Origin of the sequence: Bradyrhizobium ottawaense (genome assembly GCF_900099825.1) — a bacterium.
GTDB classification, from domain to species: Bacteria; Pseudomonadota; Alphaproteobacteria; order Rhizobiales; family Xanthobacteraceae; genus Bradyrhizobium; species Bradyrhizobium ottawaense_A.
In genome coordinates, this window is the sequence record NZ_LT629693.1 from 5,317,615 (window position 1) to 5,540,925 (window position 223,311).

Consider the following 223,311-nt stretch of genomic DNA (forward strand, 5'->3'; position numbering starts at 1 on the left):
CTCCGGATCTCTGACGGGGACGGCGAGCGCGCTCTCGGCCAGTCAGACTTTCACGAGTTCGCCGGCTACGGGCGCGGCCGGTAACGGCACCTCCCCGATGACGGCGACCGGTGTGTGGGCCTACGCGCCCGACAACAACAGCGTGGTAAACCCGCTCAATACCGGCGGCACGCTGGCCAACATGATCATCGCTGGACTTGGTGCGGACCTGCTCAAAGGCGGCAACGGGAGCGACACTGCCGTTCATTCGCCCGTAGCTGTTACCGATGCGGCCCAGTTCGACACCATCACGGATTTCGTATCGGGGTCCGACAAGATCGATCTGACGGCTTTTGGCTCACTCGCCTCCGCCATCCTGGCTTTGACCTCCGCAAGCACGTCCGTGCCGGCGCACACCATCGCCTGGCTCTCCGACAGCAAGGCGAACCAAGCGCTTGTGTATGTCAATCCGACCGACCATACGCTCAGCATTGGCGATTCCGGCCTGGTGGCAATTCATTTGCCGGGTGTGGCGGATGTGCACTTGTCGGATTTCGTGCTCACGACGACGACAGCGACGATCGTGGCCCCAGCCAGCGACCCGATCGATCACGCCGCCACACCCCAAGACGACGCGACGATCGTTGCAACGACCACCGCCGCCGATGCGTCCGACACGAAGGTCAGTAACGACGCGCTCTTCGCCGACGGGGATGGGACGGCGCAAACAACCAGAATCCACCACAGCTTCGATACCATCAGGGACAATATTGACGCGATCGACGATGCCAAATCTGCCGGCTTCGCCGTAGGCTGGATGCCCCCGACTGAAAACAGCGTCGACGGCCCGGCGATAGCTCAGCCCAGCGGACTATCAATCCAACTGACACACGTTGCTATGGTGGCACTGATGCAACCGAGCTTCGCGTTTGACCAGAAGCCGGTATTCGACAATGCCAAACCGATGGCGATCGACCAGGGAGCCGCGATGGCACCAGCAAGCGGTGACTATGGCGCTGCAAAGCCCAACGATATTCCGGCGTCGACCGACCCTCACGAAGACGCCGCCGTGACTCACGGATTACTGGCGATTTCAAAGGGCGCAGAAAGTCCTGATACGCCCGGGGACTCCTTTCATTTCAAGAACGATATTTCCAGTCCGAAGGGTTCAGGTCTGATTGGCGTTGCAGAGCTCGGCCAAATCCCAGCGTCGATTGTGCATCACGAAGACGGTGCTGTAACTCAGCTATCGCCGGCGATTTCAGTCGGAGCGCCGGCGATAGAGCTGCCCTCGCCGGGGCAACATCCGGATCACCATCTCGTTCCAGACCATGCGCCACGCGCTTTCGTTGCCCATCTGCCGCACGATCTGATCGTATAACGCCATGAGTCGCGGCGGGAGTCTGCTATGGATCTGTTGGCCGCTTTTGCGATAAAGCCGCCGAATCTACGATCGAGGGGAGAGACCGTAGTCAGATCGAATGCGGAGCGGTAGTTTGCGGACTGCTGGATTAGGGCAACGAGTAACGGAGCGAGGCGTCTCTGGTGCGATGGCCCAAAGGGCGGCGAAATGAAAACCTGATACGCCTCTCAGGTCGTTTCTGGTGCGAAACTGGTGCGGTTCATCTGGAGGCCGATTACCCGAGGTTCCGTGTTTAAGAATTCCGCTTCCGGCTCAACGCGGACAATCCTTGGTTCATCGAGGTCGGCCCTGGGCCCAAAAGCAGACATCAAGTGCGGATGATGCGCGTGCACTTTGAATGCGAAGCCGGCGTTCGCTTTGGCGGTACTTCCAATGCGACGCACAACCCCGCTGGCCGGTATCGAGGACGTCAGTCTCAAACGCGGACGGCAAGCCCCGTCGGCTAAGCGGGCCGCGGAGGCAGCGAGGTCATCGCTTCCAGTTGCGCTGTTCGCGTTGCTAACACAGCGAGCAAGCTCTTGTGCAGGCGATCCTCGGGTTCGAAATTTTGCGCGAGCCTTCGGACGGTCTCGACAAATCGCAAGCGATACGTCGCTGCCCTGTCGACGTCTCCGTACTTCGCGAAGATCTCGGCGGCCGTGCGGTACACCCGCCAGGAAGCGATCGGGAAGTCAGCATTGTCGACGATCTCCAGCGCGCGGGACAGGTGCAACTGGGCCTCCGCTGAATCACCTAAGCCAAGCGCCGTACGTGCGAGCAGTCCGTGGGCCTGGGCCAGGTGATTGAGATCTGGAGCCGATGCCACATAGTCGTGGAGCTGGCGTGCACAGCTCTGAGCCTGCGCAAAGTCGTCAACCTGCAAGTAATATTCGCCAAGGCAATGATACACCTGCGTCGCGGCGGTAAATTCGATGTCGATGCCTTCTTCATGCCTGCGGCGCTCAATATCGTCAAATTGCCTGCGAGCTCCCGACGGATCGTTCAGGCCGACATAGGCCTTCGCAAGGACGGCCCGCTTGTGGAAATACGTCGACTGATCGCCGACCAGCAGACTATCGTCGACGCTTTCGCAGAGTTCCCGGGCTCCATCAAAATCCATCGCTTCGACGTGCAACCACGCAAGCGTCAGCCGGCACAATGCGCTGCTGGGGCCGTTCGCGTTCCTGACGGCCAGTTCGAGGCCGGCCGTGATTTCACGTCGCAATTCGCGCCATTCGCCCAGATGAATGAGCGCGATTGATTCAAGAACGTTGAACAGAACAAAAGTGTAAACGTCGCCAGCCAGACGCGCCAATCGCTTTCCTTCCGTGCCGGCGCGGCGGCAATCCTGGTACCGCGACCTCCAGCAATCAACGATACCGGATATTCCATTGCGTCTGATCAGGATGCCATAGTTCGTGGCACTCGCACTCAGCTCGATCGCCCTGTCGCAGAGCGTGGCGTCCTGTTTGCGCCAGCCGTTGAGGAACAGGTTGACGCTCGCGCTGCTGCCCTGGACCAGGGCCTTGAACGTGTCGTCTGCAAGCGCCTGACTTCGCGACAGTACGTCTTCAGCGGCCTCAAGGCAGGCGTGGCGATCCACGCGCAAGCAGAGACTGCTCACAGCCGTGAGGCCGTTGAGCTGTTGCTTGATCTCGCCCGCCTGTTCGGCGCAGGCAATCATGTCTCGCAGATCACGGATGGAGCCGACGAGGTCGCCGCACGAGCGAAGAGCCCAGCTTCGCTGCCGCAGAAGAGCGACGCGGGCTGAGAATTCGTCGGCAGCATCGAAACGATCAAGTATGCCAAGCGCGCGGGTGAGATAGCTTGCGGCCTCCGCATGGCCGAGGCGTTTCGTCGAGCTCTCTGCCGCTTCCCGGAGGTAGCGCAACGCGCTCGGAAATTCGCGACCCTGCTCAAAGTGAAGTGCGAGCACGGGCGCTATTTCAGGGGAGCGGCCGGCATGGGCCTCCTCCAGCCTCTTGCCCAAGCGCTTGTGCGTTTGTGCGCGGTGTCCTGGCGGCAGATTCTGGTAAATGATATTCTGATAGAGAATGTGACGGAAAGCGTAGGAGCCCGAATATGTTCCATCGGGCCACTCGGAAACCCCCGAACGAACGAGGACATGATCCTTCCGGACCAAGGCTTCGATGTCCCTTTCAACGTCGATCGCATCATCGGACAGGCCGGCTGCAACGAGAGCCGCGGAAAAATCTTCGCCGGCAACGCTGGCGACATCGAGCAGACGTCGTTCGTTGTCGGTGAGGCGGTCGAGCTCATGGCCGATCATGTTCAAGAGGCTGTCCGGAATGCGATCTTGAGCAAATGCCGCCTGCGAAGACAGGCGCCATCGGCCGTCCGTTTCGACGATCGACTCCTGGTCGATGAGGTGTTTGAGCAGCGAGGCAACGAACAGAGGGTGCCCCAGCGTCCGCTCGAATACCGGCTTTGACAGGCTCGAGGCCAATTCCGCGTCGTCGAAGCGCAATGCGAGATAGCGCTCGACCTCCGAGTGCGACAATCGATCGAGGCGCAATTCGCTGCAACATCCATGAATCTCGAGATCACGATGCAGGCGACGGATCGGATGCCCGTCCACGGCGCTGTCGGCTGGACGATAGGAGCAAAGGGCCAGCACGCGCGCGTTGCCGTTCCCGCGCGCGAAGCGAGACACCACGTCAAGCGTCGCGAAGTCGCTCCAATGCAGATCTTCGAGAACGAGGACCCACGGGCGGCCGGCGCTCAGCGCTTCCAGAAGATCGCAAAACTCCCGCAGCATCCGCTCGCGCGTCGCACCGAACACTTCATCCTGGAAAGCCGCGCGTTCCGATGCGTCGATGACACCTGGCAATTGCAATATCCAGGTGGGCGCGTGCGCGCGAACGGCCGAAATCAGTTCCGGGCCGTTCGCCCGATAACGGTTCACCAGCGCATCGATGAGTGGCAGGAAGACTTCGTCCGTTCCAAACCGTTCGGTGCAGCGCCCATAGAGCAGGTCGAAGCCCTGTTCCGTCAATCGCTCGATCGCCTTGGCGATGAAGGCCGTCTTGCCGATCCCGGCTTCTCCCGTGACAAAGGCCATTTGCCGTTGACCGGACAATGCGTGCCGCGTCATCCGGTCGATCGTCTCGAAGGGGGCTGTCCGGCCGACCACCAGGCTGGATATCTCGACCTTCGGAGGTGCGACCGCGCTCTCGACCTCCCTGGCTGCTTCGCGCACCGTGCCGATAAAGCGCACGCCTTTGCGCGGCAAGGTCTTGATTAGTCGCTGCGCCTCGCCGGAATCGCCTATTCCCGTGCGAGCTGCGTTGATGCGGGTGGTAAGCGCTGACTCCGAGACGATGCGACCGCCCCAAATTGCACCGATCAGATCGTCCTTGGTCACCACCCGGGCTCGGTGGCGGATCAGATACTCGAGGAGGTCGAAAACCTGAGGCTGCAACGGAATCGGAGATCCGTCACGGCGCAATTCCCGCTGGTCGGTGTCGAGGACGAAATCGTCAAATAAATACAGCAAAACAATGCCTTCGCAGGAGCGGCGAGGTGGATATTCAACCGGCTCGCGGGCCCGAAATCAAGGACACCCTTCAAAAATCAAGGAAACGATAAGGACAAGTTAAGCTCGCGTTAAAGCGCGGCCCGACGCCCCGTTCGATACTTCCAGCGGCATCCCGTCACTCACATAAGGTGTTCGTGTCATGCGCATGGAAGAAAAGGCACGGCGCCTCACTCGCGTGTTCTATGGGTTGTTGTTTCACAAGATGTTTCAGTCGATCGCGGCATCCTTCGTACCATTGTTTGACAGCAGAGCTTCAACCAGGAGTGATGCGTCATTTTCAGCGAATTCGGTTGTCGCCTCCGAGAGTTCTTCTCGAAAGGAAGGCTCGTTTGGGCGCCTCCTTCAAGCGCTGCACTATTCGCGACGGCTGCAGGCAGAGCGCACCCTTCGACAGTATCGTCGCCTGATCGACAATAGGTGGCACCAGTTTGACTCTCGATCAGATGTTGGAGGAGGTGACAATGTCGCTCTGTGAAAAGTCGTCCGAACGCAAACTTCAGATTGCGGCACCGGGCGAGAATAGGCTGCTGGTAACGATCGCCATCTGCTTTGTCATTCTGCACATCCTTGCGGCCACGATATTGACCTCCGCCCGCCAGAGCGACGCCAGGGTAGCGGCCGAGCCGCCCAGACTGTCGTCCGGGGACTAATCGCCAAGCCGTTATTCGGGGATCTTATCCACCGGGAGGGTTCGCTCATGGGCGACATTGCGTCGTTCTGCCTGCTCAGTATCGCCGTGTTTTGCGGCGCCTTCGTCTCGGGCCTCGCGGGCTTCGCCTTTTCGGCGGTGGCCGGCGCGATTCTCCTTCACGTTCTCCCACCACTGGAGGCGGTCCCGCTGATGATGGCCTGCAGCATCACCGTGCAGGCCGCGAATCTTTGGGCGTTGAGAAAAAGTATCCGCTGGAAGCAGAGCTCGGTATTGGTCGTGGGCGGATTGCTTGGCGTTCCGATCGCCGTCTGGTTGCTGCAAGCTGCAGACGCGCGGATCTTCAGAGAGAGCTTTGGTCTCGCCATCGCCTGTTATGCAGCCTACACGTTATTCCGGCCGGTGCTTTCTCGTCGCCTGCAGATGAATGTGGGGCGCAATGTATTAATCGGCTTCGGCGGCGGCTTTGTCGGCGGGTTGACGGCAATGCCGGGTGCAATACCGACCATATGGTGTGACATCCACGGCGTGCCAAAAACTGAGCAGCGCGGGCTGGTTCAGCCTTTCATTGCTGCCATGCAGATTTTCGCGCTCGTGCTGATGCTGTTGCAAAATGATTTGTCTTCGAAGGTCTTGGTTGAGTTCGTCGCCAGTATTCCGGCACTGTTTGCCGGCGCGGCGCTAGGGATTTTCGCTTTCCGCTGTGTCAATGAAGCGTCGTTCCGGCGGATCATCCTCACCATGTTGCTATTTTCTGGATTGCTGCTGGTCTTGTAGTTACGCCAGTCGCGCCTCTGGTTACAATGGCAGCCATTCGAGTACGTGCGGGCTCGCTTTACGTCGGCATCGGGGTCAAACGGTGACCCGCTTTGATAGGGGCTTCAGCGAACGCCGAGGTGGTGGCCAGTAAGAGATGCCGCTGCGATCACGCAACGCGCGAGCCGGTGCAACTTCAATTGTGGGCTAAGGATTTTGCCTGCGATCGCGCCGAAGAGCCCATTGTCGGGCAGGGCCATGGGCGTTACCAATAGCGCGATGATGGAATAGTGCCGCTGATTTGCCCGACGTGTCAAAATGTTTGTGCTGGATCGCTCAAAACATCGATGCCAGCGACCACCGGCTACTTTGCATGGGGTTGTTTTCGATATTTTGGTTGGGGGCGGCACTGCTGCCGGGAAGCATGGCTTGCCGAGCCGTAGCTCGCGGGCAGCGCCCGCCTACGCCCAAGAGGGCTTCGGCGCGGCAGCCTTCACTCGCTTCGCGAGCGAAGGAGGGTGGCTTGCCTAGCCGTAGGTAGCTCGCGGCAGCGCCCGCCTACGCCCAAGAGGGCTTCGGCGCGGCAGCCTTCACTCGCTTCGCGAGCGAAGGCTGGTGGGCCCGGCAGGACTCGAACCTGCAACCAGACCGTTATGAGCGGCCGGCTCTAACCATTGAGCTACAGGCCCCGCCGCAAGCGGCCGCGGGGGAGCGGCCGGCAACGGTGCCGGCATCGTTTACAGGCCGGATGGCGATCCGGCAATGCCGGGCTTAATCGACCGAAACCCCGGCGAATTCCACCACCTTGCGCCATTTTTCCGTCTCGTCGGCGACCAGTTTGCCGAACTCGGCGGGGGTCATCGGCTTCGGGATGCCACCGACCTCGGCGAGCCGGGCTACCAGCTTCGGGTCCTTCAGCGCCTCGGCGATCGCCTTGTTGAGGACGCCGATGATCTCGGGTGGCGTGTCCTTGGGCGCCGAGATGCCGTAGAAGCCGACCGATTCGAATCCGGGCACGGTCTCGGCGATGGCGGGCACGTCCGGTACGCTGGGCCAGCGCTTCGGCGAGGTGACGCCGAGCGCGCGCACCGAACCGCCTTTGGCCTGTTCCAGCGCCGAGGGCAGGTTGTCGAAGATCAACTGCACCTTGTTGGAGATGATGTCGGGAAAGGCGATCGCAGATCCCCGATAGGGCACATGCACCATGTCGCACTTGGTCATCGCCTTGAACAGCTCCGCCGACATGTGCACCGAGGTGCCGTTGCCCGACGACGCGTAGGAGATCTTGCCGGGGTTCGACTTGCAATAGTCGATGAACTCCTGAACGGTTTTCACCGGCATCGCGTTCGACACCACGAGCATGTTGGTGAGCTGCATGATGCTCGCCACCGGCGTGGTGTCGCGGATGAAGTCATACGGCAGCTTCTTGTACAGCGAGGTCGAGATCGCGTTGTTGGGAGCGACGAACAGCAGCGTGTAGCCGTCCGGCGGCGAGTTGATCGCCGCGGCGGCGGCGATGTTGCCGCCGGAGCCGGCGCGGTTCTCGACCACGAACTGCTGGCCGAAATGGTCCGACAGCCACTGGCTCATGATGCGCGCCACGATATCGACCGGGCCGCCGGCGGCGAAACCGATCAGCCATTTCACCGGGCGGTCGGGGTAGCCGGCGGCGGAGGCGGGCGTTGTACCGGCCGAGAGGCCGCCAATGAGAGTTAAAATGCAAACCAGCAATGCTTTGCGCAAATATTCGATCATTAGGCTTCCCGTCATTTTCTTGTTACGCTTGCGGACATGCTTCCATAAATCCCCGCGCTTGCCTACAACCTCGGCTGCGGTCATTCAGCACGCAACGCTTGAGGCCAACCATGAAACTCGCTCATATTGCCTGGGCCGGCATGCTTCTGCTGGCAAGCGGCGCAGCGGCACAAGATGGAGACAAGGCCATTACCAAGACCACGATCAGTTTGGGAACGGCGACGCCCGGCGGCGGTTTCCCGCTCTATGGCAACGCCTTTGCCGAAGTCATGAACGCCGCCGATCCGACACTGTCGATCGAGCCGCGCAACACCAAAGGCTCCAACGAGAACATTCCGCTGCTCGAATCGGGCCAGCTCGATATCGGGCTGGTGGCGGGCGAGCCTTCCTACGAAGCCTTCATGGGCATCGGGCGGCCGGCCACCAAACTGAAAATTCTCACCGCGATGTATTCCAGCCCCGGCATGTTCGTGGTGCGCGCCGACAGCCCCTTCAAAACCATCCGTGACCTCGTCGGCCAACCGGTCGCGTTCGGCGCCAAGGGTTCGGGCTTGCCGATCCTGTCGCGCTATATGCTCGACGGCATCGGGTTGAAGCAGGATGAGGATTTCAAGTCGATCTATCTCGACCGCGCCGGCGATGGCCCTGCAATGGTGCAGGACGGCCGCGCCGCCGCGCTGTGGGGCGCCGGCATCGGCTGGCCCGGGTTTGAGGCGATGGCGAAAGCGCCCGGCGGCGCGCGATTCATCGTGCCGGACGCCGGCGAGATCGCGCGCATCCGCGCCAAACACACGTTTCTCAAGCCGTTGACTGTTCCCGCGAACAGCTACCCGAACCAAACCGCCGCGATCGATTCCTTGGGTTCGTGGAGCTTCATCCTGGTGCGCGAAAACCTGCCGGATGACACAGCCTACCAGCTGGCCAAGACGCTGCACGGGATCGAAGCCGCGCTGTGCAGGAAGCTGCCGCAGGCCTGCGAGACCACGGCCGCGAACACCGTCGCCGCCGCGCCGAACGTCGGACTGATCCATCCCGGCGTAATCAAGTATTTGAGAGAGATCGGGGTGGCGAAATAGGGCGAATAGCGAATGGCGAGTAGCGAATGGATTGCTCCACTCGCTATTCGCCACTTACCATTCGCGCACTTATTTTTTCGCCATCGCGCAGGCCGGATCGATTGGGCCGAACGCTTCCTCGCCCGAGATCTTGGCGAGGATCCTGTAGTAGTCCCATGGATATTTGGACTCTTCCGGCGTCTTGACCTGCACCAGCATCAGGTCGTGGACCATCAGATTGTCCTCGCGCAGCTTGCCGTTGCGGGAAAAGAAATCCTCGATCGGCTTTTCGCGCATCTTGGCCGCCACCTTGAGCGGTTCGTCGGTGCCGGCGTCCTTGACGGCGTTAAGGTAGGTCGTCACGGAAGAATAGACGCCGGCCTGCCACATCGTCGGCATCCGGTTCATCTTGGCGAAGTAGCGCTTCGACCATTCGCGGGTCTTGTCGTCCATGTCCCAATAGAACGACGTGGTCAGCAATAGGCCCTGCGCAGCCGGCAGCCCGAGCGAATGAATGTCGGTGATCAGCGCCAGCAGCGCGGCCATTTGCTGCCCACCCTTGAACACGCCGAATTCGGAGCCGGTCTTGATCTCGTTCATGTTGTTTGGCGGGCCGGCGGCGATGCCGATGATCTTGGCCTTGGAAGCCTGCGCCTGCAGCACGAAGGACGACAGGTCAGGGGTGGCGAGCGGCGGCTTCACCGAGCCCAGCACCTTGCCGCCATTGGCGGTGATCACGGTCGAGGCGTCGCGCTCGAGCGAATGACCGAACGCATAATCGTCGGTGATGAAGAACCAGCTGTCGCCGCCGCGCTTCACCACGGCCTGCGCGGTGCCGACCGCGAGCGCGCGGGTGTCGAACACCCACTGCATCGCGTAAGGTGAACAGTACTTGCCGTGGAAGTCCGCGGTGCCGGTGGAGTGGGTGATGAACAGCTTCTTCTTTTCGTTGGCAACGTTCTGCACGGCAAGGCCGACCGCCGACACCGGCACGTCCACGATCAGGTCGACCTGATCGACGTCGTACCAGCGCCGTGCAATGGCGCCGCCGATATCCGGCTTCAACTGATGGTCGCCGACGATCACGCTGATCGGCTTGCCCAACACCCTGCCGCCGAAATCGTCGACCGCCATTTGCGCCGCCGTCACCGAGCCCTGGCCGGTCGGCGTCGATGCCGGGCCGTTCATGTCGGTGAGCACGCCGATCTTGACCAGATCGTCCGAAACTTGCGCGAAGGCCGCCGTCGATGCCAGCATCGCGACCGCAAGCGCACCAAGCCTTGATAGATTCCTGGAGTGGTTCCCGGCGAACATCCTGTCTTCTCCCTGAGCACGGCACATTGGCCGCGAGTACTTGTTTCGGCGGCTCAAAAGGCGCCGATTGGTCCCATTTGCAACTATTCGAAAGCCCGCGTCAACTTGGCCGGATGTATGAGACGGCGGCGGCCGGGTGCCCGGTTCTATTTATTTCCGGTTCGATTCAGGGCATAGGCGGGCGATGACCCCGAACCAGCGCCTGCCAGCTTCGCTTACTCCGCTCGATGCGGCGCTGACTGCGTTGCTGGACGGGCTCGGACCGGTGCCGCCGATCGAGCTTTCGCCCCATGAAGCGCTGCGCTGCATTGCGGCCGAAATGCCGCCGATCGCCGCGCACCCGCCGCACGACATTGCGGCCACCGACGGCTTTGCATTGCGCGCCCGCGATCTCGTCGGCGCGTCCTCCTATTCGCCGGTGCCATTGGCCGCGGTGCCGGTCTGGGTCGAGGCCGGCGAGGCCATCCCTGGCGGTTGCGACTGCGTGCTGGATTCCGATTCCGTCGATGTCTCGGGGCCGATCCCACAGGTGGTGGCGGAAGCGATTCCGGGGCAGGGGGTGCGTCGCGCCGGCGAAGATATTGCCGCGGGAAGCCATGTCGTCGAGGCCGGGCGCCGCGTCGTCGTGCGTGACCTGCTGGTGGCCCGCGCCGCGGGGATCGAGCGGCTAATGGTACGGCGTCCGCGCGTCCACATCGTCAATGTGCCCGGCGGTACGGTGACGGCCGATTGGATTACCGAAAGCGCGCGGACCGCGGGCGCCGACGTTGTGACTCTCACAGCGACGGCGCGCGATGCCGGATCGATCGCTGCTATGATCGACACCAGCGCCTGCGACTTGCTGCTCGTTGTCGGCGGCTCCGGCGTCGGCAGCGCCGACGCGACCGTGACGGCGTTGGCCGGGCGTGGCGAGGTGTTCGCGCATGGCATCGCGCTGCAGCCCGGCCGCACCTCGGCGGTCGGCCGCATCGATACCACGCCGGTGGTCGTGCTGCCGGGCGCGCCGGATCAGGCGTTCGCGGCGTGGTGGACGCTGGCGATGCCCGCGCTCGATCGCCTGTCAGGCCGCCGGCCGCGCAAGACACTGAATCTGCCGCTGGCGCGCAAGATCGCCTCCGGCGTCGGCATCGCCGAGATCGTGCTGCTCGAACGCGAGCAGGGCGCCTGGCTCACGCTGGCGGCCGGCGAATTGTCGCTCGATGCGATCGCCCGTGCTGAAGCCTGGCTCGTGGTACCCAGCGGCTCGGAGGGCTTTGCGGCGGGCGCTGATGTCGATGCCTATATGTTGCGGGAGTGATAGGAACTTTCGCATGAGCAAGACGCCGTTGACGAAAAATCCCGCGAAAAATCCTGACAGTGCCGATCAGGACCAGTTCCTGACCATTCTGTCGCGTGAAGAAGCGCTGGCGCGGTTCGAAGCCGCGCTGTTTCCGCGCGCCGTGCCGCATGAGAGCCGGCTGCTTGCGGAAGCGCTTGGCTGTGCGCTCGCCGAAGACGTGGTGGCACCGATCGACGTGCCGCCGTTCGATCGTTCCAATGTCGACGGCTTTGCGGTGCGTTCCGCCGATCTGGCGTCGGCCGGAGAGGCCTCGCCGGTGCGGATGATGCTGAACGACGAGGTCATCGCCTGCGGCGTTGCGCCAATGCGACCGGTGCTGTCGGGGACGGCGACTTCCATTGCCACCGGCGGCCCGGTGCCGCGCGGGGCCGATGCCGTCGTGATGGTCGAACACACCCAGCCGGCGGGTGCCCGCGCCATCGAGATCCGCCGCGCGGCCTCGCCCGGGCAGTTCGTGTCCTATGCCGGCTCCGACATCGCACGCGGCGAGGCGCTGCTGCGCGCCGGCACGATCATAGGCTCGCGCGAGATCGGCATGCTGGCCGCCTGCGGGATCGCGCAGGTCGCCGTCGCGCGCCGGCCGCGTGTCGCCATCCTCTCCACCGGCGACGAACTGGTGCAGCCCGGCCATCCCTTGAGACCGGCCGCGATCTACGACACCAATGGCGCGATCGTCACGGCCGCGATCACCGAGAACGGCGGCGAGGCCGAGTTTCTCGGCGCGATCGCCGATGACGAAGCGCTGCTCGAAGCCGCGATGCGCAAGGCGCTCGATGCCTGCGACATGCTGGTGCTCTCGGGTGGTACTTCGAAAGGCGCGGGTGATGTCTCCCATCGCATCATCGGCCGGCTTGGCCAACCCGGCATCATCGCGCATGGCGTCGCGCTGAAGCCCGGCAAGCCACTGTGTCTCGCGGTCTGCGACGGCAAGCCGGTGATTATCCTGCCGGGATTTCCGACCTCGGCGATGTTTACCTTTCACGACATGATCGTGCCGGTGCTGCGGCGGATGGCGGGCCTGCCGCCGCGTTCCGATGCCAAGGTCAGCGCCAAAATCCCGGTGCGGATCGCGTCCGAACTCGGCCGCGCCGAATTCGTCATGGTGTCGCTGGTCGAGGGCGCCGACGGGCTGATCGCCTATCCCACCGGCAAGGGCTCCGGCGCCATCACGTCGTTTGCGCAGGCCGATGGCTTCCTGCGCATCGATGCGCTGGCCGAGCAGTTGCCGGCAGGCGCGCAGGCCGAGGTGACACTGTTCACGCCGCATGTGCGGGTGCCGGATCTGGTGATTGTCGGCAGCCACTGCACCGGGCTCGATCTCGTGACGGCGCCTTTGGCGCGTGCCGGGCTCGTCGTGCGTTCGATCTCAGTCGGCAGTCTCGGGGGCCTCGCGGCGGCCAAGCGCGGTGAATGCGATTTCGCGCCGATCCATCTGTTCGACGAGAACACCGAAACCTACAACACGCCGTATCTCGCGGACGGGCTTGAACTCGTCTCCGGCTGGCGGCGGATGCAGGGCATCGTGTTCCGCCAGGGCGACCGGCGATTTGAAGGCTTGAGCGCGGAGGACGCGGTGCGCGCCGCACTCGCGGATCCCGCCTGCATCATGGTGAACCGCAACCAGGGCGCCGGCACGCGCATCCTGATCGACCGCCTGCTCGGCGGTGCGACGCCCGACGGCTACTGGAATCAGCCGCGCTCGCATAATGCGGTGGCGGCTGCCGTGGCGCAGCACCGCGCCGACTGGGGCATGACCATTGCGCCGGTGGCGCATGCGTCAAACCTGGGTTTCATTCCCTTTGCCGAAGAGCATTATGATTTTGCGCTGGTAAAGGCGCGCAAGCAGCGGCCGGCCGTGCAGGCCTTTCTCGACGCGCTGGCGTCGAACGAAGGCCGCGCAGCGCTGGAGCAGGCGGGATTTCGGCCGGCCTAAAAAAAAGATTGCGCGGGGGATGGGAATGGCGAGACCTCTGTCGATTGCGATTGTCGGCGCCGGCATGGGCGGGCTTGCCGCCGCCGCGGCGTTCAGGCGCGTGGGCATCGACGTCACCGTCTACGAGCAGGCGGCGCAATTCGCGCGGCTCGGCGCCGGCATCCAGATCGGCTGCAACGCCATGCAAGTGTTGCGCGGGCTGGGATTGGAACAAAGACTTCGCGGACAGTCGTTCTATCCGCGCTCCTGGAACAACCGCGACTGGCGCACCGGTGAAATCAAGTTCGACATGATTTTTGGCGAGAGCGCCGAACAGAAGTACGGCGCGCCCTATCTGCTGGCGCATCGCGGCGACCTGCATGCGGCGCTGGCGAGCGCCGTGCCCGACGAATGCGTCAAGCTCAGCCACAGACTGGCCGGGCTGGATGAGACCGGCGATGGTGTGCGGCTGACATTCGCCAATGGCGTAACCGCGACCGCTGACGCTGTGATCGGCGCGGACGGCGTTCATTCGATCGTGCGTGACATTCTGTTCGGCGCCACGCCGGTGAGCTTTACCGGGCGCATCGCCTACCGCACGACGTACCCCGCATCCCTGCTTGGCGGCGAGAAAATCGACGACTGCACCAAATGGTGGGGCGAGGACCGCCATATCGTCATCTACTACGTCAAGCCGGACCGCAGCGAGATCTACCTCGTCACCAGCCAGCCGGAGCCGGAGTTTCGCATCGAGTCGTGGTCGGCGAAGGGCGACGTCAGGGAATTGCGCAAGGCGTTCGAAGGTTTCGACCGCCAGGTGGAGCAGGTGCTAGCCGCGTGTCCGGATGTGCACAAATGGGCGATCGTCGATCGCGAGTCGCTGGCGCACTGGTCGGACCGCAACGTGACGCTGCTCGGCGACGCCTGCCATCCGATGACGCCCTATATGGCGCAGGGCGCGGCGATGGCGATCGAGGATGCCGCGGTACTGTCGCGTTGCCTCGACGGCGTAAAGCGCGACGGCGTCGCGAACGCATTCCGCCGCTTTGAGGCCACGCGGAAGGAGCGGACGGAACTGGTCCAGCAGACTTCGCGCGCCAATAAATGGCTCAGCGGAAAAACCAATGCCGATTGGGTCTATGGCTACGATGCCTGGAACGTTCCGCTGGCGGCGTGAGGTACGAAGCTATTTGCAGGACGGGCTGACATATTTGTCGATGAAGGCCGCGCCGTCGTGGCGGCGCGCATCGGCTTCCGCAAGTGCACGTTGCGCCGCAGCTGGCAGAACCTTTGGCTCCGGCGGCACCTCGACGATCGCATCGCTGCCGGTGAACAGCCGGGCAAGCCGCTGCATTCGCGAGGCAGTTACCACGATATCCAGGACGAAATTGATCGCCCGGAAGGTGAAGACCACAACGTCCCACAGAAAGTCGATCATTTGGAATTCTCGATTTCCGCCCGGCGACCCCGGAGCGGCGTCCAGTAGTCGTCGCCGGCGGCGACCGGGTTCAACGGCGCCGCCGGCAGATTGCCGGTATGGATGCAGGAAGATTGAGAAGGATTGCTGCAATTTTGCAGGCGGCCGCCGGATGTGATAGTCGGTTGCGATGGATTGGGACGACCTGCGCATCATTGCCGCGATCCGGGACAGCGGCACTTTCGCCGGTGCCGGCATTCGGCTCGGCATGGACGAAACCACGATTTCGCGGCGGCTGGCGCGTCTGCAAAAGACATTGGGCGTGACCCTGTTTGCAGCGACCGATGGCGTGCGGCGGCCGACGGCGCATTGCGAATCGATTCTCGACCATGTTCAGGAAATCGCCCGGCACGTGGCCGAGATCGGCGCACTCGGAAATGCGGCGCGTGGCGTTGCCGGACGCATTCGCCTTGCCACCACCAATTCGCTGGCCGAGGAAATTCTGGCGCCGAAGTCGGCGGAGTTTCTGGTCCGCAATCCCGGTCTGACGCTGCAGTTCCTGACCTCCGGACAGAACGTCAATTTTGCGCGCTGGGAGGCCGACCTGGCCGTGCGGTTGCGCAAGCCGGAGAAGGGCAATTTCACGATTACGAAGCTCGCGGACGTCCGCCTCTACCTGTTCGAGCCACGCGAGACGATTGACGCCGGCGAGGAACCGGTTATTTGCGGATACCCTGATGAATTCGACAACACGGCGGAGACGGCTTTTCTGAAGGCCCAGGGCCTCAAGGCGCGAAGCCGATGCATCACGGACAATGTTCGCGTGATACGCAAACTGGTCCAGTCGCATCAGGCGGTCGGGATACTGCCCGAGCATGTTTGCGGCGCGTTGCTGGCCGACCGAAGTCTTCGCGCGACGTTGCTGCCGCGGCGGCTCGAGGTGTGGCTTCTCGTGCAAAATCATCTCAAGCGCAACCCCGCGTCGCGCGTCGTGATCGACTGGATGCGCGGGCTGTTCGACGAAATGGCCGCGAATTGAATTGGGTTTGCGGCCCCTGCGTTCTGGAACGCTGAAGAAATCGAAGCCCGTCTCAGCCGCCGTCCAGCGCTGCCAGCCGTTCGGCTTCGGCGATGTCGTCCATGGTGTTGGCGTTGAAGAACGGGTCGAGCGGCGTCACGGGCCAGGTCACGGTGGCGAGCCGGTAGCGCGCGGTCCAGCGGTCGATCTTTCTGACGTCCTCGACCACCAGCGCGTGGCGGAGTTGTTCGCGTAAACCGACGCTCCACAGTCCGATCACCGGATGCGACTGTCCGTCGGACGCGGCAACCGCGAGTTCGGCGTTCTCCGACGTCAGCGCGCCATGGAGGCGCGACACCAGATCGCGCGGCAGGAACGGACAATCGCCGGCGGCGCTCAGCACCAGCGACACGTCAGGGCGATTGGCCGCGGCCCAGTCGAGCGCTGCCAGAATGCCGGCGAGGGGTCCCGGGAAATCGGCGACGCCATCGGGGATCACGGGCAGGCCAAACGCCGCAAACCGGGCGGGATCGCCATTGGCGTTGAGAATGAGACCATCGCATTGCGGTTCGAGCCGCGCGATGACGCGTTCCAGAATGGTGCGGCCGCCGATCGTGCGCATCGGCTTGTCGCCACCGCCCATCCGCCGCGCCAGCCCGCCGGCGAGCAGGACGCCCAGAATTTCAGTCGTCACGGTCTTCGCCCTTGCGCTTGTGCCGCGCCGATTCCTCTTCGACAAAGGCAAGGTTCTGGTCGAACACGATGCGCTCCTGGCCGGACAGTGCGATGAAACGCTTGCCTTTGGTGCGTCCGACCAAGGTCAGCCCGACCTGTCGCGCCAGCTCGACGCCCCAGGCGGTAAAGCCCGAGCGCGAGACCAGAATCGGAATCCCCATTCGCACCGTCTTGATGATCATCTCGGAGGTGAGACGCCCGGTGGTGTAGAGAATCTTGTCTCCGGGATCGACGCCGTGGCGATAGATCCAGCCCGCGATCTTGTCGACCGCGTTATGGCGGCCGACATCCTCGGTGTAGCAGACCGGCGTGCCCTCCTTGCACAGCACGCAGCCGTGAATCGCACCGGCCTCCAGATAGAGCGAGGGCATGGTGTTGATCGCATGCGTCATCTGGTAGAGCCATGAAGTGCGCAGCTCGGCTTTCGGGAGCGCGACGCTCTCGACGGCCTCCAGGAGATCGCCGAACGCGGTGCCCTGCGCGCAGCCGGAAGTCTGCGTGCGCTTTTTCAGTTTCGCTTCGAAGTTGGTGTGGTGTTCGGTGCGCACCACCACCACCTGCAGATCGTCGTCGTATTCGACCTCGGTGACGACGTCGTCATATTTCAGCATGTTCTGGTTCAGGAGGTAGCCGAGCGCGAGATATTCCGGATAGTCGCCGATCGTCATCATAGTGACGATCTCCTGCGCGTTCAGATACAGCGTCAGCGGCCGTTCCACCGGCACCCGGATCTCGACCGCAGCGCCGGTCTGGTCGGTTCCGGTGACGCGCTCGGTCAGCCGCGGATCATCCGGGTTGGGTACGATCAGGGGGACGGGGGCCTTGTCGATTTTCATCATGTCGGCAGGTTAGCATGACAATGGCTGTCAGCCGATATAAAGCATTTGAGAGATCGAGCGAATACGCCTGTCCTGTCCTGTCCTTGCGAGCGAAGCGAAGCAATCCATCTAACCGCGCAAAGAAAGAATGGATTGCGTCGTCGCGGAGTTTATCATCGGGCCGGCCAAAGGCCGGACCCGTTGGCTCCTCGCAATGACGGGAAGGGAATGCCGGAGAATGCGATGAAAGTCATAGGCCTCGCGGGATGGAGCGGCGCCGGCAAGACCACCTTGCTGACGCGGGTGATCCCGCTTTTGCTGCAGAAGGGCCTGCGCGTTTCCGTCATCAAGCACGCCCATCATGCCTTCGATGTCGACGTGCCGGGCAAGGATTCCTGGCGGCACCGCGAGTCCGGCGCGACCGAAGTTCTGGTGTCGTCGACCCGGCGCTGGGCCCTGATGCATGAGCTGCGCGGCGCCGGCGAGCCGAGGCTGCCGGAGCTATTGGCGAAAATGTCGCGGGTCGACCTTGTCGTCATTGAGGGCTTCAAGCGCGAGCCGCACCGCAAGATCGAGGTGCATCGCGCCGCCAACGCCAAACCGCTGCTGTTCCCCGACGACCCCGGCGTGGTCGGCATCGCAACCGACACGGCGGTTGAAACCACGCTTCCGACGGCCCATCTCGATGATATCGAGGCCATTGCGGCCATGATGCTGCGGTCGGCGATGCCGGTCGATGATCTCCTGGCCAACGATCTGCTGGCCAAGAGCGAAGCTGAGGGCTGATCACGCACATGGCGCAATTGTCCGACGATTGCTTTGCCTTCGGCGGCCCGATGATGTCGGTTGACGAGGCCGTCGGCCTCATCGCCGCGCGCGTCACGCCGGTGCCGGATGTCGAGACCGTTGCGCTCGCGCGGGGCGACGGCCGGATTCTCGCGCGCGACATTGCCGCGCCACTGCCGCTGCCGCCCTTCACCAATTCCGCGGTCGACGGTTACGCGGTGGCGAGCCGCGACCTGCCGCGTCGGGACGCGCAGGCATTTCCGGTCGCCGGGCGCGTTCAGGCGGGCGGCGCCGCACCGGCGCCGGTCGAACCGGGACAGGCAATGCGCATCTTCACCGGTGCGCCGATGCCGGATGGCGCCGATACCGTGTTCATGCAGGAAGACGTCCGCCTCGAAGACGGCCAGGTCGTGCTGCCGGCAGGGCTGAAGCCGGGCGCCAATGTACGGCCTGCCGGCGAGGACATTCCCGCAGGTCTCGCCGCGTTGAAGGCCGGCCGTCGGTTACGGCCGCAGGATATCGCGCTCGCCGCGGCGTTCGGCCTGACCGAGCTCAGCGTCGTCAGGCGCATCCGCGTCGCGGTGTTCTCGACCGGCAATGAGCTGGTTTCGCCCGGTGAAGCGCGCGGTGCGGCGCAACTGTTCGACTCCAACCGCTTCATGCTGATGGCGATGCTGGCCCGGCTCGGCTGCGACGTCAGCGATCTCGGCATCCTCAGGGACGACCGCGCCTCGCTCGCTCGTGCCTTGCAACAGGTGGCAGGCAGCCACGACCTGATCCTCACCACGGGCGGCGTTTCGACCGGCGAGGAGGACCACGTCAAGGCGGCCGTCGAAAGCGTCGGCAGACTGGTGCTCTGGCGGATGGCGATCAAGCCGGGACGCCCCGTCGCGATGGGGATCATCGACGGCACGCCGTTCATCGGCCTGCCGGGCAATCCGGTGGCGAGCTTTGTTACTTTCGTTCACGTGGTGCGGCCGACCATCCTGGCGCTGTCAGGCGCCGCGCCCGAGGTGCTGGCGCCAATGCCGGTCCGTGCGGGCTTTGCCTACAAAAAGAAAATCGCGCGCCGCGAATATGTCCGCGTCAGCCTGCGCAAGGCCGCCGACGGCGCGGTCGAAGCGGTAAAATTTCCGCGGGAGGGCGCGGGGCTGTTGTCCTCGCTGGTCGACACCGACGGCCTGGTCGAACTCGGCGAAGACGTCACCCAGGTCGAGCCCGGCCAGACGGTCGGGTTCCTGTCCTACGCAGGCCTGCTGTAAGACTCATTTTGATGCATTTTCTTGACGAACCGGTAGTCACTTCGTTCGAAAGAAGCGCTATTTGACCGTTAGCGCCTGCTTCGCCATGTTCGTGACATGACCAAGACAACCCTCGATCTCACCGGCCTCAAGTGCCCGCTGCCGGCGCTGAAGACACGCAAGGCGCTGAAGGCGGTTGCGCCCGGCGACTTCCTCGAAGTTCATTGCACCGATCCGTTGTCAGTGATCGATATTCCCAACCTGATCCGGGAAACCGGCGACAAGGTCGAAATCTCGGAACGCGGCGAGGCCCGCATTGTTTTCCTGATCGAGAAATCGAATGGCTCGATAGGGAAATCCAATGATGCGCCACCTGTCATCGGGTAGTCGCGTCGGTTGAGTGATACCTACCTTTTGCCTATCGACACCGATCCTTGCTTCTGTCCCAATTAGATTTCTCCGTGGGCTTGCGGAGGTACGTCGCGTTTTTGTGCAGGACACAAAACGGTTCCGGGACAGGCCAAATTTCGCCGAAGTTGGTTGGCACCGCATTTGGCATAGTGGGTGGTGTCTGGGGTTTATAGTTCTCGAATGCGCTTATCGATCCCGGCGCATCCTGGAATTGTGCGGGGCAGCAATGTGGGAATTGCTCCGCGGCGGCGCCGAGGACAACGGGATCGTGCACGGCAGAAGCGCCCGTCAAGGGCGGCTGCAGGGGGAGACATCAATGACGACGATCAGCAGTGCCGGAACGGTGTCCGGCGCCGGAGCGGGGTTTCTCGACAAGGAACGGACGATTGCGACCGCCGGCTTTAATCGCTGGCTGGTGCCGCCGGCCGCGCTTTGCATTCATCTGTGCATCGGCATGGCCTACGGCTTCAGCGTGTTCTGGCTGCCGCTGTCGCGCGCGATCGGTCTGACCGCGCCCAAGGCCTGCCCCGACATGTCGCTGATGCAGGAGCTGTTCACCACCACCTGCGACTGGAAGGTCGCCAGCATGGGGTGGATGTACACGCTGTTCTTCGTTCTGCTCGGCATCGCTGCCGCGGTGTGGGGCGGCTGGCTGGAGCGCGTCGGACCGCGTAAGGCGGGCTTCGTCTCGGCGCTGTGCTGGTGCGGCGGGCTCTTCCTCGGTGCCATCGGCGTCTACACGCACCAGCTCTGGTTGCTGTGGCTCGGCTCCGGCGTGATCGGCGGCATCGGTCTTGGCCTCGGCTACATCTCGCCGGTGTCGACGCTGGTGAAATGGTTCCCCGACCGCCGCGGCATGGCGACCGGCATGGCGATCATGGGCTTCGGTGGCGGCGCCATGATCGGTGCGCCGCTGGCGAACCTGCTGATGAACTATTTCAAGTCGCCGACCTCGGTCGGTGTCTGGGAAACCTTCGTTGCGATGGGCGTGATCTATTTCGTATTCATGATGATCGGTGCCTTCCGTTATCGCATTCCGCCGGCGGGCTGGCGTCCCGAAGGCTGGACCGCACCGGCCAAAGCCAATGCGATGATTTCGACCAACAACGTTCACCTCAAGGATGCGCACAAGACGCCGCAGTTCTGGCTGATCTGGTGGGTGCTCTGCCTCAACGTCTCGGCAGGCATCGGTGTGATCGGCATGGCGTCGCCGATGTTGCAGGAAATCTTCGCCGGCAAGCTGATCGGGTTGCCTGATGTCGGCTTCAACGCGCTCGACGCCACGCAGAAGGCGACGATCGCCGGCATCGCGGCCGGCTTCGCCGGGCTGCTCTCGCTGTTCAACATCGGCGGCCGCTTCTTCTGGGCGTCGCTATCGGACAAGATCGGCCGCAAGAACACCTATTATACGTTCTTCATCCTCGGCATCGCGCTCTACGCGCTGGCGCCGACCTTTGCCGCGATGGGCTCGAAGCTTCTGTTCGTGCTCGGCTTCGGCATCATCCTGTCGATGTATGGCGGCGGCTTCGCCACGGTGCCGGCCTATCTCGCCGACATGTTCGGCACCCAGTTCGTGGGCGCCATTCATGGCCGTCTGCTGACGGCGTGGTCGACGGCCGGCATCATCGGCCCGGTCGTGGTCAACTACATCCGCGAGTTCCAGCTTGCGGCCGGCGTTCCGCGCGACCAGCTGTACAACACCACGATGTACATCCTGTGCGCGATGCTGATTGCCGGGTTGATCTGCAACTACCTGATCAAGCCGGTCGACCATAAGTGGCACATGAGCGAGGCCGATGTAGCCAAGCTGCAGGCAGCAACAGCCACTGCGGGCGCGTCCGGGCCATCCGGTTCCTACGGCATCGGGTTCGGCGGACTCGACGGCAGGGCCGCATTGTTCTGGGCCTTCGTCGGCATCCCGCTGGCCTGGGGCGTCTGGAAGACGCTGGAAAGCGCCGTCAAGATCTTCTGATCGCGGGTCGCATCGCGGGACGCAATTCTGCTCCCGCGATGTCTCGCTATCCCATCAAGACCAATCAACAGATCAGAGGAATCCTTCCATGCTCCGTACCGGAATTTGTCTCGCCGCCGTGCTGCTTGTCGCCGGCATGCTCAACACGGCTTCGGCCCAAACCTCCACCGCTCCGACCGCCGCGCCGGCGGCCACCACGCCGACTCCGGCGGCAAAGCCATCAAGAATGAAGCTTACCGCCGCGAAGCTGAAGGACATGAAGGCCAAATGGAGCGCCAACAAGTCCAAGCTCAAGGCCTGCCGCGGCGAGGTCAAGCAGAAGGGGTTGGCGGGCGACGACCGCTGGTTCTACATCGAAGACTGCATGGGTAAGACTTGAGGCCTTCGAGACTTGAGGCGTTCAAGACCTGAGAACTGCCTGTCCCGAACAGCGTTGATTTGAGGGGCATGCAGCGCGGCTGCATGCCCCTTAAATGCTTATTGGACCGCAATAATTCTCGTAATTATTCTCTTGGCATCTGGCATGCCACGGTCTAGAATTGATCCAAATTGGACAAGGTCGATACGCGATGGTCCACGACGCACAAAAAGTCCGCCAATTCGAGCACCCGGGCGCAGGGCGGAAACGAGCCAAGTCGACGCCGAAGGGCCGGCAGGTCGACCCGACGGCTGCCCATGAAATCGAGCTTCTGCTCGGCGACCGGCCGCGGCGCCGCGACCTCCTGATCGAGCATCTGCACCTGATCCAGGACAAGTACCGCCAGATCACGGCGGCGCATCTCGCAGCGCTCGCCGACGAGATGAAGCTGTCGTTTGCCGAAGTGTTCGAGACCGCCACCTTCTACGCGCATTTCGACGTGGTGAAGGAAGGCGAGCCCGATATCGCGCCGCTCACCATTCGCGTCTGCGACTCGCTCACCTGCGCCATGCTGGGCGCGGAAGCGCTGCTGGATCAACTGCAGGACAAGGCCGGCCCGCGCATCCGCGTGGTGCGCGCGCCCTGCGTCGGCCGCTGCGATACCGCGCCTGCGGCCGAAGTCGGGCATCACTTCGTCGATCATGCGACCGTGGCCAATGTGCTTGCCGCGGCCAAGGCCGGCGAGACCCATGCGCATCTGCCCAACTATGTGGGCTACGACGCCTATGTTGCCGGCGGCGGTTATGCGCTGCTGAACAGGCTGCGCTCCGGTGCGCTGTCGAAGGAAGATCTGCTGAAGGCGCTCGACGATGCGTCGCTACGCGGGCTCGGTGGCGCCGGATTTCCCACCGGCCGCAAATGGCGTTCGGTGATCGGCGAACCCGGTCCGCGGCTGATGGCGGTCAACGGCGACGAGGGCGAGCCCGGCACCTTCAAGGACCGCTATTACCTCGAATCCGATCCGCATCGCTTTCTCGAGGGCATGCTGATCGGCGCGCATGTGGTCGAGGCGACCGACGTCTACATCTATCTGCGCGACGAATATCCGGCTTCGCGCGAAATCCTCGAACGCGAAATTGCCAAGCTTCCTCCTGATGGCCCGGTGCTGCACATGCGTCGCGGCGCCGGCGCCTATATCTGCGGCGAGGAATCCTCGCTCCTGGAAAGCATCGAGGGCAAGCGCGGCCTGCCGCGGCACAAGCCGCCTTATCCGTTCCAGGTCGGGCTGTTCGGGCTGCCGACGCTGATCAACAATATCGAGACGCTGTGGTGGGTGCGCGACATCGTCGAGAAGGGCGCCGACTGGTGGAAGGGCCATGGCCGCAACGACCGTCATGGTCTGCGCAGCTATTCGGTCTCGGGCCGCGTCAAGAATCCCGGCATGAAGCTGGCGCCGGCCGGCATCACCGTGCGGGAGCTGATCGACGAGTTCTGCGGCGGCATGGCGGATGGACACAAATTCCACGCCTATCTGCCGGGCGGCGCGTCGGGCGGCATCCTGCCGGCGGCGATGGACAACATTCCGCTCGATTTCGGCACGCTGGAAAAATACGGCTGCTTCATCGGCTCGGCCGCGGTCATCATCCTGTCCGACCGGGACAGCGTGAGGGGTGCGGCGCTGAACCTGATGCGCTTTTTCGAGGATGAGAGCTGCGGCCAGTGCACGCCGTGCCGGGTCGGTACCCAGAAGGCGGCGATCCTGATGGAAAAGCCGGTGTGGAACCGCGAATTGCTGGACCAGTTGAGCCAGGCGATGCGCGATGCGTCGATCTGCGGCCTCGGGCAGGCGGCCTCGAATCCGCTAACATCCGTGATCAAATACTTCCCCGACGAGTTCAAGGAAGCGGCGGAATGACCAAAATCCAGTTCGAACTCGACGGCAAGCAGGTCGAAGCCAATGCCGGCGAGACCATCTGGCAAGTTGCAAAGCGCCAAGGCCGCGAGATCCCGCATCTCTGCTATTCGCCCGAGCCCGACTACCGGCCCGACGGCAACTGCCGCGCCTGCATGGTCGAGATCGAGGGCGAGCGCGTGCTGGCGGCGTCCTGCAAGCGGACGCCGAGCGTTGGCATGAAGGTGAAGACCGAGAGCGCGCGTGCGGTCTCGGCGCAGAAGATGGTGATGGAGCTGCTGGTCGCCGACCAGCCGGCGCGTGCGACCTCGCACGATCCCGATTCGAAATTCTGGCACTGGGCCGAGAAGGTCGAGGTGACCGAGAGCCGCTTTCCGGCGGCCGAGCGCTGGCATGGCGACAACAGCCATCCGGCGATGAGCGTCAATCTCGACGCCTGCATCCAGTGTGGGCTGTGCGTGCGCGCCTGCCGCGAGGTCCAGGTCAACGACGTCATCGGCATGGCGTATCGCAGCCACGGGTCGAAAATCGTGTTCGACTTCGACGATCCGATGGGTGAGTCCACCTGCGTGGCCTGCGGCGAGTGCGTGCAGGTCTGTCCGACCGGCGCGCTGATGCCGTCGGTGATGCTCGACGAGAACCAGACCCGCGTCACCTACGCGGACAGGAAAGTGGATTCGCTGTGCCCGTTCTGCGGCGTCGGCTGCCAGGTCACCTATCAGGTCAAGGACGAGAAGGTCATCTACGCCGAAGGCCGCGACGGTCCGGCCAATCACAACCGGCTCTGCGTCAAGGGACGCTTCGGCTTCGACTACATCCACCACCCGCATCGCCTGACCAAACCGCTGGTGCGGCTGCCGAACGCGAAGAAGGATTCCAACGACCAGGTCGATCCGGCCAATCCGTTCACGCATTTCCGCGAAGCGTCGTGGGAAGAGGCGCTGGATGTCGCGGCGAAAGGCCTCGTCAGGATCCGCGACGAGAAGGGCGTCAAGGCGCTGGCCGGTTTCGGTTCGGCCAAGGGCTCCAACGAGGAGGCCTATCTGTTCCAGAAGCTGGTGCGCACCGGGTTCGGCTCCAACAATGTCGATCACTGCACCCGGCTGTGCCACGCCTCGTCGGTGGCGGCGCTGATGGAAGGCCTCAATTCCGGCGCGGTGTCGGCGCCGTTCGCCGCCGCCATGGATGCCGAAGTCATCATCGTGATCGGCGCCAATCCGACCGTCAACCATCCGGTCGCGGCGACCTACATCAAGAACGCGGCCCAGCGCGGCGCCAAGCTGATCGTGATAGACCCGCGCAAGCAGTCGCTGTCGCGCCATGCCCATCAGCATCTGCAGTTCAAGGCCGGCAGCGACGTCGCGATGCTGAACGCGATGCTGCATACCATCATCACCGAAGGGCTGACCGACCAGCAATATATCGCGGGCTATACCGAGGGCTTCGACGAACTCGCCGAGCGCATCAAGGATTTCCCGCCGGAAAAGATGGAAGCCATCTGCGGTATCCCGGCCGAAACCCTGAAGGAAGTGGCGCGGATGTATGCGCGGTCGCGCGCGTCGCTGATTTTCTGGGGCATGGGCATCAGCCAGCACATCCACGGCACCGACAATGCGCGCTGCCTGATCGCGCTGGCGCTGATCACCGGCCAGATCGGCCGTCCCGGCACCGGCCTGCATCCGCTGCGCGGCCAGAACAACGTGCAGGGCGCCTCCGACGCCGGCCTGATTCCGATGTTCCTGCCGGACTACCAGCCGGTCGGCCGCACCGATCTGCGCGAACCCTTCGAAAAGCTCTGGCATCAGGACCTCGATCCGGTTCGTGGCTTGACGGTGGTCGAGATCATGAACGCGATCCATGCCGGCGAGATCACCGGCATGTATATCGAGGGCGAAAACCCCGCGATGTCGGACCCCGACCTGCAGCATGCGCGCGAGGCGCTGGCGAAACTCGATCATCTGGTGGTGCAGGATCTGTTCGTCACCGAAACGGCATTCCATGCCGACGTGATCCTGCCGGCCTCGGCGTTCGCGGAGAAATCCGGCTCCTTCACCAACACCGACCGCCGCGTGCAATTGGCGCGCGAGGTGATCAAGCCGCCCGGTGATGCGCGGCAGGATCTCTGGATCATCCAGGAAATCGCCAAGCGCATGGGCCTGCCCTGGAACTACGACGGTCCGGGTGAGGTGTTCACCGAGATGACGCAGGTGATGCCGTCGCTGCAGAACATCACCTGGGATCGCCTGGTGCGCGAGGGGGCGGTGACCTATCCGGTCGACGCCTCCGATCAGCCCGGCAACGAGATCATTTTCACCACCGGTTTCCCGACCGAGAGCGGTCGCGGCAAGATCGTGCCGGCCAAGGTGATCGCGCCGGACGAGGTGCCCGACGACGAATATCCGATGGTGCTGTCGACGGGACGCGTGCTCGAGCACTGGCACACCGGCTCGATGACCCGCCGCGCCAGCGTGCTCGACCAGATCGAGCCGGAGGCGGTGGCCTTCATGTCGCCAAAGGACATGCGGCGGCTCAGCGTGTGGCCCGGCGATTTCATCCGGCTGGAAACCCGCCGCGGCGCGGTCGAGGTCAAGGTGCGCTCCGACCGCGACGTGCCGGAGAACATGGTGTTCATGCCGTTCTGCTACGCGGAGGCGGCGGCAAATCTCCTGACCAATCCGGCGCTCGATCCGTTCGGCAAGATTCCCGAATTCAAGTTCTGCGCCGTGCGCGCCGAAAAGGCCGAGATCCGCAGCGCGGCGGAGTAAGCCTAGAGCCTTACCGGTTCTGATTGAACCGGGCTCTACTCTCTTGTTTTGACGCGTTTTCTTTACGCGAACCGGCGTCCACTTCGCTCGAAAACGCTCTAGCGGAAGCGGCGATGCTCAGTTGGTGCGGGCCGCCGCGGCGGCCCGCTCCGCGGCCTTGTTCTCCGCCACAATGGTTTCGAGCCGCGCGATGTTTTCCAGCAGGCGCTGGCTGGTCAGGACCAGAAAATAATACCCGAATTGCGGGTTCTGAAAGTAGATCTCGAGCAGCTTCTCGTAGGTGATGGTCAGCACCTGACCGTCTTCGGTGCATTCGATCGTCGCCGTGCGCCGGTTATCCGGCGACAGGAAGCCGAGTTCGCCCATCAGGCGTCCCGGCGGTACCGCGACGCCGATCTCCTTGACCAGAAATTGGCCGGTGACCGTCAGCAGCATGTCCTGTGCCGGGTCGTCCTTCTTGAACAGAATCTCGCCCTTGCGATATTTGCGCGTGGTCATGAACGGCTTCAGCCATTCCATCGACATGTCGCCCGCCGTGGCGGCACGCGCCTTCCTGACCAGGTTGAGCATCTGATGAAGGCGAAGCCCGTTGATGGGCAGCAGCAGCAGATACAACAGAAAGGTCTTGATGTCGCCGGAGAGCGCGCCGAAGGCGGCGAAACAGGTGCAGCCGACCATGTTGGCGACGCGCAACGGCACCATCGTGTGCGTCAGCAGCGTGGCGACAAAGAACACCGCGCCCACCAAAGCAAACATGTTGGCGAGCGTGATGTTCGCCAGCAGGATTTCCAGAAGACGATTGAACAGGGCGTCGTAGGTGATGTTGTTGGGATCGAGACCCAGCTGAACCAGGATCTTTGCGAACCGCAGGTTGTCGGCTGCCGTGTTGAGAATGCGATCCAGGATTCCGGAAAGGTTCGCGCTGGTAGAGTTCATGGTTGCGTCAATAACAGAGGGCGTGACGGAAAGACCCTGGCCTTTGGCGCAATGATCCGGGCAACGGCGCTCGCTGCCGGTGGCATCGTAAGGGTGAACGGACGGCAGGTAAAGGCTTCGTCGCTTCGGGATACCATCCGCCCAAGTCAAGAATTCAGTCAATAATTCAGGCGGGACAGGAATATTCCGGTCTTCAGCGCGATCGTACCGGCAAGGACAGCCATCATTAGCGAAACGTAGATGGCGGCACTGACGCTTCGTAACATTCGTGTGACTTCCGTGTGGGCCAGCAGCGGATTGCCTTGGTTTTCCAGGTCGAGCTCAATGTTGTCGGCCGGGAATATCGTCGCGCATCGTGCCGGCCACGCGCTTCGCGTGGCAAAGCGAATGGCGGCCTGCTTGCGCCAGAACAGCCCGCCGGATTTTCCGTCGGCGCCCCGCGCGACCCAGTGGCCGTCCTTGTTGCGGCCGATGAAAAACACCGGAATGGCCTCGCTGAGGTCTTCGGGGCCGGGACGCAGAAATGGCGTGTCTGCGGCGTGCTGCGGCTCATTGTGAACAGGCGATGCGCGCGTTGCGATCGATTGTTCTTGTCCAGTTCTGCTTCCGAGAAGGTCGTCGCTGCAGGTCATCGTGCTCATCGAAAATGCCGTCCCAAAGCCAGTGCGGGCCACCGGTGGCGCCCGAATGCATGTAGGTCCGTGCGCCATATGAATTCGAGACGGCCGAACGGCACGTCGTATAGGGACGGCATAGTGGATTGCGGCCTCGTCATGAGGCGCTGCAGTCGAATGCCGTGCTTATGTCGTTCCTATGGGAAAGCGGGAATGCTGCTCTCGAATTCAAATGCCGTCCGACTCATCTTTCCAGCAGGCGGCACAGGGCCGCGTTGGAGACGGAAGATGATACACTCAGCGCGCGTCGACTATCGTTTCGGAAGAATGGCTGCAAAGCCCGTTCGCGCCACAACTGGCCGAAGCGCTCGCGGGGTGAGGCGCTTCTTCGGTGCCATGCTCAGGATCATTGCCGAGGCCAAGCTGCGGCGGCTTGCCCGTGAGCTGAGCATCCGCGGGGTTCGCTATCCATCGGTCAGGCTGGAGGGCGATCGATTTGTCGCCGATCAAGACCGTTCGCCTTCCAGATAACGTGAGTAAGAGCCTATGACGTCGATTTTCTGGACTACGATCGCTACTTTTGGCTCGACGCTGCGGAAGGCGGCGCTCGCGCTCTTCGGATTCGTGGCCGGTCATGTCGCAGGGCCACTGCGATATCGACCAGAAGCCCATTACATGCGCGGACCCGGGCCGAAATGGCGAGAAAAATACCTGCAGGATCATCCTGCACGCTGGTAGCGCGGCAATAGGTCTGCCGGCTCAGCTCATCGCGAGCCGGCGGGGACTGGCATCCGCGGACACCTTATCTTCACAGAGCGCCGTCATCGCCAATGCGACTGCCTTTCGTGCGTCATCTCCGAGCTCGACAAGCGGCAGCCGCACAGCGGGCTTCACCAACCCCAAACAGCTTAGGCCGTATTTCAGGGCGGCGACCTCTGAATCTGCCGAAAGCGCGGTCACCAACGCAGCAATGCGAGCCGATAATCCTTCCGAGACCGGGATGTGACTTTTCATGCAGCCTTCGTAAATTCCGTGGCAGAGTTCCGGAAAAAGGTTGGCAACCATCGAAATGCAACCGTTCCCGCCGCTTGCCAGATAGGCCGGCGTGGTCGCGTCATCTCCGGACAGAAATCGAAACATCGGCGGCAGCGTCGGCTTCAGGCGCATCAGCCGCGCGACGCTTCCCGTTGCGTCCTTCAGGCCGATGAACTGCCTCGATTCCGATAGCCGGACGATGGTCTCGTCGGAGATTTCCCGCATGGTGCGTGAGGGGACATCGTGCAGAATGACCGGAAGGCCGGTCACGCCCACAATGGCCTGGAAATGAGCCAGGATACCCGCCTGCATCGGCTTGTTGTAGTACGGCACGACGGACAGTATCGCGTCGGCGCCGGCGGCCTCGGCCATCGTCGTCAGTTCCATCGCCTGGCCGGTCGCGTTCGAACCGGCGCCGGCGATGACGGCTACCCGGCCGCGGGCGATATCGACCGCCGCGGCAACGATTTCTTCGTGCTCGTCGCGGCCGAGTGTCGAGTCCTCGCCCATGGTCTCGCCGACGACGATTGCCGTCGCGCCAGATCCGATCTGGCGCTCACACAACGTCTCGAACGCAGGCCAGTCGACTCGGTCGCCATCGTCGAACGGTGTCGGAAGGTCGGCAATAAAGCCGCCAAGCCAATGCATGGGCTGATGGAGGGTCATGGAACGCCTAGGCGGCCCTGGTCTGGCGAGAGCTCTCGTCAGCCTCAACCGTCAAAGGAGAGGGCTGCGCCTTGCGATGCATGTCGAGCTCGACAATGTTGCTTGTCAGAACGATGGTTGCGGGATGATCGCCGTTCTCGAACAGCGCATATTTCATCGCTTGCGCGCGGTTGACGAAAAGGCCACCGAACAGTCCGTTCTGCTCCTGGGCAACCCAGTCACCCTGGCTGTTGCGGCCGATGATCACAAGGTGCGCGTTGCAGGATGGCGGCTCATCGAGTTTCTTCACGACACTTCTCCAGGTTTGTTGCGCTGAGGCTATCGTCTTACGTTTGCGCAACAACTCAGATATCAGACGAGGTCTCATATGAATGCGAGCGTGCGGCGGCGTCGATTTCATAGGAGAGATGTAGGGAATCGGAACGTACGAGGCCCGCACTATCCGGTGTTCAGGACCACGCCTGGTTGATCGTGGCGGTCAAGGCGTAGAGCAGAGCATAGGCGGCGGCCTCGTCCCAATGCGTCAGCGTGCGGGCGAACATGCTTTCATGTCGCTTGATTCCGGTAACGACGCAGAGAACAACGCTCAGAAGCAGAAGCGCCGCAAAACTTCGACCGAAGTCCGGATTTCCGAACGCGGCGAAGCTCACGAGAATCAGTATTCGCAGGACAAATCGTGCCGCGACCTGAACAGACTTGACGTTGGTAGTCATCGGATACCATCAGGCCGTTTGGTGCCGCCACGAGATCGCGCTCAACCGAGGTTGTCGCAGAGCACCGGCTCGTACATCGGGTTGGCATCCTGCGGCACGGCCGGCACGCTGGTCTGGATTGTCGGAGCGGCTATCCGGCGGGCTTCGACAAACGCGCTCAGCAGGGCGAGCGCAAGATCGGCATGGCGGGCTTCGATCGCTGAATCGAGCCAGTCGGGAAGCTCGCGCTGGCGTGACAGCGCGCAATGCCATTCGCCCTCGTCATAGGCGATCCGGCGCAATTGCCATTGCGGGAGCTCCAGGTCGATCAGAGCGAGGGCCGCATCGGTCCAGGCACCCGATTCGAGCAGCCGTTCGAGGCGAAAGGACTTTTCGCTTTGCCCGAGCGAGGGAAAGCGCCGGCATGTCTCGCGGATGACGTCGGAGATGATGTCGGCGGTGACAGCATCGGCGTTATGAAGCCGCTCGACGAGTTCGGCGGGGTTTTGATGTTGGGAAGGGAGCAGCATGGCGATATCTCACGTGAAGCGCGGCTGAAACTGCAGCCACGCTGCCAAAGTGGCGAAAACGCCATTTGAAAACGAGAGGAGGCGAGGGGCGGAGATATAGGGATTTCATAAAGATGGCTCCTGTCGTCCCTGCCTAGTGCGCAATTGCGCACGGGGCGCAGGGACCCATAGCCACCGATGCCTATTTTGCGAATGCCGTTGCGGCTCAGCCCTATCGCGGGAGCCACGCGGTATGGGTCCCTGCGTTCGCAGGGACGACACCCATGGAGGTCGTTGCCTTTATGAGATTCCTATAACGTCCCGTCCCCTCCCGCCTCGAAAACCTATGCGCAGAGTGGCACTTCACCACCATCAAAGCGCGGCCGTTGGTTTGGCCCGCGGTTTACGTCGCACAGGAACATCCCATGCTGGACATTGTCATGCTGGCGCTAGGCCTCGGCTTCTTCGTGGTGGGCATAGGTTACGCCTATGCCTGCGAACGGCTGTGAGAAGGAGAGCACCATGACCTTCGATTATTCGCTCGCTGCCCTCGTTTCGGTGGGCCTGCTGTTCTACCTCACCTACGCCCTGCTGCGGCCCGAGCGGTTCTGATCGCGCCATGCTCGCGCTGGTCCAGATCGTGCTCGCGTTTGTTGTGACTTCGGCGCTGCTGATTGCGCTTCTGCGCATGCTGCTGCGTGCCAGACTTTCCTGAAGGACTCCGACTATGACATTCATTGGCTGGACTCAGATCGTTCTCTATTGCGCTGTTGTCGTCGCGCTGGTCAAACCGCTCGGCTGGTACATGACGCGCGTCTTCAGCGGCGAGCGCACATTCCTCTCACCGGTCCTGCGTCCGGTCGAACGCGGGCTGTACTGGATCGGCGGCGTCGACGAGAGGCGCGAGCAGCATTGGCTGACCTATGCGGTCGCGATGCTGCTGTTCCATGTCGGCGGCTTCCTGATCATCTACGGCCTGATGCGGCTGCAGGCGTTGCTGCCGTTCAATCCGGCCGAACAATCCGCGGTCGCTGAGGACTTGTCCTTCAACACCGCGATCTCCTTCATCACCAACACCAACTGGCAGAACTACGGCGGCGAAAGCACGCTGTCCTATCTGGTGCAGATGCTGGGGCTGACGCACCAGAATTTTCTGTCGGCGGCGACCGGCATCGCGCTTGCGGTCGCCCTGATCCGCGGCTTCTCGCGCTCCTCGATGCGAACCATCGGTAACTTCTGGGTCGACGTCACGCGCTGCACGCTCTATGTGCTGCTGCCGATCTGCGTCGTCTACACGCTGTTCCTGGTTTGGCAGGGCATGCCGCAGACGCTGGGCGCCTATGTCGACGCCACCACGCTGGAAGGCGCCAAGCAGACCATCGCGGTCGGCCCCGTTGCCTCGCAGGTCGCCATCAAGATGCTGGGCACCAATGGCGGCGGTTTCTTCAACGCCAACGCCGCGCATCCCTTTGAAAACCCCACCGCGCTGTCGAATTTCGTGCAGATGATCTCGATCTTCGCGCTCGGCGCGGCGCTGACCAACGTGTTCGGCCGCATGGTCGGCAACCAGCGCCAGGGCTGGGCCATCCTCGCCGTGATGGGCGTCCTGTTCCTGGCCGGGGTCACCGTCACCTACTGGGCAGAAGCCAATGGTACCTCGGCGCTGAGCGCGCTCGGGCTCTCCGGCGGCAACATGGAAGGCAAGGAGGTCCGCTTCGGCATCGTCGCCTCCAGCTTGTTTGCGGTCGTCACCACGGCGGCGTCCTGCGGTGCGGTCAATGCCATGCATGACAGCTTCACCGCGCTCGGTGGCATGATCCCGCTGATCAACATGCAGCTCGGCGAAATCATCGTCGGCGGCGTCGGCGCCGGGCTCTACGGCATGCTGCTGTTCGTGGTGCTGGCGATCTTCGTCGCCGGACTGATGGTCGGCCGCACGCCGGAATATGTCGGCAAGAAGATCGAGGCGCGCGAGGTCAAGATGGCGATGCTCGCGATCCTGGTGCTGCCCTTGATGTATCTCGGCTGGACCGCGGTCGCCGTCGTGCTGCCGTCGGCAGTGGCGTCGATGGCGAATTCCGGCCCGCACGGGTTTACCGAGGTTCTCTATGCCTATACCTCGGCGACCGGCAATAACGGTTCGGCCTTCGCAGGTCTGACCGGCAACACCTTCTTCTACAACCTGACACTCGCCAGTTCGATGTTCGTCGGCCGGTTCTTCATGATCATTCCGGCAATGGCGCTGGCGGGTTCGCTGGCCGGGAAGAAATCGCATCCCGCCTCGGCGGGTACGTTCCCGACCACCGGCGGCCTGTTCGTGGGGCTCGTTGTCGGCGTCATCCTGATCATCGGCGGTCTCACCTTCTTCCCGGCGCTCGCGCTCGGGCCGATCGTCGAGCATCTCGCGATGAACGCCAACACCCTGTTCTGATCGAACTCATTTCGGAGCTACGTCCATGGAAGTCGTCAAAACGAATAAGCGCATGCCGGTATCGACCATGCTCGATCCGAAGATTGTGATGCCTGCCATTGGTTCGGCCTTCACCAAGCTCGATCCACGGTTGATGATCAAGAACCCCGTGATGTTCGTGGTCGAGATCGTGGCTGCGCTGACCACGGTCATCTTCCTGCGCAATTTGGTGATGGGCGACGGCGGAAGCCTCGGCTTTACGTTCCAGATCATCCTGTGGCTGTGGTTCACGGTGCTGTTCGCCAATTTCGCCGAGGCCGTTGCCGAGGGCCGTGGTAAGGCGCAGGCGGAGTCGCTGAAGAAAACCCGCACCGAGAGCCAGGCCAAGCTGCTGGAGGGTTCCGGCAAGAGCTATAAGCTGGTGTCCGGCACCAGCCTCAAGGTCGGCGACATCGTCCTGGTCGAGGCCGGCGACAACATTCCGTCCGACGGCGAAGTGATCGAAGGCGTGGCTTCGGTCAATGAGGCCGCGATCACTGGTGAATCCGCGCCCGTGATCCGCGAATCCGGCGGCGACCGTTCGGCGGTCACCGGCGGCACCCAGGTGCTGTCCGACTGGATCCGCGTCCGCATCACGGCCGCCCAGGGCTCGACCTTCATCGACCGCATGATCAAGCTGGTGGAAGGCGCCGAGCGGCAGAAGACGCCGAACGAGATCGCGCTCAACATCCTGCTCGCGGGCCTGACCATCATCTTCGTGTTCGCGACCGTGACGATCCCGAGCTATGCGGCCTATGCCGGCGGCTCGATTTCGGTGGTGGTGCTGGTGGCGTTGTTCGTGACGCTGATCCCGACCACCATCGGCGCGCTGCTGTCGGCAATCGGCATTGCCGGCATGGACCGGCTGGTGCGCTTCAATGTGCTGGCGATGTCCGGCCGCGCGGTGGAAGCCGCCGGCGACGTCGATACCTTGCTGCTCGACAAGACCGGCACCATCACCCTCGGCAACCGCCAGGCCACGGAGTTTCGCCCCGTGCTCGGCGTCACCGAGCAGGAACTGGCGGATGCCGCGCAACTTGCCTCGCTCGCCGACGAAACGCCGGAAGGCCGCTCGATCGTGGTGCTGGCCAAGGAGAAATACGGCATTCGCGGCCGTGACATGAAGGAGCTGGCTGCGACCTTCATTCCCTTTACCGCGCAGACCCGGATGAGCGGCATCGACGCCGGTGCGTCCTCGGTCCGCAAGGGCGCGGTGGATGCGATCCTGAGCTATGTCGACGGTGGCGGTGAGTATCGTGCGGTGGCGTCCGGCAACACGGCGCGCGCCATGCAGACCGGTGTCGTCTCCGCGGCGGCGCGCGAAATCCAGGCGATTTCGGATGAGATCGCCAAGGCCGGCGGCACGCCGCTCGCCGTCGCCAAGGATGGCAAGTTGCTCGGCGTCGTTCACCTCAAGGACATCGTCAAGGGCGGCATCCGCGAGCGCTTTGCCGAACTGCGCCGCATGGGCATCCGCACCGTGATGATCACCGGCGACAACCCGATGACGGCAGCCGCAATCGCTGCCGAAGCCGGCGTCGACGATTTCCTGGCTCAGGCGACACCGGAAGACAAGCTGAAGCTGATCCGCGACGAGCAGGCCAAGGGCAAACTGGTGGCGATGTGCGGCGACGGCACCAATGACGCTCCGGCGCTTGCCCAGGCCGATGTCGGCGTCGCCATGAACACCGGCACGCAGGCCGCCCGCGAAGCCGGCAACATGGTCGACCTCGATTCCAACCCGACCAAGCTGATCGAGGTGGTCGAGATCGGGAAGCAGTTGTTGATGACGCGCGGTGCACTGACGACGTTCTCGATTGCCAACGACGTCGCGAAATACTTTGCCATCATCCCGGCGATGTTCCTGACGTTCTACCCGCAACTCGCGGTGCTCAATGTCATGCATCTGGCGAGCCCGCAAAGCGCAATCCTGTCGGCGATCATCTTCAACGCATTGATCATCATCGCGTTGATCCCGTTGGCATTGAAAGGCGTGGCCTATCGCGCCGTCGGCGCCGGTGCGCTGCTCCGCCGTAACCTTTTGATCTACGGGCTCGGCGGCATCATCATTCCCTTCATCGGCATCAAGGCCATCGACCTCGTCGTCGCGGCCTTGGGCCTGGCTTAACCGCATCCGTCATTGCGAGCGAAGCGAAGCAATCCATAGCGCCGCAAAGAAAGAATGGATTGCTTCGTCGCTTCGCTCCTCGCAATGACGAAATAATGGAGACTTGTTATGTTAAGAGAAATCCGCCCCGCCATTCTCATCCTGATCCTGCTGACGCTGATCACGGGCCTTGCCTATCCCCTCGCCATGACCGCCATCGCCGGCGTCATCTTTCCGAAGCAGGCGCAAGGCAGCCTGATCGAGAAGGACGGCAAGGTGATCGGCTCCAGCCTGATCGGGCAGGAATTCAAGGACGACAAATATTTCCACGGCCGTCCTTCCGCGACCTCGGCGCCGGACCCGGCCGATTCCACCAAGACCGTGCCGGCGCCCTATAACGCCGCCAATTCCGGCGGCTCCAATCTGGGGCCGACCAGCAAGGCGCTGAACGACAGGATCAAGGACGACGTCGAGAAATTGAAGGCGGAGAATCCGACGGCCAGTGTCCCGGTCGATCTGGTCACGACATCGGGTAGCGGGCTCGATCCCGATATTTCGCCCGAGGCGGCGCTATTCCAGGTGCCGCGGGTGGCGAAAGCCCGCAACATGCCGGAAGATCAGGTCCGCCAATTGGTCACGGCCAACAGCCAGGGCCGGCTTGGTGGCCTGCTCGGCGAACCCAGAGTTAACGTTTTGGCGCTGAATTTGGCGCTGGATCGGGTAGCTGCCAAATGAGGCCATCTAGGCCGGGCGGCGGGTGAGGACTATATAGGCGTATGGTCCAAGCCCGCCGCGATTCCGAACAACGTCCTTCTCCGGAAGCCTTGCTGGAAGCGGCCCGGCGCGAGGAAAGCCGCGCCGGCAAGCTCAAGATCTTCGTCGGCGCCGCCCCCGGCGTCGGCAAGACCTACGAGATGCTGCAGAGCGCGCATGCGCGGATGAAGGCGGGCGCCGATGTCGTGGTCGGCGTGGTCGAGACCCACGGCCGGGCCGAGACCGAAGCGCTGCTCGCGGGACTCGAGGTGCTGCCGCGCAAGCGGCTCACCTACAAGGAGCAGACGCTCGAGGAGATGGACCTCGATGCCCTGATCGCGCGGCGGCCGCAGATCGCGCTGGTCGACGAACTCGCTCACACCAACGCGCCGGGCAGCCGCCATCCCAAGCGCTATCTTGATGTCGAAGAGCTGCTCTCCCATGGCATCGACGTCTATACCGCGGTCAACATCCAGCACATCGAAAGCCTCAATGATGTGGTGGCCCAGATCACCCATGTTCGGGTCCGCGAGACCGTGCCGGACAAGGTGTTCGACCGCGCCGACGCCATCGAGCTGATCGACCTCACGCCCGACGACCTGATCCAGCGGTTGAAGGAAGGCAAGGTCTATGTCCCCAAACAGGCCGAGCGGGCGCTCGAGCATTATTTCTCGCCGGGCAATCTGACCGCGCTGCGCGAACTGGCGTTGCGGCGGACCGCCGAGCGGGTCGACGAGCAGTTGCTGACCCATATGCAGGCCAACGCCATCGCCGGGCCCTGGGCCGCGGGCGAACGCATTCTGGTTTGCCTGAGTGAGGATCCGCGCGCGGCCGGCCTCGTGCGCTACACCAAGCGGCTGGCGGACCGGCTGCATGCGCCTTGGACCGCGATCTCGATCGAGACTCGGCGCAGCCTGCAATTGACCGATGAACAGCGCGACCGGCTCGCCGATACCATGCGTCTGGCCGAAGCGCTCGGCGCTGAAGCGCTGACGATTCCCGGCGTCGGTCGCCGTATCGCCGACGACGTCATCCATTTCGCGCAAGCCAACAACGTGACGCAAATCATCATCGGCAAATCGACGCGCTCGTGGTGGTTTGAACTGACGCGCGGCTCGGTCGTGCACGATCTGGTGCGGCGCTCCGGCAACATCAGCGTCAACGTCATCGCCGGCGACGAACAGGGCGTGACCAAGGCGGCGGTGCAGACCGCGGCGCGGTCGGAGCCGTTCAACCCGCGGCCCTATCTGATGGCGCTTTTGTTTGTCGCGATCGGGCTTGTCGCGGCTTCGCTGATCCAGCCGCTGTTCGGCGGCATCGAGAACGTCGATCTGGTGTTTCTTACCGCAGTCGTCAGCGTCGCCGCGCGTTATGGCCTGTGGCCGTCGCTGCTGGCGAGCGTCGTGGCGTCGCTGTGCTACAATTTCTTCTTCCTGCCGCCGGTCTATACCTTCACCATCACCGATCCGACCAATATCGCGGCGTTCTTCTTCTTCATGCTGATTGCGCTATTGGTGTCGAACGTCGCGGCAAGGGTGCGTTCGCAGGCCGATACCGCCATCGGCCGGGTGCGCACCACCGAATCGCTCTACGCCTTCAGCCGCAAGCTGGCGGGCACCGCGACGCTTGACGACGTGCTATGGGCGACCGCCTACCAGAACGCGCTGATGCTGAAGGTGCGCGTGGTGCTGCTGTTGCCGGAGGAGGGCGTACTGACCGTCAAGGCCGGCTATCCGCCGGAAGATCAGCTCGACCAGGCCGATCTTGCCGCCGCCAACTGGGCCTGGGACAACGACCGCCCGGCCGGGCGCGGCTCGGACACGCTGCCCGGCGCCAAGCGGCTGTTTCTGCCGATGCGAACCGGGCGCGGCGCGATCGGTGTTATCGGTATCGACGACGACCGTACCGGACCGTTGCTGACGCCGGACCAGCGACGGCTGCTGGATGCGCTGGTCGATCAGGGCGCGCTCGCGATCGAGCGGGTGCTGCTGGTCGAGGACATGGACCGGGTCAAGCGCACGGTGGAATCCGACCGGCTGCGCGGCGCGCTCTTGACCTCGATCTCGCATGACCTCAAGACGCCGCTGGCCTCGGTGCTCGGCGCCGCCTCCACCATCCGCGATCTCGACGCCGGCCTGACCGACGAAGAGAAGCGCGATCTGCTCGCCACCGTGATCGACGAGTCCGAGCGGCTCAACCGGTTTATTGCCAACCTGCTCGACATGACCAAGCTCGAATCCGGCGCGATCGTGCCCAATACCGCGCGGCACGACCTCAGCGAGATCGTCGGCAGCGCGCTGCGCCGGGCCGGCAAGATTCTTGGGCATCACAGGGTCTTGCTTGAATTGGCGGCCGATCTGCCGATGCTGGAGCTCGACGCCGTGCTGTTCGAACAGGTGCTGTTCAATCTGCTGGACAATGCCGCCAAGTACGCGGCCCCGGATACCACGATATCGGTCCGGGCCATGCGCGATCAGGGACAGATCGCGCTTCAGATCCTGGACGAAGGCGCTGGCATTCCGCTGGGCGAGCTGGAAAGCGTGTTCGACAAATTCTATCGCGCGCAGAAGGGCGACCATGTCCGCCCCGGCACCGGGCTCGGCCTGGCGATTTCCCGCGGCTTCGTCGAAGCCATGCACGGCACCATAACGGCCGCCAATCGCGCCGACCGCAGCGGCGCGGTACTGACCATCCGGCTGCCGATACCGGTGGCGTCAAATTCCCTGGATACCGCCGCATGAATGCCACCCCGATCAAGGTTCTGGTCATCGACGACGAGCCGCCGATCCGCAAATTGTTGCGGATGGGGCTGAGCACGCAGGGCTATGACATCCTCGAAGCATCCAACGGCAAGCTGGCGCTGGAAAAACTCGCTGAGGAGCCGGCGCTGATCATCCTCGATCTGGGCTTGCCGGATATTCAGGGCCACGAACTGCTGCGCATGATCCGCGGCCGCAACGACAGCGTGCCGATCGTGGTGCTGTCGAGCCGGGGCGATGAAGCCGGCAAAGTGCAGGCGCTCGACCTTGGCGCCGACGACTACCTGACAAAACCGTTCGGGATGGATGAGCTGCTGGCGCGCATGCGCGCGGCGCTACGGCATCAATTGCAGGTGCAGGGCGAGCGGCCGGTGTTTCGCTCCGGCGATCTTTCGGTCGATCTGGTGCGCCGCATCGTCAAGGTCGGCGACCGCGAGGTCAAGCTCTCGCCGAAGGAATACGAACTGCTGCGTGTGCTGGTGCAGCACGCCGGCAAGGTTCTGACCCACCGGTTTCTGCTAAAGGAATTGTGGGACGAATTGACCGACGCGCAGTATCTGCGCGTCTATGTCCGCCAGCTTCGGCAGAAGATCGAGGCCGACCCGGAACGGCCGCAGATCGTACTGACCGAGACGGGGATCGGGTATCGAATGAGGGCGGGGGATTAGTTTTCTCGGCTGTCATGCCCCGCGAATGCGGGGCATCCAGTACGCCGCGGGCTTTCAGCTTGAGCACCGGCATCTGTGGCTGGGCGATGACAGGTTGGGGAATCGGGAACTTTCCCATATCGCGGCCATTATTTCCCCTCACCGGGAGATCCATCATGGCACGAAAATATTCGAAGAAAGCTTCTGCCGACGTCGAGCGCGCAATGAAGAAGCGCAAGGCAGGGACGTTGAAGAGCGGCCGCTCCAAGAAGAAGGTCACCAGCCGCAAGCAGGCCATTGCGATCGGGCTGGCCGAAGCGCGCGCCGAGGGCAAGAAGGTGCCGAAGAAGGCTGCGAAGAAAACCGTAAAGAAGCGCAAGACGGCCAAGAAGACGGCGAAGAAGTCGAAGCGCAAGGCGAAGAAGTAGGGACGCTTCCAGTTGTCGTCATGGCCGGGCAAAAGCGCGAAGCGCGTCTTCGCGCTTTTGCCCGGGCATGACGGGGTTCATCCCGCCTTGCGCGTCCGCGCCGCTGATCGATTCGCCTTCTTGGCTGCCCGGCGCGCAGGAGCCCGCCGCGGCGCCGCAGTATGCGCGCGCCGCTTGCCGGCGGACCCACCCTTCAGGCTCGCCTTCAGCGCATCCATCAGGTTGATCACGTTGTCCGGCTTCTCCGCGCGCCCGACCGCCTTCACCGGCTTGCCGGAGGCCTTGCGACGCACCAGCGCCTTCAAAGCGTTTTCGTATTCGTCCTTGAATTTGGAGGGATCGAAATGCGCGGCCTTGGTATCGAGGATGTGACTTGCCAGTTCGATCATGTCCTTTGAGATCTTCGGGCTCTTGATGTCGTCGAAATAGTCGCCCTCGTCGCGCAATTCATAGGGGTAGCGCAGCGTGGTGCCGACGAGGCCCTTGCCGAGCGGCTCGATGGCGATGACGTGTTCGCGGCTGGTCAGCACGATCCGCGCCAGCGCGACGCGGTCCTTATCCTTCATGGCGTCGCGGATCACGGCGAAGGCGTCGATCCCGGCCTTGCCGTCCGGCACGATGTAATAGGGGTGGTCGAGGTAGCGCTTGTCGATCTCGTCGCGCGGCACAAAACTGTCGATATCGATGGTGTGGTTGCTCTCGATCTGGACGGCTTCCAGCTCTTCCTTTTCGACCTCGACGTATTCGCCCTTTTTCAACTCATAGCCGCGGCCCTTCTGGTCGCTTTCGACGATGTCGCCGGTTTCGGCGTCGACCATCTGCTGCTTCAGCCGGTTGCCGGTCTCCTTGTTGATCATGTGGAAGCGGGTCTTCTCGACCGACGTTGAAGCCGGATACAGCGCTACCGGGCAGGACACGAGGGAAAGCTTGAGCGAGCCTTTCCAGTAGGCGCGGGGGGAGGCCATTTACGATCTCCGGCATGGTTGGGTTTGGGAACTTCAACGGCTATGCTTGGTTTTCGTTCCGGGCTGCCGCGCGGCCCTGATTTTTGAGGGTTGCCCGTGCCGCCGAAAAGCCTTTCCACCTACCGGAAGAAGCGTGATTTCGAGAAGACCGCGGAGCCTTCCGGCGACGCCAAAGTGGCCCCGTCGAAAGAGCGGCGCTTCGTGATCCAGAAGCACGACGCGACGCGGCTGCATTACGATCTCAGGTTGGAGTTCGATGGCGTCTTCAAATCCTGGGCCGTGACGCGGGGCCCCTCGGTCGATCCGCACGACAAGCGGCTGGCGGTCGAGGTCGAGGATCACCCGCTCGATTACGGCGATTTCGAAGGCACCATTCCCGACAGCGAATATGGCGGCGGCACCGTGCAGCTCTGGGACCGCGGCACCTGGGAATCCGACGACCCTGACCGTGGCTTCAAGAAAGGCGACCTGAAGTTCACCCTGCACGGCGACAAGCTGCACGGGAGCTGGGTGCTGGTGCGGATGAAAGGCGACCGCTATGGCGGCAAGCGCACCAACTGGCTCCTGATCAAGCACCGCGACGAATTCGCCAGGCCAGGCGAGGGCGAATCGATCCTTGGGGAGGACCGGTCGGTCGCATCGGGACGGTCGATGGCGCAGATTGCGGAGGGCAAGGGAAGGGCGCCAAAGCCGTTCATGCTGGCCAGAAACGGAAAGACCGGTGGCAAGGGTAAGGCCGATGCGGTCTGGCACTCCAACCGCGGTACGGCCGCCGAGGCGCGGGCCAAAGGCAAGGCATCGATCGCGCGGCCCGCGGCGGCGACCGCTGCGCCAGTTTCCGCGAAGGCTGCCAAAGCGAAGAAGATTGCGGCCATCCCCGAGTTTGTTGCGCCGCAGTTGTGTACGTCAGTCGAGAAGCCGCCGAATTCGGACGGCTGGGGCCATGAGATCAAGTTCGACGGCTACCGCGTGCAATTGCGGGTTGGGGATGGCGAGGTCGCGCTGAACACCCGCAAGGGGCTGAACTGGACCGACAAGTTCAGCGCTATCGCGAAAGAAGCCGAATCGTTTCCCGACGTGCTGATCGATGGCGAGATCGCCGCGCTCGACGACAAGGGTGTGCCGCATTTTTCGACGCTGCAGGCGGCGTTGTCGGAAGGCAAGACCAGCGCGCTTGTCTATTTTGCGTTCGATTTGCTGTTTCACGGCCGCGAGGACCTGCGCGAGTTACCGTTGCAGGAGCGCAAGGAGCGCCTGAAGCGCCTGCTGGAGAAGCACAACGGCAGCAAGCTGATTCGTTACGTCGATCATTTCGAAGTCCGCGGCGACGAGATGATGCGATCGGCCCGCTCGATGTCGCTGGAGGGCATTATTTCCAAGAAGCTCGGTGCGCCCTATCGCTCCGGCCGCTCCGAGAGCTGGACCAAGACCAAGATCCGCAATGGGCAGGAGGTCGTGCTTGGCGGCTGGAAGACCACCAACGAAAAATTCCGTTCACTGATGGCCGGCATGTATCGCGGCAAGCAGCTGGAATATGTCGGAATCGTCGGCACCGGCTACGGCGCGGACACGGTGCGTCGCATTATGCCGGCGTTGAAGAAAGCGGCTTCGGATAAAAGCCCGTTCGGCGGCAAGGATGCGCCGGCAAAGACCCGCGACGTGCATTGGCTGAAGCCCGAACTGGTCGCCGAGATCGAATTCGCCGGCTGGACCGACGACGGCAATATCCGGCAGGCCGCGTTCAAGGGGTTGCGTCAGGACAAACCGGCCGATGAGGTGGTAGCGGAGAAGCCGTCGATGAAAAAGACTGCCAAACCTTCAACTTCCAAACCTTCGATCGTCGTCGTCAAATCGTCTGCGAAAAGCCCCACCGAAGTGATGGGCGTCGCCATTTCAAAACCGGACAAGGCCTTGTGGCCGGACGGTGGTGACGGCGAGCCGGTGACCAAGCTCGATCTCGCCCGTTACTTCGAGGCGGTCGGCGAATGGATGATCGGCCACATCAAGGGGCGGCCGTGCTCGGTACTTCGCGCACCCGACGGCATCGGCGGCGAGACCTTCTTTCAGCGTCACGCTATGCCGGGTGGTTCGAAGCTGCTGGCGCTGGCCAAAGTCTCCGGCGACCGCAAACCCTATCTGCAGATCGACCGGGTCGAAGGGCTGGCAGCAGTGGCGCAGAGCGGTGGACTGGAACTGCATCCCTGGAATTGCGCGCCCGATGCCCCCGACGTGCCGGGCCGGCTGGTGTTTGATCTCGACCCCGCGCCGGATGTCGATTTTGCCGAGGTGGTCGAGGCGGCCAAAGACATGCGGCAGCGGTTGACCGCCGTGGGCCTCGAAAGCTTTTGCAAGACCACCGGCGGCAAGGGCCTGCACGTGGTGACGCCGTTGCTGCATGGCGCCCGGGATCGAGTGGACTGGAAGCAAGCCAAGGCCTTCGCGCAAGGCGTCTGCCAGTGGATGGCGAACGACGATCCCGCTCGCTATCTGCTCAACATGTCGAAGAAGCTACGCAACGGAAAGATTTTCCTCGATTACCTGCGCAACGACCGTCTGTCGACCGCGGTTGCGGTATTGTCGCCGCGCGCTCGCGCCGGTGCGACCGTGTCGATGCCGCTGATATGGACGCAGGTCCGCGGCGATCTCGATCCGAAGAAGTTTACCGTTCGCACGGTGCCGGCGCTGCTTTCGAAGACCAAGGCATGGCAGGGCTATGATGACGCGGCGACGTCGATCAAGGCGGCGATGAAGAAGCTGGCGTCAAAGGCTTAAAGGCTGCAAGGGGTGGACGGAAGGTAAGTCGTCATGCCCGGGCTTAACCCGGGCATCCACGTCTTAACACCGCCGCCGCGATAAAGACGTGGATGGCCGGGACAAGCCCGGCCATGACGAATAGCATTCGATGCGCTCACAGCTTCCCGAGCAACAGCAGGATCAGCAAGATCACGACCACGAGGCCGAGGCCGCCACCGCCGTAATAACCGGTGCCGTAGAACGGTCCGCCGCCAATGCCGCTGAAACCGCCGAGCAGGGCGATGACGAGAATGATAAGAATGATTGTTCCGATTGACATTGAATTCCTCCTCAGCCCGGCAGTGAGGCGTCAAGTTGTCGCTGCCTTCAGCCGGGAGAACCCATGGGAACTGTGAAAGTTCCGCCTTTTGCGCCGCGATATTGCGCGGGCCTCTTCCTTTCGAGAGCCGTGGAATTACATGAGGCTGGTGTCAGAAGAGGATTTCGCGATGTCCGCACCGCTTGTTGTTTCGATCCCGCACAGCCTGGGACGCGAGGAGGCGATGCGCCGCCTGAAGACGGGGCTGTCGCGCGCGGCCACCAGCGTGCCGATGCTCAGCGTCGACGAAGAACGCTGGGAAGACAGCCGCATGATCTTTCGCGTGCGCGCGATGGGGCAGGCGGCGGCCGGCCATGTCGATGTTGCCGACGATCATGTGCGGGTCGAAGTCGTGCTGCCGTGGCTGCTGCAGCGTTTCGCCGAAGTGGCGCAGGCCGCGATCCGTAACCGTGGCAATCTGCTGCTAACCAAAAAGAGCTGATACAGAGGCTATGCGAGCTGGCGTTTCCGCGCCGGCTTGATGGCGCCGTGATAGCCCGCTTTCACGACGGCGACCGGAAAATTCTTCAGCAGGTCTGACAGTCGCAACTCCGTGGCATCGGCGTCGGCAAAACCCTCGACGGCATAGCCCTTTACGTTCAACGTGGCGTCAATGCTCGTCGCAAGCGGCCACGCGCGGCCCTTATCGGTGAAGGCTGCGAGGTATCGGGGGACGACGATGATCGCCGCCTTGCGGCCTTGCCGCCGTGCATAAGCGATGAAGTGGTCGTGGTGCGTGCCGGTCACCTCCAGCGGGGCGTAGTCGCCGTCGGTGAAGAGGTCGGCGAGTTCTGTTCGTAGTTTCAGGAGACGCCGGGTCCAGGCCAGCTTCACATGGCCGCTGGGCCAATCCTTTGTCAGTTGCTGCCAATCCGGCTGCTCTACTTCGTCGAGCGCGCGGGCCCGCGCCGCAAAATCCACTGGCCGCCGGTTATCGGGGTCGACCAGCGAAAAATCCCAGAATTCCGTGCCCTGATAGAAATCCGGCACCCCCGGTAGGGTCGCCTTCAGCGTGAGCTGGCTCAGCGAGTTCAAGGCGCCGAGCAGCGCCACCCGCCGCGCCAGCGTTTGCAGCGAATCCAGAAATTCCGATGATTGCGAGCGATCCAGAATCCGATCGATGAAAGTCTTCAAACTCGCCTCATAGGCCGGGTTGGGATTAAGCCAGCTCGTCTCCTGCTTGCCTTCCCGTGCTGCCTTCAACGCATAGGCCTGGATGCGTTCGACAAACACGCCGTCGTCCGGCTGCCACGCGCCCAGCAGGGTCTGGTACAGCATGTATTCGAACGTCGCGGACGGGGCGCGCATGTCGCCCTCGGTCACCAAATGCGGCGCGTTGAGCAGTTTCCAGCGGGCGACGGCGCTGGTCCATTCGCCCGGAATTTCCGCAAGCGCCAGGATCCGCATCCGCGCGTCCTCGCCGCGCTTAGTGTCGTGGGTTGCGGAAGCGGTCATGCCATGCGGCCATTCCCGCGCGCGCGTCAACATCATGGCGTGAAACGCTGGCAGCGGCAGCGCCTTCGCGGACGGGTCGCCACCGACCTCGTTGAGAGCGAGCAGACGGTGATAGCGGTAGAACGCGGTGTCTTCGAGCGACTTGGCCATCAGCGGCCCGGTGAATTGCTGCACCTTCAAGGCAAGGCGCCGGACCCGTGACGCGCTGTGGGCCGCGCGGCCGGGCTTGATCAGGTCCATGGTCAGGGTGTCGCGCAGAAAATCGAAGAGGCCTTCGTCAGCGGCGAACCAGTCGGCGCGGGCCTTCTCGAGGGTCTCCGAAATCAGCGCGCGGTCATGCGCGGTCGGGCCGGAGGAAGCGAGATAGGTACGATAGACCGGAAAGTGCAGCACATAGAGTTCGAGCGCCTGCCGCAGGCTGTCGGCGGAATAATCGCGCGTCGAATAATGCCCGCTCGCAATCCGCGCCAGCAGGCGCGACAGCACCGTGAATTCGCTGGCCAGCAGGGTTTCCAGCACGCGGCGTTTGGCCTCCCGCAGCACCGGTTCGAGTTTTGGCGACTGATTGCTGAGCTGTCGCCAGACCTCATCCAGCGCTCCGAGACCTTTGCCGTCGATCAACACCTGCGTCATCACGTTCATCCACTCGTAGCCGGTGGTGCCGTGGACGCCGCTGAATTTGGGCAACCTCTCGTCTTCACCGAGGATCTTTTCGATCACCGTGTAGAACGGTCGCGGATGAGCGCCTTGGGCGTCGCGGACGAGCCGGCGCAGGCGCTGAAAATACTGGGCGGGGTCGCGCAGGCCGTCGATGTGGTCGAGCCGCAAACCCTGCAGTCTGTCCTCTGATATCAGTCTTTTGACCAGGGTATGGATGGCGTCGAAGGTGCCGGCATCCTCGACGCGCAATCCCGCCAGCGTATTGACGTCGAAGAATCGGCGGTAGTTGATGTCGCTGGAGGCAAGCCGCCAGTGGCCGAGCCTGTAATGCTGGCGCTCGAGCAGGTGATGCAGCGAGAGCGTCGGCGCCGCGCGGTCCGGTCCGGCGCGATAGGCCGAGAGCCCGCGGTCGATGATGCTGGCGCCGCCTTCGATCGCCCTGAGTTCGGCCTTGAAGGCCGGGGCCTCGTGGCGGTTCGGGTGGCGCAGTCCCCGGAAGCGCGAGGCAAGCGCAAGCAGGCGTTTGCCGGCGGCGCTGTCTTCGGCTGCGGCTTCCTGGACGATCATCCGCAGAACTTCGCTGTAGCGCTCGGGCGCGATCGGCAGCCGGTGCTCGAAATACCAAGCCGAGAAGCTGCCTTCGCCGGGATCGTAACGCAGCTCGATGTCGCCGCTTTCCAGTGCCTGCCCATAGGAAGTACCGAGGATCGGCAGCAGCACACCGCCGCGGGCGCGATAGGGCAGCTGGTCCCAGTCGATGTCGAAGGAAACGGCGTGCGGAGAAGCCGGGCCCCATTCCAGCACGTCCAGCCACCACGGATTGGCGGCAAAGTGCACGCCGACATGGTTGGGCACGAAATCGAGGATCAGCCCGATATCGTTCTGTTTGAGCGCGGCGCTTAGCCGCTCAAAGCCGGCCTCGCCGCCGAGTTCCGGGTTGAGTTTGGTGTGATCGACGATGTCGTAGCCATGGGTCGAGCCCTCGGCCGCCTTCATGAAGGGCGAGGCATAGAGGTGCGTGACGCTGAGCGCCGCCAGATAGGGCACCACGGCGGCGGCGGCATCGAAGTCGAAATCCGCCGTAAGCTGCAGGCGGTAGGTCGCAATCGGGATCGCCGGAGGCATGGTCCTATCCGAGGCGCCAGACCACCGACCATGGGGGGACGCACTCGTTCAACTCGCTGCCCCAGATCAGGGTTCCCTTTGAGTTAGCCGGAGCACGGGAGACATTGCGGTCCGACAGGTTGGCCAGCAGCGCCAGCCTCACCCCGTCGCCCATCCGCCAGTCCGCCGTCAGCAGGCCGTCCCCGGTCGCACTGGCCTCGCCAAAGGCGGCGCCCGCCAGCCGGGGGATGATCTCCTTGCGGCGGATCGCGAGCAGGTCGCGCACCAGCCGCAGCCGCTTCCGCGGCGCCGCCTGCCGGCGCTCGTCCCAATCGAGTACGGCGGACTGAAAGGTCGACAGATCGAGCGCGTCCGGCACCTCGTCACCGTATTCGGCGTAGGCCCATTCGTATTCGCTGCGGCGGCCCTGGCGGACGGCGTCCGCCAATCCGCCCTGGAAATCGCAGAAGAACGGGAACGGTGTCTTCGAGCCCCATTCCTCGCCCATGAACAGCATCGGGATCGCCGGTGCCAGCAGCATCACCGCCAGCGCCGCTTCGATCGCCTCGGTGCGGGCGACCGATTCCAGGCGATCGCCGAGCGGGCGATTGCCGATCTGGTCATGGTTTTGCAGGAAGTTGATGAACGCCATCGGAGACAGTGCGCCGCTCGGCTCGCCGCGCGCGCCACCGCGAAACGCCGACATTTCGCCCTGGTAGATGAAGCCTGACGACAGCGAGCGGGCGATGTCGTCGCGCGGCGCCCGCTGATAGTCGCCGTAGTATCCCTGTTTCTCAGCCGTCATCAGCACGCGCCAGGCGTGGTGATAGTCGTCGTTCCATTGCGCGCGGTATTTTCCCTGCGGCGGATCCTGCGCGGCGTCGAGGATACTGGCGCGGTTGTCGCCGTTTTCCAGCACCAGATGGATATGGCGGCCGGTCTCCGCGGCGAGTTCGCCCGCGGCGGCGCTGAGGTCGTGCAGCAGCGACAGTCCGCCCGGCTCGACGATGCTGTTGACGGCATCGAGCCGCAGCCCGTCGAAACGATAATCGCGCAGCCAATGCAGCGCGTTCTCGATCGCAAACGCGCGCACCTGGGGTACGCGGTAGTCGATCGCGCTACCCCACGGCGTCTGCGCCTCGGTGAAAAAGGTTGGCGCATAGCGGCCGAGATAATTCCCCTCGGGCCCGAAGTGATTATAGACCACGTCGAGCATCACCATCAGCCCGCGCAGATGCGCCTCGTCGATCAGCGTCTTGAGGTCTTCCGGGCGGCCATAGGCGTTGTCGGGCGCGTACCACAGCACGCCGTCATAGCCCCAGTTGCGGCGGCCTGCGAAATCCGCCAGCGGCAACAGCTCCAGCGCGGTGATGCCGGTGTCGACGAGATGATCGAGATGGTCGATCATGGCCCGGTAACTGCCTTCTCGTGTGAAGGCGCCGACATGGGCCTCGACGATGACAGCGTCCTGCCACGGCCGCCCGCGCCAGTCCCTGGCGCGCCAGGCAAAGCTGGCGTGATCGATCACTTCGCTCGGACCAAAGACGTCGTCGGGCTGAAAATCGGATCCGGGGTCGGGAACATCGATCTCGTCGTCGATGCGGAATTTGTAGCGTGTGCCAGCTTTCACGCCTGCGAGTTCGGCAGTAAACCAGCCACCGTCGCCGCGCGTCATCGCATGCGGCTGCTCCAGCATCACATCGACCCGCTTTGCCGCCGGCGCCCAAAGTCGAAAGCGCGCGCCGTCTCCGGTCAGTTGCGGGCCGAATTGCCGCGACTTCATGCCGCGCCCGCAAAGGCGAGCACCGAGCGCGGCGGCGCCTTGGTCTCGACTCCGGCGGCGAAGTCGGCCGTCTTCTGTTCGATTTCGGTGGTGTTCAGCACTTGCTGCCAGTTCTTGTATTCGGGCATCGTCGGAAGCTTGAATGCGATCTCTTCGGGCGCTGCGTTCAGCACGATAAAGATCGGCGCCTGTCCCTGTTCCATCGGACCGAGCACATAAGCGAGGAAGCGGCCGTCCGGAAACGTCCAGTCGGATTGCTTCATCTCCACGGCGGCCGGCGTCAGCCACAGCACGCCGTAGGAGCCATCGGTGCGCCGTCCGTCGAGCCAGCGCTGGCTGCGGATCTGGCCGAAGCGGCGGCGCAGTTCGGTCATTTGGCCAACGAAATCGATAAGGTCGTCGCCTTCCTTGCCGAGATTGTTCCAGCCGATCCAGCCGGTCTCGTTGTCCTGGCAATAGGCGTTGTTGTTGCCGTTCTGCGTATTGCCGACCTCGTCGCCGGCCAGCATCAGCGGCGTCCCCTGTGCGAGGAAGAGGCAGGCGAGCTGGTTCTTGCGGAGCTGGCGGCGCAGCGCCGTGATCGCGGCGTCGTCGGTCGGGCCCTCATGGCCGCAATTGTTGCTGTGGTTGTCGCTGGAGCCGTCGCGGTTGTCTTCGCCGTTGGCCTCGTTGTGCTTCTCGTTGTAGCTGAACAGGTCCGCCAGCGTGAAACCGTCATGGACGGTGACGTGATTGATGCCGGCGCGGGGAGAGCGGTTGTCGTGGTGAAACAGGTCGGATGACGCGGTCATGCGGCGCGACACTTCGCCGATCAGGCTGCCTTCGCCGCTCCAGTAGCGCCGCATGGCGCTGCGATAGCGGTCGTTCCATTCCGACCATTGCGATGGAAACGCGCCGACCTGGTAGCCACCCATGCCGAGATCCCAGGGTTCGGCGACCATCTTCACCGTCGCCAGCACCGGATCCTGCCGTACGGCGGTCAGGAACGCAGCGCCGCGGTCGTAGCCGTTCGGCCCGCGCGCCAGCGTGGTGGCGAGGTCGAAACGAAAGCCGTCGACATGGCAGACCTCGACCCAGTAGCGCAGCGAATCCATCACCATCTGCAGCACGCGCGGATGGTTCAGGTTGACCGAACTGCCGCAGCCGGTGAAGTCGTCATAGAAGCGCGGATTGTCCGGCTTCAGCCAGTAGTAGGACGCGTTGTCGATGCCGCGAAACGACAGCGTCGGGCCCATGTGGTTGCCTTCGGCGGTGTGGTTATAGACGACGTCGAGCATCACCTCGATGCCGGCATCGTGCAGCCGCGCCACGGTGGTGCGGAAGGCGTCGAGCGCATTGTCCTGCGCGTAGCGCGCTTCCGGCGCGAAGAACGCCAGGGTGTTGTAACCCCAGTAGTTCACGAGCTTCTTTTCGACCAGCACGCGGTCGTCGATCAGTCCGTGAACCGGCAGCAGTTCGACGGTGGTGACGCCGAGCCGCTTCAGATGGTCGATCATCGCCGGCGACGACAGTCCGCCATAGGTGCCGCGCAGGTTCGGCGGCACGTCGTCGCGTTTCTGGGTGAGGCCCTTGACGTGGGCCTCGTAGATGATGGTGTCTTCCCAGGGAATGTTGGGGCGCATCTCGCGGCGGCCCCAGTTGAAGGTTTCGTCGACCACCACGGCCTTCGGCATGCCGCGGGCGTTATCGCGGCGGTCGAAAGAGAGATCCTCGCGCGCGCTGCCGGCGCGGTAGCCGAAATGCGCATCGCTCCACACCAGCCGGCCGGCCAGCCGTTTGGCATAGGGATCGAGCAGCAGCTTGTTGGGGTTGAAGCGGTGGCCGTGCTCGGGCGCGTAGGGGCCGTAGACGCGATAACCGTAAAGCTGGCCCGGCGAAACGTCGTTGAGATAGCCGTGCCAGACGTCCTCGCTGCGCTCCGGCAATTCGATGCGCTCAAGCTCACGGCGGCCCTGGCTGTCGAACAAACACAGCTCGACCTTTTCGGCGTTGGCCGAAAACAACGCAAAGTTGGTGCCCCTGCCGTCCCAGCTTGCGCCAAGGCGCGCGGAGCTTCCCGCGGTCAAACGCATACGTCAGTCTTCCGGTACGAGAAAAATCGCAGCCAGTGGCGGGACTGTCAAATTGAGTTCAGGTATGGCGCCCTCCCGCGTGTGGACCCCGCCGATATTGCCGACATTGCTGCCGCCATAATGCGCGGAGTCCGAATTGAAGACTTCCTTCCATCTGCCGGCGAACGGCACGCGGACGCGGTAGTCGTAATAGACGTTCGGTGAAAAATTGACGACGACGAGACAGCGGGCGTGTGCGTCCAGACCCTTGCGGATCCAGGCAAAGACGTTGCCGCCGGAATCATGGGTGATGACCCATTCGAATCCCGCCTGACTGCAATCCATCTCGTGCAGCGCCGGCACCGACCGGTAGAGATGGTTGAGATCGCGAACCAGGTTCTGGATGCCGGCATGTTTCGGCTGTTCGAGCAGATGCCAGTCCAGCGAGTGGTCGTGATCCCATTCGCGCTCCTGGCCGAACTCGCAGCCCATGAACATCAGCTTCTTGCCGGGGTGGCCGAACATGAAGCTGTAATAGGCGCGCAGGTTGGCAAAGCGCTGCCAGTCGTCGCCGGGCATGCGGCCGAGGATCGAGCGTTTGCCGTGCACGACCTCATCGTGGGAAAGCGGCAGGATGAAGTTTTCCGAAAACGCGTAGTGCAGGCCGAACAGGATATCGCCGTGATGGAATTTGCGGTGGATCGGATCCTTGCCGATATATTTCAGCGTGTCGTGCATCCAGCCCATGTTCCACTTGTAGCCGAAGCCGAGCCCGCCATGTTCGACCGGCCGCGACACCTGCGGCCATGCGGTGGACTCTTCGGCCGCCGTGGTGGCTTCCGGAAAATGTCCGAACAGTTCGGTGTTGAAGCGGCGCAGGAAGCCGATCGCCTCGAGATTTTCCCGGCCGCCATGCCGGTTGGGAATCCATTCGCCCGCCGGCCTCGAATAATCGAGGTAGAGCATCGAGGCGACGGCATCGACGCGCAGGCCGTCGATGGCATAACGGTCGAGCCAGAACAGCGCGTTCGAGACCAGGAAATTGACCACTTCGGTGCGGCCGTAATTGTAGATCAGCGTGCCCCAGTCGAGATGCCGGCCCTGCAGCGGGTTGGCGTGTTCGTACAACGCCGTGCCGTCGAAATGGCCGAGGCCGTGCGGATCGTCGGGGAAGTGCCCGGGCACCCAGTCGAGCCACACCGCGATTCCCTCGCGGTGAAAGGCATCGATCAGTGCGGCGAAATCCTCGGGGCTGCCGAAGCGGCTGGTCGGCGCGAACATGCCGGTCGGCTGATAACCCCAGGAGCCGTCGAACGGGTGCTCGCTGACGGGCATGAACTCGACATGGGTAAAGCCGAGATCCTTAACGTAGGCCGGCAAGCGCTCGGCCAGTTCGCGATAGGTCAGCCACTCGTTGCTGCCCTGGCGCCGCCACGAGCCGAGATGGACCTCGTAGATCGAGACCGGCGCGCCAAGCGCATTGATGTCCGAAGGCGCCGGGCGCGGGCGCGGCAGTTTCATTTCGTCGAACACGATCGAAGCGGTCTTCGGGCGAACTTCCGCGGCAAATGCGAAGGGGTCGGACTTCAGCGGCAGGTGCTGCCCGTTGGGTTCGATGATGTCGAACTTGTAGTGGTCGCCGGCCTTGGCGTGCGGGATGAACAGCTCCCAGTAGCCGATGCCGCGCACCCGCATCGGGTGCCGCCGCCTGTTCCAGTAGTTGAAATCGCCGACCACGCTGACGCCTTTGGCGTTCGGCGCCAGCACCACGAAGGCGATGCCGTCGACGCCTTCAAGCGTCATCGGATGGGCGCCGAGCTTGTCGTAGATACGCATATGGGTGCCTTCGCCGAGCAGATGCAGGTCGAAGTCGCTCAGCACCGGCGGAAAGCGGTAGGGGTCGTCGAGCTCCACGACGTTTTCCCCGAAGCGGGCGCGCAACTGGTAGCGCGTCGAACCGTTCGGCAACGAACCTGCGAACAGCCCGGATTCATGGATCCGCTTCAGCGGCGCGGTTTCGCCGTGCTCGCCGATCGCCTCGACATTGGAGGCCTCCGGCAGGAACGCGCGCACGACCTTCTGATCCCCTTCGTTGTGGAGGCCGAGGTAGTGGAAGGGATCGGAATGTCTGCCTTCCAGGATCGCATAGGCCTCGGCGGGTAACTTGGTCATGAGGCCTCGGGGGACGGTTGCGACAACATTCGGATCATACCGGTCAGCGGCACGCGTAGCCAGTCGGGCCGGTATGACAGCTCATATTCGATCTCGTAGAAAGCCTTCTCAAGCAGGAAGAAGGTTAACAGGCCCTCGGCCGCGGCAGGGTCGGACGGCCAGAGCCGCTGATGCGCGATGGTTTCGCGGTAGGCCGACAGGAATTCGCCCGTAGCCCGGTCGCGCCACACATCAAGCGCGGCGCCGAGCCTGCCTTGGTCGTCCTGGGCCATCTTGCGCGCGCGCTCAAGCGCCGATGTCGCCGCATAATCGATCGAACGGATCAGGCTGGCGACGTCGCGCGCGGCGGGCGCCTTGCGACGGCGCTCGTTGATCGGGCGCCGCGGCTCGCCTTCGAAATCGGTGATGAAGATGTCGTCCTTGACGATCAGCATCTGGCCGAGATGGAAGTCGCCGTGCTGACGGATGTTGAGCCCGTCGATCCCGCGCGGCAGCAAGACCTTCAACCGTTCCGGCAGGGTCGGCTGCAACGCCAGCAGCTGGTCGACCAGCGGACGGTCGGTCTCCTTCAGCCGGTCGCGGCGTTTGCTTAATGCATCGAAGATGCGCTCGGCACGGATCAGAATATCGCCGGTCCAGCGCTTGATATCTTCGATCCGGATCGGCTCCGGCGTGAATTCAGGAAGTTCGGAGTTGCTGGCGAGCGCAACATGCAGCTCGGCCACGCGCCGTCCGGCCTGCGCAAGATAACCGAGATAGGGGCTCTGATCGCCGCCTTCGCCGGATTGTTCGCTCAACATGCGGTGCTCGTCGACGAAGCGATCGAGATGGGATGCGGTCACGTTCCAGGCGTCGCCCTGGTTGGAAACGAAGGCATGGACGGCGCCGACGGCGCTTTTGCTGTTGCCGTCGACCAGTTCGACGCTGCCGAGCAGCGCCGGCGTATTGGCGAAGCCGGCGACGTCGGTCAGAAAACGCCCGATCTCGATTTCCGGATTGGGGCCGGCCTCGAGCTTGCGGTAGATCCTGACGACATATTGGTCATCGACCAATGACGTCGAGTCGGGCCGCTCGGCCTCGATCGCGCGGATATGTTCAGGCTGCCGGATCGGTTTGCTGGTGAACCGGCTGGTCGGGCGGAATTCGAGCCGCAGTCCCTGTTCGCCTTCCTCGATGGTCAGCGATTGCTGCAGATTCCGCAGCAAAAGCCCGATGAAGATCGGGTTGGTGGCGACATCGAGCAGGGTACCTTCGCGCGCGCCCTGGCGCACCGCCGCCAGCGCGTGGGCATTGTAGCGCTCGCGGTCGAAGCGGACCCACTCGATCTGCAGCGGCATCGTATAGCGCGTGATGGCGCCGCGCTGCGTGGTCTCGAAGAAGGCGAGCCAGGGCCGGTTATCGCCGATGTCGCAGAACGGAACGGCCGAGATCAGCGTCGGCTGGATTGCCTTGGCCGATCGCTCCGGATACCAGCGGGTTCGCGCCAGATGCCCCGGCAGGACGTCGCGCTCGAACACGCTGCGCTCGCGCGCCAGCGACACCCAGGTGGCACCGAGCGGTACCACCAGCGTCTCGAACTCTCCGACCTCGCGCGGCGTCACCGGCTCCGACTTGTCGCGCTCCTGCAGTTCGAACCAGTAGAAGCCGTAGGGCGCCAGCGTAATCATGTAGGGCAGTTCGCCGATCGGCGGAAAGCGCGTGCGGCCGAGCATTTCGAGCGGAATGCGGCCCTCGAAGGCGGAGAGGTCGAGTTCGGTCGCCTGCGCCGACCGTGACAGGTTGGCGACGCAGAGAATGACCTCGTCCCGGTACTGGCGCACGTAGCACAGCACCGCGCGGTTTTCCGGGCGGATGAAGGTCATGGTGCCGCGCCCGAACGCCAGCGTCGACTTGCGGACCGCGATCAGCCGTTTGGTGGCGCTCAGCAACGACGAGAGGCTGCGCGACTGCGCCTCGACATTGACGGACTCATAGCCGTAGACCGGGTCCATGATGGTCGGCGCGTACAGCCGCGCCGGGTCGGCGCGGGAAAATCCGCCGTTGCGGTCGGGCGACCATTGCATCGGCGTCCGCACGCCGTTGCGGTCGCCGAGATAGATATTGTCGCCCATGCCGATTTCGTCGCCGTAATAGATGATCGGCGTGCCCGGGAACGACAGCAGCAGCGAGTTCATCAATTCGATCTTGCGCCGGTCATTGTCCATCAGCGGCGCCAGCCGCCGGCGGATGCCGACATTGATGCGGGCGCGGGGGTCGTTGGCGTAGGTCGACCACAGGTAATCGCGCTCGACGTCGGTGACCATTTCCAGCGTCAGCTCGTCGTGATTGCGCAGGAACAGCGCCCATTGACAGTTGTTCGGAATGTCGGGCGTCTGGCGCAGGATGTCGGTGATCGGGAAGCGGTCTTCCTGCGCGAGCGCCATGTAGATCCGCGGCATCAGCGGGAAGTGATAGGCCATGTGGCATTCGTCGCCGCGGCCGAAATATTCCTGCACGTCCTCGGGCCATTGATTGGCCTCCGCCAGCAGCACCTTGTCCTTGGAATAGGCGTCGAGCTCGGCGCGCAGCTTCTTGATGATGGTATGGGTCTCGGGCAGGTTCTCGTTGTTGGTGCCGTCGCGCTCGCAGAGATAGGGGATCGCGTCGAGACGAAAACCGTCGACGCCGGTGTCGAGCCAGCGCTTCATCACCTGCACCAGCGCGGAGACCACGCGCGGGTTGTCGAAATTCAGGTCCGGCTGGTGCGAGAAGAAGCGATGCCAGTAGAACTGGCCGGCCTCGGGATCCCAGGTCCAGTTCGACTTCTCGGTATCGGTGAAGATGATCCGCGTACCCTGGTATTTCTGGTCGGTGTCGCTCCAGACGTACCAGTTGCGCGCGCTGGAATTCTTGTCGCTGCGGCGGGCGCGCTTGAACCAGTCGTGCTGGTCCGAGGTGTGGTTGATGACGAGCTCGGTGATGACGCGCAGGCCGCGCTTCTTGGCTTCCTGGATGAAGCGCTTGAAATCCTTCATCGTCCCGAAATCGGGATTGATGTCGCCGTAGTCGGCGATGTCATAGCCGTCGTCGCGGCCGGGCGAGGGATAGAACGGCAGCAGCCACAGCGTGGTGACGCCGAGCTCCTGCAGGTAGCCCAGCTTCTCGGTTAGTCCGGCAAAGTCGCCGATGCCGTCATTGTTGCTGTCGGCAAAGGCCTTGACGTGGAGCTGATAGATGATGGCATCCTTGTACCAAAGCTCATCGGTCGCAGGGCCGGTGGCTGGCACTTCCCTTGCTTTCACTTCACCCATGTTCGTGGCAAAGCGGCCGCTGTCATGCAGCGGATAGGGGCCGTCAATACGAAGGGGAACGCCGGTGTTCGAATTTTCGGCGGTTTGGACTTTTTTATTCACGGTGATGCCATGGCCATGGAGATGACGTCCCCGCTTCCGCCGTCGAAAGGGAGACGTTCCGGACCTAAGTAGAAAGCCGCTGGACGCGCTTTGGTTCCCTTGGAACCGCTGTTGGGCCAGCGCGTTAGACACCACCTATCTCCTTCCCTTATTTGGACAATTTCGCGACATCACCTTGATGTTTGCGTTGCAAACCGCGTGCCGAATGGACCTTTTTGAAATAGCTAAAGCCCGGGGAATTCAGACCGAATTCCTGGACGGCCAGGGTCACCGCCGTGTGACGGACGAGGCGGCCCTGAAAATAGTCCTGGAATCGCTGCCGCCGCAGGCCCCGGGGGGCCTGATCGGCCAGCCGGTCGTGGTCCGGGCCGGCCAGCCGGCGCGCGCCACGCTTTTGCCGGGCGCCAAACTGCCGACCAACTGGAAAATCACGGCCGGCCAGAAGGTTATCGCCAAGAACGTGGCCCCGGGCCGGGTCATCGTGCTGCCCGAGGGGCTGTCGCTTGGCGTTTACCGACTGGAGGTCACCGACGCGGCTTCCACGACGGAAGACGTCCCGTTGATCGTGGCGCCGGCGCGCGCCTTTGGTGGCGACTTCGACCGCTGCTGGTTGCTCGCGGTCCAGCTCTACGGCGTCCGCTCCCGGCGCAATTGGGGGATCGGCGACTTCACCGACCTTCAGGGCCTGATCGAGCTCGCCCACCGTCTCGGTGCCGACGGCGTCGGCCTCAATCCGCTGCATGCCTTGTTCGACGATCGTCCGGGCGATTGCAGCCCGTATTCGCCGAACAGCCGGCTGTTTCTCAACGCGCTCTATATCGACGTCGAAAAGCTGCCGGAATTCCGGCTCGACCCCGAGACCAAGACAGCGTTGACGCGGGTGCGGGCGTTCGACGTGGTCGACTATGTCGCCGTGGCCGGATTGAAATGGCAGGCCTTGCGCGCAGGCTTCGCGGCGTTCAAGGCCCATGCGACGCCGGCCCAGCAACAGGACTTCGACCAGTTTCGCGACGAGCGCGGCCCGCTGTTGTCGCGCTTCGCCTGCTTCGAGGCGCTGCGGCACGAGTTCGAAGGTCCGTGGTGGGAATGGCCACCGGAATGGCGGCAACCCGACGATGCCGCCTGCGCCGACTTGCGCACAGGCGCGCGCGGGGCCGAAATCGAGTTCGTCGAATTCGTGCAATGGACCGCCGACCGGCAGCTCGGTGCGGCGAGCGATCTGGCCAAGACGCTCGGCATGAGGGTCGGGCTCTATCTCGACGTCGCCGTCGGTGTGCAGTCCGACGGCTTCGATGCCTGGAACGAGCAGGTCGCGATCTCCCGCCATCTCGGCGTCGGCGCGCCGCCGGATCCGCTCAACACCGCCGGCCAGAGCTGGGGCCTAGCCGGCTTCAATGCTTCCGGACTGGAGCGGCAATCCTTCGCGCCCTTTGCCGAGATGCTGCGCGCCTCGATGCGGCACGCCGGCGCGATCCGGCTCGACCATGTGCTGGGTCTGAAGCGGCTCTATCTGGTGCCGCACGGTTTTGGCGCCGCCGACGGCGTCTACGTGCAGATGCCGTTCGAGGCGCTGTTGGCCGTCACCGCGCAGGAAAGCGTCGCCAATCGCTGCGTCGTGATCGGCGAGGATCTCGGCACCGTGCCGGAAGGCTTTCGCGCGCAGATGGCCGACTGGGGCATCTGGTCATATCTGGTGATGATGTTCGAGCGCGAGGATAATGGATCGTTCCGCGGCATCGATCACTACTGGACCAATGCGCTGATCACCTTCAACACCCACGATCTCTCGACCTATGCCGGCTGGCGCGGCTTTCACGATCTCAAGGTCAAGCGCGCGCTCGGGATCGATCCCGGCGAGAGCGACGAAGCGCGTTGGCACGCGCTGGCGATGCTCGACGACGTGCTGCGGCACCATGAGATTGATGGCCACGATCTCTATTCGGTGGCGCGGTTTCTGGCACGGACGAAATCGAGGTTGCTGGCGATCTCGCTGGAGGATCTGCTTGGGATCATCGACCAGCCGAATATTCCGGGCACCATTCACGAACATCCAAACTGGCGGCAGCGAATTTCGGTATCGCTGGAGCAGATTGGGTCCGCCATCGACGTCGATGCGCTTAGGGCAGCGACCAGTGAGCGGTCTCGCGCCGCGAATTGATACAGACGGTGATGCATATTGTCCTGCCGTATCGAAGATTATGGGCTGATTGGCGACTGCGAGACGTCGGCGCTGGTCGGCCGCGACGGATCGATCGACTGGCTGTGCTGGCCGGCGTTTGATTCCGACGCCTGTTTCGCCGCGCTGCTTGGTACTCACAAGCATGGCCGCTGGCTGATCGCGCCGGTGGGCGGCATCACGCGCACGTCGCGCCGCTATTGGGGCGACACCCTGATCCTGGAAACGCGGTTCGAGACATCAGACGGCGCGGTCGAACTGGTGGATTTCATGCCGCCACGCGGCAATGCCTCCGATGTGGTGCGGCTGGTGCGCGGCGCGCGCGGCCGGGTGAAAATGCGGATGCAGCTGGTGATCCGCTTCGGATTCGGCAGCGATATCCCCTGGGTCAGGAAGAACAAGGACGGCTCGGGGTTGCTAGCAATCTGTGGGCAGGACATGGCCGTGCTGCGGACTCCCGTCACGACCCGCGGCGAGGATCTCACGACGGTTGCCGAATTCGAAGTGGGCGAGGGCGATATCGTGCCCTTCGTGCTTACCTACGGGCCCTCGCATTTGCCGGTGCCGGCTCCGATCGATCCCGCGCAGGCGTTGCGGGACACCGAAACCTTCTGGGCCGAATGGTGCAGCCAGTGCACTTACGAGGGCGAGCATCGCGATCTGGTGATGCGCTCGCTGATCACGCTGAAGGCGCTGACTTATGCTCCGACCGGCGGCATCGTCGCGGCGCCGACGACGTCGCTGCCGGAAAAGCTCGGCGGCGCCAGAAACTGGGACTACCGCTTCTGCTGGCTGCGCGACGCGACCTTCACGCTGCTAGCGCTGATGAACTCCGGCTACACGGAGGAGGCGTCTGCGTGGCACAACTGGCTGCTGCGCGCGGCGGCGGGTTCGCCGGAAAATATGCAAATCATGTACGGCATCAGGGGCCAGCGGCGCCTCTTGGAATGGGAAGCGGACTGGCTGCCCGGCTATGAAGGCGCGTTGCCGGTGCGGGTCGGCAATGCCGCCCATGCGCAACTGCAGCTCGACGTCTATGGCGAGCTGATCGACGCGTTTCACCAGTCGCGGATGGCCAAGCTCCAACTCGACGAAGAGAGCTGGGCGCTGGAATGCTCGGTGCTCGAACACCTCGCCGAGGTCTGGGACCAGCCCGATCACGGCATCTGGGAGCGCCGTGGCGACGGCCGGCATTATGTCTCCTCCAAGGTGATGACCTGGGTCGCGTTCGATCGCGGCATCAAGAGCGCGGAACAGTTCGGCTTCAAGGCGCCGCTGGAGACGTGGCGAGGCTTGCGCGACGCCATTCACCGCGACGTCTGCGACAAGGGCTTTGACCGCGAGCTCAATTGCTTCGTCGAGTCCTATGGCTCGAAATTGCTCGACGCCAGCATCCTGATGCTGCCATCGGTCGGTTTCCTGCCACCCACGGATCCGCGGGTACGCGGCACGCTCGATGCGATCGAGCGGTACATGATGCGGGACGGCTTTGTGCTACGGCACGATCCGCGCGAGGTTTCGGACGAGACGCAGCCGATCGAAGGCGCATTCCTCGCCTGTACGCTCTGGCTCGCGGACGCCTTTGTGCTGGCGGGCGAATACGCGAAAGCGCAGGTGCTGTTTGACCGGGTTGTCGCGGTCGCCAACGATCTCGGGCTGCTGGCCGAAGAGTTCGATTCGGTGGCCGGTCGCCAGACCGGAAATTTTCCGCAGGCGCTGACGCATATCGCGCTGATCAACACCGCGCACAATCTCAGTGCGGCGAAGCCGTCGACCGATAAGCCCGCGATGCAGCGGTCGAAGTAGCGGCAGATTTTGCTCGACGGGCGCTGCGTGATTCCAAGGTCGATGCTTGGCATCGCCTCGGAACGATAGTTATCCGTCATTGCGAGGAGCGCAGCGACGAATCAATCCATTCTTTCTTTGTGCGGCGAGATGGATTGCTTCGCTTCGCTCGCAATGACGTGGAGAGGTGGTTCCGTCGCTCCGAGGAGCGCAGCGATGCCGGTGGGTTGCGCGAGCCGGCACCGTCTTCGCCGCGACAGGCCCGGGCTGGGAAAGCCTGCTGTCAGGGGAGGATGCGGCGGTGGGTGCCGGCTCGCGCTTGCCGATTCACACCAGATGGAAGTGTGGAGGTCGGCCGACCGATAGGGGCAGCTTTCGTTGAAGGAAGACTTTGTCGTTTCCTCGATTTTTCCTTCGCAGACGCTTGATAATGCCAGCGTCCGGGAATCGGGAGCCGCCGGCGAGCGTTATGTGAGCTTCAGTACGGTTTCCATCGCCGCGGCAAAGCCGTCGTGCTCGTTGCTGTCGGTGACATGCGTTGCATGCTTCTTGACGTCGTCGGTGGCGTTGCCCATCGCGAACGAGACGCCGCTTCTCGCGAACATCGGCAGGTCGTTTTGCATGTCGCCGATGGTGGCGACCGCAGCGGTCGAGATGCCGAGCCGCTTGGCCATCGCCTCGACGAAGGTGCCCTTGTCGTGACCCGGAGGCGTGACATCGAGGTAATAGGTCTGCGAGCGCACCGCGGTGGCCTGATTGCCAACGGCCTGCTGCATTGCGGTTTCGCAGCGTTGCAGTAGTGGTGCGTCGGAGCTGGCGCCGACGATCTTACAGGCGCCGGTCAGATAGGATGAAAAATCCGTCACAATGACCGGGTCGTGCTTGATCGCAAGTTTCTCATGCGAAACGTATTCGCCGTCCGGATTGCGCGTCAGCCATTGGTCGTTGGTGAACAGCCAGATATCGACGCCGAATTCGGTGAGGATGTCGATACTGCGCTGCGCCGTCGTGGGTGGGATCAAATGCTGTTCGATCGGCTTCAGTCCGGCATCGACGATGGAACTGCCGTTGAAGGCGCCGAACGGGAGTGTGATCGCCAATGGTTCGATCAGAAAGGTCATGCCGATGGTCGGCCGGCTGGAGACGATGGTGAAACCGATGCCGGCCTCGTGCAGCTTGGCAACCGCGCGCTTGGCGCCGTCGCTGAGGACCTTGCTCTTCGGCAGCAGGGTGCCGTCGACATCGGAAACAACGAGCGAAATGCGGGTCATGGGGCAACCAGTTCCAGTTGGCGGACAATGGCATCGACGATCGCCTCGACCGATGCATCGATCGACACCGTGATTGGCCGCTCGCTCGCCTGCGGCGGCTCGAGCGTTTGGAACTGGCTGTCGAGCAGCCCCGGCGGCATGAAATGACCCTTGCGCGCGGCGAGCCGTTTCGCGATCAGGTCCTGGGTGCCGTCGAGGAAGACGATGCGGACGTCGTCGCGGCCGTGCACGAGAATGTCGCGATAGGCGCGCTTCAGCGCCGAGCAGGCGACGACGGCGCGCTGGCTGGCCGCCGAGAGGCGGTCGATCTCGGCGGCGATCGCGCGCAGCCATGGCCAGCGGTCTTCGTCGGTGAGCGGGTGGCCCGCACTCATCTTGGCCACATTGGCTGGCGGGTGAAACAGGTCGCCGTCGACGTAATTCCAGCCGATGCGTGCGGCGAGCTGTTCGGCAATCGTGCTCTTGCCCGAGCCGGAGACGCCCATCACCACCAGCGCGCTGGGGGTCTCACTGCCCACGAAAATCCTCCGGAAGCGCCGCCTGATCGACCAGCCAGACCGTCTCGCCGGCGGAGCCTGCGCGGCCGGCCGGCAGGTTCTCGCCTGCGAGCACGCGCGTCAAGATCGCGCGCTTGCCGGCGCCCGCGACCTCGAACAGCATTTCGCGGCAAGAGGCGAGCGTGGGCAAGGTGAGGGTAACACGGGGAACGAACGGCTCGACATTGGCGCGCGGCACGCCGACGACCCAGCGCGTGGTCTCCTCAAGCGCGGGATATCCGGGAAACAGCGATGCGGTGTGGCCGTCGGGGCCGACGCCCATCAGCACCAGGTCGAACAACGGGCGCCCGTGATCCAGCATCTCCGCGCCATAGAAGGACTTCAGTTCGCCTTCGTAAAGCGCAGCGCTACGGTCGGGATCTGCCGGGTCGGCGGTCGCGGTCGGGATCGGATGGATGTTGGAAGCCGGCGCACACTGGTCCAGAAACGCCGCGCGCGCCATACTCATGTTGTTGAGCGGATCTCCCGCCGGCACGAACCGTTCATCGCCGATGAACCAGTGAACGCGCTGCCACGGAATGCGGCTTCGATAGAAGTCGGTCGCGAGCAATTGATAGAGTTGCTTCGGGCTCGATCCGCCGGTCAGGCATATCGCCACGCGATCGCCGTTGGCGGCGATCCGGGCCAGCACGCGCTCGGCGGCAGCGATTGCCAACGCCGCCGGATCGGCAACCGTAATCACATGTCGGTAGTCGTTCCCGGCCATTGGCTAACCGAGCTTCCGCCAGCTTCGGCCGTCACGTTCCATCAGTTCGTTGGCCTCCTCAGGGCCTTCGCTGCCGGGTTCGTAGACCTTCAGTCCCCTGGCGGCGGCCTTCTTCCAGGCGTCGAGGAACGGTTGCACCGCCTGCCAGCCGGCTTCCACGCTGTCAGCGCGCTGAAACAGGATGTTGTCGCCGATCATGCAGTCATAGATCAGCGTCTCGTAGCCGGTCGACGGCTCCGTCTTGAAGTAATCCTTGTAGCGGAACTTCATCTCGACGCCGTCGATATTGATGTTTGGCCCCGGCACCTTGGTGTTGAACTGCAGTGCGATGCCTTCGGTCGGCTCGGTCGAAATGATCAAGTAGTTTTGCGACAGCCGGTCCACCGGCGTATCGCGAAACATCGCAAACGGCGCCTGCTTGAACTTGATCGCGATTTCGGTTCGCTTGACGCCGAGCGCCTTGCCGGTGCGGAGATAGAATGGCACGCCGGCCCAGCGCCAGTTGTCGATGGTCAGTTTGAGCGCGGCATAGGTTTCCGTGTTGCTGCCGGGCTTGACGTCGGGGGTCTTGCGATAATCGTCAATTTCGGTATCGCCGACCCTGCCGGCGCGATATTGCCCGCGCACCGAGTTGCGCAGCGCCTCTTCCTCGGTCTGGGTCTGGATCGCCGCCAGCACCTCGGCCTTCTCCGAACGCACCGCATGGGCATCGAACTTCGCGGGCGGCTCCATCGCGACCAGCGACAGCAACTGGAACAGATGGTTCGGCACCATGTCGCGCAGCGCTCCGGTCACGTCGTAGAAGCTTCCGCGGTGACCGACGCCGATCTTCTCGTCGACCGTGATCTGGATATGGTCGATATGGTTGCGATTCCAGATCGGCTCGAACATGCCATTGGCGAAGCGCAGCACCAGGATGTTCTGGACCGTTTCCTTGCCGAGATAATGATCGATCCGGTAGATCTGGTGCTCGTCGACGATCTTCAGCAGTTCGCTGTTGAGCTCCCTCGCCGAGGCCAGGTCGGTGCCGAACGGCTTCTCGATCACCAGCCGCCGCCAGGAGCCGTTTTCCTTCAGCATGCCGGTGCGGCCGAGCTCGCGGCTGATCGGCAGGAACGCGTTCGGTGGCGTCGCCAGATAAAACAGCCGGTTGCCGCCGGTCTGCTGCGCGGCTTCCAGCTCGTCGAGCCGCTTGCTCATCGCATCGAACGAGGCCGGGTCGTTCGGATCGGCCTCGATGCAGGTCAGGCATCCCAGCAGGCGCTGGGCGATGGCGTCGTCCACCGCGCGGGTGGCGTACTGGTGCAGTCCCTTCATCAGGCCGTCGCGCAATTCGTCGCTCGACATGGCCTTGCGGGCAATGCCGACCAAGCAGAATTTCTCCGGCAGCAGGTGGTTGGCCGCGAGGTTATAAAGGGCGGGGATTACCAGCCGGTGCGCGAGGTCTCCGGTGACGCCGAAGATCACGAACGAGCAGGGATCGGGCCTGGTTTGTGCTGCCTTACCGACCGCCATGAATCACGCCTTCGAGCCTGGCTTCTTCGGCGGCTCCCTGTGGCCGCCGAAGCCCGCGCGCATCGCCGAGAGGATCTTCTCCGCAAAGGTATGGTCCTTGCGCGAGCGGAAACGCGCATAGAGCGCGGCCGTCAGCACTTCCGCCGGCACCGCTTCGTCGATCGCGGCATTGACGGTCCATCGTCCTTCGCCGGAATCCTCGACAAAGCCGGAGTAATTATCCAGCGTCTGGTTTTCCGCCAGCGCCGACGACGTCAGGTCGAGCAACCACGACGGGATCACGCTGCCGCGCCGCCACACTTCGGCGATGTCGGCAATATCGAGGTCGAACCGGTGTTCGGGGGGCAGCGCCTCGATGTTGGCATTCTTCAGAATATCAAAACCTTCGGCATAGGCCTGCATCAGGCCGTATTCGATGCCGTTGTGGATCATCTTGACGAAATGCCCGGCGCCGACCGGGCCGGCGTGGATGTATCCCTGTTCGATGCGCGGGTCGCGCTTCTCGCGGCCGGGGGTGAGCGGAATGTCGCCGATCCCCGGGGCCAGCGTCTTGAAGATCGGGTCGAGCCGGTCGACGACGGGCTTGTCGCCGCCGATCATCATGCAATAGCCGCGCTCGATGCCCCAGACGCCGCCGCTGGTGCCGACGTCGAGGTAAGAGAGGCCCTTTTCCTTCAGCGTCCTGCCGCGACGGACGTCGTCCTGCCAGAACGTGTTGCCGCCGTCGATGATGACGTCGCCGGGCTGCAACAGTTTTGCCAGTGCTTCGATCGTCGCTTCGGTGATCTTGCCGGCCGGCAGCATCACCCAGGCGGTGCGCGGCTTTTCCAGCTTGGCGACGAAATCTTCCAGCGAGGATGCCCCGCTGGCGCCCTCGGCGGCGAGGCCTGCGACCGCCTTGGCGTCCTTGTCGTAGACCACCGCGGTGTGGCCGTTCTTCATCAGCCGGCGGACGATGTTGCCGCCCATCCGGCCGAGGCCGATCATGCCGAGTTGCATTCGCTTGCTTTCCTAATTGAGGGCTTCCGAGATCGCGGCATCGAGTGCGGCGAGCGCCGGCCCGATCTCGCCTTTGAGATGGACGCGCAATGCACGCCGGCCGCGCTCCGTGAGCACGTCGAAATCGCCGCGGGCCTGGGCCGCCTTGATGATGCCAAAGCTCGCCTTCTGGCCCGGCACCTTCAAATCCTTGGCGTCGTCGGCCGTGATCTGCAGGAACACGCCGCTGTCGGGACCGCCCTTGTAGGCCTGGCCGGTGGAATGCAGGAAGCGCGGGCCGAACTCGGCGCAGGTCGCGACATGGCGCTCGTCGCGCACGGCAAGCCGCATCTTCTGCAAGCTCCCGATCGAGCCGGGATCGCGCGCGATATAGGCCAGTAACGCGACATAGTCGCCGCTGCCCGAGCGCGAGAGATGCGCCTTGATCCAGGAGCCGAGGCTGCCATTGGCGCCGGCCTTGCGCAGCGCGTCGACGTTGGCGTCATCGGTATAGAGATCGGCCTCGGCCGTGCTTATCACCGGCGTCTCGGCGGGCAGCTTGCCGGTCTTCTCGAACGCAGAGGTCAGTTCGCGGGTCTTGATCTTGGCGGCTTCGACGTCGGGCTGGTTGAACGGGTTGATGCCGAGGACGGCGCCGGCGACCGCGGTTGCCATTTCGAAGCGGAAGAACTCCTGGCCGATATGGTCGATCGACTTCAAGACGATGCGGACCACGGGATGTCCGGCCGCCTCCAGCGCGGCGAGCCGGCCGTCATGAGAAGCGTCGTCATCGCCTTCGACGCGGATGTCGATGAAGAAGCGGTCGTTGCCGTAGGTCTCGGGCGTGCCCAGCGGTTCGCCGTCGATCGGGATCAGGCCCTTGCCGTCCTTGCCGGTGGATTCGGCGATCAACTGTTCGGCCCAGGCGCCGAAATCGGCGATCTTCTTCGACGAGGAAATCGTCACCTTGTCGCGGCCTTCGAGGCCGGCGAGGCCGAGCGCCAGTCCGAGCTGTACGCCGGGATTTTCCTGCGGTGGCACGTCGGCGCCGCAGGAACGCACCATCGCGAGGGTGTGCTTGATCAGGCTCTTGACGTCGATGCCGGCGGCCGCGGCCGGCACCAGTCCGAACGGCGACAACACCGAATAGCGACCGCCGATGCTGGGATCGCCGTGGAAGATGCGCGCAAAACCCTGCTTGGTCGCGACCTTCTCCAGCGACGAGCCGGGATCCGTGACCGCGATAAATCGATGCCCGGCCTTGTCCTTGCCGATGGTCTTGGCAACGCGATCGAAGAAATAGTCCTTCATCACGTTTGGCTCGGTGGTGCCGCCGGACTTGCTGGAGACGATAAACAGGGTGTGAGCGAGATCGACCGAGGTTTCCATCGCCCGCACCTGCGCGGGATCGGTGGAGTCGAGCACGTGCAGTTTCGGAAAGCCGGACTTCCTCGGGAATGTCTGCGCCAGCACTTCGGGACCGAGACTCGATCCGCCCATCCCGAGCACCACGGCGTCGCTGAAATTCTGTCCCTTCACGCGCCGGGAAAAGTCCTCGTAGTCGGCGACGTCGGCCGTGGCCGGGCTGTTCAGCCAGCCGAGCCACTTGTTCTCGTCGTCATTGCTCCAGACCGATTTGTCCTTGTGCCAGAGCCGGCGGATCTTGGCGTGCGCGCGCCAGTCCTCGGTGCTCTTCTCGACCGCCTTCTTGATGCCGTCGCCGAGCGCGAAGTGGGCGCCATCGATGCCGCCGCCGAGCGAGGCCGCGCGCTTGTGCGCGACGGCGCCGTAGAGCTTGTCGGCGGCGTCGGCGAACTGCTTGACGCCGTCCTTGACCAGCTCGGTCGTGATGGCGTCGAGTGAGATGCCGGATTTGTCGAGGTCTTCCAGCACGCGGCGGGCATCGTCGATATTTTCCTCGAGGCTATTGCGCGTTTTGCCGTGGTCGCGGAACGCATCCAGCGTCGCCGGCGGCACGGTGTTGACGGTGTTGGGGCCGATCAATTCCGCGACATAAAGGACGTCGCTGTAATCCTTGTTTTTGGTGCCGGTGGAAGCCCACAGCAGTCGCTGCGGTTTTGCTCCTTTGGCCGCGAGCTTCTCCCAGCGAGGACCCGCGAACAGGCGCTTGTAATCCTGATAGGCCATCTTCGCGTTCGCGATCGCGACCTTGCCTTTCAGCGCGGAGAGCCGTTCCTTCTCGCTGGGGTCGTTGGCTTTGGCGATCTTCTCGTCGAGCTGCTTGTCGACGGACGAGTCGATGCGGCTGACGAAGAAGGAAGCGACGCTGGCGACATGGGAGGGATCGCCGCCCTTGGCGACGTATTTTTCGAGGCCGGCGATATAGGCCTCCGCCACCTCGCGATAGACCGCTTGCGAGAACAAGAGCGTGATGTTGATGCTGATGCCTTCGCCGATCAGGTGCTTGATCGCGGGCAGGCCTTCCGGCGTCGCCGGCACCTTGACCATCAGGTTCTTGCGCTTGACGTCCTTCCAGAGCCGCTCGGCCTCGGCGATGGTTCCCTTGGTGTCCATCGCCAGATAGGGCGAGACTTCGAGGCTGACGAAACCGTCATCGCCCTTCAAGTGTTCGTAGACCGGGCGCAGCACGTCGGCGGCGTGCTGGATGTCCTCGATCGCGACGGCTTCGAACAGGTCGGCGACCGAACGGTCGCCTTTCTTCAACGCCTGGCCGATCGGGCCGTCATACTCGTCTGAACTGCCGATCGCCTTTTCGAAGATGGCGGGGTTCGAGGTCACGCCCTTGACGCCATCGCTGTCGATCAGCGCCTTGAGGTCGCCCTTGGCGACGAAGCCGCGCGCGAGGAAGTCCAGCCAGACGGCCTGACCATGATTTTCGAGTGCTTTGACGGGATTCATGATGCCTGTTCTGTTCGATCGGTCGATTTCCGGGTTCCCGGCAGCTTTCGGCTGCGAGGGTGGAAAGTCAACAATTGGTTGGGCAAGTCTGGTTGGGCAAGCCGCCGTTTGGAAGGGCTCTATCCGGCGTGATAACGCGATAGGCGCCGGATCGATCCCCCGGGGAGGTTGATCTCCGAGAGTTGCCGCATTCGTGCACAATTTTGTGACGGCAGTGCGCCCACAATCAGGGCCGCAGATGGAGATAGCCCTGCGATTGCAGCACGGCGATCCCTGCCACGCCGCCTGTTTCGGCGGCAACCGAGCCCGGCGGCAGATCCTTCAGCCCGATGTTCGGCTCAACGCAGGCTGGCGTTGATCTTATCCAGTGCCGAGGAGCCGGGGCAGAGGTCGCCGGCGTCGAGCGTGTTGAGCGGCCGCTCGACGGTGTCGAGATGGGCGTGCATATCCTCCGAGTCCGGATCGACATACAACAATCCCGTGACCACCTGGCCCTTGGCGGCATGCTTCTGCAGGAAGGTCATCGCCGCCAGCCGGTCGTTGGGGTCGTAGTCGGCGTCGATCTTGCGCAGCGCCAGCCGGGTGCCGTCATGTTGCTCGACCACCTGCACCGAACCCGGCGCATAGTCGACGGTGATCGGGTCGCGGCCGGTGATGACATCAAGGCGGTTCACCGCGTCGTTGTGTTCGCGGACATAGTCAAAACTCTTGGTCGAGCCGGCATGGTTGTTGAAGGCGATGCAGGGGCTGACGACGTCGATGAACGACGCGCCCTTGTGGCGGATCGCAGCCGCAATCAGCGGCACCAATTGGGTCTTGTCGCCGGAGAAGCTGCGGGCCACGAAGGTCGCGCCGAGTTGCAGCGCGATCGCCACCAGGTCGATGGCGTTGTCGGTGTTCATCACGCCCTTCTTCGACTTCGATCCGCGGTCGGCCGTCGCCGAAAACTGTCCCTTGGTCAGGCCGTAGACGCCGTTGTTCTCGACAATGTAGGTCATGTTGACGCCGCGGCGGATCGAATGCGCGAACTGGCCGAAGCCGATCGAGGCCGAGTCGCCGTCGCCGGAGACGCCGAGATAGATCAGGTCGCGGTTGGCGAGGTTGGCGCCGGTCAGCACCGACGGCATGCGGCCATGCACCGAATTGAAGCCGTGCGAATTGCCGAGGAAGTAATCCGGCGTCTTCGACGAACAGCCGATGCCGGAAATTTTTGCCACCCGATGCGGCTCGATCGACAGTTCGTAGCAGGCCTCGATGATCGAGGCGGTGATCGAGTCGTGACCGCAGCCGGCGCACAGCGTCGAGACCTTGCCCTCGTAATCCCGGTGGGTGTAGCCGAGATCGTTCTTCGGCAGGCCGGGATGCTGGAATTTCGGTTTTGCAATATAGGTCATGACACGGCCTTGCGGAGAGGGGTCACTTTGAGGTGGTCTTGGTGGTCGCCGATGGAATTGGCGATGAAGCGCGCGGTGATCGGCGTGCCGTCATAGTGCAGGATCGGCACCAGCCGCACCGGATCGATGCCGTTCTCGTTGACGATCAACGAGCGAAGCTGGCCGTCGCGGTTCTGCTCGACCACATAAACAAAGTCGTGGTCGGCGATGAAGCTCGCGACGCTGGAGTGGAACGGGAAGGCGCGGATGCGCATGCGATCGAGCTGGTGCCCGCGCGCTTCCAACAGACCGATCGCCTCGTCCATCGCCGGCGCGGTCGAACCGAAATAGATCACGCCGTATTTGGTCGGCTTGGCGGCGTTGGCCTGCAACGGCCGCGGCACCATGTCCTGCGCGGTTTCGAACTTGCGCACCAGCCGCTGCATGTTGTCGGCGTAGACGGCGCCTTCTTCCGAATAGCGGGCGTAGCGGTCGCGCGAGGTGCCGCGGGTGAAGAACGAACCCTTGGTCGGATGCGTGCCCGGATAGGTGCGGTAGGGAATGCCGTCGCCGTCGACGTCGAGGTAGCGGCCGAAGTCGCGGCCGGGCTCGTCGAGCATCTCTGCCGTCATCACCTTGCCGCGGTCGTATTGCCTGGCGTCGTCCCACTTCAGCGGGCGGCACAGCCGGTGGTTCATGCCGATATCGAGGTCGAGCATCACGAAGATCATGGTCTGCAGCCGTTCGGCGAGGTCGAACGATTGCGCGGCGAATTCGAACGCCTCGGCCGGATCTTCCGGGAACAGCAGGATATGCTTGGTGTCGCCGTGCGAGGCATAGGCGCAGGCGATGATGTCGCACTGCTGGGTCCGCGTCGGCATGCCGGTCGAGGGACCGGCGCGCTGAATGTTCATGATCACGGCCGGAATTTCCGCGAAGTAGGAAAGGCCGATGAACTCCGTCATCAGCGAGATGCCAGGGCCGGAGGTCGCGGTGAAGGCGCGCGCGCCGTTCCAGGAGGCGCCGATCACGATGCCGATCGAGGCCAGTTCGTCTTCGCCCTGAACGATGGCGTATTTCGCCTTGCCTGTTTCAGGGTCGTGCCGCAGCTTCTTGCAGTGGCTCGTAAAAGCCTCCGCCACCGACGACGACGGCGTGATCGGATACCAGGCGCAGACGGTGGCGCCACCGTAAACGGCGCCAAGGGCTGCGGCGCTGTTGCCTTCCATGAAGATGCGGTCGCCGACCTTGTCGGCCTTCTTGACCCGCAGCCCGATCGGGCATTTCAGGTTCTGCAGCGCCCAGTCGCGGCCGAGCGCCAGCGCATGGACGTTGGAGGACAGGAGCTTTTCCTTGCCCTTGTACTGCTCGCTGAACAGTTGCTCGACCAGCTTCGGATCCATCTCGAGCAGGGCGCAGAGCGCGCCGAGGTAGATGATGTTCTTGAACAGCTGGCGCTGGCGCGGATCGGTGTAGGTCGAGTTGGTGATCGCGGTCAGCGGGACACCGATGACATTAATGTCCGCACGGAATTTCGACGACGGCATCGGCTTGGTCGAATCGTAGAATAGATAGCCGCCGGGCTCGATCGAGGCGACGTCCTTGTCCCAGGTCTGCGGGTTCATCGCCACCATCATGTCGATGCCGCCGCCGCGGGCGCCGAGATGGCCGGCTTCGGTCACCCGCACCTCGTACCAGGTCGGAAGGCCCTGGATGTTGGAGGGGAAGATATTGCGCGGGCTGACCGGCACGCCGTGGCGCAGGATCGCGCGCGCGAACAATTCGTTGGCGCTCGCCGAACCCGAGCCGTTGACGTTGGCGAAGCGGACGACGAAATCGTTTACGCTGCTGATCGGGCTTTGGACTGACATGATGTTCCCGCGTGAGTCATATCGATGAGGTATTTCTTCATGTCCCAGGCACCGGTGGGACAACGCTCGGCGCACAGCCCGCAATGCAGGCAGACGTCTTCGTCCTTCACCATGACGCGCCCGGTCTTGAGCCCGTCGGCGACATAGAGCGCCTGGTCGTGATGCGGCGAGGGCGCCTTCAGCCGCTGCCGCAGATCGTCTTCCTCGCCGTTGTCGGTGAAGGAGATGCAATCCATCGGGCAGATATCGACGCAGGCGTCGCATTCGATGCAGGCCGGCGCCGAGAACACCGTCTGGATGTCGCAGTTCAGGCAGCGTTGCGCCTCGCCGAGCGCCAGCTTGACGTCATAGCCGAGTTCGACCTCGGTGCGGATGTCCTTCAGCGCGATCACCTTGTCGCGATGCGGCACCTTGTAGCGATGGTCGACCGAGACGTCGTTGTCGTAGCTCCACTCATGGATGCCCATCTTCTGCGACGAGATATGCACTTCGGGAAGCGGACGCTCCTTGATGTCCTCGCCGGAGAGCATCTTGTGGATCGACAGCGCGGCGTCATGACCGTGCGCCACCGCCCAGATGATGTTCTTCGGGCCGAACGCCGCGTCGCCGCCGAAGAACACTTTTGGATTGGTCGAGGCGAAGGTGGTCTGATCGACCTGCGGCATGTTCCACTTGTCGAACTCGATGCCGCAGTCGCGCTCGATCCAGGGGAAGGCGTTCTCCTGGCCGACCGCGACCAGCACGTCGTCGCAGGGGACGGTCTCATCCGGCTCGCCCGAGGGCACCAGGTTACGGCGGCCCTTGGCGTCGAATTCAGCCTTCACCTTCTGGAAGGTGACGCCGGTGAGCTTGCCGTTCTCGTGGGTAAAGGCGACCGGCACCATGTAATTGAGGATCGGAATGTCCTCGTGGAGGGCGTCTTCCTTCTCCCAGGGCGAGGCCTTCATTTCCTCGAAGCCGGAACGGACGACCACCTTGACCTGTTCGCCGCCGAGGCGGCGCGCGGTGCGGCAGCAATCCATCGCGGTGTTGCCGCCGCCGAGCACGATGACGCGCTTGCCGATCTTCTCGATATGGCCGAACGACACGGAAGCCAGCCATTCGATGCCGACATAGATGTTGGCGGCGGCTTCCTTGCGGCCGGGGATGTCGAGCTCGCGGCCGCGCGGGGCGCCGGAGCCGACGAAGATGGCGTCGTAGTCTTCACCGAGCAGTTTCTTCAGGCTGTCGATGCGATGGCCGCCCTTGAACTCGACCCCGAGGTCGAGGACGTAGTCGGTTTCCTCGTCGATCACCTGGTCCGGCAGCCGGAATTTCGGAATCTGGCTGCGCATCATGCCGCCGGCCTTGGGATCGGCATCGAACACGGTGCAGTGATAGCCGAGCGGCGCGAGGTCGCGCGCCACCGTGAGCGAAGCGGGACCGCCGCCGACCAGCGCAATGCGCTTGCCGTTCTTGGTCAGCGGCTTCGGCATGCGGTGCTTGACGTCGTCCTTGAAGTCGGCGGCAACGCGCTTGAGGCGGCAGATCGCAACCGGCGTTTCCTCGACGCGGCCGCGGCGGCACGCGGGCTCGCACGGACGATCGCAGGTGCGCCCCAGAATTCCGGGAAACACATTCGATTTCCAATTGATCATATAGGCGTCGCTATAACGCCCCTCTGCAATCAGTCGGATGTATTCGGGAACTGGCGTGTGTGCGGGGCAGGCCCATTGGCAATCGACCACTTTGTGAAAGTAGTCCGGCGCCGAGATATCAGTCGGTTTCATTCCTACCTTGTCCGTGCCGAAAACGAGAACAGCGCGGCCTTATTTTGCCTGCGAACGCTCAGATGGCGTTCTTGTGGTTTTTGAATTGGATCATAGGCTTATCTTATTAGAGCCATTCCAGAGCAGGCACAAAGGCAATTTTGCGCGATCTCCAGCTTTCAAACGCTGCCGCGTGCGTGAACGGTAATGATGCAGTGCACATGCTGCGCTGCATTCTGAAATGATTGGAATTAGCGTCCCAAATCGCTCTTCGCGAGATCAAACGTCAGCTTGTAGATTCCGCTGGATACCGTCTGCGATTTGAACGCGGCAAAGCGCGCCGCCGCAGCCGGGATTGCGTTCACGTCGGTGGCATCGATCAGCACGAACCAGTCGCCGGCGCCGGGGGCGGATGCAGACGGATTGTCGGTCAGGGGTTTTGACAGCGCCGGATCGTTCTCGAGCAAGTGCATCGAGATAATCCCGTCGAGCTTTGCGGGATCGAGCTGCTCCCGCAGCGCGCTGCGCAAGTTGTCTTCGCCGCCGGAAGCAGGGCGCAGGCGGATGATACCCAATGCGGCGCCTCGGCCTGTGCCGCGGCTGATCGTGATCCGCGCCACGCCGCGGATCATGTCCTTGAAGCGGGCGATGTTGGCCTTCGACCATGCGGTCTGATTGGCCAGTGCGGTGCGGTAGGCCGGGCTGTCCAGCACGTCGAAGGTTTCGGTGGAGTAGAGGCTGAGATATTTCGGGTTGCCGTCATGCGCGACATAGCGCCGCGCCTCGAGGAAGCCGGGGATCGCAACGCGCTCTTCGAGGTGTTCGCGGTCGTACCAGCGATTGAACTCGGCCTCGTCCGAAGCGTCGACGTTCATCGACGTCAGCAGCATGCCTTTTCCGGCGATCGGCATTCGTCTTCCCTCTGCTCTCAGCCCCTCATGGTGAGGAGCCGCGTTAGCGGCGTCTCGAACCATGAAGCCCGACTGGTGGCCTCATCCTTCGAGACGCAGCTTGCGCCGCTCCTCAGGATGAGGGTCATTTCGCAATCCTGGACGCCATGTCCGCGATCGACTTCATCACGGCATCGCGGACGCCGGGATCGTACAGCGTGTGGCCGGCGCCCTCGACCACGCGAATTTCGGCCTCGCGCCATACCGCGCCCAGTGCATGCGAGGTCGCGGGCGGACACAGCAGATCGTAGCGGCCTTGCACGATGATGCCGGGAATGCCCTCGAGCTTGCTGGCCTCATTGATCAACTGGTCCGGCTGCATGAAGCTGTCATTGGCGAAATAATGCGCTTCCATGAACGGTGTCGCGGGCAAGGCACGCGAGGAAACGAGCGCCGGCAGATCGAGCCGGCTGCGCTTGGGTGCATGTTCGGAAAGAATTCCCTCGGTCTGTCCCCAGGCCCGCGCCGCAGGGCCGTACACGGCAGGATCGGGATCAAGGATGCGGCGGAAATAGGCTTCGATCGGACGTGCACGCTCTTCCTGCGGCAACACGCGCAGGAAGTCGTCATAAAGGCCGGGATAGAAGCGCGGCAACACGTTGAGAAAGCCGTTCTCGATTTCTTGCATGGTGCCGAGAAAGGTCGCGCGCAGTACGATGCCGGTGACGCGCGCGGGATGGGCTTGCGCATAGGCCAGCGCCAAGGTCGCGCCCCAGGAGCCGCCAACCACCATCCAGCGTTCAAGCGCGAATTTTTCGCGGATCATTTCCATATCCGCGATCAAATGCTGAAGCGTGTTGGCGTCGCGGCTGGCTTTGGGGCGGCTGCGGCCGGCGCCGCGCTGGTCAAATAGCACGGCATGGAAGCGTTCGGGATCGAACAGCCGACGGTGATCGGGCTGGCAGCCGCTGCCGGGTCCGCCATGCAGGTAGATTGCGGGGACGCCACCGAGGCGGCCGACGCTCTCGACATAGATCTCGTGGCCATCGCTGACGGACAGATGTTCCGAGGTGAGCGGTGCAAACGGATCGGCGCGGCGAGCGGACTTTCCGGCGTCGGCGTCAGGCGCCATGCTCGCCTTCCGTCTCCAGCGTGCCGCCGGCGAAATTGCGATAGAGGAAGCGGTTATGATCGGCAGCGGCCTCGGACTGGGCAGCCTTGAAAATCTGCTCATGCATCGGCGACAGCGTGCAGGCCGGATCGGTGTTGCCGGCGTCGCCGGTCAGCGCAAAGGCCTGGCAGCGGCAGCCGCCGAAATCGATCTCCTTGAACTCACAGCTTTGGCACGGCTCGGGCATCCAGCCGGTGCCGCGATAGCGGTTGAAGGCCTCGGAATTCTGCCAGATCCAGGCGATCGAATGATTGGATCGTACCGATTCGAATTCGAGCCCGGTGATCGACTCGGCGGCATGGCACGGCAACACCTTGCCGGCGGGCGAGATGTTGAAGAATTGCCGGCCCCAGCCGCCCATGCATTTCTTCGGCCGCAGCGCGTAGTAATCCGGCACGACGTAGTCGATCGCGAGAATGCCCTTCAGCCGCGCGGCGGCGTCCTCGACGATGCGGCTGGTTTCCTCGATCTGTTGCAGCGTCGGCATCAGCGCGGCGCGGTTCTTCAAGGCCCAGCCGTAATACTGGACGTTGGCCACTTCCAGCCGGTCGGCATCGAGATCGACCGCCATCTGGATGATGTCGGTGAGCTGATGCAGGTTCTGCCGGTGCATGACCGCATTGACCGTCAGCGGCAGTTCGAACTCACGCGTCCATTTCGCGGCCTCGATTTTCTTCTCATGCGCGTTCTTCAGGCCGGCGACGCGGTCGGCCACCACGGCCTCGTTGCCCTGAAAACTGATCTGCACATGGCACAACCCGGCATCGGCCAGCGCGGACAGCTTTTCCTTGCTCAGCAACACGGCCGACGTAATGAGGTTGCTGTAGAGGCCGACATCGGTTGCATGCTGCACCAGCTCGACGATATCCTTCCGTGCGGTCGGCTCGCCGCCGGAAAAATGAATCTGCAACACGCCGATTTCGGCGAGCTCGGTCAGGACCTTCTTCCACTCGTCCGTGGTGAGTTCGCTGCTGCCGCGGTCGAGCTCGACCGGGTTGGAGCAGTAGGGGCACTGCAGCGGGCAGCGGTGCGTCAGTTCGGCGAGCACCGCCAGCGGAATGCCAAAAGTCTCCGCGGTCGAACGGCGCGATTCCAGGATCGCAAGCCCGTCATGGGGCGCGGCCGCTTTGTTGCCGTCGGCGATCAGGTCACTCATGACGTCTTCTCGCGCGCTTCGGTGAGGAAACCCTTGTCGGCGAGGTCCTGCAGCATCCCGACGACGTCGGTGGCGATCGCCTCGCGCGGCGCAGCGTATTTGGCGGCGAGCTGATCGGCAATGTCGGACACGCTGCGGACGCCGTCGCAGAGCTGCAGCACCTCGACCGCGATCTCGTCAGGCGCCAGCACCCGCTCCGGCGCCAGGATCACCCAGACCTGCCGCGTCTCATCGAATTTCAGCCGGGCGTGCCGCGGCAATTTCGGCCGGCTCGCCTCGCTGACGCTGATGTTGCGGCTTGCCATCTGTTGTCATGTCCCTTTTGGCACGAACGCGCCGGGCGGAATGTGGCCCTCGACATAGGCATAATACAGCGCATCGAGCTGAACCCATAGCACATTGGTCTTGAAGATCAGCGCGTTGCAGACCGCCTCGCGCTCCCTGGGCGTCGTGGCATGGGCCTTGACGTATTCCAGCGCGAAGCCGGCATCGCGCGGCGCCTGGGTCAGGCGGCGGCTGAAATAGCTCATGATGTCCGGATTGACGAAATCGTAGTGCTGCAGCATGCCGGAGATGCGTTCCTCATGCAGGTTGGGTGCGAACAGCTCCGTCAGCGAGGAGGCGATTGCTTCCAGCGGGCTCTTGTCGCGGCAGAAATGCACATAGGCTTCCACCGCGAACCGCGTCGCGGGCAGGATGCCTTCGGTCGATTCCACATAGGCGCTGTCGAGACCGAGCCCCTCGGTCAGCTTGAGCCAGCGTTCGATGCCGCCTTCGGTGCCGTGATCGCCGTCATGGTCCTCGATACGGTGCCGCCACTCGATGCGGGTGGCGCGGTCGCGGAACCGCGAGATCACCATCGCGTCCTTGAGCGGGATTGTGCTCTGGTAATAATAGCGGTTCAGCGCCCAGGCCTGCACCTGGCCCTGGTTGAGTTTGCCGCCGTGCAGCAGCCGGTGGAACGGATGCAAATTGTGATACCGCGTCGCGCCGATGTGGCGGAGCATCGCTTCCAGTTCCTCGGCGCTGTTGAGCGTGACGCCCTTGCCGATCGAAAGCGCGGTCATTCCGCCTGCTGGTGCCACGACATTCACAGCGTGATCTCCATTCCGTCGGCGGGGATATGCCAGCCCGCTTGTTCCGCGGCCTTGCGCTCGTCCGAGCCATGCAGCAAGGCCGGGTTGGAATTGTTGATATGCAAAAACATCTTCCGGCCGATGTCGAGGCCGGCAAGGCTGGCGATGGCGCCGTGATCGCCCGACATCGAGATATGGCCCATACCCTGTCCCGTCTTGTTGCCCAGCCCCGCCACGATCAATTCGTCGTCGCGCCACACGGTGCCGTCGAAGAAGACCAGCGCTGCGCCGGCCAGTCTCGATTTGAGGTCGTCGGTCACCCGGGCGCAGGCGGCAAGGAAATAGAAGTACTTGCCGCTGGTCTTGTCCAGAATCCGCAAGCCCAGCGTATCGCCCGCGCCGTCGCTGCCGGCCGGATGCGCCTTGCCTTCGAGATACCAGGCGCCCTTGCCGGGAACCTCGAACGGGAGAATCTCCATGCCGGACGGCGAACCGTCGGGCAGCGAGGGTTCGAATGCCTTGTCCACCTCGATCGGCTGGCGGCGGACGTTCTTGTCGTTCAGTACATTGAAGATGCTGTTGGACTTCAGAATCGCAAGCACCCGTTCGTGCGCATAGAGGGTAAAGGGCGAGCCCTCGCGCATCGACAACAGCCCGGCGATCGCATCGATTTCGCCGTTGGTCAGAATGACGCCCGCGATCGGGCTGTGGCGGAGCTGTCCGGCTTTGGGGTGAAGCTGCGGCGTCGCGGTCAACTGCTGGCGCAGGTCGGGCGAGGCGTTGATCAGAAACCAGTGCGCACCGTCGGCGCTGACGGCGATCGATGCCTGGGTGCTCTGCAATTCCGGATGTTCGGTTCGCGCTGTCAGGCACACCGGACATCCGCAGTTCCACTGCGGAACGCCGCCACCTGCCGCGGCGCCCAGGACGACGACCCGAAGCATGATCCGTCTCCCGGGGTACCAAGACCTGTCAATACAGACCTTGGCGCTACAAAACTTGACGTTACGAAGCTTGGCTACAAACGCCACGCGGTGGACCCAGGTTCAGGACACAATTCCACAATCGGGAAGCTGTCCGGCCCGGAGGTCCACCTGCGTGAGATCGGAAGTGACGCTGCCGCTACTTGCGGGTCGCGCACATATACATGTTGATTTCCATGCCGACCGAGACTTCGACGATTTTCGGTGCTTTCCAGGCCATTTGGCGCTCCTTTTGATACGGGACGAACTCCGCCCTCAAACATAAGGTAATGCGGATCAAAAAGTTCGCCAGTTAAATCTTTTGCGTGAAACCTTGGCGTGTTTATGCTGCACTGCAAAGTGAGCTCACGCAGTTGTGCTGGCGCCAGTGTCAAAACAGCGTGGGATCAAGCGTTTCGCGGTTGTTCGCGCCGCCACGAATGATGATTTTGCGCGGACGGAGCGCTGCCGGCTCCGGATAAAGAACTCGTGAGAATGGTGGCCTCCGGTTGCGTGGTTGCCGATGGGGCCAGGTTTGCGCCGATGCCACGCTATTTTTTCAATACCCGTATCGGCGATGAGCTGATTTCCGATCCCGATGGTGAAGTGCTGGGGGATCCCGATCGCGCCTGGGAAATGGCGCGCGCCATGATTCGGGAACTACTGAGGACCGAAGGCGCCGATGGCGCGCTGTTGAACGCCACCATCGAGGTGACCGACGACGAGGGCGAGATCGTGCTGGAGTTTCCGTTCTCGGAAGCGGTTCTGCCCGATACGCCGGACGGTCCGATCACCAGGCATTGACGCCGCGCGGAATGCCTTTTGCGCTAAACCGTGCGCCTTCGTCTATTCCGGGCGCGCAACCTTGCTTTGCGTAGAATGTTTCCGATTGCAAATGTACGGACAAATGTCGGAGACTGCTATTCGGGAAAGCCACCGGCGCAGGCGTCATCACTGCCTGCGCGAGGAAAATGGCTTCCGCCAGGGAGAAACTCATGAAGAGCTATTCGTCGGCATCGCGCAGCCTTTTGCTGGCCGGTGCTTTCTTCGGTGCATTCACGTTCAATGCTGTCGCCCAGCAGCCCGCCGCACCCGCACCCGCGGCGGCCGATGCCGCGCCGGCGGCCACGCCCGCTCCTTCCGCGGCGCCCGCTCCATTGCCGCCGGGCTCGCCGCTGATCGGCCGGCCGGACAACGAAGCCGCCGCCAAGCTCGCGCCGGTGGCGCCGCCGCCGCTTCCGGCAGCACCCGACAAACTGCCGACGGCCAAGTTGAAGGTACCCGCCGGCTTCAACATCGAGGTTTATGCCGCCGGCATGGCGAATGCGCGCTCGCTCGCGCTTGGTGACAAGGGCACCGTGTTCGTCGGCAGCCGGCTGGTCGACAAGGTCTATGGCATCGAAAACAAGGACGGCAAGCGGTCGGTGAAGGTGATCGCTTCCGGTCTCTATCGCCCGAACGGCGTCGCCTTCAAGGACGGCACGCTTTACATCGCCGAACTGTCGAAAGTCTCCAAGATCGAGAAGGTCGAGGACAATCTGGACAGCCCGCCGAAGCCTGTCATGATCTACGACAAGCTTCCGAAGGACGAAGCCCATGGCTGGAAGTTCATCGCCATCGGCCCGGACAACAAGCTCTATGTTCCGGTCGGCCAGCCCGGCAACGTTGTGCTGCATGACGAGGACCATGGCCAGATCCGCCGCATGAACCTGGATGGTTCCGGCGCCGAGGTTTATGTACGCGGCGTGCGCAACACGGTCGGGTTCGACTGGAATCCCGAGAACAAGCAGATGTACTTTACCGACAACGGCCGCGACTGGCTGTCGGAGACGGTGCCGGAAGACGAGCTCAACCGTGTCACCAAGGCCGGCGAACATTTCGGTGCGCCCTACTGCCTGCAGGGCAACATTGTCGACCAGGAACTTGGCTGGGGTAAAGACTGCAAGGACTACACCGCGCCGGTCGGACTGATGGGGCCACACGTCGCTGCGCTCGGTATGCGGTTCTATACCGGCAACATGTTCCCGAAATCCTACAAGAACGCGATCATCGTCGCGCGCCATGGCTCGTGGAATAAATCGAAAAAGCAGGGCGGTGACGTCGTCGTCGTCAAGCTGAACAAGGACGGCACGGTGAAGTCGATGGAGCCGTTCATCACCGGCTTCCTCGAAGACAACAAGTATATCGGCCGCCCCGTCGACGTGATGCAGATGAAGGACGGTTCGATGCTGGTCTCCGACGACTGGAACGGCGCCGTCTATCGCATCACCTACGGCAAGCCGAAGGTTGCCAAGCAGTAAGGAAAGACAAGATCGAGGGCGGCTCGGGCTGCCCTCGATCATTTTTTTTGGATGAGCCTTCGCCAGGAGCTGGCCGATGCGTAAGATACTAACGGCACTGGCGTTTGCCCTGATCGCAGCTTCCGCCAGCGCCGAGACGCTCGAAGAGCGCTTCGTCACGTGCCAGGCCTGTCACGGCGAAAAAGGACAGTCCGAGACCGAAAACACGCCTTCGCTCGGTGGCCAGCAGGCGCCCTATGCGCTGATCCAGCTCTTCATGTTTCGCGAGAAGCTGCGCACCTTCGAGCCGATGAACGATCTGGCGAAGGCGCTGACCGACGACGATCTTCGCAACTTTTCCGATTACATCGCCAAAATCCCGAAGCCTGTGCCTCCCGCCGACGCCGGCGAGCCGGCGCGAATGCAGCGCGGTCAGGCGCTGGCGCAGCAATATCTCTGCAACAACTGCCACAAGCCGGATTTTTCCGGCAACGACAACGTGCCGCGGATCGCCAACCAGCGCGAGGACTACCTCGCCAAGACGCTCGGCGAATACAAGGACAACAGTCGTCACGGCTATGACGGCACCATGGCCGACGTCATGGGCTCGGTCACCAAAGAGCAGATCGCCGATCTCGCTTATTACATCGCCCGCCTGCGCTGAAACCTCGCTTTAACCCCGCGCTTGCGCGGGGCGCGCGAGGAAGAATGGCCCCCGCTGGCGCAGCCCTGCCGTCGGCGCTACAAGAAGGCCGTCAAACGGGGTTTCAAATGCAGGATATCTGGCGTCTGTCGGCCCAAGATCTGGCCGCCTTGATCAAGTCGAAGAAAGTCTCGGCCAAGGAGGCGGCAGAGGCCGCGCTGGCCCGGCTGGATGCGGTCAATCCCAGGCTCAATGCCGTGGTCGACCACAGGCCGGCGGACGTATTGGCGCAGGCCTCCGTCATCGACGCCGCGATCGGCCGGGGCGAGGATGTCGGACCGCTGGCGGGCGTTCCCGTCACGGTCAAGGTCAATATCGACCAGGAAGGCTTTGCCACCACCAACGGGCTGAAGCTGCAGCGCGACACCATCGCCAAAACCAACAGCCCGGTGATCGACAATTTGCGAAAATCCGGCGCGGTCATCCTCGGCCGCACCAACTGCCCGGCATTTTCCTATCGCTGGTTCACCACCAATCTCGTTCATGGTGACACCAAGAATCCGCGCGATCCCGGCATCACGCCAGGCGGCTCGTCCGGTGGCGCCGCGTCCGCGGTCGCGGCCGGCATCGGGCATATCGCGCACGGCACCGATATCGCCGGCTCGATCCGTTATCCGGCCTACGCCTGCGGGGTCCATGGCTTGCGGACGACTCTCGGCCGCATCCCGGCGTTCAACGCCTCTGTGCCGGAACGCACCATCGGCCCGCAGCTCTGCGCGGTGTCCGGCCCGCTGGCGCGCACCATCGCCGATCTCAGGATCGCGCTGGCGGCGATGTCGGTCATGGACGCGCGCGATCCCTGGTGGGTGCCGGCGCCGCTGCAGGGCGCGCCGATGCCGAAGCGCGCCGCGATGTGCCTCAACCCCGACGGCCTCGACCCCGTTCCGGAAGTAAAGGCCGCGGTCGCGGATGCCGGCAAGCGCCTCGAGCGCGCCGGATGGATCGTGGAGGAGATCACCAACACGCCGCCGCTACGCGAGGCCGCGGAGCTCAATACCAAGCTGTGGCTCGGCGACGGCTATGAGGCGCAACTGGCGGCGGCAGAGCGCGAAGGCGATCCCGGCGCGCTGGCCTGCCTGCGCAGCAACCGATCAAAAGTGTTTCCGTTCGATCTGTCCCAAACGCTGACGCGGCGCTTGACGCTGACCCGCGAATGGCTGGCGTTCTTCGAGAAATACCCGGTGCTGCTGATGCCGGTGTCCGGCGAACTGCCGTTCCCCGATCACCTCGACCGCAAGGACGAGGCGTCCTTTGCCCGGGTCTGGCACGCGCAGATACCGCAAATTGGCATTCCCCTGATGGGCCTGCCCGGGCTAACGGTATCGACCGGGCTGGTGGGGCGTGTCCCCGTCGGCGTTCAGATCGTCTCCGGCCGCTTTCGCGAGGATCTCTGCCTCGCCGCGGGCGAGGCGATCGAGGTCGGCGGTACGCCGTCGGCGGCGATCGACCCGGCCGGCTAACACCGGCCAGCCAACAAAGAGAGCACGATGCCAGGCATTTATGACTTTACGGCCCAGTCGCTCGCAGGCGAAGACGTCCCGCTCCAGCGGTTTGAGGGGCAGGTGCTCCTGATCGTCAACACCGCGAGCGCGTGCGGCTTCACGCCGCAATACAGGGGCCTGCAGGCGCTTCAGCAGGAGCTCGGGCCGCGCGGCTTTTCGGTGCTCGGTTTTCCCTGCAACCAGTTCGGCGCGCAGGAGCCGGGCGACGCAAAACAGATCGAACAGTTCTGCGAGACCAAATATGACGTGACGTTCCCGATGTTCGCCAAGATCGACGTCAACGGCTCGGGCGCGCATCCGCTGTATCAATATCTTCGACAAGAGAAATCGGGCCTGCTCGGTTCGTCGATCAAGTGGAATTTCACCAAATTCCTGGTCGACCGGTCCGGCAAGGTGGTGGCGCGGCACGCGCCGACCACGACGCCCGAGGGCATACGCAAAGAAATCGAGGCTCTACTGTGAACGAAGCGAGCAAAACCATGAGCGACCAATTCCCCGACCGTCTCTCGGTCAATCCGAGCAGCCCGTACTACAACGAAGAGATACTGGCGCGCGACGTCGGCATTCGCTTCAAGGGTGTCGAAAAGACCAATGTCGAGGAATATTGCATCAGCGAGGGCTGGGTCCGCGTCACCGCGGGCAATGCCAAGGACCGCTTCGGCAACCCGCTGACCATCAAGGTTCACGGTCCGGTCGAGCCGTATTTCCGCGACAAGGCGTCGAGCTGAATGGAATGCGCATACGCGACGTCATAAAGACTCGTCATGCCCGGGCTTGACCCGGGCATCCACGTCTTGACGGTGTCGCAGCAGGAAGACGTGGATGGCCGGGTCAAGCCCGGCCATGACGACGAGATAGACCGATTTATTGAAAGCCAACCCCCATGTCCGTCCGCATCGTCGACGTCTGCGAAGTCACAAAGCCGATCTCCTCGCCGATTCGTAACGCCTATATCGACTTCACCAAGATGACGACAAGCCTTGTCGCTGTCGTTACTGACGTCGTGCGTGACGGCAGGCGGGTGGTCGGCTACGGCTTCAATTCCAACGGACGCTACGGGCAGGGCGGCCTGATCCGCGAGCGCTTTGCGCCGCGGTTGAAGGAGGCCGATCCCAAATCCCTGCTCGATGCCGATGGCGGCAATCTCGATCCGGACAAGGTCTGGGCCACCCTGATGTCGAACGAGAAGCCGGGCGGCCATGGCGAACGCTCGGTCGCGGTCGGCACCATCGACATGGCGGTGTGGGACGCGGTGGCGAAGATCGCCGGCAAGCCGCTGTTTCGTTTGCTCGCCGAGCGTCACGGTCTTGCCGCCGATCCGCGCGTGTTCGTCTATGCGGCCGGCGGCTATTACTATCCGGGCAAGGATCTGTCGGCGCTGCGTGGCGAGATGCGCGGCTATCTCGATCGCGGCTACAACGTCGTGAAGATGAAGATCGGCGGCGCGCCGATCTCGGAAGACGCTGTTCGTATCGAGGCGGTGCTGAAGGAGATCGGCAGTCAGGCGCAGTTGGCCGTCGATGCCAACGGCCGCTTCGACCTCGAGACCGCGATCGCCTACGCCAAAATGCTGCGGAACTATCCGCTGTTCTGGTACGAGGAAGCCGGCGACCCCCTCGATTTCGCGCTGCAGGCGGCACTGGCGGAATTCTATCCAGGCCCGATGGCGACCGGCGAAAACCTGTTCAGCCATCAGGATGCGCGCAACTTGATCCGCTACGGCGGCATGCGGCCGGATCGCGACTGGCTGCAGTTCGACTGCGCGCTGTCGTATGGGCTGTGCGAGTACCAGCGCACGCTCGCCATGTTGAAAACCCACGGCTGGTCGGCGAGCCGCTGCATTCCGCATGGCGGCCACCAGATGTCGCTCAATATCGCGGCCGGTCTCGGGCTCGGCGGCAATGAGAGCTATCCCGACCTGTTCCAGCCCTATGGCGGTTTTCCCGACGGCGTACGGGTCGAGAACGGCCACATCACCATGCCGGATCTGCCCGGCATCGGCTTCGAGGGCAAATCCGATCTCTACCAGGAGATGAAGGCGCTGGCGGCTTGAGGCAGGGCGTTCCGAGGCGCGACACAATGACGTGTGGATCAAGTCTCGGACAGCAGCCCTCTCTCGATGGCGGCTTGCCGGTTTCTGAAAATCGCCATCGCTGTCTTCATCCGCAGGAAGCCGAATTTTGCGTACAACGGCTCACGGCCGGCGACCGAATAGAGAATGATCTTCGCGTGTGATTGCGATTGGACTATCAGTCTTTCGATGATCTGTTTTCCGAGACCTACGCCTTGATGACTAGGCAATACGGCAATGTCGCAGAGATAGGCGCAATCGCGGCCGTCGGCCAAGACCCGGCCGGCGCCAACAAGCCGGCCTCCCTCGCGGGCGAAGCAGCAGAACATGCTGTTGCCAAAAACCACCTGGAGATCGTCGGCGTTCTTGTTTCCAAGTGGCGCTGCCCGATACAGCGCTTCAAGCTCGTGCCAGTCGACTTCGGCGCGGCTGTCGCTCCACACGATCGTCATCGCGACCTCAATTGCGCTGTCAGGACAGCCGCATATCCAGCAGCCTTCGGCCTTCGGTCTTGAGTAATTTCTTCACCGCGCTCGAAGCCGCGATCTCGCCCTGGTTGGCATAGGCCTCGTGGTTCTTCTCGATGTCGTCGAGGCGATAGAGATAATTGACCATGATCCCTGCGGATTCGCGCAGGCCCTTGGGCGAGAGGTCGCCGAGCCAGTCGATCTTCTCCAGCCGCGCGCCGTTGCCGATATGGAAGCGCGCCACCGAATCGATCAGACGGCCCTTCGCCGTCCGCGCTTTCAGGAAATAATACGCTGCCAACGGTTCCAGCACGCCACGCAGTTGCGCGGTCAGTTCCGCATTTTCGAACCAGTCCGGCTTGTCGAGGTTTTCCAGCAGCGTCCGTTCCTCGTCGCTGACCGGAACGTCTTCGGCCTGCTTCAGCCAGCTCATGAAGCCCGGCACCGGCGACAGCGTGATGAACGTATCGAGCTTGGGCAATTCGCGCCGCAATTCCTCGACCACCTGTTTGATCAGGAAGCTGCCGAAGGAAATGCCGCCGAGGCCCTTCTGGGTGTTGGAGATCGAATAGAACACGGCGGTGCGGGCGCGCTCGACCGGCACCAGTTGCCGCTCGGCGGCCAGCAATGGCGCGATCGCGGTCGGGATCGCCTCGGTCAGCGCGACCTCGACGAAGATCAGCGGCTCGTCCGAAAGCTGCGGATGGAAGAAGGCGTAGCAGCGCCGGTCGATCGGATCGATGCGGCGGCGCAGGTCGTTCCAGTCGCGGATTTCGTGCACCGCCTCGTAACGGATGATCTGTTCCAGAATATTCGCCGGCGTCGACCAGTCTATCCTGCGCAGCACGAGAAATCCCCTGTTGAACCAGGACGACAGCAGATGCACGACATCGCGGTCGAGCGCCGCCAGATCCTTGTTGCCCTTCATCAGCGAAAGCAGGTCGGCGCGCATCGAAACCAGTTCGCTGGTGCCGCCCGGCGCACGGTTGAGCCGGCGGATCAGCTCCTGGCGCCGCGGCTCGGACGCAAAATGCAGATCGCTGGCATCGTCGTCGCTCGGCTGCGCGCGCCAGCTCTCGATCGCCTGCGACAGCTTTTCGCGATCCGGGCCGTAGTCGCGGGCCAGTGCCGCAAAGAACGACTGCCGTCCGGCGGCATCGAGTTCGCGGTAACCGTCGAACACGTCGCGCGCGATGGCGATGCCGGACGCCTCGCCGCGGCCCGACAGCAGCGCCTCGCACAGCTCCAGCAGTTCGGAGGCGTCCTGCCTGGCGTTGGAAGAGCCGCCGCGCCGGAGCAGCGTGCGGCCGCGCTCGGAAATCGTCGAGAGAAGATCGGAGAAAAAGGCGTTGGCCATGTGGCGGTCTGATCCAGCGGTTTCGTAGCGATGGTACACTTGATTTGGGGTCGTGCCGATCCCAATCAAGCGCATGGATCGCACAGAAATATGTCATTCTTGACGAATAGCTTGTCATGGCCGGGCAGAAGCGCGGAGCGCGTCTTCGCGCTAGGTGACCCAGCCATCTATCCCTCTTCAAACGGCACGTCACGAAGCAAGATGGATACGCGGGTCAAGCCCGCGTATGACGAGCCCCGTTCACGCCTTTTCCGCAAACGCCGTCGGCGTTTTGCCGGTAACCTGCCGGAAGGCGTGGGAAAACGCCGGCACGCTGGCATAACCGAGGTCGGAGGCGAGCTGCTTGACCGAGAGGTTGACGTCGGTCGACAGCTTCTCAATGGCGGCGGCGATGCGGGCGCGCTGGCACCAGCTCTTAAAGCTCAGTTGCGTCTCGGCCGCGAACAGCCGTGACAGCGTCCGCGCCGAGGTGCCGACCGTGCGCGCCAGCGTCTCGATCTCGTGGTCGCCGGTTGGGTCCGCCAGCACGATATCGGCGGCGCGGCGGCAGCGCGGCTCATGCGGCAGCGGGATGAAGGTCGCCGAATCTTCGGCCTGATGCAGCTCCAGCATCGTCAGCCGAACGAGGAGGGCGGTCCGTTCTGACGTCGTGTGGTCGTCGAACAGCGCCAGGATCGCCTGGTGCAGCAGCGGCGATACCCGCACCACGAATTCCGCATCCAGGCTGGCGCTACGCTGCTCGCGTTTCAGCCACGCCAGATCGAAATAGAGCGTCCGCATTTCGATGTCGGCCAGCACGTCGATGGCATGCGGCAGCAGCGCCGGGACCCAGACCGCGCGATCCGGCGGCACCAGCCAGCGGCCTTTTGGCGTCGTCACCTGCATGGTGCCGCGGGCGGCATACACCAGTTGCGCCTCGCGGTGCATGTGGGTGTCGAGCCGGACGCCTTTTTCGTAGGTTTTGGCGATCATGTGGATGCCGTCGCCGGTCGAGATGCGACGCCCGAGTATGGCGGCAATTGGCTTTTCGGCGATATTCATTGGCGACATCCCGTCAGGACAACACCCTATAACCTATTTCAGGAAAATACGGGATTCGAGGATTTCGACCATGAACAGCCCCGGCCGGGTCATCAGCTTCGTCAATGCGGCCCATTTCATCGACCACTACGCGATGCTGATCTTTGCCGCCGCGGTGATCGTGATGGGGCCTGCGCTCGGCATGGCCTATTCGGAACTGCTGCCTTACGCCACCCCGGGCTTCATCGCCTTCGGCGCCGGTTCGCTGATAACAGGCTGGCTCGGCGACCGCTGGAGCCGCCGCCACATGATGGTGATCTTCTTTGCCGGCATCGGCGCGTCGATGATCGCGGTCGGCTTCGTGCAGACGCCGCTGCAGCTTGGCGCGGCGCTGCTGTCGATCGGCCTGTTCGCCTCGATCTATCATCCCGTCGGCACCGCCATGATCGTGTCCTATGCCGACAGGCTCGGTCGCGAGATGGGGCTGAACGGGGTCTGGGGCAATCTCGGCGTGGCGTCGTCGGCGCTTGTCACCGGCGTGGTCGGGCAGTATCTCGGCTGGCGCTGGGCCTTCATCGTCCCCGGCATTGTCACCATCCTGATCGGCATCGCCTTCGCGCAGATGGTGGTTCACGAGGATCGTTCCGGCTTCAAACAGGCCGCAGCGCAGGCGCGCGTCGCCAAGCAGGACATGTGGCGGGTGATCCTGTCGCTCCTGATCGTCGTGATCGCGATCTCCACCACCTTCAACGCGGTCACTGTGGCGTTGCCAAAGCTGTTCGCGGAGCGGCTCGCCGACGTCACCAGGAGCCCGGCGCTGCTGGGCCTGATCGCAGCCGGCGTCTACGTGTTCGGCGCGATGACGCAATACACCATCGGCAAGCTGATCGACCACTACTCGCTGAAGACCGTGATGCTGCCGCTGTCGTTCATGCTGGCGCCGTTCCTGTATTTCGCAGCGACCTTGTCGAACCTGCCGCTGATCATCGCGTCGATCGGCATCGTGATGGGCGCGTTCGGGCAGGTCACTGTCAACGACGCCATGGTCGGCAAATATACCAGCGAGGAATGGCGCAGCAGAGCCTATTCGGTGCGTTACTTCATCGGCTTTACCGCCGCGGGCGCATCCGTCGGCCTCGTCGCCTGGCTGTACGAGCGGGGCGGTTTTGTCACCATGTTGCAGGCGTTCGGTGCGCTGTGCCTGCTGGTGATCGTGGCCGCTGTCATTTTGCCGCAGGAGATCAAGGTGCCGGCGGCGCGAACCGCGCCCTGAGGGCGCGCCCCGCCCTGTCAGGCCTTCGGCTGTGACAGGGCAGTGACATGTTGCGACGCAATATGGTCGTGGCCGGGCCAATCGGAAGATGCACCTTGACCATCGCCCCCCTCCTTGTGTGAGGTGCGGGCATGAACCGAATCCGGATTATCCTGCTCGTCCTTGCGGTGTGTGCGCCTTCGCTGGCGTCGGCGCAGCAGGCGTTGAAATTCGAAGAGGCCGCCACCCTGCTCGGGGGGAGCTGCGGCAAGGACATCGACGACAATTGCCGCGGCGTCAATTTCGACCCGACCCGCCTGAAGGAATGCCTGTACCGCAATCAGGATGTGGTGTCGGCAAAGTGTCAGGCCGACTACCCGCGTGCGCTCTCGGCCATCACGCAGCGTATTACCGCGCGCTCGACCCTCATGAAGCTGTGCAATTGGGAAATGAACCATCTGTGCAGTGAGGTGCGGGCCGATCCCGCCAAGGGCCTGCAATGCCTGCTCGACTCGACCAAGAAGGCAACCGGGAACTGCAACAAGGCGATATCAGCGGCGGGGTATCGCTGATGCGTTCGAAAATGAGATTGCGCAACATTGGTCTGTTGCTGGGCGCGCTGGCTGTCGTCGCCGTTCCGGTTTCCGGCCACGCCCAGACAGCGGTACCGGCCGCCGACATCATCGACAAGCTGGCGGCGGCTGACGATACGACGCCCGACGTCGACGTCGCTGCCTTGAAGCAACAGGCCGCCGATCGGGTCAAGGCCAAGGCCGATGCCCAGCAGGTCAAGCGGCCCCTCATCGCGCCTCAGCTGACCAAGCTGACACAGGTGCGCTTCGATATCCTGTTCGATCCGGACTCGTCGCTGATCAGGCCGGGATCCTATGGCATGATCGGCAGTCTTGCCGATGCGCTGTCCGATCCGAAGTTGCAGCCGTACAAGTTCCTGATCGTCGATCACACCGAGTCGGGCGGCCGCCGCGATTTCAATCTGGCGCTGAGCCAGCGGCGGGCGGACTCGATCCGGGACGTGCTGGTGTCAGCCTTCAAGATTTCCGGCAAGCGCCTTGTCGCGCTCGGCCTCGGCGAAGAGCAGTTGCAGGATGCCAACAAGCCGGCAGCGCCGGTCAATGCCCGGGCCCAGATCATCGCGTTCGGAAAGCCTGATGTCGTGGAGCCGAAGCCGGCGGCCCCGGCCGCCGCCGCCAAAAAGGGCGCCGCACCGGCCAAGAAGAAGCGCTGATTATCCGGCGCATGGGTAAACGCTGAAGGCCCGGCATCAACAACGGGTCATGGCCAAGGGAAGGACTACCCGATGTTTCATCCATCCTTGTTCGAATCATCCTTGCCGGCGATGGCCGGCCTCATTCTGGGAATTGCTGCGATGACAACGATGCCGGCGAGCGCCGATGCCTTGAAAGACGAGATTGCACCGACCGGCAAGCTGCGGGTCGCGATCGCCATCAGCCCGGCCGGCGGCGCCTTCTGGTCGATCAAGACCGAGCCCGGCGGCTATGCCGGCGTGCCGGTCGACCTCGGCAAGGAAATGGCGGCGCAGCTCGGCGTTCCCGTCGAATATGTCGTCCACAACAACTCGGGGCAGATCACCGACTCCGCCTCAAGCAAGACCTGGGACGTCACCTTCCTGCCGAAGGACCCGGAGCGCGAAGGCAAGATGTCGTTCGGGCCGATCTACGAGGTTGCGGACGCCACCTACATCGTCAAGCCCAACTCGACGGTGACGAATTTCGCGACCCTCGACCAGCCCGGCGTCAAGGTCGCCGCGGTCAACAACACGACCACCATGCGCGGCGCGATTGCGCATCTGAAGAACGCCAAGGTCACCGGCTATCAGACCTATGACGAAATCTTCGGCCTGCTCAGCAAGGGTGAGATCGATGCGTTCGCGCTGTCGCGCGACCAGCTTAACGCGATGGCGAAGAAGATTCCGGGCACGCGCGTGCTGGACGAAACCTTCAAGCAGACCGTGACGGCCGTGGCGGTACCGCCCAATCATCCGCAGTCGCTGGCGTTCGCGGCCAGGTTTTTGACCGATGCGATTTCGAACGGCACGCTGCGCAAGGCCTATGACAATAACGGCCTGAAGGACACGCCGATCCGCACCCAGATCAGGTGAGTCGCGAGCCGGCGCGCGGACATTGCCTCTCCGGACGCGACGCCGGCGGGTTGCCCGGCTTTTGCCGCACACGCCAACATCTGTGCATCTGCACAAATTGAGGGCATGTCCTGACGCCGCTGCATTCGGGCGGCCTCGTCCACTTCCAAAAAAGCCCGACATTTTAGGGCCTTACCCCGAATGCGGGGTTGGCACATCGATTGCTTAAATGATTCTCAGTCAATGACGACTGCCGTTTGGTTTGCCGAGGCCAGCGTTGGCCAGGTGCAGGGATCGGGCGACCTCGCTGAGGCGTCTGGAGCAGTCGTCGGGGGCACTCCCACAAAGCTTGTGCATCTCTGTTTCTGATCGGGCGTGAGCGTGTCGCCAGCGGCGCCATCGTGGAAGCGTTGTGCTTCTGCCGAGGGCGCCGCTTCGGCTCGCGCGCGAGAACGGCGTAGCTTTTTTACATCGGCGCGGCCTTTCGTGATGGCCGGCGCTTTTCAATGCTTTCTGCCACACAAGGGGAACTGGAATGGCCTATCTCGCGCCTTCGGAATTCGTCACCAAGATGGTCGATGCCGGAGAATCCAAAGTCTTCATGTCGACACGCGACACCATCATCCGCGCCTATATGGCCGGCGCCATCCTCGCGCTGGCGGCCTGGTTCGCCGTGACGATCAACGTCAACACGGGCCAGCCGATCGTCGGCGCGCTGTTGTTTCCGGTCGGCTTCTGCATGCTCTACCTCTTGGGCTTCGATCTCCTGACCGGCGTGTTCGTCCTCTCGCCGCTGGCGCTGCTCGACAAACGCCCGGGTGTCACGCTCGGCGGCGTTCTGCGAAACTGGGGCCTTGTGTTCATCGGCAATTTTGCAGGCGCCCTCACGGTGGCCTTCATGATGGCCTTCGTGACGACGTTCGGCTTCACGCAGGAGCCCGACAAGGTAGGTGCTGCGATCGGAAACATCGGCGAGGGCCGAACGCTGGGCTACGCGGCGCATGGTGCGGCCGGCATGGCAACGCTGTTCATCCGCGGCATGCTGTGCAACTGGATGGTGTCCACCGGCGTCGTCGGCGCGATGATTTCCACGACGGTCCCCGGCAAGGTGATCGCGATGTGGATGCCGATCCTGGTGTTCTTCTACATGGTGTTCGAGCATTCCGTCGTGAACATGTTTCTGTTTCCGTCGGGGCTGATGCTGCATGCGAAGTTCTCGATCCTGGACTACTTCATCTGGAACGAGATTCCGACCGTGCTGGGCAACCTGGTCGGCGGCCTCGCCTTCACTGGACTGACTCTCTACACGACCCACGTCCTGACGCAGCCGAAGCGGATCCCGGCCTGATCGGCGATTGACCGGAGGGGGCCTCAACCTTCAATAGCGTTTTCGAGCGAAGTGGGTACCGGTTCGGAAGTGGGTACCGGTTCGCATAGCAATCAAGTTTACGCAGATTGCGTAGACTTATCTGCGGTAGAAAACGCGTCAAAACAAAAAGCTGGAGCCCGGTTCTGATACAATCAGAACCGGGCTCTAGTTGAGGTCCCGCTCCCGGGTCGTACAGATGTCGCGTGAACTGAAAATAACGGTCGGGCAACATTCTGACAAAGGTCGCAAGGAGACCAATCAGGATTTTCACGGCGTTCTGATTCCGGACGAGCCGCTGCTCAGCCTGAAGGGCATCGCCATCGTGCTGGCGGACGGGATCTCCAGCAGCAATGTCAGCCGGATCGCAGCCGAGTCGGCGGTCAAGGGATTTTTGACCGACTATTACTGCACGTCGGAATCCTGGTCGGTGCGAACCTCGGCGCAGCGCGTGCTGGAGGCGACCAATTCCTGGCTGCACTCGCAGACACGGCGCAGCCAGTATTCCTACGACAAGGATCGCGGCTACGTCTGCACGCTGAGCGCGCTCGTCATTAAGTCGACCACGGCGCATCTGTTTCACGTCGGCGATTCCAGGATCTATCGCGTTTCCGGCACCACGCTTGAACAGCTCACCAACGACCATCGCGTCGTGATTTCGTCGGAGCAGAGCTATCTCGGCCGCGCGCTGGGGGTGAATTCCCAAATCGAGATCGACTACCTGATGTCTAGGGTAGAGAAGGGCGACACCTTCGTGCTGGTGACCGACGGCATCTATGAGCATGTCGGCGAGCGCGTGATCGCGCGGGTGGTCAAGGACGGCGCTGACGATCTGGACCAGGCCGCCAGGGCCATCGTCGAACTGGCCTATGAGCTCGGCAGCAAGGACAATCTCACCGTGCAGATCGTCCGCGTCGACGAGTTGCCGGATGCCGCCGCCCGCGAGGTGTTCGGCCAGCCGCACGAATTGCCGCTCCCGCCGCTGCTGGAGGCGCGGGCGGTGTTCGACGGCTACCGCATCATCAGGGAATTGCATGGCTCCAGCCGAAGTCACATTTATCTCGCCGTCGACATCGAGACCGACGCGGTGGTCGCCATCAAGATCCCCTCGATCGACCTGCGCGACGACCCCGCTTACCTGAAGCGCTTCATGATGGAAGAGTGGGTGGCGCGGCGGATCGACAGCCCGCATGTGCTGAAACCCTGCCCGCCGCAGCGCAAGCGCAATTTCCTCTACGTCGTCACCGAATTCATCGACGGGCAGACACTGACCCAGTGGATGATCGACAATCCGAAGCCGGGCCTGGAGACCGTGCGCGGCATCGTCGAGCAGATCGCCAAGGGCCTGCGGGCGTTCCACCGCAAGGAGATGCTGCACCAGGACATCCGGCCCGACAACATCATGATCGATGCGACCGGCACGGTGAAGATCATCGATTTCGGCTCGACCAAGATCACCGGCGTCGCCGAAGCGTCGCCGCCGGGCAGCCGCAACGATATTCTCGGCACGCAGCAATATACCGCGCCGGAATATTTCCTCGGCGAGCAGGTCTCGTCGCGCTCCGACCTGTTTTCGCTCGGCGTCATCACCTATCAGATGCTGACGGGAAAATTGCCCTACGGCGCGCAGATCGCGCGGGCGCGAACGCGCTCGCAGTTCGGCAAGCTGGTTTATGCGCCGGCGGCGCACGGCAGCCGCGACATCCCGCAATGGATCGACGGCACGCTGGAGAAGGCCGTGCATCCCAATCCCGCCAAGCGCTACGACAGCCTGTCGGAATTCCTGTTCGACCTGCGTCACCCCAACGCCAACTATCTCAACACCTCATCGACGCCGCTGATCGAGCGCAACCCGCTGTTGTTCTGGAAGAGCACCACCATCGTGCTCGCGCTCGCCGTGATCCTGCTGCTGGCGTTGCAGCATGGCGGGCATCGCTGAAGACCAGACTGGGCAAGTCCGCCAATGGCCCATAGCGGACCTCATCCATGCATGGGCTGATGTCTGCAAGCCGCTCCCTGCCACAACCGGGTTTGCAGACGGACGCTGTGGTGCCATGTCCGCAACGCGGATTGATGCGAGCGGTCACAGCAGCTACAGCTACTTTCCAACGACACAAAAACCGGATGCAAGAGCTTGACCAGCGAGCGTAGGATCCTCCTTTGGATGTGCCTCCTCGTTGGTGTGAATCAGCTCGGGTTCGGCGCGATGGTGCCGTCGCTGCCGCTTTACGCGAGTTCATTCGGTGTTTCGGCTTCAGCCATCGGTCTTGCCGTCGCCGCCTATGGTTTGGCGCGTTTTCTGGCGGTGTTGCCTGGAGGGCAACTGGCGGACCGCTGGGGCCGGCGGCCCGTGCTCGCGATCGGCGGTCTCATCTCGGCGGTCGGAAGTTTCTGGTGCGCCGAAGCGCATAGCTTTGTCGAATTCATCCTGGCGCGAATTGTTGCCGGCGCTGGCGCCGGCATCATTCTGACAATTGGCCAGATCGTGCTCGCCGATATCAGTCCGCCCGACCGGCGCGGGCGCAACATCGCGACGTATCAGGCCGCGTTTCTTCTTGGTTTTGGCGTCGGGCCTTTTCCAGGCGGGTTGCTGGCCGGCGCCTACGGCCTTGCTGCTCCATTTTTGATGACAGGGGTGGCAAGTCTTCTGACGACGGCCATCGCCTGGTTTCTGGTCAGCGAGACCCGGTCCGCGCGAACAAGCGCGGTGGCTTCCGGCAAAGCCGCCGAGATCCCCTTCATCCGGCAGATGCTGGGGTTGTTGTCGCATCGCGGCTTTCTGCTCGTCAGCCTGATCTCGCTGATGAACGCTGTCGTGCGCACCGGTGGGCTATTTGCGCTCATCCCGCTGCTTGCCACGACCACGCTCGGCCTTTCGGTTACCGAGATCGGCTTCGCCATGATGGTGTCCGGCGTGTTCGGCTTTGTCGCTGCCTATCCGGCCGGCTGGCTCGCCGACCGCATCGGCCGGAAGGCGGTCATCGTCCCGTCAACGGTGCTGACGGGGATGTCGATGGTCCTGTTCTGCTACGCGCCTTCGTACGCGTGGTTTATTGCGGCTTCCATTGTCTGGAGCGTTGCAGCCTCCATCAGCAGCTCCGCGCCGGCAGCCTATGTCGTAGATACGGCTCCAGCCGGAATGAATGCTTCCGCGATGACTGCCTTCCGGATGACGGCGGATGCGGGGTATGTCATTGGGCCGCCGGGATTAGGCTTGCTGGCCGACCTCACCAGTTCGACCGTCGCCATTATCTCGGCCTCTGTCGTTCTGGTTTCCCTCGGCGCCATCTTTGCAGTCACGTCTCCGGAAAAACGGAGTTCGGCGCAACGCTGATCTCCTAATTCGTCGCGCCTGCAATCGGGTCCATGTCGGTTTTTGATCCTCCTGAGCGGACATCTATCCGACTCTCTCCAGCCATGTTGCCGACCCAATCTTTGTCTTAGACCAAGAGAACCAAAACACTGTGCGAGGACCACTCTGGTTCCCACAACGGTTCTGTCGCCAACGTCGGCGCGCATCTGCAAGAAATTGGCACGGGCTCGTTAACGCCTCCGCGTTCGGTCGACCATTTCTTTTGCGGCATCTGGAACCGAACGTCAGAAAATCAATCGAGGAGTTACTATGTTGTTCCGCGCGAGCGCCGCGATTTGCGGCGCTGTAGTTACGTTTGCCGTTTTTGCTGCCGCCGCTCGAGGTCAAGACGCGACAGTTCATTCAAGCGCCGTCGTCGATCAGGCTTGTGGCGATGCGCTCGTTGGCGCGGCATCCACGTACAATCCATTCCAGCCCGGAACGCGGGAAGGTGGCCCGGAAACCGCTTCCGGCGAGCGCTATGATCCCTCTGCCTGGACAGCTGCCATCAAAACGAGTCTGCGTGAAAAATTTGGTGGCGTGCAATTTGGCGAGAGGCCGAAGTACGCCCTCGTTGAGGCTGTCGGCAAGAAGGTCATCGTCAAGATAAACGATGTCGGCCCGCTCATGCCGGGCCGCATCATCGATCTCAATGAGCGGACGATGCGTCATTTCGATCCGGGCATGGAGATCGGCGTCATTCGCGACGTAAAAGTCATGCCGCTTCTCGGCGACTACTGGGTACCCGGACCCGTTGGCTGAGCGAAGCCATGGAGTAAAAATTGGATTTTTGCGCTCACTCTGCTCGAGTATCGCGCTTCGCTGATATCGGGGACGCTGGCGGCGCAAATGAGGGTTGGCTAGACGCCCTTAATTCGTCGCGCCCACAATCGGGTCCATGCCGCTCTTGACCAGTTCGGGGCGGGCCGCGGGCGAAGCGAGGAATTTGATCAGCGCCTTGCCGGCGTCGGGCTCTTTGGAAACGCTGGCGATCCCGGCGGAAAACACCGTGATCTGCTGCAAGGCGTCCGGCAGCGGGCCGATTATGTCAATGCCCTCGACGGGCTTCAGCTCGCTGATCTGCTGGAAGCCGAGTTCGGCGTCGCCATGGGCCACGATTTCGCCGACCGGGGTCGCCGGAATCTTCCGGGCCTTGTCCTTCATGGCCTCGGCAATGCCGAGCTTGGCGAACATCTCGGTCGAGACGTAGACGCCGCTGGCGCTGTCGGAATAGGCGATGGTTTTCGCCGCCAGCAGCGCGCGCTTGACCGCGTCCGCCGAGGAGATGTCCGGTCTCGGTGCGCCCGACTTCACGGCGACGCCGATCGGCGACCTGACCAGATCGACCGTGCTGTCTGATATGACCTTGCCCTTCTTCACGAGATCGCCGAGCGCGTAGCCAACCATGATCAGCACGTCGGCCGGTTCGCCGCGTTCCAGCCGCACCGGGATCGCATTGGTGGTCGTGCCCATCGACGGCCCGTAGGCGGTCAGCACCTTGTGGCCGGTGGCGCGTTCGAATTCGGGAACTAGCGCCTTGTAGGCGGCGGTCATTCCGCCCGAGATCATCACCCGGACCTCGGCGGCGCCGGCCGCGCCCGTCAGCAGGACGGCGCTGAAGAGGCCGAGCGCGAGGGCACGAAAAGAAATCGAAAGCCGCATGATAAATCCTCCCGGGGCGACTCTTGGATGGTCGACCTTGGAAGGGTTCTAGCGCGGGAAGGGGAGGGCGGCTAGAGCGAGGCGGGCGCATTTGCGCATTGGCCGTCATTGCGAGGAGCGAAGCGACGAAGCAATCCACGCTTTCTTTGTGCCGTACGATGGATTGCTTCGCTTCGCTCGCAATGACGTGGAAAAGGCGGGCCGCATCACCCTCACGAATTCACATGCACAAAGTCCCGCAGCAGCGGATAGATCTCGTTGTTCCAGCGTTTTCCCGAGAATACGCCGTAATGGCCGACGCCGGCCTGCATGTGGTGCACGCGGCGATAGGCGCGCACGCCGGTGCAGAGGTCCTGTGCCGCCAGCGTCTGGCCGATCGAGCAGATATCGTCCTTCTCGCCTTCCACCGTCATCAGGCCCATGCGCTTGATCGAGGCCGGGTTCACCGGCCGGCCGCGATGCATCAGGAGGCCCTGCGGCAGCAGGTGCTCCTGAAACACGTCGCGCACGGTCTCGATGTAAAATTCCGCCGGCAGGTCCATCACGGCGAAATACTCGTCGTAGAAAGTCTTGATCAGCTCCGCCTTCGCCTTCTCGCCTTTGGCGAGGTGATCGGCGAGATCGATGTGCTGCTTGATGTGGCGCTCGAGATTCATCGACACGAACGCGGTGAGCTGCACGAAGCCGGGATAGACCTGGCGGAACGCGCCCTTGCATTGCAGCGGCACGTAATTGATCAGGTTCTCCTCGAACCACTTGATCGGCTTGCTCTTGGCGAAATCGTTGACCTTGGTCGGCTGGATCCGCGTGTCGATCGGGCCGGCCATCAGGGTCAGCGTCGCCGGGCGGGCAGGGTGGTTGTCCTCCGACATCACGGCGGCCGCGGCCAGCGCCGAGACTGACGGCTGGCAGATCGCCACCATGTGCGAACGCGGCCCCATCTGCTCGAGGAACGTGATCAGGTGATCGGTATAATCCTCGAGGCCGAACCGGCCGGCGCCGAGCGGAATGTCGCGCGGGTTATGCCAGTCGGTGATGTAGACGTCGTGGTCCTGCAGCAGCGTCTTCACGGTGCCGCGCAGCAGCGTCGCGAAATGGCCAGACATCGGCGCCACCAGCAACAGTTTGGGCTGCTCCGGTGAATTCTCCTTCTTGAAGCGCAGCAGCGAACCGAACGGCGTCGAGAAGGTGACTTCCTCGGTCACCTCCAGCTCCTGGTTGCCGACCAGCACCTTGTCGATGCCGTAGGCCGGCCGCGCATAGGTCAGCGACGTCCGCGAGATCAGTTCGAGGGCCGCGGCAAGCCGTCCGAACACTTTGTCGGACATGCCTTGCGGCACCAGATTGAGATATTTCAGCGCCGCTCCGGCCCCGGTCCGCCATGGCGCCGTGAGGTCCATGTGGTTCTGATAGGCCTGGTACATCATTGACATCATTCACATCCGCCCCTGTCCGCTATTGCCATGCAATATCGACGCCAGAACGGGGCCCGGTCGTCCCTTAAACTGGCACGTGGCTTGCTGCGTAAAATACCCGACGCACACCGATTGGGCGGCGCTGCGGCCGACCGCGCGGGCTGTTGCGGCAGGCGTTCAGGGTTTGAGGAAAAGGCCAGATGGCGAAAACGACACTGACTATTTCCAGCAAGAACTATTCGTCATGGTCGCTGCGCGGCTGGCTGTTGACGAAGTTTTCCGGGCTGGAATTCGAGGAGGTCGTGACCGCGCCCGACGACGCGTCGGCGCGGGCCGAAATCCTGCTGCTGTCGTCGTCGATCCTGGTGCCGTGCCTGCGCCATGAGGGCGCGACCGTGTGGGATACGCTGGCGATCGCGGAGTATCTCAACGAGATCAAGCCGGACGCCGGCCTGGTGCCGACGGACCGCATCCAGCGCGCCCATTGCTGGTCGATCTGCGGTGAAATCCATTCCGGCTTCACGACGCTGCGCGCCTCGCTGCCGGTCAACCTGAAGGGCCATTTCCCGGGCTTCAAGATCTGGTCGCGGGCCCAGGCCGACATCGACCGGGTCTGCACCATCTGGCGCGAATGCCTGGCCGAATCCGGTGGCCCGTTCCTGTTCGGCGAGCGCACCATGGCCGATGCCATGTATGCGCCCGTCGTCACCCGCTTCATGACCTATGACGTCAAGCTCGAGCCCAAGCTTGCGGCCTACGCCAACACCATCATGGCCATGCCCGAGATGCAGGAGTGGATTGAGGCTGCCAAGGCCGAGCCCGCCGACATCGAAGAGCTCGAGGTCGAATATTAGGCAAGTCCCGCGGCGCGTTGCCCGTTTGAGGGGCTCATAGCCCGGGCAGGCCTTGCCCGAGCCGGTGCCAGCAAAGCTGCGGCGGCCGCGTTTGCCGCCGGTGCCCCGGTCAGGCTCCCCGAATCGTCGAACCCCGATTTCGGCTTCCCGCCAAGCGCTTCGCCGCGTTGGCGGCTGGCATGGTCAAATCGCCGCAGTCCGGCGGGTTTGGCGCGGATTTCGCATAGCAACATGCAGCCGTGAACGCGACGATGCGACGCTGCCGAAAATTTGGACGCCTTGCGTGGTCGCGATCTCGCGAACAAGAACCGTGGAGGCTTCGATGAATCAGCATGCCGTCGTCAGCAAATTCTCCCGTAACAAGCCGCTGTGGGAGTGACGCCATGTCATCCCAGGAGGAGTTAACCTTTGTCGTCGGCCGCTGGCTGTGGCCCTTCATGGTCGTGCTGTATGTAGGGCGTCGCCTCGGATTTTGGCCGATACCTAGCCGTGAACAACGGAGTACAGCGCTAAAGCAGTGATTCGGGCGCGGTTCGTTCCGTCCGCGTTCCGAACCTTAATACGACACGCGCGCGCGTCGCATTCTGGCACAAGGCGCGGCCGCTATGGCCGCGCCTCGGCCCTCGCTCGGATCGAACCGGGCTTTCTCAGATCGAATTGGCGCGCGGCAGCCGCCAACCGACGACGGTGGCCTCGACGGCGCCACCGGTCTTCTCATTGCGCCATTGGCCGTCGACCCAGCGGCAGGCAAATGGAAGCTGATAAGTGCCGCTGTGATCCTCGCAAAGCACCTCTACCGGCTGGTCCGGCGGCGGCTCGCCGCTGCCGTCGAATTGCGCCAGCCGCTTTTCACGCGTTGCCATCCAATCAATCTCCGTTGCCTGGGACCGCAAACCCTGGGGCAAAATTCTTGGGGTTTGAGTTCTGCGGCTAAATTCATCATCCGTAACGGCCGAAAGCACAGCGCCCGAATGAGGTATCAGTGTGGTATCTCTGGCGCCGGCGGCCGGCTTCGCGCAATTTGCTGTGATGGGCGCGCCGTCAAAAAGACTGAATGAGGATTTGATGATCGCCCGGACCGTTACGACCGCTTTCGCCGCTTCCGCGCTGCTGATGGCTGCCTTCGCGGCGACCGGCCACGCGCAGGACGTTCCCGGCATCGAAATCTGCACCGTCGAGAAGACCATGGAGCGGCGGACCAGTTGCCTGCAGAGCAACGTCGACTTCCTGCAGAAGACGATCGCCAAGCTGACATTGGACCATCAGCAGAAGATCGACGCGGCCAACCGGCAGATCGAGGGACTGAAGGGCACGGTGGTGGGCTTGATGAAGACGGTGGGCGATTTGCAGGCGGCGCAGAAGAAAACGGACGAGGATTTGAAGAAGAAGGCCGACGCCCCGCCGGCGAAGGATGCAGCGCCGGCGAAGGAGGGCACAAAGTAGTCATAGCGTTTTCGAGCGAAGCATGCCCTCGGACTTGATCCGGGGGTGGGCACCGGTTCGCGCGAAAGCGCGTCAAAATGAAAAGCTGCAGTCCGGTTCTGATTTAATCGGAGCCTAGGGAATCAGGCCTGCGGCTCGGTACGCTTCAACGATCTCGTCGAACACCGTCACGTCGCCGCGTCCTCGCGCGACCAACTGCGCGCCCTCGATGGCTGCGAATACCGCCTGCGCCTGGCGTTGAACTGCTTTCCTGACGGCGCCGGGCCTTCGCAGCGCCAACACCTTCGTCAGCCAGCGGATATTGAGCTCGGTGAATCGATCCACCTCGGATCTGACTTCCGCCGGCAGATCGTCGTGTTCGGCGGCCATGATCCCGCACAGGCACATCCGATTGTCGTTCAGCAACGCTGAGCGAAAAACCCGGGCATAGTTCTTCATGCATGCGGTCGGCTCCTCGGAGGCGGCGAGAAAGCCGTCGAGCAGCGCGGCGGCCTCGTCGGTATAGGTGCGCGCCAGCGCGGCTCCGAGGTCGCCCTTGGTCGGAAAGTGGTAGTGAATGCTGGCGCTCTTGACGCCGACTGCCTTGGCAATCTCTCGGAAGCTGAGGCCGTTGTAGCCGTGCGCCTGCACCGTTGCGCGTCCAGCGGCCATGATCGCCTCTCTGGTATCGGTCGTTCGCATTTTCGTGAACTCTCGAAGTTTATCTACCGATAGATAGACGTTGACGACGCAGAATAAAAGGCTAGATAGCGTTACCTATCTATCGATAGATATATAAATCGAAAGGCCATCCCCATGAAGATCTACGATCGTCCCGGCTTTCCCAACCCTTCCCGTATCCGCATCGTGCTGGCCGAAAAACGCCTTGAGAACAGAATCGAGTTCGTCAGCGTCGATCTGATCGGCGCCGAGCACAAGCAGCCACGTTTTCTCGCCATCAATCCATCCGGCAAGATTCCGGTGCTCGAACTCGATGACGGCACCTTGATCTCCGAGTCCACGGCAATCACCGAATATCTGGACAATCTGGATGGCAATCCGACTCTCACAGGCAAGACGCCGCGCGAAAAGGCCACGGTTCACATCCGTGCGGAAGCCGAGCTGATGGGCGCCGTGGACGGCTATTTCCATTATGCGACGCCGGGTCTCGGCGATGCGATGCAGCCCTATGTGAGTCCGGAATGGACCGGCCGACAGGAATGGGGCCAAAGGCAAGGCGCGAAAGCCATCCAGGGCATGAAATATTTCGATGGCGTGCTGAAAAGCCGCCCCTTCGTCGCCGGCGAGGCGTTCTCGATGGCTGACATCACGGTCTTCGCGAGTCTCGATTTTGCCGAGGCCGCTGGGTTGGCGATTCCGCCCGAGCTCGCTTCACTGGCGGCCTGGCGAACGAAGGTTTCAGAGCTGCCGAGCGTGAAGAAGCGCAGCGGTCAGGCGTTCCTTCCGGAAGACCTCAAGCGCTTCGGCCTGTAACCGCTGTGAGCGCTGTGATCGCCTGACGAACCGGCACACCCTGTGTGTCACAGAATGCGCCGGATCGAAGCGAAGCTTACGAGTTCTTCTCGCCCGACATGACAGGTCCGAACAGTTCCCAGCTCTCGCCCTTGAACTTCATCATCTGAAGCTGTTCGAGCGGGGCAAAGTCTGTCGGGCTGGTCTTGATCTTGGTGCCGGGCAGGTAGACGCCGAGTTCGAAGTTCAGGTTGGCCGCCTGCTTCATGACGTTCTCGCGCGTGAGGTCGTCGCCGCATTGCTTGAGCACCTGGACGATGCCTTGCGCTACGCCATAACCGAAGGTGGTCGCGGCGTCTTCCTGGTCGCCTTCCGGATACCACTTGGTCATGAAGGCGCGCCACTCGTTCATGGCCGGATCGTTCTTCCACTGCGGGTCCTTGGGATCCTTCAGGTAGGCCGCGCTCAGGATGTCCTGGCTGTTATCATAGCCGGCAGGCTTCATGACGCCGCCGACCGATGCGGATACGTTGGTCAGGAACTGCACCGGATGCCAGGCCAGTTCGCCGATTTTCTTGATCGCCTGCGCTGCGAATTTCGGCGTTGCGATGTTGATGAAGATGTCGGGATTGGCGCCCTTGATCTGCACCACCTGCGAATCCACCGTCGGCGAACTCGTCTCGTAGGAGCTTTCGACGACAATCAGCTTGTTGGCCAGTTCGCCGAGCCCTTCGCGCAGCCCGATCACATAGTCCTTGCCGAAGTCGTCGTTCTGATACAGCACGCCGATGGTCTTGCCGGGATAGTTCTGCAGAATGTATTTCGCGTAGATGCGGGCTTCGACCTGGTAGCTCGGCTGCCAGCCCATGGTCCACGGAAAATTCTTCGGATCGTTCCATTTCGCCGCACCGGTCGACACGAAGATCTGCGGCACTTTTTTCGCGTTCATGTACTTCTGAATCGCGGTGTTGCCGGGGGTGCCGAGCGGGTTGAAGATCAGCAGCACCTCGTCGCTTTCGACCAGCTTGCGCGCCTGCTCCACCATTTTCGGCGGGCTGTAGCCGTCATCATAGCTGATGAAGTTGATCTTGCGGCCGTTGATGCCGCCTTCGGCATTGATCTTGTTGAAAAACGCCGCTTCGGTCTTGCCGATCGTCGCATAGGCGGACGCGGGCCCCGAATAGGGCATGATGTTGCCGATCTTGATCTCGGTATCGGTAGCACCCGGGTCGTATTTCTTCTGGGCGTTGGCGGTGCTTGCGACTGCGACGGCGAGTAATCCCGCGAGCGCAAAAGATGTGACATGCTTCGAGACACGGTAGTCCATTCATCGTCCTCCCTGACGTGCTGGCCGAAGGCTCTTGCAGTCTTAATTATAGGGCAGCTTGGTGAGCCGTCGGATCAATGCAGGCGGCGAGTATGCACGATTGGAACCATGTTACTAGCGCAGCCTTTAGTCGTTAATTTCCGCTATGCGGAACAAACGGGCGTTCCGGCCCGGGCGAGCAAGTACTGTCAAACGAAGCGCGCGCCGAACGATCATGATGGCGCCGCTTCGAACGAGAGCTGTCGTCCATGAATCCAGCCCAGAAGGCGCTCTGGTACATCGAAAGCCATCTGGCCGCGCCGTTGACGCTTGACGAGATCGCCGGCGTCAGCGGCGTCTCGCGCTTCCATCTGGTGCGGGCGTTCGGCGCCGCGACCGGGCTTTCGGTGATGCGCTACGTGCGTGCCCGCCGCCTGAGCAAGGCGGCGCGCGCGCTTGTCGCCGGCGCGCCTGACATTCTCAGCCTGGCGCTGGATGCGGACTACAGCTCCCACGAAGCCTTCACCCGCGCGTTCCGCGAGCATTTCGGCGTCACGCCCGAAGCGGTCCGCGCCGCAACCTGCCTCGATCATCTCAGGCTACAGGAGCCCATCGTCATGAACTCGACCGCGCTCGATCATCTCAATGCCCCGCGCTTCGAAACCTCCAGGCCGTTGCTCGTCGCCGGCATCAGCGAACGCTGCACCCACGAGAACGGCGGCGCCGGCATTCCGAACCAGTGGCAGCAGTTTCACCACTCCGTCGATCACATCCCGGGGCGGATCGGCAAGGTGGCTTATGGCGTCTGCTGCAATGGCGACGACGCCGGAAATTTCGACTACATCGCCGGCGTCGAAGTCGCCGATTTCTCCGACCTGCCGCGCGAATTTTCCCGCGTGCGGATTCCCGAGCAGAAGTACGCGGTGTTCACCCACTCCGAACACATCTCCACCATCCGCCGTACCGTCAACACGATCTGGAATCACTGGCTGCCGGTGTCCGGCTTCAAGGCCGCCGACGCGCCGAACTTCGAGCGCTACGACGAGAAGTTCGATCCGGCGACCGGCAATGGCGGGCTGGAGATATGGATTCCGGTGCGAGAGTAGGGCGGCTCGGGATGGGTCGGCGACTTGTCCTGAAGCGAAATCCACCACCGTCGGGGCGAGTGCCCAACTGCGCCTTTCCTAGCAACGCTTGCTGACAATTTACGCAACGCAACATCCGTGTTCTTCGCGGCGTACGGATGAGGGGCCCCCGCCACGTCCAGCGCTGGCTGATGTAACAGCCTGTGCGAACTAGCCTTTTTTCAACGGGCTCATCCTCTGCGAGTCGATGTGACGGTCCGGGCCCCAACTGGCCCAAATTTCGCATTGCAGCATGCATCGTGAGGCCCGGAATCGACGAGCGATTCCGAGCGCCCTGCCAGGCAGAGCAGCAAATTGAACATGCCTCAGATCTCGTCGAACCATTCGGATTGGAGGGTGTCATGAACGTGCACGCCGCGATCGATCTCAAAATGCCCGGCCTTAGGCGCCCGAACGGCGATCCCCTCCGCCTGAACAACACGAATTTCGTGGCGATCGATCGCGACAAGGATGCGTCACACGAGGCGACGTATCGCCCGCAGGCACTCTACAACCGAGCGAACGAAGGCTTTCATGCCAACAACGAAACCTTCCTGCTTCACGAAGTTTCGACCAATCTGCCGATTTACCTCCCCGATACCGGCCCCACCGATTTCCATCTTCACCTGCCGCCGGGCGGTTACCAGCTCGTGCTGGTCACGTCGGGCACGTTCACCTTCGATTACGACGGCCGGTTTTACTACGTCGCCCCCGGTGCGGTGATGCTGCAGAGCGCGATTGTGCATCGCCAGCTGTTTTACACCTGGTCGGGACTATCCACGGAAGAGAACCTGAAAACGCCGCAGACCGTGGTGCCGGATCCGATGTCCATGGGCTATTCCGGCAAGTTTCTGGAAGCCTTCATTACCGATCCCACGACCTTTCCCAACCCGACGGTGGTGGGTCCGGATCAGATCAACGAAGCGGAAACGCCACGCGTGGCCTGGAGCCATCCGCTGCACGATCGCCCGGCCGATGCCGGCTTCTGGCTTCAGGATCCGCTGGAGCTGGACGCGCTCTACAAGCCGCTGGCGGCTGGCACACCGATCAAATCAGCCGGCCCTGTTTATGTGCGCGATATCGGTATAGAGGTTCCGAGCGGTCGTCTGACGACGGGGCACATCATTGCGACCGACCCGCGTGGTCAGTCACTCCTGCCGAAGAGCACTTCGGCAGCGGCGGACACCGCCTTTCTCGACAGGGGTGAGGTCGTCATCTATCGCGTCATTCGCGGCACGGCCGCATTTGCCAACAGCGCCGGGGAGAATTTCGAACTTGCGACCGGCGATACCGTGACGGCGGGCAAGAACACCATCAATCTCGTGGGCGTGGGCGAAAATACCCAGATCCTCCGGCTGGGCTTGCTGAAAGGCATGGAGAATCTGCGGAGTTGGACGCCGACGCAGCGTGACGAAATCGACGGCCTGGCTGGTCAAATCATTACGCGGAAGGACATTCGTCCGCTGCGTACCGAAGGCAAGCCGGTCGGATATTTGTACGAGTAGGCCGGCAAGTCGCATCTCACGCAGACGCGTAGGGCGGATTAGCGACAGCGTAATCCGCCATTGCATTTGAGACGGCGGATTACGCTGCGCTAATCCGCCCTACATCAATCCCTATTTCGGCGCACTCTCATTGACGGGGCTGGACGATCTTCATGTCTGCGGCGCCGCCGCCGGGCGAATCCAGCAACACATTGATGGCCATGGTGCTGACCCAGGCCAGCATGCCGGCAGCCGCCGCAAGGGCGATGCAAAGCACAGCCAGGTTTGAAAATCTGCGAAACATCTGAATCCTGCCGCGAGCAAAACTCCGACGGGCGAATTTGGTTCCTGGACAATTTGTCACCGGGCCGCGCCGTTGACAGTCTCACGATCCAACGCGGCAAAAATCTGATCGGGACAGCAGAAAAATGACGTCATCCGCAAGAGTTGAAGCGCATTGCCTGGACGCAGATGTGTGGTGGAGTTGATGGACCGGCCGGATCGCGAGGAACCGGACGTCGCGATGCTCACCTTCTACGAAAACCGGGCGGGCAAGAACCTCTCCGCCACCCGCAAGACGAAGATCGAGAAAGCCAAGGACGAACTCAGCTGTACAACAGGGCGTGATTATCCCGCTGCCAGAGCGGTTGCCCAACTGAAATCGTAGTGCGCACTGATCGCTTTCATCATGATCGTCGTCGTCAATACGAAGATGATTTGCAGCAGCGTGCGCGTCGTGAAAACCCGATTTAACAAAGCCATGTGATGCTCCCCTGGGCCGGTCATATACGGCACCGGAGGTGCGTTGTCAGCAGCCACAGATCTGTTCCAGCGGGGAACTTGAAACGAGCCCGATCTCGCATTCGAGGGCTTCGATGCAGATGCGTGCGGCGGGTTGCGCTCCCGCCAACCCGCCCAGCGCTCTGTTAAACGGAGTCTTTCACGACCTTCAGCGGAGATGCCTTGACCGACTTGCTGGCGGGCTTGGCCGCGAACTCCATAGGCTCTTTCGTGAAGGGATTGATCCCGCTGCGGGCCTCGGTAGCAGGCTTGTGCACGACCGACATTTTGACGAAGCCGGGAATAACGAACTCGCCTGCTTCATTCAATTCCTTGTAGCCGACGGTCGCCATCTGCTCCACGACGGACTTTACATCTCCCTTGGAGATCTGTGTTGCCTCTGCGATTGCATCGATCAATTGGTTCTTGGTCATCTTTGCCATAATAGGTTCCTTTGGAGAAAGCTTCCGCGCCGCGCCGGGCGTCTCGTGACGACGTCGCGACGTGCTGTCGTTCATGCCGGTGCTCGTAAACTCACCGGGCTTTAAACCCATCGAGGCTGAAAATGCAAGGCGCGGGCGGAGATCTGATCAGCGATAGTGTGATCCATCACTCATGGCCGACACAGCGGCGATGTACGCTATCGCTAGCGTATAGGGCGAACGGCGCTAATCGCAACCCGACGGGCAAATCACCCCAAGATGTGGGTCAACTCCTTCATATGAAAATTATCCTCTTTGTCGGTTGCTAGACTCAACCCTACAACTTCGGCCATCCCGTCCCGGCAGAGGGGCGTTGGCCATCGTCACGAACGTGGGGCGGGGAGCGGTGGACGCGGCAGCGTCGGCACGAGCGCAATTGCAGGGCGGGTTTCCCGTGAGCGATGAAGCGGCGTGCAGACGAACGGCGCCAAAGCCCGGTAGAGCCATTTGGCGAAGACGGGCGGCTGCGTACGGCAAAACCGTGTGGACCTGGCATCCGTTGCTGATGTCAAGCTGGCGGAGGCGATGTCGACCCGACCGGGTTTCGATCAGCCTTAATCCGTCAGCGACGGTGACAAAAACGAATTCGTCGCCGGGGTGAGCACGGCATAAGCCGTAAAGCCATTGCGCAGGGAATGTCGGATCGCCTCCGCTGAACCTGTATGCTCGTGTGCGCATCTTTCGCATCATTTGCACGCGAGACCGCGGGTGCAGCGTGCATCCGGCATTCCCTGCGCCCTCTGATTCACATGGGGCGAAAGCAATCGCAAAACTCCGGGTGCATCGCGCCGCGGGATTACTTTCCGCTGTCATCGTCCGCCTTGTGCGCAATTGCGCACTGGGGCGGACGATCCAGTATTCCAGCGACGCCGACGATGAGCCGATAAGCCTCGGCGTACTGGATACCCCGCATGCGCGGGGTATGACGGCGGTGGTTGGAGGGAATACCTGTTGCGCATGCCGTCGGGTTGGCAACCCCTGATGACTTTGCCATAACTGGAACAACGAAATGTTGCGCGTGCGGGGTCGATCTGGAATCCGCCTGCAGCCAAAGCAAGCCGGGAGGATTTCATGGCCAATATCCGCGTTCTCGCCACCGATCTGGAATTTCCCGAAGGGCCGGTGGTGATGCCCGACGGCTCGGTGGTGCTGGTCGAAATCCGTGGGCGTCGGCTGACGCGGATCTGGCCGGACGGGCGCAAGCAAGTGGTCGCGGAAATCCCCGGCGGCCCCAACGGTGCGGCGCTTGGTCCCGACGGCAAGATGTATGTCTGCAACAACGGCGGTTTTAGCTGGATTCCAACGCGGAATACCTTCATGCCGGGTCCGCCGTCGGCAGCCGAATATATCGGCGGTTCGATCCAGCGCGTCGATCTAGGGAGCGGCAAGGTCGAGACCGTGATGGATAAAGTCGGCGAACATCCGCTGAAGGGGCCGAACGACCTGGTGTTCGACAAACACGGCGGGCTCTGGTTCACCGACCTCGGCAAGCGCCGCGCCCGCGACATGGATGTCGGCGCGTTCTACTACATCAAGCCCGGCATGCAGGAGGTCGTCGAAGGCGCGTTCGGCATGATGCCCGCCAACGGCATCGGCCTGTCGCCGGACGAGAACATCGTCTATGTGGCGGAGACGCCGACCGCGCGGCTGTGGGCGTTCGATCTGTCCGCGCCCGGCGAGGTCAAGCCGCGTGATCCGATCTATCGCGGCGAACGCGGCAAGCCGATCGCCGGTCTCGGCGGCTACCAGATGTTCGACTCGCTGGCGGTGGAAGCCTCCGGCAATGTCTGCGTCGCGACGCTGATCTCGGGTTGCATTTCCGTGATCGCGCCCGACGGGAAAATCGTCGAGCAGGTCGAGACCGGCGACCGCATGACCACCAATATCGCTTTCGGCGGCCCCGATCTGAAGACGGCCTACATCACGCTGTCAGGCAAGGGTGAGCTGATTGCGATGGACTGGGCACGGCCCGGTCTGGCGCTGAATTTTTTGAACAAGAAGTGAAGTCATTCCGGGGCGATGCGGAGCATCGAACCCGGAAGTTCGAGATTCCGGGTCTGGTGCTTACGCACCATCCCGGAATGACCACCTCACGATCGGAGTTTTGAATGCCCTTCCTTGAACCTGTCACCCTACGCGGCGCGCATGCGCGGCTCGAACCGCTGTCGCCAGACCAATGCGACGGGCTCACCGAAGCCGTCAGCGACGGCGATCTGTGGAAGCTCTGGTACACCGCCGTTCCCACGCCCGAAGGCATGCGCAAGGAAATCGATCGCCGGCTCGGCTTGCTCGCCGCGGGCGCGATGCTGCCGTTCACGGTCTTTGACGCCGAGGGCAAGATCGCGGGCATGACGACCTACATGAACGTCGATGCGGCCAACCGCCGCGTCGAGATCGGCTCGACCTGGTATGCCAAGCGTGTGCAGCGCAGCGCGGTCAACACGCAGTGCAAATTGCTGCTGCTGACCCACGCGTTCGAGAAGATGAATTGCATCGCGGTCGAGTTCCGCACGCACTTCTTCAATCACCAGAGCCGCCGCGGCATCGAGCGGCTCGGCGCCAAGCAGGACGGCATTTTGCGCAGCCATCAGATCGCGCCGAACGGCACGTTGCGCGATACCGTGGTTTACAGCATCATTGCCGCCGAATGGCCCACCGTGAAGGCCCATCTCACCTATCAACTCAACGACAAGCCGCGGTAACGTCAGCCGCGCCAGAAAAGACAAAATGGAAACGTTCGATTACGTGATCATCGGCGCCGGCTCCGCGGGCAGCGTGCTCGCCAACCGGCTCAGCGAGGATTCCTCGACCCGCGTCTGCGTGCTCGAAGCGGGGCCGACCGACTGGCATCCCTACATTCATCTGCCGGCCGGCTTCATCAAGACGTTCCACATGAAGAGCATCAACTGGGCCTATCAGCAGGAGGTCGGCCCGTGGACAGGCGGCCGCAGCATCTATGCGCCGCGTGGCAAGACGCTGGGCGGTTCGTCCTCGATCAACGGCCATATCTACAACCGCGGCCAGCGGCAGGATTTCGACACCTGGGCGCAGCTCGGCAATCGCGGCTGGGGCTATCCGGATATCTTGCCCTACTTCAAGCGGCTGGAACGACGGATCGGTGAAGGCGACGAAACGTTTCGTGGGCGCGACGGCAATCTGACCGTCACGACCATGGATTGGCAGGATCCGCTGTGCGAAGCGTTCATGGAGGGGGCCGTCAGTCTCGGCATACCCAAAAATCCCGACTACAACGGCGCGATCCAGGAGGGCGTGTCGTACTGCCAGCGCACGATCGAGAACGGCCTGCGCATGAGTGCAGCGAAGGCGTTCCTGCATCCGGCGGTGAAGCGGGGGAACGTCGATGTGCGGACGCACGCGCATGTCACCAACATCATCTTCGAAGGCAAGCGCGCCGTCGGCGTGCGCTACCTCAAAGGCGGTAAGGGCGGTACGCCGGTCGAGGTGCGCGCCAGCAAGGAAGTCATCCTGTCCGGCGGCACCTACAATTCGCCGCAGGTGCTGCAACTGTCCGGCGTCGGCTCGCCGGAATTGCTGGGTTCGCTCGGCATCGAGGTGCGTCACGCGCTGCCGGGCGTCGGCGAAGGCCTGCAGGACCACTACGCGCCGCGCACCGTCGCGCGCGTCAAGAACATCCGGACCATCAATGAAATGCGCCGCGGCCTCAGCCTCTGGGTCGAGGCGCTGAAATGGGCGACCACGCGGCGCGGCCTGCTCTCGCTGTCGCCGACCATGGTCTATTGCTTCTGGCATTCCGGCGAGACCACCGAGAGCTCCGATCTTCAGCTCACCTTTACGCCGGCGAGCTACAAGGAGGGCGTGCAGGGCCAGCTCGAGGACGAGCCCGGCATGACCATAGCGTCCTGGCAGCAGCGCCCCGAAAGCCGCGGTTATGTCCGACTGCGTTCGGCCGATCCGTTTGCGCCGCCGATCATCCAGACCAATTATCTGGTCGAGGAGCTTGACCGCCGCGTCGTCGTCGCCGGCATGAAGCTGGCGCGCCGGCTGATGGCCTCCGCGCCGCTGTCGCAATATTACGCCTACGAGGACTTCCCGGGGCCGAAGGTGCAGAGCGACGATGAATTCCTCGCCGCCGCCACCGAGCGCGGCACCACCACGTTCCATCCCGGCTGCACCTGCCGCATGGGGCCGGCGGATGCCAAATGGGCCGTGGTCGACGATCAGTTGCGCGTGCACGGCCTGCAGGGCCTGCGCGTGGTCGACGCCTCGATCATGCCGCGGATGATCTCGGCCAATCTCAACGCCTCGACCTTGATGATCGCCGACAAGGCCTCCGACATGATCCGCGGCAAGGCGTCGCCGGAGGCCGTGAGGTTGCCGCAACACGCCTGAGGAATCCCATGGCCGAGGAAGCGTTTGACCAGGACGCTTGGCTGAACCGGATCGGATACCGGGGATCGCGCGAACCGACGCTGATGACGCTGCGCGGCCTGGTTGCGGCACATGCTGCGGCGATTTCCTACGAGAGCATCGATGTGCTGCTCGACCGGCCGCCGAAGCTCGATCTGGATTCGCTGCAGCGGAAGATGATCGCAAGCCGCCGTGGCGGTTATTGCTTCGAGCAAAATATGCTGTTTCGCGGCGGCCTGCGCGCGCTCGGCTTCGACGTCACGAGCCTGCAGGCCCGCGTCGTGCGTGGACTCGCAATCGACGCCCCGCGGCCGATGCTGCACATGGTGCTTCAGGTCAATCTGCCCGACGGTGCGTTTCTTGCCGATGTCGGGTTTGGCAATCTGGCGCCAACGGCGCCGCTGCGATTGTCCGCGGATGTCGAACAGGAAACGCCGCATGAGGTCATGCGGTTCATCCGGATGGGGGAAGAACTGACCCTGCAATCGCGGCTGGGTGAGCAATGGCAGCATATTTATCGCGTCGTGCTGTTGCCGCGCGTCGACGCCGAGTACGAGATCTGTAACTGGTTTACGGCAAGCCACCCGGACAGCCCATACCGCCGCAATCTGATCGCCGCGCGTCCCGGGTCCAACCGGACCAGGATCACGCTCTTCAATGCCAGGCTGAATGTCCGCCATGCCAATGGCGAGGTCGAGCGCCGGATGCTCACCGGAATGGCCGAGTATCGTGAGGTGCTCGAAGCGACGTTCGGGCTGACCTTGTCTGACGACGATCTGGCCTTGGCGCTGGACACCGTTGCGCGCAAGAGCGCGCCGGGCGCGCCGCATCCGTTCTTTGCCTAGGCTTCCGGACGGTACAGCGTGTCGATGGTGACGACGCCGATCGCGCGCGAGACGCAGGGACAGATCTTGCGGTTGCCCTGCTTCTGGGCATCGCTGAAGAACACGTCGCGATGATCGATCTCGCCGTCGACGGCCACGACATCGACGGCGCAGACGCCGCATTCGCCACGCTGGCAGTCCGACATCACCTCGAAGCCGGCGCCGTTCAGCGCGTCGAGCATCGAACTGGTTTGCGAAACCACCAGCTCGGTGTCGGAATCCTTCAGGCGCACGCGGAATTCCGACGTCGGCATGAGGCCGCTCGAACCAAAAGTCTCGTAGCGCAGGTCGGCCGGTGCGCGGCCGGCGGCGTTCCAGGCGCGGCGCGCGGCCTCCAGCATCCGCATCGGTCCGCACATCACGGCGATGGCGTCATCGGGCAGGGCGCGCAACGTGGCATCGAGATCGATCCGTTCGCCCCGATCGGCGGCATGCACGGTCAGGCGGTCGCCGAGCAGCGCGGACAATTCGTCGAGGAACGCGGCGTCGCCGCGCGATTTCACGGCGTAGTGCAGGCGCAGGTCAACGTTCCGGCGGTGCAAGGCGGCCGCGATCCCCGTGATCGGCGTGATGCCGATGCCGCCCGCGATCAGGCAATAGTTTTTCCGGCTCCAGTCGATCTCGATCAGCGACGCCGGCGTCGAGATTTCGATCCGCGCGCGGGGCTGCAAATTCCACATGCCGCGCGAGCCGCCGCGGCTGTCCGGCGCCAGCCGCACCGCGATGCGATAGGTGCCGGGATCGCTGTTGCCCACCAAGGAATAGGATCGCCGTGCCGGCTGTCCGTCGATCAGCACGGCGACACCGATGTGACTGCCGGGCGGGCAGGGCGGCACCTGGCCATAGTCGGGACGCAGGCGGAATTCGCGAATCGTCGGCGTCACGTCGCGGATATCATTCACGGTGCACCAGCTCCATTGCTCGGCAAAGCGCATGGCGGGTCCCTAGTCGGCGGGCGATTTGAGCAGAGCGAGCGCGGGCAAGAGGTCGAGATGCGCGCGGTTGCGCAGCGCCAGCCGCAGATTGCGGGCGGCGAGGCGGGAGTGTTCGCGCATGACGGCTTCGGCGCGCGCGCCCTCACGGTTCTCGATGGCGTCGACCACGATGCGGTGATGATCCTGCGCGATCAGCAGGATCTGATGCGCCTCGGGGAGCGCCGACTGCGCCATCACGAAGCCGCTCGGGGAAGCGAACGGCAGCGCCGAGACGCGGTCGATCTCGCGGATCAGCGGCGCGCTGGCGGACAGTTCGTTGAGGATGGCGTGAAAGCGCGCGTTCATGGTCACATAGGCCGAAAAGGCTTCGACTGAAATCGGATCCTGCCGGACCAGTTGATCGATGTCGGCGAGGCATTCCTTCAGCGGCTCGAGGCTGCGGGCGCTGACGCCGCGCTCGGCGGCAAAACGGGCGGCCAGCCCCTCCAGCGTGCCGCGCAGCTCGATCGAATCGAGAATGTCGCGCTCGGTGAACGCCTTCACCATGAAGCCGCCGGACGGGATCGCCTGCAGCAGGCCTTCATCCTCGAGCCGGACCAGCGCCAGCCGCACCGGCGTTCGCGACACGCCGGTGATGTCGACGGCCTGCAGTTCGGAAATGCGTTCGCCCGGCCGCAACTGGCCGGACAGGATCATGTCGCGCAGCGCGAGCTGTGCCCGCACGGTCTGCGAGACGGAGCGTTCGGCATCGCGTTCGCTCATGGCTTACTCCGCGGCTTGCGCGTGTTGCGGGGAGGTCTCGCGCGCCACCATCTTGTCGATCACGCGCCGCGCCCACATCGCGCCGGCGTCGATGTTGAGATTGTAGAAGGTGCGGTCCGGATTGGCGTCCATCGCGCGCTGCTGCGCTTCGAGGATGATTTCATCCTCCTTGAAGATGCCGGAAACGCCTTCGCGGATCTCGGTGGTGAGCTTCTGCTCGGTGATGCGGTGGTTGCGCACCAAGGCCCAGAAATAGTGACAGGTGGTTTCGGTCTCCGGCGTCATGGTGTTGAGCACGAAGCCGTTGACGCCCTGCGAGCGGTCGCCGTCCGGCGCGCCGGACCCGGCCGGCGCCACGCCGACGTCGATGTTGACGGTGCCGGGCGCCTGGAAATGGATGATCTGCCAGCGGTCGACCGGACCGGGCTTCTGCAATTGCGCGGCCCAGAACGGCGGCGCTTCGATGCCGCGCATCCAGCGCGTGACCGTGACCGTCTGGTCGCCGTGGGTAACGTCGAACGGCGCCTCGGCGACGTGGTCGTTGCCGATGCTGGATCCGTGCACGAAGGTCTCGTGGGTAAGGTCCATCAGATTGTCGACCACGAGGCGATAGTCGCACTTCACATGGATGGTCTTGCCGTCGCCGGCCCAGGCCGGGTCGTCGTTCCAGTGCATGTCCGGCACCAGCGAAGGGTCCGCGAGCGCCGGATCGCCCATCCACAGCCAGACGAAACGATGGCGTTCGACCACCGGATAGGCGCGCACGCAGGCCGACGGGTTGATGGTCTCCTGCGAGGGCATGTAGGTACAGCGGCCCTGCGCGTTGTATTTCAGGCCGTGATAGCCGCAGACCACGGTGTCGCCGTCGAGCCGACCCTTCGACAGCGGCACCAGACGATGCCAGCAGGCATCTTCCAGCGCGCTGACCTGTCCGTTGGACTGGCGGTACATCACGACATGCTTGCCGCAGATCGTGCGGGGAAACAGCGCGTGCTTGAGATCGACGTCCCAGGCGGCGGCATACCAGGCATTGAGCGGAAAAGAGGTGGACATGGCTGCAGTCCCGTTGGTTGGGTCCATTATGTATACATAAAACTCGAAAGTAAGCAAAATGTTATCAACATACGGTAAAATATAACCGGTAGAGTATACATATTAGTGAGATGGTGCGTGCGGATTGCTAGCCGCCGATCGGGAACCTCACAAATGAAGGCCATCGACATAAGATAAGTATTCTTATAATTTGAATACTTAGTTTCTCGAGGGTGCCATGCCCGAGCCTGACGCTGGACCGACCAAAATGTCTCCGGTGCTACCCTCTCACCGGGTGCCGGCCCATCTGGCCCGCCGCTTTCATCAAATCTGTCTTGGCGTCACCGCGGAGATTCTCGCGGGCGAGGATTTGACGCCGCCGCTTTGGGGAGTCATCGCCGCCGTTGTGGAGGAGTCGGGAGGCGGCCAGCGACAGATTGCGAACCGCATAGGGGTCGATGAGGTCACCTTCGGCCAGATGATCGAGTTTCTGGAGGGCAAGGGCCTCGTCGAACGAAAGATCGATCCCGACGACCGGCGCGCGCGCAAGCTCTATGTGACGCAGGCGGGAGCAGACTTGCGCCGCCGCTTGCGGCCCGCCTTGCTTGCCGCGCAGGAGCGGTTATTGGCACCGCTTTCGAAAGCCGAGCGTGTCGCTCTTCTGGACATGCTGGTCCGCGTGATCGAGGCGAATGATTCCTACGCCCGCCCTGGCAACGGTCGACGAAAACCACAGCGCAAATCCAAAACCACGAATGGAGGGCAGCCATGACGATGTTCTGGCGGTTGCCGACCACCTCAACTTGCTCGGCCGATTCTTTGGAATCGGAAAAGGCCGGGGGTGCCGTCGCGCGACGATTGTCCTTGCTGGCTGCGCTCGCCATTTGCGCTGCAATCACGGCCTGGCCAATTGCCGCCCGGGCCGAGTGGCCGGAACGCCCGGCCAAACTGATTGTGACGTTTCCGCCCGGGAGCGCCAACGATGCGGCGGCTCGGATATTTGCCGATGCGCTCGGCAAGAGGTGGGGCAAGCCGGTCGTGGTTGAGAACAAGACCGGCGCCGAAGGCACCATAGGGGTGGGGTCTTTCGTCTCGAACCAGGATGATCACACGCTCCTGTACACTGTCGCAGGATCGATCACCGTGGCACCGTTGCTGATCGACAACCTGTCGTACGATGTCGATCGAGATCTGGTGCCGATCGCGGCCACCACCTCGATCGTGTTGACGCTTGCAGTCAACAACGAATTGTCGATCCAGAGCATCCCCGAACTGATCGCCGTATTGCGCTCCAGCCCGGGCAAGTATGCCTGGGCATCCGGGCCGACCTTGCCGCGATATGTCTTTGCCGCGTTTCTGAAGCGAAATGATTTGCAGATGAATTTCGTCAGCTATCGCGACGCGTCGCAACCCCAGGCCGATCTTGGCGAAGGTCGGATACAGGTCCTGTTGACCTCCTTGACCGCATCCTCCTCCCCGGTACAGACGGGAAAGGCGCGTTTTCTTGCGGTGGTTAATCCGAGCCGCGCTGCCGCATTACCCGATATCAAGACCGCTCGCGAACTCGGTCACCCCGAGCTTGAAATCGATGGACTGGGCGGAATTTTCGTGGGCCGAGCCATGTCGGAAGCGCTGCGGAACCGAATTGCCGCGGACGTCGCCGCGATCTGCCGGGACCCCGACGTCAGCCGAAAATTGGAGGCGGCTGGACACAACGTGCTGAGCGGCACAACCGAGGAGCTGAGGGCGGGGATCGAAAAGCAACGCGCATGGCTGGGTGAAGTAACCAAAATAATCGATATCCGAAACGCGCATTAGCGCAGAGCGATAGGCCGCCCCCATGTCGTCACCCACATCGGCTCTCAAGCTTTTCGATCTGATGCAGTCGCATCGCGTGACGGTCGTGATCTACGTCGCGGCCAAGCTCGGGATCGCCGAGTTGCTGCGGGACGGGCCGCAGGCGCCATGCGAGCTCGCAAAAGCGACAGGCGCGGACGAACGAGCGCTGGGGCGCCTGCTCACCGCACTTTCGACCATCGGCATATGTTCGCGGGTCGGCGAAGATCGATATGCACTGACGGAAATGGGCAGCCATCTCGATGGTGCGGCGGATCAGTCCTTCAAGGGTTGGATGATCTTTGAAGCCGAAATGCTTGCCAAATCCTGGAGCGGAATGCTCGAGTCGATCATGACCGGCAAGACGGCCGCGCAACTTTTGAACCTTAGCAGCAGTTTTGAGCTGATGGCCCGCACGCCGGCGAACATCGCCATATTCAACACGGCAATGGCGGATCTGACACGTCTTGTGACACCGGACATCCTTCGGGCATACGACTTCAGCCGCATATCTCACTTGATGGACGTCGGAGGAGGCTCAGGCGAACTGCTCGGCGCCGTCGCAACGCAATACCCGCGTCTGCGCGGTACCGTTTTCGATCTTGCCAGATGCGCCGAGAGCGCCAGCAATCATCTCCAGCACGTCGGGGTTGGCGACCGCGTTGAATTTGTCGCGGGTGATTTCTTTGAAACGATTCCGGCTGTCGCCGACACGATCATCCTCAAGAGCGTGATTCACGATTGGGACGACGCGCGCAGCGCCTCAATACTTCGGAATTGCCACAAGGCGCTCCCGCAAAGCGGGACATTGCTGTTGGTCGAACGAATAATGCCGGAATCGCCGACCGTGTCAGACAACGACAAGGCTCATGCGCTGAGCGACCTGAATATGCTTCGCGGTCCCGGAGGTCTTGAGCGCACCAGCCAGGAATATCACCATCTGCTCGCCGCAAGCGGTTTCGGCGTGACCTCGATTTACCCGGCCGGCCGCTACAGCGTGATCGAGGCTCGGGTTGGCTGATGGCGATCTGGCGACCAGCCAACCGACGAGGAATGCCGGAGCCTCAAGACACGGATGTCAGGCGCCGTACACGAAGGCCTTGTCCTTCAGGTCGATGTTCGGAAATTCGTCCTTTTCCGCCCAGTAGTCCTGGTTGTGCTGCCATTCCGGCTTGTCGCCGCGCTTGGGCATCAGGTGCATGCCGCGCATCATGTAGCCGGGGTTGAAGTTCTCCGGATCAATCCACGGCAGCAGCGGCATGTTGTGGTCTTCGGGCCGAAGTTCCGCGGTCACCTTCCTGGTGCCGGTTTGCTTCATATGCTCCAGCATCCGGCAGACGAAATCGGCGACCAGGTCGACGCGTAGCGTCCAGCTGGCGCGGAAATAACCGAACACCCAGACCAGGTTCGGCACGCCGGTGAACATCATGCCGCGATAGGTCACGGTATCGGCGAAGTCGAGCTTCTTGCCGTCAACCGCGAAGTCGATGTCGCCATTGGCCGACAGGTTGAAGCCGGTCGCGGTGATGATGATGTCGGCTTCCAGCTCCTTGCCGGATTTCAGCAAAATGCCCTTCTCGGTAAAGCGGTCGATCTCGTCGGTGACGACGGAGGCCTTGCCGGACTTGATGCCCTGGAACAGGTCGCCGTCGGGAATGAAGGCGATGCGCTGCCGCCACGGCCGGTACCTCGGCGTGAAGTGGGTGGCGATGTCGTAGTCCTTGCCGAGATAGGCCTCGACCGCCGACAGCAGGTCCTTCTTGGCGGCTTCCGGTTCCTCGAACGTCTTGCGGGTGAAGGCGTCCTGATCGAACAGGATTTTCCGACGCGTGATTTCGTGGATCCACGTCTCGTCCACCTGCAACTGGCGCAGCGTTTCGGCGATTTCGATCGCGTTGCGCCCGGTGCGGAAATAGGTCGGCGAGCGCTGCAGCATGGTGATGTGCGCGGTGTCCTTGGCCATCGCCGGGATCAGCGTCGCCGCGGTGGCGCCGGAGCCGATCACGACCACGCGCTTGTTCTTGTAGTCGAGGTCTTCAGGCCATTTCTGCGGATGGACGATCGGGCCCTTGAACCTGGCCATGTCCTTCCACTCCGGCGTATAGCCCTCGGTGTGGCGGTAGTAGCCCTGGCACATCCAGAAGAAATTGGTGGTGAAGCGAAGCTGCTCGCCAGTGTCCCCGCGCACCGCATCGATGGTCCAGAGGTTTTCCGCGCTCGACCATGTCGCCGCGGTGATGGTGTGCTGGTAGCGGATATGGCGGCCGAGATCGTTTTCCGCGATCACTTCGCCCATGTACTTCAAGATCTCGGCGGCGCTGGCGATCGGCGCGCTGGTCCACGGCTTGAAGCTGTAGCCGAACGTATGCAGGTCGCTATCGGAGCGGATCCCGGGATAGCGGTGGGTGCTCCAGGTGCCGCCGAACGTCTTCTGGGTTTCCAGCGCGACAAAGGTCGTTCCCGGACATTGCTTGGCGAGGTGATAAGCCGCACCGACGCCCGAGATGCCGGCGCCCGCGATCAGGACGTCGAAATGCTCGGTGGCGCCGGGCGAGGTTTTGTCGATCTGGGTTTGAACGTTCATCTTCCCTGTTCTTCTTGTCTGTCGCGTTTAAAACGAAACGCCAGAACCTACGTTCTGGCGCCGTTGGGCCGCAATTACACTTCGCGGCGGCTGAGGAAGGCCAGCCGCTCGAACAGATGCACGTCCTGTTCGTTCTTGAGCAGCGCGCCGTGCAGCGGCGGGATCAGCTTGCGCGGGTCGCGCTCCCGGAGCATTTCCGGAGTGATGTCCTCGTTCAAGAGCAGCTTCAGCCAGTCGAGCAGTTCCGAGGTCGAGGGCTTCTTCTTCAGGCCCGGCACTTCGCGCACCTCGAAGAAGATGCGCAGCGCCTCTTCCACCAGGCGCTTCTTGATGCCGGGGAAGTGGACGTCGACGATTTTGTTCATGGTGTCGGCATCGGGGAACTTGATGTAGTGGAAGAAACAGCGGCGCAGGAACGCGTCCGGCAATTCCTTCTCGTTGTTCGAGGTGATCATCACGATCGGACGCAGGCTTGCCTTGATGTTCTCGCCGGTCTCGTAGACGAAGAACTCCATGCGATCGAGTTCGAGCAGGAGGTCGTTGGGGAATTCGATGTCGGCCTTGTCGATTTCGTCGATCAGCAGCACCGGGCGCTTTTCGTGGGTGAAGGCTTCCCACAATTTGCCGCGCTTGATGTAGTTGGAGATGTCCGACACCCTGGCGTCGCCGAGCTGGCTGTCGCGCAGGCGCGAGACCGCGTCATATTCGTAGAGGCCCTGCTGCGCCTTGGTGGTCGACTTGATGTGCCAGGTCAGAAGCGGCGCGCCGAGCGCCTTCGCGACTTCCTCCGCCAGCACGGTCTTGCCGGTGCCGGGCTCGCCCTTGATCAGGAGCGGGCGCTCGAGCACGATGGAAGCGTTGACGGCGACCTTGAGGTCGTCGGTGGCGACGTAGTTCTTGGTGCCGGTAAATTTCATCTATCTGGTTGCCTTGTTGTTCGTTCTTGAGCCGCTTTGGCCTGAACAGTAAGCGACCGCCGGTCCGGCGGTCGCGATGGAGTAAATGAGGTTCGTCAGGCGCGTCTGATGAACGACAGGATGACCAGGATGATCACCGCGCCGATGGTTGCGTTGACGATATCGCGAACGGCGCTGCCGCCGAGGCTGACGCCAAGTTGCGGCAACAGCCAGCTCGCGACCAGCGCGCCGATGATGCCGATCACGATGTTGCCGATCAGTCCGAAACCGGCGCCGCGAACGATCAGCCCGGCCAGCCAGCCCGCGATCGCGCCGATAACGAGTGCCGCAATGATGCCCATTGATATTTCCCCTGCCGGAAAAAGCCTTTTATGGCTCAATTGTAGTTGAAAAACCCTCCCGGTCTAGGCCTGTCTGGTATGCACGGGGCCTTGACGTCGGCGGTCCGGCGGGCAATCTGTCATCCATGTTCCTGCAATTCTTCACATCGCTGCGCGACGCTCAGGTCCCGGTCACATTACGGGAATACCTGACGCTGATGGAGGCGCTCGACGCCGATCTCGCCGATCAGACGGTCGAGAACTTCTATTACCTGTCCCGCGCCGCTCTGGTGAAGGACGAACGCAACCTCGACAAGTTCGACCGCGTCTTCGGGTCCGTGTTCAAGGGGCTGGAAAGTCTGCTGGACGCGATGGAGAAGGCGGACATTCCCGCCGAATGGCTGAAGAAGCTCGCGGAGAAATACCTCACCGAGGAAGAGAAGAAGCACATCGAGGCGATGGGCTGGGACAAGCTCATGGAGACGCTTCGCAAGCGGCTTGAGGAACAGAAGGGCCGCCACCAGGGCGGCAGCAAGTGGATCGGCACCGCCGGCACCTCGCCGTTCGGCGCCCAGGGCTATAATCCCGAAGGCGTGCGGATCGGGCAGGAAAAGAACCGTAACAACCGCGCCGTGAAGGTGTGGGACAAGCGCGAGTTCAAGGATCTCGACGGCAATGTCGAGCTCGGCATCCGCAACATCAAGATAGCGCTGCGGCGCCTGCGCAAATTCGCGCGCACCGGCGCCCCGGACGAACTCGATCTCGACAATACGATCAAGGAGACCGCCAACCACGGCTATCTCGACGTGGTCATGCGCCCCGAGCGGCGCAACGCGGTCAAGCTTTTGGTGTTCTTCGATATCGGCGGCTCGATGGATTCGCATATCGAGCAGGTCGAGGAACTGTTCTCGGCGGCGAAGACCGAGTTCAAGCACATGGAGTATTTCTACTTCCACAATTGCCTGTATGAGGGCGTGTGGAAGCAGAACAAGCGCCGCTTCACCGACCGCACGCCGACCTGGGACGTGCTGCACAAATATCCGCACGACTACAAGGTGGTGTTCGTCGGCGACGCCTCGATGAGCCCCTATGAGATCATGGTGCCCGGCGGCTCGGTCGAACACGTCAATGAAGAAGCGGGCTCGGTCTGGCTCGATCGCGTGATCCGCACCTATCCGCACTCGGTGTGGCTCAATCCGGTCGCGCAGAAGCACTGGGACTACTCGGAATCCACCACCATCATCCGCCGGCTGTTTTCGGCGCGCATGTTCCCGATCACGATCGAGGGTCTCGAAGCCGCGATGAAGGAACTGGTGCGGTAGAACTTCTCGCTGTCATTCCGGACGATCCGAAGGATCGATCCGGAATCCAGAGGTTATTTCACTCGATCGAGATTCTCCGATGTGCGATAGCACATCGTAGTTCGATGCTGACGCATCGCTCCGGAATGACGGGTCCAAAACGAAAGGCGCAATCAATGCCCCAGACCATTCACCGCGGCATCAAATCCCTGATCGACGAGGCCAATGCCGAGATCGAGACGGTCAGCGCCGCCGACGCCATCAAGGCCGCGCAGAGCGCCGACGTCGTGATCGTCGACATCCGCGATCCCCGCGAGATCGAGCGTGACGGCAAGATCCCCGGCGCGTTCTCCTGCACCCGCGGCATGCTCGAATTCTGGATCGACCCGGCGAGCCCCTACGCCAAGCCGATCTTCCAGGAAGACAAGAAATTCATCTTCCACTGCGCCGGTGGCATGCGCTCGGCGCTCGCGGCCAAGACCGCCAAGGACATGGGCCTGAAGCCGGTCGCGCATATGGGCGGCGGCTTCGCTGCCTGGCGCGACGCCGGCGGTCCGATCGAGAAGTGGGAACCGAAGAAACCGAAGGGCTAGCAGTGTAGCCTGAATAATCACCGTCGTGCCCGGGTTTGTCCCGGGCATCCACGTCTTAGCAGTATCGATGCAAGCAAGACGTGGATGGCCGGGACATAGGCGAGCGGAAGCGACGCCGTCCTTTGGACGGCTATGCCCGGCCATGACGAATTGAAAGGATACATCCATGACCGCCACCGACGATCCGCTTGTCTCCACCGACTGGCTCGCCGCGCGCATCGACGATCCCGGTGTCAAGGTGATCGATGCGTCGTTCAAGCTGCCCGGCGTGCTGCCGCTGCCGGTCGACGACTATCTCGCCGCGCATATTCCAGGTGCGGTGTTTTTCGACGTCGATGCGATCTCGGATCACAATAATCCGCGGCCGCATATGTTTCCCGACGCGGCGCAGTTCGCGCGCGACATTGCCGCCCTCGGCGTTTCCACCGGTGACACCGTGGTCGCCTACGATTCCGGCGGCTGGGTTGCCGCACCGCGGGTGTGGTGGATGTTCCTGTCGTTCGGCTATCCCAACGTGAGGGTGCTGGATGGCGGCTTGAAGAAATGGACCAGGGAAGGCCGCCCGACCCATTCCGGCAGGGTTACGCCGAAGCCGGGAAAGTTCACGGCCAAGTTCGATCCCAGCTACATCCGCAGCCAGGCGCAGGTGCTTGCCAACGTCGGCACGCGCGCCGAGCAGCTGGTCGACGCGCGCCCGCGCGGACGTTTCGAAGGCACCGCCCCGGAGCCGCGGCCGGACTCCCGCTCCGGCCACATCCCTGGCAGCCGCAACGTGCCCTACGCCGAATTGTTTGACGCCGGCACCGGCGCGATGAAGCCGCTCGACGAATTGCGCAAGGCGTTCGCAGGCGCCGGCGTCGACATGACCAAGCCGATCGTCACCACCTGCGGCTCCGGCGTCTCGGCGCTGGTACTGACGCTCGCGCTTTATCGCCTCGGCGTGCGCGGCAGCGCGCTCTATGACGGCTCCTGGTCCGAATGGGGATTGCCCGACGGACCGCCGATCGCGACCGGTCCGGCGTGATCCGCTAGAGCCCGGTTCTGATTGAATCAGAACCGGGCTCTACTCTTTTGTTTTGACGCGTTTTCTACCGCAGATAAGTCTACGCAATCTGCGCAAGCTTGATTGCTATGCGAACCGGCGGCCACCCACGGATCAAGTCCGAGGGCATGCTTCGCTCGAAAACGCTATGGCCGCTACTGCGTGGTGCGCGCGACGGCGGTTTGCGCGAACGGGTTGGCCTGCAGCTGAGCGGCGACGGCCGCTGCCTGCCGCGCCGCCAGCCTGGCGCGCCTTGCTGCGATGCGTCGCCGCTCCCGGGCGCGCTGCGCGTTCCGCTTCCTGACCGCGCTGCGGTCCGGCCTGGCATCGGTCGTCTTCGCTGCGGTCTTTTCATCAATGATGACGGCGGGCCCGCCCAGCGTGGCGATTTTCGTGGCGGCGATGTTACCCTCCAGCGCGGGCCTGTCGGTTGCCGGCGCCGCCATGGTCGTTGAAGGCTCTGGCGTGTCCGCAATCGCGGCGACCTTCACATCCTCATTGGCAATGGGGGCTGCGGCCTCCGCCGGTGTGACCGGCGTTGCCGCCGTTGTGTCCACAGCGCCAATTTCCGGCGTCGCCGCTGCGGCCGGCATCGGTTCTTCCGGCTTCAATGCGGCCAGTTTCTCCGGCTCGGCCGGCATGGCATCCGGCGCTTGCTCGGCCGCCGTCACGGCTTTGGACGCCACGGGTTCGGAAGTCACGGCCGCCGGAGCATTTTCCGATGGCTTGTTGTCCAAAGCCGGCGGATCGAAGCGCAGCAGGGCCAGTGTCGGCATCGGCGCGTCGTTCTTGCGGGTGAATACCGGTTCCGCGGGCGCCCGTCGGGATGGCAGGCTGGCAAATTCCTCATGCGCGGAACGTAACAGGGCCGCGGCGCCAAGCCCAAAGATCAGGATCGACATCGACAGGACGATGGCGGCAAACAGAAAGCGAAAACCGGGGAGCATGGACGCGAGTTTCCGGCCTTGCCAGGAGGCTGCAGGGCTGTTGACGCCAAAGGGAACGCGGTGACCACTGAGAGGGCCCGGCTACGCCGCTGCGAATCAGGCCGATTCGAGAATATCTCAACGCCTCGAACCTGTTTGTTATAAAATCGGCGTCGGGCTGCGTCCGCTGGCCGCTGAACGGCGATTTTCGGAACGCTGAGGCATCTTTGCCGCAGCTTCACGGGCAATCACAAAATGTCCGATCTGGGCCGAATTTCGCTGTTTTGTCTTGAATGCGCCGCTATCTTCGGCCATCTGCCGTTAACGGTCCGGTGTGGCTTGGGGTCTATACAAAAGCGATGATGATTAACCGCATTCTGACGATTTGTGCTGCCGTTGCCGCCGGCGCGGCAGGAACCTCACTAGCCCAGGCGCAGCAGTCCTACCCGACCCCTCCGGGCGCCGTGTACTCGGCGGCTCCAGGACCCTATGTGCCCGGTGGCTACGCGGTCGATGAACGCCGTGGCCCCGGCGCGCCCGACTTTGACGCCCTTGAAGATGACGAGGCGCCGAACGCGCAGAGTTCCACCGCGCTGCCGCCGCCCGGTCCGGTGCTGTCGCCGAACGATCCGCGCTATGGCCGTCCCGCCGGAGCGCCGGTTTACTCGGACCGCGGCCCCCCGATGCCCACCGGCCCTGTGATGTCCCCCGATGATCCCCGTTATGGCCGCCCGGCCGGCCCGCCGCCGGTGATCTATGGCGATCGCGCTCCGGGTTCGCCGCAGCCGGTCTATTCCGATCGCGGCGACAATCGCGTTCCCGGTACCGGCATCGTCTATCCGAACGACGACCGCGCCGGCTTGCGGCCGCCTGAAGCCGTCGGCGGCGCACCCGCAGCCGCCGTGACCGGATCGGTCCAGCAACAGCAGCCCCCGATCGGAGCCGACGGCCGGCCGGTGCAACTGTCGGCGTTGCCGCCGGAAGAGCAGCCGGAAGCTGCTCCCGCGCAGTTGCCGCCGAACCTGCGCCGCCAGGAAGTTGCGTTCCCGACCAAGGAGCCCGCCGGCACCATCGTCGTCGATACGCCCAATACCTACCTCTATTACGTGCTGGGCGGTGGACGTGCGATCCGCTACGGCGTTCGCGTCGGCCGCGATGGTTTCACCTGGACCGGCGTGCAGAAGATCAGCCGCAAGGCCGAGTGGCCGGATTGGCATCCGCCGACCGAGATGATCGAGCGCCAGCCCTATCTGCCGCGCTTCATGGCCGGCGGCCCCGGCAATCCGCTCGGTGCGCGCGCGATGTATCTCGGTTCGACCGTCTACCGCATCCACGGCACCAATCAGCCCTCGACGATCGGCAAGTTCGTCTCGTCCGGCTGCATCGGCATGCTGAACGAGGACGTGTCCGATCTGTTCGAGCGGACCAAGGTCGGTACCCGCGTGGTGGTCATGCCCGGTGGGCCGCCGCCCGGCACCGCGACCGCTTCGGCCGCGCCTGCTCCCGGTGGACCTGTCGCAGCTGGTCCCGCGCCGTCGCAGGCCCAACTGGCGCCCGTTCCCGGCATGCAGCCGACCGTCGTGCCGCCGCTGCCCGCGCCGGTCACGGTTCGCTAGACCGGACATTCTGGTTTTCGACGAGACGTTCGCCCTCCCGCTCATGCGGGAGGGCGATTTCGTTCATAGCGTTTTCAAGCGAAGTGGACGCCGGTTCGTGTAAAGAAAACGCGTCAAATAAAATAACCCTATGCCAATCGGCGCGGCGTTTCACCCTTGAACCAGGCGTCGACGCCCTCGACCATCTGCGTGTAGTGATTTCGAAAACTGTCCTCGGTGACGTAGCCGAGATGCGGCGTCAGCACGAGATTGTCGACCTTGCGGAACGGATGATCGACCGGCAGCGGCTCGACCGAGAACACGTCGATCCCGGCGCCGGCGATCTTCTTCTGGGTCAGCGCCTCCAGCAGCGCGCCTTCATCGACGATCGGCCCGCGCGCGGTGTTGACGAGATAGGCGGTCGGCTTCATGCGCGCGAGGTCGGCCGCTCCGACCAGCCCGCGCGAGCGCTGGCTCAGCACCACGTGGATGGTGATGATGTCGGCGGTTGCGAACAATTCCTCCTTGGTGGCGTAACCGACGCCGGCTTCCTTGCACTTCTCCGGCGTCAGGTTCGGGCTCCAGGCGATCACGTTCATGCCGAACGCCTGGGCGAGCTTCGACACCTTGGTGCCGAGCTTGCCGAGGCCGATGACGCCGAGCGTCCGGCCCTCGATCTCCATGCCGACGAATTTCTGCAGCGGTTCGCCGGCATGCATGCGCGCGTTCTCGCGGCCGATATTGCGGGTCAGTTCCAGGATCAGGCCCATGGTCAGGGGCGCGGTCGGATCGCGCGCCCATTGCGTGCCGCACAGCACCACGTTGTGCTCCTTGGCGGCTTCCATATCGATCGCGGCGTTGCGCATGCCCGAGGTGATCATGAGCTTCAGGTTGGGCAAAGCCGCAAACAGGGCGCGGGGAAACGGCGTGCGTTCGCGCATCGCGCAGATGATCTCGAAATCCTTCAAGGCGCTGGCAGCGGCCTCGGTCGTCGCGAAGGGCTGGTTGAAGACGGTGACGTCGACGCGGTCGGCGACCTCAGACCAGTCCGCGACCGTCTGGGACACATTGAGATAGTCGTCGAGAATTGCACAGCGCAGCCGCGTCATGGGAGGTCCGTTCATGGCAAGGATGACGGCGGGAATGGCCGTCGGGGAGAATCGCCATGGTTGCGCGCAATCGGGGAGCACGCAAGCTGCCTTAAACGCAGGCCTGCCTCAAATTTCGGGGAAGGTCAGTTCGAACGGCCGAGGTGCTTGGCGCGCCAGGCCGGGCCCGGGCCGCGCATGTAATGCAGTTCCGGCCGGTAGGGATTGAACGCCCGTTCCACGAACTGGCGCCAGAAGGCCAGCAGCTCAGCCAAAGGCTTCGCAAGTCCGTTGTTGCGGTGCGCGGGGGTGGAAAGGGATGCCGAACTGATCGTTGCCATGACGCGAGCCCTTGTTTTCGTCTGCGGCTTTTGCCGCTCTGGATGCTCTGTTAGACGTCCTGAAAACCAGTTTTCGCCTGATTTATTAAAAGTTAGTTTCAATTGGCGTGATCTGACGCACACATGGTATCCACCCCGTAATGATCCGTGGTGAACGAATGGAAAACGGGTTCCCCACGGTTGCCCTTTGGGGGCCGCGCCGCTACATCAGCGGCAGCAAATTTCCATAAATCCTCTGGTTTCAAGGGATCGCGATGGCTCGCCAGTTCGTTTACTTCATGCAGGGTTTGACCAAGAGCTACCCGACCCGGAAGGTGCTCGATAACGTCCATCTGTCGTTCTACCCGGACGCCAAGATCGGCGTGCTCGGCGTCAACGGCTCCGGCAAGTCGACCCTGTTGCGGATCATGGCCGGCCTCGACAAGGAATATAACGGCGAAGCCTGGGTCGCCGAGGGCGCCCGTGTCGGCTACCTCGAACAGGAGCCGCAGCTCGACGCCACCAAGACGGTCCGCGAGAACGTCATGCTGGGTGTCGCCAAGCAGAAGGCGATCCTCGATCGCTACAACGAACTGGCGATGAACTACTCCGAGGAGACCGCCGACGAGATGACCAAGCTGCAGGACGAGATCGAGGCCGCCGGCCTCTGGGATCTCGACAGCAAGGTCGACCAGGCGATGGACGCGCTGCGCTGCCCGCCGGACGATGCCGACGTCAGCAAGCTGTCGGGCGGCGAGCGCCGCCGCGTCGCGCTGTGCAAATTGCTGCTCGACCAGCCGGAACTGCTGCTGCTCGACGAACCGACCAACCATCTCGACGCCGAGTCGGTGTCATGGCTGGAAGGCCATCTGCGCAACTATCCCGGCGCGATCCTGATCGTGACCCATGACCGCTACTTCCTCGACAACGTCACGAGCTGGATTCTCGAGCTCGACCGCGGCAAGGGCATTCCCTACGAGGGCAACTATTCGTCCTGGCTGGGGCAGAAGCAGAAGCGCCTCGAGCAGGAAGGCCGCGAAGACGCCGCGCATCAGAAGACGCTGGCCCGCGAGCAGGAATGGATCGCGTCCTCTCCCAAGGCGCGGCAAGCCAAGTCCAAGGCGCGCTACCAGCGCTATGAGGACCTGCTGAAGCAGGCGAGCGAGAAGCAGAGCCAGGGCGCGCAGATCACGATTCCGGTGGCCGAGCGGCTCGGCCAGAACGTCGTCGACTTCGAGGGCCTCAACAAGGCCTTCGGCGACCGCGTGCTGATCGAGGATCTCACCTTCAAGCTGCCGCCGGGCGGCATCGTCGGCGTGATCGGTCCCAACGGCGCCGGCAAGACCACGCTGTTCCGGATGATCACCAAGCAGGAAACCCCGGACAAGGGCACCATCACCGTCGGCGAGAGCGTGCATCTCGGTTATGTCGACCAGTCGCGCGACGATCTCGACGGCAAGAAGAGCGTGTGGGAGGAAATCTCCGGCGGCAATGAACTGATCCTGCTCGGCAAGAAGGAAGTGAACTCGCGCGGCTATTGCTCGTCGTTCAACTTCAAGGGCGCCGACCAGCAGAAGAAGGTCGGCGCGCTGTCGGGCGGCGAGCGCAACCGCGTTCATCTGGCCAAGATGCTCAAGTCCGGCGCCAACGTGCTGCTGCTCGACGAACCGACCAACGATCTCGACGTCGATACGCTGCGCGCGCTGGAAGAGGCGCTGGAGGATTTCGCCGGCTGCGCCGTCATCATCAGTCATGACCGCTGGTTCCTCGACCGCATCGCGACGCATATCCTGGCCTTCGAAGACGACAGCCATGTCGAATGGTTCGAAGGCAACTTCCAGGATTACGAAAAGGACAAGATGCGCCGGCTGGGCCAGGACAGCATCATTCCGCATCGCGTGAAGTACAAGAAGCTGACGCGATAAACAGCCGAACTGAACCAGCCGTGATCGAGATCGGGCATCGGGTTGCGATGCCCGGCAAATAGCTGTTGATCGACGGCTTTATGGCAGCCTGCTGCGGCCAGTTGTCGCTTCACAGCCGGGTGAGACTGGTTAGATATACCCAGCTTCCGCCGTTCGAACCCCGCAGCGAGCCATCCAGAATGTCGCTTACTCCCGAGACGCCCTTGCCGCCGAAGGGCCTGTCGTTGCGTCCGATTCCGATGCTGATCTTCGGTTCGCGCTGGCTGCAGTTGCCGCTGTATATCGGGCTGATCGTGGCCCAGGGCGTCTACGTCGTGCTGTTCGTCAAGGAGCTGTGGCACCTGTTCGCCCACTCGTTCGATTTCAGCGAGCAGCAGATCATGCTGGCGGTGCTGGGCCTGATCGACGTCGTCATGATTTCGAACCTGCTGGTGATGGTGATCGTCGGCGGCTACGAGACCTTCGTCTCCCGCCTCAATCTGCGGGGGCATCCCGACGAGCCCGAATGGCTCAGTCACGTCAATGCCAGCGTGCTGAAGATCAAGCTGGCGATGGCGATCATCGGCATTTCCTCGATCCATCTGTTGCGCACATTCATCGAGGCCGGCGGGCTGGCGTCGGGAAAGACCGGCTATACCGAAACCGGCGTGATGTGGCAGACCATCATCCATACCGTGTTCATTCTGTCGGCTATTGGCATCGCCTATGTCGACAAGCTTTCCAACGGCGCGATCGAGGCGGCGAAGCAGCAGGGCGCGCACTGATCGCGGGGTTCCGCTGTCCGAGTTCACAGCGAGGGATGGTCATGATAGGATTGACCATGGCCGTTTTCGATATCGACACGTGAGCAAATCGTTGCGGGTGCAATGCCGCTTGATGACCGTTGGCCTGCTGCTTCTGGCGCTGACGCTGCACACGCCCGCCCGTGCCGCCGACGCCGTCTTTACCCAGTTCATCGCCTCGTTGTGGCCGGAGGCGCAGGCGGCCGGGGTTTCTCGCGCGACCTTCGATGCCGAAACCCGCGGCCTTGAGCCGGACTACAAATTGCCGGACCTGATCCTGCCGGGACGGCCCGCGACCGGCGCGCCGTCGCAGGCCGAGTTCGTGCAGGTGCCGGCGGATTATATCAAGGAAGCCTCGATCGGGCGGCTCGCGGCCGAGGGGCAGAAGCTGATGGCGAAGCATCGCGCCGCGCTCGACGGAATCGAAAAGCGTTTCGGCGTTCCCGCCAGCGTCGTGCTCGCCATCTGGGGACGCGAGACCGACTACGGCCGCTATGCCTTGCCGTATGACACGCTGCGCGTGGTCGCCACACAGGCCTATGTCGGCCGGCGCAAGGACCAGTACCGCACCGAATTCATCCTGGCGCTGAAAATCCTTGGCGAGGGCGCGGTGACGCGCAAGGAATTCCGCTCGTCCTGGGCCGGCGCCACCGGCTACACGCAGTTCCTGCCGTCCGAATATTACAAGCACGGCGTCGATCTCGACGGCGACGGCCGCGTCGACATCTGGCATTCGGTGCCGGACGCACTGGCCTCCGCAGCCCAGCAGCTCGTCAACAAGGGATGGCAGCCGGGCGTGCGCTGGGCCTACGAGGTGCGTGCGCCCGGCAATGTCGATTGCACCATGGGCGTGCCCGAAGTGACGAAGCCGATCGGCGAATGGCTGCGCGCGGGTTTCGTGCCGGTGCGCGGACAGAAACTCGGGCCGGCCGAGCAGGCGCAACCGGCCTCGCTGCTGCAGCCCGAGGGCGTCTACGGTCCGGCGTTCCTGACCACGAAGAACTACTTCGTCATCAAGGAATATAACTTCTCCGACCTGTATGTGCTGTTCGTCGGCCATCTCAGTGACCGCATGGGAAGTCCGCTGCCGTTTGCAACGCCTTGGTCGGCGTCGACGCAATTACGCACCAAAGACGTCGAGGCGATGCAGCGTCACCTGACGCGGATCGGGCTCTACAAGGATAAGCTCGACGGCAAGGCGGGCATGCAGACCCGCGCGGCGCTTGGCGCCTATCAGAAGTCCGCCGGTCTCAAGGTCGATTGCTGGCCCAGCGAAGCGGTGCTGAATTCGATGAGTGCCGCACGCTGAAGGCGGCATGAAAAAAGCCCGGCCGATTTCCCGGCCGGGCCTTGAATCAAAGCGCGCAGGTTGCGCGCCGGTCGGTTGGATCAGTCGCAGACCTCGACGCGGCGGAAACGCCAGCCGTAACCGTCCCAGAAACGCTCGCGGACCATGCGGCAGGCCGGGTAAGGCGCGTCTTCCACATAGACCGGGCCACCGTAGGCCGGGCGGCTGGAAGCGATCGCGCCACCGATGATCGCGCCGCCGAGGAGGCCCGCTGCGATACCAACGCCAACGCCACGCTGTGCGCTGGCAGGGGTCGCTGCGAGCGAACCGGCAAGCGTTGCAACCGCGACCAAGGCAGCAAATGTCTTCTTCATGTCCTTGGCTCTCCTGGAGTGGCGCCTTCGCCGGCACCGGGGGTTTGGGGCACGCTGTCGTTCGAATTGGCCGCCGCTGGTAGCGCATCCGGCTCAATCCAAAACAAGCGCATCAGGCTGTTGAGCGGGAAAAGCGGTTTTTTTCTGCCGCAAACGACAATCGCCCCGGAAAACAGGCTGTTTTCCGGGGCGACATATCAGATTTAATGAAGGTGAACGGGACTAGTTGCAGACCCGAACGTTGCGAACGCGCCAGCCATAGCCGTCCCAGAAGCGCTGCCGCTGCAGGTAGCAATCAGGACCGTAACCGGGTTCGACAACATAGGCCGGACCGGGCGCGTAGTAGCCGGGGCCGTAGTAACCGTTCTGCGAGGCGATCGCGCCGCCGACAATGGCGCCACCGATCAATCCGGCAGCGACACCGGCCGCAACGCCACGCTGCGCATGGGCGGGAGCGGGCATCGCAACAGCGGAAACAGCCAGCGCGGCGACGGCACCGAGCGCCATCAATGTCTTCTTCATGGCCTCACCTTTCTCATGGGAGCAAAGGACAGTTCCTAAAGCGTTCTGTCACGGCGAAGTTTCCACAATTCACTTAAATGATCAATGAACGGGGGCGCCTTATTTGGCGACCAATGACAGGAAATCGGGCCGTCCGACGGAGGACAGTCCGGGTCCGCGGCCGAACCAGCCGAACCAGAGGGGTGTCATGACCGGCGGAATGACGGCATTTTTGGCGGCGGTCGGCGGGACGTCGCTGATTTGCTACCTGCTGATGAACCGGGTGCAAGGCCGTGGCGCCCGGCGCCAGGGCGCATCCGGCGACAGCGCCGGTAGCGGCGCGAGCTACGATTCCGGCGGCGATGGCTGGAACATCTTCTCCTGGTTCAGCAGCGATACATCGTCATCCGACCCGTCGGGGCCTCGGGCGATTGGGGCGGTTCCGACAGCGGAGGCGGTGGCGGGGACAGCGGTGGCGATGGCGGCGGCGGTGGTGATTAACGCTGCAACGCAGATCTCGAAGAAACCACATTAAGCCTGTGGCACAAGCCTTTTTAGAGCCGTTCCAAACTAGCTGATGGTTAGTTTGGAATTGCTTGAAACTGCTGTTTTTCCTTTTGCATCCCGTGCGGCCCTTCACTATCGAAGAGGTCAAGCATCACCGATGGGCCTGCCGTCTTCATGATCGTTTGTTCCTGCAACGTCCTCAGCGACCATGATGTCCGCAATGCCGTCAGCGCAGCCGGTGACTTGGCGCGCCATCCGAAGCAGATCTATGGCTGCCTCGGCTGCAGCGCCGAATGTGGCCGCTGCGCACGCACCATCAAGACCATCATCGACGAAGCGCTCGGTCCGTGCGCCAAGGCCTGCGGCTTGGGCTGTCCCCACAGCCATGCTGCCGCCGCCAATGATGAGCCTGCCCAGGAAACCATCCCGGCGTTCGCGCTCGCGGCCTGCTGAAAATCCTCTGAATCTTCTGGATTCTGTGGTTCCCGATCGGCTTTCCGGGAAGTGGTTGCTCTCGTCTGCGAACTGATTTAGAAGTATTCTAAATATAGTTTCAGGCCGATTTGGCCTCAAATCTGGAGTGCACCATGCAGGGCGACCCAAAAGTCATCGACTATCTCAACAAGGGCCTCCGCAGCGAGCTCACCGCCATCAGCCAGTACTGGCTGCATTACCGGCTCCTGAACAATTGGGGCCTGCTGGACATGGCCAAGGTCTGGCGCAAGGAATCCATCGAGGAGATGGAGCACGCCGACAAGTTCACCGACCGGATCCTGTTTCTGGACGGCTTTCCCAACATGCAGGTGCTCGATCCGTTGCGGATCGGCCAGAACGTCAAGGAAATCATCGATTGCGATCTCGCCTCCGAGATCGCCGCGCGCACGCTCTACCAGGAAGCCGCGACCTACTGTCATGGCGTCAAGGACTACGTCACCCGCGACCTGTTCGAGCAGTTGATGAAGGACGAGGAACATCACATCGATTTCCTCGAGACCCAGCTCGATCTGATCAAGCGCATCGGGCTCGAGCTCTACACCCAGAAGCATGTCGGCGGGCTCGAGAGCGAGCACTGAGGCGCCAAATGCGCGCGCGAACTTCGTCATGGCCGGGCTTGTCCCGGCCATCCACGTCTTTGGCGTCCCGCGAAAGCAAGACGTGGATGCCCGGCTCAAGGCCGGGCATGACGGGGAAATATAGCGATCGCCCCTACAACTGCGTCTTGTACCGCTCGTAGACCACTTCCTGGCTTTCCGGTTCGCCGAGGCCGGTCTGGTCGTGGATCACCTGGCCGATGCTGGGCATCACCGAACGCTCGACGCGATCGCCCGCCCACAGCTTCGAGCGCATCAGCGCCTTGCCGCAGTGGAAATAGACTTCGCTGACGTCGATGCGCAGCGCCGCGCGCGGCGGCTTGCCGAACTCCACCATCGATGCCAGCAGTTCCGGGTCCGCCGACAGCTTTCCCCTGCCGCCGACCCGCAGCGTCTCGTCGATCCCGGGCACGAAGAAGATCAGCTGCACGAAGCCCGAGCCTTCGACGATGTTCCTGAAACTGTCGATCCGGTTATTGCCGGAGCGATCCGGCATCAGCAGTTCGTTCGGACCGGCCACGCTGACGAAGCCGGGATTGCCGCCGCGCGGCGATGCATCGACGCTGCCGTCGGAGCCGGATGTCGCCAGCACGCAGAACGGCGACATGCCGATGAATTTTTTCGCATGCACGTCGATCGCCGGTCGCGCCTTGGCGATCACGCGCGGCGAGGGAGCTGGATAGATCGTGGCGAGGTCGCTGGCGCTGAAATCGGTCAAGGACGTTCTCCGAAGCTGGCATCGTCAGGTCGTCAAAATATCATCGTCTGGTTTCGGCGGCCACCGCTATCGGCGCCATCAGCCGACGTAGCACGCGCGGTGTGACCGTGCCATGGGTCGTCGCGTGGCGGAATTCACATCGCGTCGGCCGGCACGAAACAACTGATGATGATGTTGCCGCGGTGATGCACATACCATACCACGGCCTCGCCGACCGGGTTGCCGCGGTCGCGAATGACGGCGCGCTCCGGCACCGCCATCCACTCGCCATCGATCGGAACCCAATAGGCGCCCTTGCGAACGTCGTAAGTGGTGCGATGGCCGTCGGAAATATCGCAGCAGGGTACGCCGTTCGGTGCCGTCACGCTCTTGAACCAGGCGCGGATGTCGGGCGCGACGTCGTCGTACTGGCCGTTGTCGAAGGCGATCGCGGCACTTGCCAGCAACGACAGACACGCGAGCAAAACAGATTGCGCGAGCCTTCGCATCTGATCCTCCGCCGTGTCCTCGTTTCATTTCGGACGCGGATGCGTCCGCGAATCGTAAGCCAAGCAATTCAAGCGGACCCTGATTGCGGATGCACGCTCAAATAATGAGCGATGCGGGCGATCGCAAGATTGATGCGGTGCGAAATTAGCAACGCCGTACCGCCACGACTCGCCGGCTCACATGGTCCGCTGCGGCGCGGTCTGCAGCAATTCCTGCAACTTCTGTTTCCAGAACGCCGCGTTGCCGGTGGTGAGATGGCCGCGGGTTTCGGTCGAGGCCGGTATCAGAAACAGCCGGCCGTTCTTGACCCGTTTCAGCGCCGCATCGGTGACGCCGGTTTCCGGCGGATTGCGCTCGTCGTCCGCGGCGTTGATCGCCAGCAGCGTGGCCTCGATCTTGTCGAGGCTCGCTGTCGGATTGTAGTCGCGCGAGGCCTCCCACTGGTAGACGAAGTCGTTGGCATCGGCGGTAACCGCCACGGCAAGCCGCTCGTCGACCATCTTGTCGGCCGCCGCCGCCGTCGGCGCCAGCATCTGATAGGCGAGGGTGCCGCCGCCGGTTGCAATGCCATAGGCGTTGACGGCGTATTTCATCATCCGCGGTTGTTCGGTGTAGTTGCCGGCCTTGTAGTCGGGATCGTTGCGGATGGTCTCGATCATCATCCGCCGCAGCATCCAGTTGCGCGCCGCCATCTCGGTCGGCTGCGAAGCCATCGGCACCAGCGCATCCATGAACTGCGGATACCTGCCGCCCCAGATCCAGGTGTGCATGCCGCCCATCGAATTGCCGATGACGAGCCGCAGGTGGTTTACGCCGAGCCCTTCCGTGACCAGACGGTAATGCGCGTCGACCATGTCCTCGTAATCGTATTTCGGGAATGCCGTCTTCAGGCCGTCCGAGGGCTTTGACGATTTTCCGTGGCCGAGTCCGTCCGGAATGATGATGTAGTATTTCGCGGCATCGAGCGGCTGGCCGGGGCCAAACAATTCGCCGGCGAACGCCGTTGTCAGCATGCTGGCCGCAGAGCCGCCCGAACCATGCAGCACCAGCACCGGCTGGCCGGTCGGCTCACCAACGGTGGTGTAGTGCAGCCGCAGCTCCGGCATGTTCTCGCCGGTGTGGAATTTGAAATCCTTGGCGATCCAGTCGCCCTGTTTCGGGGCCGGATAGTCGGCGGCATATGCCGTGAGGGGCGTCAAGGCGAGGGCTACCGACAAGGCTGCGTACGAAAAATTCATGGTGTTCTCCCCGAGGTGCGGCCACTTTGAACGGGCTGCTTGCCGGAGAGGCTACCACGTCGGCTGTTTCAGCGTCACCAGATCGGCGCGCGGGGGCCTCAACTCTGGACGTCGGTTTCGGGCCGGTCGCTGCCGTCGGCGGTCTCGGTGTGCCACTTGCCGTCCGCCGTCTCGTATTGAATCGCTTCGGTACGGCCGGGAACCCGCTGTTCGGCCGCCACGCGCCGCGCCGCTGCCAGAGCCGCGGCGTGGTTCGGAAACGGCTCGGAGAATACGCCATCAACGGTGTAGGCCCAGCCGCCGTCATGCTGGACGACCTTGTAAGTCACATGGCTCATCGGGAACTCGCTTCTGCCGAGGGGTGAACGCTTCGCCCATTCTATGACAGAATGGGCTGTATTGTCGGATTTTGTGTTGGCCGTTCGTCCCTGGAGACGGCCGGGCTGAATTTCGGGCGGAGGAGAGGACCATGTGCCGCAACATCAAGACGCTGTTCAATTTCGAGCCGCCGGCGACCCATGCTGAAATCCATGCCTCGGCGCTGCAATTCGTGCGCAAGCTTTCCGGCTTCAATTCGCCCTCGCAGGCCAACGCCGAGGCCTTCAACCGCGCGGTCTCCGAAGTCTCCGACAGCGCGCGGCGCCTGCTGGCGTCGCTGCAGACCCAAGCGCCCGCGCGCGACCGCGAGGTGGAGGCCGCCAAGGCGAAGGAACGCTCGCGGGCACGGTTCGGGTGAGGGCGCGCCCATCGCCTTCGTGATGCAGCTCACGGTCGGGCGATGTGACGAGGCCTAGGGTGGCTTCATTCCGTCTTTGGAGCGATGCCATGAAGCCGACGATGCCCCTGAAATACTGTTCCATTGCCTTCGCGGTTCTGTGGGCAGGCTGGATGCTGTGGTGGAGCGGCACCTTCACGCCCGCCAACATCATCATTCTCTCGGTCTGCGGCGCGGTTGTCGGCTATTTCTGGTATCGCGCCATGCGCTGGTCGTTCCGGTGGATGAAGCTGCTGCCGCAGAATCATATTGACCCCGGCGCCGATCCCGGCGCGGGCCATTCCGCGCCGTGATCAGGCGTCCCATTCGACCGGCAGGTTGAGCAGGCCGCGAAACGCCCAGCCGCCGATCCGCACCGGCTCGCGCGCGTCGAGCCGCAAGCCCTTCAATCGGGCGAAGATGCCGGGCAAGGCGACGTCGGCCACCATGGCGCGGGACGCAAAGGCGCCGGCGCAGTAATGCGGCCCGGCGCCGAATGCGATGCTCTTCTGGGTGTTGCGCGTGACGTCGAAACGGTCGGGATCGTCGAAGCAGGCTTCGTCCCGATTGGCCGAACCGAACATGAAGAACACGCGGTCCTCCGGCTCGAAATCGACACCGCCATAGGACCACGGCTTCGCCACCCGGCGCGGCGACATGCCGATCGGCGCAATCCAGCGCGCATATTCCTCGAACACGTCGAGCCATTTTGCCTTGCCGCCGTGCACCAGCGCGAGCTGGTCCGGATGCGTCAGCAACGCCCAGATCGCGCCTGCGATGGCGTCGCGCGGCTCGTTCTGGCCCCCCGAAATCGCCAGCTTGATGTTGGCGCGGATGCTTTCCATCGGTTGGCCGGCGGCCAGCAGCACGCTGAGGATCGAGGTGTTCGGATGCTTGGTCACGACCGGAATCATGTCGTCGATCGCGGCATCGATGCCCGCGGTGGCGGCATGGCAGCGCGCCTCGACTTGCCTGTCGCCGGTATAGTTCGCGATGCCGTCGATCATCGCCTGCGACCACGCGTCCATGTCCTCGAAGCGCATGTTGGTGAGGCCGGTGACGTCCTTTAAGCATTCGGCCGACAACGGCAGCGCGAACGCCTTGCAGAGGTCGGCTGAGCCGCGCGGCGCGAGCTGGTCGAGGATGCGGTCGCCATGGGCCTGGAACTGCCGCACCCAGGTGTCGCGCACGGTGCGCGGCGACACCGCCGGAAACATCGCGGTCCGCTCTGCCATGTGCGCATCGCCATCCTTGCGCATCATGTTGTGGCCCATCAGCACGTTCATCAGGCCGGCCGGCTGGTGCGACGAGAATATGTCGATGCGTTTTTCCTGGGTGAAGATATCGTCGCGCCGCGTGAACACGGTGGAGTTAAGCTGCGGTACGAACGCGATCGGCGCTTCCTTGCGCATCCGTGCCAGCGCCGGATAGGGATCGGCCCAGAACGCCGATACGTCGATGTCGAAATGCGGGGCGTTGGACATGGTGCGCTCAAATCGTCCGGTAGCCGCCGTCGACCATCACGATCGAGCCCGAGACATAGGCCGACATGTCGGAGGCGAGGAAGATCGCGGGGCCGACGATGTCTTCGGCGGTGCCGGCGCGGCCGAGCGGGGTGTGGGCGACGAAGACCTTGGCCAGATCCGGATTGCTGGCGCGCACCTTCTCGTTCAGCGGCGTCTCGATGAAGCCGGGGCCGATCGCGTTGACGCGCACGCCCTCCTTGCCGAGTTCGGCCGCCAGCGCCTTGGTGAAGCCGAGCACGCCGTGCTTGGAGGCGGTATAGGCCGGCGAACTCGGCGTTTTCAGATGCACGAAGGACTGGATCGAGCCGATATTGACGATGCGTCCCTTCAAGGCCCGCAGCGGCTCGAGGAAGGCATAGGTCACGTTGAAGACGCCGTTGAGGTTGATCGCGATGATGTCTTCCCAATCCTTGATCACGGCTTCGGCCGCGCCCAGCATGCCGTTGCGGCGGGCGATGCCGGCATTGTTGACGAGAATCGAGACCCGCCCGACCTTGTCGGCGACGTGTTTGGCCATCGCGAAACAGTCGTCGCGTTGGCTGACATCGAGGACAAAGCTCTCGGCCTTGCCGCCGGCGTCGCGGATTTCCTTGGCGACGTCGGCCGCCGCCTTCTCGTTCATGTCGAGCAGCACCACCCGCGCGCCCTCGCGGGCATAGCCGTTGGCGATCGCGCGCCCGATGCCGGAGCCAGCGCCGGTGACGACGGCGATGTGGTTTTGGAGCAAGGGCATGCGCGTTTCCTCTGTTTTGCGATTTTGACAGAGGATAGCAAGCGGGCCCGCCGGCACAAGGTGGCAGGAGTTGCGGGCAGATATGCCGCAGCTCGCCTCGGGCAACCCGACTAGAACGAGCAGGTGCCGTCGTGCAGCAGAGCGTCCTTGAACACCAGCGCATCGCCGAAGGTCGGCACCTCGCTGCCGATGATCACAACGTAGTTCAACGGCCACGGCGCGGTCGGGATGCTCTCGTCCCAGATCTGGCAGAAGCCGGAGTCCTGCCAGCGGATCAGGTGAAATGCGGCCTCGGCCGGGCTCGAAGCGGCAAGGGCGGTGCAGCCGACGGCGGCAACGGCGCAGAGGGAAAATAGACGACGCATGGATCATCTCCGGTTTGAACGGCGGGGGCGTTGACGCATGGCTATGATTTTGTCCGGCGAGGCCGCGATTGGTTCAATGCATTCGGGCGCCGTTCTGCTAGGGTAGCCGCGGGGGGCCAACCGGAGGCCGGCATGAGCGTGACCGGAAATTCGCAAGAAGCGCGGAATTTGCAAGCTTCGCGCCTGCGCATCGGTGCGACGATCGCGTTCGCGATCTGCGCCGCGACAGGCTTTTCGTCCGGGTTCGAGAGCTCATTGGCCGCGCCGCCGCTGGCGGTTGCCGTGGCGGATTTCGATTATGTCGACACCTCGGGCGAGGCCGTGGACCAGAGCGCCGAGCATCGCACCCGCGTGGCGTCGTTCGCCGCACTGCTGCGCGACAATATTGGCGCCCGGGGCGATTATCGGGTGATGCCGATCGATTGCCCGGATCATCCCTGCACCGCCACCAGCATGACGCCGGATGCGTTTGTCGCGGCGGCCCGCCGCGCCGGCGCGCGGCTGGTGGTCTATGGCGGCATCCGCAAGATGAGCACGCTGGTGCAGTGGGGCGAGGTGCAGTTGCTCGATCTCGAGAACGAGAAGCTGCTGCTGCGGCGCACCGTGACGTTCCGCGGCGACAACGACATGGCCTATCGCCGTGCCGCCGATTTCGTCGGCGATACGCTGAAGGACGCGATGCCGAAGCCGTGAGCGCGTCAGGCTTGATTACCGTCCCGTGAGCTGCGCCACGCCTTCGATCTCGATCAGCATTTTTGGATCGGGCAGCGCCACCACCACGCAGGTGGTGCGGGCGGGATAGGGCGCCGGCCCGAACGCCGCGGCATAGAGCTTGTTCATGACCGGGACGTCAGAGGCGCGGGTCAGCAGCACGTTGACCTTGACCAGGTCGCGAAACGTCGCCCCGGCCTCGTCGAGCACGCGCTTGATGTTGGCGACCACAAAGCCGAACTGCGCCTCGAACCCGTCAGCCAGCACGCCGTTCTCGTCGAAGCCGGGAATGCCGGAGATGAACAGCAGGTCGCCGGTGCGGGCGGCGAACGACAGCGGTGGCGACTTGACGCCTGATGGAGGGGCGAAGTGCTTGATCGGGGGCATCGGGACTCCTTTTTGCCATGGTGCTGATGCAATGACGGAAGCACTTTGCCCATCCAGCCTTTCGGTTACAATCCGCAAATCGCGACTCAATAAATCAAGGTTCTTGCGCGTCGCAACACGCATTCATCAATCCCGGGAAACCCATTCATGAAGATGTCATCCGCCCTCCGTGCCGCTCTGCTCGCACTGATCACCTTTGCCGGTACCCTGCTGTCCTCGGCCTCGCATGCCGACGAGGGTTTTGTGCAGCTCACGATCTACAAGGCCGGCTGGATCATCGGCGGCTCCGGCGGCAGCGGTTCGCTGACGTTCCGCGGCCGGACCTACTCGCTGTCGACCGGCGGCCTCGATTACGGCCTGGTGTTCGGCGGCTCGAAGACGGTGCTGCGCGGCCGGGTCAGCAACATCTACCGCCCGTCGGATGTCGCCGGCGTCTACGGCGCCGCCGGTGCCGGCCTTGCCGTCGGCCGCGGCGCCCGCGCCATCGTGCTGACCAACCAGAAGGGCGCGGTGCTGGAACTGTCCGGCAGCCAGACCGGCCTGATGGCGAACGCCGATCTCAGCGGGTTGGCGATCACGATGAGGTAGGCGGGCGATAACCCCTCGGCGTCGTCCCTGCGAACGCAGGGACCCATACCGCGTGATCTATCGATGAGGCGCGGTGGCTGAGACCATCCGTAAAACCCAGGCCGGTGGCTATCGGTCCCCGCGTTCGCGGGGACGACGTGGGGTGGGTTTCCGTATTCAACTGTCAAACAGCGCGAGACACACATCCGCATTCCCGCGGCGCGTTCCGCCCGAAGTTTTGCATTTCGTTTGCCCTCTTGAAGTAAAGAGGGCGCAGGGAAGACCGGGTGCACGCCGCACCCGCGGTCTCATGTGCGATGTGGGTAGTAAATGCTGCACATGAGCATACAGGTTTGGCGGAATCACACCGGCCTTCCCTGCGCAATGGCTTTACGGCTTATACGATTTCGTCCTGGTGACCGGCTTTCTTGCCACCATCATCCGCTGGAAGCGTGAGCCTCTCACGAACTTGACGCCAGCACCGGGGCGTCGGACCCAAACGATTTCACCGTACGCAACGGCCGCGTTCGTCTTCGCCGCCATCGCGTCCACCGCTCCCCGCCCCAACGTCTGCGACGATGGCCTACGCCCCTCTGGTGGGACAGGATGGCGGGAGTTGTGGAGTTGATTTGCCCGACGGGGCAATCGGAATATTTTTGCGCGGAGGGCTGGACAGACTTTTGGTGATTTGCCCGTCGGGTTACTTTATCGCAGGTGTTGCATGAAGGTCGTGCTTGCGCGCGGGGGCGACTCAGGAGCCTCGCCTGGGGATCGGTTGCAGGCTAGCATGCGCGCCAACACGTCTCCCGGGAGGAAATCATGAAGTTGAGGATCGCCGCCACGTTGCTCGCGCTCGCTTTGTCGGCCGCCACCGCCGCCGCGCAACCGGCCAAGGGTCTCAAGGAGCAGATCGTCGGCACCTGGAATTTCGTGGTCGCCGAAGTCGCGGCGCCCGACGGCAAGAAGTCGTTTCCGTTCGGCGAGACGCCCAAGGGCATCTTGATCTTCACCGCCGACGGCCGCTTCGCGCAGATCCATGTCGCAGGCGACGTGCCCAAAATCGCCTCCAACAACCGCATGACCGGCACGCCGGAGGAATACGCCGCCATCATGCGGCGTAGCCTGTCGGTGTTCGGCACCTGGACCGTCGACGAGGCCAGCAAGACCGTCACCTACACCATCGTGTCGTCCTCATTCCCGAACTGGGAGGGCGAGGCGCAGACCCGCAATATCGACAAATTGACCGACGACGAGTTCGTCAACACCAACCCGAACGTTGGCGGCGGGCGCGGGAGTGCGAGCAATTTTTATCGGCGGATGAAGTAGGGGCTGTTGGGTAGCTCGTAGGATGGGTTGAGCGAAGCGAAACCCATCGCGACAACGCGATCTGCGATGGGTTTCGCAAGGGCTCAACCCATCCTACGCGCTACATGCTCAAACAAAGAGCTAAAGCGCGATCGCGATTCAACCCATCTCATCACGCTTTAGCGCAGCGTAGCCAACCAATCGTCCAGCATCCTACGTGCTGTCACAAGCGGTGTCGGAAGCGATCGCCCTCTAACGGTCGTGCAGCCAGGGCCGTTCTGGTCTTCCTTTTCCTTGAGGATACCGGCGGTAACAAGCGCAGCACGGTCATCCGGGCAAAACTCGGACGATTTTCGATCTAACTCCTCGAGGCTAAGGGAAGTTGTGAGCATGCACTCGCCCTTGCTGCGATAGCCTGTGGTCTGCACGATTGATTTGAGAATTAGCTTGTAAGCGCGCGTCGCCGTGATCTCGTGGTCCCAGGGGGATGGCAGCCACCGATTGCCAGCGACGATCCGTGCAGTGGAGACGACGCCGATGTGGTAGGAGGTTGCTTCGTCGCCAAAGCTCGTAGAAAACGCATAGCGCCAATTCCAGGCTTCGACCTTCAGATCGAACGGAACAAGAAGATACTTGAACGAGCGCGCGCTTCCTTCGCTAGCCGTTCGCTGGATGAACCGGTCTGCCACCTTGGTGACCTCGAATTGCGTGGGCGTTGCGCGCAATTCGGGTCCGAGCGGAAAGTCCAGAGCTTGCACAGAGACGGGTGCGACGAGCACGCGCTGAAGTGCGCAAACTAGCGGATTAACAAAGTCTGTTCGTTTCAAGTCCGACTGGATGTAAAGCACGACGTCCGCGGGCGCCACCACGCGCGGCTGTTCCTGCGCCAGCGCCACTGACGTTCCGGCGAGAAGAGGAAACAGTATCAGATAGTGCGATCCGTATTTCAAAGGTGTGGCCGCCAGCCTCACAATGGCTTGTTTTGTCACTTTATATCGATATCAAGTGGCTCGCGACCGGTAGGGGCAGAGACTCATAGGTTAGGTTAGCAAAGTATAACTGGCATCCTGAAGGCGGCGAACGACGGATCCGTCTCTGCCGCAAACAAAAAGACCGAGCGCTCTGGCCCGGTCTCTTGTTCGGTAGGAGCGTTGTAGTCTCACAGCACCCGATTACTCTCCTTCACCTTCTCCGCATCCAGATACACGCTCGATCCCATTTCCTTGAACTTCGCGCTCATCTGCGCCATGCCATCCTCGATCACGCCTGACACCGACATGCCGACGCCGCCACCGGCCACCGCGCGCTTGTCGGGATCGTTCAGCGTCGCGGCGTAGTCGCGGACGTCCTGGGTGATCTTCATCGAACAGAACTTTGGTCCGCACATCGAGCAGAAGTGCGCCACCTTGTGGGCTTCCTTCGGCAGCGTTTCGTCGTGATAGGCGCGGGCGGTTTCCGGATCGAGGCCGAGGTTGAACTGGTCCTCCCAACGGAAGTCGAAGCGCGCGCGTGACAAAGCGTCGTCGCGCAGTTGCGCGGCGGGGTGGCCCTTGCCGAGATCGGAGGCGTGGGCCGCGATCTTGTAGGTGATGACGCCGACCTTGACGTCGTCGCGGTTGGGCAATCCGAGATGCTCCTTCGGCGTCACGTAGCACAGCATCGCGCAGCCGAACCAGCCGATCATGGCGGCACCGATGCCCGAGGTGATGTGGTCGTAGCCCGGCGCGATGTCTGTCGTCAGCGGCCCGAGCGTGTAGAACGGCGCTTCGCCGCACTCCTTGAGCTGCTTGTCCATGTTGATCTTGATCTTGTGCAGCGGCACATGGCCGGGGCCTTCGATCATGACCTGGCAGCCCTTCTTCCAGGCGATCTGCGTCAGTTCGCCGAGCGTCTCCAGTTCGGCGAACTGCGCGCGGTCGTTGGCGTCGGCGATCGAGCCGGGACGCAGCCCGTCGCCGAGCGAGAACGAGACATCGTATTTGCGCATCAGGTCGCAGATTTCCTCGAAGTGGGTGTAGAGGAAGCTTTCCTTGTGATGCGCCAGGCACCACTTCGCCATGATCGAGCCGCCGCGCGAGACGATGCCGGTGACGCGGTTGGCGGTGAGGTGGATGTAGGGCAGGCGCACGCCGGCGTGGATGGTGAAGTAGTCGACGCCCTGTTCGCACTGCTCGATCAGCGTGTCCTTGTAGAGCTCCCAGGTCAGCTTGACCGGATCGCCTTCGCACTTCTCCAGCGCCTGATAAATGGGAACGGTGCCGATCGGGATCGGCGCGTTGCGCAGAATCCATTCCCGCGTCGTGTGGATGTTGCGGCCGGTCGAGAGGTCCATCACGGTGTCGGCGCCCCAGCGGATCGCCCACACCATCTTGTCAACCTCTTCCTCGACCGACGAGGTGACAGCGGAGTTGCCGATATTGGCGTTGATCTTGGTGAGGAAATTGCGGCCGATGATCATCGGCTCGAGTTCAGCATGGTTGATGTTGCAGGGGATGATGGCGCGGCCGCGCGCGATCTCGGAGCGAACGAATTCCGGTGTCACGAAGGCGGGGACGCTGGCGCCAAAGCTCTCGCCATCGGCGATCGCGGCTTCGGCGCGTTCGAGCTGCACCTTGCGGCCGAGGTTTTCGCGGGTCGCGACGTAGATCATTTCCTTGGTGATGATCCCGGCGCGGGCGAACTCGAGCTGGGTCATCATGTGATCGCCGGTGCCGCGCAGCGGCTTGTGATGCGCGGTGAAGGCTTTTGCGGCATGCGAGGCGCCGACATTGCCGTTGTCTTCCGGCTTGATGTCGCGTCCTTCGTACTCCTCGACGCCGCCACGCTCCTTGACCCATTCGATGCGCGCGCGCTTCAGGCCGGCGTTGACGTCGATGGTGACATCCGGATCGGTGTAGGGACCGGAGGTGTCGTAGACCGGCAGGTTCGGCTCGCCGGCGCCTTCGCTGAGGATGATCTCGCGCAAGGGTACGCGGACATCGGGCGCTTCATCCGGCGTCACCCAGATCTTGCGCGAGGCGGGCAGCGGTCCGGTGGTGACGGCGGGAAGCGTGGTGTCGGGGTTGGAGCGGATGTTCATGGCGTATCCTCCTTTATATTGTTGTCATTCCGGACGGGTCGCGAAGCGAGCCGATCCGGAATCTGGAAGTTTGAATCTCAGCTCGAGATTCCGGGTTCGCGCTGCGCGCGCCCCGGAATGACGCTGGTGGAAACATCATCACGCGGCCTCCGCGTTCTGGCCGAGCCATTGCCTCACCCGTGCATCGGGGTCGGCGTTTTGGGTGACGTCGCTGACGACAGCGATCGAGTCGGCGCCGGCGGCGAAAATCCCAGCGGCCTGTTCGAACTTGATGCCGCCGATCGCGACCAGCGGGATGTTGCCGATGCGCTTCTTCCACTCGGTGATCTTGGGAATGCCCTGCGGCACGAAGCGCATCGATTTCAGCGTGGTCGGGAAAATCGGACCCAGCGCGACATAATCGGGCGTGGCGCGCAGCGCGATCTCAAGCTCGTCGTCGTCATGGGTGGAAATGCCGAGCGTCAGTTTGGCGCTGCGAATTTCGGCGAGATCCGCTTCGACGAGGTCTTCCTGGCCGAGATGCAGATGCTGCGCGCCGGCGACGATGGCCGCGCGCCAGTAGTCGTTGACCACGAGTTTGGTCGGCGTGCCCTTGGTCACCGCCAGCGCGTCGCTGACGATCTGCAGCGCCTGCGAGTCGTTGAGGTCCTTGGCGCGCAACTGGATGGTGCCGACGCCAAGCTTGGTCAGCCGCGCCACCCAGGCGATGCTGTCGACGACAGGATAGAATTTATCAGGATACGCGCGGCGATCAGGATACGGCATGCCAGAACGGGGTCCCGATGACAGGGGTTGATGGGGAGGCGAAGTCGCGGGCTTCCATCAGCCCGGCTTCAAAGGCAGTTCGGCCGGCTTCCACGGCGAGGCGAAACGCGTTGGCCATCGCGATCGGGTCGGCGGCTTTTGCAATCGCGGTATTGAGCAGCACGGCGTCGTAGCCGAGTTCGAGCGCGTGGGCCGCATGCGACGGCGCGCCGAGGCCGGCGTCGACCACCAGCGTGATATCGGGCAGGCGATCGCGCAGCAGCTTTAGCGCGTCGCGGTTGATGATGCCTTTGGCACTTCCAATCGGGGCGGCCCAGGGCATCACCACCTTGCAGCCGGCGTCGACCAGCCGCATCGCAACGCCGAGGTCTTCGGTGCAATAGGGGAATACTTCAAAACCGTCCTTGATCAGGATCGCGGCGGCCTCGACCAGGCCGACCACGTCGGGCTGCAGCGTATCGTTGTCGGCGATCACTTCGAGCTTGATCCAGGGCGTGCCGAACAATTCGCGCGCCAGTTTTGCCGTGGTCACCGCCTCGCGCACGCTGCGGCAGCCGGCGGTGTTCGGCAGCACCGTCACATTAAGCTCGCGGATCAGCGACCAGAACGCATCGCCGGTCTTGCCACCGGCGGACTCGCGCCGCAGCGACACCGTGACGATGTTGGCGCCGGACGCCCGAATGGCGCCCTGCATGATCGCCGGCGAGGGATACAGCGCGCTGCCGATCAAGAGGCGGGAGGCAAAGGGTTTGCCGTAGAAGTTCAGCATGGGATCTCTCAATTTGTCGTCCCTGCGAAAGCAGGGACCCATACCGCGTGATCTATCGTGGGGCGCCGTGGTCGAGACCAGCCGTAACCACGCAAGCCGGTGGTTATGGGTCCCCGCGTTCGCGGGGACGACGTGTTGAGGGATTTCGGCGCAGTCATCCTTCACCCTCCCTGCCGCGGCGTGATGATCTCAATCTCGTCGCCGCTCTTCAGCGTGGTCTCGGCCCAGCGGCTTTTCGGCAGCACGTCGTAGTTCACAGCAATCGCAAAATGCGTGCCTTCGTATTCGAGCTCGCTGAGCAGCGCATCGACGCGCGAGGCTGATATCTCCCGCTGCTCGCCATTGACGGTTACACGCATCGCATCACCTCATTGTCGATCGCGCCGCGCTGAACATGCGCCAGCGTCAGCTCCGCCAGCGCCGGCGCCAGCAGGAAACCGTGGCGATAGAGCCCGTTCACGGCGATCTTTTTCTGCTCCACCGTGATCCGCGGCAGGTTGTCAGGGTAGGCCGGACGAAGCCCGGAGCCGAATTCGAGAATCCGGGCTTCGGCAAAGGCCGGGTGCACGGCATAGGCCGCGCCCAACAGTTCCAGCGCCGAGCGTACGCTGACGCCGGTGTCCTCGGCCTCGATCGAGGTCGCGCCCAGCATGAACTTGCCGTCGCCGCGCGGGATCACGTAGAGCGGCCAGCGCGGATGGATCAGCCGCACCGGGCGCGACAGTTCGACCTCTGATGTCTCGACGATGATCATCTCGCCCTTGACGCCGCGCAGCTCCTTCTGCGCGTCGCGCGCCGAAAGCCCGCGGCAATCGATCACGATTCCTTCGAGACCGTTGGCGTCAGCGTCGCTGTTGAACTTGATGGTGCCGCCGGCCGCGGTGATCCGGGCATGCAGTTCCGGCAGCACGCGGCGCGGCTCGACATGGCCTTCATCGGCATAGAACAACCCGTCGCGGAAGCGGCCTTCCAGAGACGGTTCGAGTTCGCGCAAACCCTGCGCGTCGAGCCTGACGTGGCCGGTGGTAAGTTTGGCAAAACGTTCGAAATCGGCGCGGTCGCGCGCATGCGCCACCACCAGCGAGCCGTTGAACGGGGTTTTGGGAAAATGCTCGCGCCAGAGGTCGAGCGAACGCAGGCCGAGCCTGACGATCACGGGCTCTGAGGCTTCGGCCTCGCACCAGGGCGCCAGCATGCCGCCGGCCCAGTGGCTGGTCGACAGCGTCATATCGGCGTCGCTGCGCTCGTATAACGTGACGGCGTGGCCGGCCTGCGCGAACAGCAAGGCTTGCCATGCGCCGGCAATGCCCGCGCCGATAATGGAAACGGGGGAATCCCCCCGCGACTTGGAACCCTGTAACATCCCTGTCCCTTCGCCGGCATGACCCGGATCAGGTTCAAAGGGTCACCGCGGTCTCGGCGCTCTACCTCTCGGCAGGGCTGACCCAAAGTTTGCGGTATCTCAGCTCCTCGTCGGAGCTCCCCTCGGAACAGGTCTAATGTAGGCCGATGGGGCGGGGTGTCAACGCGGCTTTGTGGCGTTTGCACCGCCGGAAGTGCTGGCAGGCATGCCGGCAGGCGGGCGTGGAACCCGCTCTTTCGCATCCGCGAGCTTCTTCGCAGCGGGCTTTGAATGACCCTTTGAATCAGGCTTGGGCTTCAGGAAGCTCGGGATCAGATCGATCGGCTTCAAAGCGGTTTTGGAAGCCGAAGCGGTTTTGGGCCTCGGAGCGCCGGTCGAAGTACGTTTGGGCGCCGCAACGGTGTTGGGCTTCGCGGCCTCGAGATCTGCGGCGGCTTCTTCGGGTTTTGCAGCTTGATCCGATTTGGCGACCTCGACAGGTGCGGCTGCGGCTTCCTTCGGCTCCGCAGCGACGTCGCTGGACGGCTCGGCATCCTTCGGCGGTGCGCTCGCGAGCACGGGCTCGGGATGCCTGGCGCGGTCCAGCCGCTGGCGCTTGGCAACCTCGTAATAGCCAGCGGCATATAAATGCACGGCGCGGTCGTGGTTGCTTTCGGCGGCGCGGTAGGCGCCGGCGAGGTATTTCACGCCGTAGGTCAGATTGGTTTCAGGATCGCGCAACCCTTCGGCGTCGCCCTGGTAGCCAAGGCCGCGCGCGGTCGCGAGCTTGATCTGCATCAGCCCGATGGTGCCGCCGCGCCCGATCAGGTCCGGGTGATATTTGCTCTCCCGGACGATCACCCGATGCACCAGCGCTTCCGGAACCTGGTTCGCGTGCGCGTGAACCGCGACCAGCCTTTCATAGGTCGCGCGATTCTGCGCTTTCGCGTCGGGCGAAAACAGCAGCGCCGCCGTGGCGGCGAGCCAGGCGATGACGGGCAAACGCTTCATGAAAAGGGTCTCGGGCGTGTCGGCGAGCGCTCATGATTTGGGGAACCAGTATTGCGGCCAGATGTGGCGAAAAGCGGACGGGATGACGCTTTGGGCCGCAAGGGTAAACCTCATCCTGAGGAGCCGCGTTGCGGCGTCTCGAAGGATGGTCGCGCGATCGGGGCCTCATGGTTCGAGACGCGCGAAGCCGCGCTCCTTACCATGAGGATCTAATATTTTTCGCATCGCGCCAACGCATGATTGTCGTGCAAATTACAAAATGCAGGTCTAGAATTCTTTTGGGCAGAGATCTCGGTTGCGACAGCAAATCTGTCTCATTCAAATCGAACTAAAATCTGCAAATCAAAAAATAGAATCTGAGGGAGATGCGCCATGATTGGATCAGGCTCCAGCTATCAGCCCCGCGGAAACCCCTGCGCGCAATGCGGCAAGCCGATCGAGCGGCCGGACTGGATTGAAAGCAGCCCGGGCCGGACGTCGTTCCTCTGGTTCTGCCGCGCCTGCGATTATCGCTTCGAGGCGATCGCGATCTACGACCATGCGGATCCCGACGCGCTCGCGGCATAACAGCTTCCCGCTGTTTGGTGCTGCTTGATTTGACGCGTTCTCTTCACGCGAACCGCAATCCCCTTCGCTTGAAAGCGCTATGTCAAGCCGCTGAACGCTCGATCTGCTGATGCACCGGCAGCTGGATGCGAACCACCAGCCCGTGCGGCTGGCGGTCGTGCAGCGACAGCGTGCCGCCATGGGCGAGCGCGATGGCGTTGGCGATCGATAGACCAAGGCCGAAGCCCGAGGTCTCGTCCATGTTGCGGGCGTCGTCGCCGCGCACGAACGGTTCTAGCACGTTGCTCTTCTGCGCATCCGAAATGCCGGGGCCGTCATCCTCGACATCGATGGTCACTTGGTCAGGCGAGGTGCGAAGGCGGATGGTCGCTTCGGCACCGAACCGCACGGCATTTTCGACCAGATTGGTGACGCTGCGGAGCAGGTCGTCCGGCCGGACAGTCGCCATCGCGTGCGGCGGGCCGTCATAGCTCACCTTGCGGCCCATGTCGCCGAACTGGTCGGTGACGAGCTGCAGCGTCGAGGCGATATCGACCAGCGTCATCGCCTCGAGCGTGCGGTCGTTGCGCAGGAACGACAGCACGGATTCCAGCATCGAGCGCATCTGGTCGAGATCGCCGAGCATACGGCTGCGATGGGTCTCGTCCTCGATGAATTCCGAGCGCAGCCGCATCCGCGTGATCGGCGTGCGCAGGTCGTGGCTGATCGCGGCCAGCATCCTGGTGCGGTCGTCGATCAGGCCGGTGATGCGCTCGCGCATGCGGTTGAGCGCCTTCGCCACCGAACGGATTTCTTCCGGCCCGCGTTCGGGCAGCGGTGCGGCGGCGCCGTTGAGGCTGAAACTTTCGGCGGCCCTGGCAAACGACGACAGCGGCGCGGTCAATGCGCGCGCGGCCCACAGCCCGAGCAGGGTGACGCTGATCACGGCAAACAACAGCGTCGTCATCCAGGGGCCCAGGAACGGTGGACGCCGCGGCTCCGGCAGGATGTTGGTCGATATCATCGCGCCGTCCGGCAGCGCGATGCCGAGTCTGCGGGCCGCGCCATCGGGCGGCAGCGCGAAGATGCGATAGCCGCTGCCGAGGCGCCGGTGCAGGCTGCGCAGATTGATGCCGTCGGGCTCGGCTGCCGCAGGCGCCGGTCCCGGCGCGATGCTCGCGATGCCGAGCAGCGGGAAGGCGCGCGCGATATCGCCGATCAGCCGCGGCCGATCCGGCGCGGGCGCAGCACGGAGCAACTGCGCGGCCGCGGCGAGCTGCGCGTGGCCGCGGTCGAACGACGGATCCGGCTGATCCGGCCGGTGGATCAGAAAACTCGCCGTGATGATCAGATGCAGCGTGACGACCGAGGCCACAACCAGTGCTGCGATCTGGCCGCTGACGCCGCGCAGGTTGAGGAAACCGAAAAACTTCATGACGCGCATTTCATGGCGCACAACTGGGGTCAGTTGCCGGCGGCTAAAATCGGTTCAACCCTTGGTGTGAACATGTAGCCGCCGGACCGCACCGTCTTGATCATGGTGGGTTCGAGCGGATCGGGCTCGATCTTGCGGCGGATGCGGCTCACCAGCACGTCGATCGACCGCTCGAACGAGCCGGCGTTGCGGCCTTGCGTGAGGTCGAGCAGGCTGTCGCGCGACAGCACGCGGCCGGGCCGCTCGCACAGGGTCCGCAGCAGGTCGAATTCGGCGCTGGTCATCGCGACGCGGGCGCCTTCGGGATCGCGCAGTTCGCGCAAGCGGAGGTCGATGCGAAAACCGGCAAAGCCGAGCGCGGTGGCGCCCTCGGTGGCGCTGGCGGTTTGGGCGGCGGCCTGCCGGCGCAGCACCGCGTTGATGCGGGCCAGCAGTTCGCGCGGGTTGAAGGGCTTTGCCAGATAGTCGTCGGCGCCCATCTCCAGGCCGAGGATGCGGTCGACGTCCTCGCCGCGCGCGGTCAGCATGATGATCGGCGTCTGCGACTCCGCGCGTACCTTGCGGCACAGGGTGATGCCGTCCTCGCCGGGCAGCATGACGTCGAGGATCAGGAGATCGACGCGATGGTCGGTCATCGCGCGCGCCATTTCGCGGCCGTCGGTCGCGGTGGTGACGTTGCAGGCGTTGGTGCGCAGGTATTTCGCGATCAGCGTTCGCGTTTCGCGGTCGTCTTCCACGACAAGGATGTTGGGCGCGGGCTGGGCCATACCGATCCTTTTGTCGGTGATTCGGGGCAATGCGCGAAGGATTTTTGTTTCCGGATGTTTCCGGATTCCTCCGGGCAATACAGGGCAACAGCTAACGAGCCGCGGAAAAGGTCTCGTTAAGACCGTTAATCCTACGGTCGGGGCGTCGAATACGAACCTTCTTCCCTGGAGCTATCATGACCTCGATCTCGGCGGCCTCTGCCAGCACCTACCAGTCGCCCCTGCAGAAGTTGCAGGATGAGTTGCAGTCCCAAGTCACCTCCGGCGCCATCTCCTCGACCGACCAGGCCGCGCTGTCGTCGGCGCTGACCGACATCGATTCGCAGGTCCAGTCCAGCCGCTCCAGCGACCCGTCCAGCGGCGGCAAGCCCGGCGATATCAAGTCCAAGATCGACGATCTCATCAGCAGCGAGGTCTCCTCGGGCAAGCTGACCAGCGACCAGGCCACCGAACTGCAGGGCGTCTTCAAGGCCGCCTTCGCCAATGGTTCCGGCGGCGGTGCTTCGGGCGCCGGCGGTCCGGACGGAGCAGGAGGCCCGGGCGGCGCCGGTGGCGCACATCACGGACATCACGGCGGCGGATCGAAGTCCGGCGACGCCTCGTCCTCGGATTCGTCGAGCTCGTCGAGCACCGGATCGGCCAGCGATCTGCTGCAGCAATTCCTGCAATCGCTGCAGGACGCGGCGAGCAGCTCGTCGACGTCCTATAGCTCGACCGGCAGTACCAGCACATCGAGCAGCACCGGTTCGTCCCTGTCGGCGCTGCTGATCGACTACCAGAGCTGACTTCTTTTTGACGCGGCGACGCGCGACCCTCGATCGTGTCAGACAACCATCCTCCCCGAAAGGGAAGGATGGTTGTTGTATTTTGGAGCGTTTTCTTTTGGCGCTGGAACCGGCCGCCAGCTGCCACGTTAATCCCTCTATTCATGAATGGAGGGTGCGATGGCAATCGAGGTCATGACCAGGCCGCATCAGTTGATCGCGAGCGACCGGGTCGAAGGCACCGTGGTACGGCGGCCGAACGGCGACAAGATCGGCCACATCGAGCGGCTGATGATCGACAAGGTTTCCGGCAAAGTATCCTACGCCGTGCTGAGCTTCGGTGGCTTCCTCGGCATCGGAACCAATCTGCTTCCGTTGCCCTGGGGCCGGCTCTGCTACAGCACAAAATCCGAGGCCTATGAACTGGACATCGAGGACGAGGAACTGAAGCGTGCGCCGTCGTTCGGCGCCGACAAGGATTTCGACTGGGGCGACCGTGCGCAGGAAGCGGAGCTGCATCGCTATTACGGCATGCCGCCTTACTGGGGTGGCTTTTGACCGCAGGGTTCTCTTGTAAATTGGCGGAACACTTGCCGCGTTGACGGGTTTTCCCGGTATCGATTTTCGAACTGAGGAGAACCTAAAATGTTAGCCAAATATACCATCGCAGCCCTTGCCGGCTCCGCCATGCTTGCCGGTGCCGCGTTCGCGCAGACGCCTGCCGCGACCACTACCGACAGCGCCGGCGCGGCGCCTGCGTCCGCTACATCTTCGTCGCTCCAGGGTGACTGGCGTGCGTCCAAGATCGCCGGCCTGAGCGTCTACAATGACAACAACGAGAGCGTCGGCTCGATCAACGACCTGCTCACCGACAAGAGCGGTAACATCAAGGCGGTCGTGATCGGCGTCGGCGGCTTCCTCGGCGTCGGCGAACATCTCGTCGCCGTACCGTTCGACAAGGTGAAGTTCGTCACCGAGCCGGTGGCCTATACCGGTGCGGCCAACGCGCCGGGCGCATCCGGGGCCGCCAGGACGTCTTCGACCATGCCGCCTTCTTCGACCACGACGACGGGCGCTGCGACCACCGCGCCGGCGGCGACCGCGAAGCCCAATCCCTGGTATCCGGACCACGCCGTGTACAACGCGACCAAGGATGAGTTGAAGGCGATGCCGGAGTTCAAGTATTCGACCAACTAGGCATCCGGGCTCTCGCCCATGTGAGTGACATCAAGCGGTCGGACGGCATTGCCGCCCGGCCGTTTTGATTCATGTTTGCGGGAGTTCTTGCGAGTTCTTGGGGGAGGGGCCGGCTCGGCCAAGCCATGGTGCAGCGCATCCTATCTGCCGGCATATCCCGATGCTACGCTTACGTTGCGGCAGGAGCACCTGCGTCCTGCCTGAAACCAACGGGAGGACGACATGGCTGAGAGCGTCTACAAGGTTATCGAACTGATCGGTACCAGCAAGGACTCCTGGGAAAAGGCCGCCACCGCGGCCGTTGCCAGGGCCGGAAAATCGTTGCGCGATCTTCGTGTCGCCGAGGTTGTGACGCTCGATCTGCAGCTGGACGCCAAGGGCAAGGTCGAAGCCTACCGCGCCAAGCTGAAAGTCTCGTTCAAGTTTGAGGGCTGATGGTTACGGCTGACGGATCATGCAGAAGTCCTATGTCCGGCGGACCAGCACTGCACTTTAATTGATGCATCAAAAGAAACGCGCCCGGCTTTGCCAGGCGCGTTTTTGTTTTTGTAGGTGGGCAAAGGCGCGCTTGCGGTGGGCACGCTGCGCTTTGCCCACCCTACGTTCGACGTTCGCGAAGGCGTCAGTGCGTGACCAGCGGGCAGCCGCCCTTGTCGAGCGGACGGAAGGCTTCGTCGCCGGGGACGGTGGCGATCAGCTTGTAGAGGTCCCATTCGTTCTTGGACTCGGAAGGCTTCTTCACCTCGAACAGATACATGTCGTGGACCATGCGGCCGTCGATGCGGATCTTGCCACCCTTGGCGAAGAAATCGTTGATCGGGGTCGCGCGCATCTGCGCCATCACCTTCGGCGCTTCGTCTGTCCCGATGGCCTCGATCGCCTTCAGGTAATGCATGGTCGCCGAATAGAGCCCGGCCTGGATCATGGTCGGCATGTGGCCGACTTTCTCGTTGAAGCGGTTCGAGAAGGCGCGGGTCTCGTCGTTCATGTCCCAGTAGAAGGCGTCGGTGACGATCAGGCCCTGGGTGGCCTTGGCACCGAGCGCGTGGGTGTCGGTGATTTCCTGCAGCAGCGCGATCATCTTCTGGCCACCCTCGACGAGGCCGAACTCCGATGCCTGCTTCAGCGCGTTGGTGGTGTCGCCGCCGGCATTGGCGAGCGCCACGACCTTGGCCTTGGAAGCCTGGGCCTGCAGCAGGAACGACGAGAAATCGGACGAGTTCAGCGGATGGCGGACCTCGCCAAGCACCTTGCCGCCGCTCTCCTTGACGACGTTGGCCGTATCCCGTTCCAGCGCCATGCCGAAGGCGTAGTCGGCGGTGACGAAGAACCAGGTGTCCTCGCCACGCTTGACCATCGCCTTGCCGGCGACGTTCGACAGCGCGTAGGTGTCGTAGGTCCAGTGCACGGTGTTGGGCGAGCAGGCAACGCCGGTGATGTCGGAACTGCCGCCGCCGGAATTGATGTTGATCTTGTTCTTCTCGCGCGTCAGCGCCGAGATCGGCAGCGCCACCGAGGAGGTCGGCACATCGAAGATCGCATCGACCTTGTCGTTGTCATACCAGTTGCGCGCGATGCTGACGCCGACGTCCGGTTTGTTCTGATGGTCGGCGGCGACCACCTCGACCGGCTTGCCCTTCAGCTTGCCGCCGTAATCGGCGACCGCCATCTGCACCGCAGCCAGCGAACCCTTGCCGGTGGCGTCGGCGTAGAGGCTCGACATGTCCGTGAGCACGCCGATCTTGACGACGTCGTCGGAGATCTGGGCCTGTGCCGCGCCACCCGATAAGGCGACGGCAACACCGGCCGCGACCGCGGCTGCGATGGATTTCATGGTTTCTTCTCCCAGGCTTTTTGTTGAGGGCTTCATTGCAATGACCCTCTTGTATCCGTCTTTGTGGAAGGCGGTAAAGCCGAAGGCTGGTGTGGAACCTGCTATCAATGGCTAAAAAGCAGGCGTGGCGCTTACCTCGCTCCGCTTGCGGGAGAGGTCGGATCGCGAAGCGATCCGGGTGAGGGGGACTCTCCGCGGACTCATCTATCGAATGTGCTGAGGCAGCCCCTCTCCCCGCAAAACGCGGGGAGAGGAAGAAGTAAACATCGCGCCGTGCCTGCTCAGGCGTAGCTCATCCGTTCGAGATCGGCGATCAGTCCAGGACCGGTCGGGCGCCATCCGAGCCGTGCCTGAGTCTGCGCACTTGAAGCCGGGAGATCCATGCCGGCAAACGGCGCCAGCCATCCGAAATGACCCGCCGCTTCCTCTGGAGACAGGCCGACTACCGGTACCTTGAGACCCCGACCGATGACTTCCGCGACGGCGCGAACCGCGATACCTTCCTCGCCGACCGCGTTGTATCGCGCACCGGGCTCTCGCTTTTCCAGCGCCAATCGGTAGAGGCGCGCGACATCGGAGACGTGCGCCGCCGGCCAGCGATTTTTCCCATCGCCGACATAGGCCGAAACGCGCTTCTCGCGCGCGATCGCCACGGCGTAGGTGACAAAACCTTGCTTGACCGTGTCGTGGACCTGCGGAAGCCGCACCACTGACACGTTGACGCCGGCCTCCGACATCGAGGCGCCCGCCAGTTCCGAAACCACGCGCGGATTCTGGCCCGTGGAATTGAAGACGTCCTCGGTCGCAAGTTGGCCCGGCACGGCGTTGCCCATTCCGGTGCCTGACGTGATGACGAGCGGCCGGTCCGATCCGGTGAGCGCGCCGCCAAGCGCCTCGATGGCGCGCTGGTCCTTTTCGCAGTTCGCGACCCAGTTCGCAAAATTGTGGTCGAAGGCGCAGTGGATCACACCGTCAGCCTTCGTCGCGCCGCTGCGCAAGCTTTCGAGGTCTTCGAGGTCGCCGCGATGCACCTCGGCGCCGGCGGCGATGAGCGACTGGGCCCCCGCGTCCGATCGCGTCAGTCCGAGGACCTGATGGCCGGCGTTGATGAGTTCCGGAACAATGGCCGAGCCGATGAAGCCGGTCGCGCCGGTAAGAAATACGCGCATGGGAAGTCTCCAATGTTGTGCGGAGACACATATCGGCTAGGCTGACATACTGTTAAAGTAGTGACGTTATCATGGTATAATAACCAACAGGATCGGCATGCCGCAAGATCAACATGACCGGACCAACAATCTGCTGGGCACCTATTTGAAGGATCGCCGCACGCGGATCGATCCAGCTGCCCTCGGTTTTCCGGTGGGGCGTCGACGCACGCCGGGGCTGCGCCGGGAGGAGGTTGCCCAGCGCTCCAACATCAGCGCCACCTGGTACACGTGGCTGGAGCAGGGGCGAGGCGGCGCGCCCTCGGCGGATGTGCTGAACCGGATTTCCGGTGCGCTGATGCTGACCGACGTCGAGCGCGAACATCTGTTTCTGCTCGGACTCGGGCGCCCGCCCGAAGTTCGCTACAGGGCCGCCGAAGGGGTTACACCGCGCTTGCAACGGCTGCTCGATGCGCTCGAGGTCAGTCCCGCGCTGATCAGGACCGCCACCTGGGACGTCGTCGCGTGGAATCGCGCGGCGGTCGCGGTGCTGACCGACTACGGCGCGCTGCCTCCGGGCCAGCGCAACATCCTTCGCCTCATCTTCGGCAGTCCCCGCGTCCGGGATGCGCAATACGACTGGGAAAGCGTGGCCCGTTTCGTGGTCGGCGCGTTCAGGGCGGACGCCGCGCGCGCCGGTGCTGTTTCCGAAGTCGCCGAACTCGTCGACGAACTCTGCAAGCTCAGCCCTGAATTCACAGCGCTATGGCGTGACAATGACGTCAACGTTCACGGTGAGGGCGTGAAGCGCCTTCGTCATCCGGTGCTCGGCCCGATCGCGCTGGAATATTCCGCGTTTGCCGTCGATGGCCGGCCCGACCTCAGCATGGTTGTCTATAATCCCGCCACGAGATCGGATGCGGATCTGATCCGATCGCTGGTCGCATCCACGACGACGGTGAAGCCGGAAGGCCGCTCTGCATCGACAAGCTAACTGCGATCTTTTACCACAGCGTAACCCTACAGCCCCGGCAGCGCGCTGACCGCGACATTGATGGTGCCTTCGGCTTCCGCGATCACGCGCAGAGTTTTGGAATCGAAGGCGATGTCGGCCAGCCGCAGCGCGGTGATCTCGGCTGCCACCCGTATGCCGTCCTCGTTCTTCTGGAAGTCGGCGATGACGGTGGCGATTTTCTTTTGCGCATTGCTGGCGAACGGCTTCAGATCGATCGTGGCCTTGTCTGCCAGCGCCCTTTGCAGATGCGGCATGGCCGCGCGCGCCGCCGCTCCCAGCAATCCGAAGGCGGCCTCCGACTCGACGGCGAGCTGGATATCGGTCAGCCGCAGCGTCTGCTGCGCCTGATCGAGCACGGGCCTTCCCCAGATGTGCACGTTGGCTTCGCCGCCGAATCCGAAGAAGCTCTTCTTCTCCTTGGCGTTGACCAAAAGCGAAATCAGCAGGCGGTCGCCGGAGGCCGCGACGCTGGCGCGCTTCACCGTGACGTTGACCGAACCCGAGCCGTCTTCCGGAAACGTCTTGCCGGCAAACTGCGCCTCGACGACCTTGTTGATCTCGGTGAAGGGCATGTCGATCGGCACGCCGATCGTGACCCGCCCCGGCGTCGGCGGCACGATGGTGATGGTGGCGGGGAACGGACAGACCGGCTTGGTCTCGACCGGCGTGACGCGGGTCTCGGCCTCGATGCCGAGCGTGAGCGTCACCGCGGACGCATCGACGCGCGGTTGTGCTGCGATCGCGCGGGTCGGGCGCAATTCGAGCCATAGCGCGGGGAGCTGTGAACTCGGTCCCGTGCCCTGCAGCGGGATCGAGCGGCAGGCCTTGGCCCATTGCGCCCGTGCGCTGTTTTCGAAGGCGGGATCGTTGCGCATCCGCGCCTGCACCAGCGCCAATTGATCGGTGACCTGCTTGTCGATCAGCGGCTTGACCTGTGCGGGTACGTTGACGCGTGCACCGGCCACGACGAGGCTGGTGTCGCCGAGATTGACCTGCGCTGCGAGGTTGGGCTCGATCCGCCAGGCGGCGGCGATCTTCGGCCGCGCGGTGATGCTGACACTGCCCTTGATCTCGGCGCTGGCGTTGAGATTCTTGATGTTGATGCCGCCGATGCGTTTCCCGATATCGCCGCCGAGCAAGCCACCGAGCGCATCGCCGACCGCGCCCGTTGCCTTTGCCGACAGCGAACCGGTGACATTGAGCGTGCCGGTAATCGGCGTCGACAGCGACAGCACATCCTGCCCGCCGGTCGCGCTGATTGCGCCGCGCGAGGCGGTCCAGCCGATGTCGGCATTCTGCAGGATCTGCGATACCGGATTCTCGGCCTTGCCGGTAAACGTTCGCTGCGCGGCGCGGTCGGCGGCATCGCGGATCGCCGACAGCGCGATCGCGACCGGCGCCATCACCACCGAAGATCGCGGCGCCGGCGGCAGCGGCGGCAATTCGGCAAGCACCGGCGGCGCCACCGTGCCGCGCGGCGCCAGCCAGTCCATGACCTTCAGGCTGGCGAAGAACGACACCGCGACGACCGCAACCGCGGCGAAAACCATTTTCAGATGCTTCGGCAGACGCGTCGTCCCCCCTGACCCATTGAACCCGTTAGCGTTTTACAGGGGCGGGGAGGACAACGCCAGAGCGAGAGGCCGTGACCGGCATCATCCCTTCAGACGCCGTTTGTTCATGTCCGGGCAGTGGAGCATCCGGCGATGTAACGGCCGCCCTGCGATTCGCAGATGAACAGGCGCTTCTCCGCCGAGGTATCGTTCCACTTCTCCGGATATGGCCGGCGCTGTTGCTCGCAACCGTCGGGCGCGAACGCCGCGGCGCGCAACGTCGCGCCGCCGATCAGCGTTATAGCCGGATCGATACGTCGATATCTCATAGGCGCCGCCCCATCACGATGATCCGCCGTCCGCAGTGGCCCGATCATCGGTCCGCGGATTTCCCGGATGGTTCATTGGCAATGCACGCTCGCGTCGGATAGGGTGCGCGCAATCAAAGAGGGACAAAAGGAAATAATATGACCATGTCCAGCATTATGGCGCGTTTCGTCGCGCTGGTCGGCGGCGTCGCGCTGCAGTGGCGGAAGCTGCAGGGCGACGCGCCTGCGCCTGCCTGGGGCGGTGCGCCGGTGGTCCCGGCAGCGAAGCCGCAAGGCGCGCTGCCGACGCTGAAGATGCCGTCGGCCAGGGGCTGGAGCGACGGGCAGAAGCCGGTGGCGGCACCCGGGCTCAAGGTCAATGCGTTTGCGACCCATCTGAAGCATCCACGCTGGATCAATGTGATGCCGAACGGCGACGTGCTCGTCGCCGAGTCGAATCAGATCGCTGGACGGCCCAGAACCGTGTTCCATTATGCGATGCAGGCGACGATGCGGCGTGCCCGCGCCCTTGGCGACAGCGCGAACCGCATCACGCTGTTTCGTGATCCGGATGGCGACGGCGTCGCCGAAGTTCGCGAAACCTTCATGGAGGGGCTGAACCAGCCGTTTGGCATGGCGCTGGTGCGTGACACCTTCTATGTCGGCAATACCGACGGCGTGGTGGCTTTCCCTTACGTCGCGGGTGCGAGCAGCATCACCGCGCCGGGAAAGAAACTTGTCAGCTTCAAGCCGAGCGGGCACTGGACGCGCAGCCTGCTGCCGAGCCCCGATGGCAAAAAGCTCTATGCCGGCGTTGGCTCGCTCAGCAACATCGCCGAGATGGGCATGGAGGTCGAGCAGGGCCGCGCGGCGATCTATGAGCTCGATCTCACCGCCGGCTCCAGCCGCATCTTTGCCGGCGGCCTGCGCAACGCGGTGGGAATGGCGTGGGAGCCGAACACCGGCGTGCTCTGGACGGTGGTCAATGAACGTGACGGCCTCGGCGACGAGACCCCGCCGGATTATCTGACATCGGTGCGCGACGGCGGCTTCTACGGCTGGCCCTATTGCTACTGGGGCCAGACGGTCGACGACCGGGTGCCGCAGGATGCCGCCATGGTCGCCAAGGCGATCACGCCGGATTACGCGCTCGGTGGGCATACCGCGTCGCTCGGTCTGTGCTGGGTTCCGGCCGGCACGCTGCCGGGCTTTCCGGACGGCATGGCGATCGGGCAGCACGGCTCGTGGAATCGCAGCACGCTGAGCGGCTACAAGCTCGTGTTCGTGCCGTTCGAAAACGGAAAGCCCTCCGGGCCGGCGCGGGATATTCTCTCGGGCTTCCTCGCGCCGGACGAGAAGGAATCCTACGGACGGCCGGTCGGGGTCGTGATCGGACCCGACGGCCGCTCGCTGTTGATGGCGGACGATGTCGGCGACGTGATCTGGCGGGTGACGGGCGCGTAGCGCCCGCCACCGCTACCGCGCATCAGTTCAAGCGCAGCTCGGTGATGTGCTTCGGATCGGCGGTGAGCTCGCCGCGTTCGACGCGCAGCACGAGATCCGTCAGCACTGCATTGGCCTTGCAGGCAACGCCGACCTTTTTGCCTTCTCCAACGATGAAGCCGTTGAGGAATTCGATCTCGGTGCGGCGGCCCTTCTGCATATCCTGGCCCATCGACGGGCGTTGCCCGGACGCGGTCTTCTTCGCATCCTTGAAGCGCTGTTCGTCGCAGGCGCGCATTGCCGCGTCGTCGCCTTCGCCCGCGCGCGCGATGGTCTCGGGCTCGATGTGCAGGACCTCCTCGAGCTGATAGCCATGCGCCTGTCCGACGCGGATCGCTTCGCTGCCGAGCCGGGTCGAGAAGCGGCGGATCGGCTCGTTCTCCAGCATCTGGCCGCCGGGCAGGCCGGTGCAGGCGGAGAGGCCGTTCTGCATGGCGTTGGCGACAAGCTTGGACCAGCGCTCGCCCCACAGGTTGCTGGTGACCTTGGCGCTGTCGGCGGTGCTGACCAGGCGGCAGATTTCCTCCGCCCGTGGCGTGATGCGGCCGTGCACTTCGCCGGCGCGAAATACCGTATGCGCCGCGCCATGCTTGCCGGCGCCGCGGTGGATGTGGCCGGGCTCGGGCAGATTGACGGTGATGCTGCTGGCGACGCATCCCAGCGTCTTGCCCCAGCCGACGACACCGGCGATGGCCTCCTCGTTCATGCAGTTCTGCAGCGACACGACATAGCCGGCGGGCGCCAGATATTGCTGGATCATCATGGTGGCCCAAGCGGTGTCGTAGGACTTCATGCAGACAAACGCGATGTCGACCGGCGCCTCCTTGGCGAGCTGCTGCGCGTCGGTGACGTGCAGCGCCCGGACGGGAACCGTGAATTCCGGAACATTCATGGCGTGGGTGACGCGCAGGCCGTGCTTGCGCATGTGCTCGACATGTTCGGGCCAGGGATCGATGAACGTGACGTCCTCGCCCGCCTGCACCATATGGGCGCCGGCATAGCCGCCGACCGCACCCGCACCAACGATAGCTATTTTCCGACCCATGCTTTCCTCCCGGGGTTTCTTGTCCCCGAGCCTAGCGCGCCAGCGGGGCTGATCGCAAATGGTGCAATGCGGAGCGCCGGGCGTGCCCATGGAGGTCGCATTCAACGGAGCTTATTGACATTTAGGCGGCAAATCAGGCCTGTCTCTGTCAACGGTCGCTCGGGAAGTTGACGATGTGGAATGCTCGGCTTGACGCCAAACTACTGAAATTGAAGCGGGACGGACTTTCGTTCGCCGAGATCGGGGAGCGAATGGGAATCACGCGCAACGCCGCGCTTGGACGGTTTCAGCGGCTCAACGGCGTCGTTTTTCCATCGCAGCTTGAGCGGCGCCAATCCAGGGAAGCGGCCGCCCGGCTCAAGAAAGAGACTCGCCTCCGAAAGGAGAGCGAGATTGTCCGGAAGATGAAAGCTGCCATCGCCGCCGGGACGGACAGGACCAAGGCGATGAGTCAAGCTTATGCCGCCGGCGCCAGCTTCCGGGCTATCGGCGAAGTCTTCGGCGTGTCGAGGGAGCGCGCCTATCAGATAGCGACTGCGGCTCCGGACAAGCGCTCTCGGAAAAGTTGAACCGCCCCGGACCTCCGCGGCCGATGGGAATATAGTTCCCGGCAAGGGCTTGATGGACTCCCGATTGGCCGGGTGTGATACTCGCATCCCATGCAAATCACAGCCCCGCCGCTTCCCTACGTCGCCGTTGCCGAATCGTTCAAGCTGCCATCCGGCGCGAACTTTCACGGCACCTCGGGCATCGCCTTCAACTCCAAAGGCAACATCTTCGTGATCCATCGCGGGCCGATGCCGCTGATGGAGTTCGATCCCGACGGCCATTTCATCCGCGGGTTCGGCGACGGGATGTTCGAGCGGTCGCACGGCCTGCGGATCGATGCAGAGGACAACATCTGGGCCACCGACGTCCGGTCGAACATGGTCTACAAGTTCGATCCGTCGGGGCGGCTGGAAATGGTGCTCGGCGTCAAGGGCCATACCGGCGAGTGGCATCCGTTCGGACATCTGCGGCTGTTCGATGAGCCGAACGAAGCCGTGGTCGGACCGACCGGCGACATCTTCGTGCTGCAAGGCCACGGCAAGGGCGAGTCACGCGTGCTGAAGTTCGACGGCGACGGCACCTTCATCAAGACCTGGGGCGGCAAGGGCAAGGGGCCGGGCGAGTTCGACCTGCCACACTCGCTGGTGTTCGACGCGCAGGGACTGCTTTACATCGCCGATCGCAACAACGCCCGCATCCAGGTGTTCGACGCCGACGGCAACTACATCCGCGAGTCCGCCCATCCCGGCGCGCCCTGCGGGCTGTTCATGGGCGCCGATCAGCACATCTGGCTGGCGCACGGTCACACCGGCCTCATCATGAAGCTCAACCTGAACGGCAAGGTGGTCGGCATGATCGAAGGCGGCGGACAGGGCAAGACAACAGGCAAATACGGCGAGGCCCACTACATCGCGGTGTCGCCGCGCGACGAGATTTTTGTCGCCGACACGCTGAACTGGCGCGTGCAGAAGTATGTGCGGAAATAGCCCTCCTGCGGCGCGCCCGATAACTCCCTGAAACGAAAACGGCCCCGGTGAAAGCCGGGGCCGTTTTGGCGTCGAATGAAGTGGGCCTAGCGGATGGTGGTGCCGAGATCGGCGCGGCGATCGGTCATCGGCTTCACGATCACCTTGGTGCCGACGTTGACCCGCGAATAGAGGTCGGAGACGTCTTCATTGGTGAGGCGCAGGCAACCGGAGGACACGTGGGTGCCGATGGTTTCCGGCGCGTTGGTCCCGTGGATGCGATAGACGGTGCCGCCGAGATACATCGCGCGGGCGCCGAGTGGGTTGCCGGGGCCGCCCGCCATGTGGCGCGGCAGATAGGGCTGGCGGGCGATCATTTCCGGGGGCGGGGTCCAATCCGGCCATTCCGCCTTCTTGGTGATCGTCTGGGTGCCGGACCAGGTGAAGCCTTCGCGGCCGACGCCGATGCCGTAGCGGATCGCCTGGCCGTTGCCGAGCACGTAATAGAGATAGGTGTTGGGGGTGTCGATGATGATCGTGCCGGAGGCTTCGCGGGTCGGGTAGCTCACGACCTGGCGCTTCAGGCGCGCCGGCATCTCGACCACCGTGCCCTCATCCTGCGAGGGCGCAGCGGCGACCGGCGGCGGGGCCGCTTCGGTCGGCGGCGTCATGAAGAACGGAAACAGCGGCAACGGGGCCGCGGCGGCGGAAGTTGAAAATGCCGCGGTGCCGAGCGCCAGCGCTCCCAAAGCGACGGCAGCGAGGCGGGTATTCATTTTGAATGAATTGAACATTGGTCGTCCCCTTCAGTTTGCGCCCTGCGCACCCATTTGGCGCGTCGTTGGGGGAACCAGTACAGATCAACCGTTTCAGGACGTTTGCACAAAATCGCCAAAATGGTTTCATCGCGTTAGGGAATTGTTTCATGACGGCTTCGTCGCTCGCTCGGACAAGCCGGCGCAGGCTGCCGGCCCGCCGGGCTGTCCGAGTGTAAAATCATTGCAGAACGAGGAGAAAAGGGCGGCCGACGCGGTGGTTTCGCGCGTCCTGGCCGTCGTTGCAGTCGGGCTTTGGCTGGATCCGGTTTGCGTAAATTAAGCGAACCGAAAGCTTGTCACGCCCGCATCCGCGGCAGGCCGGGCACGCCGGCCCCGAGGGTGGCGCGGCGGTCGGCGACGGCGTGATGGAATTGTTCGAGCGCGAGCCCGATCACCGACAAATCGCCTTCCTCGATCGCGCCGTCGTCGTAGGAGTTGAGCGCCTCGCGCAAGATGCCGTCGGCAGCGGACTGCATGTCCGCCAGTTCTTCCGGCGTTTCGGCCTTGCGCACCCTGGAAATCAGATCGAGCAGATGGTCGCGATGCTCGGCGTATTGCTCGCGTTCGTCGCGCTTCAAGTAATGCCGCAGCCAGGCGCCGGCCGAGCCGAGGCCGGACAGAAGAAGAATCGCGCCCCAGATGTAGTCGGTATATTTCTCCAGAAAAGTTCGCTCGGTGCCGTCGATATAAGCCGCGGCCCCTGCATGCGCTGGCAGTGCCGCGTCCTTGTCGGTGTCCGGCTTCTCGATATGGCCGGCGCTCGGCAATTCCCTCGCCAGTTGCTGGCGAACCGTGAATAGTTGCCGGGCGAAGCCTGCGATCGAGGTTTCCGATACCGATTTCGCGGCGACGATCAGATGATTGACGCTGACGGTCTCGACCTTGTCTTCGGGCCGCGCCGGCGAGGAGGAGAAGATGCTGCCGGCGATTTCCTCGGACTCATAGAGCGGATGTTTTTGCGCGATCGCTTCGGAAACGTCGATCGGCAGGAATTTTGGTTCGCCGCGCGCCGCAGCCGTTGCCGTGATCGCGTCCGCGGTGATCTTGCTGTTGAGCGGGCCGACCGCCATGAAGGCGTCGATCGTGGGATCCTTCGCCATCTCGGCGATCTGGTTGGTGCCGAACTGGCTGATCGTTACCTTGTCCGGATTGAGGCCGGACGAGGTCAGGATCACGCGCAGCAGCGTGACGTTGGCCTGGGTTCGTCCGATCACGCCGACCTTGTGGCCGGCGAGTTCGTCGAGACTCTTGACCTTGACCGCCGTCTGCTTTTTGCCGTTCTTGCCCGGAAGTCCAGGCGCCGACCACAACACCACGACGTTCTTGCGCAGGATGGCGACGGACTCGGCGTTCGCCGGCAAATTCAGATCGCCGCGCGCGACCGCGAGCTCGGCCTTGCCGGCCGCAAACAGCGCGATGCTTTCGGTCGCCCCCTCGGTCGTGATCGGCGACAGCCGGATCGCGTTGCCGTCGCGCGCGAAGGTCTGTGCCAGCAACTGGATCAGCTTCTGGTCCTCGCTGCCTGATGGACCGACCGCGATCCGCAGCGTGACCGGACGCAGCGCGTAATAGAGCGTGCCGGCGCCGACGCCGAACGCCAGCATCCCCACGGCGAGGATCAGGAGCGCATAGCTTCTCCGCTTCTTTCGCGGGCGCGGCGCGGGATTGTCGTTCAGGTCTGACATGGTTCTGTCACGTTACACGAAAAGGCGTGGAGATGATCCTAAAAAACATCCTTACAGATCGATGACGTCACACGCCTGAAATATCCATGTCCTTAACGTCGGGTATCGAGAATCAACAGAGTCTCAGGGCCCGACCATGCGGATATTGATTGCGACCGACGCCTGGCACCCGCAGGTGAATGGCGTCGTCCGGACACTGACATCGCTGGCCCGCAGCGCTGCCACGCTGGACGCCGACATCAGTTTCCTCACCCCCGAGGGGTTTCCCTCGGTCGGGGTTCCAACCTATCCGGGACTGCGGATGGCGTTGCCGAACCGGCGCGAGATCGCGCGGCGGATCGAGCAGGCCGCACCCGAAGCCATTCACATCGCGACCGAAGGGCCGATCGGCTGGGCGGTGCGCGGCTATTGCCGCCGCAACAAACTCGCCTTTACCACGTCCTACACGACGCGGTTCCCGGAATATGTCGAAGTCCGCACCATGATTCCGGCTGGTGTCGGCTACGCGCTGCTGCGGCACTTCCACTCGGCCGCATCGATGACGATGATCGCAACTGCCTCGCTGCGGCAGGAGCTGGCCGAGCGCGGCTTTCGCAGGCTCGGCTCCTGGGGGCGCGGCGTCGACACCGAACTGTTCAACCCGGACAGTCCTGCCAAGCTCGATCTGCCGCGGCCGATCTTCATGACCATGGGCCGCGTCGCGGTCGAAAAGAATCTCGAGGCGTTTCTCGCGCTGGATCTGCCGGGAACCAAAGTGGTTGTCGGTGACGGACCGCAGCGGGCACAGCTCGCGCAGAAATATCCGGACGCGGTGTTCCTCGGCGAGAAAAAGGGCGCGGACCTGACCGCGCATCTCGCGGCCGCTGACGTCTTCGTGTTTCCGAGCCTCACCGACACTTTTGGCGTGGTGCAGCTCGAGGCCTTGGCCTGCGGCACGCCGGTCGCGGCGTTCCCGGTCACCGGCCCCAAGGACGTCATTGCCGATCATCCGATCGGCGCGCTGGACAACGATCTGCGCCGCGCCTGCCTGCGCGCGCTGACGATGTCGCGCGAGACCTGTCGCCATTTCGCGCTGGAGCGTTCCTGGGAAAACAGCGCCCGGCAATTCATCGGCAATCTGGCCGCGTTGCAGCCGAGCCGCGTGCCGCGGCCCGCGCCGCGGGCGGCCGCGCGAAGCGCCGTGCAGGGTTAGACGCAAACCAATTAACACCACAGAGACGAGAAGGCAGACGCATCATGGCAGAAATCATCAAGCTCGACGGCTCGCGGCCGCTGGACTTCGACCGCGAGACGGTCGAGCAAGCCTACGACCGCTGGGCGCCGGTGTACGACCTCGTATTCGGCGGCGTGTTCAGCAAGGGCCGCAAGGCCGCGATCCAGGCCACCAACAAGATCGGCGGCCGGGTGCTCGAGGTCGGTGTCGGCACCGGCATCTCGTTGCCGCAATACGCGCCGCATCTGCGCATCTTCGGCACCGATATTTCGGAAGCGATGCTGGACAAGGCCAAGAAGCGCGTCACCGAACTCGGCCTGAAAAATGTCGAGGGCCTCGCGGTGATGGACGCCGAGAAACTCGAATTCCCCGACAATTCGTTCGACGTCGTGATGGCGCAATATGTCGTCACCGCGGTGCCGAACCCGGAAAAGGCGCTCGACGAATTCGCTCGCGTGCTGCGGCCGGGCGGCGAACTCATCATCCTGACCCGGGTCAGCGCCGATGCCGGCATGCGCCGCTTCATCGAACAGCGGCTGCAGCCGGTGGTGCGTCCGCTCGGCTTCCGCACCGCCGAATTCGCCTGGTCGCGCTATGCGCAGTGGCTCGCCGGCGCACGCGGCATCGAACTCGCCGAGCGCCGCCTGGTGCCGCCGCTCGGCCATTTCTCGCTGGTGCGTTTCCGCAAGATCGAGGCCGCCGCGGCCGTGGCGTAAACGCGGGCGTTCCGCGTCATCGCGTCGCTGCGATCAGTCATATGTCATTATGATGATGTCACATGCCGGACATCGAATCCCGGTAAATTCAGCCCGAAAGAACTTTGGGGAACGACAATGATCAAGAATTTCCTGCAGGAACTGCGTACCCAGCGCTGGGACGACCATCGCTTCTATCATCACAGCCGCATCAACCAGTCGCTGCACTTCGTCAGCGCGGCGAGCTTCCTGTTCGCCTATGTGATGCTGTTCGTCGACCCCGCGATCTCGGCGCTGGTCGGCTGGCTGGTCTCGATGACCTCGCGTCAGGCCGGTCACTTCTTCTTCGAGCCGAAGGGCTACGACCACGTCAACCAGGCGACCCACGAGCACAAGGAAGAGATCAAGGTCGGCTACAACCTGCAGCGCAAGGTCGTCCTGATGACGATCTGGGCGCTGTCGCCGGCGGTGCTGTATCTCGATCCGACCCTGTTCGGCCTGTTCACGCCCTGGGCGTCGCCGGCGGACTTCATGCGCCAGGTCGCCAAGATCTGGCTCGTGGTCGGGATCGGCGGGCTGTTGTTCCGCACCGTCCACCTGTTTTTCATCCGCGACGTCGAGACCGGCCTGGTGTGGATGACCAAGATCATCACTGACCCCTTCAACGATCTGAAGCTCTATCACAAGGCGCCGCTGTTCCTGATGAAGGGCGAGCTGATCGATCCGGGTCTTGAGAAGCACGTCAAGCACGCGTGAAGATCGCGTTCCGTGAAGGCGTCATGGCCGGGCTTGTCCCGGCCATCCACGTCTTTGTAATGCTGATGCCGTCATTGCGAGGAGCGAAGCGACGAAGCAATCCATACTCCCTCGCGGCAAGAATGGATTGCTTCGCGGAGCCTGTCATCGGGCGGCGCTTCGCGCCGACCCGTTGGCTCGCAATGACGGGTTGGACGATACTCGCGGTGGTCAAAAGTAAGACGTGGATGGCCGGGACAAGCCCGGCCATGACGAGCGTTGGAGATTGCGGATCACCGAAACCGCTTGGTGAACATCTCTTTCAGGATCCGCCGGCGGATGGTCTTGTTGGTGAGGGAGGCGTCCTGCCACCACCAGCCGTCGCGCTTCATCTTGTCGGAGGCGGCGACGAAACGGTCGGCGACTTCGGCGAAATCGGCGTCGGTGTAGTTGAGGCTGAAGATCAGGCGGCCGGTGCCGACCCAGCTCAACGCCAGCCCTTCGGCGCGCAGGTAATATTGAAGCATCCAGTTGTAACGGGACGGTTTTGTATAATGCACCATCCAGATCGACGAGATGTTGCTGACGCGCACGGGAAGATCCTGCGCGGTCAGCCGGTCGTTCAGATCAGTGGCGCGCTTGTTCCAGGTCTCGTCGAGCCCCTGATAGATCGAATTGAAGTTGGGGCTGGCGAGCCGGCTCAGGAATTCGTCCATCGCCGTCATGACGTAGGGATGCGAATTGAAGGTGCCGCGGGCAAAGCAGACGTCGGCGGGGCGGTCGTCGCGGAACCGGCGCATCAATTCCTTGCGCCCGCAGACCACGCCGACGGGAAGTCCGCCCGCAAGGCTCTTGCCGTAGGTGACCATGTCGGCATGAACGCCGAAGTATTCCTGGGCGCCGCCGGCGGCGAGGCGGAAGCCGACGAACACTTCGTCGAAGATCAGCACGATACCACGCTCCGTGCAGACCGCGCGCAGCTGCTTCAGCCAGTCGCCATAGGCGGCGCGGTCGAACGCGCTTTTGCGCGAACTGTCGACCAGCGCGGAATCGCCGGGCGCGTTGGCGTTCGGATGCAGCGCCTGCAGCGGATTGACCAGCACGCAGGCGATGTCGCGGCGCGTCTTCAGGACATGCAGCGTCCGCTCCGACATGTCGGCCAGCGTATAGGTCTCGTGCGGCGAGACCGGGTTGCCGACGCCAGGCTGCACGTCGCCCCACCAGCCGTGATAGGCGCCGGCGAAGCGAACCAGATGCGAGCGTTTGGTGTGGTAGCGCGCCAGCCGCACCGCCTGCATCACGGCTTCGGTGCCGGACATGTGGAACGAGACCTCGTCGAGACCGGAAATCTCGCACAGGCGCTTGACGTTGTCGCTGATGATCGGGTGATAGGGGCCGAGCACCGGACCGAGCGCATGCGCCCGCTTTTCGGACTGCTCGATGCATTCCTTGTAGAAGTCGTTACCAAAAATGTTGACGCCGTAGGAGCCGGTCAGGTCGTAGGAGACGTTGCCGTCGACGTCGGTGACGGTGACGCCGGACGAGGACTGCACGAAGGCGCTGGCGGAAAGATGCTCGCGCACCAGCCGGCTGTACTGGAACGGCACCCGGTAGGTTTCGGTGAACTGCAGGTCGGAGATGCGCTCGGCCGCTTCGGCGGTCATCTGCCGGCCCCGGGCGTAACGCTCCTTGTAGAGACCTGCGAGCCGGAAGAAGGCGTCCTGGCGCTGCATGGCGATATCGGCCGGCGCGCCGTCGGAGCGGAAGAAGTCGTCGATATCGAATTCGTAATGCGGCACCAGGCGCGCGACCATTTTGGACATTTTGGAATGTCCGGTCAGCGAGCGGTGTTTGGCCCGCGACAGCGCCAGCCGCGCCTGCAATTTGGGGAAGGTCACCGCGGCGCCGGCAATCGCGGCGGCGGACAGTGACAGAATCGAAAGGGGCGAATCCATGCTGCCAGCGCTAGCCAATCCATCTAACAGATTGATGACAATCCGGGGGATGATCGCCTCCCTGACCGAGCAGGAGGACCTCAATTTTCTGTTGACCAACCGTATCCCGCGGGCGGCGCTGACGCGCTTCATGGGCTGGTTCAGCAAGATCGAGAACCCCTTTGTGCGCGATGCCTCGATCGCCTGCTGGCGGCTGTTTTCCGACCTCGATCTGTCGGAGGCCAAAAAGACCGAGTTCAAGAGCCTGCACGATTGTTTTACGCGCGAACTGCGGCCGGGCCTGCGCCCGGTGGACCCTGATACGTCCGTGGTGGCGTCTCCGAGCGACGGGATCGTCGGCGCGCATGGCCGTATCCAGGATACCGAGCTGTTCCAGATCAAGGGCGCGCCCTATTCGCTGCTCGACCTGCTCGGCGATCCCGCCTTGGTGGAGCGCCATCGCAACGGGCGCTTCCTCACGCTGCGGCTGACGTCGAGCATGTATCACCGCTTTCACGCGCCGTTTGACTGCCGGATCGAGCGGGTGACGTTCGTCCATGGCGATGTCTGGAACGTCAACCCGATTGCGCTGAAGCGGGTCGAGCGTCTGTTCTGCAAGAACGAACGCGCGGTGATCGAAACCCGTCTGCCCACAGGCGAAGCGCTGACGCTGGTGCCGGTCGCAGCCATTCTAGTGGCGAGCATTCGGCTGCACTTCCTCGATCTCACGCTCAACGCGCAGAGCAGGGGACCCAACGTATTTCCCTGCGATGCCGGCGTGCACAAGGGCGACGAGCTCGGCTGGTTCGAGCACGGCTCGACCATCATCGTGCTGGCGCCGGACGATTTCGAATTCGCCGCTGGCGTCACCGAAGGCGCGCGCGTGAAAGCCGGCGAGCCGCTGTTGCGAAAACCTTCGCCGTGATCTCGACCTTGCGGCGGCGTGTCTCTACAACGGGATTCGTAATCGCAAGGCGGAAGGTGAGATGGCGCAAGCGCCTGTCATGGCGGCGGGAGGCATCGTATTGCGGCAGGCGGAAACGCCGCTGGTCGCGGTGGTGCGCCTGCGCAAGCGCAACGAATGGGTCCTGCCCAAGGGCAAGCTCGACGACGGCGAAACGCCGCGCGCCGCTGCCGAGCGCGAGGTGGTGGAAGAGACCGGGCACGCCGTCGCCGTGCACGAATTTCTGGGGACGCTGGTCTACGAGGCCCGTAGCGGTTCCAAAGTTGTGCACTACTGGCGCATGGAGGCCGGCGACGCGCCGGTGCGCGAGCTGATGCGCGACGTCAGGGCGGTCGACTGGCTGCCGCTCGGCAAGGCCGTGGAGCGGCTGTCGCACGGCTATGAGCGCGTGTTTCTCGAAAATGTCGGACCGATTGCGCTGGCTTCGGCGAGCCACGTCACACGCGGCGGCGTGACCGTCGATCGCACCTCCGAACCCGGTCCCGTCGATGCGCCGGTGGCATTGCAGCCTCGGCCGCGCAGCCTGCTGCAGAGAATAAGCGACTGGCTGCGCTCGGCCTGACTCTCTGTCTTCGGCTTCCCGCGAAAGGAACGGGGTGACGCGTCGTCACGACGACGCGATGCCTTACCGCACGTATTTCGGCAGTTTGCCCTTCGGCGGCACGGCCGGCGCCCGTTTCGGCAACGCTCCCGGCCGCAAGGCAGGCGCGTTTTGGATGCCGGGGATTCGGGAAAGCCCCGGTACGTGCGGCGCGATCCGGTTCAGCAATCCCGGCTGTCCCTGCGGCTCGCTGGGCTGTGCCGGCAGAGGTTGTCCTGCTCGCGGCGGGAGGCCAGGCTGCGGTAGCGCACCCGGTTGCTGCGTCGGCAAAGGAGGTTGTCCTGCGCGCGGTGGCAGACCGGGCTGCGACGGCGTAGCGGGTTGCTGCGGTCGTCCCGTGCGCGGCGGCAGTCCTGGCTGTGACGGCGTGCCGGGTTGTTGCGGCTGGCCGGTGCGCGGCGTGGTGCCGGGTTGCGCAGGCGAACCGGGTTGCGCGGGCGTGCCGGGTTGTTGCGTTTGACCGTTGCGCGGTGTCGTCCCTGGCTGCGACGGCGTGCCCGGCTGTTGCTGCTGCTGACCCGTGCGTGGCGTCGTGCCGGGTTGCGTCGGGGTGGCCGGCTGCGGCGGTTGACCGGTGCGTGGCGTGGTGCCGGGTTGCGACGGCGTGCCCGGCTGCTGCTGGCCCTGACGGTTCGGTACGCCCGGCTGTTGCTGTTGTCCGGGACGGTTCTGTCCGGGCGCGCCGTTCGGCTGCTGGCCGGGCTGCTGCTGCCGGATCGGGCGGTTCGGATTGACGAAATTGGGATTGGCGCGGCGGAAGTCGCGCTGCTGCAGCACGACCTGGCGGCCGAGACTCTGCGTCGAATAGACCTGACGCACAAAGCCCTGGTCGCGCTGCATCATCTGCGGCGGAATCACCAGCGGCACCGCGGCAACGCGCGCGCCGCCGATGCCGGGACGAATGGCGAAGCCGCTGGCGCCTTGCGTGAGGAAGCCGAGCCGCGCGCCGGCGCGGTCATTGACCTCGATGCGGCCGACTTTGCCGTCGGCATCGGGATAGAGCTTGATGTTGTTGGTGGCGCTGGTGCCGCCGCCTTCCGGCACCTCGACGAGGCCCGTGGTGCCGCGAATGCCAAGCGTCGCGGTCGGCGTCGTGATTTTCATGTCGCCGGTCTTGGCGACGGATGCGGCCACGAACGCAACCGTGCCCTTGGCGATGTCGAAGATGCCGGCGTTGTTCTTGCCGCCGTCTTCATAGACATAGGTGTCAATGGTGATCTGCGCGTTTGCCTTGAGATTAAAGGTGGTGGCATCGATGAAGGTGATGCCGAGCGACGAATTCGCAGCCGTCTGCACCACATCGTTGAGATAGATGTCGTCCTTGACCTTGAGCGGCGTGGTGGCGTTGTTGCGGACCACGCTGGCGCTGCCGGTCACGGTAGCGACGTTGCCGATCGGCTCTTCCGGCGCCTGCGCGTCGGTGGTGGGAGCGGCGGAGTTGGGCGCGGCCGCTGCCGGCGCCGCCGGTTGCGCTGGCTGCTGCGCCTGCGCCAGTTGGGTCACATCGGACGCGGCTTGCGGAATATTCTCCGCGTTTGCTGGCATACTGCAGGCCAACAGCAGGAGCGCGGGGCAAAGCAGGCGCAGCATCACGGGAATTCCAAATAACGAGGGATTGGCGAAACGCGGACAGGCGATAACAGCTTTGCCGGGCTGAACGCGGCATGAACATCACGCGCTTGTTGTCACGGCCGCACCAAACGATCAAGCGCCACGTCCGCAATCACCGGACCTGGCGCCATGATCTGACAGGTGATCGTTCAGCCGCGCTTGTGCGGGGTCAGGTTGATGGGTTTGCCGGGCTTGGCCGACGGCGCGTAGCTCACCGGCGTTGCGGCAGCCGGGGGCGCGTATTGGAACACGGCCTTGCAGCCGTCGCTCAGCATCGCGCGCTTTTGGATCATGCAGGCGGTGACGCGATCGACATCGGGAATCTCCGCGCTGCACAGCCGCATCGCGTCGCCGGTGCACATCTGCTCCTGCTCCGCCGTATAGGCCTGCGAGGCCGTCGTCAGCATCGCGAAGGCAAAGGCGGTCGCGATCAGCAGTTTGCAGTGACGCGCGGTCGAAGCGGTGAAAGCCATTGGAGTGTCCCTTGTCTGGATGGGTGCGCCCGAGATTCGCGCCAGAGCGGCGCCTCGTCGGGGGGGAGAACTACGCGGCGATCGTTTCGCCAATTTTTCGTCGCGACCGGAAACGTGTTTCGTCGCAGGGAGAATTGTTTCGTCGCGAGGGGCACCGTCATTCCGGGATGGTGCGTTAGCACCAGACCTCGGATGTGCAATTGCACATCGGGGAATCTCGAGATTCCCCGGGGTGCCACCCCTGAGGTTCGCACTTCGTGCGCCCCGGAATGACGAGAGAGGTTAACGGTCGCTTCTCAGCTCACGCGCTTCCAGGTCTGGCCGCCGCAGAACATGCCGCCGAAGGCGCAGCCCTGGACGCGGAGGGAAGTGGTCCCCTTCATCGCCATCGTGGAGTCGTAGTTGCGGCCGCTGTCGGGATCGTGGATGCGGCCGGTCCACTTGCTGCCTTCCGGCTTCATGCTGATCAGGATCTTGTCGCCGCTCTTGACGGAATAGCCGCAGAGATTCGCACCACATTGTTCGATGCGCACGTTGCCCTTGTTCTCTTCGGTCGCCCAGACACCGAGCGGCGAGTTCGGGTCGGACACCGGTGCGGCGGCGACCGGGGCCGGCTGCACGACGGGTGCGGCAACGGCGACCGGTGCAGGCGCCGGGGCTGCGACGTCGACTTGGGCCGGCGCGGCCGAGGCAACGGCGGTCGGGGCTGGGGCCGGCCCAACATAGGTCGCGGCCGGTGCCGCGGGCTGCGGCGCCGCCGCCTGAACCGGAGCGGGGGCGGAAGCCGGGGCCGGTTTTGCCGGCGAAGTATCGGCGAAATCGTCATCGTCCTTGTTCTTGGAGCCGATGCCCTTGAGATCGATGTTGCCGACCGTGCCGGAATATCCGGGCGCCGTGATCCGGATGCAGGAGAGCGCGTTGCAGTTGCGCGGCGCTTCGACGCGAATCCGCTCGCCGTTGATCTGGAACGAAATGCTGTTGCCGGCCTGCGCCGAGGTGGTGGCCAGCAGCAGCGCGGCGAGGATGTAGAGCCTTTTCATGTGAGCCTCCTGTGCGGCTTGTGAAGGGTGGCGGTTAACTTGCCGGGACCCTATGCGCCGCCAGCAGCAGCTTCCGTGATGCGTGTCACAGGACGCGCGCCATCTCGGTCACGGACCGGTGAGGTGACTCAAATCACATCCAGCCGGAGTTTGGACGGCTAGCTTTCCCGACATGATCTGCGGGAGGGTGCGATGAAACGAATTTATTGGCTTGCCGGGCTGATGGCGCTCAGCTCCCCCGCCTATGCCGGCAGTTCGATTTCATTCTCCGTCGGCGGTCACCGGGTCCATATCGAAGCCTCCCCCCATTGCCGCTCGACCTCCTGCGCGTCGGTGTCGGTCTCCGGGATTTATGATTCCCGCCGCAGGCGCGACCGGTTGGATGACGACGATGCCGCACCGGCAAAACCCGTTGTCCCGGCGCCGCAAATGATTGCGCCGCCGGCGCCGCCCGCGAACAACCTGCCGGCGCCGACCGTCGTCGTTTCCGCGCCGCCCACCGTCTACAAGCCGGCCGCCGTCGCGACGCAGATCGCCGCTGTGCCGCCACCACCACCACGACCCGTTCAACAGGTCGCGATCCCGCTGGCGCCGCCACCACCGGTTCAGCAGGTTGCGATTCCCGTCCCGCCACCGCCGCCCGCGCCGGTTGCCGCGCCGCAGGTTTCCAGGGTTTCGCACGAGGTCGAACAGGAGGCCGACGATACGCCTGTCGGAGACTGGCAGACCGAAGGCAAGGGCGCGGTGCGCATCACGAGATGCGGCAGTGCGCTGTGCGGCTACGTCCTCAATTCATCGTCCGACGATCGTGGCGAGGCGGTCCTGATCAACATGAAGCCGAAAGACGACACGCAATGGACCGGCAATGTCTACAGCCATGACAGCGGCGACACTTTTTATGGCACGATGAACCTGAAGACGCCGAATATGCTGCGCGTCGAAGCCTGCGCGCTCTACCGCTTCTATTGCTCCGGCAACAACTGGAGCCGGATCTCGGGGCGGGCCGAAAGCCTGATGACGTCGCGCCAGGTCTCTGCTGAGCCGCGGTCGTAACGCGGCGCTGTCATGAAACGCCGGCATTATAGGCGCCGATATTGTTATCTCGATTGTTATCCTGGCAAAAGCTGCTAGAATTCACCTGTTCATACAATCGGAATTTCGATGCGGGCTTGTTGGGCATCAGTAGCCGCCATTTTTTTGATTTTTGGCCTGTACGACCCCGCGTTTGCCGAAAAGCGCGTGGCGCTGGTGATCGGGAATTCCGCTTATCAAAACGTGGGCCGGCTTCTCAATCCCGCCAACGACTCTGCGGCGATGTCTGAGACTTTCAAGAGTGCCGGGTTTGACGTCGTCGAGCTGAAACGAGACGTCAAGGCAAATGAAATGCGCCGGGCGCTTCGTGATTTTTCGGACAGCGTGCGGGATGCGGACGTCGCCATCGTCTACTATGCGGGCCACGGCATCGAGATTGACGGCACCAACTATCTCGTTCCGACGGATGCGACCCTCGAACGCGATATCGACGCCTATGATGAGGCGATCCCGCTCGAACGGCTGCTGGCCGTGATCGAGCCTGCCCGGAAACTGCGGCTGGTTATTCTGGATGCGTGCCGCGACAATCCGTTCAGCAAGAGCATGAAGCGAACGATTGCCTCGCGCGCGATCGGACGTGGACTGGCAAAGGTCGACCCGACCAGCCCCAACACCCTGGTCGCGTTCGCGGCCAAGGCCGGATCGACGGCATCCGACGGCGACGGCAAGAACAGTCCGTTCACCGCGGCGCTGGTCAAGTACCTGCCGAAACCCGGGCTCGATCTGCGCAAAGCGTTCGGCTTCGCGCGCGACGAGGTGCTGAAGACCACAGGCAACCGGCAAGAGCCCTTCATTTACGGCTCGCTGGGCGGCGACGACTTTGCGCTCGTGCCGGCGGCTGTTCCTGCCCCGGCCGTCGCTCCGGCCGTCGATTCCAGCCAGGGGGTCAGGGCCGACTACGAACTGGCCGAGCGTGTCGGCACAAAGGAAGCGTGGGATTTCTTCCTCTCGACTTATCCTGACGGCTTCTACGCCAAGCTGGCGCAGGCCCAGCGCAATAAACTGGAGGCCGAGCAGTCTCGGTTGGCCGCCATCGAGAAGTCCCGCTCGGCCGAGGAGGAGCGAGCCCGGCTCGCGGCGGAAGGCGCCAAGGCAAGCGCGCAGGCGAAGGCGGCGGCCGAAGCCAGGGCGGCCGACGAAGCGCGTGCCGCCGCGGAGCGGAAGAAAGTACTCGAAGAGGCAAAGATCGTCGAGGTCGAACGCGCGCAGGCAAAAGCTGCGGAAGAGGCACGGCTGGCCGCTGAACGGAAGAAGGAAATCGAACAGACGAAGGCCGCCGAGGCCGAACATGCGCGGCTGGTCCTGCAAGCCAAGGCGGCGGCGGATGCCCGCATCGCCGCCGAAAATGCCCGGGCCGCAGCGGAAGCCGAAGTGAAACGGGAGCAACTTGCCCTGGAACGGGCCAAGGCGCTCGCCGAGGAGAAAGCCGCTGAAGCCGCCCGCATCAGGGCGGAAGCACAAGCCAGGGCCGAACAGGATGCCAAGGTCGTTGCTTCAACGACGAAGGCGGCGGAAGAGGCCAAGGCGAATCAGGACGCCGAGCGCGCCCGGCAGCAGAAGGTGGTGCAGGAAGCGCGACTTGCGGAGGCAGAGCGCGGCAGGCTTGCCGCACAGGTCAAGGCAAATGAGGCTTCGACCAATGCGGTGACGGCCGACGATGCCGTGCGCAAGGAAGCACAGTCCGTCGTGGATCAGAAGGCGAAGCCGATCGGTCCGCTGGCAAACCTGACGCCGCCGAATGATCAGGGGGCGTCGGCGCCGGGCCAGGAAAGCCTGCCCCGTTTGCTTCAGGCGCAGTTGCGGCGCGTCGGCTGCGGTTCGGATCCAGTCACCGGCGATTGGGACGCCTCGGCGCAGAAGGCCTTGCATCTCTTCAACAAGAACGCGGGCACCAAGTTTGACGTCAGGGTCGCGACCATCGATGCGCTCGACGTTGTCCGCGGCAAGACCGGCCGGATCTGCCCGTTGTTGTGCGAGCATGGCTTCAAGGCCGACGGCGATAGCTGCGTCAAGATCATCTGCAAGGACGGCCTTGAGCTTTCGGACGACAATTCCTGCGAACGCGTCGAGCGGCAGAAGCCGCGGCGCAAGGAGGCGCCGACCGCCACGTTGACGCCCGAGAGAGCGACGGCGCCGTCGCCCGAACGTCAGCGAGAACCGGCTGCTCCTTCCGCCATCCAGCGCGCCGATCTGGCGAAACAGGTTGGCGGTTATCGCCAGTGCATGGGCGCGCTTCCCGGCTGTTACGAAAGGGCCATCAGAAACAGGTCTCCCGAGGCCGCCAGGGCGTGGTGCAACAGACGGCCGACCTGCTGATGAGGACGTTTCGATCCATCATTTCCGCCAAGCGTGCCCTCGGCATCGCCGGGCTTTCTGCAATCCTGATTTTCTGCGGACTACACCCTGCCCACGCGGAACGCCGGGTCGCGTTGGTGATCGGCAATTCGGCATACCAGAATGTGGCCAAGCTTTCCAATCCGGCCAATGATTCGGCGGCAATGGCCGCAACATTCAAGGAGGCCGGTTTCGACGTCGTTGAGTTGAAGCGCGATCTCAAGACGAGCGAGATGCGCCGCGCGCTTCGTGATTTTTCGGATGCCGCGCGGGATTCCGACGTTGCCATCGTGTTTTATGCCGGTCACGGCATCGAGATCGATGGTGCAAATTATCTGATACCTACCGATGCCGTGCTGGAGCGCGATATCGACGCGTTCGATGAAGCCATCCCGCTCGATCGATTGCTGGCGGTGATCGAGCCTGCCAGAAAATTGCGGCTGGTGATTCTGGATGCCTGCCGCGACAATCCCTTTGTCAAGAGCATGAAGCGCACCATTGCATCGCGTGCGATCGGACGCGGGCTTGCCCAGGTCGAACCCGGCAGCGCGAACACGCTGATTGCGTTTGCCGCAAAGGCCGGATCGACTGCCTCCGACGGCGACGGCAAGAACAGTCCATTCACGGCGGCGCTCGTCAAATATCTGCCGAAACCGGGCCTCGACCTGCGCAAGGCCTTCGGCTTTGCCCGCGATGAAGTTCTGAAATCGACCGGCAACAGGCAGGAACCGTTCATCTACGGTTCGCTGGGTGGCGAAGACTTCCCCCTCGTCGCCGCGGTGCCGGTGCCTGCGGCATCCAATCCCGGTCAGGCGATGCGCCGAGACTACGAACTCGCCGAGCGGGTCGCTACGCTTGAAGCATGGGATCTTTTCATCGCGACCTATCATGATGGCTTTTACGCAAAATTGGCGCAGGCCCAGCGCAACAAGCTGGAGGCTGAGCAGTCGCGCCTGGCGGCGATCGAGAAAGCACGTTTGGCGGAAGAGGAACGGGCGAGACTAGCGGCCGAAGGCGCCAAGGCGACTACCCAGGCAAAAGCTGCGGCCGACGCCAAAGCGGCTGCCAAGTCGGCCGAAGAAGCCCGTGCCGCCGCAGAGAAGAAGACGGCGCTCGAGGAGGCAAGGATAGCGGAAGTCGAACGCGCGCAAGCCAAGGCAGCGGAAGAAGCGCGCGTTGCGGCCGACAAGAAACAGCAAAACGAGGCCGCGAAAGCCGCCGAAGTCGAGCGGTCGCGACTGGCGCAACAGACCAGGTTGGCCGAGGATGCCCGCATCGCCGCCGAGAATGCCAAGGCGGTCGCCGATGCCAAGGCGGTCAGGGAGCGATTGGCCCTGGAAAGAGCCAAGGCGCTTGCTGAAGTCCAGGTTGCAGAGGCTGCTCGCAGCAAGGCCGAGGCCGAAGCGAAAGCCGAAGAGGATGCGCGGGTGACCGCCGCGAAGGCGAGGGCAGCCGAACAGGCCAAAGCGGCGGAGGCCGAACGCATCAGGCTTGCCGCACTCGCCCCCGCTGGCGCGGCAGCCGAGGACGGTAAGGCGCGCGGGTCATCCGAGGACATCACCCGATCGCTGGTTTCCGAATTGCGTCGCGTCGGCTGCGGCTCAACCGCGGCCACCGATGACTGGAACGTCGCAGCCCAGAAAGCGCTTGCGCAATATAACAAGCACGCCGGCACGCAATTCGATGTCAAGGTCGCCAGTCTCGATGCGCTGCAATCGGTTCGCGAGCGGCCCGCCGGTATTTGCCCGCTGGTTTGCGAACACGGTTTCGAGGCCAGCGGCGGCAAATGCGTGAAGATCGTTTGCGGAAAAGGTTACGAGCTTTCCGAGGATAATGCGTGCGAGCGCGTTGTCCGGCAAAAGAAGGAAAAGCCGGCACCCGCTGCCGCGGCACCGAAGCCAAGGGCCGCACCGGCCCCGGAAGCCCGCCAGCCGGAACCGGCGCGCTCGCGAACCGCCGGAGGAAGTATGGAAGCGCGGATTGCACAATGCCAATTGCGGGCCGGCGGGCGGGAAGGGGGCGGGGCCAGGAACGCCAATCGCAGCTTCCAGCGACTCGATGCCTGCCTTCGTGGCCAGTAGCCGTTGCAATGACCGTCGCGGCCGGGCAACGCGTGACGTCGCGGCAGGTTTTCTCGGCGCCACGCGCTTGAAACTGTAATCGCGGCGCCGACGTTTCCAATTTGTAACCGATTGCATCTGAACGGCCTCTCCATCGCGACCGACCGATAGCTGGACGGTTGGTTGCGAAAGACGGGAGATCGATCGTGAAACGTACGGCACTGCTTATTCTGTTGTTGCTCGGAGGCGCCGCCGCCGCGCAGGCCGACAACGACATCTACAACAATACCCTGAAGCAGCCGCGTGACGACGACGCGCTGCACGCCGACGGTGCCATCTGCGACGCGCAATTCGGTGCGCCGCAGAACGGCACGGTGACGTCGAGGGCTTACAGGCGCTGCTTGCTGTCGCATGGCTGGCGCTTCAGCCGCACGATCCACGAGCGCGACGACCGTTATCCCGATCCCGACAATCCGGGCATGATGTGCCGGGATTTCAAGATCGGCGGCGTTACCGGCTCGAGCTGCTCGAACTTTGATTAGAGCGTTTTCAGCGGTAGAAAACGCGTCACAATAAAAGACCTGTCATGGGCATGAAAACGCCCGGAGGCATGGCCACCGGGCGAGGGGTCCAGATCTGGACGGGAAGCCTAGATGACGCCGAGCACAATGGCTCCGACGAAGGCGAACGCGACATAAGCGGTGACAACGCTCAGTCTGCTGACGAAAGTCATGGGAACATTCTCCCTTGGTTCACGTCGTGCCCGCACATAACGCATCAAGCTAGCAAAGCGTTCCCGGCGGAAAAAGTCAGCGTTGCTGTCGCTCCCGGGACCTCCACCGGCCGCGCGGCCCCCGGCAACGTGGTAAATAATTCGTAAAATCAACGCGTTGAAGAGTCTTTAAATAAATTGGTTGAACGTGCGAGGATGACGCGCGGAGTTCGTTTGTATCTCGTCGGCTCCTTCGTCCTTGTATCGCTAGCGGGTTGCGGGCGCGGGATTTTTCAGTCCGCCGAACGTGAACCGTGGCGGGCCGAGGCCGAGGTCGCATGCCTGAAATCCGGCGCGGTCAAGGAAAGCCCGGAACTGGTCCGGATCGACCCGATTTCGGGTCCCGGGATGTGCGGCGCGGAATTTCCGCTCAAGGTGTCTGCCCTCGGCGAAGCGCCAGCCAGCTTCGGCTTTGCCGACGATCTGCGGCCGCCCGGCGCCATCGGCAATCAGCCGCGCTGGCCGATCTCGCCGGCCCCGGCGACGACGCCACCACAGGGAAACTATCAAGGCGGCTATTCGGATTCGGCGCTGCGTCAACCGAACTATGCCCCGCCGTCGAACGGGCCGATCTCATTGTCGGCGCCCGGAGTCGTGCCGCAGGAAGACGAAATCGATCTGCCGGCCGAAGCCGCGCCAGGACAGGCGCCTTACCGCAATGCGCCGGCCTATCCGCCACGCGATCGCTACGCGGCGCCGTCCCAGCCGCCTTATTCCGCACCCTATCCGCAAGCGCCGGCGTCCGCACCGCCGCGGCTCGGTCCCGCGCAAGGCAATGCCGTCAACACGGTCGGTCCGGTGGCGATCAAGCCGACCGCGACGCTGGCCTGTCCGATCGTCTCGGCGCTCGACCGCTGGCTCGCCGATTCCGTGCAGCCCGCGGCCCAGCGCTGGTTTGGCGCGCGCGTGGTCGAGATCAAGCAGATCTCCGCCTATTCCTGCCGCGGCATGAACGGCAATTCGAATGCGCATATTTCGGAACACGCCTTCGGCAACGCCCTCGATATCGCCGCCTTCGTGCTCGCCGATGGCCGCCGTGTCTCGGTGAAGGACGGCTGGAAGGGCATGCCGGAAGAGCAGGGTTTTCTGCGCGACGTGCAGGGTGCCGCCTGCCAGCAGTTCAACACCGTGCTGGCGCCGGGCTCCAACGTCTATCACTACGATCACATTCACGTCGACCTGATGCGCCGCGCCTCGCGCCGCATCATCTGCCAGCCGGCGGCGGTGTCGGGTGAAGAGATCGCGGCCCGCGCCGGCGGCCGCAACCCCTACGCCTCGCGCGAAGCCTTCGTCACGGGATCGCTCGGCGGCAGGAAGCCGCTGTCGCCTCCGCACAAGGCGAACAGCAAGGTCCGCGAGGAAGACGAGTTCGAGGACGAGTAACATCCCTTTCGGACACCGCGCTCTCCGCCGTCATCGCCCGCCTTGTGCGCAATTGCGCACTGGAGCGGGCGATCCAGTATTCCACAGGTATTGGCTATGTGGCCAGCCGTTCCAGCAGATCCTGCACCAGGCCCTGCAACAGATCGAGCTTGTAGCCCGTCATTGGCAGCGGCTTTGCGCCTGACGCGGCAAGTCCGGCGGCGCTGGCGATGTTGGCAGCGCTCGCCGGTTGGCCCTGCAGCGCGGTTTCGACGGCCGCAAGGCGCAGCGGCACCGGGGCGATGCCGCCGGCGGTGAGGCGAATGAACTGGAACGCGCCGTCCTTGACCACGGCGCGGGCGCAGATCTCGACCAGCGGCCATTCCGCATGCGTGCGGCTGATGGCGCGCTTGTACAGCGCGCGCTCGCCGGTCAGCGCGACAGGCAGCTCGACGCCCTTGATCAATTCGCCCGGCCGCAGCGCGTTGTCGGCGGTGCCGTCGGAGCCGTCGCCGAACAGGTCGGCGATGGTCAGGCAACCGCGCTGGTTGGTGAGAACGCTGGCGTCGTAAGCCAGAAGTGCGGCGGCAAGCGTCGAGGGATGCGGCGCCACGCAGGGGCCGAGATCGAAGGCGACGCCATAGAGATGATTGCCAGTTCGCGCCGGGCAATCCGATCCGCCCTTCTTCAGGCAGGCGATCTGCGGATTGCGATAATACCAGCAGCGCGAGCGCTGTGCGAGGTTGCCGCCCAGCGTCGCAAGGTGACGGATCTGCGGCGTCGCCAGACCCTGCGCGGATGCCGCGAGGCCGGGATAGGCGGCGGCGATGCGGCTGTCGCTGGCGATGGCGGCGATCGTCGTGAAGGCGCCGATGCGCAACGTGCCATCCGCGCCCCACAGCATGCTTGTCATGTCGGGTTGCGCGGCAATATCGATCAGCGGTCCGGTCGAGACGCCGCTGCGGCGTCGCTCGGAAAGATCGGTACCGGCAGCGCGGAATTCCGGACCTTGCGCGGTGGTCATGGTTGCCGGTGTCATGCGGCGGCCCTCCCTTTGAGTGCGGATATCAGGCGGTCGGGCCGGATCGGCAACTCGGTCAGCCGGATGCCGGTCGCGTTGCAGACGGCGTTGGCGATCGCGGGCGAGGTCGGCACGGTAGCGACTTCGCCGATGCCGACGCTGCCGCCGAGCACGTGGCCGAAGCCGCCTTCGTCGAAATGCACGTCGATCGCGGGAGTGTCGGAGATTCCGGGAATCCGGTAGTCCTCCATCCCGCCCGAGAGAATGTCGCCGGTGACGGAGTCGATCTCGCGCGCTTCGTAGAGGGCGTAGCCGATGCCCTGGATCACCGAGCCCGCGGCCTGGCTGTGGGCCAGCGCGGGTGCGGCGATCTTGCCGACGGCAATGCCGGTGTGCACGTGGACGACGCGGACATGCCCAAGCCAGGTATCGACCTCGACCTCGATCACCTGCACCGAGCTCGGCACGCCGGCCCCGATCACGAGATTGGAGAAGCGCCGCATCATGAAGCCGAAGATCCAGCCGAGCAGGCCGACCTGCTTCAGCGGCGACTGGATTCCGGGTGCCATCTGCTTGCTGTCCTCGGGGCGTTCGCTGGCGGCCGCGAGATCGGGCGAGGCCGCGAGCAACTCGCGCCACGGCGCATTCGAGCCGGGGACCGGTTTCCGTTTCGCATTGGCTTCGATCGCGGTCTTCAGCTTTGCGATCGCGAGCAGCGTCGGCGGAACCACCGAGGCCGTGACGCGGCTGCCGCCTGACCCCGGTCCTTCCGGCAATCTGGAATCGCCGATCCTCACCTCGATCTCGTGCGGCTCCAGGCCGAACTCGCGTGCGACCGTATTGGCGATCACGCTGCGGGTGCCGGTGCCGATATCCTGCGTCGCGGTGCTGGCGACGAGACGCCCGCCCTTGACCGCGACTTCGACCTTGGAGCCGGGCTGCCACAGATACAGCCAGTAGCCGGTGGCGACGGCGACGCCGCGGCGATAGCGGCCGCTTTGTGCGGATGCCGGTTTCCGGTTGCGCCAGACCTCGAGGCCCATCGCCCAGTCGTAGAGACGCTGGCGGTTGGGATCGGGATCCCAGCGCTTGCGAAGCGCGATCGGATCGACGTTCATCCGCAGCGCCGCTTCGTCGATCGCCTGTTCCAGTGCGAACGCCATCGGCGGTCCACCCGGACCGCGGAAGGCGGCGCCGGGCGGCAGGTTGCTGATGACGTCGTAGTCGGCCAGCGCCTTGGCTTCCGCCGGATAGATCAGGCGCGCCAGGGCGGCGATGGTCGAGTTGGTCGCGGCGCCGGTGTCGGCATGCGCGGTGAGCGACAGCGCCTTCAATTCGCCCTGCGCGGACGGCAGCAGCGAAATCTTCACCTCCGCCGCCGGGCGATAGCCGGTCACGGACAATTCTTCATGCCGGTCATAGGCCATGCGGACCGGCGCCTTGGCGGCGCGCGCGAGCTCGATCGCGGCAATGGTCTCCATGCCGAGGCTCGCTTTCGAACCAAAACCGCCGCCGACATGGTCGGCGATGACGCGGACCTTGTCATGATCGAGCTTGAAGCGCTTGGCGATCAGCTCCATCAGATGAAACACCGCCTGGGTCGAGACGTGCACGGTGAGAACGTCGCCGTCGAAACGGGCCACCGCGGCATGCGGCTCCAGGCATGCATGCGATTGCGTACCGGTCCGGAACGTGCCCTCGACCAGCAGCGGATTTTTCGCTTCATGCGCATCTGCCACCCAGCTTTTCACCTGCTTCGGCTTCCTGGAAAACGCCGCCGACGGTCCGCGGATATTTCCCTTCCACGGCGCCGGCGAACCGCCGCCTTCGGAGACGTTGCCGGCCTTCTTGCGATCGGGCTTTTCGAACACGACCGGCGCGTCCGCCTTGCGCGCTTCCTCAAGGCCGATCGCCGCGGGCAGCCTTTCACTGGCGATCCTGATGGCGCCGATCGCAGCAAGGGCGGTCTTGCGATCTTTGGCGGCGACGGCGGCGATGGGGGCGCCGACATAGCGCACGACGCGGTCGTCGTCGAGCAGTGAAATCACCGCGCCGACGCCCGGAATGGCGCGCGCCGGCGCGAGGTCGAGTTCGCCGATCCGCGCATGTGCGAACGGCGAGCGCAGGATCACGCCCTCGAGCTGGCCGTCATGATGGATGTCGACGGTGTATTTCGCCGCGCCCGTCACCTTGTCGCGCGCCTCCATCCGCGGCGGCGAAGCGACGGCGTCGCTGTCGAAACGGCCGGTGCAGGCGTCCGCCACCGCGCGGAAGATGCCGTCATAGGCGCCGCAGCGGCACAGATGTCCCGAAAGTGCGGCGCCGATTTCCTCGCGCGACGGCGTCGCCGTTCCCTTCGCCGCCCGCCAGCGGTCGTGAAACGCCGCGGCCTCGACGATGAAGCCGGGCGTGCAGAATCCGCATTGCAGCGCATCGTGCGCCATGAACGCCTTCTGCACCGGATGCAGTTTTGCCGCGCCGATGCCTTCGACCGTCGTGACCGCCTTGCCGGCCGCGGCGCGCGCCGGCATCAGGCAGCTCACCACAGGCGCGCCGTCGAGCAGCACGGTGCAGGCGCCGCAGACGCCGGCGCCGCACACCAGCTTGGTGCCGGTCAGGTCGAGCGTGTCGCGCACGACCTCGATCAGCAGCGCGTCGGGATCGTCGGGGAGCGGCGCGAGTTGGCCGTTGATCGTCATCGTGCTCATTTGCGATCTCCCAGGTTCTTGCGGACGGATTTTTTCGCGGACTTCTTCGCGGGCTTGTTCGTGGATTTATTGGCCGGCTTCGGTTTTGCGACGCTTGGCTTCGCCGGGCTTGCCGCACCGGCGATGAATGTCCGCAGCATGACTTCCAGATCCCTGAGGAAGGCGGCCGCCGGCTGCATCGCGGGGTAGGCGGATTTGGTGCCGTTGACCGTCATCTCGATACAGCGCGCCAGATCGCGCGGTGTCATCCCGGCATGGAGCGTGAGGCCCTGCTTGCGGCAGATGCGCGCGACCGTCGCCGCCAACTGCTCGACATAGGCGGCGGTGTATTTCTGATAGAGATCGCGGGCTTGCGCGAGATGCTCGGAGAACAGCTCCTCGACATGCGGCGAACCATCAAGCGATTCGGCCAACTGCCTCAGCTTGGCGGTGACCGCGGCGACGACGACGTCGGCGAGGCTGCCGCCGGCCTTCTCGGCGGCGGCGGCCGCAGCCGTTTCGGCGGCGAATGCCTCTTCATACAGCCGTTCGATGACGGCGCGGAACAACGCTTCCTTGGACTTGAAGTGATGGTAGAGCGCCTGCCGCGTCAGGCCTGCGGCTTCGGCCGCCTGCTCGATCGACGAACGGCGGAAACCCTGGCGGCGGAATACCGTCATCGCGGCGTCGAGAACACGGGTGCGGGGGCCCATTTGACGATTTTGACAAAATAGAATGAAATGTCAAATGACGCGACCGTGACACCGGCGGGGTGGGTGCGATGGGTCATTTCCGGCGTGAAGCCGCCGGCTTCGGCGTCGCTCAGGCCCGCGGTTGCGGCGATGCGCATCGCAGTCGCGGCGGGGACGACGCGCGTCCGCAAGGTTACCGAAGTCTGAACCACCGCTCCGGCATTGTGCGCAAATCGTGACGGCTTCCTCAACGCGACAGCGCTAGGAAAGGAGCAGGCGCGGGCGCGCCAGGGTGTTTGGGAAATGTCGATGACCTCGCGCATCGAAACGCAGAAGACCGCGCCGACCAAGTTGCTGCTGACGCTGGGGCTCGCCGTGACGCTGAGCTTTTCCGCGATTTGCGGCTGGGTCCTCTGGCAGGCCGGCGGCAGGGACTACCTGCACAGCCGGGAGGCCGCCGCCAATCTGGTCTCCAGCCTTGCCAGCGAGATCGATCGAAACATCGAGCTTTACGATCTGTCGCTGCAGGCGGTCGTCGACGGCATCAAGCTGGCCGAGATCGACAAGATCAGTCCGGAACTGCGGCAGGTCGTGCTGTTCGACCGTGCGGCTACCGCAAAGGATATGGGTTCGATTCTGGTCACGGATCGTCTCGGCAAGGTCGTGCTGGACTCGCGTTCGCTGGTACCTGCCGAGGCGAATTATTCCGGTCGGGATTTTTTTCAGATTCACGTCAGGCAGGCGGACGCCGGCCTTTATATCAGCCGTCCCTGGGTGGCGCCTGATGGACAATACCTGATCGGTTTCAGCCGGCGGATATCCAATCCGGACGGATCATTTGGCGGGATCGTCGCCGGCAGCCTGCGCGTGAGCTACTTCCACAACCTGTTCAGGAAGCTGACCTACGGTCCCAAGGATTCGATGAACCTGATCAGCGCGGACGGCACCATTCTGATGCGGGCGCCGTTCGACATCGACACGATCGGGCAGAGTCTGCGCAAATCCCAGGTATTTCAGCAGTTCCCTCGGGCACAGAACGGCTGGTACGAAACGGCTTCGATCCTCGACGGCGTTCGGCGCCTGTTCGTCTTTCAGCAAGTCGGTCATCATCCGCTGCTGATCGTCGAGGGTGTTTCGCTCGAAACCATTTATGCCGACTGGTGGCGGGAAGTCTGGCTGATCGGCTCGATCATGCTCGCACTTTGCGCGATCACGATGGCGCTGACCGTGTTTCTGGCGTTGGCGCTGAAGCGACGAACCGCTGCCGAAAGCCAGCTCGCGCTGCTCGCCAGCACCGACGGCCTGACCGGGCTTTACAACCGGCGGAAATTCGATGAGGTCCTGTCCAGCGAATGGCGCCGTTCACAGCGGTCGGCCGGGCCGCTCGCGTTGCTGATGATCGATGCGGACAGCTTCAAGGCCTACAACGACACGCATGGACACCAGGCAGGTGACGCGGCGCTGGCTTCCATCGCCGAATGCATCGCCAACGGGACAAGACGCGCATCCGACCTCAGCGCGCGCTATGGCGGCGAGGAGTTCGCGGTACTGTTGCCGGGCGAATCGATCGAAGGCGCCTGCCGCATTGCCGAGGAGATTCGTGCCAGCGTGCTGTCGTTGCGCAGCCAGCAGCACGGACGTCCCGATATTTGCCCGACGATCAGCATCGGCGTCGCTTCCCTGGTTCCGCAGGTTGGGCTGGCACCACGCGACCTGGTCAAGTCGGCCGATCTGGCGCTCTATGAAGCGAAGCATGCGGGGCGCAACCGCACGGTCGCCGCGCCAACCCCGCTGTCCGCGCGTCGGGATCGGGCGGCCTGATTAGCCTGACGGGATGAGCGAAGCGAAATCCGCGATGGCGGCGACACCGCTCCGGATATCGCTTCGCTCATCCCGGCCGAAACAACTCGCCCGCCGTTATGCCGGCTTCGCCCGATAGGCAGCCATGAACATCCGCGTTGCGCTCTCGACCACCTGCGCGATGCGCTCGGCGGAAGGCGCGGGGGCTGCCTGAAACACGAATGGCAGGAACAGCGAGGCCTGGCACATTTGATGGAATTGCGACGCCGCGAGCTGGCAGTTTTCGATTGCGAGATCGTTCGATCGGACATGCGCCTGAAGGTAATCGGCGAGGCGGTTGATGGTTTTTTCCAGCACGTTCTCGTAGTAGCGGCGGCCGACATCGGGCATCCGCTCGGCGATCGCCATCACGGTGCGGATCGCGGAGCCGCCGCCGGGCCGGCACACCAGTCCGATATAGGCGTTGCCGAATTCGCGCAGCGTGGTTTCGACATCGCGCCCCGGATCGAAATTGAAAACGACCTGGCCGTGCGCGAGCGCTTCTTCCTGAACGATCGCCTCGAACAGCCGGTTCTTGTCGGCGAAATAGACGTACAGCGTCCCCTTGGAGACGCCGGCCGACCGCGCGATTTCGTTCATGCTGGCGCCGTCAAAGCCGAGATCCATGAAAACCTTGCGGGCGCCGTCCAAAATCTGCCGGCGCTTCGAAGAATCTTCTTCGGCGGCGAGATGAATCGTGTTTGGCGTGGCTGCAACCATTGGTTTATCTTCTCGCCAAAGATTTCAACCCGGGATACGGGCGGGAAGGGTTTTTCGCTCTATGTTCCGATCGGTGAGAATGTATCTTGACCGAACCGTTCGGTCAATGCTACTTTTGAGGGTGACGATGCCCGTGCAGCCGGTTTTTGGCCGCACTTGCATCGCGAAATCGGAATGGGGAGGCCGGTAATGGCCGCAGCGAGAGACCAGGCAGCACGCGTCGTTCGCACCGAGCCGGAAACGGCAGAGGACGAAGTTTCGCGCACCGCCGCCGCCCAGCTGGCGGATCAGCTGCGGACACACGTCGCGGAAGAAACCAAGCGCCGCCCCGCGGAGACGCCGGCGACCCCCGCAACGGAAAGCCCGGCCAAGGCCGCCGACAAACCGGCCGCCGCCGCCAAACCGGGCAAGCGCAAATTCATCATGATGGGCGTGTTCGAATTGCTGGCGCTCGCCGCGATCGGCTACGGCGTCTATTTCCTGCTCGTCGGCCGCTTCTATGTCTCGACCGACGACGCCTATGTCCGCGCCAACAATACCACGCTCGGCGCGCGGGTGGCGGGCCATGTCGCGGCGATCCTGCCGGCCGACAATTCGATCGTTCATACCGGCGACGTGATCTTCAAGATCGACGACGGCGATTACAGGATCGCGGTGGATGCCGCGCGCACCAGGATCGCGACCCAGCAGGCCACCATCGACCGCATCGGCCGCCAGGTGACTGCGCTGGTCAGCGCGGTCGAGCAGGCCAGCGCCCAGCTCGCTTCCTCGGAAGCGGCGCTGAAGCGCGCCGGTCTCGACTACGATCGCCAGCAGGCGCTGAGCACCAAGGGATTTGCCTCGCGCGCGACCTTCGAGCAATCCGAGGCCGGCCGCGACCAGGGCGTGGCGGCGGTGAAGGCGGCGCAGGCCGCCTATGACGCGGCGCGCGACAATGTCGAAGTCACCCGGGCGCAGCAGGCGGAAGCCCAGGCCCAGTTTGCCGAACTGCAGACGTCGCTTGCCAAGGCCGAGCGCGATCTCGCCTTTACCTCGGTGCGCGCCCCGGTCGATGGCACCTTCTCCAACCGGCTCGTCAACACCGGCGATTACATCCAGGCCGGCCAGCGGCTCGCCAATGTGGTGCCGCTCAACGACGTCTTCATCGACGCCAACTACAAGGAAACCCAGCTCAAGCGCATCCGTCCCGGCCAGCCGGTGACGATCAAGGTCGATGCCTATGGCCTGCGCAAGTTCGCAGGTACCGTCGAGAGCATTTCGCCGGCGGCGGGTTCGGTGTTCACGCTGCTGCCGCCGGACAACGCGACCGGCAACTTCACCAAGATCGTGCAGCGGCTGCCGGTTCGCATTCGCGTGCCAAAGGACGTGGCGAAGCAGAACCTGCTGCGCGCGGGGATGTCGGTCTACACCACCGTCGATACCCGCGAAGGCGCCGCCGACGCGGACAGCGACGCCGACCTCGATTTGCCGACGGCTATACATCCGCAGTAATTTTCCTTGAAGCGCCGGGCGCGAGCCCGGTGCAGGTCCCGGGTAGATCATGGCTGACGCCACCACCGCTCCCCCCGGCATGATGAACCCAGCGGCGCAGACCTCCGAGCGGATTCCGCCGCGGCGGCTGTTTGCGTTTCTCATCATGGTGTTCGGGATGTTCATGTCGATCCTGGACATCCAGGTCGTCTCGGCGTCGCTGTCCGAAATCCAGGCCGGTCTTTCGGCCTCCTCCAGCGAAGTGTCGTGGGTTCAGACCTCGTATCTGATCGCCGAGGTGATCGCCATACCGCTCTCCGGATTCCTGTCGCGCGCGTTCGGCACCCGCTTGCTGTTTGCGATTTCCGCTTCGGGCTTCACGATCGCGAGTTTCTTCTGTGGCTTTGCTTCGAGCATCGAGCAGATGATCCTGTGGCGCGCGATCCAGGGATTCCTCGGGGCGGGCATGATCCCGACCGTCTTCGCCTCCGCCTACACGGTGTTTCCGCGCGAGAAATTCTACATCGTCGGCCCGATCATCGGCCTGGTCGCGACGCTGGCGCCGACCATCGGTCCGACGGTCGGCGGTTACATCACCGACTTAATGTCGTGGCACTGGCTGTTCTTCATCAACATCGTCCCCGGCATCGGCATCACCATCGGCGTGCTGGCACTGGTGGATTTCGACGAGCCGAACTTCGCGCTGCTCGAGCATTTCGACTGGTGGGGCCTGTTGTTCATGGCGGGCTTTCTCGGCTCGCTCGAATACGTGCTGGAAGAGGGCCCGCAATATGAGTGGCTGCAGGACACGTCGGTGGCGACCTGCGCGGCGGTCGGCACGATCTCGGCAATCGCCTTCTTCTGGCGCGTGCTGACCGCGAAAGAGCCGATCGTCGATATCAGAACCTTCAGCGATCGAAATTTCGGCATCGGCTGCCTGATCTCGTTCTGCATCGGCATCGGACTCTACGGCCTGACCTACATGTATCCGCGCTATCTCGCCGAGGTGCGCGGCTACAGCGCGCTGATGATCGGCGAGACCATGTTCGTCTCGGGCATCACCATGTTCTTCACCGCGCCGATCGTCGGACGGCTGATGCTGAAGGTCGACCTGCGCTACATCATCGCGATCGGCCTGTGCATCTTCGCGCTCGGTTCCTACCAGATGACCTGGATCACCCGCGATTATGATTTCTACGAATTGCTGGTGCCGCAGATCCTGCGCGGCATCGGCATGATGTTCGCGATGGTGCCGACCAATACCATCGCGCTCGGGACGCTGGCGCCGGAGCGGGTGAAGAACGCCTCGGGCCTGTTCAACCTGACGCGCAACCTCGGCGGCGCGGTCGGGCTGGCTGTCATCAACCAGGTGCTGAACCAACGCACCGATCTGCATATCGTGCGGCTGCAGGAGCGCGTGAACTGGGGCAATGCCACCGCGACCGAAACCCTCAACATGTTCACCCAGCGCCTGCAGGGCATGGGCGATGCCGCGCTGATGGCGATGAAACAGTTATCGCAGATCGTGCACCGGCAGGCGGTGGTGATGGGCTACGGCGACGCCTTCTTCATGCTGACCATTTTCTATTTCAGCCTCAGCCTCCTGGTCATGCTGCTGGATAAACCCGCGGCTTCGGCGGCAGGCGGTGAGGCTGCGCACTAGGCGCGCCGCCGGTAACCGCAATCGTTTGCGGATGTTGCCGGCAAGGTACAGCCTCTGGTCGTGCCATCGCTTATATTGTCCATGGCTTAGCGCGACCGGCGCCATGGAGCATTGAGATGAACAAGCTCGTTCTTGCTGTTTCTGCCCTGGCCGTCAGCGCCGTAAGCGCTTCTGCCGCGGATCTCGCCGCGCGTCCCTATACCAAGGCGCCGCCGCTCGTGGTCGTCGCCGCCTATGACTGGAGCGGCTTCTATATCGGCGCCAATGGCGGCGGAGCGTGGAGCCGCAAGTGCTGGGACATCAATCCGTTCACCATCAACACGTTCTTCGTCCCGCCCACTAACGTGAGTGGCTCCGAAGGTTGCCATACCGCAAGCGGCGCGACCGCCGGCGGCCAGATCGGCTATCGCTGGCAGAGCGCTTCCTGGGTGTTCGGCGTCGAAGCCCAGGGCAACTGGGCTGATTTGCGCGGCTCGAACCTTTCCCAGAACGTATTCTTTGCCGGCACCGGGATTGCCAATCGCAGCCGGATCGATGCGATCGGTTTGTTCACCGGACAGGTTGGATATTCCTGGAACAACGTCCTGCTTTACGTGAAGGGCGGCGCTGCCGTCGCACATGACAAATACGACAGCTTCCTGACCACGGCCTTCGGCGGCCAGCTTCCCGGCTTTGTCGCGAGCCGTGGCGATGAGACGCGCTGGGGCGGGGTGGTTGGGGTCGGCGGCGAATATGCGTTTACGCAAAACTGGTCGCTTGCGCTCGAATACGATCATCTGTTCATGGGATCTCGCGATGTCGCGATGGTCTATGATCCCGCGCTGTTCGTGCCGGCGCTGGTGAACCACAGCGACCGTATCCGTCAGGACATCGACATGGTCACGCTGCGCCTCAACTACCGCTTCGGCGGCCCGGTCATCGCCAAGTACTGACTGAGCCAAGGATTGACTGATCCAAGGATTGACGAAGGCCACGGGCGTTTGTTGAAGGTGGCGTGAACGGATGCGCTCACGCGCTTGTCATATTGCAAATTGCGCCTGATGCATTTATAAGCAGCGCATTGTCACTCGAACCGGGGAGATTTGCATGATTTCGTCTTATTCGCAGACCGCCCGTCCGCGTTCGGTATTTATGCTGGACGCCTGTCTCGCCCTTTGAGGGCGCACTCCGCCGGCATCGATCGGACCGCCTGATTTCCTGATCTCGGGTTGCCGATCTCCAAAGTTTCCCAACGAGTTACCTGTTAATTTAACGACGCTTCGTATCGGCTTGATGCCGTGTTGCGTCGTCCAGATGGAGCCGGCATGCGTGTGGGCGTAGCCGGATGACGCCATGACCACTCAACTCAACAAACGTCCCGCGGCGATCCGCGTGGTGATCCCGTTCGTGTTCCGACACTGGCTCGAACAGCCCGGCCGCGCCGCCATCGTCGCCGGCGGCTTCCTCGGCGCAACGGCGGCTGACCTGTTCATGCCGGTATTCTCGGGGAAACTGGTCGACGCGCTCACGTTGGGAGCGTCCGACCCGGCGGCGCGCCAGGCCGCGTTCGCGGCCTTTGGCGGAATCGTGGCGCTGGGCCTGTTGTCGATGATCCTGCGCCTCACCGGTCTGCAGGCGATCGTGCCGTTCACGCTGAAGCTGATGTCCGACATCGCGCGCGACGCCTTCGTGCGGGTGCAGCGCTTTTCGACCGACTGGCACGCCAACAGCTTCGCCGGATCGACCGTGCGCAAGATCACGCGCGGCATGTGGGCGCTCGACCTGCTCAACGACACCATCCTGATGGCGCTGGCGCCGTCGCTACTGGTGCTGCTGGGCTCGATGATCCTGCTCGGGCTGCACTGGCCGGTGCTCGGTGCTGTGATCGCGGCGGGCACGCTGGTCTATGTGTCGATGACGATTGCGTTTTCGATGAACTACATCGCGCCGGCGGCGCGGATCTCCAATGCCTGGGACACCAAGGTCGGCGGCACGCTGGCCGATGCCTTGAGCTGCAACGCGGTGGTGAAATCCTTTGGCGCCGAAGCGCGCGAGGACGCGCGGCTGGAGGGCGTCATCGGCCGATGGCGCACGCGGGTGCGGCGGACCTGGCTGCGTTACAACTACACCTCGACGGCGCAGCTCGCCGTGCTGCTGTGCTTTCGCGGCTCGGTGATCGGCGGCGCGATCCTGCTGTGGATTGCAGGCCGCGCTTCGCCGGGCGACGTCACCTATGTGCTGACCAGCTACTACATCATCCACGCGTACTTGCGTGACGTCGGCATGCACATCAACAACCTGCAGCGCTCGGTCAACGACATGGAGGAACTGGTTGCGATCCATGGCGAGCCGGTCGGCATTGCCGATGCGCCCGCAGCAAAGCCGATCGATATCCAGGGTGGCCGTATCGTGTTCGATGCCGTGACGTTTCACTACGGCGGTCATCGCACGCCGCTGTATGACCGCCTGTCGGTGGACATCCGCGCCGGCGAACGGGTCGGCCTGGTCGGCCGCTCCGGCTCCGGCAAGACCACGTTCGTCAAGCTGGTGCAGCGGCTTTACGATATCGGCGGCGGCAAGATCCTGATCGACGGTCAGGACATCGCGCTGGCGACGCAGCAGTCGCTGCGCAGCCAGATCGCGATCGTGCAGCAGGAGCCGATCCTGTTTCACCGGACGCTGGCCGAGAACATCGCCTATGGCAGGCCGGGCGCCTCGATGGCGGCGATCGAGCAGGCCGCGCGGCTGGCGAATGCGCATGACTTCATCCTGCGGCTGCCGAAGGGTTACGGCACGCTGGTCGGCGAACGCGGCGTCAAGCTGTCGGGCGGCGAGCGGCAGCGCGTCGCCCTGGCGCGGGCGTTTCTCGCCGATGCGCCGGTCTTGATCCTCGACGAGGCGACGTCGAGCCTCGACTCGGAATCGGAGGGGCTGATCCAGCAGGCGATGGAACGGCTGATGAAGGGCCGCACCTCGATCGTGATCGCGCACCGGCTGTCGACGGTACGCAGCCTCGACCGGATTCTGGTGTTCGATCGCGGCGAAATCGTCGAGCAGGGCACGCACGCCGTGCTGAAGGCACGCCCCGGTGGAATCTATCGCGGGCTGTTCGAGCGGCAGGCGACGGAATTCGGCCGCATTACGGCGGCTGAATGAGGGCGCATTCTTGCTAACGGGTTCCATGCCGGAATATATTTTCCGGCATCGAAGGGGCTTACGCGATGCGCTGGTTCCAGAAAGATCGGCCGCCGGACGTCTGGGAATTTGCCACCGATCAGCCGCTTGGCGATATCGGCGCGGCCCAGAAGATTCGCGAAATTTGTGCGTCCGCAGGCGCCATCGCCGAGCGAATGACTGTCCTGAACGGGCGAAAGGCCGAAAGCCAGAAGGCTTCCGAGGCCGAGCGTTATCAGGCTGCCGTCAAGCGTGCGCTCGAACTGGCGAAACAGATTTCCGACGACGCGATGCGCGATATTTCGGTGAGCCAGATCATCAGCCTGTCGGTGAAGGCCGGGCATATGAAGACGGCAAGGGTGCTGCTGCGCGCCATCCGATCGGACAAGACACAAGCCGAATTGATGGCCGTTCATCCGGCACTGATCGATCAGGACGCCGCGAGCTGAGGCGGCTCCAGCTCCTGTTTCGGTAGCGGGGGCGATACCCGTGCGCGGGTGCGGGTCGAGATCGCCACCGTTGCGACCACGGCTGACGCGAACAGCAGGATCTGCGGCGTGATGGTCTCGCCGGCGAAGAACGACGCCAGCGCAAAGGTGATGAAGGGCTGCAGCAACTGGATCTGCGACACCCGCGCAATGCCGCCCATCGCCATGCCGGCGTTCCACGCGAAGAAGCCGATCCATTGCGAGAACAGCGCGACATAGAGCAGCGCCAGCCACGGCTTTAGCGCGATCTGGGTGATATCCGCGGGCATGGTCAGCATGGCAGCGGGAATCGAGACCGGCAGCGCGATCACCAGCACCCAGCTGATGACTTCCCAGCCCGGCATCTGCGCGGTCAGCCGTCCCGAGAAGGCATAACCGACCGCGGAGACGGCCACGGCCGCAAACAGCAGCACGTCGCCGGACGACAGCGCGCCGCCGCCCTGACGCAGCGCAAATGCGATCACCAGCGCGGCGCCGGCGACGGATGCGATCCAGAACAGGGGCCGCGGTCGCTCATGGGTAATGGCGACGGCGACCAGTGCGGTCGCGATCGGCAAAATTCCCAGAACCACACCGCCATGCGAGGCGTCGACGGTTTGCACGGCCAGCGCCATCAGGAACGGAAACAGGATGGCGACGCACAGCATCGCGATCAGGATTTGCGGCCAAAGCGCGCGCGGCGGCAGCGGGCGGCGCAGCGCGATCAGTAGCGCCAGCGAGCACAGGCCGGCGATCGCGGTGCGCAGCGAAGTCAGTGCAATCGGATCAATCGCCGATACCGCGATCCGCGTCGCCGGCAAGGTGCCGCCGAAGATCGCCATGCCGACAAAACCCAGCAGCAGACCGAGACGTTCGCGTGAAGACGGAGTGGCGCTCATGGCGCGACTGGGTAGCGGCTTTGCCGATCAGCGTACAGCAATCTACTCGGTGCACATGGCGGCCATGCGCCGCTAGCTCGGAGCAATACTGCTCCACACCATGCCGATGCCGGAGATGAACAGCAGGCCCAGCACGAGGTCGTAAAAATTCCGGTCGCTGAGGGCCCGATAGGTGCGCGCGCCGAGCCATGCGCCGAGAAACGTCCCCGGCAACGCCAGCAGCGCGAGCCAGAACACCTCGCCGGCCACGAAACCGCTGGCGATCTGCAGGCACAGCGCGGCGCCGAGCACGATGCCGTTGAAGATCTGGAAAACGCCGCGCCGCTGATCCTTGCTCCAGCCGCGCACGCTCGCCCACAGGATCGGAAGCGGGCCGGACAGGCCGGCCAATCCGCCGAGAATGCCGCCGGCAAATCCGACCGCGCCGTCCGCCGCCCGTCCGCCGAAACTCAACTTCAGATTCGAGCGGATGAAATACAGCGCGGCCGGAAACACCAACAGCATCACGCCAACGCTCAGCTTGAAGATTTGCGGATCGGCGCGTGCGACCAGCAACGCCCCGACCGGCATGCCCAGCAGTCCACCGGCCACGAACGGCCAGGCCAGCCGGAAGTCGAGCAGCTTCCACATCGCCGGCAATGTCCAGAGCTGCGCGCCGACCGAGCAGATCAGGACCAGCGGCACTGCGGCGCTGGCCGGCACCACGTAAAGCCATATCCCCAGCGCCATCAGCGCGGTGCCAAAGCCGGTGAGCCCCGAAACGAAACCGCCGGCAAGCGCGCCGGAAAGCAGGATTGCACAGGTGGCGACGTTCAAATTTTTCTTGCTCCGTCATTCCGGGATGGTGCGCTAGCACCAGACCCGGAATCTCGAGATTCCGGGTTCGCTTCGCGCCCCGGAATGACAATTGTTGGTGGGTGCGAACGTTTACACGACGTAACCGTCCGGTACACTCGCAATTGAAGCCTTCAACAATAACCATGGGAAACGGCCCGATGAATTCCACCTCTCCGAAAACCTTTCTGGTCTGTCACGGCGCATGGTCCGCGGGCTGGGCCTGGAAGAAGATGCATCCGCTGATGCAGGCCGCGGGCCACCGGCTGGTGACGCCGAGCTACACGGGGTTGGGCGAGCGGGCGCATCTGGCCCATCCGGGGCTCGATCTCGAATCCCACATTCAGGACATGCTGAACGTGATCCAGTACGAGGATCTGCGCGACATCGTGCTGGTCGGCCACAGCTATGGCGGCATGGTCGCGACCGGCGTCGCCGACCGCGCGCGCGACAAGGTCGCGCAGTTGATTTACGTCGATGCCTTCGTGCCCGGGGATGGACAGTCGCTGTTCGATCTCAATGAATCCGGGCGGGCGCCGTTGCAGAAGACGGCGAAGGAGGGCGATGGCTGGCGTGTGCCGCCGATGCAGACGCCGCCGGATACGTCAGCCGCCGACGTCGAATGGCTGGCGGCGCGCCGCGTCCAGATGCCGATCAAATGTTTCGAGACCGGGCTGAAGCTGCAGGGCGGCGCGCTGACCTTGCCGCGAAGCTACATCTACGCCACCCGGATCACGCCGGCCGATACGTTTGGGCCGTTCGCGCGCATGACCCGGAGCGATCCGGCCTGGCGCTATTTTGAAATCGACGCCAGCCATTCGCCGAACGTCACCGCGCCGGAAGCGCTGATGGCGCTGCTGGAGACGATTACGAGGTGATCATCGCCCGCAGTTCGGCGATGATCTTGTCGGCCTGGAACGGCTTGTCGAAGAACCGGCTGTCGGCCGGCAACTGGTTCTGGTCGAGCTTCAGTTGCCCGGATACCACGACGATCTTGATCGGCGGCCAGCGGTCGCGCACGGCATGCGCGAGCCTCAGGCCGTCCATCGAGCCGGGCATGTGGACGTCCGTGAACAGCAACATGACGTCCGAGCGGCTTTCCAGGATGGCGATGGCCTCATCGGCGTTCTTGGCCTCGATCGCGGTAAAGCCGGCTTCTTCGACCAGATCGACGGCATGAAGCCGGAGAATGGCTTCGTCCTCGACGATCAGAACGGCGTAGGGTCTGGAGGGCATTTGCGCTCGCTCGTGTTATTCCGCTTGTCCGGTCAGATCGTTCAATCCGGCCTCGAAGCTGCAGACGACGCCCTCGGGCAGATAATCGACTTTGACGGAACCGCCGAAGTCGGATGACAAGGTGCTCTCGATCAGACGGGAACCGAACCCGCGGCGCGATGGCGTCGAAACCGGTGGGCCGCCTTGTTCGCGCCAGCCGAACCGCAGGCTCCGCCGGTCCTCCAGCGGAGTACAATCCCATCTGACGTCGATCGTTCCGCCCGGCACCGACAGCGCGCCGTATTTTGTGGCGTTGGTGGCCAGTTCGTGAAGCGCGAGCGCCAGCGATAGCGCCTGCTTCGCCGTCAGGTCCACAGGCGGGCCGCACGTTGGCCTCGGCACACATGGCGAGGGGTCCGGCGCGTTACGCCGAACCCCTCATTCTCAGTGAAACACGTTTTCTTCACGCGACCGGAAGTCCAGTTCGTTCGAAAACGCTTCGCAAAAGATATCAGCCAGCCTGTAAGCCGGGTTCTGTAAGGCACCGCCGCTTGCGCGGACGATACGTGACGGCCATTCCTCTGGGACCATGTTCGCACATGGCCTCGAGCAACCTACCCGGACGGCGAGCCTGACATCGCCCTGCGGTGTTATCGCATAAAGCGAACTTACCGCGTTGCCGTCCCTATTCGGTTTTGCTCCCGGTGTGGTTTGCCATGCCGTTTCCGTTGCCGGACCCGCGGTGCGCTCTTACCGCACCTTTTCACCCTTGCTGCCCCTCCCTTTCGGGTGGGGAGCGGTTCGTTCTCTGTGGCACTGTCCCTGGGGTCGCCCCCGCCGGATGTTATCCGGCACCGTATGTCGATGGAGCCCGGACTTTCCTCTCCCGCAGCCTTTCGACCGTAGCGGGAGCGGCCGTCCGGCCGACTGACGTCACAGGCATGGGGGCTGCCGCGCGCCGCGTCAAGCGATAGCGATGGTTAATCCGCGCCCGCGGGCGTAATTTTGACGTCGGCAAAGGAGCGGCATATCGGCTTCGGCAATGTAAGGATTGGCCCGCGATGGGCGTCGATCGCGCCAGGCCGGGTCATATCTGCAAGTCCTGTCGGCAAATCCTGTCGGCAAGTCCTGTCGGCAAGTCCTATCGGCTTTGCCGATCGCAGCCATCGGTATTCCTCGCTTGTCAAACCGGCCCTGCGGGTTCACATCGGCGCCATCGTTCCCGACAGATCACAGGCAATGAAAATTCCCGACGGACTTGACGTTGATCTTGGCGAGGCGCTGCTCGACAGCGCCTCCGACGCGATCGTTGCCACCGATCGCGAGGGGCGGATCATGTTCTGGAATCCTGGCGCGGAACGGATGTTCGGCTTCACCGCCGCCGAGACCGTCGGTCAATCGCTCGACCTGATCATCCCGGAGAACCTGCGGGCACGGCACTCGAGCGGCTATCGCCGCACGATGGCGACGGGAACCAGCCGCTACGGTCACGGCGATCTGCTGTCGGTGCCGGCCCTGACCAAAGACGGCCGGCGGATCTCGGTCGAATTCACGATTCTGATGCTGCGTGATCGCGCGCAGCAGGTCACAGGCACGATCGCGGTCATGCGCGATGTGACGAAGCGCTTCGAGGAAGTCAGGGAGCTGAAGCGCCGGCTCGCCGAATCCGGCGACGTCAAAGCGCGATCATGATGGCACGATCATGATTTCTTGCCGGACCTGAGTTTGGTCTCGGCGAGCGCCGTCACGACGCCGACGATCAGCATTGACGCGACGACATCCGCCGTCGCGTCAAAGCCGAAGGCGAGAATGGTCGCGGCAGCCACCGCCGCGAGGATCGAGACCGCAAAGCCCTCGTCGGCAATCAGGCGGCGCAGGTGGCTCATACGCCGGTCGGGTTGCCGCTGGCTGCGACCGTGACTGCGATCACGGCGGCGCGATGCGCCGGCCTCGGTGCCAGGAACCGTACGATCGGATCCACCCAATCCAGCAGTGGCAGCAAGAATCTCGATTTCATCTGCGATATGGCGTTCATGGTCGCCTCCCGAGTTTAATCGCAGCCGAGGCTAGGTCCCCGAATACGTTTGGCAAACGAATAATATTGGCCGTTATTATCGTATTATTAGATATGAAGGCGCCGCGGCGAAGTCCGGCTGCGTGCGCCGGCAGATGATCCCGCTCTGGCGCCCGAAATTAATTTATCCTGACGATGTCGTTTTGCCTGGGGCCCGTTCGACTGGGTGTCGGCGATCCAGCCGATCAATAAGGAGTAGACGAGATGAAGTATCTGTTGCTGATCTATCGAAGCGATGCCGAGTACGTGAAAATGAACCCTGCCCAGCGCAAGGCATTGTCCGGCGAATACGGCGCGTTCACCCAGTCGATCATCCAGAGCGGTCACTTCAAGGCCGGCGACGGCTTGCAACCGGTCTCGACGGCCACCACGGTGCGCATTCGCGACGGCAAGACGCTGACGACCGACGGCCCGTTCGCCGAGACGCGCGAGCAACTCGCCGGTTACTATCTGATCGAAGCCAAGGATCTCGATGATGCGCTGGCGATCGCTGCGCGCATTCCCGAAGCCGTGCGGGGGTGTATCGAGGTCAGGCCGGTCATGATTTATGATAATTGAAGCCCGTCATTTCCGGGGCGATGCGTAGCGTCGAACCCGGAATCTCGAGGTTCCGGGTTCGTGCTGCGCACGCCCCGGAACGACGGCGAGAGTACAACGAGTGCCCATGACACCCACCGAAATCGAACAAACCTTTCGCGACGAGGCGGGCAGGGCGCTGGCGACCCTGATCCGTCTCGTCGGCGATTTCGATCTGGCGCAGGATGCGCTGCAGGATGCGTTCGCGGTGGCGCTGGAGCGCTGGCCTGCGGCCCAGTTGCCGTCCAATCCGCGCGCGTGGCTGGTCAATGTCGGCCGCAACAAGGCGATCGATCGTGTTCGCCGCGACGTTTCGTTCCGCAGCAAGCAGCAGGCGCTGACGCACGAATTGCTGCTGCAGGCGTCGGCGCCTTGTGAGGCAAATGACAGCGCGCTCGACGACGACATGCTGCGGCTGATTTTTACCTGCTGCCATCCGTCCTTTGCCGCCGAAGTGCAGGTGGCGTTGACGTTGCGCACGGTGTGCGGACTCACCACCGCCCAGGTGGCGCGTGCGTTCCTCACTGGCGAAGAGGCAATGGCGCAGCGGCTGCTGCGCGCCAAGCAAAAAATCCGGCTGGCCGGCATTCCCTACGAGGTGCCGGAACGCGAAACGCTCCAGCCGCGCCTGCGCGGCGTACTCGCGGTGATCTATCTGGTTTTCACCGAAGGCTATGCCGCGACTTCGGGCGAGGACCTGATGCGGCCCGACCTGGCGCGCGAAGCCATCCGCGTGGCGCGGCTGCTCGATGCGCTGATGCCTGATCGAGGCGAGATCAAGGGATTGCTGGCGTTGATGCTGTTGCACGATTCACGCCGCGCCGGCCGCGCGACTGATGGCGGCGACATCGTGCTGCTGGAAGAGCAGGACCGCGCGCTGTGGGACCATGGCCAGATCGCCGAGGGACTGGCGTTGCTCGAAGAGGCGTTGCGGATGCCGGGTCCGCCGCAATCCTATGCGGTGCAGGCGGCGATCGCGGCGCTGCATGCGCGCGCCCCGAATTATAATGACACCGACTGGCCGCAGATCGCGGGCCTCTACGAGGTGCTGCTGCGGATCAGCCCGTCGCCGGTGATCGAACTCAACCATGCCGCCGCGGTGTCGATGGTCGACGGGCCGGCGCGGGCACTCGACCTGATCGACGCGGTCGCGGCGCGCGGTGGACTGAAAGGCTACGAGCTGTTGCCGGCCGTGCGCGCCGACCTGCTGCGCCGGCTCGGCCGCCACGATGCCGCGCGCGCGGAATATCTTGCGGCAACGGCCGCGACACAACTCGAGCCGCTGCGGCGGCTCTATGCGCGGCGGATGAAGGAGATGGGTTGAGTTCACCTCGCCCCGCTTGCGGGGAGAGGTCGGATTGCGAAGCAATCCGGGTGAGGGGGTACAGGTCTATCAATTGACACTGGTGCTCGCGGAGAGACCCCTCACCCCGCAAGAGCGGCGCGAGGGAGTCTACCTACTTCACCGCGACGGTGGTCGCCGCCTGCGTCGCATCGGCCGGCAGGCTCGACAGCAATGCGTGCAGCGTGGTCATGGTCGAATGATCGGCAATGCCGTCGACGCGTTCGGGGCGGAAGTGGCGCTGGAAAGCGGTGACGACTTCCATGGTGGCGCCGTCGAACTTGCCTGACGTCGGCACGTTGTAGCCGTATCGGGCCAACGCAGCCTGAAGCCCGGCGACGTCGTCGCTGATGCTGCCCAGCTTGAGCGCTTCGCTGCGCACGATCGGGGCCGGCTGCACCCAGTGGCCGACGCCGGAATTGGCCAGCGAGTGCCACGGGAATTTCTCGCCGGGATCCTTCTTGCGTGCCGGTGCGACGTCGGAATGCGCCAGCACGCGATGCGCCGGTACGTTGCGGCGGAGCATGATGCCGCGGCACAGCGCGATCACGGCGGCGATCTGGCGCAGCGGGAAGTCCGGATAGCCCCAGTCGTGGCCGCGGTTGATGATCTCGACCCCGATCGAGCAGGAATTGATGTCTTCCTCGCCGGCCCAGCATGACACGCCGGCGTGCCAGGCGCGCTTGCTCTCCGGCACGCATTGCACGATGCGGCCGTCCTCCAGCACGATGTAATGCGCCGAGACTTCGGTGCCCGCGGTGCAGAGCTGGGCGATCGCGCCCTCCACATCCGGCATGCCGGTGTAGTGCAGCACGATCATGTCGGCCTGTCGGCCCTTGTTGCGGTCGCCGTAGTTTGCCGACGGGATGACGTCGGAGGCGATCGAGGAATCCGGGGTAAAAGTCTTCATGTCTGCGTTGGCCCTGGGAACGGGGAGGGCGCGTTGACGCTTCGAATCAATACCAGCAGACGCGAACGAACCAGAAGACATTTTTAATACTCAAAAACAGGCAGGAGAACGGCAACGCGGCTTTTACAAAAACGTGCGTTTACTATTCCTTTACCTTGCCCTCTGCGCAATCCGGCAGCCCCGTTCGGTTTCGCATTTTGCCGGAGTGTGTGCGGGGTGCATCACTGGCCCTCCGCGGGCGGAGGTCACCGGCAAGTGACTTAAATTGGCGCCAAACCCGCGAGCCGCCATCAACGCTTTTTTAACGCTAAGTGCCGTTACTAAGTGGTGAAGAGCCGAACCGGTTTTGGGGACGGCAGAGGCCCTCTTTCGCGCTCGAAATGCCATGGCAACCCAGCAAATTCCGTCCGGAAGTGAGGGTTTGCGGGCCGGGGCGGGAAATGGCGAACGCGCCTCACGGCGGCTTTTTAGCCGGGAAAGCCCGGCGAAGCGCAGAGATTCGAGGCGCAATGAGCCTGTTCGCGTCCAAATTCCGTTTTCAGCGGTGGGATACGCCAGAGGCCGGCGCATGACCCCGGCTGCGCCGCGTCATATCTCCGTTCTCGGCCGCGAGGCGGTCGAGATGCTCGCTCCCCATGACGGCGGCATTTACGTCGATGCGACCTTCGGCGCCGGCGGCTACAGCCGCGCCATTCTCGATACCGCGGGAACCCGGGTCATTGGCATCGACCGCGACCGGTCAGCCATTACCGGCGGGTTCGATCTCGTCGACCGCTCGGGCGGCCGGCTGACCCTGGTCGAAGACCGCTTCTCCAATCTCGATAACGTCTGCGCCGCGCAGGGCATTGACGCGGTCGATGGCGTCGTGATGGACGTCGGCGTTTCCTCGATGCAGCTCGACCAGGCCGAACGCGGCTTTTCATTCCGGCTCGGCGGCCCGCTCGACATGCGGATGGGCCACGACGGCCCGACCGCCGCGGATGTGGTGGCAAGGGCCTCCGAGGCCGATCTCGCCAACATCATCTACATCTTCGGCGAAGAGCGCTACTCGCGTGCCGTCGCCCGCGCCATCGTAGCAGCCCGCAAGGAAGCGCCGATCACGACCACGAAGGCGCTGGCCGACATCGTCTCCAAGGTGGTTCATTCCAAGCCGAACGAGATCCATCCGGCGACGCGGACGTTTCAGGGCCTGCGGATTTTCGTCAACGCCGAGCTCGATGAGCTGCATCTGGCGCTTGCGGCGGCGGAACGCGTGCTGAAGCCGGGCGGACGGCTGGTCGTGGTGTCGTTCCATTCGCTGGAAGACCGCATCGTCAAGGATTTCCTCAACGCACGCGGCAAGACCGGCGGCGGCTCGCGGCATTTGCCGGAAATGGCCCAGGCCGCACCGAGCTTCCAGATCCTGACCAAGCGCCCGGTTACGCCCGGCGACGCCGAGATTGCCGCCAATCCGCGCGCGCGTTCGGCAAAACTGCGCGCCGCCGAGCGCACCATGGCATCAGCGCATGGGGCAGGCGAACTGCCGGCGTGGCCCGTGCTATCAGACGTGATGAGGGGAGGCTGACCATGCGTGTCATCCATCTTCTCGTCATCGGCATGCTGGTATTCGCCGCGGCCTACGTCTACCGCATCAAGATGGAATCGACCGCGCGCGTCGAGCGCGTGCTGCGGCTGAATGCGGAAATCCGCGAGCAGCGCGACGCCATCGCGACGCTGCGCGCGGAATGGGCCAAGCTCGACGCGCCGCTTCGGCTGCAAGGCCTTGCCGATCGCTATCTCGGGCTGAAGCCGGTGAGCGCCACGCAGTACGACACCTTGAAGAACCTGCCCGAGCGACCGCCGAGCTTTGCGCGGCCGGGCGCTCCCGATCCGATCGGCGCGATGATCAACACCATCGAAGCTACCGTCGACGCGCAATCCGTAACCGGATCAGTACCGGCACCGGCAAATCGGCCGGGAGATCAGCCGGGGAATCAGCAATGACCGACCAGGCGCTCACCACGACCACAAGCAGGCCCGCGGAGCCGTGGCGACAGCGGCTGATCCGCAGCCTGCTCTACGGGCGCAATGTCGATCGCGCCGCGAAAGCCCGCGCCCGCGTCGGATTTGCTATCCTGGCATTTGCCTGCGTCTACGCGATCCTCGCCGGACGCCTGGTGATGTTTGCGGTCGGCGCCGACAATCACGGCGCACGCCGTACCGCTTCGCAGGACGCAATTGCGACCGCGCGGCCCGACATCGTCGACCGCAACGGCGAGGTGCTGGCCACCGACGTCAAGGCGCCGAGCCTGTTCGCCGAGCCGCGCCGCATCATCGACAAGGACGAGGCGATCGAACTCTTGACCGCGACATTGCCGGACCTCGACACCGGCGAAGTGCGCGACCGGCTGTCGTCGCGCAAGGGTTTTGTATGGCTGAAGCGTGAAATCACCCCGAAGCAGCAGCAGGACATCCACCGCCTCGGCATTCCCGGCATCGGCTTCCTGCGCGAGAACAAGCGCGTCTATCCGACCGGCGCCGAAGTTGCGCATCTGATTGGCCTCGTGAACATCGACAACCAGGGCATCGCCGGAATGGAAAAGTGGCTGGACACCAACGGTCTGGCCGATCTGCACCGCGCCGGCTTTGCCACCGATCGGCTGCAGAAGCCGGTGGAACTGTCGGTCGACCTGCGCGTCGAGCATGCGCTGCGCGACGAACTCATGAAGGCCAAGGAGAAGTTCAAGGCCAAGGCCGCCTCCGGCATTATCTCCAATGTCAGGACTGGCGAAATCGTGGCGATGGTCTCTCTCCCGGATTTCGACCCGAACAATCCGAGAGAGGCGCACGACCCTGAACGTATCAATCGCCTGACCACCGGCGTTTACGAAATGGGATCGACGTTCAAGGCGTTCACGCTGGCGATGGCGCTCGATTCCGGCAAAATCAGCCTGAACTCGATGTGGGATGCGCGGGGAAACCTGCACTACGGCAAGTTCACCATCCATGACAGCCACCAGCTGGGACGTTTCATCAACACCAAGGAAGTGTTCACCTACTCGTCCAATATCGGCGCCGCGCGGATCGCGCTCGGCCAGGGCGTCGAGGCGCACAAGGCGTTCCTCGCCAAGATGGGCCAGTTGACGCGGTTGCGCACCGAGTTGCCGGAGAGTGCCGCCCCGCTGGTGCCGCGCCGCTGGGGTGAACTGAACACGGTGACCGTCGCGTTCGGCCAAGGCCTGTCGGTGGCGCCTCTGCAGGCGGTGATGGGCATCAACGCACTGGTAAACGGCGGCTACCTGATTCCGCCGACGTTCCTGAAGCGCAGCGAAGCAGAAGCGGCGGCGATGGCCAAGCGAGTGGTCAAGCAGGAGACCAGCGACAAGATGCGGTATCTGATGCGGCTCAATGCCGAAATCGGCACCGCCAAGTCCGCCGACGTTAAGGGCTATTACGTTGGCGGCAAGACCGGCACTTCCGAGAAGGTCGTTAACGGCCGCTATGCCAAGAAGCGGGTGCTCAATTCCTTCACCGCGATCATGCCCGCCGACGATCCAAAGTATCAAATTCTTGTCATGATCGACGAGCCGCAGGCGCTACCCGAAACCCATGGGTTCATCACCTCCGGCTGGAACGCAGTTCCCACGGGCGGCAATGTCATTTCCAGGATCGCGCCGCTTTTGGGTGTCGAACCGCGCTTCGATCTGCCGCCGTCCGACCGCCTTATTCTTGCGGCATCGAAGACAACCCAGTAATCCCTACCGGGGGCGAGCTGCGCCGGCCGGACTGGAAGACCATGAGACTTCGCGACCTCTTCAGCGACGACGCTGTGATCGAGCCGCAGGCGGCAGCCGTTGACGTCAAAGGCCTTGCGGTCGACAGCCGCGCGGTAAGACCGGGCGATCTGTTTTTTGCACTCGCCGGCAGCAAGACCGATGGCGCGCGCTTCATTGAATCAGCCATTGCCGCCGGCGCGGTTGCGGTCGCCTGCGATCACGCGCCATCCAGTGATCGTCGCATACCGTTTGTCGTCACCCCCAACCCGCGCCGCGCGCTGGCGCTGGCGGCGGCACGTTTTTATCCGCGGCAACCCGCGACGATCGCCGCCGTCACCGGCACCAGCGGCAAGACCTCGGTCGCGGCATTTGCGCGCCAGGTCTGGGAGCGGCTCGGCCATGCTTCCGCCAGCATCGGCACCATCGGGCTGGTGTCGCCGAAGCGCACGGTTTACGGCTCGCTGACGACGCCGGATCCGATCGCGCTTCACCGGCAGCTCGACGAAATCACCGCCGACGGCGTCACGCATCTGGCGTTCGAAGCGTCCTCGCACGGGCTCGACCAGTTCAGGCTCGACGGTGTGCGCATCTCCGCCGGCGGCTTCACCAATCTCTCGCGCGACCACATGGATTATCATCCTGATGTCGCGCATTACCTCGCTGCCAAACTGCGGCTGTTCCGCGATCTGGTTCCGCCCGGTGGCGCGGCCGTGATCTCGGCCGACCACGATTGCTCGCAGCAGGTGATCGATGCGGCGCGCTCGAAAAATCTGCGCGTCATCGCCGTGGGCCGCGACGCGGACGGGACAGGCGACGGCATTCGGCTGGTCGAGGCCACGGTCGAAGGCTTTGCGCAAAAGCTCGTGCTCGAACATCGCGGACAGCGGCACATGATCAAATTGCCGCTGGTCGGCGAGTTCCAGATCGAGAATGCGCTGGTCGCCGCAGGTCTCGCGATCGGCACCGGCAGTGAGCCGGCGGCCGTGTTCACGACACTCGAACATCTCGAAGGCGCCAAGGGTCGGCTGGAGCGCGTCGGCGAGCATAACGGCGCGCCGATCTTCGTCGATTACGCGCATAAGCCGGATGCGCTGGCGAAGGCGCTGCAGGCGCTGCGGCCTTACGCCAGCCGCAAGCTGGTGGTGGTGTTCGGCGCCGGTGGCGATCGCGATGCGGGCAAGCGCCCGATCATGGGCGCGATCGCGGCCGACAACGCCGACCATGTCATCGTCACCGATGACAATCCGCGCAGCGAGAATCCCGCAACGATCCGCGCCGCGATCCTGGCCGAGGCGAAAGGCGCCGACGACATCGGCGATCGCGCCGAGGCGATCAAGGCCGGCATCTCGGCGCTGCAGCCCGGCGATGCGCTGCTGATCGCCGGCAAGGGCCACGAGACCGGACAGATCGTCGGCGACAAGGTTTTGCATTTCAGCGATCACGAGGCGGTGGCGGCCGCGCTCGCAGCGAGGGTTGCATGAGCGCTACGCCGTTGTGGACGATTGCCAAAGTGGCCCGCGCGTTGCGGGTATCGGGCGAGTTTCCGGACACGCCGATCGATTTCGTGACGCAGGACAGCCGGCTGGTAAAGCCGGGTTGCCTGTTCGTGGCACTCAGCGGCACGCCGAGCGGCGGCTTCATTTCGAGTTTTGCCAGCGCCCGCGACGGCTGGGAGTTCGCCGACAAGGCCGAGGCGTCAGGCGCGGTGGCCATGATTGTCCCGCACCGGATCGAAGGCGTGAAGATTCCGCAGCTCATCGTAAAGGACACGCTGATCGACGGCCTCTGGGGGCTGGCGCGCGCGGCGCGGGCGCGCTTTAGCGGCCCGGTGATCGGGCTCACCGGCAGCGCCGGCAAGACCAGCACCAAGGAATTCCTTGCCGCCTATCCGAACGCCTATGCCAGCCCCAGCAGCTTCAACAATTTCTGGGGCGTGCCCCTGACGCTGTGCAATGCCAGCCCGCGCGCCAGCGTGTGGGTCGTCGAAATGGGCATGAACCAGACCGGCGAGATCGCGCGGCTGAGCGAACTGACGAAGCCGACCGTGGCGCTGGTGGTGAACGTGCAGCCGGTGCATCTGGAAAAGCTCGGCAGTCTGGAGGCGATCCGGCGCGAGAAAGTGAGCATCGCACTCGGCCTGCCCAAAGACGGCGTGCTGGTATTGCCGACCGACGTCGACGCGCCGGAGTGGAACGGCAAGGTGGTTCGTTTCGGCGAGGCATCCGAGGTAAAGGCGTTGAATCATTCGGCGCAGGGCGAAAGCTGGGACGTCAGCGCGCAGGTCGACGGCGAGCAAGTGCGGTTCAGTCTGACACCCGGCGCGCCGCACCGGCTGCAGAACGCGCTGGCGGCGCTGGCATCGATCCATGCCGCCAGCCTCGATGCGATGGCGCTGGCAAAGCAATTGAACCACGTCGGCATCATGTCGGGGCGCGGCGTCGAGCAAATAGCCTGTGGCGTCACCGTCATCGACGACAGTTTTAACGGCAACCCGGCCAGCATGGTGGCAGCGCTCGGCAGCCTGAAGGCGCGGCCGGTAAAGGCCGGCCGGCGCATCGCGATTCTCGGCGACATGCTGGAACTCGGCGCCGACGCGCCCGCCTATCACGCGAAGCTCGCGGGTGATCTGCCCGGCCTCGATGGCGTCTACTGCGTCGGCCCGCTGATGCGTCATTTGTATGACCTGGTGCCGGCCGGCCGCGCGCTGGGCTGGCATGAAGACCCGGCAACGCTCGATCCGCAGAAAATCGCGGCCCTGCTCAGGGGGGGCGACGTGGTGGTGGTCAAGGGCAGCAAAAAGATGTTCTGGGTGAACAAGTTTGTGCCGAGGTTGCTGGCCGCGCTAGCGGCAAAAGCGTAAACTGGCCGGGCTGGCTACCCCTTGTTTTTGCATGGCGATTCGCTGACCTTGCCTGCGAGATGACCAAGATTTGCTTGGTTTGAGGACGAAAACGATTATCAAGGCGCAAGTGCTGCGCCTCCCGCTGAAGACGGCGCAACCAAGCCGCGTGATAGGGCATATTGAATGTTTTACTGGCTGATCGAGCTTTCCAACACCGTTCCCGGTCTTGGTTTCCTCCGCGGGCTCCTGAACGTCTTCCGCTACATCACCTTCCGCACCGGCGGGGCGATGGTGACGGGGGCGCTGTTCGTGTTCCTGTTCGGTCCCTGGATCATCGATCATCTGCGGCTGCGGCAAGGCAAGGGCCAGCCGATCCGTGCCGACGGTCCGGCATCACACCTGATCTCGAAGAAGGGCACGCCGACGATGGGCGGGCTGATGATCCTGTCGGGGCTCGTGGTGGCGACACTGCTGTGGGCCAATCCGGCCAACCCCTATGTCTGGATCGTGCTGGCGGTGACGCTCGGTTTCGGCTTTGTCGGATTCTACGACGACTATCTGAAGGTGACGAAGCAGACCCATAGCGGCTTCGCCGGCAAGCTGCGTCTCTTGATCGAATTCGCGATTGCGAGTGGGGCCTGTTACGCGCTGGTGCGGCTCGGCCGCGACGCGTCCTCGACTTCGCTGGCGATCCCGTTCTTCAAGGAACTGGTGTTCAACTTCGGCTGGTTCTTCGTGCTGTTCGGCGCTTTCGTGATGGTCGGCTCCGGCAACGCCGTGAACCTGACCGATGGTCTCGACGGTCTGGCCATCGTACCCGTGATGATCGCCGCCGCCAGCTTCGGCATGATCTCGTACCTGACCGGCAACGCGGTCTTCTCGGACTATCTGCAGATCAATTACGTCGCCGGCACCGGTGAACTCGCTGTGCTGTGCGGCGCGGTGCTGGGGGCGGGCCTCGGCTTCCTCTGGTTCAACGCGCCGCCGGCCTCGATCTTCATGGGCGATACCGGCTCGCTCGCGCTCGGCGGCATGCTGGGCGCGATCGCGGTCGCGGTCAAACACGAGATCGTGCTGGCCGTGATCGGCGGATTGTTCGTGCTCGAAGCCGTCTCGGTGATCGTGCAGGTGGTGTCGTTCAAGCTGACGGGCAAGCGCGTGTTCCGGATGGCGCCACTGCATCATCACTTCGAGCAGAAGGGCTGGACCGAGCCGCAGATCGTGATCCGGTTCTGGATCATCGCGGTGATGCTGGCGCTGGCCGGCCTCTCGACGCTGAAACTGCGGTGATCGCCTTGCGTCGGACTTCCGAGGTCAAGCCTTGATCCCCGTCACCTCCTTTGCGGGCAAGACGGTCGCCGTCTTCGGCCTCGGCGGCTCGGGGCTGGCGAGTTGCCACGCGCTCAAGGCCGGCGGCGCCGAAGTGGTCGCGGGTGACGACTCGGCCGACAATGTCGCCAAGGCAGCGCAAGCCGGCTTCATCACCGCCGATCTGCGCAACGTGTCGTGGACGAATTTTTCCGCATTGATCCTGACGCCCGGCGCGCCGCTGACGCATCCCGCGCCGCATTGGTCGGTGCTGATGGCGCGCCAGGCCGGCATCGAAGTCGTTGGCGACATCGAATTGTTCTGCCGCGAGCGCCGCCGCCACGCGCCGGAGGCGCCGTTCGTCGCCATCACTGGCACCAACGGCAAGTCGACCACGACGGCGCTGATCGCGCATCTGATGCAGGTCGCCGGCTACGACACCCAGATGGGCGGCAATATCGGCACCGCGATCCTGTCGCTGGAGCCGCCGCGGATGGGACGGGTGCATGTGGTCGAGATGTCGTCCTATCAGATCGACCTTGCGCCCTCGCTCGATCCGTCCGTCGGCATCCTGCTCAATGTCAGCGAAGACCATATCGATCGCCACGGCACGCTGGAAAATTATGCCGCCGTGAAGGCGCGCCTCGTCGCCGGCGTGCAGCCGCAGGGCACGTCCATTGTCGGCGTTGACGACGGCTGGTGCCGCAACATCGCCGACCGGCTCGATCAGGCCGGCAAGCGCGTGGTGCGGATTTCGGTGAAAAACCCGCTGCCCGACGGCATCTATGTCGAGCGCGAAACCATCGTGCAGGCGTCGGGCGGCGCGCGCCGCGAGATCGCCAAACTCGGCGGCATCGGTTCGCTGCGCGGGATGCACAATGCGCAGAATGCGGCCTGTGCCGCGGCCTGTGCGCTGGCAACGGGCATTGGCACCGAGACCCTGCAAAGCGGGCTGCGCAGTTTTCCGGGTCTGGCGCACCGCATGGAGCAGGTCGGCCGCCGCGGCAACGTGCTGTTCGTCAACGATTCCAAAGGCACCAATGCCGATGCCGCCGCGCATGCCCTGTCATCTTTTGGCGACATTTTCTGGATCGCCGGCGGCAAGCCGAAGCTCGGCGGCATCACCAGTCTGACCGAATACTTTCCACGCATCCGCAAAGCCTATCTGATCGGCGAAGCCGCGCAGGAATTTGCAGGCACATTGGGGACGCGCGTGCCGCACGAGATTTCGCAGACGCTGGATGTTGCCGTCGCCAGCGCCGCGCGCGACGCGGAGGCCTCCGGGCTTGCCGATCCCGTGGTGCTGCTGTCGCCGGCCTGCGCTTCGTTCGACCAGTATCGCAATTTCGAAATTCGCGGCACTGCATTTCGCGACCTGGTCACGGCGATGCCGGGCGTGAAACCGGTGGTGTGATCCGCCGCGCCGGAGTTGTCGCTGCTGCTCGAAGGCGTCGTAAATGGCAATTCGCGCTTCCTCAAGTATCCGCCTTCGTTTCGCAGTCGCGGTGCTTCCAATGGCCTGCGGGTTTCATGCCGTCGCACATGCGGCGCCGCCAGAGCCGGATCGCGTGTCTCTCAGCGAGCAGACGGTTTCGTGGAGCACCGTCAAATACGCGACCTATGCCGACAATGGCTTCGTCGATGGCTCCTTCGACAAGACGACCATCGTCGGGCGCACGTTCAGGGCTCACGTGCTCGAGAACCGTTATCTGAAGGTGACGCTGGTGCCCGAATTCGGCGGGCGGATTCTCTCCATCATCTACAAGCCGACCGGGCACGAACAGCTCTACCGCACCGAAGTCGGCGTGCCCTACGGGATGAAGGCCGGCGTGTTCTATTACGACTGGCTGATGGTCTATGGCGGCATCCTCCCGACGTTTCCGGATGCCGAGCACGGCAGGACCTGGCTGAAGCCGTGGGATTTCAAGGTGGTCAAGGAGACCGCCGGCGAAGTGACGGTGGCGATGTCGCTCACGGACGATTTCGGGTATTCCGCGGCGCCAAAACAATTCGTCAGGGGTTCGACGGGGATCGAAGCGACTTACTACGTCACGCTGAAGGCCGGTCGCGCCGCGCTCGATGCGCGCATGGTGCTGAAAAATCCGAACGACAAGACGATCGACTACGAATACTGGACCTGCACCACGCTGGCGCCGGGATCGGACCCGAACCATCCCAAGGCGACCGGCGGCGCCGAAATCATCGCGCCGATCGCGGCCTACAGCACGCCCCACTGGTCGGCCAATCTGTCCGAGGGCGACGACAGCGCGGGCACCGGCAAGTTTCGTTTCGAAAAGCTGCGCTACTTCAGGAACTGGCCGACGATGGGCATCGCCTACGCCGCGCCCGACATGCAGGGCGGAAATTTCTGGGGCGTGATCAACCACGACAACGAGGAAGGCATCATCCGCATCGCCGACAACACCGTCACCCCAGGCCTGAAGATGTGGACCTGGGGATATCCCTCGTTCACCAACGAAACCGACGCCCGCAAGGATCCGAACCAGCTACGGCCCTACGTCGAATTATGGGCCGGCGTGTCGGACCAGTTCTTTCACAGCGCAAAATTCCCGGCACGCGGCGAAGTGTCGATCCCGGAAACCTACAGCCCGACGGTGGGCATGCGCAATGTGACGGATGCGAACGGCAATATCCTGGTCAATCTCGCGGCCACGGCATCCGGCGTGGATCTTCAGTTCGTCAGCCTTGAGCCGGCCACGCCGTTGCGCGTGACGTTGAAACGCGGTGATGCGATCCTGTTCGACGACACGGTGACATCAGACCCGAAGAACGGCAATCGCATTTCGGCGGCGCTGCCCGCCGACGGCAGCGGCGAGCAAATACGGCTGACGATCGGAGCGGCGCAAGGCAACGCCCTGATATCAGCCGAGACAAAAATAAAATAGCTTGGTGCCGGCGACGAGGGGGAGACATTTGCAATGACGACAATCAGGATCGGTCTGGCCGGCTGCGGCTTCGTGTCGGAGCTGCACATGCATGCCTACCGGCGCGTCTACGGCATGGATGTCGAAGTCAAGGCCGTCGCGGCGCGCGGCGAGCAGGTTGTCGATTTTGCCCGCCGGCACCGGATCCCGACCGCGTATCGCAGCTTTCGCGATCTGATCGCTGACGGCGAGATCGATGTCGTCGACATCTGCACGCCGCCCAATCTGCACGCCTCGATGATCGTCGAGGCGATGCAGGCCGGCAAGCATGTGATCTGCGAAAAGCCGTTCAGCGGCTATTTCGGTCGGGACGGCGACACGGCGCCGATCGGCAAGCACGTGCCCAAGGCGCGGATGTACGAACGCGTGCTCGAGGAAATGGAAGCAACCCGCGCTGCGATCAACCGCACCGGCAAACTCTTCATGTATGCCGAAGACTGGATCTACGCGCCGGCGGTGACCAAGACCGTGGAGATCCTCAAGGCCACCAAAGACAAGATCCTGTTCATGAAGGGGGAGGAGAGCCACAGCGGCTCGCACGCCGCGCACGCGGCGCGATGGGCGATGACCGGCGGCGGCTCGCTGATCCGGATGGGATGCCATCCGCTGTCAGCCGTACTCTATCTCAAGCAGGTCGAGGCCAAGGCGCGCGGCGAGACGATCGGGGTCGCCAGCGTGATCTGCGACGTCGGCAATGTCGCGGCATGCCTGCGGCCGGAGGAGCGAACCGTGCTTAGGGCTAATCCGGTCGACGTCGAGGACTGGGGCATGCTGTCCGTCACCTTCTCCGACGGCACCAAGGCCACGGTATTTTCCGGCGACATGATTTTAGGCGGCGTGCGCAACCTGATCGAAACCCATACCAGCAGCGGCGCGCTGTACGCCAACATCACGCCGAACACGCACATGATGACCTACCAGACCAGCGAGGAGAAACTCGCGGACGTCTATATTACCGAAAAGGTCGATCGCAAGATCGGCTGGCAATATGTCTGCCTCGAGGAAGAATGGACGCGCGGCTATTTGCAGGAAATCCAGGATTTCATGGAATGCGTCGCGACCGGCCGGCAGCCGCTGTCGGATCTCGCGCTCGCGTTCGAGACCATCAAGGTCAACTACGCCGGCTATTGGGCCGCCGAAGAGGGCCGTCGCGTCACGCTGTGAGCCGAAGCGTGATGGCTTTTGGTTGAGTCAGCGCAGATGTTCGTTCACCTCGCCCCGCAAGAGCGGAGCGAGGGAGATCAAGCCCATCCCGCGCTAGGCGGCGTAGACCGACGATTTCGGCAGCGGGAAAACCGGATCCTGGGTCCGGATATTGGTCGGCCAGACCACCGAGATATGTTCGCCGGCGTTTTGCATCACCACCGGCGTCGAGCGTTCGTTCTGGCCGGCGAGCTGCGTGCCGGGCGGATAGAATTTGACGCCGTAGCCCTGGATCGTGCCACCCGCCGGGATGTCGACGTCGAGCGCCGCCTTGCGAATGGAATCGGGGTCGAAGCCGCCATATTTGTCCTTGGCGACGGGCAGCACGTTGTTGAGCAGGATCCAGGTCTGGTTGAAGCCCATCGAACAATGCGGCGGAACGTCGGTCGCGCCGGTCTTCTCTTTGTAGCGTGTGACCATGGTCTTGGTGAGATCGCCGATCCCGGGCGCCAGCTTCGCGGGATCGAGCAATTGCGCGGGCACCGGATCGATATTGCAGAAATTGTCGATGTCCGCGCCGAAGGCCGCGCGCAGCTTGTCGAGCTGGCTGTAGCCGGCGCCGGCGCCGAACAGCATCTTGAAACGAAGGCCGCTTTCGCGCGCCTGGCGCAGCAACAGGGTGATGTCGGGGTTGTATCCGGCGTGCGAGATCACGTCGGGCTTGGCGCGCTTGAGCTTGGTGACCAGCACCGAGAGGTCGGGCGCGGATGCCGAATAGCCCTCCTTGAGCACGATCTGAAGTCCGGCTTCCTTGGCATAAGCCTCGTCGGCAGCGGCGACACCGACGCCGTAGGGGCCGTCTTCGTGAATCAGCGCGACCTTGACGTCCTTGGGCTCCAGGCCGAGCTTGGCCTTGGCGTGTTCGGCGAGGAAGCCCGCAAAGGCCTGGCCGTACTGATCGGAATGAATTTGTGCGCGGAACACGTATTGCAGGTTCTTGTCCTTGAACACGGCAGTCGAAACCGCGGTGGTGATCCAGAGGATCTTTTTCTGCTGCTCGACCTTGGCTGCGAGCGGAACGGCGTGCGCACTTGCAAAAATGCCATTGATGATGTCGACCTTCTCCTGGTCGATCAGGCGTGAGGCCTCGTTGATCGCAACGTCGGGCTTGCTCTGGGAATCGGCGTTGACAGGGGCGACCTTGTACTTGCCGCCGACGCCGCCCTTCTCGTTGACGAGGTCGATCGCGATTTGCGTGCCGACCGAGGAGGCGACCGAGCCGCCGGCCGCGAACGGGCCGGTCAGGTCGTAGATCACGCCGATGCGCACCGTTTCGGCTTGCGCCTGCGCGCGCGTCCAATCCAAGGTGGCTATGGCGGCAGCAGCGGCGGAATTTTTCAGCAGCGTTCGTCGTGAAGTCGGCATCGTGTCCTCCCCACCCAACTGGTCTTTTTGACCGTCTTTTCTGCTTTTTTTACGAGTATTTGGCGGTTGCGCGGGAAAGTCAACACGAACACCTGCGCGCCAGGCGGAGCAAGTCATGCGGCCGATTTCAGGGGCCGGGCGCGTTTGATCCGCTCGCGTTCGCGGGGCGAATGCATCGCATCCCACAAGTCGCCGCGCCGCTGCACGTTCAGCCAGAAATCCGGGCTGTTGCCGAACACGCGAGCAAGAATCAGCGCCGTGGCCGCGGTGACGGTGCGACGATTGTTGCACAACTCGTTTACGTGCTTGCGCTGTACCCCCATCGCCTTGGCAAGGGCGCCTTGGGTCAAACCCATCGGTTCCATGAATTCTTCAATCAGAATTTCACCGACGCTCGCCGGCTTACGCTTCGTCGTCAACATCATGTCTCAACTCCAGAATGAGTAAGTGTACCACTCAACGGTACAGGAACAAGCTGCCCGGCAATCCGCTTCCGCGAGCCTTGTGGCGTGAAGTTTTGCGATCATGTGACGGCGTTGCCGGGCCTTAAGCCGGTGGTGTGAAAGCTCGGTTGTCGTCACCCGCGAAGGCGGGTGACCCAGTATTCCAGAGACGTTCGTTATCGGACGGAGAGGCCGCGGCGTACTGGATACCCGCCTTCGCGGGTATGACGACTTTTTGTGAGGCGTGGCCACCCTTCCTCAAAAGTTATCGTCCCCATTAACCCCTTGGAAACCATCCTCGGCCACCAATGGGCGTTACCTCTGCCATTTGGGGACGCCCATGCTCGCCCGTGACCAACGCACCCCGTTTTCGGAATGGTGGTGGACCGTGGACAAGTTGCTGCTTGCCGCGATCATTGCGCTGATGCTGGCCGGCATCATCCTGTCGCTGGCGGCGAGCCCACCGGTGGCGACACGCATCGGGCTCGATCCCTTTCACTTCTTCAGCCGGCACGTGATGTTCCTGCTGCCGTCGTTCATGGTGCTGATCGCGGTGTCGTTCATGTCGCCGAAGGCGATCCGCCGCAGCGCGCTGCTGGTGTTCGTGGTCTCGATCGTTTTGATCGTGGCGACGCTGGCGTTCGGGCCGGAGGTGAAGGGCTCGCGGCGCTGGATCACGATGCTCGGCGTCAACATCCAGGCGTCCGAATCTGCAAAACCGGCTTTCGTCGTCATGGCGGCGTGGCTGTTTGCGGAATCGACCAAGCGGCCGGAAATGCCGGCGACCTCGATGGCGATCGTGCTGCTGTTGATGGTGGTGTCGCTGCTGGTCATGGAACCCGATTTCGGCCAGACCATGCTGCTGCTGATGGTGTGGGGCGCGCTGTTCTTCATCGGCGGCATGCGGATGATTTGGGTAGCCGGTCTCGCCGGCGCCGCCGGTGCCGGATTGTTCGGCGCCTATCTCCTGGTTCCGCATGTCGCCGGCCGCATCAAGCGCTTCATGAATCCGGCCTCGGGCGACACCTTCCAGGTCGATACCGCGATGGAAGCGTTCTGGAACGGCGGCTGGTTCGGCCTTGGCCCCGGCGAAGGTATTGCCAAGCGCAGTCTGCCGGACAGCCACACCGACTTCGTGTTCGCAGTGGCGGCGGAAGAATTCGGCATCATTCTCTGTCTGGCGCTGGTGGCCCTGTTCGCCTTCGTCGTGATCCGCACGCTGCTCCGCGCCTACCGCAGCGAGGATATGTTTTCGCGCTTCGCAGCTTCCGGTCTCGCCATCCTGTTCGGCGTGCAGGCTGCGATCAACATGGCGGTCAATCTGCAGCTGATCCCCGCCAAGGGCATGACCTTGCCGTTCATCTCCTATGGCGGCTCCTCGATCGTCTCGCTGGCTTATGGCGTCGGCATGATGCTGGCGCTGACGCGGTTGCGCCCGCGCACCGAGGTGGAATCGATGAACGACGCCACTACGGCGCGCAGTTACGCCTAGAACCGGCCTTGGCTCGCAAAGGTTGCAGCAAAGGCGCATTAAATCTTAAGCAAAATTCTGTAAAAGCACCGCCAGATTCCTAAACGATTTTGCCGCAAGCTGAGTCTTGGCGCATCAACCGCAGGAAACGGTGACACCATGAGTATCGACTACGTCAGCGGCGAACACCCCGATGAAGCCAATCGCAGGGTGGTCCGGTTTTTCGGCATCTGCCTTGGTGTTCTCGTCTTTGCCTATGCTCTCCTGTCGTTTCGCCTGTTCCTGGAGCGCGGAGCGTTCGAAGCGACCGACCTGCTGCTGATGTCGGCGCGTGCGCTGCTGGGGGCGGCGGCACTTGTGGTCATGCTCAATCCGGGCTGGCTCGCGCGTCTACTGGACCGCGAGGTCGGGTTGATGGGCAGACTGTTCGAGGACGGCTTTGCCAGTGCCGGCGCCCGGGAAAGGATCCGGCTAATCGTGCTGGTGACGATGCTCAGCCTGCTGCTGGAACTGGTCATGATTCGCTGGCTGGCGTCGGTATTCCCGGTATTCTCGTTTTTCAAGAACTTCACCCTGCTGGCCTGTTTCCTCGGCCTCGGCG

Annotated in this window: 211 protein-coding genes, 1 tRNA gene, 1 other RNA gene and 1 riboswitch (2 of these 214 cut by a window edge); of the genes, 111 read left to right on the forward strand and 102 right to left on the reverse strand. The window is 63.4% G+C overall.

Features of this window, described 5'->3' with window-relative positions:
• A protein-coding gene (locus tag BLR13_RS24810; RefSeq protein WP_143039673.1) for an Ig-like domain-containing protein crosses the window boundary here: on the forward strand, nt 1-1,360 show its 3' end. 2,801 nt of this gene lie to the left of the window's left edge; the window shows 1,360 of its 4,161 coding nt (coding positions 2,802-4,161); its start codon lies off the left edge, out of view; its stop codon occupies nt 1,358-1,360.
• A gap of 484 nt (nt 1,361-1,844) precedes the next feature.
• Here the strand turns inward: BLR13_RS24810 and BLR13_RS24815 are convergent, their stop codons facing one another.
• Nucleotides 1,845-4,898, reverse strand: a complete 3,054-nt coding sequence (locus BLR13_RS24815; RefSeq protein ID WP_074818457.1) for an AAA family ATPase — start codon at nt 4,896-4,898, stop codon at nt 1,845-1,847.
• Nucleotides 4,899-5,401: 503 nt separating this feature from the next.
• Between BLR13_RS24815 and BLR13_RS24820 the strand changes: the two genes are divergently transcribed.
• Both BLR13_RS24820 and BLR13_RS24825 read left to right on the forward strand, forming a co-directional pair.
• Complete coding sequence (locus BLR13_RS24820; protein WP_143039672.1) at nt 5,402-5,590, forward strand: hypothetical protein; 189 nt, start codon at nt 5,402-5,404, stop codon at nt 5,588-5,590.
• A gap of 47 nt (nt 5,591-5,637) precedes the next feature.
• Nucleotides 5,638-6,366: a sulfite exporter TauE/SafE family protein gene (locus tag BLR13_RS24825; RefSeq protein WP_074818452.1), complete on the forward strand. Its 729-nt coding sequence runs from the start codon at nt 5,638-5,640 to the stop codon at nt 6,364-6,366.
• Between the two features lie 592 nt (nt 6,367-6,958).
• On the opposite strand, the gene BLR13_RS24830 is transcribed toward BLR13_RS24825, so the two are convergent.
• Both BLR13_RS24830 and BLR13_RS24835 read right to left on the reverse strand, forming a co-directional pair.
• A tRNA-Ile gene (locus BLR13_RS24830) sits at nt 6,959-7,034 on the reverse strand.
• 82 nt (nt 7,035-7,116) lie between these two features.
• Nucleotides 7,117-8,100: a Bug family tripartite tricarboxylate transporter substrate binding protein gene (locus BLR13_RS24835; RefSeq protein WP_074818449.1), complete on the reverse strand. Its 984-nt coding sequence runs from the start codon at nt 8,098-8,100 to the stop codon at nt 7,117-7,119.
• Nucleotides 8,101-8,210: 110 nt separating this feature from the next.
• Here BLR13_RS24835 and BLR13_RS24840 point away from each other — a divergent pair, with 110 nt between their 5' ends.
• A complete protein-coding gene (locus BLR13_RS24840) occupies nt 8,211-9,176 on the forward strand; it encodes a TAXI family TRAP transporter solute-binding subunit (protein WP_074818446.1) in 966 nt (321 codons plus the stop codon).
• Between the two features lie 69 nt (nt 9,177-9,245).
• Here the strand turns inward: BLR13_RS24840 and BLR13_RS24845 are convergent, their stop codons facing one another.
• The gene (locus BLR13_RS24845) at nt 9,246-10,469 is read right to left on the reverse strand and encodes an ABC transporter substrate-binding protein (RefSeq protein WP_074818444.1); all 1,224 of its coding nucleotides are present in this window, start codon (nt 10,467-10,469) and stop codon (nt 9,246-9,248) included.
• Between the two features lie 184 nt (nt 10,470-10,653).
• Here BLR13_RS24845 and BLR13_RS24850 point away from each other — a divergent pair, with 184 nt between their 5' ends.
• Genes BLR13_RS24850 through BLR13_RS24860 form a run of 3 tightly spaced genes read left to right on the forward strand, consistent with a single transcriptional unit; the run spans nt 10,654 to nt 14,897 of the window.
• Nucleotides 10,654-11,766 carry a molybdopterin-binding protein gene (locus tag BLR13_RS24850; protein ID WP_074818441.1) on the forward strand — a complete coding sequence of 371 codons (1,113 nt, stop codon included), beginning with the start codon at nt 10,654-10,656 and terminating at the stop codon, nt 11,764-11,766.
• 13 nt (nt 11,767-11,779) lie between these two features.
• Nucleotides 11,780-13,741 (forward strand): molybdopterin biosynthesis protein, encoded by a 1,962-nt coding sequence (locus BLR13_RS24855; protein WP_074818438.1) that lies wholly within the window; start codon nt 11,780-11,782, stop codon nt 13,739-13,741.
• 25 nt (nt 13,742-13,766) lie between these two features.
• Nucleotides 13,767-14,897: an FAD-dependent monooxygenase gene (locus BLR13_RS24860; protein ID WP_079585980.1), complete on the forward strand. Its 1,131-nt coding sequence runs from the start codon at nt 13,767-13,769 to the stop codon at nt 14,895-14,897.
• Between the two features lie 9 nt (nt 14,898-14,906).
• Here the strand turns inward: BLR13_RS24860 and BLR13_RS24865 are convergent, their stop codons facing one another.
• Nucleotides 14,907-15,158 (reverse strand): hypothetical protein, encoded by a 252-nt coding sequence (locus tag BLR13_RS24865; protein ID WP_074818434.1) that lies wholly within the window; start codon nt 15,156-15,158, stop codon nt 14,907-14,909.
• 169 nt (nt 15,159-15,327) lie between these two features.
• On the opposite strand from BLR13_RS24865, the gene BLR13_RS24870 reads away from it, so the two are divergent.
• Nucleotides 15,328-16,176 (forward strand): LysR family transcriptional regulator, encoded by an 849-nt coding sequence (locus BLR13_RS24870; protein ID WP_074818431.1) that lies wholly within the window; start codon nt 15,328-15,330, stop codon nt 16,174-16,176.
• Between the two features lie 52 nt (nt 16,177-16,228).
• Here BLR13_RS24870 and mobA read toward each other — a convergent pair whose 3' ends face one another.
• Together mobA and BLR13_RS24880 are read right to left on the reverse strand one after the other, a co-directional pair.
• Nucleotides 16,229-16,849: a molybdenum cofactor guanylyltransferase MobA gene (gene mobA / locus BLR13_RS24875; RefSeq protein WP_074818428.1), complete on the reverse strand. Its 621-nt coding sequence runs from the start codon at nt 16,847-16,849 to the stop codon at nt 16,229-16,231.
• Nucleotides 16,839-17,729, reverse strand: coding sequence for a formate dehydrogenase accessory sulfurtransferase FdhD (locus BLR13_RS24880; protein ID WP_074818424.1), 891 nt, complete (start codon nt 17,727-17,729; stop codon nt 16,839-16,841). Before BLR13_RS24880 ends, mobA begins: the two co-directional genes overlap by 11 nt.
• A 222-nt stretch (nt 17,730-17,951) precedes the next feature.
• Between BLR13_RS24880 and mobB the strand changes: the two genes are divergently transcribed.
• The 7 genes from mobB to fdhF all read left to right on the forward strand — a co-directional run bounded on the left by mobB (nt 17,952) and on the right by fdhF (nt 27,153).
• Nucleotides 17,952-18,494, forward strand: coding sequence for a molybdopterin-guanine dinucleotide biosynthesis protein B (gene mobB, locus BLR13_RS24885; protein ID WP_074831135.1), 543 nt, complete (start codon nt 17,952-17,954; stop codon nt 18,492-18,494).
• 8 nt (nt 18,495-18,502) lie between these two features.
• Complete coding sequence (locus BLR13_RS24890; RefSeq protein ID WP_074818421.1) at nt 18,503-19,756, forward strand: molybdopterin molybdotransferase MoeA; 1,254 nt, start codon at nt 18,503-18,505, stop codon at nt 19,754-19,756.
• Between the two features lie 96 nt (nt 19,757-19,852).
• A complete protein-coding gene (locus BLR13_RS24895; RefSeq protein ID WP_074818418.1) occupies nt 19,853-20,122 on the forward strand; it encodes a sulfurtransferase TusA family protein in 270 nt (89 codons plus the stop codon).
• 340 nt (nt 20,123-20,462) lie between these two features.
• Nucleotides 20,463-22,118, forward strand: coding sequence for an OFA family MFS transporter (locus tag BLR13_RS24900; protein WP_074831133.1), 1,656 nt, complete (start codon nt 20,463-20,465; stop codon nt 22,116-22,118).
• An 88-nt stretch (nt 22,119-22,206) separates the two neighbouring features.
• A complete protein-coding gene (locus BLR13_RS24905) occupies nt 22,207-22,497 on the forward strand; it encodes a hypothetical protein (RefSeq protein WP_074818417.1) in 291 nt (96 codons plus the stop codon).
• A gap of 190 nt (nt 22,498-22,687) precedes the next feature.
• Nucleotides 22,688-24,391: an NADH-ubiquinone oxidoreductase-F iron-sulfur binding region domain-containing protein gene (locus BLR13_RS24910; protein ID WP_074818414.1), complete on the forward strand. Its 1,704-nt coding sequence runs from the start codon at nt 22,688-22,690 to the stop codon at nt 24,389-24,391.
• On the forward strand, nt 24,388-27,153 hold the full coding sequence (gene fdhF, locus BLR13_RS24915) for a formate dehydrogenase subunit alpha (protein ID WP_079585977.1): 2,766 nt from the start codon (nt 24,388-24,390) through the stop codon (nt 27,151-27,153). The genes BLR13_RS24910 and fdhF overlap by 4 nt, the downstream gene beginning before the upstream one ends.
• Nucleotides 27,154-27,270: 117 nt before the next feature.
• Here the strand turns inward: fdhF and BLR13_RS24920 are convergent, their stop codons facing one another.
• From BLR13_RS24920 to BLR13_RS24945, 7 genes are all read right to left on the reverse strand, one after another.
• The gene (locus BLR13_RS24920; protein ID WP_074818411.1) at nt 27,271-28,089 is read right to left on the reverse strand and encodes a Crp/Fnr family transcriptional regulator; all 819 of its coding nucleotides are present in this window, start codon (nt 28,087-28,089) and stop codon (nt 27,271-27,273) included.
• Between the two features lie 158 nt (nt 28,090-28,247).
• Nucleotides 28,248-28,730: a hypothetical protein gene (locus BLR13_RS24925; RefSeq protein WP_074818410.1), complete on the reverse strand. Its 483-nt coding sequence runs from the start codon at nt 28,728-28,730 to the stop codon at nt 28,248-28,250.
• A gap of 270 nt (nt 28,731-29,000) precedes the next feature.
• Nucleotides 29,001-29,213 (reverse strand): hypothetical protein, encoded by a 213-nt coding sequence (locus tag BLR13_RS40365; RefSeq protein WP_143039671.1) that lies wholly within the window; start codon nt 29,211-29,213, stop codon nt 29,001-29,003.
• A gap of 249 nt (nt 29,214-29,462) precedes the next feature.
• Nucleotides 29,463-30,404, reverse strand: coding sequence for a 4-hydroxy-tetrahydrodipicolinate synthase (gene dapA, locus BLR13_RS24930; protein ID WP_091976723.1), 942 nt, complete (start codon nt 30,402-30,404; stop codon nt 29,463-29,465).
• A 7-nt stretch (nt 30,405-30,411) separates the two neighbouring features.
• Nucleotides 30,412-30,693 (reverse strand): hypothetical protein, encoded by a 282-nt coding sequence (locus BLR13_RS24935; RefSeq protein WP_074818405.1) that lies wholly within the window; start codon nt 30,691-30,693, stop codon nt 30,412-30,414.
• Between the two features lie 160 nt (nt 30,694-30,853).
• Nucleotides 30,854-31,117 carry a hypothetical protein gene (locus BLR13_RS24940; RefSeq protein WP_074818402.1) on the reverse strand — a complete coding sequence of 88 codons (264 nt, stop codon included), beginning with the start codon at nt 31,115-31,117 and terminating at the stop codon, nt 30,854-30,856.
• Nucleotides 31,118-31,158: 41 nt separating this feature from the next.
• Complete coding sequence (locus BLR13_RS24945; RefSeq protein WP_074818399.1) at nt 31,159-31,626, reverse strand: hypothetical protein; 468 nt, start codon at nt 31,624-31,626, stop codon at nt 31,159-31,161.
• Nucleotides 31,627-31,991: 365 nt separating this feature from the next.
• On the opposite strand from BLR13_RS24945, the gene BLR13_RS42275 reads away from it, so the two are divergent.
• From BLR13_RS42275 to BLR13_RS24980, 8 genes are all read left to right on the forward strand, one after another.
• Nucleotides 31,992-32,114, forward strand: coding sequence for a hypothetical protein (locus BLR13_RS42275; protein WP_283806896.1), 123 nt, complete (start codon nt 31,992-31,994; stop codon nt 32,112-32,114).
• A 13-nt stretch (nt 32,115-32,127) separates the two neighbouring features.
• On the forward strand, nt 32,128-32,217 hold the full coding sequence (locus tag BLR13_RS24950; protein WP_074818397.1) for a K(+)-transporting ATPase subunit F: 90 nt from the start codon (nt 32,128-32,130) through the stop codon (nt 32,215-32,217).
• Between the two features lie 115 nt (nt 32,218-32,332).
• Nucleotides 32,333-34,036, forward strand: coding sequence for a potassium-transporting ATPase subunit KdpA (kdpA, locus tag BLR13_RS24955; RefSeq protein ID WP_074818395.1), 1,704 nt, complete (start codon nt 32,333-32,335; stop codon nt 34,034-34,036).
• A gap of 25 nt (nt 34,037-34,061) precedes the next feature.
• The gene (gene kdpB / locus BLR13_RS24960; RefSeq protein ID WP_074818392.1) at nt 34,062-36,182 is read left to right on the forward strand and encodes a potassium-transporting ATPase subunit KdpB; all 2,121 of its coding nucleotides are present in this window, start codon (nt 34,062-34,064) and stop codon (nt 36,180-36,182) included.
• A gap of 108 nt (nt 36,183-36,290) precedes the next feature.
• Complete coding sequence (locus tag BLR13_RS24965) at nt 36,291-36,896, forward strand: K(+)-transporting ATPase subunit C (protein ID WP_074818387.1); 606 nt, start codon at nt 36,291-36,293, stop codon at nt 36,894-36,896.
• A gap of 41 nt (nt 36,897-36,937) precedes the next feature.
• Complete coding sequence (locus tag BLR13_RS24970) at nt 36,938-39,655, forward strand: sensor histidine kinase (RefSeq protein ID WP_074818385.1); 2,718 nt, start codon at nt 36,938-36,940, stop codon at nt 39,653-39,655.
• Nucleotides 39,652-40,341 carry a response regulator transcription factor gene (locus BLR13_RS24975; protein WP_074818381.1) on the forward strand — a complete coding sequence of 230 codons (690 nt, stop codon included), beginning with the start codon at nt 39,652-39,654 and terminating at the stop codon, nt 40,339-40,341. The genes BLR13_RS24970 and BLR13_RS24975 overlap by 4 nt, the downstream gene beginning before the upstream one ends.
• Before the next feature lie 155 nt (nt 40,342-40,496).
• The gene (locus BLR13_RS24980) at nt 40,497-40,748 is read left to right on the forward strand and encodes a DUF6496 domain-containing protein (RefSeq protein WP_074818377.1); all 252 of its coding nucleotides are present in this window, start codon (nt 40,497-40,499) and stop codon (nt 40,746-40,748) included.
• 77 nt (nt 40,749-40,825) lie between these two features.
• On the opposite strand, the gene BLR13_RS24985 is transcribed toward BLR13_RS24980, so the two are convergent.
• Nucleotides 40,826-41,713: a Ku protein gene (locus tag BLR13_RS24985; RefSeq protein WP_074818374.1), complete on the reverse strand. Its 888-nt coding sequence runs from the start codon at nt 41,711-41,713 to the stop codon at nt 40,826-40,828.
• A gap of 96 nt (nt 41,714-41,809) precedes the next feature.
• Between BLR13_RS24985 and ligD the strand changes: the two genes are divergently transcribed.
• Entirely contained in the window at nt 41,810-44,485 is a 2,676-nt protein-coding gene (ligD, locus tag BLR13_RS24990) for a DNA ligase D (protein WP_091977602.1), read from the forward strand.
• Between the two features lie 136 nt (nt 44,486-44,621).
• Here the strand turns inward: ligD and BLR13_RS24995 are convergent, their stop codons facing one another.
• Entirely contained in the window at nt 44,622-44,786 is a 165-nt protein-coding gene (locus BLR13_RS24995) for a DUF3309 family protein (protein WP_074818367.1), read from the reverse strand.
• Nucleotides 44,787-44,955: 169 nt separating this feature from the next.
• Between BLR13_RS24995 and BLR13_RS25000 the strand changes: the two genes are divergently transcribed.
• Nucleotides 44,956-45,267 (forward strand): polyhydroxyalkanoic acid system family protein, encoded by a 312-nt coding sequence (locus tag BLR13_RS25000; RefSeq protein ID WP_074831132.1) that lies wholly within the window; start codon nt 44,956-44,958, stop codon nt 45,265-45,267.
• Between the two features lie 8 nt (nt 45,268-45,275).
• Here the strand turns inward: BLR13_RS25000 and treY are convergent, their stop codons facing one another.
• Genes treY through treS form a run of 5 tightly spaced genes read right to left on the reverse strand, consistent with a single transcriptional unit; the run spans nt 45,276 to nt 57,340 of the window.
• The gene (gene treY / locus BLR13_RS25005) at nt 45,276-48,065 is read right to left on the reverse strand and encodes a malto-oligosyltrehalose synthase (RefSeq protein WP_074818365.1); all 2,790 of its coding nucleotides are present in this window, start codon (nt 48,063-48,065) and stop codon (nt 45,276-45,278) included.
• Between the two features lie 4 nt (nt 48,066-48,069).
• Entirely contained in the window at nt 48,070-49,827 is a 1,758-nt protein-coding gene (gene treZ, locus BLR13_RS25010) for a malto-oligosyltrehalose trehalohydrolase (RefSeq protein WP_074818362.1), read from the reverse strand.
• On the reverse strand, nt 49,824-51,899 hold the full coding sequence (glgX, locus tag BLR13_RS25015; protein WP_074818359.1) for a glycogen debranching protein GlgX: 2,076 nt from the start codon (nt 51,897-51,899) through the stop codon (nt 49,824-49,826). Before glgX ends, treZ begins: the two co-directional genes overlap by 4 nt.
• 3 nt (nt 51,900-51,902) lie before the next feature.
• Nucleotides 51,903-54,050: a 1,4-alpha-glucan branching protein GlgB gene (gene glgB / locus BLR13_RS25020; RefSeq protein WP_074818354.1), complete on the reverse strand. Its 2,148-nt coding sequence runs from the start codon at nt 54,048-54,050 to the stop codon at nt 51,903-51,905.
• Entirely contained in the window at nt 54,047-57,340 is a 3,294-nt protein-coding gene (treS, locus tag BLR13_RS25025; RefSeq protein WP_074831130.1) for a maltose alpha-D-glucosyltransferase, read from the reverse strand. The genes glgB and treS overlap by 4 nt, the downstream gene beginning before the upstream one ends.
• 307 nt (nt 57,341-57,647) lie before the next feature.
• Between treS and malQ the strand changes: the two genes are divergently transcribed.
• Together malQ and BLR13_RS25035 are read left to right on the forward strand one after the other, a co-directional pair.
• Nucleotides 57,648-59,600, forward strand: coding sequence for a 4-alpha-glucanotransferase (malQ, locus tag BLR13_RS25030; RefSeq protein WP_074818351.1), 1,953 nt, complete (start codon nt 57,648-57,650; stop codon nt 59,598-59,600).
• Nucleotides 59,601-59,618: 18 nt separating this feature from the next.
• Nucleotides 59,619-61,424 (forward strand): glycoside hydrolase family 15 protein, encoded by a 1,806-nt coding sequence (locus BLR13_RS25035; RefSeq protein WP_074818347.1) that lies wholly within the window; start codon nt 59,619-59,621, stop codon nt 61,422-61,424.
• Between the two features lie 446 nt (nt 61,425-61,870).
• Here the strand turns inward: BLR13_RS25035 and BLR13_RS25040 are convergent, their stop codons facing one another.
• From BLR13_RS25040 to pqqA, 16 genes are all read right to left on the reverse strand, one after another.
• The gene (locus BLR13_RS25040) at nt 61,871-62,674 is read right to left on the reverse strand and encodes an HAD family hydrolase (RefSeq protein ID WP_074818343.1); all 804 of its coding nucleotides are present in this window, start codon (nt 62,672-62,674) and stop codon (nt 61,871-61,873) included.
• Entirely contained in the window at nt 62,671-63,159 is a 489-nt protein-coding gene (locus BLR13_RS25045) for a gluconokinase (RefSeq protein ID WP_074831128.1), read from the reverse strand. Before BLR13_RS25045 ends, BLR13_RS25040 begins: the two co-directional genes overlap by 4 nt.
• Before the next feature lie 22 nt (nt 63,160-63,181).
• Nucleotides 63,182-63,937 carry a 6-phosphogluconolactonase gene (pgl, locus tag BLR13_RS25050; protein ID WP_074818340.1) on the reverse strand — a complete coding sequence of 252 codons (756 nt, stop codon included), beginning with the start codon at nt 63,935-63,937 and terminating at the stop codon, nt 63,182-63,184.
• Between the two features lie 3 nt (nt 63,938-63,940).
• Nucleotides 63,941-65,452, reverse strand: coding sequence for a glucose-6-phosphate dehydrogenase (zwf, locus tag BLR13_RS25055; RefSeq protein ID WP_074818336.1), 1,512 nt, complete (start codon nt 65,450-65,452; stop codon nt 63,941-63,943).
• 3 nt (nt 65,453-65,455) lie between these two features.
• Nucleotides 65,456-66,451, reverse strand: coding sequence for a phosphogluconate dehydrogenase (NAD(+)-dependent, decarboxylating) (gene gnd / locus BLR13_RS25060; RefSeq protein WP_074818333.1), 996 nt, complete (start codon nt 66,449-66,451; stop codon nt 65,456-65,458).
• A gap of 12 nt (nt 66,452-66,463) precedes the next feature.
• Nucleotides 66,464-69,310 (reverse strand): bifunctional transaldolase/phosoglucose isomerase, encoded by a 2,847-nt coding sequence (locus tag BLR13_RS25065; RefSeq protein WP_074818331.1) that lies wholly within the window; start codon nt 69,308-69,310, stop codon nt 66,464-66,466.
• A 338-nt stretch (nt 69,311-69,648) separates the two neighbouring features.
• Nucleotides 69,649-70,704 (reverse strand): 2-oxoacid:ferredoxin oxidoreductase subunit beta, encoded by a 1,056-nt coding sequence (locus tag BLR13_RS25075; RefSeq protein ID WP_074818328.1) that lies wholly within the window; start codon nt 70,702-70,704, stop codon nt 69,649-69,651.
• Complete coding sequence (locus tag BLR13_RS25080; protein ID WP_074818327.1) at nt 70,701-72,554, reverse strand: 2-oxoacid:acceptor oxidoreductase subunit alpha; 1,854 nt, start codon at nt 72,552-72,554, stop codon at nt 70,701-70,703. The genes BLR13_RS25075 and BLR13_RS25080 overlap by 4 nt, the downstream gene beginning before the upstream one ends.
• A complete protein-coding gene (locus BLR13_RS25085) occupies nt 72,524-74,323 on the reverse strand; it encodes an FAD-dependent oxidoreductase (RefSeq protein WP_074818324.1) in 1,800 nt (599 codons plus the stop codon). The genes BLR13_RS25080 and BLR13_RS25085 overlap by 31 nt, the downstream gene beginning before the upstream one ends.
• 230 nt (nt 74,324-74,553) lie before the next feature.
• Nucleotides 74,554-75,213 (reverse strand): DUF4286 family protein, encoded by a 660-nt coding sequence (locus BLR13_RS25090; protein WP_074818322.1) that lies wholly within the window; start codon nt 75,211-75,213, stop codon nt 74,554-74,556.
• 124 nt (nt 75,214-75,337) lie between these two features.
• Nucleotides 75,338-76,324, reverse strand: a complete 987-nt coding sequence (pip, locus tag BLR13_RS25095; RefSeq protein ID WP_074818319.1) for a prolyl aminopeptidase — start codon at nt 76,322-76,324, stop codon at nt 75,338-75,340.
• A complete protein-coding gene (gene pqqE, locus BLR13_RS25100) occupies nt 76,314-77,519 on the reverse strand; it encodes a pyrroloquinoline quinone biosynthesis protein PqqE (RefSeq protein ID WP_074818317.1) in 1,206 nt (401 codons plus the stop codon). The genes pip and pqqE overlap by 11 nt, the downstream gene beginning before the upstream one ends.
• Nucleotides 77,516-77,824 (reverse strand): pyrroloquinoline quinone biosynthesis peptide chaperone PqqD, encoded by a 309-nt coding sequence (gene pqqD, locus BLR13_RS25105; RefSeq protein WP_074818314.1) that lies wholly within the window; start codon nt 77,822-77,824, stop codon nt 77,516-77,518. The genes pqqE and pqqD overlap by 4 nt, the downstream gene beginning before the upstream one ends.
• Nucleotides 77,825-77,830: 6 nt before the next feature.
• Entirely contained in the window at nt 77,831-78,586 is a 756-nt protein-coding gene (gene pqqC, locus BLR13_RS25110) for a pyrroloquinoline-quinone synthase PqqC (protein ID WP_074818313.1), read from the reverse strand.
• A gap of 23 nt (nt 78,587-78,609) precedes the next feature.
• On the reverse strand, nt 78,610-79,539 hold the full coding sequence (pqqB, locus tag BLR13_RS25115) for a pyrroloquinoline quinone biosynthesis protein PqqB (protein WP_074818311.1): 930 nt from the start codon (nt 79,537-79,539) through the stop codon (nt 78,610-78,612).
• A 178-nt stretch (nt 79,540-79,717) separates the two neighbouring features.
• Nucleotides 79,718-79,798, reverse strand: coding sequence for a pyrroloquinoline quinone precursor peptide PqqA (gene pqqA, locus BLR13_RS25120; RefSeq protein ID WP_035635412.1), 81 nt, complete (start codon nt 79,796-79,798; stop codon nt 79,718-79,720).
• A gap of 302 nt (nt 79,799-80,100) precedes the next feature.
• On the opposite strand from pqqA, the gene BLR13_RS25125 reads away from it, so the two are divergent.
• Nucleotides 80,101-80,361 carry a DUF6894 family protein gene (locus BLR13_RS25125; RefSeq protein ID WP_074831127.1) on the forward strand — a complete coding sequence of 87 codons (261 nt, stop codon included), beginning with the start codon at nt 80,101-80,103 and terminating at the stop codon, nt 80,359-80,361.
• On the opposite strand, the gene BLR13_RS40370 is transcribed toward BLR13_RS25125, so the two are convergent.
• A complete protein-coding gene (locus BLR13_RS40370) occupies nt 80,348-80,554 on the reverse strand; it encodes a hypothetical protein (protein ID WP_143039669.1) in 207 nt (68 codons plus the stop codon). The two genes, BLR13_RS25125 and BLR13_RS40370, sit on opposite strands and share 14 nt — an antisense overlap.
• Between BLR13_RS40370 and BLR13_RS25130 the strand changes: the two genes are divergently transcribed.
• From BLR13_RS25130 to BLR13_RS25155, 6 genes are all read left to right on the forward strand, one after another.
• Complete coding sequence (locus tag BLR13_RS25130) at nt 80,553-81,857, forward strand: PQQ-dependent sugar dehydrogenase (protein ID WP_091976729.1); 1,305 nt, start codon at nt 80,553-80,555, stop codon at nt 81,855-81,857. The two genes, BLR13_RS40370 and BLR13_RS25130, sit on opposite strands and share 2 nt — an antisense overlap.
• Nucleotides 81,858-81,933: 76 nt before the next feature.
• The gene (locus tag BLR13_RS25135) at nt 81,934-82,500 is read left to right on the forward strand and encodes a c-type cytochrome (RefSeq protein ID WP_074818309.1); all 567 of its coding nucleotides are present in this window, start codon (nt 81,934-81,936) and stop codon (nt 82,498-82,500) included.
• A gap of 107 nt (nt 82,501-82,607) precedes the next feature.
• Entirely contained in the window at nt 82,608-83,999 is a 1,392-nt protein-coding gene (locus tag BLR13_RS25140) for an amidase family protein (protein ID WP_074818307.1), read from the forward strand.
• Nucleotides 84,000-84,026: 27 nt separating this feature from the next.
• Nucleotides 84,027-84,503 carry a glutathione peroxidase gene (locus tag BLR13_RS25145; protein ID WP_074818305.1) on the forward strand — a complete coding sequence of 159 codons (477 nt, stop codon included), beginning with the start codon at nt 84,027-84,029 and terminating at the stop codon, nt 84,501-84,503.
• Nucleotides 84,504-84,520: 17 nt separating this feature from the next.
• Nucleotides 84,521-84,769, forward strand: coding sequence for a DUF3297 family protein (locus tag BLR13_RS25150; RefSeq protein WP_074831124.1), 249 nt, complete (start codon nt 84,521-84,523; stop codon nt 84,767-84,769).
• Between the two features lie 155 nt (nt 84,770-84,924).
• Nucleotides 84,925-86,094 carry a mandelate racemase/muconate lactonizing enzyme family protein gene (locus tag BLR13_RS25155; protein WP_074818302.1) on the forward strand — a complete coding sequence of 390 codons (1,170 nt, stop codon included), beginning with the start codon at nt 84,925-84,927 and terminating at the stop codon, nt 86,092-86,094.
• Between the two features lie 38 nt (nt 86,095-86,132).
• Here BLR13_RS25155 and BLR13_RS25160 read toward each other — a convergent pair whose 3' ends face one another.
• From BLR13_RS25160 to BLR13_RS25170, 3 genes are all read right to left on the reverse strand, one after another.
• Nucleotides 86,133-86,564 (reverse strand): GNAT family N-acetyltransferase, encoded by a 432-nt coding sequence (locus BLR13_RS25160; protein WP_074818299.1) that lies wholly within the window; start codon nt 86,562-86,564, stop codon nt 86,133-86,135.
• 19 nt (nt 86,565-86,583) lie between these two features.
• Nucleotides 86,584-87,936 carry a malonyl-CoA decarboxylase gene (locus BLR13_RS25165; RefSeq protein ID WP_074818298.1) on the reverse strand — a complete coding sequence of 451 codons (1,353 nt, stop codon included), beginning with the start codon at nt 87,934-87,936 and terminating at the stop codon, nt 86,584-86,586.
• Nucleotides 87,937-88,176: 240 nt separating this feature from the next.
• Entirely contained in the window at nt 88,177-88,977 is an 801-nt protein-coding gene (locus tag BLR13_RS25170; RefSeq protein ID WP_074818296.1) for an AraC family transcriptional regulator, read from the reverse strand.
• 70 nt (nt 88,978-89,047) lie between these two features.
• Here BLR13_RS25170 and BLR13_RS25175 point away from each other — a divergent pair, with 70 nt between their 5' ends.
• The 8 genes from BLR13_RS25175 to BLR13_RS25210 all read left to right on the forward strand — a co-directional run bounded on the left by BLR13_RS25175 (nt 89,048) and on the right by BLR13_RS25210 (nt 97,807).
• Nucleotides 89,048-90,229 (forward strand): MFS transporter, encoded by a 1,182-nt coding sequence (locus BLR13_RS25175; protein WP_074818294.1) that lies wholly within the window; start codon nt 89,048-89,050, stop codon nt 90,227-90,229.
• Between the two features lie 131 nt (nt 90,230-90,360).
• Nucleotides 90,361-90,780, forward strand: a complete 420-nt coding sequence (locus BLR13_RS25180; RefSeq protein WP_074818292.1) for a hypothetical protein — start codon at nt 90,361-90,363, stop codon at nt 90,778-90,780.
• Nucleotides 90,780-91,454 (forward strand): OmpA family protein, encoded by a 675-nt coding sequence (locus BLR13_RS25185; RefSeq protein WP_074818290.1) that lies wholly within the window; start codon nt 90,780-90,782, stop codon nt 91,452-91,454. Before BLR13_RS25180 ends, BLR13_RS25185 begins: the two co-directional genes overlap by 1 nt.
• Before the next feature lie 111 nt (nt 91,455-91,565).
• A complete protein-coding gene (locus tag BLR13_RS25190; protein WP_074831122.1) occupies nt 91,566-92,348 on the forward strand; it encodes a transporter substrate-binding domain-containing protein in 783 nt (260 codons plus the stop codon).
• Between the two features lie 514 nt (nt 92,349-92,862).
• A complete protein-coding gene (locus BLR13_RS25195; RefSeq protein WP_074818287.1) occupies nt 92,863-93,675 on the forward strand; it encodes a formate/nitrite transporter family protein in 813 nt (270 codons plus the stop codon).
• A gap of 217 nt (nt 93,676-93,892) precedes the next feature.
• Nucleotides 93,893-95,632 carry a bifunctional protein-serine/threonine kinase/phosphatase gene (locus BLR13_RS25200; protein ID WP_074818286.1) on the forward strand — a complete coding sequence of 580 codons (1,740 nt, stop codon included), beginning with the start codon at nt 93,893-93,895 and terminating at the stop codon, nt 95,630-95,632.
• A gap of 225 nt (nt 95,633-95,857) precedes the next feature.
• Complete coding sequence (locus tag BLR13_RS25205) at nt 95,858-97,027, forward strand: MFS transporter (RefSeq protein WP_074818284.1); 1,170 nt, start codon at nt 95,858-95,860, stop codon at nt 97,025-97,027.
• Between the two features lie 288 nt (nt 97,028-97,315).
• A complete protein-coding gene (locus BLR13_RS25210; protein ID WP_074818282.1) occupies nt 97,316-97,807 on the forward strand; it encodes a septal ring lytic transglycosylase RlpA family protein in 492 nt (163 codons plus the stop codon).
• 108 nt (nt 97,808-97,915) lie between these two features.
• Here BLR13_RS25210 and BLR13_RS25215 read toward each other — a convergent pair whose 3' ends face one another.
• Together BLR13_RS25215 and BLR13_RS25220 are read right to left on the reverse strand one after the other, a co-directional pair.
• Nucleotides 97,916-98,707 (reverse strand): substrate-binding domain-containing protein, encoded by a 792-nt coding sequence (locus BLR13_RS25215; RefSeq protein WP_074818279.1) that lies wholly within the window; start codon nt 98,705-98,707, stop codon nt 97,916-97,918.
• A 212-nt stretch (nt 98,708-98,919) separates the two neighbouring features.
• Nucleotides 98,920-100,143 carry a polyhydroxyalkanoate depolymerase gene (locus BLR13_RS25220; RefSeq protein WP_091976737.1) on the reverse strand — a complete coding sequence of 408 codons (1,224 nt, stop codon included), beginning with the start codon at nt 100,141-100,143 and terminating at the stop codon, nt 98,920-98,922.
• Nucleotides 100,144-100,322: 179 nt separating this feature from the next.
• On the opposite strand from BLR13_RS25220, the gene BLR13_RS25225 reads away from it, so the two are divergent.
• A complete protein-coding gene (locus BLR13_RS25225; RefSeq protein ID WP_074818277.1) occupies nt 100,323-100,976 on the forward strand; it encodes a glutathione S-transferase family protein in 654 nt (217 codons plus the stop codon).
• Nucleotides 100,977-101,623: 647 nt separating this feature from the next.
• Here the strand turns inward: BLR13_RS25225 and BLR13_RS25230 are convergent.
• Entirely contained in the window at nt 101,624-101,839 is a 216-nt protein-coding gene (locus BLR13_RS25230; RefSeq protein ID WP_074818275.1) for a hypothetical protein, read from the reverse strand.
• Between the two features lie 202 nt (nt 101,840-102,041).
• Here BLR13_RS25230 and BLR13_RS25235 point away from each other — a divergent pair, with 202 nt between their 5' ends.
• Nucleotides 102,042-102,419 (forward strand): hypothetical protein, encoded by a 378-nt coding sequence (locus BLR13_RS25235; RefSeq protein WP_074831119.1) that lies wholly within the window; start codon nt 102,042-102,044, stop codon nt 102,417-102,419.
• Nucleotides 102,420-102,533: 114 nt separating this feature from the next.
• On the opposite strand, the gene BLR13_RS25240 is transcribed toward BLR13_RS25235, so the two are convergent.
• Nucleotides 102,534-103,070, reverse strand: coding sequence for a TetR/AcrR family transcriptional regulator (locus BLR13_RS25240; protein WP_197679487.1), 537 nt, complete (start codon nt 103,068-103,070; stop codon nt 102,534-102,536).
• 144 nt (nt 103,071-103,214) lie between these two features.
• Between BLR13_RS25240 and BLR13_RS25245 the strand changes: the two genes are divergently transcribed.
• Entirely contained in the window at nt 103,215-103,892 is a 678-nt protein-coding gene (locus BLR13_RS25245) for a glutathione S-transferase family protein (protein WP_074818272.1), read from the forward strand.
• Between the two features lie 76 nt (nt 103,893-103,968).
• Here the strand turns inward: BLR13_RS25245 and BLR13_RS25250 are convergent, their stop codons facing one another.
• The gene (locus BLR13_RS25250; protein ID WP_074818270.1) at nt 103,969-105,198 is read right to left on the reverse strand and encodes an ABC transporter substrate-binding protein; all 1,230 of its coding nucleotides are present in this window, start codon (nt 105,196-105,198) and stop codon (nt 103,969-103,971) included.
• Between the two features lie 248 nt (nt 105,199-105,446).
• Between BLR13_RS25250 and BLR13_RS25255 the strand changes: the two genes are divergently transcribed.
• Nucleotides 105,447-106,283 (forward strand): AraC family transcriptional regulator, encoded by an 837-nt coding sequence (locus BLR13_RS25255; protein ID WP_074818268.1) that lies wholly within the window; start codon nt 105,447-105,449, stop codon nt 106,281-106,283.
• Between the two features lie 380 nt (nt 106,284-106,663).
• The gene (locus BLR13_RS25260; RefSeq protein ID WP_074818266.1) at nt 106,664-107,806 is read left to right on the forward strand and encodes a hypothetical protein; all 1,143 of its coding nucleotides are present in this window, start codon (nt 106,664-106,666) and stop codon (nt 107,804-107,806) included.
• A 127-nt stretch (nt 107,807-107,933) separates the two neighbouring features.
• Here BLR13_RS25260 and BLR13_RS40375 read toward each other — a convergent pair whose 3' ends face one another.
• Nucleotides 107,934-108,089 (reverse strand): hypothetical protein, encoded by a 156-nt coding sequence (locus tag BLR13_RS40375; protein ID WP_154070780.1) that lies wholly within the window; start codon nt 108,087-108,089, stop codon nt 107,934-107,936.
• A gap of 183 nt (nt 108,090-108,272) precedes the next feature.
• On the opposite strand from BLR13_RS40375, the gene BLR13_RS25265 reads away from it, so the two are divergent.
• A complete protein-coding gene (locus BLR13_RS25265) occupies nt 108,273-108,452 on the forward strand; it encodes a DUF3175 domain-containing protein (RefSeq protein WP_074818264.1) in 180 nt (59 codons plus the stop codon).
• Nucleotides 108,453-108,711: 259 nt separating this feature from the next.
• Here BLR13_RS25265 and BLR13_RS25270 read toward each other — a convergent pair whose 3' ends face one another.
• Nucleotides 108,712-109,008: an HU family DNA-binding protein gene (locus BLR13_RS25270; protein WP_074818262.1), complete on the reverse strand. Its 297-nt coding sequence runs from the start codon at nt 109,006-109,008 to the stop codon at nt 108,712-108,714.
• A 1,110-nt stretch (nt 109,009-110,118) separates the two neighbouring features.
• On the opposite strand from BLR13_RS25270, the gene BLR13_RS25275 reads away from it, so the two are divergent.
• The 4 genes from BLR13_RS25275 to BLR13_RS25290 all read left to right on the forward strand — a co-directional run bounded on the left by BLR13_RS25275 (nt 110,119) and on the right by BLR13_RS25290 (nt 114,281).
• On the forward strand, nt 110,119-111,051 hold the full coding sequence (locus BLR13_RS25275; RefSeq protein ID WP_074818260.1) for an SMP-30/gluconolactonase/LRE family protein: 933 nt from the start codon (nt 110,119-110,121) through the stop codon (nt 111,049-111,051).
• 104 nt (nt 111,052-111,155) lie between these two features.
• Entirely contained in the window at nt 111,156-111,749 is a 594-nt protein-coding gene (locus BLR13_RS25280; RefSeq protein ID WP_074818257.1) for a GNAT family N-acetyltransferase, read from the forward strand.
• Between the two features lie 25 nt (nt 111,750-111,774).
• The gene (locus BLR13_RS25285; protein WP_074818254.1) at nt 111,775-113,418 is read left to right on the forward strand and encodes a GMC family oxidoreductase; all 1,644 of its coding nucleotides are present in this window, start codon (nt 111,775-111,777) and stop codon (nt 113,416-113,418) included.
• A gap of 8 nt (nt 113,419-113,426) precedes the next feature.
• Nucleotides 113,427-114,281 carry an arylamine N-acetyltransferase family protein gene (locus tag BLR13_RS25290; protein WP_074818252.1) on the forward strand — a complete coding sequence of 285 codons (855 nt, stop codon included), beginning with the start codon at nt 113,427-113,429 and terminating at the stop codon, nt 114,279-114,281.
• Here the strand turns inward: BLR13_RS25290 and BLR13_RS25295 are convergent.
• Genes BLR13_RS25295 through BLR13_RS25305 form a run of 3 tightly spaced genes read right to left on the reverse strand, consistent with a single transcriptional unit; the run spans nt 114,278 to nt 117,070 of the window.
• On the reverse strand, nt 114,278-115,255 hold the full coding sequence (locus BLR13_RS25295) for a PDR/VanB family oxidoreductase (RefSeq protein ID WP_074818250.1): 978 nt from the start codon (nt 115,253-115,255) through the stop codon (nt 114,278-114,280). The two genes, BLR13_RS25290 and BLR13_RS25295, sit on opposite strands and share 4 nt — an antisense overlap.
• Nucleotides 115,256-115,264: 9 nt before the next feature.
• Complete coding sequence (locus BLR13_RS25300) at nt 115,265-116,017, reverse strand: GntR family transcriptional regulator (protein ID WP_074818248.1); 753 nt, start codon at nt 116,015-116,017, stop codon at nt 115,265-115,267.
• 3 nt (nt 116,018-116,020) lie between these two features.
• A complete protein-coding gene (locus tag BLR13_RS25305) occupies nt 116,021-117,070 on the reverse strand; it encodes an aromatic ring-hydroxylating oxygenase subunit alpha (protein ID WP_074818247.1) in 1,050 nt (349 codons plus the stop codon).
• A gap of 217 nt (nt 117,071-117,287) precedes the next feature.
• On the opposite strand from BLR13_RS25305, the gene BLR13_RS25310 reads away from it, so the two are divergent.
• Genes BLR13_RS25310 through BLR13_RS25320 form a run of 3 tightly spaced genes read left to right on the forward strand, consistent with a single transcriptional unit; the run spans nt 117,288 to nt 119,906 of the window.
• Nucleotides 117,288-117,821: a MarR family winged helix-turn-helix transcriptional regulator gene (locus BLR13_RS25310; RefSeq protein ID WP_079585956.1), complete on the forward strand. Its 534-nt coding sequence runs from the start codon at nt 117,288-117,290 to the stop codon at nt 117,819-117,821.
• A complete protein-coding gene (locus tag BLR13_RS25315; RefSeq protein WP_244524937.1) occupies nt 117,818-118,867 on the forward strand; it encodes a Bug family tripartite tricarboxylate transporter substrate binding protein in 1,050 nt (349 codons plus the stop codon). The genes BLR13_RS25310 and BLR13_RS25315 overlap by 4 nt, the downstream gene beginning before the upstream one ends.
• A 22-nt stretch (nt 118,868-118,889) precedes the next feature.
• Entirely contained in the window at nt 118,890-119,906 is a 1,017-nt protein-coding gene (locus tag BLR13_RS25320; protein WP_074818243.1) for a methyltransferase, read from the forward strand.
• Between the two features lie 57 nt (nt 119,907-119,963).
• Here BLR13_RS25320 and BLR13_RS25325 read toward each other — a convergent pair whose 3' ends face one another.
• The 3 genes from BLR13_RS25325 to BLR13_RS25335 all read right to left on the reverse strand — a co-directional run bounded on the left by BLR13_RS25325 (nt 119,964) and on the right by BLR13_RS25335 (nt 122,727).
• Nucleotides 119,964-121,469: a flavin-containing monooxygenase gene (locus tag BLR13_RS25325; RefSeq protein ID WP_074818241.1), complete on the reverse strand. Its 1,506-nt coding sequence runs from the start codon at nt 121,467-121,469 to the stop codon at nt 119,964-119,966.
• 74 nt (nt 121,470-121,543) lie between these two features.
• On the reverse strand, nt 121,544-122,386 hold the full coding sequence (locus BLR13_RS25330; RefSeq protein ID WP_074818239.1) for an AAA family ATPase: 843 nt from the start codon (nt 122,384-122,386) through the stop codon (nt 121,544-121,546).
• Nucleotides 122,387-122,481: 95 nt separating this feature from the next.
• Nucleotides 122,482-122,727 carry a GlsB/YeaQ/YmgE family stress response membrane protein gene (locus tag BLR13_RS25335; RefSeq protein WP_074818238.1) on the reverse strand — a complete coding sequence of 82 codons (246 nt, stop codon included), beginning with the start codon at nt 122,725-122,727 and terminating at the stop codon, nt 122,482-122,484.
• Between the two features lie 125 nt (nt 122,728-122,852).
• On the opposite strand from BLR13_RS25335, the gene BLR13_RS25340 reads away from it, so the two are divergent.
• The 3 genes from BLR13_RS25340 (at nt 122,853) to sseA (ending at nt 125,624) form a co-directional block, all read left to right on the forward strand.
• Nucleotides 122,853-124,028, forward strand: coding sequence for a vWA domain-containing protein (locus tag BLR13_RS25340; RefSeq protein WP_074818236.1), 1,176 nt, complete (start codon nt 122,853-122,855; stop codon nt 124,026-124,028).
• 155 nt (nt 124,029-124,183) lie between these two features.
• Nucleotides 124,184-124,600, forward strand: a complete 417-nt coding sequence (locus tag BLR13_RS25345; protein ID WP_074818234.1) for a rhodanese-like domain-containing protein — start codon at nt 124,184-124,186, stop codon at nt 124,598-124,600.
• A gap of 166 nt (nt 124,601-124,766) precedes the next feature.
• The gene (sseA, locus tag BLR13_RS25350) at nt 124,767-125,624 is read left to right on the forward strand and encodes a 3-mercaptopyruvate sulfurtransferase (RefSeq protein ID WP_074818232.1); all 858 of its coding nucleotides are present in this window, start codon (nt 124,767-124,769) and stop codon (nt 125,622-125,624) included.
• Nucleotides 125,625-125,797: 173 nt separating this feature from the next.
• Here the strand turns inward: sseA and BLR13_RS25355 are convergent, their stop codons facing one another.
• Nucleotides 125,798-126,589, reverse strand: coding sequence for a hypothetical protein (locus tag BLR13_RS25355; protein WP_074818230.1), 792 nt, complete (start codon nt 126,587-126,589; stop codon nt 125,798-125,800).
• 138 nt (nt 126,590-126,727) lie between these two features.
• A complete protein-coding gene (locus BLR13_RS40380; protein ID WP_157793718.1) occupies nt 126,728-126,883 on the reverse strand; it encodes a hypothetical protein in 156 nt (51 codons plus the stop codon).
• 44 nt (nt 126,884-126,927) lie between these two features.
• Here BLR13_RS40380 and BLR13_RS25360 point away from each other — a divergent pair, with 44 nt between their 5' ends.
• A complete protein-coding gene (locus BLR13_RS25360) occupies nt 126,928-128,184 on the forward strand; it encodes a L,D-transpeptidase family protein (protein WP_074818228.1) in 1,257 nt (418 codons plus the stop codon).
• Between the two features lie 128 nt (nt 128,185-128,312).
• On the opposite strand, the gene BLR13_RS25365 is transcribed toward BLR13_RS25360, so the two are convergent.
• On the reverse strand, nt 128,313-129,272 hold the full coding sequence (locus BLR13_RS25365; protein ID WP_074818226.1) for a D-2-hydroxyacid dehydrogenase family protein: 960 nt from the start codon (nt 129,270-129,272) through the stop codon (nt 128,313-128,315).
• Nucleotides 129,273-129,397: 125 nt separating this feature from the next.
• Nucleotides 129,398-129,592, reverse strand: coding sequence for a hypothetical protein (locus BLR13_RS25370; RefSeq protein WP_074818225.1), 195 nt, complete (start codon nt 129,590-129,592; stop codon nt 129,398-129,400).
• A 254-nt stretch (nt 129,593-129,846) separates the two neighbouring features.
• Here BLR13_RS25370 and ettA point away from each other — a divergent pair, with 254 nt between their 5' ends.
• The 3 genes from ettA (at nt 129,847) to BLR13_RS25385 (ending at nt 133,587) form a co-directional block, all read left to right on the forward strand.
• Nucleotides 129,847-131,496: an energy-dependent translational throttle protein EttA gene (ettA, locus tag BLR13_RS25375; RefSeq protein WP_074818224.1), complete on the forward strand. Its 1,650-nt coding sequence runs from the start codon at nt 129,847-129,849 to the stop codon at nt 131,494-131,496.
• A gap of 179 nt (nt 131,497-131,675) precedes the next feature.
• Nucleotides 131,676-132,260: a TIGR00645 family protein gene (locus BLR13_RS25380; protein WP_074818223.1), complete on the forward strand. Its 585-nt coding sequence runs from the start codon at nt 131,676-131,678 to the stop codon at nt 132,258-132,260.
• A 112-nt stretch (nt 132,261-132,372) separates the two neighbouring features.
• Complete coding sequence (locus tag BLR13_RS25385) at nt 132,373-133,587, forward strand: lytic murein transglycosylase (RefSeq protein ID WP_074818222.1); 1,215 nt, start codon at nt 132,373-132,375, stop codon at nt 133,585-133,587.
• 80 nt (nt 133,588-133,667) lie between these two features.
• On the opposite strand, the gene BLR13_RS25390 is transcribed toward BLR13_RS25385, so the two are convergent.
• Nucleotides 133,668-133,940, reverse strand: a complete 273-nt coding sequence (locus BLR13_RS25390) for a hypothetical protein (RefSeq protein WP_074818220.1) — start codon at nt 133,938-133,940, stop codon at nt 133,668-133,670.
• A 222-nt stretch (nt 133,941-134,162) separates the two neighbouring features.
• Nucleotides 134,163-134,462 (reverse strand): hypothetical protein, encoded by a 300-nt coding sequence (locus tag BLR13_RS25395; RefSeq protein WP_074818218.1) that lies wholly within the window; start codon nt 134,460-134,462, stop codon nt 134,163-134,165.
• 187 nt (nt 134,463-134,649) lie between these two features.
• On the opposite strand from BLR13_RS25395, the gene BLR13_RS25400 reads away from it, so the two are divergent.
• The 3 genes from BLR13_RS25400 (at nt 134,650) to bfr (ending at nt 136,021) form a co-directional block, all read left to right on the forward strand.
• Nucleotides 134,650-134,976, forward strand: coding sequence for a hypothetical protein (locus BLR13_RS25400; protein ID WP_074818216.1), 327 nt, complete (start codon nt 134,650-134,652; stop codon nt 134,974-134,976).
• 146 nt (nt 134,977-135,122) lie between these two features.
• Nucleotides 135,123-135,401 carry a (2Fe-2S)-binding protein gene (locus BLR13_RS25405; RefSeq protein ID WP_074818213.1) on the forward strand — a complete coding sequence of 93 codons (279 nt, stop codon included), beginning with the start codon at nt 135,123-135,125 and terminating at the stop codon, nt 135,399-135,401.
• Nucleotides 135,402-135,535: 134 nt separating this feature from the next.
• On the forward strand, nt 135,536-136,021 hold the full coding sequence (gene bfr, locus BLR13_RS25410) for a bacterioferritin (RefSeq protein WP_074818209.1): 486 nt from the start codon (nt 135,536-135,538) through the stop codon (nt 136,019-136,021).
• A gap of 133 nt (nt 136,022-136,154) precedes the next feature.
• Here bfr and BLR13_RS25415 read toward each other — a convergent pair whose 3' ends face one another.
• The 4 genes from BLR13_RS25415 to BLR13_RS25430 all read right to left on the reverse strand — a co-directional run bounded on the left by BLR13_RS25415 (nt 136,155) and on the right by BLR13_RS25430 (nt 138,822).
• Entirely contained in the window at nt 136,155-136,757 is a 603-nt protein-coding gene (locus tag BLR13_RS25415; protein WP_074818208.1) for a pyridoxamine 5'-phosphate oxidase family protein, read from the reverse strand.
• Nucleotides 136,758-136,891: 134 nt separating this feature from the next.
• Nucleotides 136,892-137,245 (reverse strand): hypothetical protein, encoded by a 354-nt coding sequence (locus tag BLR13_RS25420; protein ID WP_074818206.1) that lies wholly within the window; start codon nt 137,243-137,245, stop codon nt 136,892-136,894.
• 177 nt (nt 137,246-137,422) lie between these two features.
• Nucleotides 137,423-138,484 carry an alpha/beta fold hydrolase gene (locus BLR13_RS25425; protein WP_074818204.1) on the reverse strand — a complete coding sequence of 354 codons (1,062 nt, stop codon included), beginning with the start codon at nt 138,482-138,484 and terminating at the stop codon, nt 137,423-137,425.
• Between the two features lie 98 nt (nt 138,485-138,582).
• Nucleotides 138,583-138,822, reverse strand: coding sequence for a DUF2188 domain-containing protein (locus BLR13_RS25430; protein ID WP_074818201.1), 240 nt, complete (start codon nt 138,820-138,822; stop codon nt 138,583-138,585).
• A 131-nt stretch (nt 138,823-138,953) separates the two neighbouring features.
• On the opposite strand from BLR13_RS25430, the gene BLR13_RS25435 reads away from it, so the two are divergent.
• Entirely contained in the window at nt 138,954-139,220 is a 267-nt protein-coding gene (locus tag BLR13_RS25435) for a DUF2277 domain-containing protein (protein ID WP_074818198.1), read from the forward strand.
• A gap of 89 nt (nt 139,221-139,309) precedes the next feature.
• Nucleotides 139,310-139,552 (forward strand): hypothetical protein, encoded by a 243-nt coding sequence (locus BLR13_RS25440; RefSeq protein ID WP_074818194.1) that lies wholly within the window; start codon nt 139,310-139,312, stop codon nt 139,550-139,552.
• On the opposite strand, the gene BLR13_RS25445 is transcribed toward BLR13_RS25440, so the two are convergent.
• The 3 genes from BLR13_RS25445 to BLR13_RS25455 form a co-directional block, all read right to left on the reverse strand.
• A complete protein-coding gene (locus BLR13_RS25445) occupies nt 139,553-140,722 on the reverse strand; it encodes a cytochrome P450 (RefSeq protein WP_074818192.1) in 1,170 nt (389 codons plus the stop codon).
• 7 nt (nt 140,723-140,729) lie between these two features.
• A complete protein-coding gene (locus BLR13_RS25450; protein ID WP_074818191.1) occupies nt 140,730-141,497 on the reverse strand; it encodes an SDR family NAD(P)-dependent oxidoreductase in 768 nt (255 codons plus the stop codon).
• 110 nt (nt 141,498-141,607) lie between these two features.
• Nucleotides 141,608-141,862 carry a hypothetical protein gene (locus BLR13_RS25455; RefSeq protein ID WP_074818189.1) on the reverse strand — a complete coding sequence of 85 codons (255 nt, stop codon included), beginning with the start codon at nt 141,860-141,862 and terminating at the stop codon, nt 141,608-141,610.
• A 132-nt stretch (nt 141,863-141,994) separates the two neighbouring features.
• Here BLR13_RS25455 and BLR13_RS25460 point away from each other — a divergent pair, with 132 nt between their 5' ends.
• The gene (locus BLR13_RS25460; protein ID WP_074818186.1) at nt 141,995-142,555 is read left to right on the forward strand and encodes a DUF2380 domain-containing protein; all 561 of its coding nucleotides are present in this window, start codon (nt 141,995-141,997) and stop codon (nt 142,553-142,555) included.
• A 15-nt stretch (nt 142,556-142,570) separates the two neighbouring features.
• Here BLR13_RS25460 and BLR13_RS25465 read toward each other — a convergent pair whose 3' ends face one another.
• Nucleotides 142,571-142,960 carry a RidA family protein gene (locus tag BLR13_RS25465; protein WP_074818184.1) on the reverse strand — a complete coding sequence of 130 codons (390 nt, stop codon included), beginning with the start codon at nt 142,958-142,960 and terminating at the stop codon, nt 142,571-142,573.
• Between the two features lie 147 nt (nt 142,961-143,107).
• On the opposite strand from BLR13_RS25465, the gene BLR13_RS25470 reads away from it, so the two are divergent.
• Both BLR13_RS25470 and BLR13_RS25475 read left to right on the forward strand, forming a co-directional pair.
• On the forward strand, nt 143,108-143,548 hold the full coding sequence (locus tag BLR13_RS25470) for a hypothetical protein (protein ID WP_074818182.1): 441 nt from the start codon (nt 143,108-143,110) through the stop codon (nt 143,546-143,548).
• A 798-nt stretch (nt 143,549-144,346) separates the two neighbouring features.
• The gene (locus BLR13_RS25475; RefSeq protein WP_074818179.1) at nt 144,347-144,853 is read left to right on the forward strand and encodes a lipocalin-like domain-containing protein; all 507 of its coding nucleotides are present in this window, start codon (nt 144,347-144,349) and stop codon (nt 144,851-144,853) included.
• A gap of 158 nt (nt 144,854-145,011) precedes the next feature.
• Here BLR13_RS25475 and BLR13_RS25480 read toward each other — a convergent pair whose 3' ends face one another.
• The 7 genes from BLR13_RS25480 to BLR13_RS42615 form a co-directional block, all read right to left on the reverse strand.
• Complete coding sequence (locus BLR13_RS25480) at nt 145,012-145,821, reverse strand: hypothetical protein (RefSeq protein ID WP_091976739.1); 810 nt, start codon at nt 145,819-145,821, stop codon at nt 145,012-145,014.
• Nucleotides 145,822-145,991: 170 nt separating this feature from the next.
• A complete protein-coding gene (gene thiC, locus BLR13_RS25485; RefSeq protein ID WP_074818176.1) occupies nt 145,992-147,911 on the reverse strand; it encodes a phosphomethylpyrimidine synthase ThiC in 1,920 nt (639 codons plus the stop codon).
• Between the two features lie 138 nt (nt 147,912-148,049).
• Entirely contained in the window at nt 148,050-148,676 is a 627-nt protein-coding gene (locus BLR13_RS25490; RefSeq protein WP_074818174.1) for a thiamine phosphate synthase, read from the reverse strand.
• Complete coding sequence (locus BLR13_RS25495) at nt 148,663-149,445, reverse strand: thiazole synthase (protein WP_074818173.1); 783 nt, start codon at nt 149,443-149,445, stop codon at nt 148,663-148,665. The genes BLR13_RS25490 and BLR13_RS25495 overlap by 14 nt, the downstream gene beginning before the upstream one ends.
• A gap of 161 nt (nt 149,446-149,606) precedes the next feature.
• Complete coding sequence (thiS, locus tag BLR13_RS25500) at nt 149,607-149,804, reverse strand: sulfur carrier protein ThiS (protein ID WP_074818170.1); 198 nt, start codon at nt 149,802-149,804, stop codon at nt 149,607-149,609.
• Entirely contained in the window at nt 149,795-150,808 is a 1,014-nt protein-coding gene (locus BLR13_RS25505) for an FAD-dependent oxidoreductase (RefSeq protein WP_074818167.1), read from the reverse strand. Before BLR13_RS25505 ends, thiS begins: the two co-directional genes overlap by 10 nt.
• Nucleotides 150,796-150,941, reverse strand: a riboswitch (TPP riboswitch). (Overlaps the previous gene by 13 nt.)
• 26 nt (nt 150,942-150,967) lie before the next feature.
• Nucleotides 150,968-151,798, reverse strand: a complete 831-nt coding sequence (locus tag BLR13_RS42615) for a lytic transglycosylase domain-containing protein (protein ID WP_079585943.1) — start codon at nt 151,796-151,798, stop codon at nt 150,968-150,970.
• Between the two features lie 372 nt (nt 151,799-152,170).
• Here BLR13_RS42615 and BLR13_RS25515 point away from each other — a divergent pair, with 372 nt between their 5' ends.
• The gene (locus BLR13_RS25515) at nt 152,171-152,365 is read left to right on the forward strand and encodes a hypothetical protein (protein ID WP_074818166.1); all 195 of its coding nucleotides are present in this window, start codon (nt 152,171-152,173) and stop codon (nt 152,363-152,365) included.
• Between the two features lie 82 nt (nt 152,366-152,447).
• Here the strand turns inward: BLR13_RS25515 and BLR13_RS25520 are convergent, their stop codons facing one another.
• Complete coding sequence (locus BLR13_RS25520) at nt 152,448-153,779, reverse strand: ATP-binding protein (protein WP_074831117.1); 1,332 nt, start codon at nt 153,777-153,779, stop codon at nt 152,448-152,450.
• 29 nt (nt 153,780-153,808) lie between these two features.
• Nucleotides 153,809-154,546: a response regulator gene (locus tag BLR13_RS25525; protein ID WP_074818163.1), complete on the reverse strand. Its 738-nt coding sequence runs from the start codon at nt 154,544-154,546 to the stop codon at nt 153,809-153,811.
• A gap of 176 nt (nt 154,547-154,722) precedes the next feature.
• Here BLR13_RS25525 and BLR13_RS25530 point away from each other — a divergent pair, with 176 nt between their 5' ends.
• The 4 genes from BLR13_RS25530 to BLR13_RS25545 all read left to right on the forward strand — a co-directional run bounded on the left by BLR13_RS25530 (nt 154,723) and on the right by BLR13_RS25545 (nt 156,942).
• Entirely contained in the window at nt 154,723-155,331 is a 609-nt protein-coding gene (locus tag BLR13_RS25530) for a hypothetical protein (protein ID WP_074818160.1), read from the forward strand.
• A 159-nt stretch (nt 155,332-155,490) separates the two neighbouring features.
• On the forward strand, nt 155,491-155,868 hold the full coding sequence (locus BLR13_RS25535) for a PRC-barrel domain-containing protein (RefSeq protein WP_074818158.1): 378 nt from the start codon (nt 155,491-155,493) through the stop codon (nt 155,866-155,868).
• An 87-nt stretch (nt 155,869-155,955) separates the two neighbouring features.
• On the forward strand, nt 155,956-156,507 hold the full coding sequence (locus BLR13_RS25540; RefSeq protein ID WP_074818156.1) for a PRC-barrel domain-containing protein: 552 nt from the start codon (nt 155,956-155,958) through the stop codon (nt 156,505-156,507).
• A 222-nt stretch (nt 156,508-156,729) separates the two neighbouring features.
• A complete protein-coding gene (locus BLR13_RS25545; protein WP_074818153.1) occupies nt 156,730-156,942 on the forward strand; it encodes a dodecin family protein in 213 nt (70 codons plus the stop codon).
• Nucleotides 156,943-157,129: 187 nt separating this feature from the next.
• Here BLR13_RS25545 and BLR13_RS25550 read toward each other — a convergent pair whose 3' ends face one another.
• Nucleotides 157,130-158,341 carry an ABC transporter substrate-binding protein gene (locus BLR13_RS25550; protein ID WP_074818150.1) on the reverse strand — a complete coding sequence of 404 codons (1,212 nt, stop codon included), beginning with the start codon at nt 158,339-158,341 and terminating at the stop codon, nt 157,130-157,132.
• A 281-nt stretch (nt 158,342-158,622) separates the two neighbouring features.
• Nucleotides 158,623-159,510, reverse strand: coding sequence for an SDR family oxidoreductase (locus BLR13_RS25555; RefSeq protein ID WP_074818147.1), 888 nt, complete (start codon nt 159,508-159,510; stop codon nt 158,623-158,625).
• Nucleotides 159,511-159,607: 97 nt separating this feature from the next.
• Here BLR13_RS25555 and BLR13_RS25560 point away from each other — a divergent pair, with 97 nt between their 5' ends.
• Nucleotides 159,608-160,483: a helix-turn-helix transcriptional regulator gene (locus tag BLR13_RS25560; protein WP_074818145.1), complete on the forward strand. Its 876-nt coding sequence runs from the start codon at nt 159,608-159,610 to the stop codon at nt 160,481-160,483.
• 26 nt (nt 160,484-160,509) lie between these two features.
• Here the strand turns inward: BLR13_RS25560 and BLR13_RS25565 are convergent, their stop codons facing one another.
• Complete coding sequence (locus BLR13_RS25565; RefSeq protein WP_074818143.1) at nt 160,510-162,054, reverse strand: DUF4403 family protein; 1,545 nt, start codon at nt 162,052-162,054, stop codon at nt 160,510-160,512.
• Between the two features lie 128 nt (nt 162,055-162,182).
• Complete coding sequence (locus BLR13_RS25570; RefSeq protein ID WP_074818141.1) at nt 162,183-162,386, reverse strand: hypothetical protein; 204 nt, start codon at nt 162,384-162,386, stop codon at nt 162,183-162,185.
• A gap of 138 nt (nt 162,387-162,524) precedes the next feature.
• Between BLR13_RS25570 and BLR13_RS25575 the strand changes: the two genes are divergently transcribed.
• Nucleotides 162,525-163,829: a PQQ-dependent sugar dehydrogenase gene (locus BLR13_RS25575; protein WP_074818139.1), complete on the forward strand. Its 1,305-nt coding sequence runs from the start codon at nt 162,525-162,527 to the stop codon at nt 163,827-163,829.
• Nucleotides 163,830-163,851: 22 nt separating this feature from the next.
• Here BLR13_RS25575 and BLR13_RS25580 read toward each other — a convergent pair whose 3' ends face one another.
• Nucleotides 163,852-164,913, reverse strand: a complete 1,062-nt coding sequence (locus BLR13_RS25580) for a ketopantoate reductase family protein (protein ID WP_074818137.1) — start codon at nt 164,911-164,913, stop codon at nt 163,852-163,854.
• 173 nt (nt 164,914-165,086) lie between these two features.
• Here BLR13_RS25580 and BLR13_RS25585 point away from each other — a divergent pair, with 173 nt between their 5' ends.
• Both BLR13_RS25585 and BLR13_RS25590 read left to right on the forward strand, forming a co-directional pair.
• A complete protein-coding gene (locus tag BLR13_RS25585) occupies nt 165,087-165,482 on the forward strand; it encodes a GcrA family cell cycle regulator (protein ID WP_074818136.1) in 396 nt (131 codons plus the stop codon).
• A 90-nt stretch (nt 165,483-165,572) separates the two neighbouring features.
• The gene (locus tag BLR13_RS25590) at nt 165,573-166,448 is read left to right on the forward strand and encodes a peptidyl-alpha-hydroxyglycine alpha-amidating lyase family protein (protein WP_074818133.1); all 876 of its coding nucleotides are present in this window, start codon (nt 165,573-165,575) and stop codon (nt 166,446-166,448) included.
• A gap of 86 nt (nt 166,449-166,534) precedes the next feature.
• On the opposite strand, the gene BLR13_RS25595 is transcribed toward BLR13_RS25590, so the two are convergent.
• Both BLR13_RS25595 and BLR13_RS25605 read right to left on the reverse strand, forming a co-directional pair.
• The gene (locus BLR13_RS25595) at nt 166,535-167,221 is read right to left on the reverse strand and encodes a L,D-transpeptidase (protein WP_074818131.1); all 687 of its coding nucleotides are present in this window, start codon (nt 167,219-167,221) and stop codon (nt 166,535-166,537) included.
• A gap of 320 nt (nt 167,222-167,541) precedes the next feature.
• Nucleotides 167,542-168,930, reverse strand: a complete 1,389-nt coding sequence (locus BLR13_RS25605) for a TAXI family TRAP transporter solute-binding subunit (RefSeq protein ID WP_074818126.1) — start codon at nt 168,928-168,930, stop codon at nt 167,542-167,544.
• Nucleotides 168,931-169,066: 136 nt separating this feature from the next.
• Here BLR13_RS25605 and BLR13_RS25610 point away from each other — a divergent pair, with 136 nt between their 5' ends.
• The 3 genes from BLR13_RS25610 to BLR13_RS25620 all read left to right on the forward strand — a co-directional run bounded on the left by BLR13_RS25610 (nt 169,067) and on the right by BLR13_RS25620 (nt 171,594).
• Nucleotides 169,067-170,122, forward strand: coding sequence for a glycosyltransferase family 4 protein (locus BLR13_RS25610; protein ID WP_074818125.1), 1,056 nt, complete (start codon nt 169,067-169,069; stop codon nt 170,120-170,122).
• 44 nt (nt 170,123-170,166) lie between these two features.
• The gene (locus BLR13_RS25615; RefSeq protein ID WP_074818123.1) at nt 170,167-170,859 is read left to right on the forward strand and encodes a class I SAM-dependent methyltransferase; all 693 of its coding nucleotides are present in this window, start codon (nt 170,167-170,169) and stop codon (nt 170,857-170,859) included.
• Nucleotides 170,860-170,976: 117 nt separating this feature from the next.
• Nucleotides 170,977-171,594, forward strand: coding sequence for a hypothetical protein (locus BLR13_RS25620; protein ID WP_074818121.1), 618 nt, complete (start codon nt 170,977-170,979; stop codon nt 171,592-171,594).
• Between the two features lie 272 nt (nt 171,595-171,866).
• Here BLR13_RS25620 and BLR13_RS25630 read toward each other — a convergent pair whose 3' ends face one another.
• A complete protein-coding gene (locus tag BLR13_RS25630; protein WP_074818118.1) occupies nt 171,867-173,528 on the reverse strand; it encodes an aminotransferase class III-fold pyridoxal phosphate-dependent enzyme in 1,662 nt (553 codons plus the stop codon).
• Between the two features lie 34 nt (nt 173,529-173,562).
• Here BLR13_RS25630 and asd point away from each other — a divergent pair, with 34 nt between their 5' ends.
• Together asd and BLR13_RS25640 are read left to right on the forward strand one after the other, a co-directional pair.
• Nucleotides 173,563-174,432 carry an archaetidylserine decarboxylase gene (asd, locus tag BLR13_RS25635; protein WP_074818116.1) on the forward strand — a complete coding sequence of 290 codons (870 nt, stop codon included), beginning with the start codon at nt 173,563-173,565 and terminating at the stop codon, nt 174,430-174,432.
• A 61-nt stretch (nt 174,433-174,493) separates the two neighbouring features.
• Nucleotides 174,494-175,033 (forward strand): NUDIX hydrolase, encoded by a 540-nt coding sequence (locus BLR13_RS25640; RefSeq protein WP_074818112.1) that lies wholly within the window; start codon nt 174,494-174,496, stop codon nt 175,031-175,033.
• A gap of 63 nt (nt 175,034-175,096) precedes the next feature.
• On the opposite strand, the gene BLR13_RS25645 is transcribed toward BLR13_RS25640, so the two are convergent.
• The 3 genes from BLR13_RS25645 to BLR13_RS25655 all read right to left on the reverse strand — a co-directional run bounded on the left by BLR13_RS25645 (nt 175,097) and on the right by BLR13_RS25655 (nt 178,196).
• Nucleotides 175,097-176,662 carry a FecR family protein gene (locus tag BLR13_RS25645; protein ID WP_079585931.1) on the reverse strand — a complete coding sequence of 522 codons (1,566 nt, stop codon included), beginning with the start codon at nt 176,660-176,662 and terminating at the stop codon, nt 175,097-175,099.
• Nucleotides 176,663-176,832: 170 nt separating this feature from the next.
• The gene (locus tag BLR13_RS25650) at nt 176,833-177,156 is read right to left on the reverse strand and encodes a hypothetical protein (RefSeq protein WP_074818106.1); all 324 of its coding nucleotides are present in this window, start codon (nt 177,154-177,156) and stop codon (nt 176,833-176,835) included.
• Between the two features lie 296 nt (nt 177,157-177,452).
• A complete protein-coding gene (locus BLR13_RS25655) occupies nt 177,453-178,196 on the reverse strand; it encodes a DUF2147 domain-containing protein (protein ID WP_074818101.1) in 744 nt (247 codons plus the stop codon).
• A gap of 192 nt (nt 178,197-178,388) precedes the next feature.
• Here BLR13_RS25655 and BLR13_RS25660 point away from each other — a divergent pair, with 192 nt between their 5' ends.
• The 5 genes from BLR13_RS25660 to BLR13_RS25680 all read left to right on the forward strand — a co-directional run bounded on the left by BLR13_RS25660 (nt 178,389) and on the right by BLR13_RS25680 (nt 185,837).
• Entirely contained in the window at nt 178,389-179,249 is an 861-nt protein-coding gene (locus BLR13_RS25660; RefSeq protein WP_074818100.1) for a DUF2147 domain-containing protein, read from the forward strand.
• A 108-nt stretch (nt 179,250-179,357) separates the two neighbouring features.
• Nucleotides 179,358-181,604 (forward strand): caspase family protein, encoded by a 2,247-nt coding sequence (locus BLR13_RS42425; protein ID WP_079585929.1) that lies wholly within the window; start codon nt 179,358-179,360, stop codon nt 181,602-181,604.
• Nucleotides 181,604-183,703: a caspase family protein gene (locus BLR13_RS25670; RefSeq protein ID WP_083387696.1), complete on the forward strand. Its 2,100-nt coding sequence runs from the start codon at nt 181,604-181,606 to the stop codon at nt 183,701-183,703. The genes BLR13_RS42425 and BLR13_RS25670 overlap by 1 nt, the downstream gene beginning before the upstream one ends.
• 185 nt (nt 183,704-183,888) lie before the next feature.
• On the forward strand, nt 183,889-184,224 hold the full coding sequence (locus BLR13_RS25675; RefSeq protein ID WP_074818089.1) for a hypothetical protein: 336 nt from the start codon (nt 183,889-183,891) through the stop codon (nt 184,222-184,224).
• 386 nt (nt 184,225-184,610) lie between these two features.
• Nucleotides 184,611-185,837, forward strand: a complete 1,227-nt coding sequence (locus tag BLR13_RS25680) for an extensin-like domain-containing protein (RefSeq protein WP_074818086.1) — start codon at nt 184,611-184,613, stop codon at nt 185,835-185,837.
• Nucleotides 185,838-185,931: 94 nt separating this feature from the next.
• Here BLR13_RS25680 and BLR13_RS25685 read toward each other — a convergent pair whose 3' ends face one another.
• Genes BLR13_RS25685 through BLR13_RS25695 form a run of 3 tightly spaced genes read right to left on the reverse strand, consistent with a single transcriptional unit; the run spans nt 185,932 to nt 190,237 of the window.
• Nucleotides 185,932-186,855 (reverse strand): FAD binding domain-containing protein, encoded by a 924-nt coding sequence (locus BLR13_RS25685; protein ID WP_074818085.1) that lies wholly within the window; start codon nt 186,853-186,855, stop codon nt 185,932-185,934.
• Nucleotides 186,852-189,545, reverse strand: a complete 2,694-nt coding sequence (locus BLR13_RS25690; protein WP_074818082.1) for a molybdopterin-dependent oxidoreductase — start codon at nt 189,543-189,545, stop codon at nt 186,852-186,854. The genes BLR13_RS25685 and BLR13_RS25690 overlap by 4 nt, the downstream gene beginning before the upstream one ends.
• Entirely contained in the window at nt 189,542-190,237 is a 696-nt protein-coding gene (locus BLR13_RS25695; RefSeq protein ID WP_074818080.1) for a TetR/AcrR family transcriptional regulator, read from the reverse strand. The genes BLR13_RS25690 and BLR13_RS25695 overlap by 4 nt, the downstream gene beginning before the upstream one ends.
• Nucleotides 190,238-190,264: 27 nt before the next feature.
• Here BLR13_RS25695 and BLR13_RS40385 point away from each other — a divergent pair, with 27 nt between their 5' ends.
• Together BLR13_RS40385 and BLR13_RS25705 are read left to right on the forward strand one after the other, a co-directional pair.
• Nucleotides 190,265-190,423: a hypothetical protein gene (locus BLR13_RS40385; protein WP_157793719.1), complete on the forward strand. Its 159-nt coding sequence runs from the start codon at nt 190,265-190,267 to the stop codon at nt 190,421-190,423.
• Nucleotides 190,424-190,525: 102 nt separating this feature from the next.
• Complete coding sequence (locus BLR13_RS25705; RefSeq protein WP_074831115.1) at nt 190,526-192,037, forward strand: sensor domain-containing diguanylate cyclase; 1,512 nt, start codon at nt 190,526-190,528, stop codon at nt 192,035-192,037.
• A 96-nt stretch (nt 192,038-192,133) separates the two neighbouring features.
• Here the strand turns inward: BLR13_RS25705 and BLR13_RS25710 are convergent, their stop codons facing one another.
• A complete protein-coding gene (locus BLR13_RS25710) occupies nt 192,134-192,775 on the reverse strand; it encodes a TetR/AcrR family transcriptional regulator (protein ID WP_074818076.1) in 642 nt (213 codons plus the stop codon).
• Between the two features lie 189 nt (nt 192,776-192,964).
• Here BLR13_RS25710 and BLR13_RS25715 point away from each other — a divergent pair, with 189 nt between their 5' ends.
• The 5 genes from BLR13_RS25715 to BLR13_RS25735 all read left to right on the forward strand — a co-directional run bounded on the left by BLR13_RS25715 (nt 192,965) and on the right by BLR13_RS25735 (nt 199,510).
• The gene (locus BLR13_RS25715) at nt 192,965-194,266 is read left to right on the forward strand and encodes an HlyD family secretion protein (protein WP_074818073.1); all 1,302 of its coding nucleotides are present in this window, start codon (nt 192,965-192,967) and stop codon (nt 194,264-194,266) included.
• A gap of 49 nt (nt 194,267-194,315) precedes the next feature.
• The gene (locus BLR13_RS25720) at nt 194,316-195,908 is read left to right on the forward strand and encodes a DHA2 family efflux MFS transporter permease subunit (RefSeq protein ID WP_074818072.1); all 1,593 of its coding nucleotides are present in this window, start codon (nt 194,316-194,318) and stop codon (nt 195,906-195,908) included.
• A gap of 116 nt (nt 195,909-196,024) precedes the next feature.
• The gene (locus tag BLR13_RS25725) at nt 196,025-196,840 is read left to right on the forward strand and encodes an outer membrane protein (protein WP_074818070.1); all 816 of its coding nucleotides are present in this window, start codon (nt 196,025-196,027) and stop codon (nt 196,838-196,840) included.
• 400 nt (nt 196,841-197,240) lie between these two features.
• The gene (locus tag BLR13_RS25730; RefSeq protein ID WP_074818068.1) at nt 197,241-199,043 is read left to right on the forward strand and encodes an ABC transporter ATP-binding protein; all 1,803 of its coding nucleotides are present in this window, start codon (nt 197,241-197,243) and stop codon (nt 199,041-199,043) included.
• A 65-nt stretch (nt 199,044-199,108) separates the two neighbouring features.
• Nucleotides 199,109-199,510 (forward strand): hypothetical protein, encoded by a 402-nt coding sequence (locus tag BLR13_RS25735; protein ID WP_074818066.1) that lies wholly within the window; start codon nt 199,109-199,111, stop codon nt 199,508-199,510.
• Here BLR13_RS25735 and BLR13_RS25740 read toward each other — a convergent pair.
• On the reverse strand, nt 199,492-200,427 hold the full coding sequence (locus BLR13_RS25740) for a DMT family transporter (protein WP_074818063.1): 936 nt from the start codon (nt 200,425-200,427) through the stop codon (nt 199,492-199,494). The genes BLR13_RS25735 and BLR13_RS25740 overlap by 19 nt on opposite strands.
• A 72-nt stretch (nt 200,428-200,499) precedes the next feature.
• On the reverse strand, nt 200,500-201,243 hold the full coding sequence (locus tag BLR13_RS25745; protein WP_074818061.1) for a sulfite exporter TauE/SafE family protein: 744 nt from the start codon (nt 201,241-201,243) through the stop codon (nt 200,500-200,502).
• Between the two features lie 179 nt (nt 201,244-201,422).
• Between BLR13_RS25745 and BLR13_RS25750 the strand changes: the two genes are divergently transcribed.
• Entirely contained in the window at nt 201,423-202,139 is a 717-nt protein-coding gene (locus BLR13_RS25750) for an alpha/beta fold hydrolase (RefSeq protein WP_074831114.1), read from the forward strand.
• On the opposite strand, the gene BLR13_RS25755 is transcribed toward BLR13_RS25750, so the two are convergent.
• From BLR13_RS25755 to rnpB, 3 genes are all read right to left on the reverse strand, one after another.
• Entirely contained in the window at nt 202,129-202,497 is a 369-nt protein-coding gene (locus BLR13_RS25755; protein WP_074818059.1) for a response regulator, read from the reverse strand. The genes BLR13_RS25750 and BLR13_RS25755 overlap by 11 nt on opposite strands.
• Nucleotides 202,498-202,512: 15 nt before the next feature.
• Entirely contained in the window at nt 202,513-202,851 is a 339-nt protein-coding gene (locus tag BLR13_RS25760) for a sensor histidine kinase (protein ID WP_074818057.1), read from the reverse strand.
• 132 nt (nt 202,852-202,983) lie between these two features.
• An RNA gene (gene rnpB / locus BLR13_RS25765) (RNase P RNA component class A) lies at nt 202,984-203,407 on the reverse strand.
• 308 nt (nt 203,408-203,715) lie between these two features.
• Between rnpB and BLR13_RS25770 the strand changes: the two genes are divergently transcribed.
• Nucleotides 203,716-204,168, forward strand: a complete 453-nt coding sequence (locus BLR13_RS25770) for a PAS domain S-box protein (RefSeq protein WP_074818055.1) — start codon at nt 203,716-203,718, stop codon at nt 204,166-204,168.
• 8 nt (nt 204,169-204,176) lie between these two features.
• Here the strand turns inward: BLR13_RS25770 and BLR13_RS25775 are convergent, their stop codons facing one another.
• Together BLR13_RS25775 and BLR13_RS40390 are read right to left on the reverse strand one after the other, a co-directional pair.
• On the reverse strand, nt 204,177-204,362 hold the full coding sequence (locus tag BLR13_RS25775) for a hypothetical protein (RefSeq protein WP_074818053.1): 186 nt from the start codon (nt 204,360-204,362) through the stop codon (nt 204,177-204,179).
• Nucleotides 204,359-204,511 (reverse strand): hypothetical protein, encoded by a 153-nt coding sequence (locus tag BLR13_RS40390; protein WP_154070777.1) that lies wholly within the window; start codon nt 204,509-204,511, stop codon nt 204,359-204,361. Before BLR13_RS40390 ends, BLR13_RS25775 begins: the two co-directional genes overlap by 4 nt.
• A 243-nt stretch (nt 204,512-204,754) precedes the next feature.
• Here BLR13_RS40390 and BLR13_RS25780 point away from each other — a divergent pair, with 243 nt between their 5' ends.
• Both BLR13_RS25780 and BLR13_RS25785 read left to right on the forward strand, forming a co-directional pair.
• On the forward strand, nt 204,755-205,108 hold the full coding sequence (locus tag BLR13_RS25780) for a YciI family protein (RefSeq protein ID WP_074818051.1): 354 nt from the start codon (nt 204,755-204,757) through the stop codon (nt 205,106-205,108).
• Nucleotides 205,109-205,214: 106 nt separating this feature from the next.
• On the forward strand, nt 205,215-206,450 hold the full coding sequence (locus tag BLR13_RS25785; protein WP_074818049.1) for an RNA polymerase sigma factor: 1,236 nt from the start codon (nt 205,215-205,217) through the stop codon (nt 206,448-206,450).
• Between the two features lie 133 nt (nt 206,451-206,583).
• Here the strand turns inward: BLR13_RS25785 and BLR13_RS25790 are convergent, their stop codons facing one another.
• Complete coding sequence (locus BLR13_RS25790; RefSeq protein ID WP_074818046.1) at nt 206,584-207,459, reverse strand: N-acetylmuramoyl-L-alanine amidase; 876 nt, start codon at nt 207,457-207,459, stop codon at nt 206,584-206,586.
• 487 nt (nt 207,460-207,946) lie between these two features.
• On the opposite strand from BLR13_RS25790, the gene rsmH reads away from it, so the two are divergent.
• The 9 genes from rsmH (at nt 207,947) to BLR13_RS25835 (ending at nt 219,392) form a co-directional block, all read left to right on the forward strand.
• Nucleotides 207,947-208,942, forward strand: a complete 996-nt coding sequence (gene rsmH, locus BLR13_RS25795) for a 16S rRNA (cytosine(1402)-N(4))-methyltransferase RsmH (RefSeq protein ID WP_091976745.1) — start codon at nt 207,947-207,949, stop codon at nt 208,940-208,942.
• A gap of 2 nt (nt 208,943-208,944) precedes the next feature.
• Nucleotides 208,945-209,361 carry a cell division protein FtsL gene (ftsL, locus tag BLR13_RS25800; protein ID WP_074818043.1) on the forward strand — a complete coding sequence of 139 codons (417 nt, stop codon included), beginning with the start codon at nt 208,945-208,947 and terminating at the stop codon, nt 209,359-209,361.
• Nucleotides 209,358-211,112 (forward strand): peptidoglycan D,D-transpeptidase FtsI family protein, encoded by a 1,755-nt coding sequence (locus BLR13_RS25805; protein ID WP_074818041.1) that lies wholly within the window; start codon nt 209,358-209,360, stop codon nt 211,110-211,112. Before ftsL ends, BLR13_RS25805 begins: the two co-directional genes overlap by 4 nt.
• A 41-nt stretch (nt 211,113-211,153) precedes the next feature.
• A complete protein-coding gene (locus BLR13_RS25810) occupies nt 211,154-212,614 on the forward strand; it encodes a UDP-N-acetylmuramoyl-L-alanyl-D-glutamate--2,6-diaminopimelate ligase (protein ID WP_074818038.1) in 1,461 nt (486 codons plus the stop codon).
• Entirely contained in the window at nt 212,611-213,993 is a 1,383-nt protein-coding gene (locus tag BLR13_RS25815) for a UDP-N-acetylmuramoyl-tripeptide--D-alanyl-D-alanine ligase (RefSeq protein ID WP_074818036.1), read from the forward strand. Before BLR13_RS25810 ends, BLR13_RS25815 begins: the two co-directional genes overlap by 4 nt.
• Before the next feature lie 165 nt (nt 213,994-214,158).
• Nucleotides 214,159-215,265 carry a phospho-N-acetylmuramoyl-pentapeptide-transferase gene (gene mraY / locus BLR13_RS25820; protein WP_074818035.1) on the forward strand — a complete coding sequence of 369 codons (1,107 nt, stop codon included), beginning with the start codon at nt 214,159-214,161 and terminating at the stop codon, nt 215,263-215,265.
• A 31-nt stretch (nt 215,266-215,296) separates the two neighbouring features.
• Nucleotides 215,297-216,697 carry a UDP-N-acetylmuramoyl-L-alanine--D-glutamate ligase gene (gene murD, locus BLR13_RS25825; RefSeq protein ID WP_074818034.1) on the forward strand — a complete coding sequence of 467 codons (1,401 nt, stop codon included), beginning with the start codon at nt 215,297-215,299 and terminating at the stop codon, nt 216,695-216,697.
• Between the two features lie 100 nt (nt 216,698-216,797).
• The gene (locus BLR13_RS25830; RefSeq protein WP_074818032.1) at nt 216,798-218,189 is read left to right on the forward strand and encodes a DUF5107 domain-containing protein; all 1,392 of its coding nucleotides are present in this window, start codon (nt 216,798-216,800) and stop codon (nt 218,187-218,189) included.
• Between the two features lie 33 nt (nt 218,190-218,222).
• Nucleotides 218,223-219,392, forward strand: coding sequence for a Gfo/Idh/MocA family protein (locus BLR13_RS25835; protein WP_074818030.1), 1,170 nt, complete (start codon nt 218,223-218,225; stop codon nt 219,390-219,392).
• 93 nt (nt 219,393-219,485) lie between these two features.
• Here the strand turns inward: BLR13_RS25835 and BLR13_RS25840 are convergent, their stop codons facing one another.
• Nucleotides 219,486-220,796, reverse strand: coding sequence for an ABC transporter substrate-binding protein (locus BLR13_RS25840; protein ID WP_074818029.1), 1,311 nt, complete (start codon nt 220,794-220,796; stop codon nt 219,486-219,488).
• Nucleotides 220,797-220,909: 113 nt separating this feature from the next.
• Nucleotides 220,910-221,218 (reverse strand): HigA family addiction module antitoxin, encoded by a 309-nt coding sequence (locus BLR13_RS25845; RefSeq protein ID WP_074831112.1) that lies wholly within the window; start codon nt 221,216-221,218, stop codon nt 220,910-220,912.
• A 361-nt stretch (nt 221,219-221,579) separates the two neighbouring features.
• Between BLR13_RS25845 and ftsW the strand changes: the two genes are divergently transcribed.
• Nucleotides 221,580-222,731 (forward strand): putative lipid II flippase FtsW, encoded by a 1,152-nt coding sequence (ftsW, locus tag BLR13_RS25850; RefSeq protein ID WP_074818028.1) that lies wholly within the window; start codon nt 221,580-221,582, stop codon nt 222,729-222,731.
• Between the two features lie 138 nt (nt 222,732-222,869).
• Nucleotides 222,870-223,311: the 5' portion of a hypothetical protein gene (locus BLR13_RS25855; protein WP_074818026.1), read on the forward strand. Its footprint extends 2,000 nt past the window's final position; 442 of the gene's 2,442 nt are visible here — the first part of the coding sequence; it begins with the start codon at nt 222,870-222,872; the stop codon falls past the right edge of the window.

Excerpts from the sequence above, each read along its gene's own strand:
- BLR13_RS25125 (WP_074831127.1), top strand. The coding sequence starts at position 80,101 with ATGCCACGCTATTTTTTCAATACCCGTATCGGCGATGAGCTGATTTCC.
- BLR13_RS25695 (WP_074818080.1), bottom strand. The coding sequence starts at position 190,237 with ATGGGCCCCCGCACCCGTGTTCTCGACGCCGCGATGACGGTATTCCGC.
- BLR13_RS25515 (WP_074818166.1), top strand. The coding sequence starts at position 152,171 with ATGATTGGATCAGGCTCCAGCTATCAGCCCCGCGGAAACCCCTGCGCG.
- gnd (WP_074818333.1), bottom strand. The coding sequence starts at position 66,451 with ATGCAACTCGGCATGATCGGCCTCGGCCGGATGGGCGGCAACATCGTC.
- BLR13_RS25755 (WP_074818059.1), bottom strand. The coding sequence starts at position 202,497 with ATGCCCTCCAGACCCTACGCCGTTCTGATCGTCGAGGACGAAGCCATT.
- BLR13_RS25425 (WP_074818204.1), bottom strand. The coding sequence starts at position 138,484 with ATGAATTTTTCGTACGCAGCCTTGTCGGTAGCCCTCGCCTTGACGCCC.
- BLR13_RS25670 (WP_083387696.1), top strand. The coding sequence starts at position 181,604 with ATGAGGACGTTTCGATCCATCATTTCCGCCAAGCGTGCCCTCGGCATC.
- pqqE (WP_074818317.1), bottom strand. The coding sequence starts at position 77,519 with ATGAGTGACCTGATCGCCGACGGCAACAAAGCGGCCGCGCCCCATGAC.
- BLR13_RS24865 (WP_074818434.1), bottom strand. The coding sequence starts at position 15,158 with ATGATCGACTTTCTGTGGGACGTTGTGGTCTTCACCTTCCGGGCGATC.
- BLR13_RS24860 (WP_079585980.1), top strand. The coding sequence starts at position 13,767 with ATGGCGAGACCTCTGTCGATTGCGATTGTCGGCGCCGGCATGGGCGGG.
- BLR13_RS25135 (WP_074818309.1), top strand. The coding sequence starts at position 81,934 with ATGCGTAAGATACTAACGGCACTGGCGTTTGCCCTGATCGCAGCTTCC.
- BLR13_RS25155 (WP_074818302.1), top strand. The coding sequence starts at position 84,925 with ATGTCCGTCCGCATCGTCGACGTCTGCGAAGTCACAAAGCCGATCTCC.
- BLR13_RS25085 (WP_074818324.1), bottom strand. The coding sequence starts at position 74,323 with ATGAAACCGACTGATATCTCGGCGCCGGACTACTTTCACAAAGTGGTC.
- ettA (WP_074818224.1), top strand. The coding sequence starts at position 129,847 with ATGGCTCGCCAGTTCGTTTACTTCATGCAGGGTTTGACCAAGAGCTAC.
- BLR13_RS25770 (WP_074818055.1), top strand. The coding sequence starts at position 203,716 with ATGAAAATTCCCGACGGACTTGACGTTGATCTTGGCGAGGCGCTGCTC.
- BLR13_RS24890 (WP_074818421.1), top strand. The coding sequence starts at position 18,503 with ATGGCGCAATTGTCCGACGATTGCTTTGCCTTCGGCGGCCCGATGATG.
- BLR13_RS40375 (WP_154070780.1), bottom strand. The coding sequence starts at position 108,089 with ATGTTTCGCAGATTTTCAAACCTGGCTGTGCTTTGCATCGCCCTTGCG.
- BLR13_RS25405 (WP_074818213.1), top strand. The coding sequence starts at position 135,123 with ATGATCGTTTGTTCCTGCAACGTCCTCAGCGACCATGATGTCCGCAAT.
- BLR13_RS25235 (WP_074831119.1), top strand. The coding sequence starts at position 102,042 with ATGATCGCCCGGACCGTTACGACCGCTTTCGCCGCTTCCGCGCTGCTG.
- BLR13_RS24940 (WP_074818402.1), bottom strand. The coding sequence starts at position 31,117 with ATGACTACCAACGTCAAGTCTGTTCAGGTCGCGGCACGATTTGTCCTG.
- BLR13_RS25445 (WP_074818192.1), bottom strand. The coding sequence starts at position 140,722 with ATGTCCAACGCCCCGCATTTCGACATCGACGTATCGGCGTTCTGGGCC.
- BLR13_RS25450 (WP_074818191.1), bottom strand. The coding sequence starts at position 141,497 with ATGCCCTTGCTCCAAAACCACATCGCCGTCGTCACCGGCGCTGGCTCC.
- BLR13_RS25230 (WP_074818275.1), bottom strand. The coding sequence starts at position 101,839 with ATGGCAACGCGTGAAAAGCGGCTGGCGCAATTCGACGGCAGCGGCGAG.
- BLR13_RS25290 (WP_074818252.1), top strand. The coding sequence starts at position 113,427 with ATGGCCGAGGAAGCGTTTGACCAGGACGCTTGGCTGAACCGGATCGGA.
- BLR13_RS25220 (WP_091976737.1), bottom strand. The coding sequence starts at position 100,143 with ATGATGTCAATGATGTACCAGGCCTATCAGAACCACATGGACCTCACG.
- BLR13_RS24850 (WP_074818441.1), top strand. The coding sequence starts at position 10,654 with ATGACCCCGAACCAGCGCCTGCCAGCTTCGCTTACTCCGCTCGATGCG.
- BLR13_RS24910 (WP_074818414.1), top strand. The coding sequence starts at position 22,688 with ATGGTCCACGACGCACAAAAAGTCCGCCAATTCGAGCACCCGGGCGCA.
- BLR13_RS25455 (WP_074818189.1), bottom strand. The coding sequence starts at position 141,862 with ATGCGTCGTCTATTTTCCCTCTGCGCCGTTGCCGCCGTCGGCTGCACC.
- rsmH (WP_091976745.1), top strand. The coding sequence starts at position 207,947 with ATGACCCCGGCTGCGCCGCGTCATATCTCCGTTCTCGGCCGCGAGGCG.
- kdpB (WP_074818392.1), top strand. The coding sequence starts at position 34,062 with ATGGAAGTCGTCAAAACGAATAAGCGCATGCCGGTATCGACCATGCTC.
- BLR13_RS25285 (WP_074818254.1), top strand. The coding sequence starts at position 111,775 with ATGGAAACGTTCGATTACGTGATCATCGGCGCCGGCTCCGCGGGCAGC.
- BLR13_RS25370 (WP_074818225.1), bottom strand. The coding sequence starts at position 129,592 with ATGGCAACGATCAGTTCGGCATCCCTTTCCACCCCCGCGCACCGCAAC.
- BLR13_RS24975 (WP_074818381.1), top strand. The coding sequence starts at position 39,652 with ATGAATGCCACCCCGATCAAGGTTCTGGTCATCGACGACGAGCCGCCG.
- BLR13_RS25130 (WP_091976729.1), top strand. The coding sequence starts at position 80,553 with ATGAAGAGCTATTCGTCGGCATCGCGCAGCCTTTTGCTGGCCGGTGCT.
- pgl (WP_074818340.1), bottom strand. The coding sequence starts at position 63,937 with ATGGCCGGGAACGACTACCGACATGTGATTACGGTTGCCGATCCGGCG.
- BLR13_RS25320 (WP_074818243.1), top strand. The coding sequence starts at position 118,890 with ATGTCGTCACCCACATCGGCTCTCAAGCTTTTCGATCTGATGCAGTCG.
- BLR13_RS25590 (WP_074818133.1), top strand. The coding sequence starts at position 165,573 with ATGCAAATCACAGCCCCGCCGCTTCCCTACGTCGCCGTTGCCGAATCG.
- BLR13_RS25545 (WP_074818153.1), top strand. The coding sequence starts at position 156,730 with ATGGCTGAGAGCGTCTACAAGGTTATCGAACTGATCGGTACCAGCAAG.
- BLR13_RS25325 (WP_074818241.1), bottom strand. The coding sequence starts at position 121,469 with ATGAACGTTCAAACCCAGATCGACAAAACCTCGCCCGGCGCCACCGAG.
- BLR13_RS25540 (WP_074818156.1), top strand. The coding sequence starts at position 155,956 with ATGTTAGCCAAATATACCATCGCAGCCCTTGCCGGCTCCGCCATGCTT.
- BLR13_RS25365 (WP_074818226.1), bottom strand. The coding sequence starts at position 129,272 with ATGACGCGGCTGCGCTGTGCAATTCTCGACGACTATCTCAATGTGTCC.
- BLR13_RS25420 (WP_074818206.1), bottom strand. The coding sequence starts at position 137,245 with ATGCGAAGGCTCGCGCAATCTGTTTTGCTCGCGTGTCTGTCGTTGCTG.
- BLR13_RS40385 (WP_157793719.1), top strand. The coding sequence starts at position 190,265 with ATGTCAAATGACGCGACCGTGACACCGGCGGGGTGGGTGCGATGGGTC.
- BLR13_RS25210 (WP_074818282.1), top strand. The coding sequence starts at position 97,316 with ATGTTGTTCCGCGCGAGCGCCGCGATTTGCGGCGCTGTAGTTACGTTT.
- BLR13_RS25460 (WP_074818186.1), top strand. The coding sequence starts at position 141,995 with ATGAGCGTGACCGGAAATTCGCAAGAAGCGCGGAATTTGCAAGCTTCG.
- BLR13_RS25660 (WP_074818100.1), top strand. The coding sequence starts at position 178,389 with ATGAAACGAATTTATTGGCTTGCCGGGCTGATGGCGCTCAGCTCCCCC.
- BLR13_RS25580 (WP_074818137.1), bottom strand. The coding sequence starts at position 164,913 with ATGGGTCGGAAAATAGCTATCGTTGGTGCGGGTGCGGTCGGCGGCTAT.
- BLR13_RS25780 (WP_074818051.1), top strand. The coding sequence starts at position 204,755 with ATGAAGTATCTGTTGCTGATCTATCGAAGCGATGCCGAGTACGTGAAA.
- BLR13_RS25560 (WP_074818145.1), top strand. The coding sequence starts at position 159,608 with ATGCCGCAAGATCAACATGACCGGACCAACAATCTGCTGGGCACCTAT.
- BLR13_RS24925 (WP_074818410.1), bottom strand. The coding sequence starts at position 28,730 with ATGAGCACGATGACCTGCAGCGACGACCTTCTCGGAAGCAGAACTGGA.
- BLR13_RS25495 (WP_074818173.1), bottom strand. The coding sequence starts at position 149,445 with ATGCTGAACTTCTACGGCAAACCCTTTGCCTCCCGCCTCTTGATCGGC.
- BLR13_RS25180 (WP_074818292.1), top strand. The coding sequence starts at position 90,361 with ATGAACCGAATCCGGATTATCCTGCTCGTCCTTGCGGTGTGTGCGCCT.
- BLR13_RS24825 (WP_074818452.1), top strand. The coding sequence starts at position 5,638 with ATGGGCGACATTGCGTCGTTCTGCCTGCTCAGTATCGCCGTGTTTTGC.
- BLR13_RS24970 (WP_074818385.1), top strand. The coding sequence starts at position 36,938 with ATGGTCCAAGCCCGCCGCGATTCCGAACAACGTCCTTCTCCGGAAGCC.
- treZ (WP_074818362.1), bottom strand. The coding sequence starts at position 49,827 with ATGAAGTCGCGGCAATTCGGCCCGCAACTGACCGGAGACGGCGCGCGC.
- BLR13_RS25475 (WP_074818179.1), top strand. The coding sequence starts at position 144,347 with ATGAAGTTGAGGATCGCCGCCACGTTGCTCGCGCTCGCTTTGTCGGCC.
- BLR13_RS25395 (WP_074818218.1), bottom strand. The coding sequence starts at position 134,462 with ATGAAGAAGACATTGATGGCGCTCGGTGCCGTCGCCGCGCTGGCTGTT.
- BLR13_RS25615 (WP_074818123.1), top strand. The coding sequence starts at position 170,167 with ATGGCAGAAATCATCAAGCTCGACGGCTCGCGGCCGCTGGACTTCGAC.
- ftsW (WP_074818028.1), top strand. The coding sequence starts at position 221,580 with ATGCTCGCCCGTGACCAACGCACCCCGTTTTCGGAATGGTGGTGGACC.
- BLR13_RS25690 (WP_074818082.1), bottom strand. The coding sequence starts at position 189,545 with ATGAGCACGATGACGATCAACGGCCAACTCGCGCCGCTCCCCGACGAT.
- BLR13_RS25040 (WP_074818343.1), bottom strand. The coding sequence starts at position 62,674 with ATGACCCGCATTTCGCTCGTTGTTTCCGATGTCGACGGCACCCTGCTG.
- BLR13_RS24840 (WP_074818446.1), top strand. The coding sequence starts at position 8,211 with ATGAAACTCGCTCATATTGCCTGGGCCGGCATGCTTCTGCTGGCAAGC.
- BLR13_RS25490 (WP_074818174.1), bottom strand. The coding sequence starts at position 148,676 with ATGCCGTATCCTGATCGCCGCGCGTATCCTGATAAATTCTATCCTGTC.
- BLR13_RS25525 (WP_074818163.1), bottom strand. The coding sequence starts at position 154,546 with ATGGCCCAGCCCGCGCCCAACATCCTTGTCGTGGAAGACGACCGCGAA.
- BLR13_RS24950 (WP_074818397.1), top strand. The coding sequence starts at position 32,128 with ATGACCTTCGATTATTCGCTCGCTGCCCTCGTTTCGGTGGGCCTGCTG.
- BLR13_RS25610 (WP_074818125.1), top strand. The coding sequence starts at position 169,067 with ATGCGGATATTGATTGCGACCGACGCCTGGCACCCGCAGGTGAATGGC.
- BLR13_RS25280 (WP_074818257.1), top strand. The coding sequence starts at position 111,156 with ATGCCCTTCCTTGAACCTGTCACCCTACGCGGCGCGCATGCGCGGCTC.
- BLR13_RS25435 (WP_074818198.1), top strand. The coding sequence starts at position 138,954 with ATGTGCCGCAACATCAAGACGCTGTTCAATTTCGAGCCGCCGGCGACC.
- BLR13_RS25740 (WP_074818063.1), bottom strand. The coding sequence starts at position 200,427 with ATGAGCGCCACTCCGTCTTCACGCGAACGTCTCGGTCTGCTGCTGGGT.
- BLR13_RS25530 (WP_074818160.1), top strand. The coding sequence starts at position 154,723 with ATGACCTCGATCTCGGCGGCCTCTGCCAGCACCTACCAGTCGCCCCTG.
- BLR13_RS25775 (WP_074818053.1), bottom strand. The coding sequence starts at position 204,362 with ATGAGCCACCTGCGCCGCCTGATTGCCGACGAGGGCTTTGCGGTCTCG.
- BLR13_RS25150 (WP_074831124.1), top strand. The coding sequence starts at position 84,521 with ATGAGCGACCAATTCCCCGACCGTCTCTCGGTCAATCCGAGCAGCCCG.
- BLR13_RS25570 (WP_074818141.1), bottom strand. The coding sequence starts at position 162,386 with ATGAGATATCGACGTATCGATCCGGCTATAACGCTGATCGGCGGCGCG.
- pip (WP_074818319.1), bottom strand. The coding sequence starts at position 76,324 with ATGGCGCCTGACGCCGACGCCGGAAAGTCCGCTCGCCGCGCCGATCCG.
- BLR13_RS25725 (WP_074818070.1), top strand. The coding sequence starts at position 196,025 with ATGAACAAGCTCGTTCTTGCTGTTTCTGCCCTGGCCGTCAGCGCCGTA.
- BLR13_RS25225 (WP_074818277.1), top strand. The coding sequence starts at position 100,323 with ATGGCGAAAACGACACTGACTATTTCCAGCAAGAACTATTCGTCATGG.
- BLR13_RS25620 (WP_074818121.1), top strand. The coding sequence starts at position 170,977 with ATGATCAAGAATTTCCTGCAGGAACTGCGTACCCAGCGCTGGGACGAC.
- fdhF (WP_079585977.1), top strand. The coding sequence starts at position 24,388 with ATGACCAAAATCCAGTTCGAACTCGACGGCAAGCAGGTCGAAGCCAAT.
- BLR13_RS24995 (WP_074818367.1), bottom strand. The coding sequence starts at position 44,786 with ATGTCAATCGGAACAATCATTCTTATCATTCTCGTCATCGCCCTGCTC.
- BLR13_RS25505 (WP_074818167.1), bottom strand. The coding sequence starts at position 150,808 with ATGTTACAGGGTTCCAAGTCGCGGGGGGATTCCCCCGTTTCCATTATC.
- BLR13_RS25355 (WP_074818230.1), bottom strand. The coding sequence starts at position 126,589 with ATGCTCCCCGGTTTTCGCTTTCTGTTTGCCGCCATCGTCCTGTCGATG.
- BLR13_RS24835 (WP_074818449.1), bottom strand. The coding sequence starts at position 8,100 with ATGATCGAATATTTGCGCAAAGCATTGCTGGTTTGCATTTTAACTCTC.
- BLR13_RS25380 (WP_074818223.1), top strand. The coding sequence starts at position 131,676 with ATGTCGCTTACTCCCGAGACGCCCTTGCCGCCGAAGGGCCTGTCGTTG.
- BLR13_RS25680 (WP_074818086.1), top strand. The coding sequence starts at position 184,611 with ATGACGCGCGGAGTTCGTTTGTATCTCGTCGGCTCCTTCGTCCTTGTA.
- BLR13_RS24895 (WP_074818418.1), top strand. The coding sequence starts at position 19,853 with ATGACCAAGACAACCCTCGATCTCACCGGCCTCAAGTGCCCGCTGCCG.
- BLR13_RS25310 (WP_079585956.1), top strand. The coding sequence starts at position 117,288 with ATGCCCGAGCCTGACGCTGGACCGACCAAAATGTCTCCGGTGCTACCC.
- BLR13_RS25345 (WP_074818234.1), top strand. The coding sequence starts at position 124,184 with ATGCCCCAGACCATTCACCGCGGCATCAAATCCCTGATCGACGAGGCC.
- asd (WP_074818116.1), top strand. The coding sequence starts at position 173,563 with ATGACAATCCGGGGGATGATCGCCTCCCTGACCGAGCAGGAGGACCTC.
- BLR13_RS25340 (WP_074818236.1), top strand. The coding sequence starts at position 122,853 with ATGTTCCTGCAATTCTTCACATCGCTGCGCGACGCTCAGGTCCCGGTC.
- BLR13_RS25805 (WP_074818041.1), top strand. The coding sequence starts at position 209,358 with ATGACCGACCAGGCGCTCACCACGACCACAAGCAGGCCCGCGGAGCCG.
- BLR13_RS25200 (WP_074818286.1), top strand. The coding sequence starts at position 93,893 with ATGTCGCGTGAACTGAAAATAACGGTCGGGCAACATTCTGACAAAGGT.
- thiC (WP_074818176.1), bottom strand. The coding sequence starts at position 147,911 with ATGAACATCCGCTCCAACCCCGACACCACGCTTCCCGCCGTCACCACC.
- BLR13_RS25250 (WP_074818270.1), bottom strand. The coding sequence starts at position 105,198 with ATGGACTACCGTGTCTCGAAGCATGTCACATCTTTTGCGCTCGCGGGA.
- BLR13_RS24820 (WP_143039672.1), top strand. The coding sequence starts at position 5,402 with ATGTCGCTCTGTGAAAAGTCGTCCGAACGCAAACTTCAGATTGCGGCA.
- BLR13_RS25645 (WP_079585931.1), bottom strand. The coding sequence starts at position 176,662 with ATGCTGCGCCTGCTTTGCCCCGCGCTCCTGCTGTTGGCCTGCAGTATG.
- BLR13_RS25440 (WP_074818194.1), top strand. The coding sequence starts at position 139,310 with ATGAAGCCGACGATGCCCCTGAAATACTGTTCCATTGCCTTCGCGGTT.
- BLR13_RS25360 (WP_074818228.1), top strand. The coding sequence starts at position 126,928 with ATGATGATTAACCGCATTCTGACGATTTGTGCTGCCGTTGCCGCCGGC.
- BLR13_RS24905 (WP_074818417.1), top strand. The coding sequence starts at position 22,207 with ATGCTCCGTACCGGAATTTGTCTCGCCGCCGTGCTGCTTGTCGCCGGC.
- bfr (WP_074818209.1), top strand. The coding sequence starts at position 135,536 with ATGCAGGGCGACCCAAAAGTCATCGACTATCTCAACAAGGGCCTCCGC.
- BLR13_RS25215 (WP_074818279.1), bottom strand. The coding sequence starts at position 98,707 with ATGCGGCTTTCGATTTCTTTTCGTGCCCTCGCGCTCGGCCTCTTCAGC.
- BLR13_RS25565 (WP_074818143.1), bottom strand. The coding sequence starts at position 162,054 with ATGGTTTTCGCCGCGGTTGCGGTCGTCGCGGTGTCGTTCTTCGCCAGC.
- BLR13_RS40370 (WP_143039669.1), bottom strand. The coding sequence starts at position 80,554 with ATGAGTTTCTCCCTGGCGGAAGCCATTTTCCTCGCGCAGGCAGTGATG.
- BLR13_RS25470 (WP_074818182.1), top strand. The coding sequence starts at position 143,108 with ATGAAGATGTCATCCGCCCTCCGTGCCGCTCTGCTCGCACTGATCACC.
- sseA (WP_074818232.1), top strand. The coding sequence starts at position 124,767 with ATGACCGCCACCGACGATCCGCTTGTCTCCACCGACTGGCTCGCCGCG.
- kdpA (WP_074818395.1), top strand. The coding sequence starts at position 32,333 with ATGACATTCATTGGCTGGACTCAGATCGTTCTCTATTGCGCTGTTGTC.
- BLR13_RS25650 (WP_074818106.1), bottom strand. The coding sequence starts at position 177,156 with ATGGCTTTCACCGCTTCGACCGCGCGTCACTGCAAACTGCTGATCGCG.
- BLR13_RS25585 (WP_074818136.1), top strand. The coding sequence starts at position 165,087 with ATGTGGAATGCTCGGCTTGACGCCAAACTACTGAAATTGAAGCGGGAC.
- BLR13_RS25640 (WP_074818112.1), top strand. The coding sequence starts at position 174,494 with ATGGCGCAAGCGCCTGTCATGGCGGCGGGAGGCATCGTATTGCGGCAG.
- treY (WP_074818365.1), bottom strand. The coding sequence starts at position 48,065 with ATGCCTCCGGCGATCCCGATTGCGACCTACCGCCTGCAGCTTACGGCG.
- BLR13_RS25400 (WP_074818216.1), top strand. The coding sequence starts at position 134,650 with ATGACCGGCGGAATGACGGCATTTTTGGCGGCGGTCGGCGGGACGTCG.
- BLR13_RS25595 (WP_074818131.1), bottom strand. The coding sequence starts at position 167,221 with ATGTTCAATTCATTCAAAATGAATACCCGCCTCGCTGCCGTCGCTTTG.
- pqqB (WP_074818311.1), bottom strand. The coding sequence starts at position 79,539 with ATGCTTCGGGTCGTCGTCCTGGGCGCCGCGGCAGGTGGCGGCGTTCCG.
- BLR13_RS25305 (WP_074818247.1), bottom strand. The coding sequence starts at position 117,070 with ATGTCCACCTCTTTTCCGCTCAATGCCTGGTATGCCGCCGCCTGGGAC.
- BLR13_RS25275 (WP_074818260.1), top strand. The coding sequence starts at position 110,119 with ATGGCCAATATCCGCGTTCTCGCCACCGATCTGGAATTTCCCGAAGGG.
- BLR13_RS24880 (WP_074818424.1), bottom strand. The coding sequence starts at position 17,729 with ATGATGAAAATCGACAAGGCCCCCGTCCCCCTGATCGTACCCAACCCG.
- BLR13_RS24870 (WP_074818431.1), top strand. The coding sequence starts at position 15,328 with ATGGATTGGGACGACCTGCGCATCATTGCCGCGATCCGGGACAGCGGC.
- mobB (WP_074831135.1), top strand. The coding sequence starts at position 17,952 with ATGAAAGTCATAGGCCTCGCGGGATGGAGCGGCGCCGGCAAGACCACC.
- pqqD (WP_074818314.1), bottom strand. The coding sequence starts at position 77,824 with ATGGCAAGCCGCAACATCAGCGTCAGCGAGGCGAGCCGGCCGAAATTG.
- BLR13_RS25315 (WP_244524937.1), top strand. The coding sequence starts at position 117,818 with ATGACGATGTTCTGGCGGTTGCCGACCACCTCAACTTGCTCGGCCGAT.
- BLR13_RS25730 (WP_074818068.1), top strand. The coding sequence starts at position 197,241 with ATGACCACTCAACTCAACAAACGTCCCGCGGCGATCCGCGTGGTGATC.
- BLR13_RS25270 (WP_074818262.1), bottom strand. The coding sequence starts at position 109,008 with ATGGCAAAGATGACCAAGAACCAATTGATCGATGCAATCGCAGAGGCA.
- BLR13_RS25080 (WP_074818327.1), bottom strand. The coding sequence starts at position 72,554 with ATGTCAGTCCAAAGCCCGATCAGCAGCGTAAACGATTTCGTCGTCCGC.
- BLR13_RS25630 (WP_074818118.1), bottom strand. The coding sequence starts at position 173,528 with ATGGATTCGCCCCTTTCGATTCTGTCACTGTCCGCCGCCGCGATTGCC.
- BLR13_RS25170 (WP_074818296.1), bottom strand. The coding sequence starts at position 88,977 with ATGAATATCGCCGAAAAGCCAATTGCCGCCATACTCGGGCGTCGCATC.
- BLR13_RS25240 (WP_197679487.1), bottom strand. The coding sequence starts at position 103,070 with ATGGCCGCTGGACGCGCAACGGTGCAGGCGCACGGCTACAACGGCCTC.
- BLR13_RS25575 (WP_074818139.1), top strand. The coding sequence starts at position 162,525 with ATGACCATGTCCAGCATTATGGCGCGTTTCGTCGCGCTGGTCGGCGGC.
- BLR13_RS25045 (WP_074831128.1), bottom strand. The coding sequence starts at position 63,159 with ATGGGCGTCTCCGGCTCGGGCAAGAGCACGATTGCCGAACAGCTCGCC.
- BLR13_RS25750 (WP_074831114.1), top strand. The coding sequence starts at position 201,423 with ATGAATTCCACCTCTCCGAAAACCTTTCTGGTCTGTCACGGCGCATGG.
- BLR13_RS25815 (WP_074818036.1), top strand. The coding sequence starts at position 212,611 with ATGAGCGCTACGCCGTTGTGGACGATTGCCAAAGTGGCCCGCGCGTTG.
- BLR13_RS25205 (WP_074818284.1), top strand. The coding sequence starts at position 95,858 with ATGTGCCTCCTCGTTGGTGTGAATCAGCTCGGGTTCGGCGCGATGGTG.
- BLR13_RS25830 (WP_074818032.1), top strand. The coding sequence starts at position 216,798 with ATGGCCTGCGGGTTTCATGCCGTCGCACATGCGGCGCCGCCAGAGCCG.
- BLR13_RS42615 (WP_079585943.1), bottom strand. The coding sequence starts at position 151,798 with ATGAAGCGTTTGCCCGTCATCGCCTGGCTCGCCGCCACGGCGGCGCTG.
- ftsL (WP_074818043.1), top strand. The coding sequence starts at position 208,945 with ATGCGTGTCATCCATCTTCTCGTCATCGGCATGCTGGTATTCGCCGCG.
- glgX (WP_074818359.1), bottom strand. The coding sequence starts at position 51,899 with ATGCGTTTGACCGCGGGAAGCTCCGCGCGCCTTGGCGCAAGCTGGGAC.
- BLR13_RS24965 (WP_074818387.1), top strand. The coding sequence starts at position 36,291 with ATGTTAAGAGAAATCCGCCCCGCCATTCTCATCCTGATCCTGCTGACG.
- BLR13_RS25465 (WP_074818184.1), bottom strand. The coding sequence starts at position 142,960 with ATGCCCCCGATCAAGCACTTCGCCCCTCCATCAGGCGTCAAGTCGCCA.
- BLR13_RS24980 (WP_074818377.1), top strand. The coding sequence starts at position 40,497 with ATGGCACGAAAATATTCGAAGAAAGCTTCTGCCGACGTCGAGCGCGCA.
- BLR13_RS25065 (WP_074818331.1), bottom strand. The coding sequence starts at position 69,310 with ATGAATCCCGTCAAAGCACTCGAAAATCATGGTCAGGCCGTCTGGCTG.
- BLR13_RS25520 (WP_074831117.1), bottom strand. The coding sequence starts at position 153,779 with ATGAAGTTTTTCGGTTTCCTCAACCTGCGCGGCGTCAGCGGCCAGATC.
- BLR13_RS25075 (WP_074818328.1), bottom strand. The coding sequence starts at position 70,704 with ATGACCTATATTGCAAAACCGAAATTCCAGCATCCCGGCCTGCCGAAG.
- BLR13_RS25190 (WP_074831122.1), top strand. The coding sequence starts at position 91,566 with ATGGCCGGCCTCATTCTGGGAATTGCTGCGATGACAACGATGCCGGCG.
- BLR13_RS25175 (WP_074818294.1), top strand. The coding sequence starts at position 89,048 with ATGAACAGCCCCGGCCGGGTCATCAGCTTCGTCAATGCGGCCCATTTC.
- BLR13_RS25790 (WP_074818046.1), bottom strand. The coding sequence starts at position 207,459 with ATGTCTTCTGGTTCGTTCGCGTCTGCTGGTATTGATTCGAAGCGTCAA.
- BLR13_RS25535 (WP_074818158.1), top strand. The coding sequence starts at position 155,491 with ATGGCAATCGAGGTCATGACCAGGCCGCATCAGTTGATCGCGAGCGAC.
- treS (WP_074831130.1), bottom strand. The coding sequence starts at position 57,340 with ATGGGTGAAGTGAAAGCAAGGGAAGTGCCAGCCACCGGCCCTGCGACC.
- BLR13_RS25845 (WP_074831112.1), bottom strand. The coding sequence starts at position 221,218 with ATGTTGACGACGAAGCGTAAGCCGGCGAGCGTCGGTGAAATTCTGATT.
- BLR13_RS25165 (WP_074818298.1), bottom strand. The coding sequence starts at position 87,936 with ATGGCCAACGCCTTTTTCTCCGATCTTCTCTCGACGATTTCCGAGCGC.
- BLR13_RS25715 (WP_074818073.1), top strand. The coding sequence starts at position 192,965 with ATGGCCGCAGCGAGAGACCAGGCAGCACGCGTCGTTCGCACCGAGCCG.
- BLR13_RS25430 (WP_074818201.1), bottom strand. The coding sequence starts at position 138,822 with ATGAGCCATGTGACTTACAAGGTCGTCCAGCATGACGGCGGCTGGGCC.
- BLR13_RS40380 (WP_157793718.1), bottom strand. The coding sequence starts at position 126,883 with ATGGCCGAAGATAGCGGCGCATTCAAGACAAAACAGCGAAATTCGGCC.
- BLR13_RS24985 (WP_074818374.1), bottom strand. The coding sequence starts at position 41,713 with ATGGCCTCCCCCCGCGCCTACTGGAAAGGCTCGCTCAAGCTTTCCCTC.
- BLR13_RS24945 (WP_074818399.1), bottom strand. The coding sequence starts at position 31,626 with ATGCTGCTCCCTTCCCAACATCAAAACCCCGCCGAACTCGTCGAGCGG.
- BLR13_RS24900 (WP_074831133.1), top strand. The coding sequence starts at position 20,463 with ATGACGACGATCAGCAGTGCCGGAACGGTGTCCGGCGCCGGAGCGGGG.
- BLR13_RS42425 (WP_079585929.1), top strand. The coding sequence starts at position 179,358 with ATGCGGGCTTGTTGGGCATCAGTAGCCGCCATTTTTTTGATTTTTGGC.
- BLR13_RS40390 (WP_154070777.1), bottom strand. The coding sequence starts at position 204,511 with ATGAACGCCATATCGCAGATGAAATCGAGATTCTTGCTGCCACTGCTG.
- BLR13_RS25605 (WP_074818126.1), bottom strand. The coding sequence starts at position 168,930 with ATGTCAGACCTGAACGACAATCCCGCGCCGCGCCCGCGAAAGAAGCGG.
- BLR13_RS24920 (WP_074818411.1), bottom strand. The coding sequence starts at position 28,089 with ATGAACTCTACCAGCGCGAACCTTTCCGGAATCCTGGATCGCATTCTC.
- BLR13_RS24845 (WP_074818444.1), bottom strand. The coding sequence starts at position 10,469 with ATGTTCGCCGGGAACCACTCCAGGAATCTATCAAGGCTTGGTGCGCTT.
- pqqA (WP_035635412.1), bottom strand. The coding sequence starts at position 79,798 with ATGGCCTGGAAAGCACCGAAAATCGTCGAAGTCTCGGTCGGCATGGAA.
- BLR13_RS25330 (WP_074818239.1), bottom strand. The coding sequence starts at position 122,386 with ATGAAATTTACCGGCACCAAGAACTACGTCGCCACCGACGACCTCAAG.
- thiS (WP_074818170.1), bottom strand. The coding sequence starts at position 149,804 with ATGCGTGTAACCGTCAATGGCGAGCAGCGGGAGATATCAGCCTCGCGC.
- BLR13_RS25000 (WP_074831132.1), top strand. The coding sequence starts at position 44,956 with ATGTCCGCACCGCTTGTTGTTTCGATCCCGCACAGCCTGGGACGCGAG.
- BLR13_RS25335 (WP_074818238.1), bottom strand. The coding sequence starts at position 122,727 with ATGGGCATCATTGCGGCACTCGTTATCGGCGCGATCGCGGGCTGGCTG.
- BLR13_RS25245 (WP_074818272.1), top strand. The coding sequence starts at position 103,215 with ATGAAGATCTACGATCGTCCCGGCTTTCCCAACCCTTCCCGTATCCGC.
- pqqC (WP_074818313.1), bottom strand. The coding sequence starts at position 78,586 with ATGACCGCGCTTTCGATCGGCAAGGGCGTCACGCTCAACAGCGCCGAG.
- glgB (WP_074818354.1), bottom strand. The coding sequence starts at position 54,050 with ATGACCAAGTTACCCGCCGAGGCCTATGCGATCCTGGAAGGCAGACAT.
- mraY (WP_074818035.1), top strand. The coding sequence starts at position 214,159 with ATGTTTTACTGGCTGATCGAGCTTTCCAACACCGTTCCCGGTCTTGGT.
- BLR13_RS25810 (WP_074818038.1), top strand. The coding sequence starts at position 211,154 with ATGAGACTTCGCGACCTCTTCAGCGACGACGCTGTGATCGAGCCGCAG.
- BLR13_RS25705 (WP_074831115.1), top strand. The coding sequence starts at position 190,526 with ATGACCTCGCGCATCGAAACGCAGAAGACCGCGCCGACCAAGTTGCTG.
- BLR13_RS25735 (WP_074818066.1), top strand. The coding sequence starts at position 199,109 with ATGCGCTGGTTCCAGAAAGATCGGCCGCCGGACGTCTGGGAATTTGCC.
- BLR13_RS25385 (WP_074818222.1), top strand. The coding sequence starts at position 132,373 with ATGACCGTTGGCCTGCTGCTTCTGGCGCTGACGCTGCACACGCCCGCC.
- BLR13_RS25710 (WP_074818076.1), bottom strand. The coding sequence starts at position 192,775 with ATGGTTGCAGCCACGCCAAACACGATTCATCTCGCCGCCGAAGAAGAT.
- BLR13_RS25255 (WP_074818268.1), top strand. The coding sequence starts at position 105,447 with ATGAATCCAGCCCAGAAGGCGCTCTGGTACATCGAAAGCCATCTGGCC.
- BLR13_RS25185 (WP_074818290.1), top strand. The coding sequence starts at position 90,780 with ATGCGTTCGAAAATGAGATTGCGCAACATTGGTCTGTTGCTGGGCGCG.
- BLR13_RS25685 (WP_074818085.1), bottom strand. The coding sequence starts at position 186,855 with ATGACACCGGCAACCATGACCACCGCGCAAGGTCCGGAATTCCGCGCT.
- dapA (WP_091976723.1), bottom strand. The coding sequence starts at position 30,404 with ATGACCCTCCATCAGCCCATGCATTGGCTTGGCGGCTTTATTGCCGAC.
- BLR13_RS25840 (WP_074818029.1), bottom strand. The coding sequence starts at position 220,796 with ATGCCGACTTCACGACGAACGCTGCTGAAAAATTCCGCCGCTGCTGCC.
- BLR13_RS25160 (WP_074818299.1), bottom strand. The coding sequence starts at position 86,564 with ATGACGATCGTGTGGAGCGACAGCCGCGCCGAAGTCGACTGGCACGAG.
- BLR13_RS25090 (WP_074818322.1), bottom strand. The coding sequence starts at position 75,213 with ATGCCGATCGCCGGAAAAGGCATGCTGCTGACGTCGATGAACGTCGAC.
- BLR13_RS25720 (WP_074818072.1), top strand. The coding sequence starts at position 194,316 with ATGGCTGACGCCACCACCGCTCCCCCCGGCATGATGAACCCAGCGGCG.
- BLR13_RS25550 (WP_074818150.1), bottom strand. The coding sequence starts at position 158,341 with ATGAAATCCATCGCAGCCGCGGTCGCGGCCGGTGTTGCCGTCGCCTTA.
- BLR13_RS25300 (WP_074818248.1), bottom strand. The coding sequence starts at position 116,017 with ATGAGCGAACGCGATGCCGAACGCTCCGTCTCGCAGACCGTGCGGGCA.
- BLR13_RS25390 (WP_074818220.1), bottom strand. The coding sequence starts at position 133,940 with ATGAAGAAGACATTTGCTGCCTTGGTCGCGGTTGCAACGCTTGCCGGT.
- BLR13_RS25140 (WP_074818307.1), top strand. The coding sequence starts at position 82,608 with ATGCAGGATATCTGGCGTCTGTCGGCCCAAGATCTGGCCGCCTTGATC.
- BLR13_RS25145 (WP_074818305.1), top strand. The coding sequence starts at position 84,027 with ATGCCAGGCATTTATGACTTTACGGCCCAGTCGCTCGCAGGCGAAGAC.
- BLR13_RS25835 (WP_074818030.1), top strand. The coding sequence starts at position 218,223 with ATGACGACAATCAGGATCGGTCTGGCCGGCTGCGGCTTCGTGTCGGAG.
- BLR13_RS25260 (WP_074818266.1), top strand. The coding sequence starts at position 106,664 with ATGAACGTGCACGCCGCGATCGATCTCAAAATGCCCGGCCTTAGGCGC.
- BLR13_RS25785 (WP_074818049.1), top strand. The coding sequence starts at position 205,215 with ATGACACCCACCGAAATCGAACAAACCTTTCGCGACGAGGCGGGCAGG.
- zwf (WP_074818336.1), bottom strand. The coding sequence starts at position 65,452 with ATGGCGGTCGGTAAGGCAGCACAAACCAGGCCCGATCCCTGCTCGTTC.
- BLR13_RS25295 (WP_074818250.1), bottom strand. The coding sequence starts at position 115,255 with ATGCGCTTTGCCGAGCAATGGAGCTGGTGCACCGTGAATGATATCCGC.
- BLR13_RS25265 (WP_074818264.1), top strand. The coding sequence starts at position 108,273 with ATGGACCGGCCGGATCGCGAGGAACCGGACGTCGCGATGCTCACCTTC.
- BLR13_RS24855 (WP_074818438.1), top strand. The coding sequence starts at position 11,780 with ATGAGCAAGACGCCGTTGACGAAAAATCCCGCGAAAAATCCTGACAGT.
- BLR13_RS25655 (WP_074818101.1), bottom strand. The coding sequence starts at position 178,196 with ATGAAAAGGCTCTACATCCTCGCCGCGCTGCTGCTGGCCACCACCTCG.
- malQ (WP_074818351.1), top strand. The coding sequence starts at position 57,648 with ATGGACCTTTTTGAAATAGCTAAAGCCCGGGGAATTCAGACCGAATTC.
- BLR13_RS25555 (WP_074818147.1), bottom strand. The coding sequence starts at position 159,510 with ATGCGCGTATTTCTTACCGGCGCGACCGGCTTCATCGGCTCGGCCATT.
- BLR13_RS25195 (WP_074818287.1), top strand. The coding sequence starts at position 92,863 with ATGGCCTATCTCGCGCCTTCGGAATTCGTCACCAAGATGGTCGATGCC.